General features: G+C 68.9%; 182 protein-coding genes, 9 tRNA genes, 3 rRNA genes, 1 other RNA gene and 5 pseudogenes (1 of these 200 only partly in view). 60 read left to right on the top strand and 140 right to left on the bottom strand.

The annotated features are described in order from the left end of the window. Nucleotides 1-107 precede the first annotated feature (107 nt). Nucleotides 108-1,004, bottom strand: coding sequence for a 4-hydroxy-tetrahydrodipicolinate synthase (gene dapA / locus JG540_RS04030; RefSeq protein WP_200277444.1), 897 nt, complete (start codon nucleotides 1,002-1,004; stop codon nucleotides 108-110). Nucleotides 1,005-1,072: 68 nt separating this feature from the next. On the opposite strand from dapA, the gene JG540_RS04025 reads away from it, so the two are divergent. Next, on the top strand, nucleotides 1,073-1,654 hold the full coding sequence (locus tag JG540_RS04025; RefSeq protein WP_200277442.1) for a GNAT family N-acetyltransferase: 582 nt from the start codon (nucleotides 1,073-1,075) through the stop codon (nucleotides 1,652-1,654). 329 nt (nucleotides 1,655-1,983) lie between these two features. Here the strand turns inward: JG540_RS04025 and dapB are convergent, their stop codons facing one another. The 4 genes from dapB to JG540_RS04005 all read right to left on the bottom strand — a co-directional run bounded on the left by dapB (nucleotide 1,984) and on the right by JG540_RS04005 (nucleotide 7,298). Next, complete coding sequence (dapB, locus tag JG540_RS04020; protein ID WP_200277440.1) at nucleotides 1,984-2,736, bottom strand: 4-hydroxy-tetrahydrodipicolinate reductase; 753 nt, start codon at nucleotides 2,734-2,736, stop codon at nucleotides 1,984-1,986. A gap of 457 nt (nucleotides 2,737-3,193) precedes the next feature. Further along, nucleotides 3,194-6,247: a family 20 glycosylhydrolase gene (locus JG540_RS04015; protein ID WP_200277437.1), complete on the bottom strand. Its 3,054-nt coding sequence runs from the start codon at nucleotides 6,245-6,247 to the stop codon at nucleotides 3,194-3,196. Nucleotides 6,248-6,484: 237 nt separating this feature from the next. Then, on the bottom strand, nucleotides 6,485-6,961 hold the full coding sequence (gene nrdR, locus JG540_RS04010; RefSeq protein WP_200278067.1) for a transcriptional regulator NrdR: 477 nt from the start codon (nucleotides 6,959-6,961) through the stop codon (nucleotides 6,485-6,487). Between the two features lie 106 nt (nucleotides 6,962-7,067). Then, nucleotides 7,068-7,298 carry a LysM peptidoglycan-binding domain-containing protein gene (locus tag JG540_RS04005; RefSeq protein ID WP_200277435.1) on the bottom strand — a complete coding sequence of 77 codons (231 nt, stop codon included), beginning with the start codon at nucleotides 7,296-7,298 and terminating at the stop codon, nucleotides 7,068-7,070. Nucleotides 7,299-8,209: 911 nt separating this feature from the next. Between JG540_RS04005 and lexA the strand changes: the two genes are divergently transcribed. Continuing rightward, nucleotides 8,210-8,929, top strand: a complete 720-nt coding sequence (gene lexA, locus JG540_RS04000) for a transcriptional repressor LexA (protein ID WP_234042960.1) — start codon at nucleotides 8,210-8,212, stop codon at nucleotides 8,927-8,929. A gap of 390 nt (nucleotides 8,930-9,319) precedes the next feature. On the opposite strand, the gene JG540_RS03995 is transcribed toward lexA, so the two are convergent. The 3 genes from JG540_RS03995 to hflX form a co-directional block, all read right to left on the bottom strand. Next, nucleotides 9,320-10,339 carry an L-lactate dehydrogenase gene (locus tag JG540_RS03995; protein WP_407648344.1) on the bottom strand — a complete coding sequence of 340 codons (1,020 nt, stop codon included), beginning with the start codon at nucleotides 10,337-10,339 and terminating at the stop codon, nucleotides 9,320-9,322. Nucleotides 10,340-10,427: 88 nt separating this feature from the next. After that, a complete protein-coding gene (locus tag JG540_RS03990) occupies nucleotides 10,428-12,431 on the bottom strand; it encodes an ATP-dependent DNA helicase (protein ID WP_234042900.1) in 2,004 nt (667 codons plus the stop codon). A gap of 28 nt (nucleotides 12,432-12,459) precedes the next feature. Continuing rightward, entirely contained in the window at nucleotides 12,460-13,962 is a 1,503-nt protein-coding gene (gene hflX, locus JG540_RS03985) for a GTPase HflX (protein WP_234042959.1), read from the bottom strand. 460 nt (nucleotides 13,963-14,422) lie between these two features. Between hflX and JG540_RS03980 the strand changes: the two genes are divergently transcribed. After that, nucleotides 14,423-15,043, top strand: a complete 621-nt coding sequence (locus tag JG540_RS03980) for a class I SAM-dependent methyltransferase (RefSeq protein WP_200277427.1) — start codon at nucleotides 14,423-14,425, stop codon at nucleotides 15,041-15,043. 200 nt (nucleotides 15,044-15,243) lie between these two features. Here JG540_RS03980 and brnQ read toward each other — a convergent pair whose 3' ends face one another. The 3 genes from brnQ to miaA all read right to left on the bottom strand — a co-directional run bounded on the left by brnQ (nucleotide 15,244) and on the right by miaA (nucleotide 18,746). Further along, entirely contained in the window at nucleotides 15,244-16,656 is a 1,413-nt protein-coding gene (gene brnQ, locus JG540_RS03975; RefSeq protein WP_407648352.1) for a branched-chain amino acid transport system II carrier protein, read from the bottom strand. Nucleotides 16,657-16,802: 146 nt separating this feature from the next. Then, nucleotides 16,803-17,777: a diaminopimelate epimerase gene (locus tag JG540_RS03970; protein ID WP_200277423.1), complete on the bottom strand. Its 975-nt coding sequence runs from the start codon at nucleotides 17,775-17,777 to the stop codon at nucleotides 16,803-16,805. A 9-nt stretch (nucleotides 17,778-17,786) separates the two neighbouring features. Further along, on the bottom strand, nucleotides 17,787-18,746 hold the full coding sequence (miaA, locus tag JG540_RS03965; RefSeq protein ID WP_200277422.1) for a tRNA (adenosine(37)-N6)-dimethylallyltransferase MiaA: 960 nt from the start codon (nucleotides 18,744-18,746) through the stop codon (nucleotides 17,787-17,789). A 111-nt stretch (nucleotides 18,747-18,857) separates the two neighbouring features. Here miaA and JG540_RS10705 point away from each other — a divergent pair. Together JG540_RS10705 and JG540_RS10310 are read left to right on the top strand one after the other, a co-directional pair. Continuing rightward, a pseudogene (locus JG540_RS10705) lies at nucleotides 18,858-18,974 on the top strand (NUDIX domain-containing protein); the annotation flags it as partial. A 53-nt stretch (nucleotides 18,975-19,027) separates the two neighbouring features. Further along, complete coding sequence (locus tag JG540_RS10310) at nucleotides 19,028-19,228, top strand: NUDIX hydrolase (protein ID WP_234042898.1); 201 nt, start codon at nucleotides 19,028-19,030, stop codon at nucleotides 19,226-19,228. Between the two features lie 46 nt (nucleotides 19,229-19,274). On the opposite strand, the gene miaB is transcribed toward JG540_RS10310, so the two are convergent. From miaB to JG540_RS10560, 3 genes and pseudogenes are all read right to left on the bottom strand, one after another. Beyond that, nucleotides 19,275-20,927, bottom strand: a complete 1,653-nt coding sequence (gene miaB / locus JG540_RS03955) for a tRNA (N6-isopentenyl adenosine(37)-C2)-methylthiotransferase MiaB (RefSeq protein WP_200277418.1) — start codon at nucleotides 20,925-20,927, stop codon at nucleotides 19,275-19,277. 152 nt (nucleotides 20,928-21,079) lie between these two features. Continuing rightward, nucleotides 21,080-21,394: pseudogene (locus tag JG540_RS03950) on the bottom strand (formate--tetrahydrofolate ligase); the annotation flags it as partial. Between the two features lie 9 nt (nucleotides 21,395-21,403). After that, nucleotides 21,404-21,637: pseudogene (locus tag JG540_RS10560) on the bottom strand (formate--tetrahydrofolate ligase); the annotation flags it as partial. Between the two features lie 285 nt (nucleotides 21,638-21,922). Between JG540_RS10560 and JG540_RS03940 the strand changes: the two are divergent. Further along, nucleotides 21,923-23,380 (top strand): hypothetical protein, encoded by a 1,458-nt coding sequence (locus JG540_RS03940; protein WP_200277413.1) that lies wholly within the window; start codon nucleotides 21,923-21,925, stop codon nucleotides 23,378-23,380. A 186-nt stretch (nucleotides 23,381-23,566) separates the two neighbouring features. On the opposite strand, the gene JG540_RS03935 is transcribed toward JG540_RS03940, so the two are convergent. The 6 genes from JG540_RS03935 to pgsA all read right to left on the bottom strand — a co-directional run bounded on the left by JG540_RS03935 (nucleotide 23,567) and on the right by pgsA (nucleotide 27,740). Beyond that, nucleotides 23,567-24,061, bottom strand: coding sequence for a regulatory protein RecX (locus tag JG540_RS03935; protein WP_200277411.1), 495 nt, complete (start codon nucleotides 24,059-24,061; stop codon nucleotides 23,567-23,569). Next, the gene (recA, locus tag JG540_RS03930) at nucleotides 24,061-25,266 is read right to left on the bottom strand and encodes a recombinase RecA (protein WP_200277409.1); all 1,206 of its coding nucleotides are present in this window, start codon (nucleotides 25,264-25,266) and stop codon (nucleotides 24,061-24,063) included. The genes JG540_RS03935 and recA overlap by 1 nt, the downstream gene beginning before the upstream one ends. Nucleotides 25,267-25,650: 384 nt before the next feature. After that, nucleotides 25,651-25,869, bottom strand: coding sequence for a DUF3046 domain-containing protein (locus JG540_RS03925; protein ID WP_200277407.1), 219 nt, complete (start codon nucleotides 25,867-25,869; stop codon nucleotides 25,651-25,653). A 116-nt stretch (nucleotides 25,870-25,985) separates the two neighbouring features. Continuing rightward, nucleotides 25,986-26,399, bottom strand: coding sequence for a helix-turn-helix domain-containing protein (locus tag JG540_RS03920; RefSeq protein ID WP_200277405.1), 414 nt, complete (start codon nucleotides 26,397-26,399; stop codon nucleotides 25,986-25,988). Nucleotides 26,400-26,544: 145 nt separating this feature from the next. Next, nucleotides 26,545-27,126 (bottom strand): CinA family protein, encoded by a 582-nt coding sequence (locus JG540_RS03915; protein WP_200277403.1) that lies wholly within the window; start codon nucleotides 27,124-27,126, stop codon nucleotides 26,545-26,547. Further along, nucleotides 27,126-27,740: a CDP-diacylglycerol--glycerol-3-phosphate 3-phosphatidyltransferase gene (pgsA, locus tag JG540_RS03910; RefSeq protein WP_200277401.1), complete on the bottom strand. Its 615-nt coding sequence runs from the start codon at nucleotides 27,738-27,740 to the stop codon at nucleotides 27,126-27,128. Before pgsA ends, JG540_RS03915 begins: the two co-directional genes overlap by 1 nt. Nucleotides 27,741-27,820: 80 nt before the next feature. On the opposite strand from pgsA, the gene JG540_RS03905 reads away from it, so the two are divergent. Continuing rightward, complete coding sequence (locus JG540_RS03905; protein ID WP_200277399.1) at nucleotides 27,821-29,188, top strand: CapA family protein; 1,368 nt, start codon at nucleotides 27,821-27,823, stop codon at nucleotides 29,186-29,188. A gap of 107 nt (nucleotides 29,189-29,295) precedes the next feature. On the opposite strand, the gene JG540_RS03900 is transcribed toward JG540_RS03905, so the two are convergent. From JG540_RS03900 to gltX, 8 genes are all read right to left on the bottom strand, one after another. Then, on the bottom strand, nucleotides 29,296-32,175 hold the full coding sequence (locus JG540_RS03900; protein WP_200277397.1) for a DNA translocase FtsK: 2,880 nt from the start codon (nucleotides 32,173-32,175) through the stop codon (nucleotides 29,296-29,298). A 53-nt stretch (nucleotides 32,176-32,228) separates the two neighbouring features. Then, nucleotides 32,229-33,191, bottom strand: coding sequence for a PfkB family carbohydrate kinase (locus JG540_RS03895; protein ID WP_200277395.1), 963 nt, complete (start codon nucleotides 33,189-33,191; stop codon nucleotides 32,229-32,231). 5 nt (nucleotides 33,192-33,196) lie between these two features. Continuing rightward, nucleotides 33,197-34,867 carry a ribonuclease J gene (locus tag JG540_RS03890; protein ID WP_200278063.1) on the bottom strand — a complete coding sequence of 557 codons (1,671 nt, stop codon included), beginning with the start codon at nucleotides 34,865-34,867 and terminating at the stop codon, nucleotides 33,197-33,199. 102 nt (nucleotides 34,868-34,969) lie between these two features. Further along, a tRNA-Glu gene (locus JG540_RS03885) sits at nucleotides 34,970-35,045 on the bottom strand. Between the two features lie 31 nt (nucleotides 35,046-35,076). After that, nucleotides 35,077-35,149 (bottom strand) — tRNA-Glu (locus tag JG540_RS03880). A gap of 34 nt (nucleotides 35,150-35,183) precedes the next feature. After that, a tRNA-Glu gene (locus JG540_RS03875) sits at nucleotides 35,184-35,256 on the bottom strand. A 72-nt stretch (nucleotides 35,257-35,328) separates the two neighbouring features. Beyond that, nucleotides 35,329-35,400, bottom strand: a tRNA-Gln gene (locus JG540_RS03870). Between the two features lie 289 nt (nucleotides 35,401-35,689). Next, a complete protein-coding gene (gene gltX, locus JG540_RS03865) occupies nucleotides 35,690-37,261 on the bottom strand; it encodes a glutamate--tRNA ligase (RefSeq protein WP_200277393.1) in 1,572 nt (523 codons plus the stop codon). Between the two features lie 184 nt (nucleotides 37,262-37,445). Between gltX and JG540_RS03860 the strand changes: the two genes are divergently transcribed. Further along, nucleotides 37,446-38,636 carry a MalY/PatB family protein gene (locus JG540_RS03860; RefSeq protein WP_200277391.1) on the top strand — a complete coding sequence of 397 codons (1,191 nt, stop codon included), beginning with the start codon at nucleotides 37,446-37,448 and terminating at the stop codon, nucleotides 38,634-38,636. 33 nt (nucleotides 38,637-38,669) lie between these two features. On the opposite strand, the gene JG540_RS03855 is transcribed toward JG540_RS03860, so the two are convergent. From JG540_RS03855 to JG540_RS03835, 5 genes are all read right to left on the bottom strand, one after another. Continuing rightward, the gene (locus tag JG540_RS03855; protein ID WP_200277390.1) at nucleotides 38,670-39,494 is read right to left on the bottom strand and encodes a fumarylacetoacetate hydrolase family protein; all 825 of its coding nucleotides are present in this window, start codon (nucleotides 39,492-39,494) and stop codon (nucleotides 38,670-38,672) included. Between the two features lie 81 nt (nucleotides 39,495-39,575). After that, nucleotides 39,576-41,057, bottom strand: a complete 1,482-nt coding sequence (locus tag JG540_RS03850; RefSeq protein ID WP_234042956.1) for an alanine/glycine:cation symporter family protein — start codon at nucleotides 41,055-41,057, stop codon at nucleotides 39,576-39,578. 160 nt (nucleotides 41,058-41,217) lie between these two features. Continuing rightward, nucleotides 41,218-42,687 carry an alanine/glycine:cation symporter family protein gene (locus JG540_RS03845; RefSeq protein ID WP_200277389.1) on the bottom strand — a complete coding sequence of 490 codons (1,470 nt, stop codon included), beginning with the start codon at nucleotides 42,685-42,687 and terminating at the stop codon, nucleotides 41,218-41,220. Nucleotides 42,688-42,690: 3 nt separating this feature from the next. Beyond that, the gene (locus tag JG540_RS03840; protein WP_234042897.1) at nucleotides 42,691-44,160 is read right to left on the bottom strand and encodes an alanine/glycine:cation symporter family protein; all 1,470 of its coding nucleotides are present in this window, start codon (nucleotides 44,158-44,160) and stop codon (nucleotides 42,691-42,693) included. A 97-nt stretch (nucleotides 44,161-44,257) separates the two neighbouring features. Further along, nucleotides 44,258-45,721: an alanine/glycine:cation symporter family protein gene (locus tag JG540_RS03835; protein WP_200277388.1), complete on the bottom strand. Its 1,464-nt coding sequence runs from the start codon at nucleotides 45,719-45,721 to the stop codon at nucleotides 44,258-44,260. Nucleotides 45,722-46,080: 359 nt separating this feature from the next. Here JG540_RS03835 and JG540_RS03830 point away from each other — a divergent pair, with 359 nt between their 5' ends. After that, complete coding sequence (locus JG540_RS03830; protein WP_200277387.1) at nucleotides 46,081-48,801, top strand: DEAD/DEAH box helicase; 2,721 nt, start codon at nucleotides 46,081-46,083, stop codon at nucleotides 48,799-48,801. Between the two features lie 27 nt (nucleotides 48,802-48,828). Here the strand turns inward: JG540_RS03830 and JG540_RS03825 are convergent, their stop codons facing one another. After that, nucleotides 48,829-49,671: a hypothetical protein gene (locus tag JG540_RS03825; RefSeq protein WP_200277386.1), complete on the bottom strand. Its 843-nt coding sequence runs from the start codon at nucleotides 49,669-49,671 to the stop codon at nucleotides 48,829-48,831. An 810-nt stretch (nucleotides 49,672-50,481) separates the two neighbouring features. Here JG540_RS03825 and JG540_RS03820 point away from each other — a divergent pair. Beyond that, nucleotides 50,482-50,811 carry a hypothetical protein gene (locus JG540_RS03820; protein WP_200277385.1) on the top strand — a complete coding sequence of 110 codons (330 nt, stop codon included), beginning with the start codon at nucleotides 50,482-50,484 and terminating at the stop codon, nucleotides 50,809-50,811. A 212-nt stretch (nucleotides 50,812-51,023) separates the two neighbouring features. Here JG540_RS03820 and JG540_RS03815 read toward each other — a convergent pair whose 3' ends face one another. The 3 genes from JG540_RS03815 to JG540_RS03805 all read right to left on the bottom strand — a co-directional run bounded on the left by JG540_RS03815 (nucleotide 51,024) and on the right by JG540_RS03805 (nucleotide 53,460). Next, nucleotides 51,024-51,695 carry an ABC transporter ATP-binding protein gene (locus JG540_RS03815; protein WP_200277383.1) on the bottom strand — a complete coding sequence of 224 codons (672 nt, stop codon included), beginning with the start codon at nucleotides 51,693-51,695 and terminating at the stop codon, nucleotides 51,024-51,026. 336 nt (nucleotides 51,696-52,031) lie between these two features. Next, on the bottom strand, nucleotides 52,032-52,415 hold the full coding sequence (locus tag JG540_RS03810; RefSeq protein WP_200277381.1) for a YccF domain-containing protein: 384 nt from the start codon (nucleotides 52,413-52,415) through the stop codon (nucleotides 52,032-52,034). Nucleotides 52,416-52,533: 118 nt separating this feature from the next. Then, on the bottom strand, nucleotides 52,534-53,460 hold the full coding sequence (locus JG540_RS03805) for an ATP-grasp domain-containing protein (RefSeq protein WP_200277378.1): 927 nt from the start codon (nucleotides 53,458-53,460) through the stop codon (nucleotides 52,534-52,536). Nucleotides 53,461-53,516: 56 nt separating this feature from the next. Here JG540_RS03805 and pip point away from each other — a divergent pair, with 56 nt between their 5' ends. The 7 genes from pip (at nucleotide 53,517) to JG540_RS03770 (ending at nucleotide 58,059) form a co-directional block, all read left to right on the top strand. Continuing rightward, nucleotides 53,517-54,671 (top strand): prolyl aminopeptidase, encoded by a 1,155-nt coding sequence (gene pip / locus JG540_RS03800; protein ID WP_234042896.1) that lies wholly within the window; start codon nucleotides 53,517-53,519, stop codon nucleotides 54,669-54,671. After that, nucleotides 54,668-55,114 (top strand): hypothetical protein, encoded by a 447-nt coding sequence (locus tag JG540_RS03795; RefSeq protein ID WP_200277375.1) that lies wholly within the window; start codon nucleotides 54,668-54,670, stop codon nucleotides 55,112-55,114. The genes pip and JG540_RS03795 overlap by 4 nt, the downstream gene beginning before the upstream one ends. 263 nt (nucleotides 55,115-55,377) lie before the next feature. After that, nucleotides 55,378-55,454 (top strand) — tRNA-Lys (locus JG540_RS03790). 39 nt (nucleotides 55,455-55,493) lie between these two features. Beyond that, a tRNA-Lys gene (locus JG540_RS03785) sits at nucleotides 55,494-55,570 on the top strand. Between the two features lie 307 nt (nucleotides 55,571-55,877). Continuing rightward, the gene (locus tag JG540_RS03780; protein WP_200278404.1) at nucleotides 55,878-56,036 is read left to right on the top strand and encodes a hypothetical protein; all 159 of its coding nucleotides are present in this window, start codon (nucleotides 55,878-55,880) and stop codon (nucleotides 56,034-56,036) included. 1,418 nt (nucleotides 56,037-57,454) lie between these two features. Then, nucleotides 57,455-57,928 carry a thioredoxin-dependent thiol peroxidase gene (gene bcp, locus JG540_RS03775; RefSeq protein ID WP_200278057.1) on the top strand — a complete coding sequence of 158 codons (474 nt, stop codon included), beginning with the start codon at nucleotides 57,455-57,457 and terminating at the stop codon, nucleotides 57,926-57,928. Between the two features lie 46 nt (nucleotides 57,929-57,974). Beyond that, nucleotides 57,975-58,059: transfer RNA gene (locus tag JG540_RS03770), tRNA-Leu, on the top strand. A 299-nt stretch (nucleotides 58,060-58,358) separates the two neighbouring features. Here the strand turns inward: JG540_RS03770 and JG540_RS03765 are convergent. Beyond that, nucleotides 58,359-59,096, bottom strand: coding sequence for an excalibur calcium-binding domain-containing protein (locus JG540_RS03765; RefSeq protein WP_200277374.1), 738 nt, complete (start codon nucleotides 59,094-59,096; stop codon nucleotides 58,359-58,361). A 131-nt stretch (nucleotides 59,097-59,227) separates the two neighbouring features. Beyond that, complete coding sequence (locus JG540_RS03760) at nucleotides 59,228-60,043, bottom strand: class I SAM-dependent methyltransferase (RefSeq protein WP_200277373.1); 816 nt, start codon at nucleotides 60,041-60,043, stop codon at nucleotides 59,228-59,230. A 114-nt stretch (nucleotides 60,044-60,157) separates the two neighbouring features. Between JG540_RS03760 and rph the strand changes: the two genes are divergently transcribed. Both rph and rdgB read left to right on the top strand, forming a co-directional pair. After that, nucleotides 60,158-60,949 (top strand): ribonuclease PH, encoded by a 792-nt coding sequence (rph, locus tag JG540_RS03755; protein ID WP_200277372.1) that lies wholly within the window; start codon nucleotides 60,158-60,160, stop codon nucleotides 60,947-60,949. A 2-nt stretch (nucleotides 60,950-60,951) separates the two neighbouring features. Continuing rightward, complete coding sequence (gene rdgB, locus JG540_RS03750) at nucleotides 60,952-61,617, top strand: RdgB/HAM1 family non-canonical purine NTP pyrophosphatase (RefSeq protein WP_200277371.1); 666 nt, start codon at nucleotides 60,952-60,954, stop codon at nucleotides 61,615-61,617. Between the two features lie 225 nt (nucleotides 61,618-61,842). Here the strand turns inward: rdgB and JG540_RS10555 are convergent, their stop codons facing one another. The 8 genes from JG540_RS10555 to clpS form a co-directional block, all read right to left on the bottom strand. Further along, nucleotides 61,843-62,727, bottom strand: coding sequence for a DUF6318 family protein (locus JG540_RS10555; protein WP_267977958.1), 885 nt, complete (start codon nucleotides 62,725-62,727; stop codon nucleotides 61,843-61,845). A gap of 181 nt (nucleotides 62,728-62,908) precedes the next feature. Further along, nucleotides 62,909-63,478, bottom strand: a complete 570-nt coding sequence (locus tag JG540_RS03740; protein ID WP_200277369.1) for a zinc transporter — start codon at nucleotides 63,476-63,478, stop codon at nucleotides 62,909-62,911. 260 nt (nucleotides 63,479-63,738) lie between these two features. Beyond that, complete coding sequence (locus JG540_RS03735; RefSeq protein WP_200277368.1) at nucleotides 63,739-64,713, bottom strand: DUF6318 family protein; 975 nt, start codon at nucleotides 64,711-64,713, stop codon at nucleotides 63,739-63,741. A gap of 395 nt (nucleotides 64,714-65,108) precedes the next feature. Continuing rightward, a complete protein-coding gene (locus tag JG540_RS03730) occupies nucleotides 65,109-65,801 on the bottom strand; it encodes a DUF3054 domain-containing protein (protein WP_200277366.1) in 693 nt (230 codons plus the stop codon). A gap of 91 nt (nucleotides 65,802-65,892) precedes the next feature. Beyond that, on the bottom strand, nucleotides 65,893-66,711 hold the full coding sequence (locus JG540_RS03725; protein ID WP_200277364.1) for an MBL fold metallo-hydrolase: 819 nt from the start codon (nucleotides 66,709-66,711) through the stop codon (nucleotides 65,893-65,895). Beyond that, on the bottom strand, nucleotides 66,708-67,547 hold the full coding sequence (gene murI / locus JG540_RS03720; RefSeq protein WP_234042955.1) for a glutamate racemase: 840 nt from the start codon (nucleotides 67,545-67,547) through the stop codon (nucleotides 66,708-66,710). Before murI ends, JG540_RS03725 begins: the two co-directional genes overlap by 4 nt. 42 nt (nucleotides 67,548-67,589) lie before the next feature. Beyond that, nucleotides 67,590-68,324 carry a DUF2017 family protein gene (locus JG540_RS03715; RefSeq protein ID WP_200277361.1) on the bottom strand — a complete coding sequence of 245 codons (735 nt, stop codon included), beginning with the start codon at nucleotides 68,322-68,324 and terminating at the stop codon, nucleotides 67,590-67,592. Continuing rightward, nucleotides 68,287-68,583: an ATP-dependent Clp protease adapter ClpS gene (gene clpS / locus JG540_RS03710; RefSeq protein ID WP_234042953.1), complete on the bottom strand. Its 297-nt coding sequence runs from the start codon at nucleotides 68,581-68,583 to the stop codon at nucleotides 68,287-68,289. The genes JG540_RS03715 and clpS overlap by 38 nt, the downstream gene beginning before the upstream one ends. A gap of 101 nt (nucleotides 68,584-68,684) precedes the next feature. Between clpS and JG540_RS03705 the strand changes: the two genes are divergently transcribed. Then, nucleotides 68,685-70,067 carry a nicotinate phosphoribosyltransferase gene (locus JG540_RS03705; protein ID WP_200277357.1) on the top strand — a complete coding sequence of 461 codons (1,383 nt, stop codon included), beginning with the start codon at nucleotides 68,685-68,687 and terminating at the stop codon, nucleotides 70,065-70,067. A gap of 130 nt (nucleotides 70,068-70,197) precedes the next feature. Here JG540_RS03705 and JG540_RS03700 read toward each other — a convergent pair whose 3' ends face one another. The 13 genes from JG540_RS03700 to JG540_RS03640 form a co-directional block, all read right to left on the bottom strand. Next, nucleotides 70,198-72,012 (bottom strand): DEAD/DEAH box helicase, encoded by a 1,815-nt coding sequence (locus tag JG540_RS03700; protein ID WP_200277355.1) that lies wholly within the window; start codon nucleotides 72,010-72,012, stop codon nucleotides 70,198-70,200. Beyond that, on the bottom strand, nucleotides 72,009-72,404 hold the full coding sequence (locus JG540_RS03695; protein ID WP_407648343.1) for a DUF3039 domain-containing protein: 396 nt from the start codon (nucleotides 72,402-72,404) through the stop codon (nucleotides 72,009-72,011). The genes JG540_RS03700 and JG540_RS03695 overlap by 4 nt, the downstream gene beginning before the upstream one ends. A gap of 217 nt (nucleotides 72,405-72,621) precedes the next feature. Continuing rightward, nucleotides 72,622-73,362 (bottom strand): glucosamine-6-phosphate deaminase, encoded by a 741-nt coding sequence (nagB, locus tag JG540_RS03690; RefSeq protein ID WP_200277353.1) that lies wholly within the window; start codon nucleotides 73,360-73,362, stop codon nucleotides 72,622-72,624. Nucleotides 73,363-73,542: 180 nt separating this feature from the next. After that, nucleotides 73,543-75,378 (bottom strand): transporter, encoded by a 1,836-nt coding sequence (locus JG540_RS03685; protein ID WP_200277351.1) that lies wholly within the window; start codon nucleotides 75,376-75,378, stop codon nucleotides 73,543-73,545. Further along, nucleotides 75,354-76,190 (bottom strand): ABC transporter ATP-binding protein, encoded by an 837-nt coding sequence (locus JG540_RS03680; RefSeq protein ID WP_200277350.1) that lies wholly within the window; start codon nucleotides 76,188-76,190, stop codon nucleotides 75,354-75,356. The genes JG540_RS03685 and JG540_RS03680 overlap by 25 nt, the downstream gene beginning before the upstream one ends. Nucleotides 76,191-76,421: 231 nt before the next feature. Next, entirely contained in the window at nucleotides 76,422-76,709 is a 288-nt protein-coding gene (locus JG540_RS03675) for an HU family DNA-binding protein (protein WP_200277349.1), read from the bottom strand. A gap of 165 nt (nucleotides 76,710-76,874) precedes the next feature. Next, nucleotides 76,875-77,573 carry an N-acetylmannosamine-6-phosphate 2-epimerase gene (locus tag JG540_RS03670; protein WP_200277348.1) on the bottom strand — a complete coding sequence of 233 codons (699 nt, stop codon included), beginning with the start codon at nucleotides 77,571-77,573 and terminating at the stop codon, nucleotides 76,875-76,877. A gap of 93 nt (nucleotides 77,574-77,666) precedes the next feature. Next, the gene (locus tag JG540_RS03665; protein ID WP_234042894.1) at nucleotides 77,667-78,668 is read right to left on the bottom strand and encodes an ROK family protein; all 1,002 of its coding nucleotides are present in this window, start codon (nucleotides 78,666-78,668) and stop codon (nucleotides 77,667-77,669) included. A gap of 23 nt (nucleotides 78,669-78,691) precedes the next feature. Then, nucleotides 78,692-79,609 carry a dihydrodipicolinate synthase family protein gene (locus JG540_RS03660; RefSeq protein WP_200277346.1) on the bottom strand — a complete coding sequence of 306 codons (918 nt, stop codon included), beginning with the start codon at nucleotides 79,607-79,609 and terminating at the stop codon, nucleotides 78,692-78,694. 46 nt (nucleotides 79,610-79,655) lie between these two features. Then, nucleotides 79,656-80,480: an ATP-binding cassette domain-containing protein gene (locus tag JG540_RS03655; protein WP_200277345.1), complete on the bottom strand. Its 825-nt coding sequence runs from the start codon at nucleotides 80,478-80,480 to the stop codon at nucleotides 79,656-79,658. After that, the gene (locus tag JG540_RS03650; protein WP_200277343.1) at nucleotides 80,480-82,639 is read right to left on the bottom strand and encodes a dipeptide/oligopeptide/nickel ABC transporter permease/ATP-binding protein; all 2,160 of its coding nucleotides are present in this window, start codon (nucleotides 82,637-82,639) and stop codon (nucleotides 80,480-80,482) included. Before JG540_RS03650 ends, JG540_RS03655 begins: the two co-directional genes overlap by 1 nt. Then, nucleotides 82,639-83,604, bottom strand: a complete 966-nt coding sequence (locus JG540_RS03645; protein ID WP_200277341.1) for an ABC transporter permease — start codon at nucleotides 83,602-83,604, stop codon at nucleotides 82,639-82,641. The genes JG540_RS03650 and JG540_RS03645 overlap by 1 nt, the downstream gene beginning before the upstream one ends. Before the next feature lie 227 nt (nucleotides 83,605-83,831). After that, nucleotides 83,832-85,451 carry an ABC transporter substrate-binding protein gene (locus JG540_RS03640; protein WP_200277339.1) on the bottom strand — a complete coding sequence of 540 codons (1,620 nt, stop codon included), beginning with the start codon at nucleotides 85,449-85,451 and terminating at the stop codon, nucleotides 83,832-83,834. Between the two features lie 160 nt (nucleotides 85,452-85,611). Here JG540_RS03640 and JG540_RS03635 point away from each other — a divergent pair, with 160 nt between their 5' ends. Beyond that, the gene (locus tag JG540_RS03635) at nucleotides 85,612-86,346 is read left to right on the top strand and encodes a FadR/GntR family transcriptional regulator (protein ID WP_200277337.1); all 735 of its coding nucleotides are present in this window, start codon (nucleotides 85,612-85,614) and stop codon (nucleotides 86,344-86,346) included. A gap of 81 nt (nucleotides 86,347-86,427) precedes the next feature. Here JG540_RS03635 and JG540_RS03630 read toward each other — a convergent pair whose 3' ends face one another. Genes JG540_RS03630 through JG540_RS03620 form a run of 3 tightly spaced genes read right to left on the bottom strand, consistent with a single transcriptional unit; the run spans nucleotide 86,428 to nucleotide 87,418 of the window. After that, nucleotides 86,428-86,706: a hypothetical protein gene (locus JG540_RS03630; protein ID WP_200277335.1), complete on the bottom strand. Its 279-nt coding sequence runs from the start codon at nucleotides 86,704-86,706 to the stop codon at nucleotides 86,428-86,430. After that, complete coding sequence (locus JG540_RS03625) at nucleotides 86,703-86,906, bottom strand: hypothetical protein (RefSeq protein ID WP_200277333.1); 204 nt, start codon at nucleotides 86,904-86,906, stop codon at nucleotides 86,703-86,705. The genes JG540_RS03630 and JG540_RS03625 overlap by 4 nt, the downstream gene beginning before the upstream one ends. 11 nt (nucleotides 86,907-86,917) lie before the next feature. Then, nucleotides 86,918-87,418: a RelA/SpoT domain-containing protein gene (locus tag JG540_RS03620; protein WP_200277331.1), complete on the bottom strand. Its 501-nt coding sequence runs from the start codon at nucleotides 87,416-87,418 to the stop codon at nucleotides 86,918-86,920. Between the two features lie 592 nt (nucleotides 87,419-88,010). Here JG540_RS03620 and JG540_RS03615 point away from each other — a divergent pair. Then, complete coding sequence (locus JG540_RS03615) at nucleotides 88,011-89,987, top strand: solute carrier family 23 protein (protein WP_200277329.1); 1,977 nt, start codon at nucleotides 88,011-88,013, stop codon at nucleotides 89,985-89,987. 1,507 nt (nucleotides 89,988-91,494) lie between these two features. Here the strand turns inward: JG540_RS03615 and ssrA are convergent. The 9 genes from ssrA to JG540_RS03570 all read right to left on the bottom strand — a co-directional run bounded on the left by ssrA (nucleotide 91,495) and on the right by JG540_RS03570 (nucleotide 99,994). Beyond that, nucleotides 91,495-91,865: a transfer-messenger RNA gene (gene ssrA / locus JG540_RS03610) on the bottom strand. Nucleotides 91,866-91,969: 104 nt separating this feature from the next. Continuing rightward, the gene (gene smpB, locus JG540_RS03605) at nucleotides 91,970-92,503 is read right to left on the bottom strand and encodes an SsrA-binding protein SmpB (RefSeq protein ID WP_200277327.1); all 534 of its coding nucleotides are present in this window, start codon (nucleotides 92,501-92,503) and stop codon (nucleotides 91,970-91,972) included. Nucleotides 92,504-92,632: 129 nt separating this feature from the next. Beyond that, nucleotides 92,633-93,991 carry a M23 family metallopeptidase gene (locus JG540_RS03600; RefSeq protein ID WP_200277319.1) on the bottom strand — a complete coding sequence of 453 codons (1,359 nt, stop codon included), beginning with the start codon at nucleotides 93,989-93,991 and terminating at the stop codon, nucleotides 92,633-92,635. Nucleotides 93,992-93,996: 5 nt separating this feature from the next. Then, complete coding sequence (ftsX, locus tag JG540_RS03595) at nucleotides 93,997-94,914, bottom strand: permease-like cell division protein FtsX (protein WP_200277318.1); 918 nt, start codon at nucleotides 94,912-94,914, stop codon at nucleotides 93,997-93,999. A gap of 13 nt (nucleotides 94,915-94,927) precedes the next feature. Further along, nucleotides 94,928-95,617 carry a cell division ATP-binding protein FtsE gene (gene ftsE, locus JG540_RS03590; protein ID WP_200277317.1) on the bottom strand — a complete coding sequence of 230 codons (690 nt, stop codon included), beginning with the start codon at nucleotides 95,615-95,617 and terminating at the stop codon, nucleotides 94,928-94,930. A 386-nt stretch (nucleotides 95,618-96,003) separates the two neighbouring features. Further along, a complete protein-coding gene (locus tag JG540_RS03585) occupies nucleotides 96,004-96,636 on the bottom strand; it encodes a single-stranded DNA-binding protein (protein ID WP_200277316.1) in 633 nt (210 codons plus the stop codon). A 147-nt stretch (nucleotides 96,637-96,783) separates the two neighbouring features. Continuing rightward, nucleotides 96,784-98,232, bottom strand: a complete 1,449-nt coding sequence (locus JG540_RS03580) for a GTPase (RefSeq protein ID WP_200277315.1) — start codon at nucleotides 98,230-98,232, stop codon at nucleotides 96,784-96,786. After that, on the bottom strand, nucleotides 98,229-99,854 hold the full coding sequence (locus tag JG540_RS03575) for a GTPase (RefSeq protein ID WP_234042893.1): 1,626 nt from the start codon (nucleotides 99,852-99,854) through the stop codon (nucleotides 98,229-98,231). Before JG540_RS03575 ends, JG540_RS03580 begins: the two co-directional genes overlap by 4 nt. A 67-nt stretch (nucleotides 99,855-99,921) precedes the next feature. Further along, nucleotides 99,922-99,994: transfer RNA gene (locus JG540_RS03570), tRNA-Arg, on the bottom strand. A 200-nt stretch (nucleotides 99,995-100,194) separates the two neighbouring features. Here JG540_RS03570 and JG540_RS03565 point away from each other — a divergent pair. From JG540_RS03565 to JG540_RS03555, 3 genes are all read left to right on the top strand, one after another. Beyond that, nucleotides 100,195-102,876: an ATP-binding cassette domain-containing protein gene (locus JG540_RS03565; RefSeq protein WP_325133335.1), complete on the top strand. Its 2,682-nt coding sequence runs from the start codon at nucleotides 100,195-100,197 to the stop codon at nucleotides 102,874-102,876. Nucleotides 102,877-103,050: 174 nt separating this feature from the next. Next, nucleotides 103,051-103,671 (top strand): oligoribonuclease, encoded by a 621-nt coding sequence (orn, locus tag JG540_RS03560; RefSeq protein WP_200278055.1) that lies wholly within the window; start codon nucleotides 103,051-103,053, stop codon nucleotides 103,669-103,671. A gap of 292 nt (nucleotides 103,672-103,963) precedes the next feature. Further along, nucleotides 103,964-104,039, top strand: a tRNA-His gene (locus JG540_RS03555). 569 nt (nucleotides 104,040-104,608) lie between these two features. Here the strand turns inward: JG540_RS03555 and JG540_RS03550 are convergent. The 4 genes from JG540_RS03550 to JG540_RS03535 all read right to left on the bottom strand — a co-directional run bounded on the left by JG540_RS03550 (nucleotide 104,609) and on the right by JG540_RS03535 (nucleotide 107,875). Continuing rightward, nucleotides 104,609-104,839 (bottom strand): DUF6112 family protein, encoded by a 231-nt coding sequence (locus JG540_RS03550; RefSeq protein WP_125226658.1) that lies wholly within the window; start codon nucleotides 104,837-104,839, stop codon nucleotides 104,609-104,611. A 136-nt stretch (nucleotides 104,840-104,975) separates the two neighbouring features. Next, nucleotides 104,976-106,616, bottom strand: coding sequence for an AAA family ATPase (locus tag JG540_RS03545; protein ID WP_200277300.1), 1,641 nt, complete (start codon nucleotides 106,614-106,616; stop codon nucleotides 104,976-104,978). A gap of 38 nt (nucleotides 106,617-106,654) precedes the next feature. Further along, entirely contained in the window at nucleotides 106,655-106,861 is a 207-nt protein-coding gene (locus tag JG540_RS03540; RefSeq protein ID WP_200277299.1) for a hypothetical protein, read from the bottom strand. 114 nt (nucleotides 106,862-106,975) lie between these two features. Further along, entirely contained in the window at nucleotides 106,976-107,875 is a 900-nt protein-coding gene (locus JG540_RS03535; protein ID WP_200277298.1) for a DNA-processing protein DprA, read from the bottom strand. A 368-nt stretch (nucleotides 107,876-108,243) separates the two neighbouring features. Between JG540_RS03535 and JG540_RS03530 the strand changes: the two genes are divergently transcribed. Then, nucleotides 108,244-109,152, top strand: a complete 909-nt coding sequence (locus tag JG540_RS03530) for a DNA adenine methylase (protein ID WP_200277297.1) — start codon at nucleotides 108,244-108,246, stop codon at nucleotides 109,150-109,152. On the opposite strand, the gene JG540_RS03525 is transcribed toward JG540_RS03530, so the two are convergent. Both JG540_RS03525 and JG540_RS03520 read right to left on the bottom strand, forming a co-directional pair. Continuing rightward, complete coding sequence (locus tag JG540_RS03525) at nucleotides 109,103-110,620, bottom strand: hypothetical protein (protein WP_200277296.1); 1,518 nt, start codon at nucleotides 110,618-110,620, stop codon at nucleotides 109,103-109,105. The genes JG540_RS03530 and JG540_RS03525 overlap by 50 nt on opposite strands. 167 nt (nucleotides 110,621-110,787) lie before the next feature. Next, nucleotides 110,788-111,057, bottom strand: a complete 270-nt coding sequence (locus JG540_RS03520) for a hypothetical protein (RefSeq protein WP_200277295.1) — start codon at nucleotides 111,055-111,057, stop codon at nucleotides 110,788-110,790. A gap of 800 nt (nucleotides 111,058-111,857) precedes the next feature. Between JG540_RS03520 and JG540_RS03515 the strand changes: the two genes are divergently transcribed. From JG540_RS03515 to JG540_RS03500, 4 genes are all read left to right on the top strand, one after another. Then, nucleotides 111,858-112,694 (top strand): DUF6270 domain-containing protein, encoded by an 837-nt coding sequence (locus JG540_RS03515; protein WP_234042892.1) that lies wholly within the window; start codon nucleotides 111,858-111,860, stop codon nucleotides 112,692-112,694. A gap of 102 nt (nucleotides 112,695-112,796) precedes the next feature. After that, nucleotides 112,797-113,942 carry a non-hydrolyzing UDP-N-acetylglucosamine 2-epimerase gene (gene wecB, locus JG540_RS03510; RefSeq protein ID WP_234042891.1) on the top strand — a complete coding sequence of 382 codons (1,146 nt, stop codon included), beginning with the start codon at nucleotides 112,797-112,799 and terminating at the stop codon, nucleotides 113,940-113,942. A gap of 337 nt (nucleotides 113,943-114,279) precedes the next feature. Continuing rightward, nucleotides 114,280-114,534, top strand: a complete 255-nt coding sequence (locus JG540_RS03505; RefSeq protein ID WP_200277292.1) for a gamma-glutamyltransferase — start codon at nucleotides 114,280-114,282, stop codon at nucleotides 114,532-114,534. A 441-nt stretch (nucleotides 114,535-114,975) separates the two neighbouring features. Further along, a complete protein-coding gene (locus JG540_RS03500) occupies nucleotides 114,976-115,305 on the top strand; it encodes a hypothetical protein (protein ID WP_200277290.1) in 330 nt (109 codons plus the stop codon). Nucleotides 115,306-115,411: 106 nt separating this feature from the next. On the opposite strand, the gene JG540_RS03495 is transcribed toward JG540_RS03500, so the two are convergent. From JG540_RS03495 to JG540_RS03435, 13 genes and pseudogenes are all read right to left on the bottom strand, one after another. Further along, nucleotides 115,412-116,401, bottom strand: a complete 990-nt coding sequence (locus JG540_RS03495) for an LCP family protein (protein ID WP_234042890.1) — start codon at nucleotides 116,399-116,401, stop codon at nucleotides 115,412-115,414. Nucleotides 116,402-116,678: 277 nt separating this feature from the next. Beyond that, nucleotides 116,679-117,269 (bottom strand): annotated as a pseudogene (locus JG540_RS03490) (ISL3 family transposase); the annotation flags it as partial. Between the two features lie 364 nt (nucleotides 117,270-117,633). Continuing rightward, on the bottom strand, nucleotides 117,634-118,896 hold the full coding sequence (locus JG540_RS03485; protein WP_200277283.1) for an O-antigen ligase family protein: 1,263 nt from the start codon (nucleotides 118,894-118,896) through the stop codon (nucleotides 117,634-117,636). Further along, the gene (locus JG540_RS03480) at nucleotides 118,896-120,377 is read right to left on the bottom strand and encodes an oligosaccharide flippase family protein (protein ID WP_200277281.1); all 1,482 of its coding nucleotides are present in this window, start codon (nucleotides 120,375-120,377) and stop codon (nucleotides 118,896-118,898) included. The genes JG540_RS03485 and JG540_RS03480 overlap by 1 nt, the downstream gene beginning before the upstream one ends. Continuing rightward, a complete protein-coding gene (locus tag JG540_RS03475; protein ID WP_200277279.1) occupies nucleotides 120,374-121,423 on the bottom strand; it encodes an NAD-dependent epimerase/dehydratase family protein in 1,050 nt (349 codons plus the stop codon). The genes JG540_RS03480 and JG540_RS03475 overlap by 4 nt, the downstream gene beginning before the upstream one ends. Before the next feature lie 2 nt (nucleotides 121,424-121,425). Further along, nucleotides 121,426-122,160, bottom strand: a complete 735-nt coding sequence (ispD, locus tag JG540_RS03470; RefSeq protein WP_200277277.1) for a 2-C-methyl-D-erythritol 4-phosphate cytidylyltransferase — start codon at nucleotides 122,158-122,160, stop codon at nucleotides 121,426-121,428. Then, nucleotides 122,153-122,968 carry a LicD family protein gene (locus JG540_RS03465; RefSeq protein WP_200277275.1) on the bottom strand — a complete coding sequence of 272 codons (816 nt, stop codon included), beginning with the start codon at nucleotides 122,966-122,968 and terminating at the stop codon, nucleotides 122,153-122,155. Before JG540_RS03465 ends, ispD begins: the two co-directional genes overlap by 8 nt. Beyond that, nucleotides 122,961-124,049 carry a glycosyltransferase family protein gene (locus tag JG540_RS03460; protein WP_200277273.1) on the bottom strand — a complete coding sequence of 363 codons (1,089 nt, stop codon included), beginning with the start codon at nucleotides 124,047-124,049 and terminating at the stop codon, nucleotides 122,961-122,963. Before JG540_RS03460 ends, JG540_RS03465 begins: the two co-directional genes overlap by 8 nt. Nucleotides 124,050-124,104: 55 nt before the next feature. Beyond that, nucleotides 124,105-124,998 carry a glycosyltransferase gene (locus JG540_RS03455; protein WP_200277271.1) on the bottom strand — a complete coding sequence of 298 codons (894 nt, stop codon included), beginning with the start codon at nucleotides 124,996-124,998 and terminating at the stop codon, nucleotides 124,105-124,107. Nucleotides 124,999-125,014: 16 nt separating this feature from the next. Continuing rightward, entirely contained in the window at nucleotides 125,015-125,677 is a 663-nt protein-coding gene (locus tag JG540_RS03450) for a sugar transferase (RefSeq protein WP_200277269.1), read from the bottom strand. A 107-nt stretch (nucleotides 125,678-125,784) separates the two neighbouring features. Then, complete coding sequence (locus tag JG540_RS03445) at nucleotides 125,785-126,456, bottom strand: arsenate reductase/protein-tyrosine-phosphatase family protein (RefSeq protein ID WP_200277267.1); 672 nt, start codon at nucleotides 126,454-126,456, stop codon at nucleotides 125,785-125,787. Then, entirely contained in the window at nucleotides 126,438-127,982 is a 1,545-nt protein-coding gene (locus JG540_RS03440) for a polysaccharide biosynthesis tyrosine autokinase (RefSeq protein ID WP_200277265.1), read from the bottom strand. Before JG540_RS03440 ends, JG540_RS03445 begins: the two co-directional genes overlap by 19 nt. 335 nt (nucleotides 127,983-128,317) lie before the next feature. Continuing rightward, nucleotides 128,318-129,481: a branched-chain amino acid aminotransferase gene (locus JG540_RS03435; protein WP_200277263.1), complete on the bottom strand. Its 1,164-nt coding sequence runs from the start codon at nucleotides 129,479-129,481 to the stop codon at nucleotides 128,318-128,320. 282 nt (nucleotides 129,482-129,763) lie between these two features. Between JG540_RS03435 and JG540_RS03430 the strand changes: the two genes are divergently transcribed. Then, nucleotides 129,764-130,396 carry a hypothetical protein gene (locus JG540_RS03430; protein WP_200277261.1) on the top strand — a complete coding sequence of 211 codons (633 nt, stop codon included), beginning with the start codon at nucleotides 129,764-129,766 and terminating at the stop codon, nucleotides 130,394-130,396. Between the two features lie 85 nt (nucleotides 130,397-130,481). On the opposite strand, the gene JG540_RS03425 is transcribed toward JG540_RS03430, so the two are convergent. The 8 genes from JG540_RS03425 to JG540_RS03390 form a co-directional block, all read right to left on the bottom strand. Next, nucleotides 130,482-131,426 carry a hypothetical protein gene (locus tag JG540_RS03425; protein ID WP_200277259.1) on the bottom strand — a complete coding sequence of 315 codons (945 nt, stop codon included), beginning with the start codon at nucleotides 131,424-131,426 and terminating at the stop codon, nucleotides 130,482-130,484. A gap of 58 nt (nucleotides 131,427-131,484) precedes the next feature. Continuing rightward, nucleotides 131,485-132,546: a 3-isopropylmalate dehydrogenase gene (locus JG540_RS03420; protein ID WP_200277257.1), complete on the bottom strand. Its 1,062-nt coding sequence runs from the start codon at nucleotides 132,544-132,546 to the stop codon at nucleotides 131,485-131,487. 145 nt (nucleotides 132,547-132,691) lie between these two features. After that, complete coding sequence (locus JG540_RS03415) at nucleotides 132,692-133,912, bottom strand: nucleotide sugar dehydrogenase (RefSeq protein ID WP_200277255.1); 1,221 nt, start codon at nucleotides 133,910-133,912, stop codon at nucleotides 132,692-132,694. Nucleotides 133,913-133,966: 54 nt separating this feature from the next. Next, nucleotides 133,967-134,587 (bottom strand): hypothetical protein, encoded by a 621-nt coding sequence (locus JG540_RS03410; protein ID WP_200277244.1) that lies wholly within the window; start codon nucleotides 134,585-134,587, stop codon nucleotides 133,967-133,969. After that, nucleotides 134,580-135,974: an AAA family ATPase gene (locus JG540_RS03405; RefSeq protein WP_200277242.1), complete on the bottom strand. Its 1,395-nt coding sequence runs from the start codon at nucleotides 135,972-135,974 to the stop codon at nucleotides 134,580-134,582. The genes JG540_RS03410 and JG540_RS03405 overlap by 8 nt, the downstream gene beginning before the upstream one ends. Nucleotides 135,975-136,226: 252 nt before the next feature. Further along, nucleotides 136,227-137,258: a ketol-acid reductoisomerase gene (gene ilvC, locus JG540_RS03400; RefSeq protein WP_200277240.1), complete on the bottom strand. Its 1,032-nt coding sequence runs from the start codon at nucleotides 137,256-137,258 to the stop codon at nucleotides 136,227-136,229. Between the two features lie 7 nt (nucleotides 137,259-137,265). Beyond that, nucleotides 137,266-137,775, bottom strand: coding sequence for an acetolactate synthase small subunit (gene ilvN / locus JG540_RS03395; protein ID WP_200277238.1), 510 nt, complete (start codon nucleotides 137,773-137,775; stop codon nucleotides 137,266-137,268). A gap of 4 nt (nucleotides 137,776-137,779) precedes the next feature. Beyond that, on the bottom strand, nucleotides 137,780-139,627 hold the full coding sequence (locus JG540_RS03390) for an acetolactate synthase large subunit (protein ID WP_200277229.1): 1,848 nt from the start codon (nucleotides 139,625-139,627) through the stop codon (nucleotides 137,780-137,782). Nucleotides 139,628-140,007: 380 nt separating this feature from the next. Between JG540_RS03390 and JG540_RS03385 the strand changes: the two genes are divergently transcribed. Further along, nucleotides 140,008-141,630, top strand: coding sequence for an aspartate:alanine exchanger family transporter (locus JG540_RS03385; protein ID WP_234042889.1), 1,623 nt, complete (start codon nucleotides 140,008-140,010; stop codon nucleotides 141,628-141,630). 265 nt (nucleotides 141,631-141,895) lie between these two features. On the opposite strand, the gene JG540_RS03380 is transcribed toward JG540_RS03385, so the two are convergent. From JG540_RS03380 to gatC, 8 genes are all read right to left on the bottom strand, one after another. Then, nucleotides 141,896-143,167, bottom strand: coding sequence for a threonine/serine exporter family protein (locus tag JG540_RS03380; RefSeq protein WP_200278053.1), 1,272 nt, complete (start codon nucleotides 143,165-143,167; stop codon nucleotides 141,896-141,898). Nucleotides 143,168-143,578: 411 nt separating this feature from the next. Continuing rightward, a 5S ribosomal RNA gene (gene rrf / locus JG540_RS03375) occupies nucleotides 143,579-143,695 on the bottom strand. A 121-nt stretch (nucleotides 143,696-143,816) separates the two neighbouring features. Beyond that, nucleotides 143,817-146,967, bottom strand: a 23S ribosomal RNA gene (locus JG540_RS03370). 420 nt (nucleotides 146,968-147,387) lie between these two features. Next, nucleotides 147,388-148,923, bottom strand: a 16S ribosomal RNA gene (locus JG540_RS03365). Together the 16S, 23S and 5S rRNA genes form the textbook arrangement of a ribosomal RNA operon. Nucleotides 148,924-149,554: 631 nt before the next feature. Next, nucleotides 149,555-150,943, bottom strand: coding sequence for an NAD-dependent malic enzyme (locus JG540_RS03360; RefSeq protein WP_200277225.1), 1,389 nt, complete (start codon nucleotides 150,941-150,943; stop codon nucleotides 149,555-149,557). Nucleotides 150,944-151,131: 188 nt separating this feature from the next. After that, on the bottom strand, nucleotides 151,132-152,628 hold the full coding sequence (gatB, locus tag JG540_RS03355; protein WP_200277223.1) for an Asp-tRNA(Asn)/Glu-tRNA(Gln) amidotransferase subunit GatB: 1,497 nt from the start codon (nucleotides 152,626-152,628) through the stop codon (nucleotides 151,132-151,134). A 1-nt stretch (nucleotide 152,629) separates the two neighbouring features. After that, the gene (gatA, locus tag JG540_RS03350; RefSeq protein ID WP_200277221.1) at nucleotides 152,630-154,144 is read right to left on the bottom strand and encodes an Asp-tRNA(Asn)/Glu-tRNA(Gln) amidotransferase subunit GatA; all 1,515 of its coding nucleotides are present in this window, start codon (nucleotides 154,142-154,144) and stop codon (nucleotides 152,630-152,632) included. Then, a complete protein-coding gene (gene gatC / locus JG540_RS03345; RefSeq protein ID WP_200277219.1) occupies nucleotides 154,144-154,443 on the bottom strand; it encodes an Asp-tRNA(Asn)/Glu-tRNA(Gln) amidotransferase subunit GatC in 300 nt (99 codons plus the stop codon). Before gatC ends, gatA begins: the two co-directional genes overlap by 1 nt. 232 nt (nucleotides 154,444-154,675) lie before the next feature. Between gatC and JG540_RS03340 the strand changes: the two genes are divergently transcribed. Next, nucleotides 154,676-156,304 (top strand): L,D-transpeptidase, encoded by a 1,629-nt coding sequence (locus JG540_RS03340; RefSeq protein ID WP_234042888.1) that lies wholly within the window; start codon nucleotides 154,676-154,678, stop codon nucleotides 156,302-156,304. Between the two features lie 195 nt (nucleotides 156,305-156,499). Here JG540_RS03340 and ligA read toward each other — a convergent pair whose 3' ends face one another. Beyond that, nucleotides 156,500-159,184, bottom strand: coding sequence for an NAD-dependent DNA ligase LigA (gene ligA / locus JG540_RS03335; protein WP_200277216.1), 2,685 nt, complete (start codon nucleotides 159,182-159,184; stop codon nucleotides 156,500-156,502). Between the two features lie 817 nt (nucleotides 159,185-160,001). Between ligA and JG540_RS03330 the strand changes: the two genes are divergently transcribed. Both JG540_RS03330 and JG540_RS03325 read left to right on the top strand, forming a co-directional pair. Next, nucleotides 160,002-163,691 (top strand): FHA domain-containing protein, encoded by a 3,690-nt coding sequence (locus tag JG540_RS03330; RefSeq protein WP_234042887.1) that lies wholly within the window; start codon nucleotides 160,002-160,004, stop codon nucleotides 163,689-163,691. 382 nt (nucleotides 163,692-164,073) lie between these two features. Then, a complete protein-coding gene (locus tag JG540_RS03325) occupies nucleotides 164,074-164,322 on the top strand; it encodes a WhiB family transcriptional regulator (RefSeq protein ID WP_200277214.1) in 249 nt (82 codons plus the stop codon). Between the two features lie 223 nt (nucleotides 164,323-164,545). On the opposite strand, the gene JG540_RS03320 is transcribed toward JG540_RS03325, so the two are convergent. Further along, nucleotides 164,546-166,006 carry a sensor histidine kinase gene (locus JG540_RS03320; RefSeq protein ID WP_200277211.1) on the bottom strand — a complete coding sequence of 487 codons (1,461 nt, stop codon included), beginning with the start codon at nucleotides 166,004-166,006 and terminating at the stop codon, nucleotides 164,546-164,548. 89 nt (nucleotides 166,007-166,095) lie between these two features. Between JG540_RS03320 and JG540_RS03315 the strand changes: the two genes are divergently transcribed. The 6 genes from JG540_RS03315 to JG540_RS03290 all read left to right on the top strand — a co-directional run bounded on the left by JG540_RS03315 (nucleotide 166,096) and on the right by JG540_RS03290 (nucleotide 172,612). Further along, nucleotides 166,096-166,593, top strand: coding sequence for a DUF2505 domain-containing protein (locus tag JG540_RS03315; RefSeq protein ID WP_200277208.1), 498 nt, complete (start codon nucleotides 166,096-166,098; stop codon nucleotides 166,591-166,593). A 286-nt stretch (nucleotides 166,594-166,879) separates the two neighbouring features. After that, nucleotides 166,880-167,368 (top strand): OsmC family protein, encoded by a 489-nt coding sequence (locus JG540_RS03310; protein ID WP_200277205.1) that lies wholly within the window; start codon nucleotides 166,880-166,882, stop codon nucleotides 167,366-167,368. A 17-nt stretch (nucleotides 167,369-167,385) separates the two neighbouring features. Beyond that, nucleotides 167,386-168,048 (top strand): hypothetical protein, encoded by a 663-nt coding sequence (locus JG540_RS03305; protein WP_234042886.1) that lies wholly within the window; start codon nucleotides 167,386-167,388, stop codon nucleotides 168,046-168,048. 343 nt (nucleotides 168,049-168,391) lie between these two features. Then, nucleotides 168,392-169,249 (top strand): thymidylate synthase, encoded by an 858-nt coding sequence (locus tag JG540_RS03300; RefSeq protein ID WP_200278048.1) that lies wholly within the window; start codon nucleotides 168,392-168,394, stop codon nucleotides 169,247-169,249. 110 nt (nucleotides 169,250-169,359) lie between these two features. Further along, nucleotides 169,360-170,163: a dihydrofolate reductase gene (locus JG540_RS03295; RefSeq protein WP_407648341.1), complete on the top strand. Its 804-nt coding sequence runs from the start codon at nucleotides 169,360-169,362 to the stop codon at nucleotides 170,161-170,163. A gap of 1,117 nt (nucleotides 170,164-171,280) precedes the next feature. Beyond that, a complete protein-coding gene (locus JG540_RS03290; protein ID WP_200278044.1) occupies nucleotides 171,281-172,612 on the top strand; it encodes an MFS transporter in 1,332 nt (443 codons plus the stop codon). 191 nt (nucleotides 172,613-172,803) lie between these two features. On the opposite strand, the gene JG540_RS03285 is transcribed toward JG540_RS03290, so the two are convergent. Genes JG540_RS03285 through JG540_RS03270 form a run of 4 tightly spaced genes read right to left on the bottom strand, consistent with a single transcriptional unit; the run spans nucleotide 172,804 to nucleotide 176,046 of the window. Next, nucleotides 172,804-173,760 carry an ABC transporter substrate-binding protein gene (locus JG540_RS03285; RefSeq protein ID WP_200277202.1) on the bottom strand — a complete coding sequence of 319 codons (957 nt, stop codon included), beginning with the start codon at nucleotides 173,758-173,760 and terminating at the stop codon, nucleotides 172,804-172,806. Next, on the bottom strand, nucleotides 173,757-174,434 hold the full coding sequence (locus JG540_RS03280) for an ABC transporter permease (RefSeq protein WP_200277199.1): 678 nt from the start codon (nucleotides 174,432-174,434) through the stop codon (nucleotides 173,757-173,759). The genes JG540_RS03285 and JG540_RS03280 overlap by 4 nt, the downstream gene beginning before the upstream one ends. Then, nucleotides 174,431-175,108 carry an ABC transporter permease gene (locus tag JG540_RS03275; protein ID WP_200277196.1) on the bottom strand — a complete coding sequence of 226 codons (678 nt, stop codon included), beginning with the start codon at nucleotides 175,106-175,108 and terminating at the stop codon, nucleotides 174,431-174,433. The genes JG540_RS03280 and JG540_RS03275 overlap by 4 nt, the downstream gene beginning before the upstream one ends. Further along, nucleotides 175,105-176,046, bottom strand: coding sequence for an ABC transporter ATP-binding protein (locus JG540_RS03270; protein ID WP_200277193.1), 942 nt, complete (start codon nucleotides 176,044-176,046; stop codon nucleotides 175,105-175,107). Before JG540_RS03270 ends, JG540_RS03275 begins: the two co-directional genes overlap by 4 nt. A gap of 92 nt (nucleotides 176,047-176,138) precedes the next feature. Between JG540_RS03270 and JG540_RS03265 the strand changes: the two genes are divergently transcribed. Then, a complete protein-coding gene (locus JG540_RS03265; protein ID WP_200277190.1) occupies nucleotides 176,139-176,663 on the top strand; it encodes a PadR family transcriptional regulator in 525 nt (174 codons plus the stop codon). Between the two features lie 7 nt (nucleotides 176,664-176,670). On the opposite strand, the gene aspA is transcribed toward JG540_RS03265, so the two are convergent. Further along, nucleotides 176,671-178,134, bottom strand: a complete 1,464-nt coding sequence (gene aspA, locus JG540_RS03260) for an aspartate ammonia-lyase (protein ID WP_200277188.1) — start codon at nucleotides 178,132-178,134, stop codon at nucleotides 176,671-176,673. 696 nt (nucleotides 178,135-178,830) lie between these two features. Between aspA and JG540_RS03255 the strand changes: the two genes are divergently transcribed. Next, on the top strand, nucleotides 178,831-179,889 hold the full coding sequence (locus JG540_RS03255) for an NAD(P)-dependent alcohol dehydrogenase (RefSeq protein ID WP_200277185.1): 1,059 nt from the start codon (nucleotides 178,831-178,833) through the stop codon (nucleotides 179,887-179,889). A 311-nt stretch (nucleotides 179,890-180,200) separates the two neighbouring features. Here the strand turns inward: JG540_RS03255 and fumC are convergent, their stop codons facing one another. The 4 genes from fumC to JG540_RS03235 form a co-directional block, all read right to left on the bottom strand. Next, nucleotides 180,201-181,625 carry a class II fumarate hydratase gene (fumC, locus tag JG540_RS03250; RefSeq protein WP_200277182.1) on the bottom strand — a complete coding sequence of 475 codons (1,425 nt, stop codon included), beginning with the start codon at nucleotides 181,623-181,625 and terminating at the stop codon, nucleotides 180,201-180,203. Nucleotides 181,626-182,008: 383 nt separating this feature from the next. Then, nucleotides 182,009-182,404, bottom strand: coding sequence for an MmcQ/YjbR family DNA-binding protein (locus JG540_RS03245; RefSeq protein WP_234042885.1), 396 nt, complete (start codon nucleotides 182,402-182,404; stop codon nucleotides 182,009-182,011). Between the two features lie 69 nt (nucleotides 182,405-182,473). Next, nucleotides 182,474-182,698: a hypothetical protein gene (locus tag JG540_RS03240; RefSeq protein WP_200277179.1), complete on the bottom strand. Its 225-nt coding sequence runs from the start codon at nucleotides 182,696-182,698 to the stop codon at nucleotides 182,474-182,476. A 141-nt stretch (nucleotides 182,699-182,839) separates the two neighbouring features. Then, the gene (locus tag JG540_RS03235; RefSeq protein ID WP_200277177.1) at nucleotides 182,840-183,517 is read right to left on the bottom strand and encodes a ferritin-like fold-containing protein; all 678 of its coding nucleotides are present in this window, start codon (nucleotides 183,515-183,517) and stop codon (nucleotides 182,840-182,842) included. An 817-nt stretch (nucleotides 183,518-184,334) separates the two neighbouring features. On the opposite strand from JG540_RS03235, the gene JG540_RS03230 reads away from it, so the two are divergent. Continuing rightward, entirely contained in the window at nucleotides 184,335-186,182 is a 1,848-nt protein-coding gene (locus JG540_RS03230; RefSeq protein ID WP_200277174.1) for a DEAD/DEAH box helicase, read from the top strand. A 1,192-nt stretch (nucleotides 186,183-187,374) separates the two neighbouring features. Here JG540_RS03230 and JG540_RS03225 read toward each other — a convergent pair. The 3 genes from JG540_RS03225 to JG540_RS03215 form a co-directional block, all read right to left on the bottom strand. After that, a complete protein-coding gene (locus JG540_RS03225) occupies nucleotides 187,375-189,153 on the bottom strand; it encodes an inorganic phosphate transporter (protein ID WP_234042884.1) in 1,779 nt (592 codons plus the stop codon). 450 nt (nucleotides 189,154-189,603) lie between these two features. Further along, nucleotides 189,604-190,236 (bottom strand): MarC family protein, encoded by a 633-nt coding sequence (locus tag JG540_RS03220; RefSeq protein WP_200277171.1) that lies wholly within the window; start codon nucleotides 190,234-190,236, stop codon nucleotides 189,604-189,606. 16 nt (nucleotides 190,237-190,252) lie between these two features. Next, nucleotides 190,253-191,221, bottom strand: coding sequence for a PHP domain-containing protein (locus JG540_RS03215; RefSeq protein WP_200277168.1), 969 nt, complete (start codon nucleotides 191,219-191,221; stop codon nucleotides 190,253-190,255). A 276-nt stretch (nucleotides 191,222-191,497) separates the two neighbouring features. Here JG540_RS03215 and JG540_RS03210 point away from each other — a divergent pair, with 276 nt between their 5' ends. From JG540_RS03210 to JG540_RS03200, 3 genes are all read left to right on the top strand, one after another. Next, nucleotides 191,498-193,123, top strand: coding sequence for an aminopeptidase P family protein (locus JG540_RS03210; RefSeq protein WP_200277166.1), 1,626 nt, complete (start codon nucleotides 191,498-191,500; stop codon nucleotides 193,121-193,123). A gap of 260 nt (nucleotides 193,124-193,383) precedes the next feature. Next, entirely contained in the window at nucleotides 193,384-193,758 is a 375-nt protein-coding gene (locus JG540_RS03205) for an ArsR/SmtB family transcription factor (protein ID WP_200277164.1), read from the top strand. After that, entirely contained in the window at nucleotides 193,755-194,678 is a 924-nt protein-coding gene (locus JG540_RS03200; RefSeq protein WP_200277160.1) for a cation diffusion facilitator family transporter, read from the top strand. Before JG540_RS03205 ends, JG540_RS03200 begins: the two co-directional genes overlap by 4 nt. A gap of 200 nt (nucleotides 194,679-194,878) precedes the next feature. Here JG540_RS03200 and JG540_RS03195 read toward each other — a convergent pair whose 3' ends face one another. Together JG540_RS03195 and JG540_RS03190 are read right to left on the bottom strand one after the other, a co-directional pair. Beyond that, nucleotides 194,879-195,742 (bottom strand): sugar phosphate isomerase/epimerase family protein, encoded by an 864-nt coding sequence (locus JG540_RS03195; RefSeq protein WP_200277157.1) that lies wholly within the window; start codon nucleotides 195,740-195,742, stop codon nucleotides 194,879-194,881. A 36-nt stretch (nucleotides 195,743-195,778) separates the two neighbouring features. After that, nucleotides 195,779-196,588, bottom strand: coding sequence for a general stress protein (locus tag JG540_RS03190; protein WP_234042883.1), 810 nt, complete (start codon nucleotides 196,586-196,588; stop codon nucleotides 195,779-195,781). Nucleotides 196,589-196,654: 66 nt separating this feature from the next. Between JG540_RS03190 and JG540_RS03185 the strand changes: the two genes are divergently transcribed. The 3 genes from JG540_RS03185 (at nucleotide 196,655) to JG540_RS03175 (ending at nucleotide 199,903) form a co-directional block, all read left to right on the top strand. After that, on the top strand, nucleotides 196,655-197,944 hold the full coding sequence (locus tag JG540_RS03185) for a magnesium transporter MgtE N-terminal domain-containing protein (RefSeq protein ID WP_200277154.1): 1,290 nt from the start codon (nucleotides 196,655-196,657) through the stop codon (nucleotides 197,942-197,944). Further along, nucleotides 197,937-198,524 carry a DUF1003 domain-containing protein gene (locus JG540_RS03180; RefSeq protein ID WP_200277151.1) on the top strand — a complete coding sequence of 196 codons (588 nt, stop codon included), beginning with the start codon at nucleotides 197,937-197,939 and terminating at the stop codon, nucleotides 198,522-198,524. Before JG540_RS03185 ends, JG540_RS03180 begins: the two co-directional genes overlap by 8 nt. 233 nt (nucleotides 198,525-198,757) lie before the next feature. Next, nucleotides 198,758-199,903, top strand: a complete 1,146-nt coding sequence (locus JG540_RS03175; RefSeq protein WP_200277148.1) for a P-loop NTPase — start codon at nucleotides 198,758-198,760, stop codon at nucleotides 199,901-199,903. Nucleotides 199,904-200,122: 219 nt separating this feature from the next. Here JG540_RS03175 and JG540_RS03170 read toward each other — a convergent pair whose 3' ends face one another. Then, a complete protein-coding gene (locus JG540_RS03170) occupies nucleotides 200,123-201,196 on the bottom strand; it encodes a twin-arginine translocase TatA/TatE family subunit (RefSeq protein ID WP_200277146.1) in 1,074 nt (357 codons plus the stop codon). A gap of 118 nt (nucleotides 201,197-201,314) precedes the next feature. Here JG540_RS03170 and JG540_RS03165 point away from each other — a divergent pair, with 118 nt between their 5' ends. After that, nucleotides 201,315-201,950, top strand: a complete 636-nt coding sequence (locus tag JG540_RS03165; protein ID WP_200277144.1) for an O-methyltransferase — start codon at nucleotides 201,315-201,317, stop codon at nucleotides 201,948-201,950. A 121-nt stretch (nucleotides 201,951-202,071) separates the two neighbouring features. Here JG540_RS03165 and JG540_RS03160 read toward each other — a convergent pair whose 3' ends face one another. The 3 genes from JG540_RS03160 to JG540_RS03150 form a co-directional block, all read right to left on the bottom strand. Next, nucleotides 202,072-202,239, bottom strand: coding sequence for a DUF3117 domain-containing protein (locus tag JG540_RS03160; RefSeq protein WP_200277142.1), 168 nt, complete (start codon nucleotides 202,237-202,239; stop codon nucleotides 202,072-202,074). Nucleotides 202,240-202,543: 304 nt separating this feature from the next. After that, nucleotides 202,544-203,350: an LOG family protein gene (locus JG540_RS03155; protein ID WP_200277140.1), complete on the bottom strand. Its 807-nt coding sequence runs from the start codon at nucleotides 203,348-203,350 to the stop codon at nucleotides 202,544-202,546. 310 nt (nucleotides 203,351-203,660) lie between these two features. Further along, nucleotides 203,661-205,202: an NAD(P)H-quinone dehydrogenase gene (locus JG540_RS03150; RefSeq protein WP_234042881.1), complete on the bottom strand. Its 1,542-nt coding sequence runs from the start codon at nucleotides 205,200-205,202 to the stop codon at nucleotides 203,661-203,663. 158 nt (nucleotides 205,203-205,360) lie between these two features. On the opposite strand from JG540_RS03150, the gene JG540_RS03145 reads away from it, so the two are divergent. Beyond that, nucleotides 205,361-207,088: a phospho-sugar mutase gene (locus JG540_RS03145; protein ID WP_200277138.1), complete on the top strand. Its 1,728-nt coding sequence runs from the start codon at nucleotides 205,361-205,363 to the stop codon at nucleotides 207,086-207,088. 476 nt (nucleotides 207,089-207,564) lie between these two features. Here the strand turns inward: JG540_RS03145 and JG540_RS03140 are convergent, their stop codons facing one another. The 4 genes and pseudogenes from JG540_RS03140 to JG540_RS03125 form a co-directional block, all read right to left on the bottom strand. Continuing rightward, nucleotides 207,565-208,416, bottom strand: a complete 852-nt coding sequence (locus JG540_RS03140) for a metal ABC transporter permease (protein ID WP_200277136.1) — start codon at nucleotides 208,414-208,416, stop codon at nucleotides 207,565-207,567. Then, on the bottom strand, nucleotides 208,413-209,429 hold the full coding sequence (locus JG540_RS03135; protein WP_407648340.1) for a metal ABC transporter permease: 1,017 nt from the start codon (nucleotides 209,427-209,429) through the stop codon (nucleotides 208,413-208,415). Before JG540_RS03135 ends, JG540_RS03140 begins: the two co-directional genes overlap by 4 nt. A 168-nt stretch (nucleotides 209,430-209,597) precedes the next feature. After that, nucleotides 209,598-210,392 (bottom strand): annotated as a pseudogene (locus tag JG540_RS03130) (metal ABC transporter ATP-binding protein); the annotation flags it as partial. After that, on the bottom strand, nucleotides 210,362-211,558 hold the full coding sequence (locus JG540_RS03125) for a metal ABC transporter substrate-binding protein (protein WP_200277134.1): 1,197 nt from the start codon (nucleotides 211,556-211,558) through the stop codon (nucleotides 210,362-210,364). The gene JG540_RS03125 and the pseudogene JG540_RS03130, both read right to left, overlap by 31 nt. Before the next feature lie 164 nt (nucleotides 211,559-211,722). On the opposite strand from JG540_RS03125, the gene JG540_RS03120 reads away from it, so the two are divergent. Continuing rightward, nucleotides 211,723-213,852 (top strand): VCBS repeat-containing protein, encoded by a 2,130-nt coding sequence (locus JG540_RS03120; RefSeq protein WP_200277115.1) that lies wholly within the window; start codon nucleotides 211,723-211,725, stop codon nucleotides 213,850-213,852. A gap of 163 nt (nucleotides 213,853-214,015) precedes the next feature. On the opposite strand, the gene pepT is transcribed toward JG540_RS03120, so the two are convergent. The 5 genes from pepT to JG540_RS03095 form a co-directional block, all read right to left on the bottom strand. Then, the gene (gene pepT / locus JG540_RS03115) at nucleotides 214,016-215,422 is read right to left on the bottom strand and encodes a peptidase T (protein ID WP_267977949.1); all 1,407 of its coding nucleotides are present in this window, start codon (nucleotides 215,420-215,422) and stop codon (nucleotides 214,016-214,018) included. After that, a complete protein-coding gene (locus JG540_RS03110) occupies nucleotides 215,415-216,215 on the bottom strand; it encodes an HAD family hydrolase (protein WP_200277112.1) in 801 nt (266 codons plus the stop codon). Before JG540_RS03110 ends, pepT begins: the two co-directional genes overlap by 8 nt. A gap of 453 nt (nucleotides 216,216-216,668) precedes the next feature. Continuing rightward, nucleotides 216,669-217,820 carry a mannose-1-phosphate guanylyltransferase gene (locus JG540_RS03105; RefSeq protein ID WP_200277109.1) on the bottom strand — a complete coding sequence of 384 codons (1,152 nt, stop codon included), beginning with the start codon at nucleotides 217,818-217,820 and terminating at the stop codon, nucleotides 216,669-216,671. A 9-nt stretch (nucleotides 217,821-217,829) separates the two neighbouring features. Continuing rightward, nucleotides 217,830-219,155 carry a YihY/virulence factor BrkB family protein gene (locus tag JG540_RS03100; protein ID WP_200277106.1) on the bottom strand — a complete coding sequence of 442 codons (1,326 nt, stop codon included), beginning with the start codon at nucleotides 219,153-219,155 and terminating at the stop codon, nucleotides 217,830-217,832. Further along, nucleotides 219,152-219,289 (bottom strand): hypothetical protein, encoded by a 138-nt coding sequence (locus JG540_RS03095; protein WP_200277103.1) that lies wholly within the window; start codon nucleotides 219,287-219,289, stop codon nucleotides 219,152-219,154. The genes JG540_RS03100 and JG540_RS03095 overlap by 4 nt, the downstream gene beginning before the upstream one ends. A gap of 43 nt (nucleotides 219,290-219,332) precedes the next feature. On the opposite strand from JG540_RS03095, the gene JG540_RS03090 reads away from it, so the two are divergent. The 5 genes from JG540_RS03090 to JG540_RS03070 all read left to right on the top strand — a co-directional run bounded on the left by JG540_RS03090 (nucleotide 219,333) and on the right by JG540_RS03070 (nucleotide 225,309). Then, the gene (locus tag JG540_RS03090) at nucleotides 219,333-220,130 is read left to right on the top strand and encodes a DeoR/GlpR family DNA-binding transcription regulator (RefSeq protein ID WP_200278027.1); all 798 of its coding nucleotides are present in this window, start codon (nucleotides 219,333-219,335) and stop codon (nucleotides 220,128-220,130) included. A 76-nt stretch (nucleotides 220,131-220,206) separates the two neighbouring features. After that, nucleotides 220,207-221,532, top strand: coding sequence for a galactokinase (gene galK, locus JG540_RS03085; RefSeq protein WP_200277100.1), 1,326 nt, complete (start codon nucleotides 220,207-220,209; stop codon nucleotides 221,530-221,532). A gap of 482 nt (nucleotides 221,533-222,014) precedes the next feature. Beyond that, nucleotides 222,015-223,076: an efflux RND transporter periplasmic adaptor subunit gene (locus JG540_RS03080; RefSeq protein ID WP_200277097.1), complete on the top strand. Its 1,062-nt coding sequence runs from the start codon at nucleotides 222,015-222,017 to the stop codon at nucleotides 223,074-223,076. Nucleotides 223,077-223,078: 2 nt separating this feature from the next. Further along, complete coding sequence (locus JG540_RS03075) at nucleotides 223,079-223,900, top strand: ABC transporter ATP-binding protein (RefSeq protein ID WP_200278025.1); 822 nt, start codon at nucleotides 223,079-223,081, stop codon at nucleotides 223,898-223,900. Further along, a complete protein-coding gene (locus JG540_RS03070; RefSeq protein ID WP_200277094.1) occupies nucleotides 223,897-225,309 on the top strand; it encodes an ABC transporter permease in 1,413 nt (470 codons plus the stop codon). Before JG540_RS03075 ends, JG540_RS03070 begins: the two co-directional genes overlap by 4 nt. Before the next feature lie 139 nt (nucleotides 225,310-225,448). Here JG540_RS03070 and JG540_RS03065 read toward each other — a convergent pair whose 3' ends face one another. Next, complete coding sequence (locus JG540_RS03065; RefSeq protein WP_200277091.1) at nucleotides 225,449-226,267, bottom strand: exodeoxyribonuclease III; 819 nt, start codon at nucleotides 226,265-226,267, stop codon at nucleotides 225,449-225,451. 189 nt (nucleotides 226,268-226,456) lie between these two features. On the opposite strand from JG540_RS03065, the gene JG540_RS03060 reads away from it, so the two are divergent. Continuing rightward, a complete protein-coding gene (locus JG540_RS03060) occupies nucleotides 226,457-226,741 on the top strand; it encodes an acylphosphatase (protein WP_200277088.1) in 285 nt (94 codons plus the stop codon). Between the two features lie 137 nt (nucleotides 226,742-226,878). On the opposite strand, the gene JG540_RS03055 is transcribed toward JG540_RS03060, so the two are convergent. The 3 genes from JG540_RS03055 to JG540_RS03045 form a co-directional block, all read right to left on the bottom strand. After that, nucleotides 226,879-227,772: a bifunctional methylenetetrahydrofolate dehydrogenase/methenyltetrahydrofolate cyclohydrolase gene (locus tag JG540_RS03055; protein WP_200277085.1), complete on the bottom strand. Its 894-nt coding sequence runs from the start codon at nucleotides 227,770-227,772 to the stop codon at nucleotides 226,879-226,881. Continuing rightward, complete coding sequence (gene glyA, locus JG540_RS03050) at nucleotides 227,769-229,088, bottom strand: serine hydroxymethyltransferase (protein ID WP_325133292.1); 1,320 nt, start codon at nucleotides 229,086-229,088, stop codon at nucleotides 227,769-227,771. Before glyA ends, JG540_RS03055 begins: the two co-directional genes overlap by 4 nt. A 265-nt stretch (nucleotides 229,089-229,353) precedes the next feature. Continuing rightward, the gene (locus tag JG540_RS03045; protein ID WP_200277081.1) at nucleotides 229,354-230,538 is read right to left on the bottom strand and encodes a GTP-binding protein; all 1,185 of its coding nucleotides are present in this window, start codon (nucleotides 230,536-230,538) and stop codon (nucleotides 229,354-229,356) included. Nucleotides 230,539-230,588: 50 nt separating this feature from the next. On the opposite strand from JG540_RS03045, the gene rpmB reads away from it, so the two are divergent. After that, nucleotides 230,589-230,686, top strand: partial view of a 50S ribosomal protein L28 gene (rpmB, locus tag JG540_RS03040; RefSeq protein ID WP_200277078.1) — the start only. The gene runs 139 nt beyond the window's last position; 98 of the gene's 237 nt are visible here — the first part of the coding sequence; its start codon is at nucleotides 230,589-230,591; the stop codon falls past the right edge of the window.

Raw genomic sequence — 230,686 nt, 5'->3', positions numbered from 1 at the left:
AGCGGCGGAGTAGTCTCCGACGGGTCGGGCAGGTTAAGCCCGGCGCGCGCAGCCGGAGGCCAGTGACCTGCTTGCCCCCACTCGGGATGCAGCAGGCCCCACCCGCCCTACAGCAGACCGCACTCGCTCAGGGTCTGCCGCAGGGCCGCGACCTCACTCTCTGAGACACCCACCAGCGGCAGGCGCAGGCAGGCGTGTGGCAGGCGGCCCTGGAGCGCCAGCGCCTCCTTGGCCATGACCGCCCCCTGACCGCCCCCCATGATGGCCCGCACCAGCGGACGCATACGCTGCGCCACCGCCCGAGCCCCGGCCAGGTCCCCGGCGTCGACCTCCTGGATCATCTCGCGCCAGGAGTGGGCGTCCGCGTGGGCCACCACGCTCACCACGCCGCTGGCCCCGTGGGTCAGCCAGGCGAAGTTCAGGCCGTCGTCGCCCGAGTAGTACTCCAGTCCGGTGCGCTCCATGCGCTCGAAGCCCTGCTCGACGTCGCCGGTGGCGTCCTTGACGGCCAGCACCCGCTCGTGGGCCGCCAGGCGGTCCAGGGTCGAGTCCTCAATGCGCACGCCGGTGCGGCCCGGGATGTCGTAGAGCATGACCGGCAGGTCGGTGGCCTCCACCACCGCCATAATATGCCGGTACACGCCCTCCTGGCTGGGACGGTTGTAGTAGGGGGCGTTGATGAGCAGCCCCTCCGCCCCCGCCTCCTGGGACCCGACACCGATCCGGACGGCGTGGGCAGTGTCGTTGGAGCCGGCCCCGGCCATCAGGAAGGCCCGCCCCGCCAGCGCGTCCTTGACCTCCCGCAGCAGGGTCTGCTTCTCCGGCAGGTGGGTGGTGGGGGCCTCACCGGTGGTACCAGCCAGCAGGATCATGTCCGCGCCGTCCTCCACCAGGGAGACCGCCAGGGACTGGGCCGCAGGGACGTCGATCTCGCCGTCGGGCTTGAAGGGCGTGACCATGGCAACACCGACGGAGCCAAAGGAGCGGGAGGGAAGCGCGTTCATAGCAACAGGGTAGCGGTCTGGGCCACAGACTCCAGGGCTTTCCACGGCCGGGGCCTTAGGCTCAGCCCATGAGTGACCTCTCCGGCAACCTGGCCCCCGCCGTCCCTGGTTTCGTACGCCGTGCCCGGAGCGCCGACCTGGAGGACATGGGGCGGGTGCACGCACAGTCCATGCTGGCCTCCTTGCAGGCCGGTCTGGGGGGCGCGCTGCCGCTGGAGGTCCGGCAGGCGGTCAGCGCCACGGAGCTGTCCCGTGGGTGGACGACGGCGGTCGCCTCCCCGCCCAGCCCGAAGCACCACGTGCTGGTGGCCACCCAGGCGGAGAAGGTGGTGGGGCTGGCGGCCCTGGCCCCGTCCTGGCAGGTGGACGCCACCGGAGAGGCACTCCCTGATGGGGACAAGGCCGCGGAGGTCACGGCCATGGGGGTGCTGCCTGCGCACCAGCGCCAGGGACACGGTTCCCGGCTGCTGGCGGCCTGCGCCGACCACGCCCGGGCGGACGGAGCCAAGGTGCTGGTGGTCTGGGCGGTGCGCGGGGACGAGTCCTGGAGCCGGACACTGACGGCTGCGGGACTGGCTCCTACTGGGGCGCACCGGCTGCTGCCGGTGGGTGCCGGCGTGACGGAGGAATGCTGGGCCGCGGCCTTGTGAGATCGGCAGCACCAGGTACGGCCCGACGGCTCAACCTAGGGGACGCACACGTCTGACCAGGTCGGTCAGGGGCAGGCGGTTGGAGCGCCCGGTACGGCGACTGCGGGCACGTGCACGGCCACTGGTCGATGACACGGACAACGAGCCGGTAGTGGTCCTCCGGGGTCAACGGATTGTTAGGGCGGGGCATGGCAGCGTGCTCCCAACCGCTCAAGGATTCTTGCTGCCACCACCAGTCCTGCCCCAGCCCGAGCCCACTGCCCCTGTACAAGCCCAGTGACCACGACGTCACACCCAGCAGCAACCAGGGCGTAGAGGTCCTGCCCCGGTCAGAGGTCGAGTATCTGGTCCAGGCCGACGGTCAGGCCCTCCCGTTCACCGATCTTGCGCACGGCCAGGAGCACACCGGGCATGAAGCTGACGCGGTCAAAGCAGTCGGTGCGGATGGTGAGCTGCTCGCCAGGGTTGCCTAGCAGCACCTCCTCGTGGGCGGTCAGGCCGCTCAGGCGCACCGCGTGCACCCGGACGCCGTCGACCAGGCCGCCCCGGGTGCCCTGCGGGTCAGTCTCGGTGGCGTCGGGGGAGCTGTCGCGGCCCGCCTGCTGCCGGGCTGCGGCGATGGCGGCGGCGGTGGCCGTGGCGGTGCCGGAGGGGGCGTCCACCTTGGCCGGGTGGTGCAGCTCGATCACTTCTACGGACTCGAAGTAGGGGGCGGCCAGGGCCGCGAAGCGCATGGACAGTACCGCGGAGAGGGCGAAGTTCGGGGCGATCAGCACGCTTCTGCCAGCGGCCTCCGGGCTGGCCAGGTGTGTGCGCACCCGCCCGTAGGAGTCCTTGGTCCAGCCGGTGGTGCCGACGACGACGTCGACCCCGGCGTCGATGAGGGCGTGGACGTTGCTCTCGGTTACGGCCGGGACGGTGAAGTCGACGGCGACCTGGGCCCCGGCGAGGGTCGTGGGACTGATCTCGTCCCCGGCGTCCAGGCGGGCGACGAGCTCCATCCCGCTGGCAGCCTGCACGGCCTGGCAGACGGTGCTTCCCATGCGCCCGGCGGCGCCGATAACTGCTACGCGAATCGTCATGGCTCCACCATACGGCCCGCTTGCGCCTGTTGCCTCCGCGTGAATCTCGTGGTGCATATGTCCCGGTCTCGCGGTACCGATGTCCCGGTCTCGCGAGACCGGGACATATGGCTCACCAGACCGGTACGCACCGACCGTTACCCCCCGAAGTCCCACAGAAAACAACCCCCACGCAGACGCCAGAAACCAGCCCCAGAACAGCAGCCACCACAGCACCCCACCGCTGCAACGATCATGCCACCAACGACGGCACACGACGACGCCCCTGCAAACACAAGCGCTTACGCAACCAGCCCACCAACGACGGCACACGACGACGTCGCCCCCGGGCAGGTAGCCAGGACACCCACAGAAACGGGCCTGGCGCGGCAGGAACACAGCCCTACCGCGCCAGGCCCAACCGGAACCAAGCAGCCCCTCAGCCCAAGGCGCTCACCTCAGCCCGAGGCAGGACAGGTCAGCCCAGGACGATCACGTCCCTGCCACCAGGCTCCACGCCCTTGACCACCTTCACCGGGCTGGTCCGGGTAATACCCTCCACCACCACCCGCTCGGTGGACGTGCTCGTGAGCTTCTTCTGGGTCAGCACCGTGGTCCCCCGACGCAGCGCCAGGGTGTCATACCCGTCACCGTCCCAGTCACCAACCAGCACCTGGTCGGTGCTGCGCCCCAGCGAGATCGAGGCGTACACCGGCGCGTCCACCCGGTTGTCCGCATAGAACACCACGCGGGAGCCCACACGCACCGCCCAGCTGTCCTTACCGTCACCGTCCCAGTCACCATAGAGCAGCTTGCCGTTACCCTTGGCCTCCACAGCCGACACATAAGCAGGCTTGGCACCCTCCGGCACCACCGGCCCACCCGGCTCAGCACTCGGCCCCGCCGACGGAACAGCAGACGGCAACGCACTCGGCCCCACCGTCGGCTCAGCAGACGGCGTGACCGGTGGCTCCGGGGCGTCGCTGGCCTGCACGGTGTGGGTGCTGGTGGCGGAGAGGGGCTCGGAGTTGCCTGCAGAGGCCTGGACCGTCTCCTCCAGGCTGGTGCCCGCAGCGGCGTCCTGGGAGATGGTCTCCTCCCAGGTCAGGCGCAGCCCGTGTCCCTGCGGCAGGGGGCCGTCCCAGGTGATCTGGCCCTCCTCGTTGAGCTGCGGCTGGGGGGCACTCAGGGCCTGCTCCGGCCCGTCCCACACCGCCAGCTCCCACAGGGAGACGCCGTAGTAGTCACCGCCAAAGGCCTGGCGGGAGTGCGCCTGCATCTTGACGTACTTCACTGGCTCCTTGCTGCTGAGCCGGTAGCTGCGCTTCTCCGCAGAGAGCTTGTTCGGGGGGCAGGTCTGCTTGAGCACACCGGTGCCGCTGGTCCAGTGCTCACCGTCGGTGGAGGTCATGATCTCGAAGCTGGGGGCGCAGGCGGCCTCCCAGACGATGTCGACGTGGTCCACCGCGGTGGGCTCAGCGAGCTCGACGGCGATCCAGGCCTGGTCGGAGTAGTCGGAGGACCACCGGGAGTCTGCGGTGCTCAGGCCGTCAACGACCTTCTCCTTGGACCAGACGGTGCCACCCTCCTGGCCGGAGGCGGTCACTGGGCGGCCTAGGGCCACGTTGCGTCCGGCCTGTGAGGGTACGACATGCCCGGAGGCGTCAACATAGCTGGCCTGCGGGGCTCCCGTGACGGTGACGTTCCGCCCCAGGCCGGAGAGGTCAGCGGTGACCTGGGCGTTGACCTCGGCGGTAGCGTCAGAGCTAAGGGTTACGGTGCGGGAAAGCACCTGCCCACGGCTGACCTGGGTTCCGGACTCCGGTGCCGAGCGGAAGTCCAGCTGGGCCGTGGTCCGGGGCAGGGGCGGCAGGTTGCCTGGGGTCTCACCTACCGCCTGCTGGCGCGTGTTCCAGGTGCTGAAGCTGGTGGTATCAGCGGGGTTCCAGACCCGGGAGGCCATGGCGCGCAGCAGCGGCTTCACGCCTGCGGCGACCTGCTCCTCAGTCTCCACATGCGGCTTGTCGCACCAGATCGCGAAGGAGGCTCCCAGGTTCCAGGCGGGCTGCTGGCCCTCCCAGGTCTGGGTGATTCCGCTCTGGTGGCCGGGGTAGACGCCGGGGTGCCAGCCATAGATCTTCTCGGCGGTCGGCTTGGTGGAGTAGGCCCAGCCGGGGTAGGTCAGTACGTAGTAGAAGTAGGCGTCATTGAAGTTGATGAGCCGGTGCCCCTCGTCAACCATCTTCTGGACGGTGGGGAAGGCGCCGTGCCAGCCGGTCCAGTAGGCGATGTCTACGTCCGCCGCGAGCTTCTCGGTGGTGCCGGTGTAGCTCAGGGCGTCGTTCCAGGCCCGGACCTGGGTCTTGCCCTTGGACTGGATGTAGTCGGCGGTCTCGTTGAGGAAGTGGACGTACCCGTCCAGCACGGTGGCTGACTGCCCGGCGGCGGCGTGCTCCTTGGCGTAGGTGTGCAGCTGCGGGTACTGCCTGGCCAGCTTGCTGTGCAGGGAGGAGTAGTAGGAGTTCCCGTCAATCGGGAAGACCTCGTCACCGCCCAGGTGCCAGCTGTTGGAGGGGAACAGGGCGGTGTACTCGTCAATGAGCTCATGCGCGAGCTGCCGGGCCTCGGGCTTGGAGTAGTCCAGGATCTTTCGGCCGGAGGCGCTGGAGCCGACGCGCAGCTCGGGGTGGCTCTCCAGCAGCGCAGCCATGTGCCCCGGCATGTCCAGGGCGGGGACGATCTCCACGTGGTACTTGGCGCCCTCGGCGATGATCTCCGCGAGCTCGGCCTGCGTGATGTACTGGGAGGACATGATCTCGGGGTGGGTCTTGGACTCCAGGCGGAAGCCTTCGTTCTCCGAGAAGTGGTACTGGAGCTGGTTGAGCTTGACCCAGCTCATCTCACGGACCTGGTTGATGATCCAGTCCTTGGTGAAGTACTTGCGCGCGGCGTCCAGGTGCAGTGAGCGCACCGGCATGGCGGGCTGGTCCACTACCTGCCCCGCCTGCAGGCCCCCTGAGCTGGTGATGCTCTGCAGCAGGGTCCGGGTGCCGTAGAAGGCTCCGGCGTCTCCGGTGGCGGTGATGGTGACACCCTGGGAGGTGGCCTCCAGCCGGTAGCCCTCGGCGGTGCTCACGCCCGCCACCTGCTCCTCAAGCCGCAGGGTGATGTCACCTGCCGCAGCAGCCTGTCCCACGACGACGGCGGGGGTGCTGCGCAGCTCCAGGCCCTTGGCGGCGCTGAGGTTCTCTAGCTCTGCGGCGAGCAGGCTGGCTTCGTCGGTGAGAGCGGCTTCGTCGGCGGGGTCGGGGATGACCAGCCGGGTGCTGGCACTTAGCCGGAAGGGATCCGCTTCCTGGGGCGTGAAGCTGGTGACTGCAGGAACTACCCCGCTCAGCCCCTCTCCGGCAAGGGCAGAGTCCGCCTGCGCCCTTGCGGCCGGTAGCGCGGTCGTGCCGAGCGCTGTCAGGGCGGCTGCCAGCGCCACTCCTAACAGGCGTCGGGAGACAGTCTTGGGTTCATGCAGCGGCATGGGTTACCTCCTCATCGAGGTTCTCGCCTAGGCGATGTCCGAGCTGGTGTATGGGAACCTGGGGGACAAGCCCAGCGACTCCCCAGCAGGTGCTGGCGGAGCGCTCAGGCTTTCAGGTAGCAGGAGCATAACGACACAAGGCCGGTTCCAGAGAGCAAACAAATCGCAAACCTGAACTGGTTTAGTTGCCTTGTCGCAAAGACCCTAGAGCCTTAGGACAAGAGGCCCACCCGGGAGCTAGTCGAGCCTGGCGGCCTTGCCCACCTCGGCACCGTTAGCGCGCAGCTCCTCGATGGCAGCGGCAAAGTCCTCCAAGGAGTCGAAGGACGAGTAGACGGAGGCGAAGCGCAGGTAGGCCACCTCGTCGAGCTCGCGCAGCGGCCCCAGTATGGCGGTGCCGATGTCCTGGGAGTCGACCAGTGCCTGCCCGGAGGCCCGGACCTTCTCCTCCACCTTGTGGGCCAGCAGGGCCAGGTCGTCGTCGGAGACCGGCCGCCCCTGGCAGGCGCGCCTGACTCCCACGATCACCTTGGCCCGGTTGAAGGGCTCCACCACGCCTGAACGCTTGCGCACCGAGAGGCTGGCGGTCTCGACAGTAGAGAAACGTCTGCCGCACTGGGTGCACTCGCGGCGCCGACGGATGCTGGTGCCGTCGTCTGAGGTGCGCGAGTCCACCACCCGGGAGCCGTCATTGCGGCAGAAAGGACAGTGCACGGAGTACTCCTCGTTCCGGTCGGTGGCCACCTCCCACAAGCCTTCGGGCGAGAGCCCAACCACCGCACAACTGCCCTCAAGGCTACCGCAGACCCCCATAAGCGCATTAGGAGACGGGAACCAGCAGGCTCTGCCCCGGATACACCACGGAATCCTCCAGCCCGTTGAGCTCGCGGATCTGAGCCACCGCCTCCGCCACGTCCCTAGCCCCGGTGTCTTGGGCGATGTCCCACAGGGACTGGCCGGAGAGCACTACAGCCGTCCTGGTCTCCACCGGCCCGGAGAGCGTGGTGGCCACCACCACCCCCGCGCACGCGGCAAACACTAAGGACAGCACGAACGCGCAGCCGATGATCAGCTGGCGCAAACCATTTGGGAGGTCCGCCAGCGCCCCCGCGTGCCCAACCGCCGACGCCGGGGCAGCCAAGGAGGAGGCAGCAGCCGGGGCCGCTTTACCAGCCCCCCGGACCACTGGGCGCCGCCGCGGCTCCGGCAGGGGCGACACCCTGGGGGCACAGGAAACAGCCACCAGACCCAGTCGCGACCGCCCAGAACCGGCCACAGGCTTAACCGCCACAGCCCGCTCACCGCCTTGCACTGCGGGACCCGGCACGACCGGTCGCTGGGAAGCTTGACGCTGAGGATGAGGAGGAGAGGGCTGAGTGGAACGCCGACCAGGTCCCCGCACCCCCTCAGGGCCGTCCACCACCAGCCGCAGGTGCGCCCGCCGTCGCCCCACTGACGCGGCAGCACCGGAGCGGCCAGCCTGCGCCCGCCCTTCGGCAGCAGCCTCAGCACTTGCACGCACAGGAAGAACCAGAGCACTCACGAGCAACCTCCTAGAACAAGTGTTCGACGAACATCTGTTCGATAGGGTACCGACCTATCGACGACACGTCCAGCCCCAGTCGAACACATGTTTGAAAAGTGGTGTCCGGCCTCGTAGGCTTTACGTATCAAGAGCACCACGCACCACTGACACGAACCCGTGCGCAGCCGTGGCTCCCGTACAGACGCACACCCACCACACGCAGGCACACACAAAGGGCTAGGTCCCAGGTAGGAGCAGTCCTCAGCAGCTACCAACCCAGTCGGCACCATCCCAGCAGCACCGCTGTAGGCGCCCCAACGGCACCCAGGCAGGAGGAGAAGACCTTGAGCGAGGACCAACAGCGCACCGGCCAGTACCCCGGCGCCCTTACCGCCACCAGCACGCACCAGGACAGCGCCCCCACCCTTCAGCAGGTCCTGGCGGGCCTGGACGAGCGCTCCCACGCCGTCTACGTGGCGGTACGCGACGCCGTACGCGACCACGGCTACCCGCCGTCCATGCGCGAGATCGGCCAGGTGGTGGGTCTGAACAGCCCCTCCTCCGTGAAGCACCAGCTGGACAAGCTCGAGCGCCTGGGCCTGGTGCGGCGCGATCCCAACCGCCCCCGCGCCCTGGAGGTCATCGAGCCCGAGCCTGAGGCCGCACCCACCGAACCTGACACCTCGGGCCCAGCAGCCCCGGCGGAGGACCTGCTCCAGGCCGCCCCCGTCGTGCCCCTGGTGCCGCAGCTGCCTGGCGTGGCCCCGGAGGAGGCTGTGGCAGTGCCCCTGGTGGGTCGCATTGCCGCGGGCTCACCGATCCTGGCCGAGCAGGAGGTGGAGGAGGTTATGGCCCTGCCGCGCCGCCTAACCGGCGAGGGCGAGCTGTTCATGCTGGAGGTCCACGGCGACTCCATGGTGGACGCCGCCATCTGCGACGGCGACTGGGTGGTGGTGCGCTCCCAGCCGGACGCCGCCAACGGGGAGATCGTCGCGGCCATGATCGAGGACGTCGACGGCCCCTCCGCCACCGTCAAGGTGCTCTCACGCAAGGACGGGCACCAGTGGCTGCTGCCCCGCAACCCCAGCTACTCGCCCATCCCAGGAGACCAGGCCACCATCATGGGCAAGGTCGTCACCGTCCTGCGGGCCCTGTGAGGGAGGCTGACCGCTCCAGGACCACCTCCGTTTCCAGCCTGGCAGGCATCACCCGCTCACACCTCAGGCAGCTGCGCCAGCCCCCCGACCACTCCCCTAGTCACCGTCCCCGGCCTCGGCAACGGCGAAGGCCGCCGTCCCGGAGAGCAGGGACGCCACCCCGGCAGCCGCAAGAGGATGACAGCCTGGCAGGTGGGGACTTTCCCCACCCCGGCAGCCGCAAGGACTGACGGCCTGGCCAGCGGGGTCACCCCACCTCAACCAGGCCGTCAGCCTTTACAGAACGCCGTGTGCTTGTGGCGGCACAGGTCAGTCCCGCCAGCCTTCGTGCAGCAGCACGTGGTCGCCGGGACGCGCGCCCGCGCCCCGGCAGCCTCTAGCAGGCGGCCCTCAGTAGCCCAGGCCGCGGGAGACCTCACGCAGCCGCTCCGCCGAGGCGGTCAGCCGGTCCCGCTCGTCCAGGGTCAACGGCAGCTCCAGACGCCGCCCGGCCCCCTCACGACCCACAATGGTGGGCACGGCCATGCACACGTCAGAGATACCGTGCCAGTTGTTCAGCAGCGGGGAGACCGTCAGCACCCGCTGCTCGTCATTGAGGACCGCCCCGATGATCCGCTGCACCGCCAGGCCCACCGCGTAGTTCGTGGCACCCTTGCCCTCAATGATCCGGTAGGCGGAACGCACCACGTCATAGGCGATCCTGTCCCGCTTCTCCTGGTCGAAGATCCCGCCGTCCAGGGTGCGCCCCCACTGGGTGATCGGCACGCCACCGATCTGGGTGGAGGACCACAGGGGCACCTCAGAGTCCCCGTGCTCACCGGCGATGTAGCCGTGGATGTTCTGGGTGGCGGTGCCGGTCTCCTGGGAGACGAGGTAACGCATCCGCGCCGTGTCCAGGACCGTGCCGGAGCCGAAGATCTGGTTGTCGGGCAGCCCGGTGATCTTCTTGGCGCAGTAGGTGACCACGTCCACCGGGTTGGCCACCAGCACGAAGATGGCGTTAGGAGCCACCTCCACCAGCTTGGGCAGGATCTGCTCCATGATGCCGACGGTGGCGCCCGCCAGCTCCAGGCGGGACTGGCCCGGCTTCTGCTTGGCACCAGCAGTCACCGCGACGATGTCCGCGCCCCGGCAGATCTCCGGGTCGTCCGAGCCGGAGACCGCGCCCGCGGAGGTGAACTGGATCCCCTGGGCGATGTCCAGGGCCTCGGCCTCCACCTTCTCCTTGGCGATGTCCTGCAGCACGATCTCACGGGCTACGCCCTTGGTCACGCAGGCGTAGGCCAGGGTGGAGCCCACGGCCCCCGCCCCGATGATCGCCACCTTGGAGGGACGCCCAGACTGCGCTACGGGGTAGGAGCCCTGGGCGCTGTTGGTGATCGTGGTGTCGGACACGGTGTTCCTCCTCATGGCTGGCGGTGGCGGCAGGTCTGACGCACCTGGTATCCGTCAAGGTTACGCGCTCCGGGGCGAGGCAGCAGCGGAACCACGCCTCATGTCAGGATCTTCCAAGCCGCCGCAGCGCCCCCAGCACCACCTCCCGCTCACTGGTGGGCCACAGCCGCGGCATGGTGCGGGCCAGGTAGCTGCCGTAGCGCGCGGTGCGCAGGCGCGGGTCCAGCACCGCTACCACGCCCCGGTCCTCCACCCGGCGGATCAGACGGCCCGCCCCCTGGGCCAGCAGCAGCGCGGCCTGGGTGGCCGAAACGCTCATGAAGCCATTGCCTCCGGCAGCGTCCACCGCCTCCGCACGGGCCTGGGCCACCGGGTCGTCCGGCCGAGGGAAGGGGATACGGTCCATGACCACCAGACGGCAGGTGCGGCCGGGGACGTCGACCCCCTGCCACAGGCTCAGGCTGCCCACCAGGCAGGCGGCGTCGTCCTGGGCGAAGGCCGCCACCAGGCTGGGCAGCTGGTCCTCCCCCTGGGCGTATACGGGCAGGTCGGTGCGCTCGCGCAGCAGCGCCGCCGCCTCCTCCGCCCCGCGCCGGGAGGAGAAGAGCCCGAGCATGCCGCCCCCAGAGGCCACGGCCAGCGCCAGCATCTCCTCCAGGGCCTCCTGGCTGACGCCCTGCCTGGGCCGGGGCAGGTGGGTGGGGGTGTAGAGGATGCCTTGGCGGGCGTAGTCGAAGGGGGTGCCCACGTCCATGCCGTCCCAGGGGCGCGGGGACAAGGTCAGCCCCAGCTGCCGGGCCATGGGCTCAAAGCTGCCGCCGAGCTGGAGGGTGGCGGAGGTCAGCACCGCGGCCCGCCCCTCCAGCAGGGAGTCGGCCACCGAGCCCGCCACCTCGATGGGGGCCAGCACCAGGCGCGGCGGGTCCTGCCCCCGGTTGGGGCGCTCACACCAGGCCACGTCCTTGCGCAGGGCCACAGAGTCCCCGCTCATGCGTTCGACGGCGTCCACCAGGTCGCTGACGGCGGTGCGGGCGATGGCCAGGCTGCCCGCCTGCTCCCCGGCGGGCCCGTTCTCCTTGGCCTTGTCCCGCACCTCGGTGAGCACCTGCCGGGCGGCGGCGTCGACCAGCACCAGGGCGGAGCGCAGCGCCTCCGGCAGCCCCTCAGCCAGCCGCCCGTCGGGCAGGGCCGCGAGCGCCGCCTGAAGGGCCTGGCCCGCCTCCTCCAGCTCACCGACCAGCACCCCGGCCAGACGGCGGGCGGTAGCAGCCACACGGGCTACCAGGGCGGCGGACAGGGCCACGGTCCCCTGGGAGCGCACCCGGTCCGCCAGCTCATGGGCCTCGTCCACCACCAGCACCTGGTGCTCAGGCAGCACGGCGCTGTTCCCGGAGGCCGCTACCCCCAGCATGGCGTGGTTGGTGACCACCAGGTCAGCCTCGGCCGCGGCGGCGCGTGCCCGCTCCGGGAAGCACTCGGAGCGCAGGGGGCAGGTGGGGCCCAGGCACTCGGCGCGGGTGACCGACACCTGGGCCCAGGCCCGGTCAGAGACTCCTGGTACCAGGTCGTCGCGGTCCCCGGTGCTGGTCTGCTGCACCCACTCGCGCAGGCGCACCACCTGCTCCCCCAGGCTGGCGGTGGCCCCGGCCCCGGCACGTCGGGTGGTGGCGCTGGCGGCGGAGAACAGGGAGCCGGGGTCCTCCTGCTCGGGGTAGCCGCCTTCCACCCGGTGCAGGCAGGCGTAGTTCTGCCAGCCCTTTAGCAGGGCCACGGAGGGCCTGGTGCCGCTTGCCTGGGCCACGGCGTCGGCGGCCAGGGGCGCGTCCTTGACCATGATCTGGCGCTGCAGGGCCAGGGTGGCGGTGGAGACGACGGCGCGCTCGCCGCTGCTGACGGCGTGCACCATTGCCGGTACCAGGTAGCCCAGGGACTTCCCGGTACCGGTTCCCGCCTGCACCAGCAGGTGCTCTCCCGTCTCCAGCACCTCGGCCACCCGCCGGGCCATGCGTACCTGCCCGGGCCGGGCCTCGCCGCCAAGCTGCTTGACCGCGGCCTGCAGGGCCGCTTCCACCTGGTCCAGGGCGCTGCCAGCCTGCTGCACGGTCATGCTTGTGCGCCTTGCTTCACCGGCACGCTCAGCGGCCGGGCTGCGCCGGGCCGGACTGCTGCGCGGCCGCCTGCAGCTCGGCGGCCAGGGAGGCGTCCACGCGCCCGCGCAGGCGGGTGCCTTCCGCCACGTACTCGACGGCGTCGATCTCCCCGTCGGCGTGGAAGCGGGAGACCAGGTCGCCGCGGGAGTAGGGCACCACCAGGTCCACGGGCACGTCCGGGCGCGGCAGCATCTGGGCGATGCGCTCCTCGAGCTCGCGCAGGCCCTCCCCGGTGTGGGCCGAGACGATCAGGGCACCGGGCAACCGGGTGCGCAGGGCCGCCAGGGTGAGGGCGTCGGCCAGGTCGGCCTTGTTCAGGACCAGCAGCTCGGGGACGTCCAGGGCGCCGGGGATGTCCGCCAGCACCTGGCGGACGGCAGCGATCTGGGACAGGGGGTCGGGGTGGGCGGCGTCCACCACGTGCAGCACCAGGTCCGCCCCGGCCACCTCCTCCAGGGTGGAGCGGAAGGCCTCAATGAGCTCGTGGGGCAGGTTGCGCACGAAGCCCACGGTGTCGGTGAGGGTGTAGACGCGCCCGTCAGCGGTCTCCGCCCGCCGCACCGTGGGGTCCAGGGTGGCGAACAGGGCGTCCTGCACCATGAGCCCCGCCCCGGTCAGGGCGTTCATGAGGGAGGACTTGCCGGCGTTGGTGTACCCGGCGATCGCCACCGAGGGGATCGGCCCACGCCTGCGGGAGCCGCGCTTGACCTCCCGGGAAGGGGCCATGGCCTTGATCTCCCGGCGGAGCCTGGCCATGCGCTCGCGGATACGGCGGCGGTCCAGCTCGATCTTGGTCTCACCGGGGCCGCGCGAGCCGATGCCCTGGCCCCCAGCCACCCGGCCACCGGCCTGGCGGGACATGGACTCACCCCAACCGCGCAGGCGGGGCAGCAGGTACTCCAGCTGGGCGAGCTCCACCTGCGCCTTGCCCTCCCGGGACTTGGCGTGCTGGGCGAAGATGTCCAGGATCAGGGCGGTACGGTCCACCACCTTGACCCCCACCACGTCCTCCAGGGCGCGGCGCTGGGAGGGGGCCAGCTCGGAGTCCACGATCACGGTGTCGGCCCCGGCGGCCCGCACCATCTCCGCCAGCTCCTTGGCCTTGCCGGAGCCCAGGTAGGTGGCGGGGTCGGGGTGGTCGCGCTTCTGGATCAGGGCGTCCAGGACCTCTGAGCCGGCGGTCTCCGCCAAGGCGGCCAGCTCGGCCAGGGAGGTCTCGGCGTCCTGGCTGGCGGCGTCCCTAGCGGTGGGACCGGCCTCCGGGCCGCGGGGCAGCTCCAGGCCCACCAGCACCACCTTCTCCAGGCGGATCTGGCGGTACTCGACCTCGCTGACGTCCTCCAGCTCGGTGGACAGGGAGGCGACGCGCCGGGTGGCGGCCCGGGCCTCCCGCTCCAGGGCGCCGTCGTCCAGGTGCTCCCGGTGCTGGTGCTCCCCGGCGGTGGAGGCCAGGGCGGTGCCGTGGCGGGAGAGGATACGGCTGACTATGTCCTCTGCCGTGGGGGCAGTGGGGGCAGGCTGCTCATGGTCGCTGGCGCCAGTGCTTACGGTCTTCGTGACGACGGCGTCGGCGGTGGCTGGCTTGCGCTGGTCTGTGGGCTTGTTGCTCAAGGGTGTCCTTCATGTATGCGTGCGGTGGTCCGGAGCGAGGCTCTACGGACCGGTCCTGGGGGTACTTCCCGGGGAGGTTCTGGTCTGGGCGCCGCGGCGGCGCCCCCGGCTCAGCGCATACGGAGAATCCACATAGGCGGCATCGTAGCGCCGCTGGCTGCCGCGGGCCAGCCTGACCGCGCGGGGCAGAGGCCACAGAGCCTCGGCCCGGACCCGGCATCCGGCGTACCGGGGCGGGCCCCGAGCGCAGGGCCGCAGGTCCCCCTCACTGACCGCGCAGCCACCGCCCCGGCCGCTGGCGGGTCAGGCAGGCGGGGCACGGCATTACCCTCGTGGGGTGAGCGATCAGCACTACTTCACGTCCTGCCCCACCACCGAGGCCACGGAGCACAGCCACGTCTTCACGATCCGGGGCCGGGAGCTCCAGGTCACCACCGCCGCCGGGGTCTTCTCCACCGACCGCCTGGACAAGGGCACCCAGGTGCTGCTGGAGCACGTGCCCGCCCCGGCGTCGGCAGGGACCTTCCTGGACCTGGGCTGCGGCTGGGGGGCGATCACGCTGGCCCTGGCCGGTGAGAGCCCCCAGGCCACGGTCCTGGCCACCGACGTCAACGAGCGGGCCCTGGAGCTGACGGCCCGCAACGCCGCTGCCGCAGGCTACAGGAACGTGCGGGTGGTGGAGGCCGGTGAGCTGCTGGCTGAGCTGCGGGACCAGGGCAGGAGCCTGGACCTGATCTGGTCCAACCCGCCGGTGCGCATCGGCAAGGAGGCGCTGCACGGGCTGCTGTCCAGCTGGCTGCCGCTGCTGGCTGACGACGGCGCCGCCTGGCTGGTGGTGGGCAGGAACCTGGGCGCGGACTCCCTGGCCCGCTGGCTCACCCAGCAGGGCTACGAGGTGGAGCGAGCCGCCTCCTCCAAGGGCTTCCGGGTGCTGCAGGTGAGGCGGGCTACCGCCTGAGCCGGGCGGCCGGAAGCCAACGGCCTGAGCCCGGCGTCCTGGACGCCCGTTGCCGCCGCGAGCCCGCTGGCTGCGCCCGGAACGGTGCCCGGACCTGCACCCAGGCCGTTATCCGGCCCTGAGCCTGACGGCCAGCCGGGCGGCGCGCCGTCACCAGCGGCCGGTTCCGGGCACGGCCCGGCAGACCCGCAGCCAGATGCTCAGCCCTGGCCGGTTACAGCCCGCTCCACCTGCTCGGTCACCCCGGACATGTCTGAGGCGGGTTTGCTCCAGCGGCCGGCCCGCACGTCCAGCCACAGGCAGGCCCCGGCCACCAGCAAGGTGGGCAGGATCCAGCCGGTGGCGTCGTTCCACAGCCCGGTGCGGGCCAGCAGGCTGCTGGGGGCCGTGACGCCGACGTCCGCCAGGGCGGAGACCACCCCGAGCAGGCTGGCGGTCGCCGTCGCCCCCACATAGGTCAGACGCAGGTGCCCAGGGGCCACGCCGTCCAGGATCGTGACCACCACCAGGGCGATAGCCGCCGGGTAAAGCAGCAGGGTGACCGGCGAGACGATGCGCAGGATCAGCTCCAGCCCCAGGTTGGCCAGCAGGAAGGACACCAGGGCGCCCAGCACCACGTGCCGCTCAAAGCTGATCAGGCGCAGCACCGAGGTGGCGTAGCCAGCCCAGGCCGCCAGCAGCCCCACCGCCGTGGTCACGCAGGCCAGCAGCACGATCCCGGCGAACACCAGGGTCCCCCACACCCCCAGGGAGGTCTGGGCGGCCGTGCTCAGCAGCTTGGTGCCGTTGCCCGGGTCCCCCGCCACCCGCGCGCCTACCAGGGCCAGGCCCAGGTACACCAGCCCCAGCAGCAGCGCGGAGATAGCGGCGGCCCCGCTGGTGGCGCGCACGACCTGCCTGGTGCCCGTGAAGCCCTGCTCCCGCACCGCGGAGATCACCACGAGCCCGAAGACGATGGCACCGAGCACGTCCATGGTGAAGTACCCGCGGGTCAGGCCCGTCGCGAAGGGGCTCACGTCAAAGCCTGGCTCCGCTCCGCGCTCCACCACCGGCTCGTGCAGCAGCACGGCCACGCACAGAACCGCGATCAGCAGCAGCAGGAGCGGCGTCAGGTAGCGGCCCACCCGGTCAGCGAGCCGGGAGGGAGTGATCGCCAGGAACAGGGTCATGGCAAAGAACACGGCCGCGTGGAGCGCCAGGGCCGGGTCCACCACCAGGTAGCCGAAGACCGTCAGGACATGCTCCTCCGCCGCGTAGCCCAGCAGCGCCAGGACCGGCTTGGTAGCCAGCTCGTAGGAGACGGTGGCCACCCGTGGGATGGCGTAGAGCGGCCCGATCGCCAGGTAGACGACAGCGGGCATGACCGCCCCGAAGCGCTTACCCACCCGGTTGGCCAGTCCCAGGACCCCCTCACCGGAGGTGGACACGGCGATCAGGGACACCAGGGGCAGGAGCACGCCGGTGAGCAGGAAGCCCGCCATCACCACCGGCAGGTTCTGGCCCGCACTGGCCCCCAGCACCGGGGGGAAGATCAGGTTCCCCGCCCCGAAGAACAGGGCGAAGAGCATCAGTCCGGTAGTGGCCACGGAGGCGGCTCCGGACCGGGCCTGCAGCTCCTGGCCTGCTGCTCCTACGGCTGGGCTCGTTGACTGGTTCTGCTTAGACACGTGAGTAAGTCGTTTCGGTTCCTGGTCGGGTTCGTGCATGTCTCTCCGGCCGGTGGCCGGGGCAGGCCTGGGCCCGCGTGGCGGGGCAGTCCTCAGGCCAGGACCACCCGGCCGGTGATGGTGGCTGGCCCGGTGAGCAGCAACGTGGCACCGGGCGCCCAGGGGTCCTCCCCCACGTGGACGCCCAGGCTGCCGCCGGGGACCTCCAGCAGGTAGTCCTGGGGCGCCCCCGCCCCCTCCCACTCGTGCAGGGCCACGGCGACGGCGCAGGCGCCGTCCCCGCCAGAAGGGTCCTCACCACCCCCCTGCTTCAGCGCCCGCAGCCGGGCCCGGCCTACCTCCTGCCCGCCGGTGTCCTCCACGCCCAGGGGAACCACCAGGGACAGGCTGGTGCCGTCCTCCGGGCGGGGCACCACGTCCAGGTCCTGCGTGCCCTGCAGACCGCTCAGGTCCACGGCCTCCAGCTCGCTCTCCTCCGCCAGGGCCACCACCGTGTGGGGTGCGGAAAGGGACAGGCTCAGGGCGGCCCGGTAGCCTGCCAGGCCCGGCAGCTCCACCAGGGTGTCCCAGCCCTCCGCCCGGGGGTCAGCGGCGGCCTGCGGGGGCAGGAGCAGGTGGGCGGGCCCCATGTCCACGGTCCACAGCTCCCCGCTGCGGGTGACGGTGCGCGCCCCCCACCGGGTGCCGACGGTCACCGCCTCGCCGTCGGCCAGCGGCTGCAGCCCCTGGGCGTCCAGGACCTGGGCGAAGAGCCGGAGGGCGCTGCCGCACACGGGGGCCACGGAGCCGTCGGGCAGGTAGTGGTCCATGAACCACTCCGCCTCCGGCACGGCCTGCGCGAAGCCCTCAGCGCCGGGCAGGGCGCTGGTGCGCACCACCCGGACGAAGCCGTCAGCCCCCACGCCCACGCGCCGGTCGCACAGGGCGGTCACCTGCGCGGCCCCCAGCTCCACCTGGCAGTCGGGGTCGATCAGCAGCAGGAGGTCCTTGCCGGTGCTGTGCCCCTTGAGGAGCTCAAGGCCACTCAGGTCCGCCCAGGCGGAACCTCCAAGCTGCTGGTCGATCATGCGCCAAGCCTATGCGACGGCGTCTGCGGCCCGAACCAGCGCCAGTGCCTCCTCGGTCACGCGCGCCCACTCCCCGGGGGGCAGGGTGCCGTCCTCCGCCAGGGCCAGGTCGATCCAGTGGACGCGGGGGTCCCGACGGAACCACTTGATCTGCCGGGAGGCCAGCTTGCGTGTGGCCTGGGCGGTCTGGACCACCGCCTGCGCGACGCTGAGCACGCCGTCGAGCACCGCGAGCGCCTGGGCGTAGCCGATGGCCCGGCTGGCGGTCGGCCCCTCACGCAGGCCCTGGGCGTCCAGGGCGGCGGTCTCCTCCAGCAGCCCCTGGTCGAACATGGCCCGGGCGCGGGCGTCTATGCGCTGGTTGAGGGCCGGGCGGGGCGGGCGCAGGGCCAGGTGCACGGTGGGGGCGACGTCGGTGTAGGCGGGCAGGGTGGCGGAGAAGGGCCGCCCGGTGACTGCGGCCACCTCCAGGGCGCGCACCACCCGCCGGGTGTTGGCGGGCTCGATCCGCGCGGCGCTGGCGGGGTCGGTGCGGCGCAGCTCCTCCCACAGGGCACGGGGCCCCTCGGCCAGGGCCCGCTGCTCCAGGGCGGAGCGGACCTGGGGGTCGGTGCCGGGGAAGTCCAGGTGGTCGGTGAGAGCCCGCACGTACAGGCCGGAGCCGCCCACGATGACGCCGCGCCGCCCCCGGGCCTCCAGGTCCGCCAGGTCAGCGCGGGCGTGGCGCTGGTAGGCGGCCACGCTGGCCTCCTGGCGCACGTCCAGGACGTCGAGCTGGTGGTGCCTCAGGCCGCGACGCTGCTGCGGGAGGAGCTTGGCGGTGCCGATGTCCATGCCCCGGTAGAGCTGGGAGGCGTCGGCGTTGACCAGCTCCACCTGCTGGGGGCCGCCCAGGGCCTCCGCCAGGTCCAGGGCCAGGTCAGACTTCCCGGTGGCGGTGGGGCCGACGACGGCGACGCGCTTTCTCACTCCCCCAGGTTAGCCAGGACCGTGCGTGCACCCGGCCCTGCCGGAGGCTGCTGGAGCGGGCGCTAGTCTCTGCCCGTGAGCCCAGAGAGCATCATCGTCAGCGCGGTGGTCATGCAGGACCCGCAGGGGCGGGTCCTGACCGTCCGCAAGCAGGGTACCGGGCGCTTCATGCTGCCCGGAGGCAAGCCGGAGCCGGGTGAGGACGCCTTGTCCACCGCGGTGCGGGAGGCGGCGGAGGAGCTGGGCGTGGACCTGTCCCCGCAGGCGCTGCAGGACCTGGGGTGTTCACCACCTGGGCCGCCAACGAGGCCGGGACCACCCTGGTGGCCTCCGTGTTCGAGCACGGCTTCGTGGCGGGGGTGCGGCCCTGCGCGGAGATCGCTGAGATCCGCTGGGTGCCGCTGACGGCGGGGCCCTCCCCGGAGCTGGCGCCGCTGACCGTGGAGGTGCTGGAGCTGCTGCGACAGCGGCAGGCGGGCTAGGCGCTGCTATCAGCCCCGCCACGCCTGCGGCCCCCGCCCGCCCGGCTCAGGGGGCGCCTACGCGCAGGCTGGGCAGGCCCAGGCTCACGGGAGCGGTCTCCGGCTCCGGCTGGCTGGCGGCCTCCTGCTCCCGGCGTTCCCAGGCGTCGCCCGCCCGGGTGCGGCGCACCTCGAACAGGGCGGGGCCGTCGTCGTACCAGAGGCGCTCCCCCACGGGCAGGTCGCTGCCGGTGGCGGGGCCGCTGGCGCCGCCGCAGCGGGCGGAGTCGGCGATCAGGTTGTGGGGAGCCCCGTGGGTGACCCGCACCTTGACCATGTCCCCGGGGCGGGGCGCGCCTGCGGCGTAGTCCTGCGGGGACAGGCCTGCGGGCAGGGCCAGGTGCACCAGGCGGTTGTCGGCGGCCCGGCCGGAGACGCGGGCGGTGGCGGAGTCGCGCCGCCCCTCCCCCTGGGCCACCATGACCTCGACCACCCGTCCCTCCTGCCTGACGTTCTCCTCGTGGGTGATGCGGCGCACCAGCTCGTCCAGGCGGCGGTAGCGGTCCTTGACCACCTCCACCGGCACCTGCGGCAGGTCCGCGGCGGGGGTGCCGGGGCGCGGGGAGTACTCGAAGGTGAAGGCTGAGGCGAAGCGCGCCTGCTGCACGACGTCGAGGGTGGCCTGGAAGTCCTCCTCCGTCTCCCCGGGGAAGCCGACGATCAGGTCGGTGGTGATGGCGGCCTCCGGGATGGCTGCCCGCACCCGTTCCAGGATCCCCAGGAAGCGGGCGGAGCGGTAGGAGCGGCGCATGGCCCGCAGCACCCGGTCGGAGCCGGACTGCAGGGGCATGTGCAGGCTGGGCATGACCTGGGGGGTCTGGGCCATGGCCTCGATCACGTCGTCGGTGAAGGCGGCCGGGTGCGGGCTGGTGAAGCGCACCCGCTCGATCCCCTCCACGGCCCCGGCGGCCCGTAGCAGCTTGGCGAAGGCCCCCCGGTCCCCGAAGCCCACCCCGTAGGAGTTCACGTTCTGCCCCAGCAGGGTCACCTCGGTGACGCCCTGGGCGGCCACGGCCTCGATCTCGGCCAGCACCTCGCCGGGGCGCCGGTCGCGCTGCCTGCCCCGCAGGGAGGGCACGATGCAGAAGGTGCAGGTGTTGTTGCAGCCCACGGCTATGGAGACCCAGGCGGCGTAGGCGCTCTCGCGGCGGGTGGGCAGGGTGGAGGGGAAGACCTTCAGGGACTCCTCCAGCTCCACGGCAGCCGCCTGGTTGTGGCGGGAGCGCTCCAGCAGGGCGGGCAGCACGTCCAGGTTGTGGGTGCCGAAGACCACGTCCACCCAGGGGGCCTTGTCGATGATGCCCTGGCCCATCTGCTGGGCCAGGCAGCCGGCCACCGCGATCTGCATGCCGGGCCGCTCCCGCTTGACGGCGGCCAGCTGTCCCAGGTTGCCGAAGAGCCGGGTGGCGGCGTTCTCCCGCACCGAGCAGGTGTTGATGATGACGACGTCGGCCCCGCCGTCGCCGGCCTGGGTGGCACGGGCGGCGGCGGCAGGCACCTCCTCGACCCGCCGGTAGCCCGCCCGCTCCAGCAGGCCAGCCATGTGCTCGGAGTCGTGGACGTTCATCTGGCAGCCCAGGGTGCGCACGTGGTAGGTGCGAGGAAGCGGGCTGGCGGCACGCGCGTCCACAGGGGTCGTCGAGGCAGTCGTGGTGGTCATCATGCGGAGTCTACGCAGCCGCCGCGCCCCACAGGGATGAGGTTCCTGACAGGCCCGGGCCGCGACCGTGGTACCGCCCCCAACCAACCTCGCCCGCCTGCTGGTACGCCCCGGCTGTCCCCGTCCGTTCCCTGGCCCGTCCCAGCCAGCGGCTAGCGCAGGTTGAGCACCTGTCCGGTAGCCGGGTCCACGTCTATGTCATGGGCCGCCGGATGGCTGGGCAGGCCCGGCATGGTGGACACCGACCCGCACAGCGCGTAAACGTACCCGGCCCCGGCGGCCAGGCGGACCTCCCGCACCGGCAGCTGCCAGCCGGTGGGGGCGCCCTTGGCCTGCGGGTCGGCCGTCAGCGACAGCGGGGTCCTGGCCACCAGCACGGGCAGGCTCCCCCAGCCCTCGGCCTGCCAGGCCTCCACCTGGCGGGCGGCGGCCGGGGCCCAGCTGACGCCGTCCGCCCCGTACATGGCGGGCCCGCCCTTGATCCCAAAGGTTGGGCCCATTGATGACTGCCGCAGGGTGAGCACGCTGCGGTGCCCGGCGCGACGCAGCCCCTGGGCCAGTCCGATAGCGGTGGCGGTCTTTCCCTCCCCCAGCGGGGTGGGGGTGATAGCACTGACGACGACGTAGTGGGCGGCCTGCTCCGGGGCTCCCGGCTGGCCGCCCGGGGGCCGGGCCGCGCAGGGTGGAACGCACGCCCAGCCACCTCCCAGGGAAAGTGCTGCGACTACAGGGGTCTGGGTGCGGGCTGGGGCCTGCCTAGCAGATCCCTGATTTGGTTTCGCTCAGGGCAAGAGTCGCTGGACTCCTGCTTTTGCCCCTGCGGTAGCGTCAATACGCAGCCGAGGCTGGCTGGTGCTGCTGCTGCGGGCGCCGCCAAACGTCCTGCTGATGCCGACGGGAACGTCCTGTGAGCCTGGCCAGCACCCGGCTGCACGCGACTGCACGTACCGTCGTCGGCCCCTGCTGCTGACGCTCGGGTGACACGAAGGAAAGGCATGCGTATGCGGAGTCCCAGACGAAGCACCCCGATGCTCCTGGTCTCGTCCCTGCTGCTGTGCGGGGCCCTGGCCGCCTGCTCCGGCGGAGCCAGGAACGGTGCGGGGCAAGAATCCCCCTTGGCCGCACCAGCGCCTACCACGAACGAGCCAGCCTCTCCTTCAGCCACCCCGTTGCCGACCTCCGGCCCGGGTGAGTGGGGGCTGGCCAAGCCGGTCGCGGCGGTCACCGGAGTGGACTCGCTTACCAACTGGTCCGACAACGGCCTGACCTACGTGGCCACCGTGGACCCGGGCACCAAGGCCCTGGACGTGCGCCACCTGCGCTGGGACGGTACGGAGGCCTGGCAGGCCACCGTCACCCCACCAGAGGAGGCGGATCCGTCGGCCCTGACGCCGCGCATCAGCTGGGACGACGGGATCGGCGCGGTCGGCTACTGGTACACCACCGACTCTGACACTGACAAGGACGCGGTGGTCGCCTCCCCGGTTACCTGGTTCGACACCGCCACCGGGACCAGTGGACAGATCAGCCTGTCCTCCTCCAAGGAGGGCACAGTGTTCAAGAACGCCTCCACGATGATCGGCGGGGTGGAGGTGGACCCGGCGGACTCTGACGGCAACCTGGTCTCGGCCACCTACCTGGCTGAGGGCATGACGGTGGCTACCGCCAGCCGGGAGGACCTGACTGCCGGGAACAGCGGGGACCTGCAGATCTTCCAGAAGCATGGCAGGCTGCTGTCCACCTTGTCCGGGCAGGCTTCCGTGACCCTGTTGAGCGGGGGCACGGAGGTGGCGGAGCTGTCGACTCCCTTCCGGGTGCTCAGCCAGCCGGGGCAGGCGCCCCTGGTGGTGACGGCCAGCCCCCAGGCGGTCAGCCGCCTGCAGGGCACGGAGCTGGTGCCGGTGGAGGTGCCCAGCTGTGAGCTGGCGCGGGAGGACGGCATCCACGCGCAGGCCTCGGCCAGCGCGGCCGTGGTTGGGAACCTGGTGCTGCCCGCCCAGGGCCAGCCCTTCTGCCTGGACCAGGTGGTGGGGCAGACGGGCATGGTGCCTTCGGAGTACCTGCCGGACGGGCGGGTGCTCCTGGTCTCCCCCAGTACCGTGGGCACGGCACCCACGGCCGGTGCCACCCCCGCCAGCCCCTCTGGTACAGCACCCACGGCTGGTACTGGTAGCGCCCCGACGGCGGGCGCTGTCCCGTCAGGGGTTGCCAGCCCCTCTGGTACAGCACCCACGGCTGGTGCCGCCCCGTCTGCCACCTCGGTCCCGGCGCAGCAGCGCGAGTACGAGTTCGCCGTATATGACCCGACCAGCGGGCAGACCACCTCTCTGGGGGCGCGGATGGCGGTGGGGGTCTCCTCAACCGCAGTGACTACCAATATCCGGGACGAGGCGGCGGGCACCGTTACGGTCCAGGTCTACCGGGCTGCCGACCTGGACCTGACTCAGCACTGAAACAGCACTGGTTCAGCACTGAAACAGCACTGATCCAGTGCTGAGGCACCCTAGCGGCACCTACTGGTGCCGCCTTCGGCCGCCACGAGGCTCGCGGGGCCGCTGCGCCTGGAAGGACAGCGGCTCCGGGCTCTCCTGCCGGACTGATCCAGGGCGGCTGCTCCTGGTCCTGGCAGGAGCACGTCCTCAGCGCTCCTCGGCCAGCGCCTGCCGGAGGGCCTCGGCGGAGACCTCGGCGGAGTAGCCTTTGCGCCCCAGCATGGCCAGGGTGCGGCGTCGGCGCACCAGGGGGTCCAGCCCCTGGGTGGCGGCCAGCTTCTTGCGGGCCAGGGCCAGCGCGGCAGCGTCCTCCTCAGCCGCCCCGATCTGCGTCAAGGAGGCGTGAATGTCCCGCTCCCCCACGCCCTTGCGGCGCAGCTCCTCGGCCACGGCCCGCCGCGCCACACCCTTCTCCGCGAAACGGGTGCGGGCCAGCACGGCGGCGTAGGCGGAGTCGTCAACCACCCCGGCAGCCTCCAGCCGGTCGAGCACCTCCGCCGCGACCTGGCTGTCCACCCCCTTGCGGGCCAGCAGCCCAGCCAAGGTCGCGCGAGAGGCGGCCGAGTGGTCCAGCCGCCGCAGCACCAGGTCCCGCGCCCGCTCCACCTCCCGGGTGTGCTCGTCTGCCTCTAGCCAGGGCATCAGAAGCCTCCAGCCTCCTCACCGAAGGCCAGCTCAGCCTCCTCCACCTGGGCCGCACGCGCCCGGCTGGAGGCGGTGCGCCCCTTGCCGCCTTTACCTTTACCCGCAGCCGGCGCGGCCGGCTTGGTTACCTCCGCGGCCTGCTGCAGGGCGGCCTCGGCGGCCTCCTGGGCGGCAGCCTCACGGGCCCGTCGCCCAGGCTCGCCCACACCCAGCGCCGCCAGGATCTTCTCCTCGATCTCATCGGCCAGAGCCGGGTTGTCCTTGAGGAAGTTACGGGCATTCTCCTTGCCCTGCCCCAGCTGGTCGGCCCCGTAGGTGAACCAGGCCCCGGACTTGCGGACGATGCCGTTCTCCACACCAAGGTCGAGCAGGCCGCCCTCCCGGGATATCCCCTGACCGTAGAGGATGTCGAACTCCGCCTGCTTGAAGGGCGGGGCCATCTTGTTCTTGACGATCTTGACCCGGGTGCGGTTGCCGACAGGCTGGTCCCCGTCCTTGAGGGTCTGGATGCGGCGCACGTCGATACGCACTGAGGCGTAGAACTTGAGGGCCTTGCCTCCGGTGGTGGTCTCGGGGCTGCCGAAGAAGACGCCGATCTTCTCACGCAGCTGGTTGATAAAGATCGCGGTGGTGCCCGTGGCCGACAGGGCCCCGGTGATCTTGCGCAGCGCCTGGCTCATGAGCCGGGCCTGCAGACCCACGTGCGAGTCCCCCATCTCCCCCTCGATCTCCGCCTTGGGCACCAGGGCGGCCACGGAGTCGATCACGATGATGTCGATCCCGCCGGAGCGGATCAGCATGTCCGCGATCTCCAGGGCCTGCTCACCGGTGTCCGGCTGGGAGACCAGCAGGTTGTCCGTGTCCACCCCCAGCGCCTTGGCGTACTCAGGGTCCAGGGCGTGCTCGGCGTCGATAAAGGCGGCGTTGCCTCCCATGCGCTGGCAGTTGGCCACCGCGTGCAGCGCCACCGTGGTCTTGCCGGAGGACTCCGGCCCGTAGACCTCCACGACCCGCCCCCGGGGCAGGCCGCCGATGCCCAGGGCCACGTCCAACGCCACGGAGCCGGTAGGGATGACCGAGACCGGAGGCCGGGTGTCATCCCCCAGGCGCATCACCGACCCCTTGCCAAAGGCCTTGTCGATCTGGGCCAGGGCGGTGGACAGGGCCTTGGCACGGTCCTGGTTCTGGGTTGCGGTAGCCATGTTGTCTCTCCGGTCTCAGGTGGCGGGGCCACGATGTGCAGGTCTGGTCCATGACGACGAGGTCCCCTCACCGGGGCTCGTAGACGACGTTATGCCTGACCACCGACACAAACCCCGGCACCTGGAGCGGCTGCGCGCAAGGCACCGGGTACGTCATCCGTGCAGCAGCCTAACCGAACACCTGTTCGAAATCAGGCTGGACACGCCCCTGCCCGCAAAGGTGCGCCAGTCCACACCCGCCCGCACCTCCGGCCAGCCGCCTCCCGGCCAGCCGCTACCGCCCAGGCCAGGGCAGGCCAGGCCAGGCCGCACCAGAGCAGGTCGGCTCCTACCAGGTCAACGCAGCCACCTCACCCCTGCCCCGGCTCATCACTGGCCTGCTGGCTAGCCGCGCCGCTCCTCGCGGAACACCCAGCGCTGGGTCTCCGTGGCATTGGTCTCCTCGCAGAGCGCCTCCCACACCTGCCGGGGTGCGACTCCCCTGGCCAGGGCCTCCTGCGCGGTGCAGCCGGTGCCTGCCAGCACCAGGTCGCAGGCCAGGGACCGCCCCAGCGCGGCGCCGTAGACCTGCTCCACCGCCGTCCAGAACTCTGAGTGCCGCACGCCCACCTCCTGCTGGTTCCCACCCGGTGCAGCAACCCCCGGGCCGGGACGACGAGAAAAACTGTCCCGCCCCCACAGGGGACGGGACAGCCGAAGACTAACTGGGAACGCCGCCCTCAGCCCAGGGTCACGCCCTGCTGGCGCAACAGCTCGTCCGGCACCGTGTCCGGGATCACGGACTCGGTCATGGCAATGCGGTCAGAGACCTGACGCAGCACCACGGACAGGGGCACGTCCAGCGCCTGGCAGATCGAGGCGAGGAGCTCGGAGGAGGCCTCCTTCTGGCCACGCTCCACCTCGGACAGGTAGCCGAGGGAGACCCGCGCCTGCGAGGAGACCTCACGCAGGGTACGCCCCTGCTGCTGGCGCGCGGCGCGCAGTACCTCACCGATCTCCCGCCTAAGGAGGACGTTCTCATGCTTTGGGGTGTCCACAGCCACACGGTACCCCGTCGGAGCCGCAGTACGCATCACCGGTCGCGGAGCGGGACGCAGCGGGCGGGGGGCACGGTTCGAAGAGATGTTGTTCATCGTGCGGCACAACCATTCATCAAGGCGATTCATTCCCGGTACCTTGCCGGGGCGTGGGCCCCTCCGGTTCCGGCGCACTGATACTCAGACCCCTGGCTGAGAGAAACCTAGGAGGAGGATTGGCCCCAGCCGTGAACCCAGGCCGCTACCCGCCGTCCCTCTCCGGCCGGTCCTCCAGGAGGCGCAGCCCCAGCCTGAGGGCCTCGCGGACAGCGGCCTCCCGCACCTGCTGCCGATCCCCCGGCAGGTGCAGCTCCCGGTGCAGGACCCGGCTCCGGCTCCAGGCGGCCACGTGCACCGTGCCCGCAGGGTGCCCGTCCGCCGGCCCTGGCCCCGCCACCCCCGTGGTGGACAGGCCGGCCCCAGCCCCCAGCAGCCCAGCCACGCCAGCGGCCATCTGGCAGGCCACCTGCGCGTCCACCGGCCCGGTGCGGGCCAGGCGCGCCGGGTCCACCCCCAGCACCTGGGACTTGGTATCCGTGGCATAGGCCACCACCGCGCCTCGCAGCACCTGTGAGGCACCTGGCTCAGCCACCAAGGCCGCCGCCAGCAGCCCCCCGGTCAGGGACTCGGCCACCGCCAGACGCACACCCTGCTGCCGGGCCAGGACGAGCAGCCTGCGCGCCAGCGCCGCGGAGGAGTCCGACGCCGCCGTGCCAGGCACTCTGCCCTCCAGCAGCGCGCCGTTACCTGGGTAGACGCTGCGGTCAGCAGCCGGTGAGGCCATCAGGAGGCGTTCTGCCGGGCGAGCCGTACAGCCTTGAGCACGTAGTCGACCCCGGTGACCACCGTGACCAGCAGGGAGGCCCCGACCGCTACGTAACCGACCCCCCGCAGGACCTGGGCCATACCTGGCAGCAGCAGGCCCCAGGGCGTGAGCAGGCAGACCAGCCCGAGCATCTGCAGCGTCGTCTTGAGCTTGCCTCCGGCCGAGGCGGGCATGACCACGTTCCTGCGCAGCATCACGAAACGCAGCACCGTGATCCCCAGCTCCCGCACCAGGATCACGACCGTCACCAACCACCACAGGATCCCGGAGACCGACAGCAGCAGGAAGGCCGTCAGGGTCAGGGCCTTGTCCGCTATCGGGTCGGCGATCTTGCCGAAGTTGGTGACGAGGTCCCAGGAACGGGCCAGGTAGCCGTCCAGCTGGTCGGTGAAGGCCGCAACCACGAAGACCACCGCGGCAGCAAGCCGGAGCCACTCACCCGGCTGGAGCATGAGCCAGACGAACACGGGCACCAGCGCCAGACGCACTACGGTCAAGGCGTTGGCCACGTTCAACAGCGGCACCCGGCGGGCAGCCTCAGGGGCGGCTGTGGTTCTGGGCTGCTGGCTCATACCAGTAAAGGTTACCCGCCACCGGCAGGGAAACCGACCTAAGACAAGCAGGTTGCAGCCACCGAAGTTAGTCTTGTCACATGCCTGCTCTGGAGGCCGCCTCTCCCGCAGCCCCTGCCACACCGTCCGTGCCAACCCGCCCGGAAGCCCACCTGCGGTCCCGCCAGGCGCAGCCGGAGGGAGCTGTGCAGCCGCCCGGTCCCGCCGTCCCTAAGGAGGGAGGCTCGCGCCGTCGCTACCTGCGCGCCCTGGCAGCCCTGAACCTGGCGCTGCTGCCCCTGCCCGCCTGCACTCCCGCCGACCCTGCACCGGAGGCGTCTGCGGTCCCCGCCACGCAGTCCCCCGCGGTGCCCAGCCCGGCGGCAGAGGAGGTGGTCCTGACCATCGGCTACACCGGTGACCTGCTCATGCACCTGCCCGTGCTGGAGAGCACACCCGGCCAGAGCGGCGACATCGCGCCGCTGGTCGCAGACGCCGCCCCCTGGATACAAGGCGCGGACCTGGCCTTCTGCGGCATGGAAGTACCGGTGGCCCCCGACTCCCAGGCCACCGGCTACCCCCGCTTCGGCACCCTGCCCGGGGTGGTGCAGGGGGTGGCCCAGACAGGCTGGGACGGCTGCGCCACCGCCTCCAACCACGCTGTCGACCAGGGCCAGGAGGGGGTCAACGCCACTATCGACCAGCTGGAGGCCCACGGCCTGGGGTGGGCGGGCACCAACCGCTCGGAGGCGGAGTCCCGCCACCCCTACCAGCTCTACCGGCTCCAGCGCGGGGGCCGGAGCATCACGGTGGCCCAGCTCTCCACCACCTTCGGGCTCAACGGCCTGCCGGACGAGACCGGCTGGGAGGTGCAGCTCAACGACGTCGCCGCCATCGCCACCCACGCCCAGGCGGCCCGGGCGGAAGGGGCCAGCATCGTGGTGCTCCACTCCCAGCTCGGGGCGGAGTACCTGTCTGAGCCGGTGGCTGAGCAGGTCGACTACGCCCGGCAGATAGCCGCCACCGGCCAGGTGGACGTGCTCTTCGGCGCCCACCCGCACGTGCCCCAGCGCGCCGAGCTGCTCCCCGGCGGCCGTGAAGGGCGGGGCATGTGGGTGTCCTACTCGGCAGGCAACTTCCTCTCCAACCAGTCGGAGGAGACCGTCGGCGAGATCACCTCCGCGGTCGGGACCTTCGTGTGGGTCCAGGTGCGGGTCTCCGTGGACAGCAGCGCCCAGGTGGAGTCCCTGCACTGGCACCCCTTTACCGTGGACCACCACGCGGGACACCGGCTGCGTGACCTGGCGGCGCTGCGCCGCGGTGAGGTCCCGGCCGACTGCCAGATCAGCCCCCAGGAGGCCGAGCGCCGCTGGCAGGCGCTGACGGCGTCGCTGGACACCAGCACCTACAGCGACACCCCGCCCCGCAGCAGCGGGCCCCGGCCCGAGGTCCTCCACCGCGGCCAGTAGCGGGCAGCGCGGGCGGCCTCAGGCCGCAGCCAGGGCCCGGCAGCAGGAACCCGGTCAGCAGCCCCCCCCGAGGCGGGGCAGCGGCCCCCGGCAGCCAGTCGGCCCGCCTACCAGGAGGGGCCCCGGCCGGTCAGGCTCCAGGCGTCCCCGGAGTCCTCCTCGGCGCTGCCGTCCTCCCAGGACTCTGACTCCGGCAGGCCCGAGCCCGCCTGCAGCGGGTCCTCGGCGTAGCGGTCCGGCAGGACGGTGGTGTGCCCGTCCACCGGGCCGCCGTCCCAGTCCTCCCCGCCCAGGTCACCCGCCGGGGCAGGCGCGGCCTGCGCGCCCGCCTCCCCCGGGGCCGCACCGTCGCCCTTGATCCAGGCCAGGGTCTCCTCCAGCAGCTCAGGCTGCACCAGCACGTCACGGGCCTTGGAGCCCTCCGAGGGGCCCACCACCTCCCGTGACTCCAGCAGGTCCATGAGCCGCCCGGCCTTGGCGAAGCCGACCCGCAGCTTGCGCTGCAGCATGGAGGTGGAGCCGAACTGGCTGGAGATGACGAGCTCGGCGGCCTGCAGCAGCAGGTCCATGTCGTCGCCGATCTCCTCGTCGATCTGCTTCTTGACCTCGGGGACGATCACGTCCTCGCGGTACTCCGGCTGCAGCTGGGCCTTGACGTGCTCCACCACAGCCCGGATCTCGGACTCGTTGACCCAGGAGCCCTGCACGCGCACCGGCGAGGAGGCCCCAGGGCCCAGGTAGAGCGCGTCACCCTGCCCCGTTAGGGTCTCCGCCCCGTTCTGGTCCAGGATCACGCGCGAGTCCAGCTGGGAGGCGGTGGCGAAGGCCAGGCGGGAGGGCACGTTGGACTTGATCAGGCCCGTGACCACCTGGGCCACCGGGCGCTGCGTGGCCAGTACCAGGTGGATGCCGGCGGCCCGCGCCAGCTGGGTGATGCGCTGGATCGAGGCCTCCACGTCCTTGGGGGCCGTCATCATCAGGTCGGCCAGCTCGTCCACCACCACCAGCAGGTAGGGGTAGGGGGCCAGCACCCTCTGGGAGCCGGGCAGGGGCTGCACCTCCCCGGCCCGCACGGCCTTGTTGAAGTCGTCCACGTGCTTGAAGCCGAAGGAGGCCAGGTCGTCGTAGCGGGCGTCCATCTCCCGCACCACCCACTCCAGGGCCTCGGCGGCCTTCTTGGGGCTGGTGATGATGGGGGTGATCAGGTGCGGGATGCCCTCGTAGATGGTCAGCTCCACGCGCTTGGGGTCCACCAGCACCATGCGCACCTCCTCGGGGGTGGCCCGCATCATGATCGAGGTGATCATGGAGTTCACGAAGGAGGACTTACCCGATCCGGTCTGCCCGGCCACCAGCAGGTGGGGGGTCTTGGCCAGGTTGGTGACCACGTACTCGCCCTCGACGTTCTTGCCCAGGCCCACCACCAGCGGGTGCGCCTGCTTGCGGGCGGCCCCCGAGCGCAGCACGTCCCCGAGCTTGACCATCTCGCGGTCGGAGTTGGGGATCTCCACGCCGATCGCGCTCTTGCCGGGGATCGGGGTCAGCAGGCGGATCTCGTCGGAGCCGACGGCGTAGGCGATGTTCTTCTCCTGGCTGGTGACCCGGGAGACGTTCACGCCCCGCCCCACCTGCACCTCGTAGCGGGTCACCTGGGGGCCGCGGGTGTAGCCGGTGACGGTGGCGTCCACCCCGAACTCGCTGAACACCTCCTGCAGACGGGCCACGATGGCGTCGTTGGCGCCGGTGCGGGTGGCGTGACCGGGCCCGGGCGTGAGCAGGGACTCGTCCGGCAGGCGGTAGGTGCGCCCGTCCGGCAGGGCCATGGAGCTCATGGCGATCTCCTGGGCCAGCTCCAGGGCGTCGGCGCTGGGGGCCACCACCTCGTGCTCCTCGGTGACGGCGTCCGGCTCCTGCGGGGGCACCGGGCGGAGGCGCGCCCCGGCCCCCAGCGTGCCAGCCTCCGGCGGCAGGGCGGCAGGCAGGGGCTGGCCGGTCTCGTCCAGGAGCACCGGCTCACTGTCACCCGGAAGGTCCAGGGGCACGTCCACGACGGCGGGGCTGGCGGCCTGGGGGGCGCGCCTGCCCGTCAGCGGACGCTTACGGCCCTTGGGAGCAGGGGCGGGGCGGGCGGAAGCCGCCTGCTCCCCGGCCTCCAGGTCCTCTGCCTGGGCGGAGGCACCTGGCCTGACGGCGGTGCGGGCCTCGGCGCCCCGCTGGCGACGCCCGTTGCCCCGGGGCCGCTCCTCGGTCTCCAGGGCGCTGCGGAAGGGCTCGTCGCCGTCGTAGGACTCCAGCAGGGAGGTGCGGGCGGGCTCCGGGGCGTGGTAGCGCCCACGGATACGGGCCAGCGTCCGGGCGGCCAGGGAGTCACCCGGCTCGGGCCGAGGGCCGCGCCGCTGCTCGGCCGCCTCCCGCAGGTCCGCGACCGTGCGCCCGAAGACCACCAGCAGGGAGAACACGATAAGCAGGAGCAGCAGGATCACCGCGCCAGCGGCAGAGAAGAGCACGGCCAGGGGGTAGCCGATGAACCACCCCAGAAGCCCGCCCGCCTCCTCCAGAGCGGCCAGTCCCTGTCCCATGGCGGGGTTGCCCTGGGCAATATGGATGATCCCGGTAACCCCCGAGAGCACTCCCAGTCCCCCCACCAGGACCCGGATCCGGCGTCCGGTGGAGGCGCGGCGGCTGAGCATCAGCACCCCGGCCGCGGCCAGCAGCACCGGCACCAGCACGCTCAGCAGACCCACCGGGCCGGCCGCCAGGTGGTGCAGGAAGCCGCCGGCGACGCCGGAGACCCCGAACCACTCGCGCAGCCCCACCACCACGGCCAGCCCGAGCACCAGGAAGGCCCAGGCGTTCGAGCGCAGGCCCGCGCCCGGGGAGGCACCAGCCGGCCCCCCGGGGCTGTTGCGGCTCGCCGGGGCAGCGCCACGGGAGCGCGGTGGCGTGATGCGTTCGGTCTTGGAAGCACGGGAGCGAGAGTCAGCCATGATGGTTATCACGCTAGTGGGCGGCGGGCGGGGCCGCCTGTCAGCCACGCCGCCTAGAGCACCGGGGCTTCGTCACGTGGCCCGGCGGTACCGTCCTCCTCCGCCAGGAGCCGGTCGATCTCGTCCGCCCGGGGTGAGCGCGCCGGCCCCACCCGGGCCACGGCCTCGGCGGCGGCAGCGTTGGCCCGGCGGGCCGCCGCCAGCACGTCCAGGCCGCTCATCATCCCGGCCACCAGCACCCCGGTGTGGGTGTCCCCCGCCCCGGTGGTGTCCACGACGGCGCGGGCGAAGCCGGGCACCTCCTGGGGGCCTGAGCCCACGGGCCACAGCACGCAGCCGTGCACCCCGGTGCGCCGCACGATCAGGGCCTGGGGGGCGGCCGCGCGCATGGCGGCAGGAGAGCCCAGGCGGGCGGAGAGCCCGGAGATCTCCAGGTGGTTGCCGGTCAGGAGGGTGGCGCGGGCCAGCAGCGCCTCCAGGTCCTCGTCACTGATCTCCGACTCCACCGGCCCCAGGTCCATGGCCAGGCCCACCCCCTCGGGCAGGGACAGCAGCCAGGGCACCAGCAGGGCCCGGGAAGAGGGGTGCACCAGGTCGTAGCCGGTGGTGTAGACCCAGTCCCCGCCAAGCAGGTCCAGGAGCTCCAGGTCCTCGATCTGCGGCTCGTTCTCCACCCCCTCGGTGGTGATGAAGGTGCGGCGGCCGGAGGCGTCCACCAGGGTGGTGCAGGTGCCGACGTCGCCCACCAGCTCACCCACCAGCAGCTCGACGCCGTCACGCATCATGGCCTCCCGCACCAGCACCGAGTTGGGGCCGGTGCCCAGGGTCGCGGCCAGCCCTGCCGGAACCCCCTGGCGGGCCACCGCGGAGACCACCGTGTAGCCCCCGCCGACGGTGGGGCCGGAGGAGGTGGCGGTCACCGCGCCGCCGGGGGCGGGGATGTGGGTGACGTGCAGGGGCAGGTCGATCAGCACCGAGCCGGTGGAGATGAAGCAGGCAGGACGTCGCATCGGCACGGCTCTCAGGCCTCGATCACGACGGGCACGATCATGGGCCGACGGCGCAGGCGCCGTCCCACCCAGCGGCCCAGGGTGCGGCGCAGGACCTGCTGCAGGGAGTGGGCGGAGGCGTTGCCCGAGTCCAGCGCCTGAGCCAGGGAGGCGGTAAGGTCCGGCAGCACCTCGTCGAACACGGCGTCGTCCTCAGCCACACCCCGGGCCTGGATATGCGGCCCGGCCAGGATGGTGCCGGTCTTGGTCTCCACCACCGCGTAGACGGACACGAAGCCCTCCTCGGCGAGGATACGGCGGTCCTTGAGCTCGGTCTCGTCGATCTCCCCCACGGAGGAGCCGTCCACGTAGACGTAGCCGCAGGGCACGGCCCCGGCGATACGGGCCTGGCCGTCCAGCAGGTCCACGACCACGCCGTCCTCACAGAGCATGACGCGCTCGGGGGCGATGCCGGTCTTGACGGCCAGGGCCCCGTTGGCCACCAGGTGGCGCACCTCCCCGTGGATCGGCATGACATTGGCGGGCTGGACGATGTTGTAGACGTGCAGGAGCTCCTCGGAGGAGGCGTGGCCCGAGACGTGCACCTTGGCGTTGCCCTGGTGCACCACGCGGGCCCCCAGACGCATGAGCTGGTTGATGACCCGGAACACGGAGTTCTCGTTGCCGGGGATCAGCGAGGAGGCGAAGATGACGGTGTCCCCCGGCTCCAGGCTGATGGACTTGTGCTCCCCGTGGGCCATGCGGGACAGGGCCGCCATGGGCTCCCCCTGGCTGCCGGTGGCCATGAGCACACGCTCGCCCGGGGGCAGGGAGGAGATGTCCCGGGCGTCCACCAGCACGCCCTGAGGGACCTTGAGGTAGCCGCGCTCCGCAGCGATCCCCATGTTGCGGACCATCGAGCGGCCGATCAGGGCCACGCGACGGCCGTGGGCGTCCGCGGCGTCGAGCACCTGCTGGACCCGGTGCACGTGGCTGGCGAAAGAGGCCACCACGATCTGCTGGTCGGAGTCGGCGAAGACGTTGTCCAGCACCGGCCCGATCTCGTTCTCGTGGCCCACCATGCCGGGGACCTCCGCGTTGGTGGAGTCCACGCAGAACAGGTCCACGCCCTCCTCCCCGAAGCGGGCGAAGGAGCGCAGGTCCGTGATGCGCCCGTCAATAGGCAGGGAGTCCATCTTGAAGTCGCCGGTGACCAGGGCGGTGCCCGCGTCAGTGCGGATCATCACGGCCATGGCGTCGGGGATGGAGTGGTTGACGGCCACGAACTCCAGGTCAAAGGGACCGTAACTGACCTCCTGGAGCTCCTTGACCTCGTGCAGCACGGGACGGATCCGGTGCTCCTTGAGCTTGGCGTCCACGAAGGCCAGGGTCAGCTCGCTGCCCACCAGGGGGATGTCCGGGCGCAGGCGCAGCAGGTAGGGGACGGCGCCGATGTGGTCCTCGTGCCCGTGGGTGAGCACCAGGGCGACCACGTCCTCCAGGCGGTCCCGGATGTAGTCGAAGTCCGGCAGGATCAGGTCGACGCCGGGCTGGTCCTCCTCCGGGAAGAGCACGCCGCAGTCGACCACCAGGAGCTTTCCCTCGGTCTCGAAGACGGTCATGTTGCGGCCGACCTCGCCCAGGCCGCCCAAGGGCACCACGCGCAGCGCGCCATCTGGGATCGGACCGGGGGCCTTAAGCATGGGGAAGCTCGTCACGGCCCTGATTCTAGCCGGGCCCGGCGGGCCGGTCTCCCAGGGCCGGTAGCACAGGAGCCCGACCACTACGGGCCGGGCTCCTGCTGCTGGTACCCCGTACCGGATTTGAACCGGTGCTGCCGCCGTGAGAGGGCGGTGTCCTAGGCCGCTAGACGAACGGGGCCTTGTTCAGTTGTGACCGGTTTCCCGGCTCGTACCCCGTACCGGATTTGAACCGGTGCTGCCGCCGTGAGAGGGCGGTGTCCTAGGCCGCTAGACGAACGGGGCTCCTGGGACCAGGTGACCAAGACCACCTGATGCGTACCCCGTACCGGATTTGAACCGGTGCTGCCGCCGTGAGAGGGCGGTGTCCTAGGCCGCTAGACGAACGGGGCCTGTATGCAACTGTGTGAGCACACCTAGGCTGCGAGTATCTTTGAGGACATCGCAGGCACCGGGTGCGTTCGCTGGGGTACCAGGACTCGAACCTAGAATGGCTGAACCAGAATCAGCTGTGTTGCCAATTACACCATACCCCAATGAGGCTCTACGCCTTCCAGTCCCCTGTCCGGCGCAGCGGGGAAGAATCTACAGGCCCACCCCCCTGGGAGCAAATCCTGCTCGCGTGAGCACAGACACACCGCCCTGGCGCCCCGGACGCCGACCGCGCCCCGCCTGGGAAAGGGGCATGACCGCCCCACCCCGACTTGTGCATTTCGGCGCGAGTGGTGCGGTATTCCGGCACCACTCGCGCCGAAATGCACAAGTGGAAGCGAAGGGGGCGCCCCGGCGCGCAGGTGGCGACCCGGGGGGAGGCGGGCACCGGGCTCAGCCCAGCCGCTCCCGCAGCGCACGCAGCCGCACCAGGCAGGAGTCCCGCCCCAGGATCTCCATTGACTCGAACAGCGGCGGGGAGACCTGGCGCCCGGTGACGGCCACCCGCAGGGGCCCGAAAGCCAGGCGCGGCTTGATGCCCAGCCCCTCGACTATGGCCTCCCGCAGCACCTCCTCCAGGCGGGCGGTGCGCCACTGCCCGGCATCCAGGGGCTCCAGGGCGCCGATGGCGGCGTCGAGCACCGCGGACGCGGAGTCCTTGAGCCTGCCCACGGCCTGCTCGTCCAGGACCAGCTCGGCGTCGCTGGTGAACAGGAAGCCGAGCATCTGGCGGGCCTCCCCCAGCAGCTGCACCCGGGTCTGGATCAGCGGGGCGGCAGCAGCGAGCACCTCCTGCTCCGCCGGGCTCAGCTGCGCAAAGCTGGGGGCGGAGACCAGGGGCCGCGGCTGCCACTGCGGGTCGGCCGGGTCCGGGTAGACGTCCGCCAGGTAGGGCACCAGGCGGTCGCGGAAGTCCTGGGGGTCGAGCAGCCGCAGGTGCTCGGCGTTGATGGCCTCGCACTTCTTGGGGTCGAAGCGGGCCGGGTTGGGGTTGACGTCATGGACGTCGAAGTGCGCCACGAGCTGCTCGGGGCTGAAGACGTCCTGGTCCTTGGACAGGGACCAGCCCAGCAGGGCCAGGTAGTTGAGCAGCCCCTCAGGCACCATGCCGCGGTAGCGGTGGATGAGCAGGTTCGACTCAGGGTCACGCTTGGAGAGCTTCTTGTTGCCCTCCCCCATCACGTAGGGCAGGTGCCCGAACTGAGGCACGGCCTGAGCGCGGCCGATCGCCATCAGGGCCCGGTAGAGCACCACCTGGCGGGGGGTGGAGGACAGCAGGTCCTCGCCGCGCAGCACGTGGGTGATGCCCATGGCGGCGTCGTCCACCGGATTGACCAGCGTGTAGAGCGGGTCACCGTTGGCACGCACCACCACGTAGTCGGGCACGGAGCCCGCCTTGAAAGTGATTGGGCCACGCACCAGGTCGGTGAAGGTGATGTCCTCCTCCGGCATGCGCATGCGCAGCACCGGCTCCCGGCCCTGGGCCCGGAAGGCGGCCTTCTGCTCCTCGGTCAGGTCCCGGTCGGCGCCGTCGTAGCCCAGCTTGGGGTCGCGCCCGGCGGCCCGGTGACGCTCCTCCACCTCCTCGGGGGTGGAGAAGGACTCGTAGAGGTACCCGGCCTCCAGCAGCTCGGCGGCCACCTGCTTGTACAGGTCCATGCGCTGGGACTGCCGGTAGGGCTCGTGCGGTCCTCCCTTGCCCACGCCCTCGTCCCAGTCCAGGCCCAGCCAGGCCAGGGAGTCGAGGATGGCGTTGAAGGACTCCTCGGAGTCGCGGGCGGCGTCGGTGTCCTCGATGCGGAACACGAAGGTGCCGCCCACGTGCCGGGCGTAGGCCCAGTTGAACAGGCAGGTACGCACCATGCCCACGTGCGGGGTCCCGGTTGGTGAGGGGCAGAAGCGCACTCTCACGGGAGAGCTGGCGACGGCGGAGGGGGCGGGGGCGGAAGCGGCGTTTTCACTCATGGTGGCCCCAGCCTAGCGCCGTGCCGCACCGCTCCCCAGCGGCCGCCCCGGCCCCGTGCGCCGCCGTCGGCACGCCGCCTGCACCATAGGTACACGGCCACTGTGCCGCCGAGCCCGTCCCCGTACGCCAACCAGCCGCCGACGCTCCAACGCCGCCGGGTCCGGCTGCCGCTAGGCTCAGGGCATGGACCCAGCCGCCGTCACCGCCAGCTTTGACACCTTGACCCCGGAGCTGCTGCGACAGCGCGGCTCACTGAAGTGGACCTGGAGACCGGGGACCCTGGGCGCCTGGGTGGCCGAGTCCGACCTGGGCACCGCCCCGGTGGTCACCGAGGCCCTGCAACAGGCTGTGGCTGACGGCACCTTGGGCTACCTGCCCCCGCAGCTGGCCCAGCAGGTGGCTACGGCCACGGCCGAGTTCCAGGCCAGCCGCTACGGCTGGCAGGTGTCCGCACAGGAGGTGAGCCTGCTGCCGGACGTGCTCTCCAGCCTGCGGGCGGTCCTGGAGCGGCACAGCCGCCCAGGTGCTGACGTGATCGTGCCCACCCCGGCGTACATGCCCTTCCTGACCATTCCCGCACAGCACGGTCGGCGTTGCGTACAGGTTCCTGCCCTCAAGGACTCAGGGGCGGACGGCGGCCCCCGCTGGTCCTTGGACCTGGAGGGCATTGAGCGGGCCATGCGGGACGGGGCCGGGGTGCTGGTGCTGTGCAACCCGTGGAACCCCGTGGGGCGGGTGCTCAGCGCGGCCGAGCTGGACGCCGTAGCCAGCCTCTCCGCCCGCTACGGCGTCACGGTGTTCGCCGACGAGATCCACGGCCCTCTGGTGCTTGACCCGGCCCTGCGCCACGTGCCTTACGCCTCCCGCCCGGGAGCGGACCCGGCCCTGACCTTCACCGCCACCGCGGTCTCCAAGGGCTGGAACGTGGCGGGGCTGAAGTGCGCCCAGCTCATTGCCTCCGGTGGGGCGCGGACCCGGTGGGAGTCCAGCCCCCTGTCAAGGCACCTGGAGATGGAGGCATCCATACTGGGGGCCAGGGCGGCGGTGGCCGCCCTGAGCCCGGACGGGGTGGCCTGGCTGGAGGTCCTGCGCGGCTACCTGTGGGGCAATGTGGGGCTGTGGTCCCAGCAGCTGGCGCAGCTGCCAGGGGTGGAGCCGACCCGCCCTGAGGGCACCTACCTGGCCTGGCTGGACCTGGCAGGCACCCGGGCGGCGGCATCGCCTGCTGAGCACCTGCTGCGGGCCGCCCGCCTGGTGGTCAATGACGGCCGCTCCTGCGGCACCGGGTACGAGTCCTGCTGCCGCGTGAACCTGGCCACCAGCCGGACGGTCCTGGCCCAGATCATCCAGGGGATCAGCCAGGCGGTGTCCTGAGGGACGGCGCCCCGTCTTGGGGCTTAGGGGCTCCTAGCGCCGCACCACGGGGTTGGAGAAGGAGCCGATGCCCTCCACCTCGACCTCCACCCGCTGCCCGGCCTGGATCGGCCCCACCCCGGCGGGCGTGCCGGTGAGCAGCACGTCCCCGGGTAGCAGCGTGAAGATGCGCGAGACGTAGGAGACCAGCTCGGCCACCGGGTGGAGCATCTGGGCGGTGCTGGCCTCCTGGACCAGGCGCCCGTCCACCCGGGCCCGGACCACGGCCTGGTCCGGGTCGAAGCCGCCGGGATTCCCCGGCTCCGGCACCTCGATCCAGGGCCCCAGCGGGCAGGAGGTGTCGAAGGTCTTGGCGCGCGCCCAGGTGGCGTCACTGCGCTGGCAGTCGCGGGCGGTGACGTCGTTAGCCACGGTGTAGCCCAGGATCACGCGGGCGGCGTCCGCCGGGGAGACGTCCTTGGCCAGGGACTTGATGACCACGGCCAGCTCGGCCTCGTGGTGGACCTCCTGAGACCAGGGCGGCAGCACGATGGGCGCGTCGGGGCCGATCACCGCCGTGTTCGGCTTGAGGAAGACGACGGGCTCAGCGGGGGGCTCGGACCCGAGCTCGCGGGCGTGCTCGGCGTAGTTCCTGCCGATGCCGATCACCTTGGAGCGGGGGATCACCGGGGAGACCAGGCGCGCCTCCGACAGGGGCACCACCTGGCCGGTGGCCTCCGGCAGGGTGTACAGGGGGTCGCCCTTGAGGACCACCAGGTGCCCCTGGCTCTCCCCGCTGGGGGTGGCACCGTCTGCGGGCAGGCCCTCTACGATGCCGTAGCACAGCTCGTCACCGGTGGAGAATCGCGCGATCTTCATGCGCCTAGCCTAGTGCGGTCAGCACGGGGGCCGCACAGGTCAGCGCCCGGTGCAGCAGGGCTGACCGGGCGCGGACGGGTTTCAGTGCCGGTGGGCGGCGTCGGTCCACACGTCTCCGGGCAGCTCTCCAGGCAGGTAGGGGTTGCCGGTGGCCACGAAGCGGATGTGCTCCAGCCTGCCCTCCAGGTGGGCCTTGCGCTGGGCCTCCCAGTCGCGCAGCGCCCCGAAGGCCCACCTGCCCAGCAGCAGGATGGCGAGGATGTTGATGACCGCCATAAGTCCCATGGCCACGTCCGAGAGGGTCCACACGAAGTTCAGGGTGGAGACCGAGCCTACGAAGGTGGCCACCAGGATCATGCTGCGCAGCCAGTAGTGCCTAGCCCCCTCCTTGCGGCTGAGGAAGTCCACGTTCACCTCGGCGTAGGTGTAGTTGCCCAGCAGGGAGGTGTAGGCGAACACGAAGATGATGAAGGTCATCAGGTACTTGGACCACCCACCCAGGGCGGCGGCCACGGAGGTGGTGGTGAGGGTGCCAGCGGCCTCCTTGGCGGCCGTCTCTCCCATGGCGGCGGTGGTAGCCGGGTCGTAGACGCCTGCGAGCAGGATGATCAGGGCGGTGGCGGTACACACGATGATGGTGTCCACGAACACCCCCAGGGACTGGATGAAGCCCTGGTTGACGGGGTGGGCGGTGGTGGCGGTGGCCGCGGCGTTGGGCACCGACCCCTGGCCGGCCTCGTTGGAGAACAGGCCACGCTTGACGCCGTTGAGGGCGGCCGCGTACATGCCGCCCGCGACACCGGCGAAGGCCTGGTTCAGGCCGAAGGCCCCCTCGATTATGGCCAGGAAGGCGTACGGGATGGCCCCGAGGTTCAGCACCAGCACGATCACGGCGATCAGGGCGTACAGGCCCGCCATGAAGGGCGCCAGCCACTCGGTGAAGGTGGCCACCTGCTTGATTCCACGGAAGACGATCGGCGCGGACAGGACCACCAGCACCACGCCGGTCACCCAGGGCTCCACCCCGAAGCTGCCCTTGATGGTGTTGGCGATGGTGTTGGCCTGGGTGGCCTCGTAGGCGAAGCCGAACACGAAGGTGATGACCACGGCAAAGACAGAGCCCCAGAAGCGCGAGCCCAGGCCCTGGCTGATGTAGTAGGCGGGCCCGCCGCGGAAGGAGCCGGAGGGGTGGCTGGTCTTGAACAGCTGCGCCAGGGTCGCCTCGATGAAGCCGGTGGCCATGCCGACCAGCGCCACCACCCACATCCAGAACACGGCCCCGGGCCCGCCCATGGTGATGGCGATGGCCACGCCCACGATGTTGCCGGTGCCCACCCGGGAGGCCACCCCGATCGCGAAGGCCTGGAAGGAGGAGATCGAGCCCTCCACCTCGTCGGACTCGCGGGCGTCGGCGATGGCCTTGACCATGTGCCCCAGGTAGCGGAACTGCAGCCCCCGGGTGCGCACCGTGAAGTACAGGCCGGCGAGTATCAGCATCCAGGCCAGGAAGCCTCCGTACAGGTAGCCGGAGAAGGTGTCCAGCTGGGCGGTGGCCTTTTCCAGGAGCCCCGGCTCGGCTTCGAGCGGAAGGTTGAAGGGAGTCACGGAGCCGCATCGTAGCGGTCACGTGTGTCACAGTCGTGTCACAGCCTGCCCGGATTGTTTCTGACGTGTGTCCGACGGCGCCACGAGGTCCTGGGCGTCCAGGCGCAGCCCCGGCGTCTCAGGCTCCCCGGCCCCAGGCACCGTGGGGCAGGTCGGTGGGCAGGTGCGGGTTGCCCTGCCCCATGAAGCGCGGGCGGCTGCGCTCCCCGGCCCTGATCTCCTCCTGCTGCACCTCCCAGTCGCGCAGGAGCGCACGCACCCAGCCGGACAGGGCCACCAGGGCGGCCAGGTTGATGACGGCGCCCAGCCCCAGCAGCACGTCCGCCAGGCTCCACACGGTGGTCAGGGCCGCGCCCCCGCCCACGAAGGCGCAGGCCACGGCCCCCAGGCGCAGCAGCCAGGCGGCCCAGGGGGCCCGGGTCAGGTAGTCCAGGCACACCTCGGCGTAGGAGAAGGCGCCCAGGATGGTGGAGTAGGCCAGCACGAGGATCAGCAGGGTCATGGGCCAGCTGGTCCAGGAGCCGAGCATATGGGCGATCGCGTCCTGGGTGAGGGTCCCGGCGGCGGCGTCGACGTCCTGTGCTCCGGTGGCGCCTGGGGTGAAGACGGCGGGGTCGGAGCGCCCGGCAATGAGGATGGACAGGGCGGTGGCGGTACACACCAGCATGGTGTCCACCAGCACCCCGAAGGCCTGGACGAAGCCCTGCTGGGCGGGGTGGGCGACGGTAGCGGAGCCGGCCGCGCAGGCAGCCCCACCCAGACCGGCCTCGTTGGAGAACAGGCCCCGCCTGACGCCGTTGAGGACCGCGGCGCTGAGGCCTCCGGCGGTCCCAGCCAGGCCCGCGCGCAGGTTGAAGGCCCCCGCGAGGATGTCCCCCACGGCCTGGACGGCCTGCAGGGGGTGGGACAGGATGATGAGCAGCACCAGCAGCAGGTAGCCGAGAGCCATGACGGGGGTGAGCCACTCGGTGACCCGGGCGATGGCCCGCAGCCCGCCCAGCAGCACGGGGGCCACCAGCAGGGCCACCAGCGCCGCGCCCGCCCAGGCGCCCAGAGGGGTGCTCCTGGTGAGGGCCGCCGTCATGGCGTTGGCCTGGACCATGGGCATGGCCAGGCCGTTGGCCAGCATGAACACCACGGCGAAAACCCCGCCCAGCACCGGCAGGCGCAGGCCGTGGGCGATGTAGTGGGCGGGCCCGCCCCGGTAGGTGCCGTCCCCGCGGGGCACCTTGAAGGCCTGGCCGAGGCTGGCCTCGCTGAAGGCGGTGGCCATACCGACCAGCGCCACCAGCCACATCCAGAACACGGCCCCGGGCCCGCCCAGGATCAGGGCCAGGGCCACGCCCACGATGTTGCCGGTGCCTACCCGGCAGGCCAGCCCGACGGCGAAGGCCTGGAAGGAGGAGATGCCGCCCTCGGCCCCGCCCCGGGAGCCGATCATGGCGCGCAGCACGGTGCCCAGGTGGCGCAGCTGCACGCCCCGGGTGCGGATGGTCAGCAGGAGGCCCACAGCGATCAGCAGCCATACCAGCACCGTGCCGAACAGCAGGTTGGAGGTGTATCCGAGGAGGTTCCTGAACGCTCCCACGCCTCAGTCCTCCCAGACGCCGTCAACGGTGCTGCCGGGCAGGTACGGGTTGCCGTGCCCCTTGAAGACCGGCTCCTTACCGGCCCGCAGCTGCTCGTCGAAGTCGCGCAGGGCACCCAGGGCCCAGGGCGCGAGCAGGATGATGGCCACCAGGTTGATGAGCCCCAGCAGCCCCAGGGCGATGTCGGTCAGGGCCCACACGATCGGCAGGCTGAGCACGGTGCCCGCGAAGGCGGCGGCGGACAGCAGCAGCCCGAAGGCCTGCTCAGCCCGCTTCTCCCCGCCCAGGAAGTCCACGTTGACCTGGCTGTATGAGAAGCAGCCCAGGAGGGTGGAGAAGACCAGCACGAAGATCAGCACCACCATGGGCCAGGTGGTCCAGCCCCCCAGGTGCTCGGCGACGGCGGCCTGGGTCAGGACGGCACCGGCCACCCCCTCCTGGCCAGGCTGGTAGGTGTCCCGGGCCAGCAGGATCAGCATGCCGGTGGCGGTGCACACCAGGATGGTGTCCACGAAGACCCCGAAGGACTGGACCAGGCCCTGGCGCACCGGGTGGCTGGTGGTGGCGGTGCCGGCGGCGTTGGGGACGGTGCCCAGACCGGCCTCGTTGGAGAACAGGCCACGGCGCACACCGTTGAGCACGGCGGCCACCATGCCACCGCTCAGGCCGAACAGGGCCTCCTCCAGGCCGAAGGCGCCCTTGACGACGTCCACCAGCACCCCGGGGACCGCGGTGATGTTCAGGGCGATCACCACCAGGGTCATGAGCACGTAGGCCAGGGCCATGAGCGGGGCGACCAGCTCGGTCACCCGCGCCACGGTCTTGAGCCCGCCCAGGACCACCGGCGTGGTGATCAGCACCAGGGCGCAGCCCACCTCCCAGGGGGCCACGGAGGGCACGGTGGCGTTGATGACCCCGGCCAGGGCGTTGGTCTGCACCATGACCACGGTGACACCCACGGAGATGATGCACAGCACGGCGAAGACCCGCCCCCACAACAGGGAGCCCAGACCGTTCCTGATGTAGTAGGCGGGCCCGCCGCGGTAGGTGAAGGCCCGGCCGCGCTCCTTGAAGACCTGGGCCAGGGTGGACTCCACGAAGCTGGTGGCCATGCCGATCAGGGCCACAAGCCACATCCAGAACAGGGCGCCAGGTCCCCCGGCGACGACGGCGAGCGCCACCCCGGCGACGTTGCCGATGCCCACCCGGGCGGCCATGCCCACGGCGAAGGCCTGGAAGGAGGAGATGCCGCCGTCGGCGTGTCCCCGCGAGCGCGTGATGGTGGCCAGCATGGTGCGGAAGTGCCGGAGCTGGACCGCGCCGGTGCGGAAGGTGAAGTACAGGCCCACAGCCACCAGCAGGAGGGAGAGCACGTAGGTGTAGAGGGCGTCGTCTACGGTGTTGAGCAGGTTCTCAATGTCCCCGCTGCTCAGGGCGGGGGCGGTCCCTGCCAGGAACAGGTGGGTGCTCATCGTTCAGCTCCTGTGGCGGCGGCTGGCTGGGTGGTCTCGGGGGCGGTGGCGCTCATAGGCGGGGCTCCTTGTTCTGATGGCTGGTGGGGGTGGGCCTTCAGTCCCACACGTCGGTCTGCAGACTGGCTGGCAGGTGGGGGTTGCCCTGGGCCCGGAAGACGGGTGACTCGACCCCGGCGGAGCGCTGGGCCTCGTAGTCGCGCAGGGCTCCCACCCCCCAACGGTAGAGCCAGACGAGCGCGACCAGGTTCGTGAGGGTCATGACGGCCATGGCGATGTCCACGGCGTTCCACACGACCTCCAGGCTCAGCACGGCCCCGGCGGTGGCGGACAGGATGGACACAAGGCGTACCAGCCAGCTGCCCCAGGCCTTGCCGCCGGTGAGGTAGGACATGTTCACGTCAGAGTAGACGTAGGCGGCGATGATCGAGGAGTAGGCGAGCACGAAGACCAGCACCGCCATCGGCAGCACGGTCCAGGCTCCCAGCCCGTGGGCGATGGCCAGGGTGGTCAGGGTGGCGGGGTTGGCGTCGGGGCTGGTCCAGGTCTCGGGGCCGGAGAGCAGGATCACGAAGGCGGTGGCGGTGCACACCACGACAGTGTCGATGAAGACGCCCAGGGACTGGATCAGGCCCTGCTGCACGGGGTGGCTGACGGTGGCGGTGGCGGCGGCGTTGGGGGCGGTGCCCTGCCCCGCCTCGTTGGAGAACAGTCCGCGCTTGGTGCCATTTACTACGGCCGCCAGGATGCCGCCGCCCAGGCCGCCCACCAGCGGCTCCAGGGAGAAGGCGGAGCGGATGATCAGGCCGAGGACCTGCACGAACTGCTGGATGTTGGCCAGGCAGATGACGGCTACCAGCACCACGTAGACCAGGGCCATGGCCGGGGCCATGAGCTCGGTCACGCGGGCTACCGCCCGGATGCCCCCGAGTACGACGACGGCGGTGAGCACCAGGACCAGGGCAGCCACCACCAGCTGCTGGCTGCTTAGCCCGGCGAAGCCAGGCAGGGCGGAGTCCTCACCGCTGCCGAAGGCTGCCGCGAGGGTCCCGGCCACCGCGTTGGACTGCACGGAGGTGATGACGAAGCCGCAGGTGACCACGGTGATCGCCGCGAACAGGCCCGCCAGGAGGGGGCTGCCCATACCGGCGCGCATGTAGAAGGCGGGACCGCCCCGGAAGGAGCCGTCCTGCGCCCTGACCTTGAACAGCTGGGCCAGGGTGGCCTCGAAGAAGGCGGTGGCCATACCGACCAGCGCCACCACCCACATCCAGAAGATCGCGCCGGGGCCCCCTGCCAGGAGGGCGGCGGCCACCCCGAAGACGTTGCCGATGCCTACCCGGGCGGCCAGGGAGATGGCGAAGGCCTGGAAGGAGGAGATGCCGCCCTGCGCGCCTGCGCGCGATCCGCGCACCTGGCGGAGCATGCTGCGCAGGTGGCGCAGCTGGACCCCGCGGCTCACCACGGTAAGGAACAGGCCGGTGACTATCAGCACCCACATGGTGATGTGCGCGGTGATCCAGTCGGCTACAGCCAGCAGGTCGGCAGCTAGGGCGTCCATGGTTATTGGCCTTTGCACACTAGGGGTCGGAGAACGCGAGGCATGTTCTCACAGCCCCGCGGTCCACCACGCATCCGTCTCACCCCCGCCCCCCACCCGTCTCTCGCGAGACCGGGACATCGGTACCGCGAGACCGGGACATATGGCTCACGAGACCGGTAAGGGTTGCCTTAACTGTGGATAACTAGGGCGCTCTCAGGTTACGGACAGTCCCAGCAGGCGCACCAGGCAGAAAGCAGCTCCAGGACGACGGCGGATGGGTGCTGTGGACCGGCGACGGCCTGGTGCGTGCAACTCAGGCAGCAGCATGACGACGCCGGGGCCGCAGCCCGTCCGCCCTGCCGTGAGAGCATGGCCGTATGGCCCCCTCCCCCGCTGCTGGCGCGGTACCCGCGCTGAACGCCCTCCTGGACTCGCTCATCCCCGCCCACGACCCCGAGCGGGTGCCTGAGCCGGAGGAGGTCTACCTGGCCTTCGCCCAGTGGGCCCAGGACACGGGCCGCCCCTTGTACCCGCACCAGGACGAGGCCCTGAGCCAGATCCTGGAGGGTCGCCACGTGATCGCCGCGACCCCCACCGGCTCCGGCAAGTCCATGATCGCCCTGGCCGCGCACACTGTCTCCCTGGCCCGGGGCGGCCGCTCGTACTACACCGCCCCGCTCAAGGCCCTGGTGTCGGAGAAGTTCTTTGAGCTGGTGCGGCTGTTCGGGGCCGAGAACGTGGGCATGGTCACCGGTGACACCGCCATCAACCCGGACGCCCCCGTGATCTGCTGCACCGCCGAGATCCTGGCCAACCAGGCCTTGCGGGAGGGTGAGGCCCTGGACCTGGACTGTGTGGTGATGGACGAGTTCCACTACTACGCTGACCCGCAGCGCGGCTGGGCCTGGCAGGTGCCGTTGCTTGAGCTGCCGCAGGCGCAGATGGTGCTGCTCTCCGCCACCTTGGGGGACGTGTCCTTCTTCGTGCGGGACATCCAGGAGCGTACAGGCCGGGAGGTGGCGGTGGTCGACGACGCCGTCCGCCCTGTGCCCCTGGAGATGGATTACTCGGTGGAGGCGATCACCGAGCTGCTGGAGCGGCTGGTGGGCCAGGAGAAGGCCCCCGTGTACGTGGTGCACTTCTCCCAGAAGGAGGCGGTGGAGCGGGCCACCGCCCTGCTGGGCACCGACCTGGGCGGCAAGGCCCGCAAGGAGCAGGTGGTGGCCGCCCTGGGGGACTTCCGTTTCGGCGGGGGCTTTGGCCAGACCCTCTCGCGCCTGCTGCGCAGCGGCATCGGCGTGCACCACGCGGGGATGCTTCCCCGCTACCGGCGCCTGGTGGAGCGCCTGGCCCGGGAGGGGCTGCTGTCGGTGATCTGCGGCACGGACACCCTGGGGGTGGGTATCAACGTGCCGATCCGCTCGGTGGTGCTCACCAGCCTGGTCAAGTTCGACGGCGCCAAGGAGCGCCACCTCACGGCCCGTGAGTTCCACCAGATCGCGGGGCGGGCGGGGCGGGCGGGCTTCGACACGCGCGGCTTCGTCGTCGTCCAGGCCCCAGAGCACGTGATCGAGAATGCCAAGGCCCTGGCCAAGGCGGGCGACGACGAGCGCAAGCGCCGCAAGATCGTGCGCAAGAAGGCGCCGGAGGGGCGGGTGAACTGGACTGACAAGACCTTTGAGCGGCTGCGCGACGCCGCCCCGGAGACCTTGACCAGCCAGTTCCAGGTGACCACCACCATGGTGCTGAACCTGATGGAGCGGCCCGGTGACCCGGTGGCGGCCATGGCGGCCCTGCTGGGCCGGGTGCAGGCCACCCCGGCGGAACGGCTAACGCACCGGCACCGGGCGGTGGAGATCTACCTGTCCCTGCGGACCGCGGGGGTGGTGGAGCACGTCAGCAGCCGGCAGGCGGCGGCGGACGGCCGGCCACGGCTGCGCCTGGCGGTGGACCTGCCTCAGGACTTCGCCCTGAACCAGCCGCTGGCGCCCTTCGCCCTGGCGGCCATGGACCTGCTGGCGGTGGACTCCCCAGAGCACAGCCTGGACGTGGTCTCGGTGGTGGAGGCGACGCTGGACGACCCGCGCCCGGTCCTCTACGCCCAGCAGCGGGCGGCCCGGGGTGAGGCGGTGGCCGCCATGAAGGCTGAGGGCCTGGACTATGAGGAGCGGATGGCGGCCCTGGAGGAGGTCACCTGGCCGCGCCCGCTGGCGGAGCTGCTCACGCCCGCCCTGGAGATGTACAAGCAGGCCAACCCGTGGATCGCGCAGTTCGAGCTGTCGCCCAAGTCGGTGGTGCGGGAGATGGTGGAGAACGCCATGACCTTCTCCGACCTGGTGTCCCGCTACGAGCTGGGCCGCAGCGAGGGGGTGGTGCTGCGCTACCTGACTGACGCCTACCGGGCGCTGCGCCAGGTGGTGCCGGAGGAGCACCGCACCCCGGAGGTCGTGGAGCTGACCGACTGGCTGGGGGGCCTGGTGCGGGCGGTGGACTCCTCGCTGCTGGACGAGTGGGAGGCCTTGGGGGCGCTGCAGTCGGGCCAGGCTGGCACGGAGGGGACGGCGGGCACGGCCGGGCTGCCTGGCGACCGGCCGGGGGCGGATGACTCCGCTGGTGTGGAGCGGGCTTTTGGGGCCGACGCCGACGGCCAGGTCGCCTTCACCCGCAACCGGCACGCCTTCCGGGTGGCGGTGCGCAAGGAGCTGTTCCGCCGGGTGGAGCTGATGGCTCGCGACGACGTCGAGGCGCTGGGGCGGCTGGACGCCTCCTCCGGCTGGGGCGAGCAGCGTTGGGACGAGGCGCTGGGCCGCTACTGGGAGGAGTACGACTGGTTGGGCACGGACCAGGCGGCCCGGGCGGTGGCGCTGGCGCCGCTGGACGAGGATCCTGACGAGTCGGCGCTGGCTGCCGCAGGGGTCTCTGAGGCCCTGCGGGAGGCCCTGGAGCGTTCAGGACGCCGGGTGTGGCTGGCCACGCAGGTGCTGGAGGACCCGGAGGGGGACCATGACTGGCGGCTGGTGGCCCTGGTGGACCTGACGGCCTCGGACGAGGTGGGGCGGGCGGTGCTGCGGCTGCTGTCGGTGGGGCCGGCATTCTGAATGTGGTGGCGCTTGAACCAGCCTGTCTCAGGAACTTGTGGGTCCTGTTGTCTGTCCGGGGCGCCATGAGGCGACATCGCGGCGAGCAGCACGCCAGGCGGCTAAGGCAGAGCAGGCGGTGCCGATCGTGGTGAGTATGAGTGCCCCGGCGGTCAGGACTGGACTGGGTTTCCAGTTGGGCAGGTAGGGGTCGCCGATTACGTGTTCCATCCCCAGCGGCAGGATGTTGTAGACGACGACACCTAGCACCCCGGCGGCCAGCAGCGGCACGGACACGCTCCAGGCGGTCGCGCTTGAGGCCATTGCAGGATTACCCGTAATCGATCCCACTGGCGCAACTATCGCGCTCACCTGACGCAGGTCCTTGGTAAGGGCCGTGGTCAGGGCCAGTATAAGTACCGCTCCGCCGAGAGCAGAAAGGGACAGCACCCATCCCTCTTCCAGTGCGACGTCGGCACCGGCCACGTTCCAGGTGGAGCGGACGGATACGATTGTGCCCGGCAGGTAGCGACTGGCCGTGCTTTGCAAAGAGTCGAGGTCGAGCCCGGTTTCATCCAAGGAGACAAGGATGAGTTCCTCAAAGTCCTGTGGCATTTGCTCAGTCTGGGTGACGACGATCTGAGGAACCTGCCCTACCACGTAGCGCGCACGGTCCGAGCTTACAACTGTCGGTGTCTTGTCCACCTGCCCATCAGGACATACCAGGTCCAGGGTCTTCAGCGCTGCGCAGGAACCGCTAAGGTTCACCGAGATGGTGTCGCTGGGCTCAGGTGCTGAGTCCCTGCGAATCGCCAGGACGCCCGCCTCCGGTGGTAGATGTTCAATGACTGGATCAGGGTCGGCGCCTGGTGGGATATTCAGTGCCAGCACGCTTGTACCATAACGTGCCAGGTCCCTTTGAGATTGAACAATGAGCCCGCTCAAGCCAGAGGTGTGCAGCTGAACCAGTCCAGCCAAGATAATGACGGCACACATGCTGAGCGCAACCAGGCTGACGCGCCTAGGCAGGTGTTCGAGGAACCTGCCTGCGATGAGTGTCCCTGGGGAGGAACGTAATCGGGCTACACGTACTAGAATGCGACCGACCCACGAACACACCAAGCTAATGGGAGCCCACGATAGGATGATGGTGGCGAATCCTGCAGCCGTTGCCACGTGACCGACATACGGCCAGGGCGCCAGCAGCACTGGCAGGGAGGCCCCACTAGTGAGTGCCAGGAGGAAGCCTGCGCTGTAGATGCCACGATCTGCCCGGCTGTCCCGTTCACGGTGGCGCATACGCTCACGGATGCGGGTGCGGACTAGACCTACTACGGCTAAGCAGGCACCGGTTCCAGCCAGTATCGCCACTAGCAGCAGGGGTGCGACCTGCCGCGTGTCTGTAGCGTTGTAGCGAGCGTCCAGGAAGGGCAGGACGACGTCGCAGCACATTGCCCAGATCGTGGCCAAGCAGGAGATGAGGGCCGCTGTGAGGCAGTAAGGCAAGTGCTCTAGGCGGTCTAGCTGGACCAGCTGGCGGCGGCTGAGACCTATGGCGGCGAGCATCCGCCCGGTGGTGCGCAGGTGCTCAGCCCCTATGGCGGCGCCGATCCCCACCGCTACGAGTCCGGGTAGGAGTAGACTGCTTAGGACAAGCAGAACTGAACGCTCCAAACCGCTACGATACAGGTAGCCTGTTCCGTGAATCGCATCGAACCAGTTCCTGTAACCGAAGCCCTGCACCGGGAACATAGCCTGGGCCTGCAGGGCGTCTGTGGCAGGCCTGAGGTAGACGCGCCGTTCGGTAGGTGTTTCCAGTCCGTCAGGGTCTATGCGACCGGCCACCTCGCCATAGAGTCGTGCCCGGCTGCCCGCCAGCTCATTGGCGAGCTGAGGAGATACGTATGCCTGCCCGAGCTCGGGCCAGCGGCTCAGGCCGGGCGGCAGAGGCGCATCAACGGTCAGTGGTTCCAGAACGACCACGGTGACGGGGTGATTGTCTATCTCACCGAAGGCGGGCAGATACAATAGCTTGGCATCACCTTCGTCTGACTCGATTGGAATCGGGGAGGCTGCGGTTGAGCGCAGTTGACCGAGTCGCACATCGTTAACCAGGACAACTAAGGATATCAACCCCAGACAGGCCAAGAAAGTGCCCACCACGACTACTAGGTAGGAAGCTCCATGACCAGCACGTCTACGCTGCGCACGCAGTGCCTTGGCAGCCGCAATCATGGAACGGCTCATGGGTGCGCCCGCCTCAGGCGGCCCTCATCCAAGTGATACCAGCGATCGGCGTCCGCAGCAATACCCTCATCATGGGTTACTAGCAGCAAGGCCCGGTTCGCACCTCTTACCTGCTGGCAGAGACAGTCGATCACGTTCTCACGATTGGCACGATCCAGTGAAGCGGTAGGCTCATCGGCAATCAGCAGCCGAGGCGAGCCGATCAGGGCGCGCGCAATCGCGACCCGTTGCTGCTCCCCCCCGGACAAGGACGAGGTCCGCCGCCCTTCCGCTTCCAAACCGAGTTGGGCCAGCAAGACACGCCCTTTGCTAGTGGCGTCTTCGAACTCAGTACCTCCGGCCAGGGCAGGCAGAATGACGTTCTCCAGGGGTGTTAGCTCGTCAAGCAGGTATCCCGCCTGGAACACCATACCAATGTTTTCACGCCTCATTTTTGCGGCAGCTGAACTGTTTCCGAACCGCACCACCCTCCCATTTACCCTCACCTCGCCTCGGTCCGGCTTGAGCAGGCCGAGGACGAGGGAGAGCAAGGTGGATTTTCCGCTACCGGAGGGTCCCGTAATGGCAACCACCTCACCGTCGCCCACTGTCAGATCAAGGCCGTTCAGTACCAGACGGCCTCCGTAGCTAAAGGTAAGATCGCGTAAGCACGCAATGCCGTCACTCATCTGGACCGCCGCAGCCCTATCTCATGCTTATGTGTAGCATCAGCCCCAGCCGGAGCCACGCCCAAGCCCACGGAGGCAACAAGCAGAGCAGAGACTAACAGTCGATTCTTCTTCATGGTGCCCCTTTCCCTTATTAGCGATCCATAACGCCGACATCAGTGCCGACCTCATCGTCAGCACGCTACTATCACTTGATCACACCACAAAAATCAATATCTAGCATGTTCGGGTTAGCGGTCACCACTCAGACCCGCTTGTCGGCAGCAGCGAGCCCATCAGAAGGCGCACCAGCTCAGCTCAGCAGCCTAGCCGCCAGGCCTTCAGCCCGAGAGTCTCTCAGAGGATGCCGCGCCCGGGTACCACCTGCTTGCCGAAGGGGAAGCAGGTCACCGGAATCATCTTGACGTTGGCTATAGCCAGCGGGATGCCGATGATGGTGACGGCCTGGGCGGCCGCCGTCGTCAGGTGCCCGATGGCCAGCCACAGGCCCGCCACCAGGAACCAGATGAGGTTGCCCAGGCCGCTCATGGTCCCGGCCTGGGGCACGGGGACAACCTCCCGCCCGAAGGGCCACAGCACGTAGCCCGCGATACGGAAGCAGGCCACTCCAGCGGGGATGGTGACGACGAAGACGCAGGCGACCACGCCCGCCAACAGGTACCCCAGCCAGAGCCAGAAGCCGGAGAAGACCACCCAGATCAGGTTCAGCAGTGTGCGCATGGCCTGAGTGTGCCCGGCGACGGCGGGGCCCGGCCTCATCCTCGGGAAGGAGCCGCCCCCTGACCTGCCCCTGAGCCAACCCTGACCCGCCCCAGGCTGCCCTTGGCGGCCCCACCGCTCACCAGAAGACGCGCTGGGCGATAGCGTCAGCGAAGTTGTCCAGGGCCACCGGCGCAGACGACAGGTACAGCCCGGCGTCGATCAGGGAGACCTCCATCAGGTAGAAGCCGCCCTGCCCGTCAGAGACCACGTCCACCCGGTTGAACAGCAGCTGGATGTCCCGCTTGGAGCGCCCCTTGATGAGGCCGTGGATGCCCTTGCGCACGCGCTCACCCCACAGCCACTCCTGCTCGGAGGGCTCCCGGGCGGTGACGATCTCCTCGTGCACGTCCTCCTCGTCAATGGAGCGGAAGGACGGGTGGAGCATAGGGGCCTTCTCGACCGCGTGGGAGAGCACACCGTTGAAGTAGACCAGGGAGACCTCACCCTTGCGGTCCACCTCCTCCAGGTAGCGCTGCACCATGACGGTGCGCCCGCGCCCCAGGTGGTGCACGGCGTCGTTGATGGCCTCGGAGCGGGACTTGGCGTCGATGGCGGTGTACCGGCCGGTGCCGCGCCCCCCGGAGGAGATGGCGGGCTTGACCACGAAGTCCCCGAAGGCCGGGAAACGGGTGTGTACCTGGTGCTTGGAGAGGTTCTGCTCCGGCTCCAGCCACATGGTGGGGATGGTGGGCACGCCCCGCTTCTCCAGCTCCTGCAGGTAGTGCTTGTCCGAGTTCCACTCCACGACGTCGGGGTGGTTGAGCAGGCGGGGCACCGTGCGGGTCCAGGCCCGGAAGGCGTCGTAGTGGCGGCGCTTGGCGTAGTCGCGCACGGAGCGCAGCACCACCACCCCGGCCTCGGTCCAGTCGACGTCAGGGTCGTTCCACACGGCGACGCGCGGGTCAATGCCACGCTCCGCCAGGGCGTCAGGCAGGGCGCGGTCGTCCGCGTCCAGGTCCGGGAAGTCGACGGAGGTCGCCAGTGTCACGATCGGTTTTGCCACAGGGCAAACGGTACCGTGTAGCAGCGCCGTAAGGGACCAATGGCACAATGCGGTTCATGACCAATGACGTTCCCTCCCCAGCACCCCGCGGCTTCTACCCCCCGATTGAGCCCTACGCCTCCGGCCTGCTCGACGTCGGCGACGGCCAGCGGGTCTACTGGGAGGAGTGCGGCAACCCCGACGGCGTGCCCGCGGTGTTCGTGCACGGCGGCCCGGGTGGGGGCTGCGCGCCGGAGCACCGCCGCTGCTTCGACCCCGAGCGCTACCGCGTGGTCCTGTTCGATCAGCGGGGCTGCGGCCGTTCCCTCCCCCACGCCTGGGAGCCGGAGGCGGACCTGTCCACGAACACCACCTGGCACCTGGTGGCAGACCTGGAGCGTCTGCGCCGCCACCTGGGGGTGGAGCGCTGGCTGGTCTTCGGCGGCTCCTGGGGCTCCACCCTGGCGCTGGCCTACGCGCAGAAGCACCCTGAGCGGGTCAGCGCCCTGGTGCTGCGCGGCGTGTTCACCCTGCGCAAGCGGGAGCTCGACTGGTACTACGAGGCGGGCGGCGCGGACATGGTGTGGCCGGACGAGTGGGAGAAGTACGTGGCGGCGGCCGGGCCGGGGGTGGGGCCGGGCGGCTACATCCAGCGCTACCACGAGCTCCTGACGGACCCGGACCCGGCGGTGCACGGGCCCGCCGCCCTGGCCTGGACAACCTGGGAGGCAGCCACCTCCACGCTGCTTCGGGACCAGGCGCACATTGACGAGGTGCAGGACCCCCAGTACGCCATCACCTTCGCCCGGATCGAGAACCACTACTTCCTCAACCGTGGCTGGCTGGAGGACGGCGAGCTGCTGCGGAGCGCCCGCACGCTCTGCGAGCACGGGATCCCGGGGGTGGTCGTGCAGGGCCGCTACGACATGTGCTGCCCCATCGGCACGGCCTGGGCGCTGCACCGGGCCTGGCCGGAGGCGGAGCTGCACATCTCACCCACTGCGGGACACTCCTTCGCGGAGCCCGAGACCCTGGCGGCCCTGGTGGCGGCCACGGACCGTTTCGCGCAGGAGCTGGCGACGACGTCGGCGGCTGGCACGCAACCGGAGACGGCAGCGAAGTTGGTTGCCGGTGCGCAGCCGGAGCTGGCGGCGACGGCGTCGGTTGCTGGAGCAGAGCCGGGGCTGGCGGCGGAGTCGGCCACCGGCACGATGCAGGAGGCGCAGGCATGAGGCTCACTTCCAGGCAGCGCTACCTGGCGTCCTTGGTGGCTGTGGCGGCGGTGACCCTGCTGGCAGTGGGGCTGGCAGGCGGCTGGGTGGCTCTGCGCACGCGGCAGGCTGACGGCACGGCGAGCCTGCTGTCGGGCGTGGTGATCGCGCTGATCGCCCTGCTGGGGTGGAGCGTGGGCAACCGGCTGCGGGAGCGGCACGTGCTGAAGCTGCCGCTGTGGCGGAGGCTGGACCGCAAGCAGCTGGCGCTGGTGGCGCAGTACCGGCAGTGGCGGCGCACGGGCCGGGTCGGGGAGCCGCCCGCCGCGGAGGCGGGTAGCGATGTCCAGCCTGCGTCCGGGGCGGCCGATGCCGGGCTGGCGGGCCTGTCCAAGCGGGACCGGGCGCGGCGCGCCCAGGTGCTGGCGGAGCAGGAGCGGCGGCGGCGTCAGGGCGGCAGGTAACCCGGCGTCGTCAGGGTGGCAGGTAGCCCGGCGTCGTCAGGGTGGCGGGCAGCGACGGGCAGCCTAGAGCCGTCAGGGCAGCAGGCCGCCCCGAGCCACCAGGTACGTAGAGCTCAGCGGGTCGGGGCGGCGGCCGGGACAGTGCGCCAGGTCTCCAAGGTGTCCCGCAGATCACTCCCGGCAGGCCGCTCTCGACTGGACTCGCTCGGGCAGGGCACGTAAAGTCTTCCTTCGTCGCCAGGCGGACAAAGCCTGGAGATGATGCCTCCTTAGCTCAGTTGGTTAGAGCAGCGGACTCTTAATCCGCGTGTCCAGGGTTCGAGTCCCTGAGGGGGTACCACCGCCAGGACCATGGTCTTGGTTGTGATATTCTGACCAAGCCTCCTTAGCTCAGTTGGTTAGAGCAGCGGACTCTTAATCCGCGTGTCCAGGGTTCGAGTCCCTGAGGGGGTACCACGTGAGAGCCGCCCAGACCGTTGCTGGTGCGGTGCGGTAGATCCGCTGTCTTCCCACCTTTTTCTGAGGCCTCGTTAACAGGCTTCCGCGGAGGCTGGCAGTCTTCTGACCAGGCTAGGGAATACTTGTGCAACGTCATGTGTTGCGACTCACGTGCGCACCTGTGAAAGTGGGTGCCTGCGGAACGCCCGTCTGGTGACGCAGTGCGTTCCACCTGAAGACCACTTGGTGCGCAGGCCGCAGGAGGTAGCTTCCTCCCGCCTGCCACCTGGGCCCTCCGGGGCCGTTGATGATGAGGAGAAGAATGATGAGGAATATGGAGAACCAGCATGAGGCCGCTGTTCGCGAGCTGGAGGCCGCGCAGGCTGAGCTCAGCTCACTGGCAGCCAGCGCCTCCCCCTCCCGCCTGGAGCGCGCCCTGGAGCGCGTGCACGCGGCGCAGGAGGCTCTGGCCCTGGCTGCCTGAGCGACGCCGGGGTCCAGCCCCGGCCCAGTGACGACTCCGCAGGGGGTGGCACCGGTGGGTGCCACCCCCTGGTCGTTCGTGTGGTGGTGGCCTGTGGGACGGAGGGGCTGGCTGCGGGACTAGGGGCATGTTGTCCTTATGGGCGGTAGGGACAGCTCCTGGCCTGACGTGCCGCCTCTGGGCATGGCGGCTGTCCCTGATGGAGTGGCGGCGGCCTTCTGACAGTAGAGACGGCTCCTGCCTGGCGGGCTTGGCCCTTGTCCGTTGGGGTTGGCTCCTGGAAGGCGGTGCAGCCTGTGGGAGCAAGGGGTTCCACCAGCTGGAGCTGAAGGACAGGGCGCTTTCCAACAGACAGGGCACGTTGCTGGCGGGTTATCGGCGCGAATGCGGGTTAGCCGTGTGAATGTGTGTGGTTCGGGTGTGGTGGGGTCGTGCGGTCCGGTGTTGGCTGGGTCGGGTGGGTGTGGGCTGTCCCGGGGGGGGATTTTGTGGCGCTTGTCTTGGTCTGGTGGGTCTTGTGGTGCCTGGGTGGGCGCGTTTTGTCACTGGTGGAGGCTTAGAGCACTTCCCTGGTTCTGGGGTGGGGGAGTTTTTGGCTTGATGCCGCGGTGGTTGAAGGTTCAGCGGTCGGTGCCAGGGCCTCTAGCCCTCCGCCAGTGACAGCTCCCGCGCTGCCCAGCCCACCAGGGGCAGCCGGGGCCACAGGGTCACCAGCCCCCTACCCACACACGCACCCAGCCCAGCAAGGGCGGCCAGGGCCACAGACCCTTTCGGCGCGTGGGCCGCAGGGGCCTGCCAAGCGGGCCAGGCGTTCTAGCCGCCGGTAGGCGCGGCGCACCCGGGGGCGGGGTCGGCCACCACCAACGCCAGCTAAGGAGGCAGGGGTAGGCGCGGCGCACCCGGGGGCGGGGTGCCCATGTCGTAGCCCTCGAAGCTGACGAAGCCGTAGGCGCGGTGCACCCGGGGGCGGGTGTACCACCATGTGCGCCCTGTCGGGGTGTCGGTCGTGGGGTCCTAGGCGGCGGTGGCGCGCTGGCCCAGCCGTTTGGAGTGTGCAACTCCCCCGGCAGAGACCCAAAGCCCCGCCAGGATCGCGCCGACCCGCTGCTGACTGCGTGCAGCGCCCCCAGCGGAGCCCCCAGCGGAGCCCCGAAAGCCCACAGCCGAGTCCCCGTACAATCCCGCAGCGGTAAGCGCATCACACCGTCGCGCCAGCCACCTATCGCGACTCTCCGCACAGGGTGGCGGGGCACGAGTCCACCAGGAGGCCCCACTCACTACTGCCCACACGCGGCCAAAGCGGCACCCCTCCACGGCCTGGGCGAGCAGCTGTGCCGACCACGGCTCAGGCCGGGGAGAGTCAGCGTCGGCGTCGGCGGGGTGGCAGGATGGTCTTGGGACCGTTAGAGAGGATCATGATGCCCGTTCTGTCTGTTGGGGACACTGCCCCGGAGTTCTCGCTGCCCGGCCCGGACGGCGAGCAGGTGAGCCTGGCTGGGCTGCGTGAGCGCTCCGTCAAGGGTGTGGTGGTGTACTTCTACCCGAAGGCCTCTACGCCGGGCTGCACCAAGGAGGCTTGCGACTTCCGGGACTCGCTGGCCGCGTGGCGGGAGGCCGGTTACGAGGTGGTGGGGGTGTCCCCGGACTCACCTGCGGCGGTGGCCCGTTTCACGGAGAAGCAGTCGCTGCCCTTCCCGCTCCTGTCTGACCCCGAGCACGAGGTGCTGGAGGCCTGGGGGGCGTGGGGCGAGAAGAAGAACTATGGGCGGGTGTACACCGGCGTGATCCGTTCCACGGTGGTGGTGGACCGGGACGGAAAGGTGGCTCTGGCGCTGTACAACGTGAAGGCGACCGGCCACGTGGACCGGCTGCGCCGCGAGCTTGGCGTGTAGGTTCTGGCAGCGGGGACCGGCCGGGAGCGGGTATGGTGTCCTCTGAGCGCGAGTGGCGGAACTGGTAGACGCCCCAGATTTAGGTTCTGGTGCCTTCGGGCGTGAGGGTTCGAGTCCCTTCTTGCGCACCACGGTGCTTGACGGCAGCCCTTGACTCGCAGCGAATTGACTGGTCCTGTCATTGACGATGAATCCAGTTCTCCCGGGCTGGGTAATGTCGGCTCTTTACAGAGAAGGTCACCTATTCTACGAGCCGCCACGCAAGAGGGCAGAAACTCTAAGCACAGGTTCACCAGAGCCTGGCCTAAAGCTTCGGCTATCTTGACCAGCCTGCCCCGGAGACAAGGCGCATCACCGTCTCCCCCACCGGCACTTACCCGTCAGCCAAGGTGGTCCAGTTAACCGTCTTGGCTGACGGGCAGTGCTCTTACTACCTCTCGCAGGCTACGCCGTCGTGGTCGCGGTCCAGGCCGTCGCGGTAGCCGGGGTCGCCGCGGTAGAGCGGGGCCGCCCCTGCCGCCTTGGCGTCCTTGCAGCTGGCGTAGTAGGCGGAGCCCTGCCCCTGACCTCCCCCACCCACGAAGGGCTGGATCTGCTGCGAGGCCGGAGGCTCGGCCTGCTTGGCCGCCTGCTCCTGCGCCTGCCTCTCCCGCTCCGCCTGCTCCTGCGCCTGCCGCTCCTGCTCAGCCTGCGCGGCCTGCTCCTGGGCCAGGCGCTCCTGCTCGGCCTTCTCCTTGGCCGCCTGCTCCTCGGCCGCAGCCTGTGCGGCCACCGACGCCGAGGCCTCAGCCTCCGCCACGTCGTTGCGGACGTCCAGGCTGATCTCCTGGTCAGCGGACACCTTTTCCCCGGCTGCAGGGGTCTGGGAGACGACCGACCACTCAGACTCTTTCTTGGCCTGCGCCACCCCCTTGACGTCCTTGAGGTTGACGGTGCCGGTCAGTCCGGCGTCGCTAAGCGCGCTGCGGGCCTGGTCCACCTTCATGCCCACGACGTCGGGAACAGTGACCTGCGCGGCAGCGGCCTGACTGGCGGAGGCAGCAGGCTTCTGCGGCGCTTCATCACACGCACTGAGAGCAGGTACGAAGACCAGGCAGGCCGCCAGGAGCGCAGCCGCCCGGGACCAACGGGCCACTGAGGAGGGAGAGTAGATGGGGAGGGTTTTCATGCGTTGTGCCTTTATGAGATACGGGATGGGGAGGGTGGGACCGCACTAGCAACGCACCCCCATATTGGCACACTTATTTCTAGCCCGCATCATGGTGACCGGCCCCTCCTAGCCTCACCTGGCGCCTTTCACTACTCCCGCAGACAGGGAGACGACACCCAGCAGGAGCCGCCTTTCAACACGCGAGGCCGTTCAAGAGGTGGCCGGGCCCCAGTGGCCGCTCCAGGACGACAGGCCATCCACAGGCCGGTGCCGTCCACCTCCCTAAGGCACAAGCCCTGGGACTCCAGCTCCTGACGCACGACCGCCATCCCGGGGTGGTGGACAGTCATCACGGTGGAGCGCCGGTCCACCACCTCGTCGCCGTCGATCGTCAGGTAGGTCATGGTCCAGCGCATCCGCTGGTCGTCCAGAGGTTCCCCCTGGGCACGACCCTGGTAGCGCAGCCCCCCGAGCCGGGTGTCGGCAAAGACGTGCTCGGCCACGGCCTCGGGGCGGTCCGGGGCCTGCAGGTCGAACAGTAACGGTGCCCCCACGGCCAGCCTGGCGGCCAGGCGCCTGAACACCTCGCGGCGCTCACCGGGAGCGAAGTGCCCCAGGACACCGAGCATGAGGGCCCCGCTCAGGGCGTCGGGCCAGGGGGCCTCCAAGGCGCCTTCTGGCCGCACCGTCACGCGCTCACGCCAGGCGGGCTCGGCAGCCAGGCGAGACAGCGCCAAGGACCTCATGGCGGGGCTCGGCTCTATCCCCACGACCTTCAGCCCCGCAGAGTGGCCAAGGAGCAGCTGTGCGGCCCGGCCGGAGCCGCAGCCTATGTCGAGCACAGGCCCGTCTGCGGGGCGCAGCGCCGCCAGGAACGCGGTCAGGGCCCGCTCCTGGAGAGCGGCGTACCCGGCAACCATCAGCTCGTAGGCTGAGGCGCTCGCCGCATAAGGGTCGTCACTCACGAACAGTAATGATAATAGTTCTCGTTAATATCTGACAGTGAAAGACTCCCGCACCGCCGTCGCCACCGTAACAGCGTTAGGTCAACCCCTCCCCCACCGGTACCCTTCACTAACGTGACTTCCACTGACCTCACCCGCAAGGACGGGCGTGCCGCCGACGAGCTCCGCCCCGTCACCATCACCCGCAGCTGGACCGAGAACGGCGAGGGCTCGGTGCTGATCGAGTTCGGCCGCACCCGTGTGCTGTGCGTAGCCTCCTTCACGGAGGGCGTCCCCCGCTGGCGCAAGGGCAGCGGCCAGGGCTGGGTGACCGCCGAGTACGCCATGCTCCCCCGCGCTGGCTCGGAGCGCTCCGGGCGGGAGTCCGTCAAGGGCCGCGTGGGGGGCCGCACGCACGAGATCTCCCGCCTGATCGGCCGCTCCCTGCGCGGGGTGGTGGACGTCTCCGCCCTGGGTGAGAACACCATCGCCCTGGACTGCGACGTGCTTCAGGCCGACGGCGGCACCCGCACCGCCTCCGTGACCGGCGCCTATATCGCCCTGGCGGACGCCGTCGCCTGGGGCACTGAGCGTGGCCTGGTCACCCCAAAGGCGGGCAGGCCGGTCCTGGCCGACTCGGTCAGCGCCATCAGCGTGGGCATCATCGACGGCCTCCCCTGCCTGGACCTGCCCTACGAGGAGGACGTGCGCGCCCACACGGACATGAACGTGGTCCAGACCGGCGACGGCCGCTTCATCGAGGTGCAGGGCACCGCGGAGCACCAGCCCTTCGACCGGGCCGAGCTCGACGCCCTGCTGGACCTGGCGGCCAAGGGCAACCGGGAGCTGGCGGCCCTGCAGGCACGTGCCCTGGCGGGCCCCAACGGTGTACCGCACACCGTCCGCTCCAGCGACGCGCAGGCCTGAGCATGGCTACGACGTCGACGCCGGTGGTGCCTGCGAACGCCCGCCTGGTCCTGGCCACCCACAACCCCGGCAAGCTGCGTGAGCTCCGGGAGGTGCTGGCGCCGCTGGTGCCCGGGCTGGACCCGACGGCGATTATCTCCGCGGCCGAGCTGGCTGTGCCCGAACCGGTGGAGGACGGCCTGACCTTTGCCGCGAACGCACAGATCAAGGCCCGCGCCCTGGCTGAGGCAACCGGGCTGCCTGCGATGGCTGACGACTCGGGCCTGTGCGTGGACGTGCTGGGTGGGGCGCCGGGGATATTCTCGGCCCGCTGGTGCGGTCACCACGGCGACGACGCCGCCAACCTGCGCCTGCTGCTGGAGCAGATCGCTGAGGTCCCGGACCAGCACCGGGGCGCCCGCTTCACCTGTGCGGCGGTGCTGGTGCTGCCGGGGCAGGCGGAGCCGGTGGTGGTGGAGCGCTCCATGGAGGGGCGGCTGCTGCGTGAGCCGGTGGGCGAGGGCGGCTTCGGCTACGACCCGGTGTTCGTGCCGGTCCAGGAGGACTCCCCCGGAGCTGCCGGGCGCACCACGGCGCAGATGAGCGCGGCCGAGAAGAACGCGATCTCCCACCGGGGGCAGGCCGTGCGCGCGCTGGCCCCCACGTTGGCAGAGCTGCTGCGCGCCTGAGATTGGGGACGGCGGTGGACCCCCGGACCTGCGGGCTGCAGGGAGCGGAGACTGAAGCCTGCGGGGCCTTGAGACTGGGGGGCTGCGCAGCTTTGAGATGGGAGCCTGCAGGGCCGTTGCGGCCTAGCGGCCTTCTCACGCAGGGCCCCGGAGGCTGCTCAGGCAAAGCCCTGGGAGGATGCTCACGCAAGGACCGGGAGCCCTGACCGCCGGATCCTGATCGGCTCAGCCGTCTAGTGGTCGTGCCTCGTAGACCTTCCAGCCGTCTCCCTCGTACCGCATGTGCAGGCTGATATTCAGATACGTATCAGCCTTCGCGGGGACCGTACTTCCGTCTTCCCTATACCTCAACGACCCTTTCTGAGTCAGGCTGACGCCGACCACTGACAGCGAGTCCCCGTCTGCGGGAGGCTGGTAGGAAAACGAGTGGAACTGAAACTCCCACGGCTCGATCCAGCCTCCATAGCTATACACTGACACGGTGTTGGCAACGACCGTGTTGCAGAAGGCGCACTCAGGGTCACTCATGGCCAGCCACTCATTGGTGTTACCACTAGCAAAGGTGTAGACGTACAGCAGCAGGAAGTACTGCGCCGCCTTCTTGGCGCCCTCAGGGGTATTCTCGTCCATACCCTCTAGCTTCTGAGGCACGGGCAAGGAGAAGGACCTGTCCCTGCTGGCCTGGGCCTCTGGGGAGAGGGAAGGGGTGGCGGTTAATTGGGTGGAGCCCTGCGTGGGTTGAGGTGAGTCTGCCTCCACGGTAGGCTCCAGGGGCTTGGCGGCCCGTGACACTGACTCACCGGCTTCCGCAGTGGGACTGGATTGTGCCGCAGGCTTGACGCTACAGGCGCTTACAGGTAGCGCCAGGAGCACCAGTGCCAGCACCCCGGCCACCGTGCGCAGCGTATGGCAAGCAGAAGCGGTCCCGGCTCGCCTACTTCCGCGGCTCACGCACCTGGGAAGCCGCGCCTGGGACAAGGCCTGCCGTAGGAGAGCGCTGCCACGTGAGGCGGCTGCGGGCACCAAGATTAATCGAGCTAAAGCAGCCTGGAACCCGTTGGCTAGCACAGGATCGAAGGTGGGCGTACCTGTAGGTCTTTTGCTTGGCATGGCTGTTCTTTCAGGGTCTAAGAGATCAGGGGTTACGAAGACGGTTGAAGAGGGAACCTGTTTGCTGGAGCCAGTCCTCCAATCTCGAGCGCCTGTGCTCATAGAGGAGTCCTCGTGACAGGCCCGGTTTGTGTGCCCCCTCCCTGGTGGCACGGTCTTGCTGGTGCCTTGGTGCGGGGGTTTAGCGGCCTTGTTCTTCTTCGGCTTCGTCGGTGAGGACGGCGGTGTAGTCCTTGACGTTGAAGGCGGTGGTGGTGCTGGTGGTGGTGATGGTGCCGGCTACGGGGCGGGTGGTGCCTTCGGGGGTGGTGTAGGTGGCGCTCCAGCTGGTGGTCAGGGTGATGTGCAGTCCTTGGGCGGGGGCTTGGTAGTAGTGGTAGACGCTGTGGTTGGGGTAGGGGTGGCCGGGGTCGGTGGTAGTGGTGGTGGTGCCGTCCCCCCAGGACCAGGTGTAGCTCTTGGGGGTGGCGGTGATGGTGACGGGGGTGTCCAGGACGGTGGTGGACAGGGTCTGGGGGCTGGGGTTGGTGTAGACGATCAGGGGCATGCCCAGGCGGGTGTTGAGCGAGGGTGGCTGGCGGGTGATACCCGAGCCGCCCACCAGCAGCCGGGCGACCTGGGAACGGGTCACCGTGACCACCCGCTTGCCCCCGGGCTGTAGCGCTGGTTGGGGCCCACCAGGAGCCACAGGCTCAGCAGGCAGCTCCCGGCAAGCGTTCCACACCTGGAAGTACACCTCAGGATCATCCACACCAGCACAATGAACAACCCCTTTTGAGGATTCTGGTGAAGCGGGCCCAGTAGTCACATAGTCACTCGCCCCAACGTTCTCTGCATACGTAAAGGATGACCTGGAGAGGCTCATGTCCTCTGTTATAACATGCTCTTCACTGCCTTCGATGGTGACACCATCACCCGTGATGTCTACATCAAGGTTCGGGCCTGACGGAACTATAGTAGCCACAATGGCCAGCAATGAGGGTAGCACAATACCAACTACCTGATATCTGCTCACTTTAGCACCTGTCCACCATGAATCATCCAGCGACCACCCACATAGTTCAGGCCTAAGCGTAGCACCTTATTTTCTTCTCGATCTGTTTGAGAGCCATTACCGAAAGCGTCATACTCGGTAGTTCCCGGGTTGGTGAGCTCAATATCGACGACGGTGTAGTTGTAGTCCGGTCCGGGTTTTCTGTGGGTGATGGTGTAGATCTCGATGTTCCAGTGGTCCGCCCAGCCACCGTTGTCGTGCAGCTCTTTGGTTACGTTCACCAGGTTCTCACAGAACTTGCACTCTTCTTCGGTTATGTCCTGCCAGGGTTTTGTGTCACCGGTGGTATAGGTGTAGGTGTACAGCAGCATAAAGTACTTGGCTGCCTGGGATGCGCCTTCTGGGCTGTTCTCGTCCATGCGCTCCAACCGGGGCGGCAGGGGCGTGGCCAGGGCCTGGTCCTTGCTGGCCTGAGCCTCAGGAGACAGCGAGGGTGCCGCTGACGGGCTGGCCGAGGGGGTGGGCGGCCAGGGCAGGCCCGCCGCCGAGGCAGAGGCCTCGGCCGAGGCGTAACGCTCCTTGGCCCGCGCAATCGCCTCCTCCCGCGTCAAGGTCGGCTTAGCCTCGGGCAAGCGATTACCCCCACAGGCACTGACCGGCAGCACCAGCACCACCACAGCCAGCAACCCCGCCACCAGCCGCCAACCCCGCCCAGCAGACCCCTTACGCACACCACGCCCGCCGTCGACTCCCTGCACGAGCAAACGCAACCGCCCCAGCACCGCACAAGCAGCACCCAGCCAATGGCCTACAGACCCCCGCCGCAAGAGCCCACCACCGCCCGGCCCACGCTCAGGCGCGAAGGGCACGACAGGTATCTGGACACCGGTGTCCCACACCCCGTCAGCAGGTGCAGGCACGTCAGCGGGGACAAGAGCGCTCACAGGTGCAGAGCTTTGCACGGCTTTCCTCACAAGGATCAGGAAGATCATCAGGGCAGGTGCCCGCAAGGCCCAGGCAGCTACCTTGCCGCCCTCCCCAAACAGGCACGAGCAGAGTCTAACCATCTCCAACGCCCGCCGGAGCCTATGTGGACAACTAAACGCAGTAGTCGCCTCTGCCGACATCAGACCAGCACCCCGCCCACCTCCGTGGACTTACCCCGCCGTGCTACGGCTACCTCTCCTTCACAGAGCAGGCCACACCGCTCACGACACCGCCCTCACCGCACCGCTCCCACTGCACCGCAGGCCTCATTGCGCTTCAGCGAGAGACTTCCCCAGTTAGGTGTCTCCGGGCCAATCTCCCCCAGTCGGGCCTCTCCAGGCCCATTCTCTCCCCGGCCAGTTTGCACAAGTCAGGCCTGGCCCATACCAGCCGCCCCCAGTCAGGCTTCCCCCGGCCCGCTCTCCTCCATACGGCTCCGCTCTCGCGTCTCGTCCTGGGCGGCAGCCTGCTCGTCCAGGCGCCGCTGCACCGGCTTGGGCACCATGGAGTCATGGGCCTTGGCGTAGCCGTACAGCACCCGCCAGCCCACCAGGGCCACAGACAGCAGCACCGTCGCCATCAGCAGCCAGTCCCCACCGGGCCAGCCGCCTCCCACCAGGTACTGGGCGGCCAGCCACCCCAGGCAGCCCCACACGGTCACCACGACGCCGTCAGGCCACGGCACCTCCAGGTGGTCCCCACCCTGCCGCCAGCACCCAAGCAGCCAGGCGCACAGCCACCCGGCCACCAGCCCGGTCAAGGGTCCAGCTCCCTGCCCCCACAGCACGCTCCCCCACTGGGGCAGCGTCTTGGTAGAGGCTGCGCCGACGGCGGTGGCCAGGCCCACGGCCAGCAGGTCCGCAGGCAGCACCAGCCACCAGCGTGTGCGCCGTCCGCGCGTCCAGGGGCGGTCAGGGCCGTCCGGCACCGCCGGGGTGAAGCTCAGGCCGCCCGCGGTCACGCCAGCAGCACTGTGCGTCACACCGGCCTCACGGCGCGCCGAGCCGACCTCACGGTGCACCAAGCCGACCTCACGCTCCACCGAACCAGCCTCCCGGCCCCCAGGCCCCGGCGGCTTCACCTGCGGCGTCACCACGTCTACTCCTTCGATTCAGAACCCGCTCCCCCGCCTCAGCGTCCACACCCCGTGACCGCGTCCGCTCCCGCGTCTCAGCGTCCACGTCTCAGATGGTCCAGGTCACCCCGGTGGCGGCCACCTCCACGGGCCCGTCGTAGACCTCACGGGCCTCACCGGCAGGCACCTGCGGGTCAGTCCAGGGCTGGATATGGGTCAGGACCAGACGACCAGCCGCCGCACGCCCGCCTTCCCCACTGGTTCCAGCCGCCAGCTGCCCGGCCCGACGGCCCGTCAGGTGCATCCCGCGCGGCTCGGTGCCCTGCTCCGTGAAGGCGGCCTCCGCCAGCAGCAGGTCCACGCCGTCGCTCATGGCCTCAATGCCCGCACACAGGTCCGTGTCACCGGTGAAGGCCAGCGAGACCTGGCCCTCGCCCTCCTCGGCGGGCCCCTCCACCCGGTAGCCGTAGGACTCCACCGGGTGCAGGGCCGCAAAGGGTGTGACCCGGAACGGCCCGACCTGCACGCCCTGCCCCGGCACCGCCGTCATGAAGGTGAACTCGGTGGCGTAGTCCTCCTCCTCCCGCACGGTACCGTCCACGCCGTTGAGACGGTCCAGCAGCTCTGCCGGGCCGATGGTCAGCACCGGCCCCAGGGCCCCCGCCGGGTTCCAGCGCCGGTACACGTGCATCCCCACCATGTCCACCATGTGGTCGGCGTGGCAGTGGGAGATCAGCAGGCCGTCCAGCTCGGCGGGGTCCAGGTAGTTGAGCATCTGCCCCATGGAGCCCGGCCCCAGGTCCATCACCAGGGACCAGGTCCGCTCCACGCCGTCAGCACCTGCGGCGCGCGCCTGGACCAGGTAGGACGACGCGCTGGAGCAGGGGCCGGACATGGACCCCGAACACCCGATGATGGTCAGCTTCATGCAGTCTCCGTGTGCAGTAAGGCCGGAACAGGAGAAGCCTCAGGGTTGGCGGGGGTGCGGGGGCGTACCGCGTCCACCTCCGGGCCCAGGAAACGGCGGGCCAGGGCGGTGAAGGCCTCTGGCTCCCCGGTGGCCCGGAACTGGTGCACCGGCGGTGGGGCCTGCGGGCTACGCAGCAGGTCAGCCTCCGCCAGGGCCCGGTAGGTGTCCTTGGCGGTCTCCTCCGAGCTGGTCACCAGGGTCACGTCCTGGCCCATGACGTAGGAGATCGGCCCGAGCAGCAGCGGGTAGTGGGTGCAGCCGAGCACCAGCGTGTCCACCCCGGCGGCCTTGATCGGCGCCAGGTACTCCTCGGCGACGTCCAGCACCTCAGGGCCGGTGGTAACGCCCGCCTCCGCCAGCTCCACGAAGCGGGGGCAGGCCTGCTGGACCAGCTCGATGCCCGGCACCGCCTCCAGGGCGTCCGCGTAGGCCCCCGACTCCACGGTCCCCCGGGTGGCGACGACCCCGACCTTGCCGTTGCGGGTCACGCGCGCGGCGGAGCGGGCCGCCGGGTGGATCACCTCCACCACGGGCACCCCCCGCCCCAGGGTGTAGCGCTCCCGGGCGTCGTGCAGCACGGCGGCGCTGGCGGTGTTGCAGGCGATCACCAGCAGCTTGACGCCGCAGTCCACCAGCTCGTCCATGACCTGGATCGCCAGGTCCCGCACCTGTGCGAGCGGGCGGGGGCCGTAGGGGCCGTGCTTGGTGTCCCCGATGTACAAGACCTCCTCGCTAGGGAGGAGGTCGAGCACGGCGCGCGCAACAGTCAGGCCGCCGACTCCAGAGTCGAACATGCCGATGGGCGCGTCATTCATGAGGCCGAGACTAACCTGCCCTTAATTTTCCTCGACCGCGCTGAGCAGTGATTCCTGCCACCAGGTCACCATCTCGTAGAGCACCACCTGCACGTACCGTAGCCGGGCCTGTGGGGGACTCTGCGGCGACGGCGGGGCCAGCGCCTGCTCATGGACCGCCTCAGCGTCCTGGGCCGTGAGGATCTCCAGCCGTTGTGAGAGGAACAGGCGCAGGTCGTTGAGCGCCCCCAGCCACTGCGGCAGCAGCCTGTCCGTAACCAGCACCGCCCCCTGCGGCCCCGTGGGCTCCAGCAGCTCCTGCTCCAGCCCCAGCAGGCGGTTGCGCTTGTCCTGGCGCAGCGGCTCCCGGGTCATGGCGGCGGTCTCGGCAGCCAGCTGGGGGTCCGGGCTGGAGGCGGGCAGCAGCAGCTCCAGGGCTGGGTCGGCAGCAGCGACGACGCCGGGGTCCGCCGTCGGCCCGGGCTGAAAGTCCAGGGCAGCCAGGATGCCGGCGTCAGCCAGGCTCTCCCCCTCCCGCACCCCCGGGGGCACGTCCCGGCTGGCTGCCTGCCCCCCAGCGGCCTGTCCCGGGCCGGAGCCGTCCCCGGCATCGGCCTCCTGGGGGACAGCGGGGGCCAGGACCGCGGCCACCTCCTGCACCAGGTCCAGCAGGGCGGCCCGCTCCCAGGGCTCCAGCCAGGAGCTGAAGCCGTTGGCACCACGGTTAAAGGCTCGCAACTCAGGCTCCCGCCCCAGCCGGGTCAGAGCCGGGCTCACCGTCAGCGCCCAGCGGCTCCAGGGTGGCGCGCAGGCCGTAGGAGTGCATGGCGGCCACGTCCACCTCCATACGCTCGCGCGCCCCGCGTGAGACCACGGCGCGCCCGCGGGTGTGGACCTCCAGCATCCGGGCGCGCGCCACTGCCTTGGAGAAGCCGAAGTAGCTGCGGAACACCCAGGTCACGTAGCTCATGGTGTTCACCGGGTCGTCGTGGACGACCGTGCACCACCGGCGGGTGGTTTGGGGGCGCTCCAGCACCTGGGCCTGCGAGCGGGTCCCGGGGGCCGATTCAGCAGTCACGCTCTCAGAGTAGCGGGCAGGCGGCCCCGCTCGTGGACCTGGGGCAGTAGATTGCTGTCATGACATCCCTTAACGGCCGTGGCTGCCACAGCACGGCGCTCCTGACCGACATGTACGAGCTGACTATGCTGCAGGGCGCGCTGCACGCCGGCACCGCCGAGCGGCAGAGCGTCTTTGAGCTCTTTGGCCGCCGCCTGCCCTCCTCCCGCCGCTTCGGGGTGGTGGCAGGCACCGGGCGGCTGCTGGACGCCATCGAGTCCTTCTCCTTCACCGGCGAGCAGATCGACTTCCTCAAGCGCACCGGAATCGTTGACGACACCACCCTGGACTACCTGCGCGGCTACCGCTTCACCGGCACGATCCGCGGCTACGCCGAGGGCGAGTGCTACTTCTCCGGCTCCCCGCTGCTTACGGTGGAGGGCACCTTCGCAGAGGCCTGCATCCTGGAGACCCTGGCCCTGAGCATCTACAACTACGACTGCGCGGTGGCCTCCGCCGCCTCCCGGATGACGATCGCCGCGCACGGCCGCCCCTGCGTGGACTTCGGGGCCCGCCGGGCCAACGAGCACGCCGCCGTGGCCGCCGCCCGGGCGGCAGTTGTGGGTGGCTTCGTGGGCACCAGCGACCTGGAGGCGGGCATGCTCTACGGCATCCCCACCGTGGGCACCTCCGCCCACTCCTTCACGCTGCTGCACGACTCCGAGGAGGATGCCTTCGCCGCCCAGGTGGCCTGCCTGGGACCGGGCACCACGATCCTGGTGGACACCTACGACATCGCCACCGGGGTGGAGCGGGCGGTCAAGGCGGCCCGGGCCGCGGGCGGGGAGCTGGGGGCGGTGCGCCTGGACTCCGGTGACCTGGTGGCTGAGGCATTCAAGGTCCGTGCCCAGCTGGACGCCCTGGGGGCGACGACCACCCGCATCACGGTCACCAACGACCTGGACGAGTACGCGATCGCCGGTCTGGGTGCGGCCCCGGTGGACTCCTACGGCGTGGGCACCAAGCTGGTCACCGGCTCGGGCCGCCCGACGGCCGCGCTGGTCTACAAGCTGGTGGAGCGCATGGGCGCCAGCGGGCAGATGGAGGAGGTCGCCAAGTTCTCCTCCGGCGGCAAGGCCACGGTCGGTGGACGCAAGTGGGCGGGCCGGGTCCTGGATGAGCAGGGCCGCGCCAGCGAGGAGCTGATCGTCTCCGCCAGCGGCCCCCAGGAGGCCCAGGCGGCGCTGCAGGAGGCGGGGGCCCGGCCCCTGCAGGTGGAGCTGGTGCGTGACGGGGTAATCGTGGAGGAGCACCGGGGGCCCCAGGCCCTGCAGGCCGCCGCCGAACGCCACCGTCAGGCCCGGGCGGAGCTGCCCTATGACGGCTGGCGCCTGAGCGAGGGTGAGCCCGCCATCCCCACCCGCCACCTGGACCTGGACGGCCGCCAGACCCGCCGCGGCTGAGACGCCGCCTCCGTCTCAGGACGTCTAGGTGACGCTGCGTCCCTGAGCAGGCTGGCCCCGCCCCTGGCTTCCCGTCGGGGCGGGGCCGTTCTGCTGCAGGTGCTGACGACGGCGTCGGCTCCGGCCCGTCTCAGCGCTTGCCGACGAACCAGCGGCGCAGCAGGCGCACGCGCTTCTCGATCTCCTCGGTGGAGGCCTGGGCCACCTCCGGGCCGCCGCAGACCCGCCGCAGCTCGTTGTGCACGACCCCGTGGGGCTGCCCGGAGCGGCGGGCCCAGGCCGAGACCAGCTGGGAGAGCTCCTTGCGGGCGGCCGCCCGACGGCGGGCGTCGTCCACCCCGGAGTTGGCCTGCCGCTGCCGGGCGGCCGCCGCCTCCCGCTTGGAGGCCTTGATCTGGGCCTCCTGGCGCTGACGCAGCAGGGCGGTGACCTCCTCCGGGGCCAGCAGGCCCGGCAGGCCCAGGTACTCCTGCTCCTCCACGGAACCGACCATGGCCCCGGTGCCGAACTCGCCGCCGTCGAACAGCACCCGGTCGAACTCGGCGGTGGAGTCCATGGCCTCGAAGGCCCCGAAGAGGTCGTCGGAGGCCTGCTCGGTCTTGTTCGCCTCCGCGATCAGCCGGTCCTCGGGGTAGGCGAAGGCGTCCTCGCCCTTCTTGGGGGCGTTCAGGACGTGGTCTCGCTGCACCTCCATCTCCCCGGCCAGGGACAGCAGCGGGGTCACGGAGGGCAGGAAAACGCTGGCGGTCTCCCCGCGGGCCCGGGAGCGCACGAAGCGCCCCACGGCCTGGGCGAAGAACAACGGCGTGGAGGTGGAGGTGGCGTACACCCCCACCGCCAGGCGAGGCACGTCAACCCCCTCGGAGACCATGCGCACGGCCACCATCCACCGGTCCTGGGAGGCGGAGAAGGCCTCGATACGGCTGGAGGCCCCGGAGTCGTCGGACAGGACCACGGTGGGGGCCTTACCGGTGATAGCACGCAGCTTGGCGGCGTAGGCGCGGGCTGAGGCCTGGTCGGAGGCGATCACCAGCCCCCCGGCGTCGGGCACCTGCCGGCGCACCTCGGTCAGGCGCTGGTCGGCGGCCGCCAGCACGGCGGGGATCCACTCGCCGTCGGGGGCCAGGGCGGTGCGCCAGGCCTGGGACTCCAGGTCCTTGGTGAGCGGCTCCCCCAGGCGGGCGGAGAGCTCGTCCCCCGCCTTGGTGCGCCAGCGCATCTCACCGGAGTAGGTCATGAACATGACCGGCCGCACCACGCCGTCTCGCAGGGCCTCTGAGTAGCCGTAGGCGTAGTCCGCCCGGGAGCGTTTCACCCCGGCCTCGTCCTGCTGGTAGGTGACGAAGGGGATCGGGGCGGTGTCGGAGCGGAAGGGGGTGCCGGTCAGGGCCAGGCGCTTGCGCGCCGGGGTGAAGGCCTCCCGGATGGCGTCCCCCCAGCTCAGGGCGTCCCCGCCGTGGTGGATCTCGTCCAGGATCACCAGGGTGCGGGTGGCGCTGGTGCGGGCCCGGTGCAGGTTGGCGTTGGCGGCCACCTGCGCGTAGGTCACGGCCACGCCGTCGTACTTGGCACCCAGTGCCCCCTGGGAGTTGGTGTAGGAGGGGTCCACCTGGATGCCCACCCGGGCGGCGGCCTCTGCCCACTGGAACTTGAGGTGCTCGGTGGGGCACACGATGGTGACCTTGTGGACCTCGCCCGCGCTGAGCAGCTCGGCGGCGATCCGCAGCGCGAAGGTGGTCTTGCCAGCCCCGGGGGTGGCGACGGCCAGGAAGTCCTGGGGCAGGTCACGCAGGTAGCTCTCCAAGGCAGCCGCCTGCCAGGCGCGCAGCGGACGGCTGGTGCCCCAGGCGGCGCGCTGGGGGTAGGCCGGGGACAGGTTCTCCGCGGCGAAGATGGAGGGCTGGTGGGGGTTGCTGCGTGCCTGGCTTCCGCGGGCCGGGCTCACCTATCCCCCCGCCTGAAGGGGTTGCGGGGGAAGCGCGGGCCGGAGCCGGAGTCGTCCCCACCACCGGTCATCTGCTCGTAGATGGCCTTGCAGGTGGGGCAGACAGGGTACTTGGAGGGGTCACGGCCGGGGGTCCAGACCTTGCCGCACAGGGCCACCACGGGCCTGCCGGTGGCGGCGGAGGCCTCCATGCGGTCCCGGCGCACGTAGTGGGCGAAGCGGTCGGCGTCGCCGTTGCTGGTGTCCTGCAGCTCCTCCCGCTCCAGGACCGCGGTGCCTACGGACTGCGAGGGCTCGGTGCTGGGGGCGCTGGGTGGCAAGGGGCCCTGAGGGTCACTCATGGCCCAGGCGCCCTGCAGGGGGCTCCGGCTGTGGCGGCGGGATGCAGTCATGTGCCCAGTGTAGGCCTGGGTCCTGACACGGGCGCCGTCGGGCTGCTGCCCCGGCCTGTGCGAAGCCTCTCCCCCAGCTGCTGCCCACGGCCCTGCCGAGCCTGCCACGACTACGGTGGCCGCCAGCAGCCGGGCGGGCTGACTGACGGCCACCGTTACCGCGAGCGCTGCGGCAGGGCCTGCGGGGCGCACCTCAGTACACGCCCCGGTACACGGCTCAGTGCGCGCAGGTGAGCCGGGAGGCAGCCGCCCGGTCCACCAGCACCAGGGCGTCGTCGTGCTGCTGCATGACGGTGGCGGGCCACTCGGGGCTGACCTCGCCCTCAACCAGCTGGCGCACGGCCTCCGCCTTGTTCTCACCGGTGGCGATCAGCACCAGCTTGCGGGCCTTCATGATCGTGGACAGGCCCTGGGTGATGCAGTGGGTGGGGACGGCGTCGATGTCGCCGTCGAAGAAGCGGGCGTTGTCGGAACGGGTCTGCTCGGTGAGGGTGTCGACGTGGGTCACGGAGTCCAGGGGCCCGCCAGGCTCGTTGAAGCCGATGTGCCCGTCAGCCCCGATGCCCAGGATCTGCAGGTCGCAGTAGCCTGCGGCCGCCATCTTGGCCTCGTACTCGTCGCAGGCGGCCTGCAGGTCCTCGTTGAGGGCGTCGGGGCCCTGGAGGGCGCCCAGGGGCATGTCCACGCGGGAGCGCAGGTGACGCTCCATGAAGGTGGCGTAGCGCTCGGGGTGCCCCTCGGGCAGGCCCACGTACTCGTCCAGCATGAATCCCTTGACCTGCTTGAAGGAGATACGGCCCTGCTGGCAGCGGCGGGTCAGCTCGTCGTAGAGCGGCAGCGGGGAGGAACCGGTGGCGGTGCCTAGCACGGCGTCCGGCTTGGCCTTGAGCAGCTCCTCGATGACGTCGGCGGCACGCTGAGCGATCTCTTCGGCGGTGTCCAGGATTACGAGCTCCACGATGGGGTTCCTTCGCTGTGTCGTGGTTGCGGCCACCGGTTCTGGGGCCGCCTGTTTAGCGCACCTTTGCGCGCCTCAGGGCCCCAGCCTAGGCCACGCGGCCAGGTGCTCGCGGGCGCAGCGGCGCAGCCGCGGCCAGGGAGTGTGTCACACCACCCGACTAGCGCCTACCACCGGCTCTCAGCGGGTCTCAGCGTGCCCTGGCCAGCCGCGCACGGTGGTGAGCACGGCCACCCCACGGCGGTCCAGGAGCCGACCACCTACCTGGATGCCGGCCCAGCACAGGCCCGTGCCCCACAGGATCCCCGCCGCCAGGAGCAGCCAGCCCCAGGCCCAGGCCCCCTGGCTCCAGATAACGCCCAGGCCCGCCATCAAGGGGGCCGCCACCAGCATGATCGCCACCAGGCCCAGCATCTGCAGCAGGGAGGCCACCAGGGCGATACCGGAGGTGCGGGACTTCAAGGGGCTCTCCCCCGGGGCGTTGGTCTCATAGAGCAGGTAGACACCGGACACGCAGCACCAGGCCAGGGAGACGCCGTAGACGGCCAGGGCCAGGCCGCCGACGGCTGGCGCCATGTCCCAGCGCCCGGTCCACACCGCTGCCGCCACGAGCAGCAGCAGTACCGTCGGCAGCTGCCACAGGCTGGCGGCCAGCGACCTGCCCAGGCGGTCGTCACGGCCCCGCAGGCCCGCGCTCAGGTGCATCCACTGGGCGGTGGAGTCGGTTCCCAGGTCGTTGTGCAGCGCCCACCCGGCGATCAAGGCAGTCAGGACCGGCAGGAGCATCAGGGGCGCAGGCGCGTGCCCCAGGGACAGGTCCACCCGCAGCGCCTCCTCCCCTATCTCCACGCGCACCCGGTCCTGCGCCATGTTCACCAGCCCCACAAGCACCAGCAGGGTCGGGATGGTAACTATCACCACAGCCATAGCCAGGTAGCGCGGGTCGCTGCGCCAGTAGCGCAGGCAGCGGGCGGCGACGGCGGCGGCCGGAGAGGGCACCAGGCGGCTAAGACGGCGGTGCCAGGCCAGGGTGCGGCGGGCGACGACGGCGCCCCCAGCGGCCTGCGGGACGGCGTCGGTGGGTACAGCAGCAGAGGCGGTGGCCCCACCGGGGCTGCCGGTGTTCACGGCCTCAGCGGCCACGTCAGCCCGCCCCGGCTCACCCGGCGTCCGCCAGCCCAGGCTGCGGGCGGCACGGGCGGGGCGCGCCCCACGGCCGCCACCGGCGACCATGACCTGTCCCACGATCCTGCCCCACAGGGGCAGCAGGGCCACGGGCAGGGCGACGGCGGCCAGGGCCAGCACCAGGGCGGTACCGTAACGGCCTGCCGCCAGGTGCGCGGGGGCGGCCACCGCCCAGCCGAAAGGCGTGTACCCCAGCCTCCAGGCCCAGGCGCTCAGGCGCTCCAGCTCCAGGTTCTCGGCGTCCGCGACCGCGTTGAACAAGGTGGGCAGCTGGGAGGCCACCAGCACGACCACCATCCCCACCAGCCCCAGTACCTCACGGCCACGCCGGCTGGTAGAGACACCGGAGCCGATCACCACCACCCGGGAGCCCACCACGCAGGTGGCCAGGACCACCGGGGCCAGCACCAGGGCCAGCAGGGCCGCCCCGGGGCGGCCTGCCACCACCCAGCACAGCACCGGCAGCAGCGTGGCGACGCCGGTGAGCAGCCCCGGCACCCCGGTGGCCCCGGCGGCGAGCAGGCCGAGCGCCAGGCTGCGGGAGGGGGCGATCCAGGCGGCCAGGGCCCGGGGGTCCAGGGTGGAGTCCACCCCGGTGAGCAGCAGCGGCACCAGCATCCAGCCCAGCACGGTCAGCGCCCCCACGCCGACGAGCACCGCCCCGGCCGCCTGCGGGGCCCAGGCTCCCAGGGCCCCCGCGCCGAGGACCAGCAGCGCCAGCAGCCCCACGCCCTGGACGGCGGCCAGCAGGCTGCCGACCAGCGCCCAGACGTTGCGGCTCAGGGCGTTTAGGGTCAGGCGCCACCTCAGTCTGACGAGGGTCGCAACCATGACAGCTCCTCCCGCTGCGTGGGGGCCCCGACCAGCTGGGCGAAGCGCGCGTCCAGGTCCTGCCCGGCCGCCACCTGCTCGGTGGTCCCGGCCGCGAGCACCTGCCCGGCGGCGATCACGGCGACGTGGCTGCACAGCCGCTGCACGGTGGCCATGACGTGGCTGGAGATGACCACCGTGCCCCCGGCCCGGGCGAAGTCCATGAGGATGTCCTGGATCGTGTGGGCGGACAGGGGGTCCACCGCCTCGAAGGGCTCGTCCAGCACGAGCACGGAGGGCGAGTGGACCAGGGCGCAGGCCAGGTTGACCTTCTTGCGCATACCGGCGGAGTAGTCGGCTACCAGGGTGTCCCGGTCCTGCGCCAGGCCCAGGACCTCCAGCAGCTGGGCGGTGCGGGCGGTGACGGTGCTCCGGTCCAGGCCCCGTAGCAGCCCGGCGTAGGTGACCAGCTCGGGGCCGGTCAGGCGGTCAAAGGTGCGCAGGCCGTCAGGCAGCACGCCCAGCTGCTTCTTGGCGCGGGCTGGATCGGCCCACACGTCCGCCCCGTGCACGTAGGCGGTCCCGGCGTCGGGCTGCAGCAGGCCGGTGGCCATGAACAGGGTGGTGGTCTTGCCCGCGCCGTTGGGGCCGACGACGCCGTAGACGGCGCCGGTGGGCACGTCCAGGGAGAGCCGGTTGACGGCCACCTTCTGCCCGAAGGCCTTGCACAGGCCCCGCAGTGCCAGGGCAGGGGCCTGGGCTCCTGGGGACGGAGCTGCCTGCTCCTGTGCCTGCTGCGGCTCCGGCGTCCTGGGACCTGCTGCTTGGCTCATGCCCCCAGGCTAGGGGGCGGCCTGGCTCCCGGCTTCCTCCGTGCGGAGGAGATCGGGGCTAGGCCTCCGGTAGGAGCCGGGCCCCGGGCCCTGCCTCCGGGCCGCTGGCGGCTCGCCGTTCACACCTGGCCTCCCCGATCGCCCTGACCACCCACGCAGGAAGGCGCGAGGCGCACCAGCCTGGGGCTGGTGCACCTCGCGCTGCTTGAGCCGGTGGCTGGTGGGCCAGGCTCACTTCTCGCCGGAGACGGCCTTCTTCAGGGCGGAGCCGACGGTCAGCTTGACGCCGTAGCCAGCGGGGATCTTGATCTCCTCGCCGGTGCGGGGGTTGCGGCCGGTGCGGGCAGCGCGCTTGACGCGCTCGACACCCATGAGGCCGGTGATCTTGACAGCCTCGCCCTTCTTGACGCTGGAGACCAGGACCTCCTGGAAAGCGCTCAGGAAGGCGTCGGCCTGGGTCTTGGTGAGGCCAGCCTTGTCGGCGATGGCGGCAATCAGCTCAGTGCGGTTGACGGACATGGTTACCTCTCACTTGTAGGTCGGCCCGGATGTTCGGTGCCGCTGCGGCTACGTTATGCGTAAGACGCGCGGTTTTCCAGGTAAAAGGGTAGGTTTCCCGGCGTGTTGCCAGCAGCAGAACTCACGTAGGTAACGCCAGCCCCACCTGTCACAGCAGTCCCGGACTCAGGCGGGAGCACCGGCTTTGACGGCCTCGGCGAACCAGGACGTGATCGTGGTCGGGTGGGTGATGGCGGTGCCCACCACCACGGCGAAGGCCCCTCGTTCCATGGCCTGGGCGGCCTGGGCGGGGGTGTGGATCCGCCCCTCGACCACCAGCGGCAGCCGGGCGAAGGCCTGGATCTCGTCCACCAGCTCCAGGTCCGGGCCCACGGTCTTGGGGCGCTCACCGGTGTAGCCCGCCAGGGTGGTGCCCAGGATGTCCACCCCGGCGTCCTGGGCGGCACGGGCGTCGTCGGCGCTGCCGCAGTCAGCCATGATGAGCACCTCCGGGCGGGCCTCGCGCAGGCCCTGGACCGTCTGGGCCAGGCTCAGGCCGTCCGGGCGGGGACGGCGGGTGCCGTCCAGGGCCACGACCTGGCTGCCGGTGGCGGCCACGGCCACGGCGTGGGTCAGCGTGGGGGTGATGAAGACGCCGTCGTGCCCGTCCTTCCACAGGCCGATCACCGGGACCTCTACGTGCTGGTTGATCAGGGCCAGGTCGGCCAGGCCCTGCGCGCGGATACCTACCGCCCCGCCTGCCACGCAGGCCTGGGCCACCTGGTCCATGGTCCGTGGGTCGCGCATAGGCTCCCCGGGGTATGCCTGCGCGGAGGCGATCAGGCCGCCACGCAGCTGCTCAAGGATGCTGTTCTTGTCACTCATGGTGCTTCTCTCCCCCGGCCGGGCCGGGCAGGTGCAGATGGTTAGGAAGGGGCGGGCCGCCCCGGCGCACGGCCTGGGGCGGCCCGGTGCGGCTCACGGCCTAGAAGGCAGGGTCAGCCAGGCCTCGTGGGCGGCACCGATAATCGGTGCGTTGGTGCCCAGCACGGCGGGCACCAGCTCCAGGTCCTGGGCCACCAGGTCCACGAGCTCACGGCGCACCGTCTGCCGCAGCGGGCCCCACCACAGCTCGCCGGAGCGGGCCAGGCCGCCGGAGACGATGACCTTGTGCGGGTCCAGCACCGTGACCACGGCGGCGACCGCCTGCCCCAGGGCCACGGCCGCCTCCTGGTAGACGCGCTTCGCGGTGGCGTCCCCGGCCTCGGCCAGGCGCTCCACCTGCAGGGCGGTGGTCACCTGCGCGGCGCCGGTGGCCTCCCGGTAGCGGCGGGCGATCTGGGGGCCGGCGGCCACGGCCTCCAGGTGCCCGGGGCGCCCGCAGGTACAGGTCTCCTGCGCGGCGGCGCCGCTGGGCATGTGCCCCATCTCCCCGGCCAGGAAGTGCGCGCCGTGGTGGAGCCGTCCGCCTAGGACGACGGCGCCCCCCACGCCGGTGCCCACGGCCACGACCAGGGCGCTGTCCGCCCCGGCCCCGGCCCCGAGCCAGGCCTCACCGGCGGCGTAGGCGTTCACGTCGTTGTCCACGTGCACGTGCAGCGGCACGCCGTCGTTGACCCCGGCCTCCTGCAGGCGCTGGCAGACCCCGGCGGCCACGGCGGTGCCCGGCCAGCCGGTGATGGCGTCGGTGGCCGAGACCACGGTGCCGGTGCGCGGGTCGATCACCCCCGCCGAGCCGATACCTACCGCCAGCGGGCGCACGGGGGCGCCCGGATCCTGGCTGGTGCCCTGCTGCAGGACCTCCAGCACCAGGGCGGCGATGGCGTCCAGCATGGCGGCGGGGCCGTCGTGGGCGGGGGTGGGGCGGGAGCGGAGCGGGCCCAGAACAGCCCCGTCGGGGCCGACCAGGGCGGCAGCGATCTTCGTGCCGCCGAGGTCGACCCCGACAAGAGCGGTGCTGGCTGGAGCTGGTGCAGTCAACACGGCTGGTTTCCGTCCGGCTCTCAGATCAGGCCCTGCTCGCGGGCGATCGCCAAGATCCCGGCCTTGGTCTCCCCCTCAAGGGCCTTGACGGGGTAGGCCATCTCGTTGCTGGCAATGGTGCCCTGGGCCGCCATCACGGTCTTAAAGGCCCCGATGCCGGTGGCGTCGCCGGAGCGGCCCTGGGGCACGAACACGATCTCGAAGCCGGCACAGATCTTGTCCTGCAGACGGCGCACCTCGGCCCAGTCTCCGCGGCGGGAGGCAGCCCACATGTCGGCGTAGCTACGGGGCTCGACGTTGCCGTAGCCGGGCACCACGCCGTCGCCGCCCAGCAGCAGCATGCCGTCGACCACGCACTCGTGGCCGGTGAGCAGGGCCAGCGGGTGACCGGCCTGCTCGTTGGCGGCCACCAGGCGGCGGAAGCCGACGTCGTCGCCGGAGGAGTCCTTGACCCCGGCCAGGACGCCTTCCTTGCCCAGCTGGACCAGCAGGTCGCGGCTTAGCTTCTTGCCGTTGAGGCGCACGGGCACGTCGTAGGCGAACAGCGGCACGTTGATCGCGGCCGCAATCGCCCGGAAGTGGTCGGCGATCTCGCCCATGTCGTTGATCGCGTAGAAGGGGCAGGCGGCGACCACGGCGTCGGCCCCCAGGGCCTCGGCCCGCTTGGCCTGCTCGATGACCCGGTGCGCGGTGGTGTCGATCGCCCCGGCGAGCACAGGTACGCGCCCGGCCACGCGCTCGACGGTGTACCTGACGGACTCGTCACGCTGGGCGTCGGTCAGGTAGGCCACCTCGCCGGAGGAACCGCCGACGAACAGGCCGTTGACGCCGCCCTCGATCAGGAAGTCAATGACGCGCCCCAGGCTGTCGAAGTCGATCTGCCCGTCCTTGAAGGGGGTGATGACCGGGGGGATGACGCCGGTAAAACGGGTGTCCATGTGTTTGTTCTTCTTTCTGGGTCTTTGGGAAGGGGTGGCTGAGACTTCAGTGGTCCAGCAGGGAGGGCACGGCAGACAGCAGCGTGCGGGTGTACTCCTGCTGCGGGTTGTTGAAGATCTCCTGGGTCGTGTTCATCTCCAGGATCCTCCCGAAGTACATGACCGCGATCCGGTCAGAGACGTAGCGCACGGTGTTGATGTCGTGGCTGATGAAGACCAGTCCCAGCCCCAGGGAGGCCTTGAGGTCCTGCAGGAGGTTGAGCACCTGCGCGCGCACGGACACGTCCAGGGCGGAGGTGGGCTCGTCGGCCACGATGATGTCCGGGTCCAGGGCCAGGGCCCGGGCGATAGCCACGCGCTGGCGCTGCCCGCCGGAGATCTGCCGGGGCAGGACGTCCAGCGCCGAGGGAGGCAGGCCCACCAGGTGCAGCAGGTCCTTGACCTTGGCCTCGCGCTCAGCCGGACTGCCAATGCCGTGGACGTTGAGCGGGTCGATGAGCGTGTCGTGCACGATCATGCGGGGGTTGAGCGCGGTGGCCGGGTCCTGGAAGACCACGGACACGGCGCGTCCCAGCTCCCGGCGGTCCGCCGCGGTGTGCCCGAGCCGGCGGCCCTTGAAGAGGACCTCACCCTTGGTGAGCTCCTGCAGGCCGACCATCACCCGGGCGGTGGTGGACTTGCCGCAGCCGGACTCCCCGACCAGGCCCAGGGTCTCGCCCCGCCGCACGCTCACGGACACGTCGTTGACGGCGTGCACCGTGTCCGGCCTGAACAGGCCGCCGGTGCGGGACTTGTGGATGACGTGGGCGTTCCTGAGCTCGATGACCGGGTCGGTCTGCGGGTTCCAGCCGCTGTACCTTGCGTCGCTCATCAGTGGGCCTCCTTAGCGAGCAGCGCCTCCAGCTCAGGCGTGACTGCGTATACGTGGTCCGCCGCGCCCTGGGGCACGGGCTTGAGGACGGGACGGGTCTCCAGGCCCACCTCCGGGTAGGAGGAGCGGGGCGCGAAGCGGTCGCCCTTGACGAACTCCGAGGGGCTGGGGACGGTGCCGCGGACCTGGTGCAGGCGGTTGGAGCCCGCCTCGATGGACAGGACCGCGCCGAGCAGGCCACGGGTGTACTCGTGCACGGGGTTGGACAGCAGCTCCGTGGTGTCCGCCTGCTCCACCACCTGGCCCGCGTACATGACGGTGATCCGGTGGGCGAGCTTGGCCACCAGGGCCAGGTCGTGGGACACGAAGACCATGGCGAAGCCAAGCTTCTCACGCAGGTCGTTGAGCAGGTCCACGACCTGCTTCTGGACGGTGACGTCCAAGGCGGTGGTGGGCTCGTCGGCTATGACGAGGCTGGGGTCGCGGGTCAGGGCCATGGCGATCAGCACGCGCTGGCGCTGGCCGCCGGAGAGCTCGTGCGGGTAGCTCCTGAGCGTGCGCACGGGGTCCAGTCCCACCAGCTCCAGCAGATCCTCAGCGGGCCGGGTGCCGCCGCGCTTGGTGAGCTGCTTCATCTGGGCGGAGATGAGCATGGAGGGGTTCAGGGAGGAGAGCGCGTCCTGGTAGATCATGCTCATCTCGTGCCCGCGCAGCGCGTTGTGCTGCTCGGGGGTGAGCTTGAGCAGGTCCTGGCCCTTGAACAGTATCTCGCCGGTGACACGGGCGGTGGGGGGCAGCAGCCCCATGACCGCCATGGAGGAGATGGACTTGCCGCAGCCGGACTCCCCCACCAGGCCCATGGTCTCGCCGGGGCGCACGGAGAAGGACACCTTGTCCACGATGCTGACCTCACCGTGCTGGGCCGGGAAGGCGATGGAGAGGTTCTTGACCTCCAGCACCGGCTCCGCCTCCTGGTCCTGGTAGACGAGGCGGTCGGCGCGGGCCAGCTCGGCTACCCGCAGCTGGGCCAGGCGCTCGGAGAGCGGCGTGTCCTCGGCGGCGGCGACGGCGGTGGTGCCGGTCAGGCCGGAGACGGAGCCCTCGGGGTCCTTGTCCACGGCACCGGGGGGCAGCTCGGCGTTGGCGGCTACGGCGCCCTCGGCCTCGCGCCAGGCGGCCTGGGTCTCCAGGGCCTCCTCGTCAGCCTGGACGTCCACCTTCTTGCGGATGCGCGGCGAGGCCATGGCGTCGGTGAGGCCCTCGGAGAGGATGTTCAGGCAGAGCGTGGTGATCAGGATCATCAGGCCGGGGAAGAAGGTCGTCCACCAGTGGCCGCTGAGCAGCAGGGCCTTGCCCTCGGAGAGCATGTTGCCCCAAGTGGGGGTGTTGACGGCCTGGATGCCGGTGCCGATGAAGGACAGGGAGGCCTCGAATACGATGGCGTCGGCCACCAGCACCGTGGCGTAGACCATGATCGGGGCGATGCAGTTGCGGACCACGTGCTTGGTCAGGATCCAGGGCACGCGGGCGCCCATGACCTTGGAGGCGGCCACGTAGTCCTCACCGAACTGGGCCAGGATGTTGGCCCGCACCACGCGGGTGAGCTGTGGGGTGTAGACGATGGCGGTCGCGATGATGATGACCATGATGATGGGCATCTTGGTAGCGGACATGGCCAGCACCAGCACTGCGGCCAGGGCGATGCCGGGGAAGGACATCAGCACGTCCAGGAAGCGCATGAGGCTCTCGGAGATCCACTTGCGGCTGGTGGCGGCGATGGAGCCGAGCAGGGCCGCGGCAGCCAGGGCCAGTCCGGTGGCGCTCAGGCCGACGACCAGGGAGACCCGACCACCGTAGACGGCCCGGGAGAAGGCGTCCCGTCCGCTGCCGTCGGTGCCGAACAGGTGCTTGAGGGAGGGCTTGGTGGCGGGGTCGGAGACCACCAGGTCCTCCAGGCCCTCGATGTGGGTGACCGTCTTGGCCTCAGCCAGGCCGGTGGTAGCGGGGTCGTATGGGGCCACTACCGGGGCCAGCACGGCCATCAGGGTCACCAGCCCCAGGACCAGGACGGCGATCTTGGAGCCCAGGGGCAGGGCCTTCCAGCCCTGGAAGCGCATGCCGGGTGCGGCAACCTTGTCAAGCTTGCGACGGTGCAGCATCAGATGCTCCTGATCCGCGGGTTGACCAGCACGTACAGCATGTCAACCACGATGTTGATGATGATGAACGCGGCGGCCACGGTGATCGACACGCCCTGGACGATGTTGACGTCGTTGCGGGTGATGCCCTCGAAGATGAGCTGGCCCATGCCCCGGATGTTGAAGATGATCTCGATGACCACCGCACCCCCCATGGCGTAGCCCAGGCGCAGGCCCAGCACCGTCAGGGGGGTGATCAGGGCGTTGCGCAGCACGTTACGGGCCACCACCACGTGCTTGGGGATGCCGCCACCGATCGCGGTGCGCACGTAGTCACGGTCAAGCTCCTCGACCATGGCGGTACGAACCACCCGGGTGAGCGTGCCGGTGTTGGGCACGGCGACCGCGAAGGCCGGCAGGGTGACCTGACGGATGTACTCAGCCGGGTTCTCGCTGAAGCTGACCCACTTGGTGACGACTGAGGGGAACCACTGGGCGCCGCCGGGCACGTCCGCGAACCACTGGATGAGCAGCAGGGCCAGCCAGAAGGAGGGGGTGGCCAGACAGAGGATGGAGATCACGCGGATCACCTGGTCGGGCCAGCGGTCCCGGTAGAGGGCGGCGATGACGCCCAGGAACAGGGCGAGCACCACGGCCAGGAAGATCCCGATGAAGGTCAGCTGCAGGGTGATGGGGAAGGACGTGGAAATCAGGTCGCCGATGTCCACGCCGGTGAAGGACTCACCAAGGTCACCGTGCAGCAGTCCCCCCAGGTAGCGGACGAACCGGACTGGGAGCGGGTCGTTGAGGCCGTGCTGGATGCGGTACTGCTCGAGGGCGTCAGCCGAGGCGGCCTCTCCCAGCGCCAGGCGCGCCGGGTCGGCCGGGGAGAAGGACATGACGACGAAGACGAGCAGCGTCACACCCAGCACCATGAAAGGCAGCGCGATTAGGCGCCGTCCGATCAGGCGGAGGAGGTTGGACACTTGGATGCTCCTTTGCTCTCGTGTCCGCGCCCCCAGGGTCTGGGGTGGCACGCGGAGTGGACGGCGGCTTTGCCGACCAGTTAATTGTCTGATGTCTGACGTCGGATGGCAAGTCCGGGTCGGGACTTGTCGTGAACCTCCCCGTTACCGCTAGCGCACACCCACGCAGAAAGCAGGCGCCGGGCACCGCAGCAAGAAGCCACGGCGCCCGGCACCAGCAGAGAGGATCAGGCCTGGGAGCCCACCCCCACGAAGGACAGACCGGTCAGCGCGATGGGCTGGAAGTCCACCAGCTTGGAGGAGTCGTAGGCCGTCGGGGTCTTGCGGTGGAAGATCGGGTACAGCGGCAGCTCCTCGGACAGGAAGTCGAAGATCTCCTGCCACTTGGCGATCTGCGCGTCACCCTCGAGCCGCACGGCCTCGTCGAGCATGCTCTGGACCTTGGTGTAGCTCTCGCTGCCCTTCCAGTGCATACGCTGGTCGGTCCAGGCGTCGCCGGAGTACCACCAGCGCATGAGCAGGTCGGCGTCGTTACCGAAGACTGAGGGGTCACCAGGAGCGACGACGACGTCCCACTTGCCCTCGTTACCGTCCACGAAGGAGTAGACGTCGGCGGACTTCTTCTCCTCGTAGTTGACCGTGACGCCCAGGGCAGCCAGGTTCTCCTTGATGATCGGACGCACCTGCGCGAACCAGCCGTGGTTCGAGCACAGCAGGTTGATCTCGGTGACCCCAGCCTCGGCCAGCAGGGACTTGGCCTTCTCCACGTCGTAGGTGTAGACCACCTTGGCGTCCTTGTAGGCCGGGTGCTTCTCGTGCACGAAGCTCTTGGCGGGCACAGCCAGGGTCCCCATGCCGTTCTGGCAGATCTTGTCGTAGTCCAGGGCGTACATCACAGCCTGACGCACCTTGGGGTCGGAGAAGGTCTGGTGGTTGAACATCGCGAAGAGAAGCGAGAAGCCGGACTCCGCAGCGACCTTCACCGGATCCTTGGCGATCGAGCTCAGGTTGGCGACCGGCACGGCGTCGATGGCCTGGACACTCCCGGAGGTCATGGCGTTGGTGCGGGTGGTGTCATCGGGCAGGACCTGCCAGGTCATGGTCTTGACCAGGGCTGGCTGGGGGCCGTTGTAGTTGTCGTTGCGCTCGAAGACGACGTTCTGGGAGCCCGCGCCGTTGTCGGTCATCTTGTAGGGGCCGGTGCCCACGGGCATGAGGTCGAAGGCCTTGGCGTCCTTCTCGACCAGGGCCTTGGGAACGATCTTGACGACGCTGATGCGCTCGGCGACCAGGGAGTAGGGGAACTTGGTCTTGATGGTGACGGTCTTGTCGTCCTTCTTCTCCACCTTGTCCAGGAAGGAGATGAACTGGGAGTACAGGGACTTGTTGGCCGGGTCGAGCACGCGCTCGAAGGAGAAGACGACGTCGTCGACGGTGACGTCGGTGCCGTCGGAGAACTTGGCGCCGTCACGCAGGGTGACCTCGTAGGTGGTGTCGTCAACCTTGGTGGGCTTGTCCTTGCCGAGAGCGGCGTAGCACTCGCGGGTCTTGGGGTGGAGCTCGGTGAGGCCCTCCATGGTGTGCCAGTTAGCGGCGACGGTCAGGGCAGCGGTGGTGGTCATCGGGTCGTAGCCGTTGGTCCCCAGCTCGTAGGAGATACCCGCGACGATCGCACCATCGGACTTCGTGGCCTTGGCACCGTCAGTGCCGCCAGCAGCGGCACCGGTCTTCTTGGAGTCACCTCCGCCACAGGCAGCGAGGGTGGCGGCAAGGCCGGCGGCCAGGCCGATCGTGCCAGAGAGCTTGAAGAAGTCGCGGCGGCTGCCCGCGAGAGTCTGGATCGCCATTGATTCTCTCCTGAAGTCGGACGTCTTATGTCTGACGTTGGTAGGATGACTCTAGCAGCACAACCCGGCTCCTGTGCAACAAGATCAAGCCAGCAGATCTGCGTCCTCACTGCGAGCCAGGACACACCTGTAAGCCAGATCCTGCAAAGGAGACCGGACAATGCCGTCCATCCCCGCACACGCCGAGACCTTGAGCTCGCTGACCACCACCCCCAACACGCAGTCCTCCACGGCGATCGCCGCCATAAAGGACTACATCATCAAGGAGAACCTGGCCCCCGGCGCCCCTCTGCCCACCGAGTCACAGCTCTGCGCCACCCTGGGGGTCTCCCGCTCCTCGGTACGGGAGGCGGTACGCACCCTGGTGGCCCTGGACATCGTGGAGGTGCGCCACGGCCACGGCATGTTCGTGGGGCAGGTCTCCATGCGTCCGATGGTCGAGTCGCTGGTGTTCCGCGGGCGGCTCAGCCCCGGTGACGACTACCGGGCCCTGCGTGACGTGGTGCAGGTGCGGCGCACCCTGGACCTGGCCCTGGCCGAGGAGGTGGTGCGCGTGTGGACCGGCAGGCAGGACGACGAGCTAAACCAGGTAGTGGAGGAGATGACCGCCCTGGCGGAGGCGGGCCGGCTGTTCACCGAGCAGGACCAAGCCTTCCACTCGATGCTGCTGGCCCCCCTGGACAACCACCTGTTCCGCAACCTTACGGAGGCCTTCTGGGCAGTGCACACCTTGACGATCCCGCTCATGGGCGCACCCACCTCCGAGGACATCAGCCGTACCGCCCAGGCCCACGCCCAGATGCTCCAGGCCGCCCGCCAAGGGGACGTGGAGGCCTACCGGGACGCGGTCCAGGAGCACTACCTGCCGCTGATGAGCGCCCTGTCCCAGGGCTGAGGGGCAACCACCGACGTCGACGCCGGGGCGTGCCCGCGTGCACGCTGCTGCGGCGACCGCGGCAGCGACCTCGAGGAGAGGTTACTGTACGGAGTCGAGCAGGTCCCGGAGCAGAGGGTCAGTGATGAGGGCGTCCCGAGAGTCCGCGAAGTAGTTGGCGTGCGTACGCTTGATCGTGTCGAAGGAGTCAGAGCCGATGAGTACGATCTCGATCCCCTTGTCGTTCCGGTACTGCTCCTCAAGCTCCATGTATGCGGCGACTGCGGCGTCACTGTCACTGCCGAACGGGATCTCCTCGCGGAGCCTCTCGTCCGCGTGGTCGTAGACGAGGATGAAGTGCTCTAAGGCGCTCCGCTTCATGCCTTCCTCCCCAGGTAGGCGACATAGGCCGCACGTGCGGACTCAAGCCTCTTCAGAGTATCCGAACCGGCCTCAACTGCCAACTCCCTTGCTGCCATGACCTCAGAAATCACACTGAGAAGGTCAAGCGCTTCCTGCGGGCCGATCCCACGTTTCAGGTCTACAGGGCCGGACTCGACCGGGGCGAGGAGCGCAGTCATCTGCTCAACGGTTATCGCCCACTGTGCATCCACTTGGTGCGCAGCTGGATCTCGACGGGGCGCGGCGGATACTTCCCACCCGTGCCGCCATACTCGACGACGACATGCACACCACGGTACCCGGAGGCCTTGGGGTGGCTGATGTAGTCCACCACGCTCAGGACCGGCCGGTTCTTCTCGATCCGCTGTTGGACACGCCGGATCTCGTCAAGGTCAGCCAGCACGGCGCGACAGCCAGCGATGTCCTGCATCCTTGAGAGCGCAAGGGTTGGGTGGGCGACAAGCTTCGTCGACAGCGACTCCCACCTCTTAAGCCGCTGCGAGATACTCGGCTCGCGGCATTTGGCAGCGCGCACAAAAGACCTCAGCCCCATGCTTGCGGCGTTCATGGGCTGCCGGTGACTGGACCTGAAGGCGTTGACGACATGCTTGTCCTCTTCCAGGACTTCCGGGTCCAAGCCGGTCGTCCGGCCTGTAAGCGAGCGGCGCAGCCTCCTGCCAGCCTTGTCCACACGCTTCTTGGACGGTTGCCCAGCCACCACTCATGCCTCCTTGCCCAGTTCGAGCGTCCGCAGAACCAGCGGCTGGCGGATGCAGCTGCAACAGGCCATCGTGCCCTTCCCCTCCTGCTGCAGCCCGAGCCCAACGCAGCAAACCGGGCGGCTCACAGCCACAGGCAGCCTGTCATCGTCGCCCCTGCGACCTGACGGCGACGGCAACGCTGGAGACGCTAATCCCCACAGATACTCCCCACAGCGTCCAGGAGACCAGGCGCAAGGCTGGTGGTGCGGCCTGGGTCACTAGAGCCAGCAGGGCTCCGCAGGACAAGACTGCTCCTAGAGCAGCCAGAGCTAAGGCACGGCGGTCCATGACGTTCCTCTCGAGCATACTGGTTTCGTGTCTTGCAGCCGGGACGGAACGCGAAGGCTCTTGTCCCGCCTCCGATCCCCGTTCTACCACTTCTGCCCGCTCTTCCCCACGGGAACTGGGGATATCCCCGGCGTCCAGGGCGGCATACTGACGCCGTCCTGGTTTCGAGCCAGTGAACAGCGGTGGGGAGAATACGCCTGCAAGCACCCCTCTCTCAGGCGCTGAAGGACAGGTATGGCTTTGAGCAGCACCACGGCAGTCACTCCTACTCCCCCGATCTCCGGCAGGCACCCGGTGGACCAGGTCCCTCCGGCCGGGAGGCTCACGGTGCTGGGGATCCAGCACGTGCTGGCCTTCTACGCCGGGGCGGTGGTGGTGCCGCTGGTGATCTCCCAGGGCCTGAACCTGGACCCGCAGACCACTATCCACCTGATCAACGCGGACCTGTTCACCTGCGGGATCGCCACCCTGATCCAGTCGGTGGGGCTCGGCCCCCGTATCGGGGTGCGCCTGCCACTGATCCAGGGCGTGACCTTCACCGCCGTCTCCCCCCTGATCGCTATCGGCCTGGCCGCCTCCGGGGGGCAGGGCGGCAACGCGGGCCTGCCCACCATGTACGGCTCGATCATCGCCGCAGGTCTGATCACCTTCCTGGCGGCACCGTACTTTGCGCGGCTGCTGCGCTTCTTCCCGCCGGTGGTAACCGGCACGCTGCTGACGATCATGGGGACCACGCTGCTGGGCGTATCCGCCGGGGACGTGGTCTCCCTGGCCGCCTACGCCCCTGAGGGAACCTCCCCCGAGGCGCTCAGCGCCCTGACTCTCAAGGGCCTGGGCTACGCGCTGCTCACCGTCCTGCTGATCGTGGCGGTCCAGCGCGCCTTCAAGGGATTCATCTCCACCATCTCCGTGCTGATCGGGCTGGTGGTGTCCACGGCCGTGGCGGCGGCCCTGGGGGACGTGAGCTTTGCTGAGGTGGCGACGGCGGCCCCGGTCGGGGTGACCACGCCCTTCTTCTTCGGGGTGCCCCAGCTGTCCGCCACCGGCGTCCTGTCCATGGTGATCGTGATGGCGGTGACGGCGGTGGAGACCACAGGGGACGTCTTTGCCACCGGCGAGGTGGTGGGCAGGCGCATCACCCCCAGGCACATCTCGGCGGCCCTGCGGGCGGACGGCCTATCCACCGTGCTGGGCGGGGTGCTCAACTCCTTCCCCTACACCTGCTTCGCCCAGAACGTGGGCCTGGTACGGCTCACCAGGGTCAAGTCCCGCTGGGTGGTGGCCGTGGCCGGGGTGATCATGCTGCTGCTGGGCATGCTGCCCAAGGCGGGGGCGGTGGTGGCCGCTATCCCCGGCCCGGTTATCGGCGGGGCCAGCCTGGCCATGTTCGCCTCCGTGGCGGTGGTGGGCATCCAGACCCTGGCAAAGGTGGACCTTAAGGACAACCGTAACGCGGTGATCGTCTCCACCTCGCTGGGGCTGGCGCTGCTGGTGACCTTCAAGCCGGAGGTGTCTGCGAGCATGCCTGCCTGGCTGCAGATCCTGTTCGGCTCCGGGGTAACTATCGGCTCCCTGACGGCGATCATCCTGAACGTAGTGTTCTTCCACCTGGGCCGGGCCGACAGCGCGGACGTGGCCCTGGTGGCGGGCCGCACGGTGAGCCTGGAGCAGGTCAACGCGATGGGCCGCCAGGAGTTCGTTGAGGCGCTCTCCCCCTTGTTCACGGGGGCCACCTGGCCCGCGGAGCGTGCCTGGGAGCAGCGGCCCTTCGCCTCCACCAGCGCGCTGCGCCAGGCATTCGAGGACGTGGTGCTTTCTGCCAGCGCCCCGGAGCAGGAGAGCCTGGTCCAGGGGTACCGGGACATTGCCGAGCTGCTGGTCCCTTCCAGCGCTGACAGTCAGGCGGAGCTGGACACGGCCTCACTGGCGCTGGGTGAGCTCGACGACGCCGAGGCCGCCGAGCTACGTGCCCTGTCCGAGGCCTACCGGGAGCGCTTCTCCCGGCCCCTGGTGATGTGCGTGGAGCGCCTGGACAGCCGCTCCCAGCTGATCGCCCGCGGCTGGCAGCGGGTGGAGTCCTCCCCCACCCGGGAGGCCCGGGTGGCCCTGGGCGAGGTGATCGACATCGCTGACGAGCGCTTTGACCAGATGGTGGCGGACGCCAACCCGATCCGCACCGCCTGGGTGCGCAAGTTCGAGCAGCTGGGCTGAGCGACGACGGCAGGTCAAGGATGCAGCACGGGGGGCGTCCCTTTTGCGGACGCCCCCCGTGGCATAGACGCTCCTAGGTGGCTGGCAGGTGGTCAGGTGGTCCAGCCAGGCCCTGCCTTGTCTCAGGCGTACCCGAGCCAGGCCCCCGAGGTGCTGAAGCGTGAGCGCCGTCCGTCGATGCTCACGGTGCCGGTGGCCATGGCCCCGCTGCCTTCCAGGTGGTACCAGGTCCCCCCCCGTCCTTGAGCCAGCCCGTGACCATGGCCCCGTTGCCCCGCAGGTAGTAATAGTCGATACCGTGGCACAGCCACCGGCCGTGAAGGCCGTCGGCACTACATTCGAACCAGAACTAGTGGCCCGTCATACTCGCCCAGCCGTTCTGGCGTACCTGTAGGCCGTCGCGGAAAGCCCGTGCTGGCATGTCCCCCTGAAACCACCGGGAGCCGCTGACTCCTTGACAGTAGGAGGGGCCTCTGCCGGTTTCTGGTGGCAACGGAGGTGAGGGCGGGAGGCCTGTGGGGGGGGGCACCAGTGAGGCTAGGGGTAGCAGTCAGGCCATCAGCATTCGGCATCGACTTTGCTAGCGCCTGCGGTCAAGGCTGCCAGGCTGCCCAGCGCTAGCGCGGTACTCCTGCCCGGCACACGGCCCCATGCTTATTCCATTCGTTCCAGCCTCTTGTTCCCCAGTAGAAACGAAGGAACGATCCAGAGGCTCGTGTAAGGAGCTCATCGCTATAGCTTTCTCTTAGACTTAAACTAATCGCAGCTCTCAAGCAGGTGCTCGCTTAGCGGGGGCTGCCAGCAGGCGGCCACAGTGGGCCGCACCGCCGTCTCAAGCACCACAAAGTACCAGAGCACCAGCACTCAGATCACCGGGGACAAGATCACAGAAACGAGGCTCCCGAGCGTAAGCCGCCCCACAGGCTGTGTGCGATGACCACAGCAACGGGCCTTTCACCCCGCCACACGAACAGCACTCGCCGAGGTGAATCATGAGCCCCATCAAGCCAGCTGGACCTGGCGCGAGCCCAACGGGCTCAATCATTACTTTCGTTAGCGCCGCACTGATAGCAAGGCTTATGATTGACGCCGTACAGTACGGTTCCTTGCTTAGGCATGAGTCCTGGGCGAGTGCCAGCGAGTGGATTACTGCCACGGATTCGCCTTGATCGCCTGCTTCTCCTACTGGTACCGCCTCAAGGACGACCACATCCAGCCGCAGCGAGCGGAGACCTGTCACTGACGGAGGGCCAGAAGCCCCCACACCAACCACTGAGCTTTCAACTACCGCACGATCAAGGCGAAAACTCCCCGGACTCTCCGGCAGGGGGACACTCTAATCCTCCACGAGTGACAAAACGCGCCCACCAGCACGCCACCTGCCCGAGCAGCACAGCAACCATGCCTCAGGCGGCACCAGCGCAGAAAGTACAGATAACAGTAAAGGGGCTGCTCTGCCCCCAGGGCTGGGGGCAGAGCAGGCCCTTAGTGCCGACATTGCGGCAATTGGTGGAGATGCGGGGAATCGAACCCCGGTCCGGCGGTGGTGCAACAGGACTTCTCCGGGCGCAGTTCGCTGCTGCTTTTCTCAGCCCCGGCGTCTCACGCGAACAAGGACGCCGACGGGCTCAGTCACCTAGATGTCCCGAGGTCCCCGGTGACCCAGGACCTCAGCAGTGGCTCCCTAGATGACGCCAGGAACCGGGGCGGAAGCAGTCCCCGGGCTGACGGACTTCGGAACTCGCTCAGGCGGCGAGGGCGAAGTCGGTGCGAGTGTTATCGGCACCTATTGGTTCGCACAGAGCGTTGACGAGATGACTGTGCATCCTCGGCCCGCTTCTCCTGAACCCACGACCGTCGTCGAAACCGATCATCCCCTGTGTAGTTGTCAATGGCGCGAATGCCACCGCTGACGCCGGAGCGCCACACAGACCCACTCTAGCAGCACCGCGCGCCCCGATACAGCCCAGGTGCCTCAGATCTCAGCCCTGGCGGCGGTTGGCGGCGGCCATGGCCCGCTGGGCCTCCCGCTTGTCCTGCGCCTCCCGCAGGGCCTGACGCTTGTCCCAGTCCTGCTTGCCACGGGCCAGGGCGATCTCCAGCTTGGCCCGACCACCCAGGAAGTACAGCTCCAGCGGCACCACCGTGTATCCCTTGGCCTGCACCTTGCTGGCGAGCCTGGCCAGCTCGGCGCGGTGCAGCAGCAGCTTGCGCTTGCGGCGGGGGCTGTGGTTGTTCCAGGTGCCCTGCAGGTACTCGGGTATGTGCGCCCCCTGGAGCCAGGCCTCCCCGTGACGGTCGAACTCGATCCACGCCTCGGTCAGGGAGGCCCGCCCCATGCGCAGGGCCTTTACCTCGGTACCGGTAAGCACGAGCCCAGCCTCGTAGCGGTCCTCAATGAAGTAGTCGTGGCTGGCCTTCTTGTTGCGCGCCACCGTCTTGTGGGCGTCGGAGGCGGCCTTGGCCTTCTCCCCCGCCGTCGGCTTCCTGGGCGGTACCGGCTTCTTGGCGGCCATGCTCTCCCCTCCTGCGTGTACCAGTGGCTTGCCAGAGGGGTGGCGCCGATTCCCTGCAGGAGGGTCTCGGCGCCACCCGGCTCCGGCGCATCAGCCTACGCGCAGCCGGCTACAGAAGGTAATGCCTGCTCAGAAACCTGGCAGGGACATGGGGTCCACGTAGTCACCGTTGATACGCACGGAGAAGTGCACGTGCGGGCCGGTCACGCCACCGGTCATGCCGGTAAGCCCGATCTGGTCCCCCTGGGACACGGACTGTCCGCTGTACACCGAGTGCCCGGACAGGTGGCAGTAGCCCACCACGACGGAGTTCCCACCAGCGATACCGCTGATGAACACGTAGTTGCCGCAGGACCCGTTGTAGCCGGTCCTGACCGTGCCGCTGATAGCCGCGTACTGCGGCACGCCGACTCCGGCCGCCAGGTCCACGCCGTCGTGCAGCGTGTAGGTGCCGCTGATGGGGTGCACCCGGTACCCGAAGGGCGAGTTGACGATCAGCGGGCCGGCGATCGGGTGGCCGATCGCCCCGCCGCCGAGGCTGCCCGCGGCCGCCGCGCCGCCGCCTCCACCGCCGCTGGAGCCACCCTGCTGGGCCAGGGCCCGACGGTTCTGCTCCTCCAGCTCGGCGATGACGGCGTTTGCCGCCGCCTCGTCCTGCTTGGCCTGGGCCTGCTGGGCCTCCAGGGTCTTCTTCTGCTCCTCAAAACTGTTGACCGCACTCTGCTTGGTCTCCTTGAGGGCGGCCACCTCGTCCCGCTTGGTCTGGGCGGTGGCCTTGGCGTCAGCAGCCGCCTTCTGCGCCGCGTCCGCCTCGTTCTTCAGCGTGGTCACCCGTTCGGCGACGGCGTCCTGGCGGGCCTTGCGGTTGGCGGTGCGGGAGCGCTCGTTCTCCGCCTCGGTCAGGACGTTCTCCTCCACCCCGGCGGCGATCTCCACGGAGGAGGCCCGGGTGGTCAGGTCGTCCACGTTCTCGGAGGACAGTACGAAGCTCCACGAGCTCAGGGAGTTGTCGCCCTGGTAGGTGGCCACCACCAGTTCGGCGATAGCCGTCTGGTTCTCTGAGACGTTCTTGTCCGCCTCAGCGTTCTGCGTGTTGATGGTGTCCTGCTCGGCCTTGGCCACGTCCAGGCGGTCGGAGGCGGTCTTCTGCTCGCGCTCCTTCTGCGCCAGGGCGGTCTCAGCGTCGCTGAGCTCGGTCTCGGCCTGCGTCAGGCTCGTGGTGGCGCTCTGGAGATCCAGGTAGGCCTGGCCGAGTTCCTTGGAGACGCCTTCCAGCGAGGAGGTCAGCTCCTGCTGGCGCCTCTGGGCGTCGGTGCGGTTGGCCTCGGCGTCGGAGCGCTCGTCGGCGACGGCGGTGAGCCGCAGCCCCAGGGGCTCCAGAGCGGCACCACCCAGGGAGGGCACCGCCAGGGCCAGCCCAGCCGTCACCACCAGTGCGCAGCGGCCAGCACGGGCCGCACGGACTCTTCTGACTTTGGTTGTGCTCACAGGGATCACACCTTCGTGTACTTGGACAGGGACACCACTGAGGACAGGGTGGCCAGCGCTAGGGCCGCCAGCAGCAGCCAGGGCGCGAGCCTGACCACGTCAGCGGCGGAGATGAACGCGGTGGTGAAGGAGATGGAGTCGGCCAGCCAACGGTCCACTATGTAGTGCACACCAAGCCACAGGGCGGCGATGGCCCCGGCCGCACCCACCAGGGCGGCGATCGCGCCCTCCAGGACGAAGGGCATCTGGACGAACAGGTTGGAGGCCCCCACCATGCGCATGATGCGCACCTCCTTGGCCCGGCTGAGCGCGGAGAGGCGGATGGTGGTGGAGATCAGCAGCACCGCCGCCACCCCCATGAGGACGGCGAGCCCGGCGGTGATCCAGGACGCCCGGTTGATGACCACCACCAGCGGCTCCAGGGTCTCACGCATGTCCACCACGCGGTCCACGCCGTCACGCCCGGAGAACTGCTCAGCCACCACTTGGTACTTCTCCACGTCCACGAGCTTGATGCGGAAGGACACCGGCATCATGTCCTCGGTGGCGTTACGGCCGATCTTGTGCTCACCGTAGGCCTTCATGAAGTTCTTGTAGGCCTCGGCCTTGGACTCCATCTCGTAGGACTCCACGTAGGGCTTGAGGGTCTCAGATCCCAGCAGCGCCTCGGTGGCGGCCAGCTGCTCCGGGGTGGCCTCCCCCTGGGCGCAGCGCGGGGTGGCGGACAGCGACGGGCACATGAACACCGATACCTCGACCTTGTCGTACCACTCGCCCTTCATCACGCCGATCTGCTGCTGCAGCAGCGCGGAGGAGCCGACGAACAGGAGGGAGACGAAGGCGACCAGGACTACCGAGACGGTCATGGACAGGTTGCGCCCCAGGCCCTTTCCGGCCTCGGACAGCATTCGACGCAGGCGCATCTGCTCTCCTTCCTCACAGGTGCGAGCCGAAGACGCCGTGCTGCTGGTCGCGCACAACCTCTCCGAGCCTCAGCTCAATGACGCGCTTACGCATCTGGTCAACGATCTCGACGTCGTGGGTCGCCATGACCACGGTGGTGCCCTGCCGGTTGATGCGGTCCAGCACCCGCATGATCCCTACCGAGGTGGCAGGGTCCAGGTTTCCGGTGGGCTCGTCCGCCATGAGGATCTTGGGGCGGTTGACCATGGCCCGGGCGATGCCCACGCGCTGCTGCTCGCCGCCGGAGAGCTCGTGGGGGAATCGCCGCTCCTTGCCTCCCAGGCCGACGAGGTCCAGAGCCTCAGGCACCGCGGTGCTGATGAAGTGACGGGACTTGCCGATCACCTCCGGCACCAGGGCCACGTTCTCCTCCACGGTCTTGTTCTCCAGCAGCTCGAAGTTCTGGAACACGAAGCCGATCTCGCGCCGCAGCTGGGGCACCCGCCAGGAGGAGACCTGTGACAGGTCGCGGCCCAGCACGTGCACGGTGCCCGAGGTGGGCCGCTCAGTGCGCAGCACCAGGTTCAGGAAGGTGGACTTGCCCGACCCGGAGGCACCGACGAGGAACACGAACTCGCCGCGCCCGACCTCCAGGCTCACGTCGTCGAGGGCCGGGCGGGCACCTCGCTTGTAGACCTTGGAGACATGGTCGAATCGGATCATTTGCTACTCGCTCCCGGTGGCGGATACACGCGGACCTGCTTTTCAGACCTACGTCACGGTACGCAGCCTAGGGGTGTGGAATCGTTTAAGACACGCTCTTTCTGGACTCGTTCCGATGACATTCTAGGACACTTCATGTCACAAACGGCTTACGATTGTCACATGCAAGAAGACTGCTAATTTTGAACACTTAACGGCCCCCTGGCCCTCAGAAGCCCCCAGGCGCGACAGGTCAGACAATATGTGCCTCAGACGGCGAAAACGCCGACTTTCATGCATTTCCTAAGGAACTGCTAGGGTTCACCCACCCAGGTGACCGCCAGCACAGCCAGTATGCAGCCGCGGCTTTCCCTTGGGATAACAGGGACACCGCAGCCGCCTACACCTCATGCCCCCGTGGCGGGACCCAAGTCGGACACAGGCAGCTCCCAGGTAGAGTCTGGGAGACTACTGGAAACCGCCCCCTCTGTCTCCGAGACCTCCGCGTGACCCGCCTCAAGCTCAGCCTCGCGCTCGCATGTGGGTTCCACCACACATCCTGTCTCCGCTGTCCCAGGCCCCGCCTGCGTGCCCGCCGCGAGGGAGCTCCAGGCCTTCTGCTCCGCGCTGTCAGCCTGCGCCGACGGAGTGTCGGACGCCGGGGCCAGCGCCTCGGAACGCTGACCACCGAGCCGCCGTCCGAAACGGGACTCCCCACGGGACAGGTCGTGCCCGGCGGTGGTCAGGCCGATCACGTTACTCACGCCTGAACCGCGCTCATTGGCCCACCTCTCCTGGGAGAAACGGCCTACCAGGACCACCGGGTCCCCTTTGGACAGGGAGAAGCTGAGGTTCTCGGCCAGGGCTCCCCAGGCCTTGGCGGTGAACCACACGGTGGGGTCGTCCACCCAGTCCTGCCCCTCACGGTGACTGGGCGTCACCGCCACCCGGAAGCGGCAGAAGGCCCTGCCGGTAGCCCGGCTGAGCGCGGGGGCGGTGCCTACGACTCCTTGGATGGTCAGGTCGATCTGGCGGCTCATGGTGACTGCTCCTTCTGGCCGGCCGGGTCAGGGTGGTGGCCGGTCACCTCAAAGGTGCCCTGCCCCGGCCCTCCCCTGGCCGCCCGAGCGCCCCTCCTGGGGGCCGCCCCTGCGCACCACCGCCTGTGGAGCGCGGCCAGCACCCGGTCACATCCCGAAGGCCTGCTGCAGGATCCGGTGCCTGGCCAGCACCCGGCCGGTAGGGGCAGACAACCCCCGCTCCACCACCGACTCCACCCGCTGACGCGCCTGCTCCAGGTAGAGCCCAGCCTCCTGGCTCGCCCGCCGGGAGCGGGCGCGCTGGGACAGCACGGCCAGAACCAGCCCCAGCACCAGCAGCACCAGGGCGATCCACGGGGCCTGGCCCCGCAAGGCGGCAGCCACCGCCAGACAGAGCCCCAGCACCAGCAGCAGCACCCCGCCCCACCAGCCGAGGTGCAGCAGCGGCGTGCTGCGCAGGGGAAGCGGCACGGAACCCACCGCCTCAGCAGTCTGGGCAGCCAGCTGGTCCGGGGAGACCACGGCGTCCTCAATCGACCTCAGCCACACCTGGGGCAGCCCTGCGGTGGCTCGCCGCAGCCAGGTGGTCTGGGCGGCCGCGACCGCGGGACGGGCTGGGGGCTCAGGCCGCGCCAGGGCCCGGCCCAGCGGCCAGGCCAGGGCCGCCCGCACCGAGTCAGACACCACGTGGGCGCCCGCAGCCCGCAGCAGGGCCTCGACGACGGGCTCCTCCAGCCCGGGCTCCAGCTCCACCGGACCAGCCGCCACGCAGCCAGCCAGACGGCGGGAGATCGCGTCCATCTCCGCGGCCACGGTGCGGGCGGCGTTGGACTCGCGGCTGACTCGCTCGCGCAGTACCTCCCGGAAGGCCGCCAGGTTGTCACCGCGCGTGGCAGACACCGGCAGCACCTGGACCCGGGCCAGCCCGTCAGCGTCCAGCAGCCTACGCACGTCAGCCACCAGGGTCTCCTGCCCACCCTCGGGCAGGGTATCGACCTGGTTGACCAGGACAAGCATGTCCTCCTGGCGCGCCCCCAGGCCGCGCAGGTAGCCCTCGTGCAGGGCGGCGTCGGCGTACTTCTGCGGGTCCACCACCCACACCAGCAGGTCCGCCAGGGGCACCAGCCGGTCCACCTGCAGGGCGTGCGCCTGCGTCACGGAGTCGTAGTCGGGCACGTCCAGCAGCACCAGCCCAGCCAGCTCCTCCTGGTCGGAGGCGTCCAGCAGGGACTCTCGGCGGATCCGCCGGTGCTCAGAGACCCCCAGGAAGTCCAGCAGGGCCCCGGCGTCGTCGCCCCAGGAGCAGGCAGCGGCCTGGGAGGTGGTGGGACGGCGGGCGCCCACGTCCGCGAACTCCAGCTGGGTGATCGCGTTGAACAGGGAGGACTTGCCGGAGCCGGTGCCCCCGAAGAAGGCAGCCACCGTGTGGTCCACGCCCAGGGCCAGCCGGTCGGAGACGTCCTCCAGGGCGGAGCGTGCCGGGATCGCCAGGGAGGCGGGCACCTCCCCCGGGCACAGGTCCAGGGCGGCGTGCATACGCTCAAGGCGCGCCTCCAGGTGCGCGGAGTCCAGCGGCTCGGGGACAGGCATGGTCATGGGGTCTCTCCAGGGCGAGTCAGTGGGCGCAGCTCGGCGGCACGCAGCCGCAGCGCTGCGGCCAGGCCAGGGTCGGGGGCCAGGCGGTGGGCGGTACCAGCCGGGACCAGCTTGCGTACCGCCTTCTCCAAGGCCGCGGCCAACAGCTCCCGGGCCTGGTCGCTCTCCTGCTGCAGGCCCAGGCTGCGCAGGGCGTTAGCCGCACCGGTGACTCCGACCGCCCCGGCCACCAGCAGGTCGGACAGGGACGCCTCAGTCAGCCCTAGGGGAGTCTCTGAGGCGCCGCAGTCCTTCAGCAGCGTCACCCGCCAGCTCTCCAGCACAGAGGTGGCCTTGCGGGAGGCGTCATCCATGTCGGCAGGCGGCTCCGCCCCGGCCGCGGCCCACAGGGCCCGCAGGTCCGCGGACAGGGCCACCAGGGTGGCCTCCAGGCGGGCGTGCACGGCGTCCATGGCGTCCTTGGCCAGCAGCTCCAGGGCCTCACCGCGCTGGCGGGTGCGTCGGCCGAACAGGCCCGTAGGCAGCCGTCCCCCTGGGGAGAGGGCGGCCAGCGCGGCCAGGGGCCCGCCGGAGGAGGCCAGGGTCAGCCAGCGGGTGGTGGGAGCCCCCTGGCCGCAGGAGCCGACCCGCACCTCACCGGTCAGGTCAGAGACCGGGGCCCCGAGCAGCGCGGTACGCCCCTCCTCCAGGGTGCTGGCGGCGCGGGCCTGGGCGTCCAGGTCGTCGGCCAGCTGCGTGAGGTCCTGGCACAGGCTGGCCCACAGGCTCTTGCCGGTGCGCCGCAGCAGGCTCGCCGCCCGGTGCCGCCCCGCCAGGAGCCAGAGCCAGTCGTGGACCGCCTCGGTCTCCGCGGCCGGGAGCATCCCCTGGTGCGGGCCGACGTCCGGGACCACGAACAGCGGCGAGTCCTCCAGCCCCAGGGAGGCCAGGCGCCCCACCAGGTCCCGGCGCACCTCGCTGAGCACCTTGGCCGGCACCCGGTTCAGGACGACGGCGACCGCCGTCCCCCGGGAGACGGCGTCCTCCAGGGTCGCCCAGGGGGTCTGGTCCCCGTAGCGGGCCGCGGTGGTCACGAACAGCCACAGGTCCGCGGCCTCCAGCAGGCGTGCGGCCAGGTCCCGGTTGGCCTCGTGCACCGAGTCCAGGTCGGAGGCGTCGATCACGGCGAGCCCGGCGGGCACCTCCTTGGAGGTCACGGTCAGGCAGACCTCCGCGACCGGGTGGGCAGCGATGATCTTCGCGTCCTCAGGGTTGACCACCAGCACAGGCGTGCGGGTGGTGGGGCGCAGCACCCCGGCCTGGGAGACCTCCGCCCGCAGGAGCGAGTTGACCAGGGTGGACTTGCCCGCCCCCGTGGAGCCTCCCACCACCACCACGGCAGGGACGTCCGCGTCCTTGAGGCGGGGCAGTACGTGGTCGCGCACCTCGGACTGGAGGCGCACGCGCAGCTGGCGGGCCTCCTGCACCCCGGGGGCGTTCAGACGCAGGTCCAGGTCCTCCAGGTCCCCGAGCAGGTCGCTCAGGACAGCCACCAGGCGGCCACGGCTGAGCGCGTCTGCCTCAGCCGCCTCACCAGGGCTGCCTGCCTGGGGGGTCGGGGTCCTGGAACCAGATGGGAGCATGGCCAATACAATAGATGCAAGCAGGCCAAGAACGGGTACCGAGAGAGTCAAACCGCGGTACCGAGAGTGCCCCCACCCGGACTCGAACCGGGAACCTGCGGATTAGAAGGCCGTTGCTCTATCCATTGAGCTATGGAGGCGGCGCCGGGCAGCGCTGGACGGCCCGGAACGGCCCCAGCCTACGGCACTGGCCACCGTTCTCCGGCACGGCCAGGCTGTCGGTATCCTTTCACACGTCCCGTGGCGGCTCATCCAAGCCGTCCGCCACTGCGAAAGGACCGCTGTGCCTTCCTCCGCCATAGCCGTGCGGCTGCTCTCCTCACCGGGTTCCCTGGCCCCTGTGACATTTGACAGGGCCTTCACCGTGGGCCGCATGGACCAGTGCGACGTAGTGGTCAACGTACCGATCGTCTCCCGCCGTCACCTGGAGGTGTTCCCTACGGCGGAGGGCTGGCAGGTGCGGTGCCTGGGCAGCAACGGGATGCTGGTGGACGGGCAGCGGCAGACCCAGGCCCTCATCACGCAGGGCACCCGCATCCAGCTCAGTGACGCCTCCGGGCCGGTGCTGGTGCTCACGCCGGTCAGCGCCCCGGCTGGCGACGGCGCCCGGCCCGGCGGCTCCCCGGCAGCCGCCTCCCCCTCCGCACCGCAGGGGGCCGCCCCGGTGCCCTCCGCCCCAGCGTCCTCTGCGCCGACGGCGGGGCCGGTCCCTCCTTCCTCCCCCTCCGCGAACTCGGCCTACTACGGCCAGCATCAGGGAGGCCGCCAGGCCCCGCACGGCTACGGGACGCCTGGGGCGCCGTCGCCCTCCCTGAGCCAGTCGGTGACCGGCTACCCCTCCCCCTCGACCAGCCAGTCCGTGACGGGGCACCCCCCAGCCTCCCCGCAGCAGACCAGCGTCATGCCCCAGCCGGGCGCGCATACCGCCTCCCGCACGGAGGGCGGACACTCCCGGCACACCACCTTGCAGGTGTTCCGCATCACCTCCTCCGGCACTATCGGTCGCGCCTCAGACAACACCCTGGTGCTCAAGGACGACCCGCTGGTCTCCGCCCACCACGCCCGGGTCGACCTGACCCCGCAGGGGATCGTCGTCACCGACCTGGGCTCCACCAACGGCGTGTGGCTAGGCAACCAGCGGATGCGCACGGTGCTGGTGGACCGGCCGCTGGTGCTGGCCATGGGTGCCACGCTCATCGCCATCAGCCCCGACGGCGTGTGCCAGGTGCAGACCTCCGCGGAGGGTGACGAGGGCCTGGTGGCCAAGGACCTGGTCTTCACCGTGGACCACGGTAAGCGCCTGCTGGACCAGGTCTCCTTCTCCCTGCCCGGCGGCGAGCTGCTGGCGGTGGTGGGTCCCTCCGGCGCAGGCAAGTCCACCCTGCTCAAGGCCCTGACCGGGGAGCAGAAGGCGCAGAGCGGCCAGGTCCTGTTCAACGGCTTCGACGTGTACGAGCAGTACGCCGTCATGCGTAACTCGATCGGCGTGGTGCCGCAGAACGACGTCGTCCACTCGGCGCTGACCGTGCGCCAGACCCTCCAGTACGCCGCCGAGCTGCGGCTGGCCTCCGACCTGACCAAGGCGGAGCGGGCCCAGCGAATCGCGGAGGTGCTGGAGGACCTGGACCTGACCGAGCACGTGGACAAGCGGGTCAAGAAGCTCTCCGGGGGCCAGCGCAAGCGGGTGTCCACCGCCATCGAGCTGCTCACCAAGCCCAAGCTGCTGTTCCTGGACGAGCCGACCTCAGGCCTGGACCCCCAGCTGGACCGCGACGTCATGGACCTGCTGGCCACCCTGGCGCACGGCACCCGCCCCGGGGACACCGGCCGCACCGTCATGGTGGTCACCCACAACGAGAACCACATCGACCGGGCGGACAAGGTCCTGATCCTGGCGGCGGGGGGCAAGCCAGTGTACTTCGGCCCGCCCCGCGAGGTGATCCCCTACTTCCGGGAGCGGCACGCTGAGCTGGCGCGGGCCGGGGCCCTGGTGCTGCAGGCCCCCCGGGGCGGTTTCGCCGACCCGGGCGCGATCGACGGCTACGCGGACGTCTACGCCCTGATCCGCAACCACACCGAGCCGCTGCGCGGGCACCTGGAGCAGGTGGTGCCCTCCACCCGGCGGGGCGCCGGACAGCCCGCCCCGGTGGCCCGCTCGGCCCCGGCGTCGGCCCCGCGCAAGCAGTCCGCCCTGCGGCAGCTCTCCACCCTGGTGCGCCGCCACATGCGGATCATCGCAGCAGACCCCTCCTACCTGGCCTTCATGCTGGTGCTGCCGCTGGTCATGGGGCTGCTCACCAAGGCCATCAGCGGTGACACCGGTTTCGCGATGCCGCCGCTGCCCGTGCCCACCCCGGAGATGCCCTGCCCGCGGATCTCCGGACAGGCGGTGGAGCTGCTGGTGGTGCTGGTCACCGGTTCCGCCTTCGCTGGCATGGCGGTGACGATCCGTGAGCTGATCGGTGAGCGGGACGTGTTCCTGCGGGAGAAGGCGGTGGGGCTGCGCTCGGGGGCCTACCTGTTCGCCAAGTCCCTGATGCTGGCCCTGATCGTCACCGTGCAGACCGCGCTGATGTGCGGCACGGCCCTGCTCCTGAACGACGCCCCCACCGAGGCGGTCCTGCTGGGCAACCCGGGCCTGGAGCTGGCGGTGGCCTGCTGGGCGATCGCCTTCACCTCTGGGCTGCTGGGCCTGGCGGTCTCCTCCTTCGTGTCCTCCTCCGAGCAGGTGATGCCGGTGCTGGTGGTCTCGATCATGGGGCAGCTGGTGCTCTCCGGCGGGCTGATCCCGGTGGTGGACCGCAAGGTCTTTGAGCAGCTGTCCTGGCTGATGCCTTCCCGCTGGGGTCACTCGATGGCAGCCGCCACGGTAAACCTCAACGAGATCGCCCCGCGCCGCTACGACGCGCTCTGGCAGCACGAGGCAGGCCAGTGGCTGTGGGACCTGGGCATGCTGTCGGTGGTGGCCTGCGTGAGCCTGGCCATCTGCTTCGTGGGCCTGGCCCGCCAGGGGCGGCGCTGAGGCTGGGGCTGGGGTGGAGGCTCCGGGGCCTTGGCGTGTCGCTGAGGGCTGGGGCGGTGCCGGGGTCTGGGCCTTGGCCTGGAGGTAGGTGACCCGGCCGGGCTGCGGCGCGGCCGGGCGACGGCGTAGAGCCCTGGCGCAGGAAGGCTAGACTGCCCGCTTGTGAGCCGAAACATCGACACTTCTGACCCTTTGGTCTGGATCGACTGCGAGATGACCGGCCTGGACCTGGAGGCTGACGCCTTGGTCGAGGTGGCCGTGGTCGTGACCGACTACGAGCTGCGTCCCCTCGCCCCTGGCCTGGACGTACTGATCAAGCCTCCGGCTGAGGCGCTGGCGCAGATGGGGGACTACGTGCGCCAGATGCACACCTCATCGGGGCTGCTGGCGGACCTGGAGGAGGGCCTGAGCCTGGAGGAGGCCACCGCCGCGGTCATGGAGTACGTCAAGCGCCTGGTGCCTACCGCCCGCACCGCCCAGCTGGCGGGCAACTCGGTGGGCACGGACAAGGCCTTCCTGGCGCGGGACATGCCGGAGCTGATCGACCACCTGCACTACCGGGTGGTGGACGTCTCCTCCCTCAAGGAGCTGGCTAAGCGCTGGTACCCGCGGACCTTCTTCCACTCCCCTGAGAAGCACGGCGGGCACCGGGCGCTGGCGGACATCCTGGAGTCCATTGACGAGCTGCGCTACTACCGGGAGGTGCTCTTCCCGGCTGGTGAGGGTCCCAGCTCGGAGACGTGCAAGGAGGTTGCCGCGCGGGTGGCCGCCTCCCCCACTCGGGACGCCATCTGAGCGCACGCGCTCTTTCTACTCGTGCACACGCCCGCTCGTGCACGTGCCCACCCGTGCACACGTGCCCCCTCTCCGCTCGTGCACGCGCCCACTTGTGCGGAACGGCTCGACTTGTGCCGAAAAACCGCACAAGTCGAGCCGTTTCGCACCAGTCGGTGACGGCGGGGCCCGGTCAGGGGGAAGACGACGGCGCATCGTCGGCCGGGACGTGACCGAACCCACCTGGCACCGATTGGTGCCACGGCACCGGAAGCCGATAAAGTACCGCTCGTTGCACTGCTTGGTGCGCATGGTGGCTGTAGCTCAGTTGGCAGAGCGCCTGGTTGTGGTCCAGGAGGTCGCGGGTTCAAGCCCCGTCAGCCACCCCAGATGGGTCAGGTGTGAACTTTCGACCAAGGGACCACCCTTGGTCGGGGTTCCGTCCTGGCCCTGTTTTCGTGCCCGGGCGGCCCAGGTCAGGGCGTCGGCCTGCAGATCGGTGTTGGCGAGCCCGTCGTAGGGACTCCGATACCCGACCCGGACGTCGTTGTCCTCGTCGATGTAGATCGCCGTGAACAACGCCTGATTACACAACCGACGGTTCGCATCATCGGCACGGGCATAGATGTCACCCACATGAGCCAGCAGGCGCAGCGAGTCGTCCAGGTTCGCCCGCGCGTCCGCATAATGCCCGTGATGCGCGGCCAGCCGGTACTCGATGGTCTCCAGTGATCCGGTGATCCGGTCCTGCTCCCGCTTCAACAACCCCAACGGGACCGCACCCGCGTAGTGGGCCTGCAACAGTTTGCGCTGCTCGTCCTCCAGACGGGTCCGGCGGGCAGCCAGATCAGCCAACTCCCCCGCACCCTCGGCCATCGTCTGATCGAACCTCGCATGCAACATCCCCGACAGTGCCTGCCGGGTCTCCGGGTCGATCTGAACCGTCTCGTAGAACCGTTCAACCAGCCGCTCCACCGGCAAGGACGGCAGCGCCGACAGCAACCAGGACGCCGACTCCGCCCTTGCTGGCAGGGGCGTAGTTGCCGTGCACCGCGGCGATGGCCCATGTAATCGCGGAGACGATGAGCAGAAGGACGGCGACGATCAGGACGAATGCCAGGAGAGCACCGGCCACGACGCGGAGGCCTCCGATGCCGCTGAGTCCGTCGAAGCCGGGGAACACATTCATCGCAGGCCGCCAAGCCGCCCGTGGGACGAGGTAGCGAACATGCTGGCGACTGGAGTAGTGCATGCCGCAAAGGTGTGCTTGTCGAGCCTGGTGGGCTACAGCACGGTCCGCGTAGCGGCCCTCTCAGTGTCGCCCCCTATGCGCGCCACCGTTCAGACGCGCGCAATGCCTCGTACGTATACAGGAATGGCGAAGGCACGCGCCTTCGTGCTGACCACGCACGGACGGAGTTGATGGCTGTCATAGCTGTCAGAGCCGCCCCGGTCATCATGAGACCAGCTGGTGCCCCAGCGAGCGGGTCCCCGACATCCATTGCCGCATGCAGTGCGGGAATGGCGCCGAGACCTGCCGCCACGGCGGTATCCCGAACACTCGCGCCAACTTCGCTCACGACTGCCCCCCGGACGTACGCCAGGCCGACGCGGCGATTGAGCTCCAGCGCACGCGAGATTTCCCTCGCCGCACTCTGGCACGAGACTTGGATGTCTCGAATCGCGTCCTGCAAGTCTTCAACTGTCACGGCCGACGACAGAGGCGTTTGGATGTACCTCCGCAGCGACTTAAGCTCGTCGGCGTGCTGATCCCGGAATAAGCGGACCGTCGAAAGATCAGATGTTTGAGGGACTGGCAACAGCCAAGTCACCGCCGCCGCTACGGCAAGGGGATCGGTTGGCGCGCTAAGCGCCCGCCTCCTCTGTTCGCTCAGCATTAGGACACAATCATCGCGATCCGATGCAACGTGCGCCGCGACGGTCAACATGATGTCATCGACCACAAACTTCGGACCGACAAGAGTTCCAGCATACGGCCTATCGCCTCGCCCGGCCACCCACATCCCCCCGGATGACGCGAGGAAATCGAACACCCGGCCGTAAATCTTGCCGACGGCAATCGTGTCGAGCCCCGGAGGCAGGTTCCAGAGGTGTCCGGTGTTGAACTCTTGGTCGCTCTCCCATGGGCGGCCAATCCAACGTTGCTGTCGTTCACGTCGCCTACGCAATCGCTCAGTTGTGCCACGCAGCGCATTCAGCTCAGTCGCCGCAGCGTTCACCTCGGAAACAATGCCCCGTATCTGTTCCTCGAGGTCCCGAATCTCAGACGCGCCCGGATAATCTTTGCTCTGCTTCGTTGCGTCGATCTGAGCACGAAGTTCGTCGAGAGTTCGGCAAACGTCACGGTAGTCCTGGGATGCTCGGTCCAGATCCCTGCGCTGCTGCCACAGAATGCGCACTTGTTTGACGAGCGGGTCGATTTCTTCCCGTCGAGCTAGCTTCGCTGCCTTGATGCTTGGACGAGCCGCCGCCTTCATCGACTCCAAGCGGTCTTCCTTTAGGCGCCTGTCGGCCTGGAGCTGCTTCAGAGCTTCCGCGAGGCGAGCCTCTCGTCTTTGCGCCTCCCGAATTATATTCCCCACCTCAGCGAGTTGTCCGAGCACATTCCGTCGGCGTCGATCAAAGCCTTCGGCCCGATCAGCCCATCGACCGATGTAGCTATCTCTCTTCGGATCTATTCGCCGCGCGGTAGCGATCCAGCCTGAGACTCGGGCTCGAAGCTCGTGCTCGATGTAGTCACCGTTCGCGAATGTGGCCGGCAGGCTCACCGGCTCGTACAGATCGCCCAGAAGGTGCTTGATACGACGCGAAACCCGACCGTCGCGGTCGTCCAAGTAGGGTTCGGGCGCAAACGTCGCGATCTTGTCCTGGTAGAGGATCGCGGGCACAAGCCAATCGTCGGGCGGCTCGATGTCTGGCGCCCAGAGCGCGACCGTCTCTCTCATGACACGCATCCTAGCAAGGCAATTCCGGTGCCTGAGGATCACAGAGAACTCGGTTTAATCGCCATGCCGTCGTCACCTGCCTTAACGGTGACGTGCAGGAGTTCGTAGTGGCCTCCGGAGATGGATGCGAGGTTGTGCCTGCCGCCGCCGTTGTAGGTTTGCCAGCCTTGAATGTCGAGGGCATTTGGCCCTGCCAGATCAGAACGGAACCGCGAACCTGCCGACGGCGACGACCAGCGGATCACCCGCCGACTGCAACACCACCACTTCGGGCACGCCGACCGGCGTCAATGGAGACCCGGACCGGCTCGTCGACGATCCCTCAAGCTCGGGCAAGGTCACCGCCCGCATGCTCCACCTCAACCAGCAAGATCAGACGTGTCGGCGACCAGCGATGCGGTGCCATCCCGAAGCAGACGATGCGGCCCGATGCTCGCGGCACTCGTCACCGGGCCTGGTACGGCCCCCACGCCCCGACCCAACTCGAAAGCGTTGCGCGCCACCACCAGGGAGCCCGACCGGCTTCCTGCCTCGACGACGACCGTCGCGGACGAGCACGCCGCCATCTCCCGCGCGCGAGCGATGAACCGATTCCTGGTCGGAACTGCACCGGGCGGCACCTCGCTGACAAGAAGCCCGACATCGGCCACGCGTTCGAGTAGGTCACGGTGGCCAGCAGGGTAGGGGCGGTCAACTCCGTTAGCGAGAACCGGGATCGTGTCCCCACCTGCGGCGAGCGCCGCATGATGCACGGCACCGTCGATCCCAGACGCGCCACCGGCGACGACCACCCGCTCGTCCGCAGCCATCGAAGCGGCGAGCTCGCGGGCAACATGATCGCCGTAAGAAGTGGAAGCGCGTGCGCCTGTGATCGTGATGAAGTCCTGCACCTGGCGAGCAAGTAAGGACGACGCACCACGAGCCCACAACACGTACGGGGCTCCCACGCCCAGATCATCAAGTGCAGCAGGCCAGTCAGCGTCACCGGGGACGAGTGCCCGAGTATCTGACTGCTGAATCTGGTCCAGACGGGAGGCGACATCCTTCACCGCGGCGACGTCGAAGTGGCCCCGCCAGACCTGCACGTCCACAGAGCTGAGGCCCACCACAGCGCTGTCGTGCTCGGCAAGCCAAAGCATCTCCACCGCTCCAAGCCGAGCAAGAAGACGACCCGTCACTGGATCATTCGGCTCAACAACAAGGGACAACACCATCCGCGCAGCCCGCTCGTCACCTGCAAGGGCGGTCAAGCCAGCCATCTTCGCTTCCTCTCAGCTTTCCTACCGAGAAGGTGCGCACCGAGCGTCTCGCGGCAACGAAGCTCGGCGCTCCCTCCGCTCTGAGCGCGAAAGCCGTGCCGCCGAAGATCCACACCTGACGAACTGTCCGCGTTGCAACTGGCAGCTCGTCGCGTAACGAGTACTATTCGTAACATGAAGAGTCTGGGCGATCTGACTGACGCGGGCCTAACAGAGTTGGACCGTGCTCTGCGTCGCGAGCGCCTCCGTCGTCGCGACGCATGGCGAGATTGTGAGCACTGCGGCGACCCCTTTCTCGGCCTAGGTGACGCGCGCTTCTGTTCTACTCGCTGCCGAGTGACTGCACATCGAGTGAGGGAAAGACTCCAGTGAATGACAGCCTGCGTGTCGTTGGGTCACGCCGTTACGGCACACTCTCCCCGCTTCGATACCCAGGCGGAAAAGCTGCGCTTGCTGGCTTCTTCGCTGACATCATCGAGGTTCTTGGCATCACAGATGCCCGCTACATTGAGCCTTACGCCGGGGGCGCAGGCGCAGGGATCGCGTTACTTCGTGAGGGCATCGTCCGGCACTTAGTTATCAATGACATCGATCCAGCCGTCCATGCCTTTTGGAGGTCTGTCGTTGCCCACAATGCGAGTTTTGTAGAGCTGGTCGGGTCAACGCCGCTGACCATTGACGAGTGGCAGAGACAACGAGAGATATACCGCTCCCGAGAGGAGAGCGATATGCTGCGCTTGGGATTCGCTTTCTTCTTCCTCAACCGAACAAATCGTTCAGGGATTCTGAACGCAGGCGTTATCGGCGGGCAGCGTCAGGAAGGGAAGTACAAGATTGATGCCCGGTTCAACCGGCAAACCCTCGTTGAGCGGTTGACCGCAATCGGCGAGCTGGCAGATCGCATCACGGTCTCTGACCTCGATGGCAGGACAGTAATTCAGCAGTACTCTCGCGACGAGCGATCGTTCATGTATATCGACCCGCCCTATGTGCAGGCGGGCTCGCAACTCTACCTAAACGCCTTCGACGGACGGGATCACAAGGCCCTCTCGGCGATCGTCAACTCAGTCGAAGAGGCGCACTGGCTGGTGACCTATGACACGGCCCCACTGATCGAAAAACTGTACAAGGATCAGTTCCAGTGCCGACTGGAGCTCACCTACTCCGCCAGGTACCCGGGGCAGGCCGAAGAGCTGTTGGTGGCCTCCCCGTCGGTCGCACGGGCGATCAAGGCGTTGCAGTTGACGCCTGTGAGATCCGACGCAACAAGCGCCTGAGCAGCGGGTTCACAAGCTTCCACGCCTGCCGAAGGTCGTCCGCGCTAACGGAAGCATCGGCGCTGTGCGCGATGAGGTTGAACCACTGGATCGACCCGTGCTTGTGAGCGTTACCCGACTGAATAGTGGCAATGGTCGACTTGAGAGACTTCTCTTGACCGTAGGCCTGCACGACATGCTTGAATGCATCGCTCAACTGGCCGGTGGCGGGGGTTGGGTCGCCCTCGAAATGGACCTTGATGGTCGCCTCCAATACTGAGCGCATGAGGATCGCGGCCGCGATTGGGAGATTCGTGAGGCTGATCCTGCGCAGCTCGAAGTATCGCAGCTTGAGATTCAGTGGCGCGTTCTCGTAGTCAAGCCCCGACAGGTCAAGCGTGTCCTTCGTGTCTGGATGGTTGGGCCCACGGCTGCCGGTGCCACCAGGTGAGCCAGGTGGAGTCGGACCGGTTCCACCCCGACCACTGCCGGGCCCGCCGGACACACCGGACGGACCGCCTTGGGATGGTCCTGATGGCGTTGGTTGCGCGGGAAGATCGGGCGGCGCTGGTTGTGGCGAAGTAGGAGTCGAGACGCCGTTGAGGCGATTCACCAGGGACTGATATTCCTGCTTGCTCTTCTTGAACTCTGGCGAGCGAGTGTTGAGATGGCCGGCACGAAACTCGCCGACGAGATACTCCAAAGCGCTGAGCTTCTCTTTCGTCAACTTCACAGCAATCTTTTCGGGCGTCGATGCCCGCGGCAGGAGCATGCCATCCTTATCGAACTCCACGCCGATCGCAGAGGCAATCTCCTTGTTTCGGTAGGCATATTCGAAGGCTGACATCTTCAAGGCGTCATTTTGAGCATACTCGCGGAGAGAGTGATCAGAAAACGGTGCTGCACTTAGGAAGCGCCGCATTACGGCCATTTTCATGAACCTGGCGACCCCGACGTCCGGGTACTGCGCCTTCACATCGTCAACCGTGGTCCGCTCGTCGATGAGCGAATAGTAGAAGGTGGCCTGCTGATCACGACTCCAGCGCCTCTTCGAGATGCCGGTATGCAACCTTGCTACGTGAGGTGCCGCTGCCGCTCGGTCGGGAGCGACGATCACACGAACCCGTTCCGGAAGATTCTCCGCCTCCACTGAGTACCGCTTCAGCAGGGCTCGAATCTCTGCCTCATGGCCGGGCACGATCGTCGGGTCCCGAAGCGCCTTGAGCGCACTGACTCGACGGTTGCCTTCCAACACGGTGTATGGGGAACCGCTCCCGGAGTCCGATGCCGACGTCACAATCGGGACTTCGTTGTCGAAGTAACCGTCACGGAGGATCAGTCGCGCCGCTCCGAGGACGTCCTCCGACGCAAACAAGTACTTCAGCGCACCAGCTTCGTCGTCGCGGCGCGTCGGTATGCGGTAGTTCTCCAGGTCAAGGAAGAGCTGATCGAGGTCGACCTCGACTATCGGTAGCTGCTCGTAAGCCATACCCATCCCCGCTCTCGTGCTCCGTCCGGCGATCCACGCCCTCGGCCAACCGGCGAGCGCAGTCGTTCATGCCGAACGCTAGCAGTCTGTTTCGGTCTGTGGGGCGAGACACGTCGAGAGCGACGATGTCCGGCAAAACTCTCCACGACCAGCGACCCGGAACAGCGCTATGAGGCATCGGCGCCACCCACGATGAGTCCTGCCTCAACCAGCGCTGCGCGTACGGCCTTGCGGTCCACTCCCGTCAGACGAGCGATCGCCCGCATCGAGACACCAGCTCGGGCCAGCCGCACCGCCTCCGCCTTCTCATCCAGACCCAGCCCCGGCCGGCAACTCGGCACGTTACGTCGGCGTAGGTGCGAGAACACCGTGGCGCGGTGGATGCCGTAGGTCTCGGCGAGAGACTTCACGCTCATCCCGGCCAGGTAGTCACCCACGAGCGCGTCCACCTCGGCGGCAGTGAGGAAAGTTTGAGCCGTCTCGACAGTCCTTGCCACTGGCCCCCGATCATCCCTCGGAGCAGCGTTCTGAGGTCGACGGGAGACCCCGTAGACCCCACGATTCAAGCGGTTGACCAGGGTCTTCGTCCTGGGGGCAGAGTTGCCGAACATGCTACTCAGCCACCCCACTAGTTTCCCCCGGATTCCCAACAGATTCCGGGGGAAACTTTTGTTCGCGTCATTTCCTGGCGCCTGAACTGTGGTCCTCTGCCATCCAGGGACGCCCCCACACCCAAGACCCCGTGAACAGCGGGCACAGCCCTGGCTCCGGTCGCCAGCCCCTGTCCGAACTGTGGTCATCTACCAGCCTGACCACCCTGCAGAAGGGTGAGCCGGGAACCCGCCACCACTGCCGCAATGGCCCGAGCCTCCTCGCCGTAGACGGCCACGCGCCAGCCCCAACCGGGCCAAGCTGCCACTGGCGGAGGATCGGAGCCCACTTACCACCAGACCCCAGACAAGCAAACTGCATGATAACAACGGATTCGACACCCCGGCACCACAACTTCGTCCCGCCCGCCAACCAGCCCTCACCAAAAGGCACTCAAGGAGCCCACAGCAAGCAGGGCCATGCCCCTGCCAAGCCGTAGCACAGGAACAAGAGCAGGCCCCCAGGAACGAACCGCTCTCCCTGGCCGCAGTCTTGACAGGAGAACCCCACGGCTTCCTCCAACCCAAGCAGCCAGATAACCGTTACCAAACTGCACACTAGCAACGCGGCGCGGTATCGTCTGCATATGCCGCACAGTCAGAAACCGAACAGCAGAGCCCCGCGCGTGGGCGTCTACGGCTCCTGTGTAGGCCGAGACTCGGTCGACCTCCTGCTTGAGCGGGGCTGGGAACTGTCTACCTACATCCCGCGGCAGTCCCTGGTGAGTGCTGTTGCCCCAGCACCACCGGACACCCTCCCCCTGTCGGGCATCAGCTCCGCCTTCGTTCAGCGCGTGCTGAAAGGAGACATCCGCGGCGACATGTACGAGCGCCTGACCCAGGAGGCCCAGACCACTGATGTGCTGCTCTGGGACCTGATCGACGAGCGCCTAGGCTTCTTCGACCTTCCCGACGGCGGCGTGGTAACCCGCACGATGGAAGGCCTCGGCGAGGACCTCTACACACACCTGGCTGGCGCACGCCTGGTGGAGTTCGGCACCACTGAGCACCTGCAGCGTTGGAAGGAGCACCTGTCGGTGTTCACCGGCTTCCTGAAGGAGCAGGGCCTGTGGGAGCGCACACTGCTGCTGCTGTGCCCTTGGGCCCTGACGGACAGCACTGGCCAGCCAACACCTACCAGCTGGGGTACGACCCCGGTGGAGGGAAATTGGCTTTTCACCGAGTACTACGCTGCCGCCGCTCAAACCGGACTGACGGTGCTACGGCTTCCAGACGAGCTGAGCGTGGCCGGAGACACCCACAAGTGGGGGCCTGCCCCATTCCACTACATAGACGCCGCCTATGAGTGGGTTGCCGACGCCGTTAGCAGCTTCCTGGGAACCCGCCCAGAGACGCTCACGCCCACCCCCCAAGCCCCTCATAGACCCCTGGAGCCCCCACCCCCTAACATGCACCAACCGTGACAACTCTCACGACTGCCCCCAGTCATGGGTGGAACTAGGTATCTTGGAATTCTGGTTGTTATCCCTTGGCAGCCTCCACCTTTCCCTACACAGGAGAGCCGTATGGCGCGCAACGTCATGGTTATCTACGGAACCCGCCCTGAGGCGATCAAGGTGGCTCCAGTCATCAAGGCCCTCCAGACCAGCCCTTCCCTGACCGTGACCACGGTGGTCACCGGCCAGCACCGGGAGATGCTCGACCAGGTCAACGAGATATTCTCGCTCCGCCCGGACCACGATATTGACGTCTTCGCACCCGGCCAGTCCCTGAACCAGCTGAGCGCCAAGATCTTCTCCCGGCTTGACCTGGTCCTGGCGGAGCGCTCCCCTGACGCCGTGCTGGTCCAGGGGGACACCACCACCGTGGCCGCGGCGGCGCTAGCCTCCTTCTACCGGCAGATCCCGGTGGTGCACCTTGAGGCCGGGCTGCGCAGCGGCAACATCCACTCCCCGTTCCCGGAGGAGGCAAACCGCAAGGTGACCTCCCAGCTAACTGCGCTACACCTGGCCCCCACCCCCACCTCCAAGGAGAACCTGCTGCGGGAGGGCATTGACCCGGACACGATCGCGGTCACCGGCAACACCGTGATTGACGCGCTGCTGCACACTCGCGCCCAGGGCATCCAGCCCGCAGACCCCCGCCTTCAGGAAGCCGTCACCCAATCACGGCCGATAATCCTGGTCACCACCCATCGGCGCGAGAACTGGGGCGAGGCGATGCACGGGGTGGGGCGGGCGCTGCGCAGGCTCGCCACGAGCTACCCGGATCACCTGATAGTGCTTCCAGCGCACAAGAATCCGCTGGTGCGTGAGGCGGTCCTGCCTCATATCCAGGACCTCCCCAACGTACTCGTGTGCGAGCCCCTGGCCTATGGCGAGTTCACCACGGTTATGGGGGCCGCCCAGATCGTGCTCACAGACTCTGGCGGTGTGCAGGAGGAGGCGCCTAGCCTCGGCAAGCCGGTGCTGGTGATGCGCGAGAACACGGAGCGCCCCGAGGCCGTGTCGGCCAGAACTGTTCGCCTGATCGGCACGGCAGAAGACCGGATAGTCTCAGAGGTTTCTCGTCTGTTGGATTCAGCGGAGGACTACGCCAAGATGGCCAACGCGGTCAACCCCTACGGCGATGGCAAGGCAGCTGAACGCTCAGTTGCAGCGATTGCCCAGTTGCTGGGAGTTGGTCACCGCGCCCCCGAGTTCCAGAATTGATCCGCGAAAGATCCGCACGCTGACGCCAGTCCCAACAACCAGACAGGCACACTTTTACACCCAGTCGGTCATTTAATCTTGTGGAATATCAAATCTTCCTGCGGTGAACAGGGTGGGTTCAACCGGTCGTCACAACACTGGTTTCGCAGAGTGATTGTAGTTGTTTGTCGAAGGCCTCTGCCGGAGGCTTCCAGCCCAGGATCTTACGGGGCGTATTGTTGAGGGGGTGGGCACCCACTTCGAGGTCGGCGGCGCTCCGGCGGGACAGGTCAGTGCCCTTGGCGAAGTGTTGCCACAACAGTACTCCCCGACTATGTCCCCTTGGAGAGGTATGCCAATGACCGAGAACAATGTCGTCACCGAGGCCGAGCAGGTCCACTACGACCAGCTCGACGAGGCCGTCACTGCCGGCCGGTTCCAGCGGCTCGGCCACGTCCACCACCGCGACGGATCGGCCATCAGCGACGACGAGCTCAGCACCATTCTCTGCGGACACCCCAACGTCTGGCACGACCGCACCACCGGCAAAGGAAACTCCCGGCGCCGCCAGGTACGCCCGCCTGAGGCAACCAGCGACACCCCAGACGCCTAAGCCGTCACTCACGGCCGGGCGAGAATCTGCAAGCCCAACGGGCTCAGACATCCCGCCAGGCTGCCCACCGGGACCGCGCCCAGGGGGCTTCAGGAAGTGGCGCTGCCCCTTGCCTACTCCCCCAGTCCCATGCGGCTGCAAGTCTCCCACCTTGCGGAGCTGCCACAGACCGTGCGGCCCATAAGGGTTCTTTCTCTTACATCCTGGCTGATAGTCTTCTGATGTCAATGGTGACCGTGGGTCGTACTGTTGGCGGTGACAAGCTGTTGGCCTGCGGCACTGCTCGCAAGCGTTGTGGAGGGCATGATGTCAGCAGCCGCTGTTTCGCATGGAGGTCGTACACCTACACCAGCGGAACTGGACAGACGTCTGCCTTGGGACAGCCGTGCGCTTCTGGCGGATGTGGTCTTGTGGGGAGTGTGCGTGGCTGGAGCCTTCGTGGTGAGCTCCGTGGTCCTGGAGCCGCGTGATGGCTCTCCGTTGTTGGCGGGGGTCGCGCTGGTGTGGGCCTTGGCCTTGCAGGTGGCCGCTTGCGTGCTTGCATCACGTTACTGGCCGTGGGCGGCTAAGGAGTCGATGCGTTTTGCTGTTGCGGCAGCGCTCGGCTTCGCGGTGGGGATCGTGGGCCTGAGCCTGGGAGCCCAGGTCATCGTGCTGCATTGGGCAGGGGCGGTTGCTTGTGCGGTTGTCGCCTTGGCAGGCCAGTACGGTTTGCGTTGGTTCTGGCTGCGTCGGGCGCACGCACGCTGGGTCAGGGACTTCTGGGGCTAAACCCACTCTCCGGCCAGCCCGTCGGCAGCGCGATTGCTCACGCAGACGCAGGGTCCCCTCCAAGGCTTCCAGCCACATACGGCGGTCATCCACCGCTCAGCGGGAGTCAGTTGACTACGCCGGGCAGGAGCGTGACCGCGTCAGGGTTCTCTTGGATGTACTTGTAGCCTTTGCCTTCTGCGAAGGCTTTGAAGATGGGGGCGTCCGCGGTGTCGTCCAGCAGCACGATGGACTGGCCGTCGGCGCTGGTGCCGGTGCCTGCGGTGGGCACGGTGAAGAAGGTGATGCCGGAGCCGACGTTCTTCAGGGACTCCCCCAGGGCCTGCATCTGGTCCAGGGAGAAGCCGTCGTCTACAGCGACGCTGGCTGAGGCGACTTTGAGGAAGGAGTAGAGGGCGGTGGGGCTCTTGAGGGTCCCATTCTGTCCGACTTGCCGGACGATGGCGCGCATCCAGGCTTGTTGACGGCGTACACGGTCGAAGTCGCCTTCGGGCAGGGAGTAGCGCTCTCGCACGTAGGCAAGGGCTTGCTTGCCGCTGAGGAGCTGGGCTCCTTCGTGGAAGTCCTTGCCGGCCAGGGTTTGTGGCTGCTTGAGGTTGATCGTGACGCCGCCGAGCTCGTCTGTCATGGTGGCAAAGGACTCGAAGTCGGCGATGACGAAGTGGTCCAGGTGGATGCCGGTTAGGGCTTCGACGGTCTGGATGGCGAGGGTGGGGCCGCCGTAGGAGTAGGCTGCGTTGATCTTGGCCTGCCCGTGTCCGGGGATGTCCACCCAGGAGTCTCGGGGGATGGACATCACAGTGACTGACTGCCGGTCGCCTGCGATCTGGACGATCATCATGGCGTCGGTGCGTTGCGCACCTGCCTGCCACTGGGACGGGTCCCCTGCGCTGATGCGGGAGTCTGAGCCGAGGACCAGGATGTTGACGGCTGGAGCCTCGCCTTGGGGGACCTCTGGGGTGGGAGCCCGCGTGGGTAGCTCAGCAAAGGGGTCAGCGATGGTCTCAAGGTTCTTGGTGAGTGAGGACTTGAGCCAGTACCCAGCCGCCGCTGTGCCTCCCCCTAGTACTAGTACGAGGGTGAGGAGCGAGAGCATGACGGCCTTCCAGCCGCGGATTCGCCGCCGCTTGTCGCCTTCCTCCGCGTGCCGGAGGGCGCGTCGCCCCTCAGCGGGGCGCGTAGACGCGTCTCCGCCATCGTGGCCACTGGCTTGCGTGCCGACGGGAGGGAACGGGGAAGAGTCGCTCATGCTCCCATCTCACCACAGGACAGCCATCTGCACGACGGGGTGAAGGACACATGGATTAGAGCCCGTCCTGCGAACAAGCTCTTCCAGCTTGACAGTGTGGTAACAGGTGTTTGATCCTTCCAGCCTAGATGAGGCTGCGGGTGGTGTAGTGGTTGGGGTTGCGGAAGCCTAGGGCGATGCCGCGTAGGTGCTCCAGGCGGCCGTTGATGGCCTCGGTGGGGCCGCCCGTGGTGTGGGGGTTGTCGAAGTAGGCCAGGATGTCGGTGCGGCGCTTGTTCAGGGTCGGATCGGGCTCGGCCAGTTCCTCCAGGGCCTGGGGAACACCGGAGCTAAGAGTGTCGATCACCTTGCTCATCACGACCTCGCCGGTAGCGGAAGCCTTGGCGCGATAGGCGGACACGATCTTGTGGTACACGCTCCACGTGGCCTCCACCGCGGCGTGAGGCTCATCAGCGAACACGTGTTCGAGACGTCTGTAGGCCTTGTCGCTCAGTAGTCCCGCCCCGGTGTGCAGCAGGCGTCTGGCCCGGTAGGCAGGGTCGTCCTTGCGTCCCCGGTGCCCGGTGGTCTGGCGCTGGAGGCGCCTGCGGCACTGGTCGAGCTTGTCGCCAGCCAGGGCCACCACGTGGAAGGGATCCATCACCTCCCTCACCTCAGGCAGGACATGGGTAACGGCGGACTTGAAACCGGTAAAGACGTCCATGTCCACGATTTGCGGAGAAGCCCACACTAAAGTGGCACGAATTAGGAAAGAGGGGCTTATACAGAAGCCTAACAGTCACTTAAAAAACGCGACACCAACGTGCTGGCCAACTTCTACGCACCTGAGATCAGCAATGACCCCACCAAAGCGATCAACGATCACCTGGAGCACCACCCGGCAGTCCTCCAGGCTTCCGCATTATGGTCAACTACCTCACCCACAGCCTGCTCAATACCGGAACATTCAGACTCCAACTACGCCCTCAAGTTGGGATGAACCATAATCACACCAAGCCCTCGACGCCCCAGCAGCCACATTTCCACACCCGCATCGCTACACCCCCAAACTGAGAAAGCCTTCAATCAGCAAATTCAGGTCAGCCCTGAGAAGATCTCCCGAAACTTCGGTCACTCACTCTACCACCCACCACAACACCTTCATTCCCCAAAGGAGCATTCGTCGTTCCAGCAACGCTCCCAACAACCGGATTCGCTATCCTACGACCATAACCAACGATCAGCAAAAGGAAACTGTTGTACTGAAGATCGATCAGCTGCGGATCTATAAACGAATGCACTGCAAGGACCGAAAGAACCAGCAACAAACGCCAGTCCTCTTCCCTTCGAGCTAATCGCCCTAGCAAACAAAACGCCGACAGGCACAGCATCAGCGCGACCCAACCATACTCTATCAGTATATGAAAATAAGCATTATCAATTACATTTGTGTCATAGCTTCCGGTACTAACCCGGAGGACACCTTGCGAGTCAAGGCTGTTCGCAGCAAATTCTATATGTTGCCCAAATGGTGTGATACCATACTTTTCAAATGAGTTACGCGTATAGTACAGACGCCCAGAAATCAGTAGATTCAGTGAATCATAACGCGCCGGATCCTTCGCATACACCCACAACACTAGTGCGCTAACAGCAAAACCAGCCAGGATCGAATTTGCCATTATACCGCCAACCCACCCCTTGGCAAGCTTCTTGCCACGCTCGTCACCAAGAAGCAAGTAGGCTCCCAAGTAGGCAATCACGAGAACAAATGAATTCCTAGACACGGTAACAGCGTAGATTGTCACATCGATCACGAGAACGCCAAGAACAAAGAGCCACCCAAGCCGTTTACGTCTGTACCCTTCCAACATCACCAGATTCAGCAGCAAGTGACTAAGATAGGTGGCATACTTGAATCCCAAACCGTGACGCGAACGCACATCATCTACCCAAACATAATCCCTAAGCACCCCCAACAATGCTAGACTGACCACAACCGTACAAGCAATGGCGGTCACCCACACGCTTACGACAACTATCTTGTCAAAATCCTCTCTGCGTGCAGCAAATATCAGCGCGACAATCACTACAAGAGTCGTATATCCAGTGTCCTTAGCCACCAGCATCGCAATAGTCATAACGCTGACGAAGACTAAAATATACCGCCCCCTCCCTCTGTCGCAGAGTTCGGCCAGCAATACCAACACGAGGATGAGGAGGTTAATGACAGGGCCCACAACACCTTCAAACATACTCGCAAGCAAAGACATATCCGCAAACTTGTAGAACATGAACAAGATGTACGCCAAATAAAAGAAGGCGGTGGATGCCGGTATTTGCCTTATCGTTTGCAGATCCATCACCTCTCCTTAGCTCCACCAACTCGCGATACCGCTGATTGCCATACCGCAGTAGCAAAATGTGAATCTGTACGTAAGCTTAGACACAACCCAACCGCTAGATACAATACGCCACCAATGACTATCTCAAGAAAGAGTAACACCCAATCCGCTAACGATACCCTACATCCAATGAAGCCCACTAACCTAACCCCCATAAACATGATGCTCCCGGCAATCATGAACGGTCTAGCCGCCCACAAGTACTGAACAACAGGCAGATCGTTACGACAACGCCATCCCTGATAAACAAAGATCGTAATCTCCGCCAGCAGAGTGGCCAGCGCAGCCCCCAAAGCGCCTACTTTCCCAGCCAAGGCCACAATCACTGCTACGTTCACAATAGCGCCCATTACCAAAGAACTTGTATACTCCTTATCACGAAGTGCTGGTAACAAGAACTGTCTTCCAATCACGTTTGTAAGAGCAACGACCGGAATGATACACACCAACACACGCATCAACGGCACGCAACGATGAAACTCATCCCCAAACATAACCGAGACAAACTCTGGAGACACAGCCCCAAGGCCGAATGCCAGTCCAAAGGAAACCGACAGCATCCACCAGGCCGAAGTCCTGAGGCGTTCCAGCACAGCCTCCTGCATTCCCAGCTTCATCTCATTGGAAACGCGCGGCAACATAACCGTCGTCAGCGCTGTGACTAGAAGTAGCGGCATTCTGCTGAATTTCTCTGAGTACTCAAAGTATCCAACTTGGGCCATGTCAGACAAGTGGGCGAGAATTATCTTGTCTAGGGTAGTATACAGGCTAATAGCGACAACCGGCAGAAAGAGACGTACACTTGATAAAAGATGACGCAAGGCCCTATTCCACTTTGGAGTCTTCCAATCCACGTAGCGGCCCACAAACGGCCACAGCCAGATCTGTGTAGTAAACTGCGCTCCAGCCATGATCACAACATATAGCCATAGATCGTCTGCAGACCGGACAAACAAGAAGATCCCGAGAATACTACCAAGTTTCACCAGTGCATTCCGCAAGGTTGGTAAACCGAACTCCTCTACACCAAAGAACAGCCAAGAAACGTCCAGAACTACACCCGCCACCCACAACGTCCAACCCACAGCAACGAAGCGATCGTCAGATGGAAGCCCCACTATGTAAATCGAATAAAGACCCAATGCCGCTAACGCTACGAAAACTTGTGAGATGTAGGCTTCCCAGAACATGACACTGCGAAGCCCTCGGTCGTCGCCACATCTAGCAACAAGCCTCACACCATATGTCGAAATACCTAAAGTGCCTAGCATAACGAAATAGTTGGCAACGGATTGACTGTATGAGAACTTACCGATGGCTTCCGCACCAAGTACTCGCGCCACATATGGAGCAGTAACAAGCGGCGTCAAGACCTGAAGAATCTGGTATGCTGAGCTCAACACAAAGTTGGTTGCCACTCCACGACGATGGTTGGTCACCACTCCAATCCTGCCTCCAAGGCCCGACCATGAAGATCCCTCGCAGTGCGCTGAATACCTTCAACTATTGACGTCCTTGGCCTCCAGCCTATCGCTTGGATTCGCGACGTTTCCATGACAAGGCGCGTTTCAGCCGCATATTTTGCATTGACTCGAGGGTCAACTTTCACTTGGACGCCGTTACCTTTTAATGTGCCATCAATCAAATGCGCCAGTTCCAGAACTGACATACTTCCTGAAGGGTCAGATACGTTATATGTCCCGGATCGATCACCATTAACCAAACAGCGAATCATAGCATCAACAGCATCAGACACATAGAGCAAGTTTGTGCGTGATGCGCCCGATGTAGCAAGCGTGATCGGCAGCCCAGCAGCAGCCTGGCGAACAAAACTATATATCGCCCTGTGATCCGACAACGATGCCCCCGGACCAAAAGTCTGCCCAAGGCGCACCACTGCAAACGGCATATCAAACTGCGCTTCATAGCAGCTCAGGATATTTTCTATCATGCGTTTTGTCTCTGGATAAGCTGAGCGCGGTTTAGTCAAGTCAATATGGCCTAGTTCGTTCTCCTTTCGCGGATTAGTATCGTTGACTGCTCCATAAGCTTCCATCGACGATGCATATATAACTCGTGCCTTTTTATCTGCAGCCAGATCAAACACGGAGAAAGCACCTATCAGCGCTTCTCTAGCAAGTGATGCCGGTTGTTCGACCATGGCCGCTGAGTTAGTCACTGCCGCCAGGTGAAAAAGAGCATCGATCGTGCCTGCTACCGCCAGACCTCCCCCGAGCAGATGCCAGTTCACATACTCAAGAGCAAGAGTCCTGTCAAATCTAGCGAACATAGCGCGCGCACGACGCTCGTCACGCACTGTGCACACCACGCGTATTCCTAAAGAGTGTTTCCGCTCTATCGCGTAGAGAGACTCCAACACATGCCTGCCAATAAATCCAGTGGCTCCGATAACCAGCAGACGACAGCCACGTAAGTTCGCGTAAGGCAAGTCATGCACAGGTGCCGCAAGTACCTTTTCTAACATGATCAGCTATCCTGCATGTAGAGTTGCCCATTCTCTCTCGCGTCGAGAATAGCGCGCATCATAAAGAAGTCATCCGGTGTGGTAATCTTGATGTTCTCGACAGGACCTTCCACCCACCGGACCTCATGACCATGAGCTATCATAAGAGAAGCCGAGTCCACAAATGACAAAGCACTATCTTCAGCCCAATCGTGTGCTGCCACCAACTCATTGACTACAAAACATTGCGGAGCCCGTGCGAGCCTCAAGGTATCTCTCGGCGGTATACTCCTTACCTCTCCTCCCGTGCCACAAGTCAGCACCGTTTCCTTACAAGGAACTGATGTCACTGCCGAACCGTGCATTCGAGCAGATTCGATACAGGACGATATGGTAGTTGCATCTATAAACGGCCTGACTCCATCGTGAACTAGCACTACTGACTCTCCGTATCCTAGACTCACTAGTTCCTCTAACCCTGCCCGAATAGACTCTTGGCCGGTTGCGCCTCCAGCAATCACCGACCGTACCTTGTCCATACCATTATGTTCCATCAAAGCCGCACACCTTGACACCCATCTTTGCACACAGACGACCACAATAGCGTCCACCGATTGATGTTGCTGGAACTTACCGATAGTGTGAACTATGATCTCTTTGCCGTGGACTTTAAGGAACTGTTTGGGAATGTCGCCTCCCTTCATACGTTCCCCGACACCACCCGCAAATATAAGCGCAACGGTGTTAGTATCACTCACTTCTATATACCTCCATATCGTGCCCAACTCGCGCACTTTCCGGCGGCAGTTTCCAGAAGTCTCCATACAGACCTTTGAGGTACGTTTCCCAGTCCTCAATAGCCCAATATTGTGCTCCTTCGAATTCAACTTGCACTAGGCGATCAAATGCGTCTCCGGGAAGTGCTTCACCTGTACCATAAAGTCCCCATGCGATACCACCAATGCGGTCAGCAGCTGTCAAAGGCACCTTGCGGCACTGGCTCACAAGCCTACGAGCCGCCCAATCTCCGATACGCAGTTCGTTGAGGAAGGGCACAAGAAATCGCTTAGCCAACTTACGGAAAGTACTTCGTCCCTCACGTGGATCTGCCGTGGCCAAAAGGGTGAGGAGCCTCAGCCGCCTAACTCGCTTATAGAGAACCGCTAGATCATGCATACTAGTTGGCAACCCGTCAACAGGAAAAACGTCGATCCATAGGTGCCTGCATTCCGAAGAATAACGTTCCTTTACAGCAAAGTCTAATCTAACCAGTTTGACAAATATCGGATCAGTCGTTCCTGCCGGATAACATTCAATTGCATACCCTTCAGGTAGGCCACCTTGAATAAATGTCGAGACAAACCGATCAAAATCAGGCCGTGGCACGTTCACATCGATATCATCATCCCACGGGATGAACCCCTTGTGACGGATGGCACCAAGAAGGGTGCCGCCAGCCAAACTATAGCGAAGCCCAGAATCTGCAAAAGTTTTATCAAAGACCTCGAGAATCTCAAGCTCAGCATTCTTGATCTCAATCGAAGTCAGTGGAAGGCCCTTAGTCAACGTACCTCACCACCTTTGGACAAGGTGTTTGATGATTATCAAAGAACTCTGCCAGTCTTTGATCTACGAGATCCATGTCGCGTGAGACCTTTGCAAGGAATCTCTGGCAGCCCTTTTCTCGTACTTGTATCGCAGCAGGCGTGAAGAGCGACAGGATCTTGTCCTTGCCGCGTCCATCGTCCAGGTCAAGGCCCATACCGAAATTGAATCGTTCCGAAGTTAACTGCATCGCTGTGCCTACACAGGTGATGATAGGGACGCCCATCTGAGCAGAAAAGTATAGTTTGTTTGCCAGAGCATAGTCCCAGTACGGAGAGCCGTTTCCGTACATGCACATTACAGCATCTATACCTTCGTACCGAAGCATTGTCTCATCATACGGAAATGCACCCGATGCCTTCACGTTGGATATTCCACGCTCAGAAACATAGTCCGCAAGACACTCGTATCCCCGTCCGGAGAATCTTAACTCAAAACGACTGTCATTGGCAAAGTAGTCGATCACTTTCCTGTCATACATAACATTCTTAGCTGCACCAATACTTGCGAGCACTATAGGCCTAGAGTTCAAAGGGCTGAAATCATCTGCATTGTGCTTAACAACAGGTATGTCCGATTGAATGTTGTGCATCACCACGAAATCATGATCGCCAAGAAACTTCCTATAATAAGGAGACGATATAATCGCAAGTCCGCTATTCTCAATCAGTGTCTGCTCTCGCAGATGATACGGATAGAAGCCTTCACGCCAATAATCCCGTATGTCGATTACATATCGACCTCGGTAGTGTGATAACAATGTAGATCCGAGCAAAACTGCACAGTTGCCGGTCGATGCGACAACTCCATCATACTTCTGACTTTGCAGGATCTCAGATGCATAACGACGAAACTTTATATAGCCACTAAGCTTGCGTGCTACCTTTAATGCTCGAGGAGCATTTTCGTTGATTTCATACTTCATTCTATAGTAAGTATCAGCTCCAATCTCATCTGACACTCCAGCTTTATCCCAGTATACGAGATCAAATGGTGCGTCGCAGCGCTTCGCATACTCCATTAAGTAGGGAGTACGGCTCACATTGTCCATGCTGACAAAACAGAACTTTGACATAAGCACCCTCTCACTAGCCCGATCAGCGGGTAAGATTCATTCGCCTGCCGAATAATCTTCCGAGACGGTTCCCAATGAAACTAGCTCCGCAGCCAGTTCCGAACCTAGCTATTTCTCGCCACTCACCCTCAGCAAGTAAACGCTTTCCGACTGCGCTAACCATACGCAAGCCCTCACCAACCTCACTGGGAACTTCTAGTTCGTCAGCATGCAAGGCAAGAAATTTACCAATCTCCAGGTTACGTCGATACTGCTGCCATACTGTAAAATTATGAGAATGGTATACTTGTGCCGAAGACTCGTAGGCCACACGAGCCCCTCCCCTTAGCATTCTCGCGGCTATTAGCATGTCTTCGTTTGTGTTACAGTATCCAAAACCGCCAACTGCTTTAAAGGTCGGTCTGTGGTACGCAGAGCAAACATCACTGGCAAAGAACGCCTTGATGCCAAGTCTGGGAATATCTTCTGCGCTACGTATAAATGAGCGCTTCCCGTAGTTGAATTCTCGTACCAGGGCCTCAGAGCGTCTGGCGTTAGGGTATGGGACTTGTTTCCCAGTAACCATGCCGATACTGGCATCCGATAGGGGCTTCAGCAGGTGGTAAAAATAGTGGGAATCTTTTGGCAATGCATCCTGGGTTAGAAAACAGACGATGTCATGCTTTGCTCCAAGTAAAGCCTTCTGGCGAGTCATACCGTGATCAAAGTCTGATCGTTCTATTTTAATTAAACTGACCGCATCGTCCGCCTTGGCAATTGCGCAGGTTAAATCGTCGGACTCGGAATCGATCACGATCACTTCGTCCGGCCTAAACGCCTGCTGCGATATATTCTTTAGGAGACCAGGGAGAGTTTTCTCGGCATTCAAAGTCGGTATCACTACAGTGAAACCGACCGATAGTTCACGTTCACCCAATTGCATCTTCTTTAGTCTACCGCCCTGTGCAACGGACAATGGTCTTCGCGGTTCTCACAATTATCATGCAATCCATCCAGATCGAAGCATTACGAACGTAGTGCAGTTCTCGTTCCTGTCTTGCACCAGTATCGTACATCGCTTCATTTCGATCGGTAACCTGCCACCAACCAGTGATTCCCGGAGTTACTGAAACTAGTTCTGGAGCGTATCCGCCAAACCACTGCAACTCATCAACAGCAATCGCGCGGGGGCCCACCGTGCTCATCTGTCCTAAGAAGACATTAATGAAATTTGGCAGCTCGTCCACACTAGTCGCCCGCAGGAACCGGCCCAAGCGTGTGATGCGTGGATCATGGTCGACCTTCCGCTCTCGCTTCCAGACTTCCAACTGTTCTGGGGTGAAGTACTTTTCAATGTTGTCCGAATCTGCAACCATGGTCCGGAACTTGTAGATCCTGAACCGCTTGCCGTAAAGACCAACCCTCGTCTGGCTGTAAATCGGCGACCCACCCGTGGAGCGCCAGATGAAGAACGTCAGCAATAGGCCAGGGCCCGCTCCGATGACTATGACTAGCGTCGATACCAGCAGGTCGAATACGCGCTTCACGGCCTTGTAACCAAAGCTGCGATTATCGAGTTGCCGCGAGTCTCTAGCAAAGTCCTCTGAGTCAATCAAGGAAAAAGTGTTAGCTGCATAATCGCGCCGTCTAGAAGCGGCGTCATGCACACGATGGGTCATCAGACCTGTCCTCACGTCAAGATATCCTGCAGCAAGTGATATCTCTACCATCTGACCTTTCCCCTCAGTCGGCCTACAGCGTCAATGACCTCACGCATTATCTGGATGTACTCAGAGCCATCTTTCTTATACGGGTCCTTGATCCAGGATGATTTATCCGGCACGGGTTGCATCTGCTTGACAACAGACAAGAGGTCAGAGATCGACCGGTGTTGGACCTGGCTTCCTACATCCTGCTCAAGCCCGGAAACGAACTGGCCAACAGCCACAGTCTTGGCGATAGCCTCGGGATTGTTTTCTTGGACCCAGTCGTAATGCTCAGGGCCGAACACGACAACCAGAGATGCTCCGCCAAGCATCCTTCCCGTTAACTGCCTAGCACGGTGAAGCGAGCCATCAACTCCAAGCTGACTTGCTAACAGTAGCGCCCGCTCATCCATACCACGCCCAACAAGTGCCCCAATGCCAGCAGACTCCACGGTAATTCCAGAACCTTGGATCAGGTGGGCCAAGTAGGCAGCAGCAAACGCAGAGCGGCAGATGTTCCCAGTACAGACAAACAGCACACTCTCGGGTTCAACAGGACCAGAGTCCTGCACCTCTCGGCTGCCCTCGATGTTCAACCAAGAAGGGGGGACGAAGCTCGGGTTAGTGGCATTGTCTCTGTGAGGCCAAGCCGTTGACGAGTTAGACATTCTTATGCTTTGCTCGACCATGCAGGATCCCCTTTCATGGACTCTTTTTCAAGCATGTTCACGAAATCGGTCGTCCCTTGTCCCGAAGACACAGACTTCTCCTGCGTCTGCGCCAGATGCGGCTCAGCACTTGGCTGCCGTCTCCTGCGTGCCTTGCGCTCATTACGATCAGCGGTTCCTGCCGGATATGCTGCTGCAGTGTAGGCGTACTCGGTCTCTCCGTAGCGCAGGCGACCCAAACCGGATACGGCCACCTGATTCAGGACAACGCCAAGCACCGTGCCGCCACCACGTTCGATGGTCTCCTTGGTCAGCTTCAGTTGATCCGTGGTAGTCTTCTTGGCCCGAGCCACCAGGACCACACCATCCATACGCTCAGACAATGCAACAGCGTCTGTAACCGGGAGGACCGGCGGAGCGTCAATGATCACCAAGCGATCAGCAGTCAGGTAGTCGACAAGCTGACTCAGTCGCTCCGAGCCGAGCAGCTCAGAAGGGTTGGGAGGCGTATCGCCTGCAGGAATCACGTACAGACCAGGAACCTTTGTCTGCACCATAGCCTGTTCCAGGGTTGTCGCTCCGACCAACAGCTGCGAAAGCCCAGTCTGATGACTAGACAAACTGAATCTCTCTTTAAAGACAGGCCGCCGCATGTCGCCTTCAATCAGGACAACTTCCTCTCCTGCCAGAGCCATAACCCGCGCTAAGTTAGTGGAGACCGTGGACTTGCCTTCACCCTGGACAGAGGAAGTTACGACCAACTTATGCAGACCTTGATCCACGCGCGCATAGCGCAGATTAGTACGAAGCTTGCGTAGAGACTCCTCCACCCGGTAATCGGGCTCCGGCTCTTCCGGCCCCTGGGTAAATACGTCGGAGGTCGGCACCAAACCAATTACAGGCTCGTCCATCACGGAAGAAACATCCTCCGAAGTGCGAATTCGCTTGTCCAGCAGTGCACGCAACAGAGCCAGGACGTAACCAATTATCAATCCGCCTACAGTACCGGCACCCATATACTTGACGACAGAGGGATTTTTTACAGTGCTCGACAACGTCGAGGACGACATCAGCACTATCTCGACCGGTGAGTTCTCGCCCTCCAGCTGCTTGATCTGCTGCTGCGCCTGATGCACGGTCTCATCAGCAATCACCTGAGCTCGCTTTGGTGTCTCACCGGTGGCCGTAACTGTAATCGTCAAGGAGTTTGTCTGATTACTTGCTTGAATAGTCCCAGCCAAGGCAGAAGGTGTAGTCTCCAGACCCAAGGTATCAATGACCCCCTGCGCCACAGCCTGGGAGGAGAAGACCGACACAAAGGCCTTTACCTTCTGGTTAGCCAGTTGGGATGCAGCGTAATAGGCTCCAGCACCTCCAGTACCTGCATCATCCGGCATGGTCACCCGCACATAGGCGATAGCCGAGGCTGAGTAGGTCACCGGGGTGACATAAACCAGACCGGCCGCGCCCGCTAACCCGAGAACCAGGCCCAGCACGATCAGCCCGATCTGCTGCCGGGTGACCTTCAGCAAGTCTTCAAGTGTCATCTCAATCCATCGCTATGACTCATGCGCGCACGCGAACGAGGCGCAGAGCAGCCCTTGCTCCCACGCGCTGCACAAGCACACGTGGAGATGTGCGCAAAACTGACCAGGTCGCAGCAACACAGCCTTTCAGCACCGAGCCGCTAGGCCAGGTACCAGCCAGCCGAGCTTTGAACTAGCCAGGCAACTATGAGAACAAGCGGGCTGCAACAGGGGTAGTTGCTTACAACTTGTGACCATACCACCAGGCCAAGTGGCAAGCCAGGGTAGGTTTTGCCTCAGTCTCTTCCCTGGCAGGCCAGCACCGTCTGTGCTATGAGAACCCAAGCCTACAGGGCTCAGACCAGCCGGTACATCCAGCCGTAGGGGTCCTCCGCCCGGCCGTACTGGATCGCTGTCAGGCGCTCATACACCTGGCTGGTGACCTCCGAGCCCCGCACCTCCACGTCAAAGCCCTCCCCCACCAGGCGGCCCAAGGGCACCACCACCGCAGCCGTGCCGCAGGCGAAGACCTCCGTGACCTGCCCGGAGGCGATCCCCTCCAGCAGCCCTGCCAGGGAGATGCTCTCCTCGCGGACCTCACGGCCCTCGTCCGCCAGCAGCCGCAGGATCGCGGAGCGGGTGCTGCCCTCCAGGATCGTGCCCGTCAGCCGCGGCGTAGCCACCGAGCCGTCGGCGTGCACCACCATGAGGTTCATGCCACCCAGCTCCTCCAGGTTGGTCTGGGTCACGTCGTCCAGGAAGCAGACCTGGTCGCAGCCGCGCTCCGCCGCCTGCTGCTGCGGCAGCAAGGAGGCGGCGTAGTTCCCGCCGGTCTTGGCAAAGCCCGTCCCGCCACGGCCCGCCCGGTGGTAGTCCTGTGAGACCCAGATACTGATCGGCTTGAGCCCGTTGGGGAAGTAGGCCCCCGCAGGGGAGGCGATCACGTAGTAGTCGATCACGCTGCCGGGGTGCACCCCCAGGAAGGCCTCAGAGGAGAAGGCAAAAGGCCGCAGGTACAAGGACTCCCCCGCCCCGGAGGGCACCCACTCCACGTCCGCCCGCACCAGGTCCACCAGGGAGGCCACAAAGTCCTCCTCCGGCAGCGGTGGCATAGCCATACGCCCGGCAGACAGGTTCAGGCGGGCCGCGTTGTAGCGCGGCCGGAAGGTCCACACGGAGCCGTCAGCGTGCCGGTATGCCTTGATCCCCTCAAAGACCTCCTGCCCGTAGTGCAGCACCGTGGCCGCCGGAGACAGGCGCAGCTCCTGGAAAGGCACCACGGCATGCTGCCCCCAGCCCTGCCCCCGCACCCACCGGGCGTGGGCCATGTGGTCCGTGAACACGGTCCCAAAGCGCAGGTCCTCAAGCGCCAATGCCCGCTCCTGCGCGCTGGCAGGCGCCGGATTCGGCCTCAGGGGGAAACGACCCGCCAAACGGTCCGCCGCTGGCAGCGGCACGGCAGCCGCCCGGAACAGAGGCGTGTCAAAGGAGCTGCTGGAGGCTGAGAGCGGCTTGTGCATGCGGTCACCCTACGCCGTCGTCCTCTAGCACCTGTGCCCTCTCTCAGTATGTGGCGCCGCCTCCAGCAACTCCGCTGCCCCGGCAAGAGGCACATTTCACTATCCCGGCCGCATGCTCAATGAGCGGGTTAGAGTGTGCTCATGCCTCAGTTTCCACGGAAACCCTTCGTCCGCGCATGTCTGGCAGGTACAACGGCCGCCTTGCTGCTCAGCGGTTGCTCTGCCCTTGGTCTAGGGGGCGGAGGCACGGCAAGCAGCACTAGCCCCACTGAGGGTTTCACCGTGCCCTCCGGCATGACCATGCCCACCCCCCTGCCCACAGCGCAGCCAACCACCCTGCCGGACATCAAGATCGGCATGCCCAAGGTGACCGGTTACCAGCAGGTCCCCAGGCCCACCGACACCCCGACCGCCATGGCCTCCATAAGCCCCGGCACCGAGGTCACCACACGCACCTGGGCCTCAGCCGACCCCTTGTGCACGATCCAGGTGGACATAACTCGTTCCACCAGCCTGCTGCTCGCGGGCGGGGACGACCGGCATCTCAGCGCTGCCTGGAACGAAGGTCTGCAGAAGAAGCTGCAGGGCTACCAGGAGACTGCTAGCGAGTCCCGGGTGGTGGACAACGGCAACAGCCCCTTCACCGGTATATCCACCGACTTCACTGCAACCATCCAGGACACCAAGGTGGTAGGCCGGTCCTTTGTCCGGGTCTTCTCCAAGAGTGGCACCCAGGTATCCGTCACCCACACCTGCTCCGCAGAGCAGATCGACCAGGACGCCTGGAACCAGGTCCTCGGCGGCCTGACCATCAGCCCAGCAGACGACACCAGCTGGCCCGGGGCCACCTCTACTGTCACCCCAACAGCCACGCCCTCCCGCAGCTTCTACACCCCGACTCCAGCAGCCCCCTGAACGGCTCCAGCCCCGCCGCGGGACTGCACGGACCAATAGCTTTGGGCTCGGCCCCCTTCTCAAGGGCCGAGCCCAAAAACTTGCCTCAAGGCTGCTGCGGAGCATCTCCATCCCCGGGCTGGGGGTTCGGCACGGCCGGGCCGCCTCCTACATCACCGCCACCGCCCTGGTCCCCACCGGGGTTTGGTGGAGCGACGGGCGGATGGTTACCCCCGGGATTCTGTTGAGCGGGCGGCTCACCGTCCCCACCCCCACCAGGCTGGTTGGGTGCGGGTTCCGCAGGCGGCTGGCCACCTGGCTCCAGCGGAGAGTTCCCTTGGTTATTGCCGCCGCCGGGGGCTTGCTGCCCGCCGCCCGGAGCAACTTGCCCTCCGTTCGGCGCGCGGTTCGAGTTGTCACCTCCGGTGTCAGTGCCAGCGCCAGCGTTTCCGCCCCCAGCCTGACCTCCCCTACTGTTCCCGTTGCCCCCTGTCTCTGTGTCATCCCGTGGCTCCTCCACGGTCGTACCCGAGCCGGTGCCGTCACCGGAACCAGGGTTATCCCGCTGGCTGACGGCCTTCTCCACCGAGGTCACGGTCTCGTTGAGCGAGGCCAGCGCGTCAGTGATCGCCTTCTTGTCCGATCCCTTCAGCGCCGCAGTGACCTTGTTCAGCGCAGCCTGGATCCTGCTGTCCTCGTCTGCGAGAGTCCGACCCGCCAGCGCATCGATACGAGCCCGCAGACCGGAGAGCGTCACCTCACCATCAGCCTTGACCTGGGTGATGTCCGTGGAGTCAACCTCAGCCCCCCGCGCCTTCGTGAGGGCCTCACGCTGGGCGCTCGCAGCGGCGACCACTGCCGCGTAGCCGGCGTTGTCCACCACCATAGCCACGCTGTCAGACTGCAGCAGGAAGTCCTTGATCTCGGCGTCCGTCATGGGCACCTTCGCGGCGGTGGCAGTCGAGCCGCAGGCGGCCAGGCTGGCACAGATCGCCCCGGCAGCTATAACCGCCAGGCTGTTGCGGAGCAGTAGACGCTGGTTCACTCGCATACATACACGCTAGCGCACCACACCTTGTTCTGCTCTAGGACCACCGCCACACTAAAACTCACCCCACCAGCCGGGCCCGGATCGCCTCCCCGATCTCCTGGGTGCTGCGCACCAGGGGCTGGCCGCTCTTCTGGGCGCGGGCCCGCGCGGCCATGTCCGCCTCCACTGCCGCGTGCACGCGGGCTGCGGCCTCCACCTGGCCGACGTGCTCCAGCAGCATGGCCACGGCGCTGATGGTGGCGGTCGGGTCCGCCTTGCCCTGGCCCGCGATGTCCGGGGCGGAGCCGTGCACCGGCTCGAACATGGAGGGAAACTCCCCAGCCGGGTTGAGGTTGCCGGAGGCGGACAGGCCGATCCCGCCCGTGACCGCCCCGGCCTCGTCGGTGATGATGTCCCCAAAGAGGTTGTCGGTGACGATCACGTCAAAGCGCCCCGGGTCGGTGACCAGGTAGATCGTGGCGGCGTCCACGTGGCAGTAGTCGGTGCGCACCTCCGGGAACTGCGCGCCGACCGCCTCCACGGTGCGGCGCCACAGGTGCCCGGCGTTGACCAGCACATTGTGCTTGTGCACCAGCGTCAGGTGCTGGCGCCGGGCGCGGGCCTGCTCAAAGGCGTAGCGCACCACCCGCTCCACGCCGTAGGCGGTGTTCACGCTCACCTCCGTGGCGATCTCCTGCGCCGTGCCCACCCGCACCGCTCCCCCGTTGCCGCAGTACAGCCCTTCTGTGCCCTCCCGCACCACCACGAGGTCGATCTCACCCGGCTCCGCCAGGGGGGTGGGCACGCCCGGGTAGTACTTGGAGGGCCGCAGGTTCACGTAATGGTCCAGGGCGAAGCGCAGGCGCAGCAGCAGGCCGCGCTCCAGCACGCCGGAGGGCACCGAGGGGTCCCCCACCGCGCCCAGGAGAATCACATCATGGCGCTTGATGGCCTCCAGGTCCGCGTCGGTGAGGGTCTCGCCGGTACGGTGCCAGCGCGCCGCCCCCAGGTCAAAGGTGGTGGTCTCGACGACGACGTCGCTGCCCTGCAAGGCCGCCTGCAGGACCTTCAGGCCCTCAGGCACGACCTCCTGGCCGATGCCGTCGCCGGGGATCACTGCGAGCTTGATGGTCTGCGTCATACCGTGAGCATAGGCAGCCCCGGAACGGTGCTGGCGCAGTGTCTCAGTGGCTGACAGCCCGCCCGCAGCGCCCCGTGGTATCGCGGTCGCGTGGCCCCACGGTCTTGCGGCCACGCGACCTCGCAGACAGGCACCCCCGCCGTCGTCAGTCGCGGAAGAAGAGGTCCCGAGTGTAGACCTTCTCCCGTACCGGCTCCAGCTCGGGGCTCCAACGGTTGGCGACTATGACGTCGCAGGAGCCCATGAACTCCTCCAGGTCACGGACCACCGGGTAGCCGTTAAAGGTGTCCTCGCTGAGGGAGGGCTCAAAGACGACCACCGGCACTCCCTTGACCCGCAGCCTGTCCATGATCCCCTGGATCGAGCTCTCCCGGAAGTTGTCCGAGCCGGACTTCATGGCCAGGCGGTACACCCCGACCACCGGGTGCGGCTTACCTGCGTACACCAGCTCCACGACCTTACGCACGACCTCCTCCGCGATAAAGTCCTTGCGCACGTCGTTGGCCTCCACGATCGCCCGGATGAGGCTCTGCGGGATGTCCCGGTAGTTGGCCAGCAGCTGCTTGGTGTCCTTGGGCAGGCAGTAGCCGCCGTACCCGAAGCTCGGGTTGTTGTAGTGCGAGCCCACGCGCGGCTCCAGGCAGACGCCGTCGATGATCGACCGGGACTCCAGGCCGTGCATGCAGGCGTAGGCGTCCAGCTCGTTGAAGAAGGCCACCCGCAGCGCCAGGTAGGTGTTGGCGAACAGCTTCACCGCCTCCGCCTCCGTGGAGGACATGATTAGCACAGGCACGTCCTGGTCCTCGGCTCCCTGCACCAGGAGCTGGGCGAACATCTCTGCGGCGGGACGCAGCTGCGCGGCGTCAAGGCCCTGCGTGGGCACGCCCACGATGATGCGGCTGGGATGCAGGTTGTCGTACAGGGCCCGCCCCTCACGGAGGAACTCCGGCGAGAACAGGATCCGCCCCTGGGGAAACCGCTGGGCCATCTCCTCACAGAAGCCCACCGGCACGGTGGACTTGATGACCACCAGCGCCTCGGGCTGCTTCTCCATGACGTCCGCGATAACCGACTCCACCAGGGAGGTGTCAAAGAAGTTGGTGGCCTCGTCATAGTTGGTGGGCGTGGCCACGATCACCAGCTCGGCGTCCTTGTAGGCCACGGAGGGGTCAGTGGTCGCGGAAAGCCGCAGCCCACCCTCCGCGAGCCGGCTCTCGATATCCGGGTCAGCGATCGGAGAACGCCCCTCATTGATAGACGCTACCTTGCTAGCGTTAACGTCAAGAGCAACAACCTCATCATGCTTTGAAAGCAGCGTTGCCAGTGACAAACCTACGTACCCACACCCAGCTACTGCGATCTTCACGTTGTTTCCTCCCAGGCTGCTATCAGACTTAACCAACCAATAGTTGGCGGACGGTTACACGATACCCCACTGGGAGCCTGCCAGGTAGGGCCGCACCCGGCACATTGCCGCCTCCACCTCTTGGCACAGCATCTTCCAAGCCTCAAGGCGCTTAACCGGCCCCTCCACCGATATCCCCTTCAGGACCTCAGCCCGCTTCGCCGCAAAGTCCCTTGGGGACAACAGGCTATTTCGGTTGCGACTCAGGTACTCTCGCAGCCATTTCTTTGGCTCCGCACAGGATTCTATGGAATCGAAGCCGAACCCCTTGCCAGACCACCAGTCTTGAAAGTCCTGCTCAGCATAAAGGTCCGCCAGCGCCCACGCCTCAGTCATTCTTACGGGCACTACCGGAACCAGGTGCTTGTAGCCCAGGTCAAGTACCTCATGCGCTCGGGCACACCAGGACTCCTGGTCAGCGTCTCGATGCACAAAGATGAGATCATAAGGCTCCCCCTCCAGAGCCTTGGCCTTAGAAGAGACCGATTTATCCTCCGGCCTCCTGAACCACTGGTGCAGCACCACAGTAATGTCTGCCCCTGGCCTCATTGTCAAGAGCATCTCCTCAAGCACCGGAACCAGGCAGTTGTCTGAGCTACCTTCTCCGACGAAGCCGCACTGCCAGTACTCAGTCATCAGCTTCCTCCACCGAGGAAGCCGGGTTCTTCAGGAAAGCGAATAGACGGGACTCGCTCACCGGCACCTGAGAGCGCCCCCCCTGCCCCGAGGGTTCCTGCCCCCTAGTCCGCCAAGTGCCTGGCAGGGGATGGAAGGACGTGGAGGCACTACGTTTACCATCCTTATCCCTTCTCTGCCAGGACTGGGCCACCAGTATATCGTCCTTATTGGACTTGTGTACCGCACGCACCATGTACGGTGAATGGGTGTTGATTATGACCTGTCGCAGGTGACCCCCCTGAGGTTCTGCCAAGGTGCGCAGCAGTGCCAGCATGGCCCCGATCTTGGCTGGGTGTATCCCGTTCTCCGGCTCTTCCATGCTCACCAGCCCCATGTACACGCCCGCGTAGTTCATTGCTGCCAGCGCTAGGAACCTCAGGGTGCCGTCGGACAGCGAACGGGCTGGCAGCTCTGGGGCCTGCCCCACCTGTGCGCGCAGCTCAAGCGACTGCCTGACGTCGTCCTTGACTACCTTCAGGCTACGGATATCTACCAACTTATCGACAGCATTCTTCAACTCCCCGTAGACACCCACCTCAGGGTCTTCAACGTCCCTACGGTACAAGGTGGCAGGAATATGTGCCCCCGTGGCGTCGATGCTCCGCGTCTCCATCAGGTTGTCCGGACTGCGCATCGCCGTGGGCTCCAGAGACATAAAACGCCAGGAGGACATCTCAACATTAGCAGCCAGAATCGTCGGGTACTCTGCGGAGGCCATAGCTGACAGCACTGTGCGCTGCGTGTTATCGGTAGCGATCAGCCGCGGCCGACCACGCTCCTCTCGGGGCACTTTTATTACGTCCGCCTGACCTTCCTCTCCTTTTTCTAAGGAGATGTAGCTGCTGCCCCGCCTGCCCTTGATCGCACTCAACAGCTTCGGACAAGCCCTCAGAAGCTGGCTCCTGTCACTTGACTTACTCAAAGGCTCAAGCGTCTCGTGCGCCAGCCGTAAGGTAGGGATGCCTCCCGAGCCACCCACATTAACATAGTTAAGTTCCACCTCATAACGCAGATAGGTCTTGGAAGGCTTAACCTCCTGGCCGAACTCGTCAACAACCGATTCAGGCACGATCATCTCAGCGGCCAGCCGGAGATTTTCTCTACCTTCAAGAACTTCTGGGGATAGGAGCACGCTCACATCAGACAGAGGCGCCCCCTTAACCTCTCGCACCTGCGAGCAGGCTTCCACGAAGGTGTGGCGGGACAGGGCTGAAAGCAGAGCGATCGCATCAAACAGATTCGACTTTCCGACCGCGTTCTGTCCAGCTATGCAGGTAAAAGGCCCCAGCTCCACGACCACATCTTTCAGGTTCTTGAAGCCGGAGACCTCGAAGCGTGTGAGCACAGGCATCCTCCTTCGACTCGCTGCCTTCCTAGTCCCAGTCTACAAGCGGAGCCGGGACGAGTACGGGGCTGCCGAAAGCGTCGGCTGACCCCGCAGGGTCAGCGCGGACCGGCCTGGTCGCTGATCTCGACCGGTCTCAGCCAGGAGCAACCATAAAGAACGGGGACACCCCCTCCTCCCCGGAGAGAGCGCCCCCGTCCAGCGGCTAAGTGACCACAGTAACCGCGGCGGTTTCAGCGGGCTAGGGCAACCTCAGCGGGCCACGGAGCCCTCGGTGTAGTCCTTGTCCACCTCGGCGCGCCAGGCGAACATGGAGCGCACCTCCCGGCCCGTCTTCTCGATCGGGTGGGCCTCCCCCTGGGCGCGCAGCTGCTTGAACTCGGGGGCCCCGGCGGCCTGGTCGTCCATGAAGCGCTTGGCAAAGGCGCCGCTCTGGATGTCCGCCAGCACCTCCTTCATGTGCTCCTTGACCTCGGGGGTGATCACGCGCGGCCCGGAGACGTAGTCGCCGTACTCGGCGGTGTCGGAGCAGGACCAGCGCTGCTTGGACAGGCCGCCCTCATTGATCAGGTCCACGATCAGCTTCAGCTCGTGGCACACCTCAAAGTAGGCCATCTCCGGCTGGTAGCCCGCCTCGGTCAGGGTCTCGAAACCGTACTCGATCAGCTTGGAGACGCCCCCGCACAGCACGGTCTGCTCCCCGAACAGGTCGGTCTCGGTCTCCTCCCGGAAGGTGGTCTTGATGGCCCCGGCCCGGGTGCCGCCCACGGCCTTGGCGTAGGACAGGACCAGGGGCCAGGCCTGCCCGGTAGCGTCCTGCTCCACGCAGACGAGCACCGGCACGCCCCGGCCCTCCTCGAACTGGCGGCGCACGGTGTGGCCGGGCCCCTTGGGGGCCACCATGACCACGTCAATGCCCGCGGCAGGCTTGATGTAGCCGAAGTGGATGTTGAAGCCGTGGGAGAACAGCAGCGCGGCCCCGGGCTTGATATTGGGCTCGATCTGCTCCTCGTACAGCCTGGCCTGCACCTGGTCGGGGGCCAGCACCACCACGACGTCGGCCCAGGCCACGGCCTCAGCCACCGGCTTGACGGGCAGGCCCGCCTCCTCGGCCTTGGCCACGGAGCTGGAGCCCTCACGCAGGCCCACCGCCACCTCCACCCCGGAGTCGCGCAGGTTCAGGGCGTGGGCGTGCCCCTGGGAGCCGTAGCCGATGACCGCGACCTTCTTGGACTGGATGACGGACAGGTCGGCGTCGTCGTCGTAGAACTTCTCTGCTGCCATTTTCTTGTCACTTCTCCTTGAGTTGATCGGTGATGGACCTGGGCCCCCGGGTGATGGCCACGGCACCGGACTGGACGATCTCCTTGACCCCGTGCGGCTGCAGGGCCGTCAGCAGCGCACGCACCTTGGACTCTGAGCCCACGGTCTCGATGACCACGGAGGTGGGGGCCACGTCCACCACGTGCGCCCGGAACAGGTCGACGATCTGCAGCACCGCGGTGCGGTTGGAGTCGTCGGCCTTCACCTTGATCAGGTACAGCTCGCGCTCCACCGAGGCCTGCGGGTCCAGCTCCACGATCTTGAGCACGTTAACCAGCTTGTTGAGCTGCTTGGTGACCTGCTCCATGGCCGGCCCCTCAGCCTCCGCGATAACCGTTATACGGGATACGTCCTCGTGCTCGGTGGGGCCCACCGCCAGGGAGTGGATGTTGAAGCCCCGGCGGGTGAACAGCGCCGAGACGCGCGTGAGCACACCGGGCTTGTTCTCCACCAGCACGGACAGCGTGTGCTTGCTCATCGGCTCACTCCTCTTCCCACTGCGGGCTCATGCCGCGGGCGTACTGGATGGCGTCGTTGGACACCCCGGCGGCCACCATCGGCCACACCTGGGCGTCAGCGGACACGGTGAAGTCCACGACGACGGGCCGGTCGTTGATCGCGTTGGCCTGGGCGATGACGGCGTCCACGTCCTCCAGGCGCTCGCAGCGCAGCCCCACCGCCCCGTAGGCCTCCGCCAGCTTCACGAAGTCCGGCACGCGCACCGACCCTGCCCCTGTGTGCAGGTGCGTGTTGGAGTAGCGCTGCCCGTAGAACAGGGTCTGCCACTGGCGCACCATGCCCAGGGAGGAGTTGTTGATGACCGCGACCTTGATCGGGATCTCGTTGAGGGTGCAGGTGGCGAGCTCCTGGTTGGTCATCTGGAAGCAGCCGTCGCCGTCGATCAGCCACACGGGCCGCTCGGGCGCCGCCACCTTGGCCCCCATGGCCGCCGGCACGCCGTAGCCCATGGTCCCGGCCCCGCCGGAGGTCAGCCAGGAGCGGTGGCGCCGGTGCGGGAGGAACTGGGCGGCCCACATCTGGTGCTGGCCCACGCCGGTGACCCAGATGGTGTCCTCGCTGGCGGCCTTGCCCAGGTGGGAGATAACCTCCTGGGGCTGGAGCAGGCCGTCGTCGGTGTCAGTCCACTCGGTGGGGTAGACCGCGCGCATGTGGGCGACCTCCGTGCACCAGGGGTCGATGTCGGTGCGCCCCTCGGCGTCCACCACCTGCCTGAAGGCGGCGCTCAGGGCAGGCAGCACGTCAGCCAGCTCACCGACGATCGGCACGTCCGCGGTACGGATCTTGGAGATCTCCGCCGGGTCGATGTCCACGTGGATGACCGCCGCCCGCGTGGCGAAGGAGTCGACCTTGCCGGTCACCCGGTCGTCAAAGCGCACGCCCAGGCCGATGATCAGGTCGGCACGCTGCAGGGCCCCGACGGCGGCCACGGTGCCGTGCATACCCGGCATCCCCAGGGCCTGCGGGTGGCTGGAGGGCAGGACCCCCAGCCCCATGAGCGTGGTGGTGAAAGGCGCCCCGACCAGCTCCACCAGCTCCTGCAGGACCGCCGGGTCCACGCCGGAGCGCGCCAGCCCGCCACCGAGCATGAACACGGGCCGCTCGGCGTGGGCGATAGCCTCCGCGGCCTGCGTGATCCGCCGCTGGTTGGGCCTGCCGGGCGGGTGGTAGCCGCGCAGCTCAGTCACGGGTGGCCAGGAGAAGGTGGTCTGCCCGTTCTGCGCGTCCTTGGTGAAGTCGATCAGCACCGGCCCCGGCCTGCCGGAGGTGGCCAGGTGGAAGGCCTCGGCCACCCGCGCGGGCACCTCGTCCGGGTCGGTGACCAGGAAGGAGTGCTTCACGAAGGGCATGGTGGCGCCCACGATGTCGGCCTCCTGGAAGGCGTCGGTGCCGATCAGCCCGGCCCCGACCTGCCCGGTGATGGCCACCATGGGGATCGAGTCCATGTGGGCGTCACCGATAGCGGTGATCAGGTTGGTGGCGCCGGGGCCGGAGGTGGCCACGCACACGCCCGGCTTGCCGGTGACGACGGCGTAGCCCTCAGCGGCGTGACCCGCCCCCTGCTCGTGACGCACCAGGATGTGGCGGATCTGCTTGGAGGCGAGCAGCGGGTCGTAGAAGGGCAGGATCGCTCCCCCGGGCATACCGAAGATATGCGTGACCCCCACGGCCTCCAGGGAGCGGACCAGGGACTCGGCCCCGGTCACCTGCTCCGGCCCGGTCGACGGCGTTGCCGCAGCGCTTCCGGCGGACTGTGCCGCGGCGGCCTCAGCGACAGACGGGACCGCGGTGGGCGCGTCTTGATCTGTCATCTGCCCCTCCTGCCTCGGGCAGCCGCGCGGGCGGCTGGCGGGCCCGGCGGCCCGTGGACTGACCCTAAGCGCTGCTACGGCCTACGTCACAACTGACGAGCTTTGTATCAGATACTGGAATCACTGACCGGATGCTGGTCAGGGCTGGGGTGGCGGGCACGCCCGACCGGTTCTGCGCCTGCCCGCATCCTGCCTCCTGCCCGCCCTGTGCTCGCGCTCTGACCGCCCGCGCTCGCCCGCTGACCGCCCGCACCAGAGGTGCGGCCTTTGGTCCGAACACACAGGTAGATATTGATGACAGGATGTACCTGACGTATTCCCATCAGCCCCCCGGAGCAGCACCTCCTGCTGGGGCACTACTGGAAGGCTGGCAGCACAAAGTGTTACTGACCGTCCTCAACCACCTGGCCGCCAACCCGGTCCTGGTCCTGTTCCTGCTGATCGGCATAGGCATGCTGTTCGGGCACTTCAAGGTCAAGGGAGTGTCCCTGGGCGCGGCCGCCGTGCTCTTCTCCGGCATCGCGCTGGCCGCCTGGGCCTCTGCCGAAGGCGTGAAGCTGGAGATCCCGGGACACTTCGGCATCCTGGGACTGGCTATCTTCACCTTCGCTATCGGGGTGAGCTCCGGGCCCAACTTCTTCCACGCCATCAAGACGGCGCTGGGCCCGATCGCCATCATGCTGCTGGCCTTCGTGGCGGCCGCGGGCGTGGCCGTAGGCGTGGGCCGTGCCCTGGGCATGTCCCCGGCGATGATCGCCGGGACCTTCGCGGGGGCTATCACCAACACCCCGGCCCTGGCTGCGGCCGGGCAGGCCGCCGAGCTGCACGGGGACCCGCAGGGCGCCGCCATCGCCACGGTCGGCTACGCCGTCGCCTACCTCTTTGGCGTGATCGGCATGCTGTTCTACACCCTGCTGGCCCTGGGCTACCGCAAGAGCGACAAGGACGCCCCCTCCCCCCTGGTGAACCGCACGATCCGCGTGGAGCGCACCGACTCCCCGCGCATCTCCGACATCGCCGAGAAGATCAGTGGGGAGCTGAAGTTCTCCCGCCTGCGCCGCGGGGAGACCGGCCCGATCATGCCGATCACCAAGCAGCACTTCAACGAGCGTATGCACAAGGACGACCTGGTTACCGTGGTGGGCACCCAGGAGGCCGTCAACCAGGTGATCGAGGCGATCGGCCACGGCTCCTCCCACTCCCTGCTGGCTGACCGCAAGTACCTGGACTTCCGGCGCATCACCGTCTCGGACCCCAAGCTGGCGGGCCACACCATCTCCGACCTGGACATTGACGGCCGTTTTGAGGCCACGATCTCCCGCGTCCGCCGCGGGGACACCGACATGGTGGGTACCCCGGACCTGGTGCTCCAGCAGGGTGACCGGGTGCGCGTGGTGGCCCCCACGGGACGCATGAAGGACATCTCCAAGTTCTTTGGCGACTCCGCTCGCGGCCTGTCCTCCATCAACCCGGTGGCCATGGGCCTGGGGATGGCGCTGGGCATCTTCATCGGTGAGTGGAAGTTCCTCACGCCCACCGGCGCGACCTTCTCGATCGGCTCCGCCGCTGGCACCCTCCTGGTGGGCCTGGTCTTTGGGCGGATCGGGCGGATCGGCAGCTTCGTGACGGCGATCCCCTTCACGGCCAGCGCCGTGCTCTCTGAGTTCGGTCTGCTGGTCTTCCTGGCGCAGGCGGGCACCAAGGCCGGCGGGCAGATCGCCAGCGCCTTCTCCGGGGGCGACTGGTGGAAGATCCTGCTGGTGGGCTTCCTGGTCACCAACGTGGTGGGCCTGATCCTGTACGCGGGCATGCGTTGGGGCGTGAAGATGGGTGGCACCCGGCTCTCTGGTCTGCTCGGTGGCGCCCAGACCCAGCCGGCGGTGCTGGCCTTCGCCAACGAGCGCACCGGGGCGGACCCGCGCGTGGCCCTGGGCTACGCCATGGTCTACCCCGTGGCCATGATCGTGAAGATCTTCGTGGCCCAGGTACTGGGTGGTCTGTAACCGGCTGTAGCAGGCTGATACAGAAGCAGCACCGCGCGAGCACCGGCCTGGACCGGATCGCTCGCGCGGTGCTGCGTTATGTGCCGGGTGCGCGGTGGTGCCGCTGCGGGTGGGCCCCTGTAGCCGCAACCGGCTGGGCCCCTGTAGCCGCCACCCGGCTGGGGCCCGTAGCCGCCAGCCAGTTGGGGCCCCAGTTGGTCACGCCTGAGGCCAGTAACCGCCCCCAGGGGCCCCTGTAGCCGCAACCGGCTGGGGCCCCAGCTGGTCAGAACTTGCTGACCAGGTCGGCGGTGGCGACGTCGTGGCGCCAGCCGTGGTCGGTGATGATGCGGGCCAGCGCCAGCCCCACCCCGATGGCGGCGATCACGAAGAACACCTGCCAGAGGTTGCCCATGGCCTCGTTCACGGCCACCGTGGGGTCCTTGGCGCGGTCGTTGAGGGAGGTGATGGCCCGGTAGAAGGGCACGCCGGGGATCATGATGACCACGGCGGGCACGGAAAGGGCCACGCGGGACTGGCTGGCGCGGGAGACGAATGCCTGAGCCAGCAAGCCAATCACCACGGCGGCCAGGCCCACCGCCAGCTGCCAGGGCACCCCGACGACGTCGATCAGGAACAGCCTGCCAGTGTTCGCCACGGCCCCTACGATCGCGGCCAGCAGGCAGGCGCGGGCGGGGGCGTTGAACAGCATGGCGAAGCCGTAGGCGGCGATGAAGGAGCAGAAGCAGCGCAGTGCGTAGAGCAGCAGGCCGTGGGGGTGGGGGGAGGTCACGGTGGTGACGTCCCAGCCGAAGGGATAGGTCACCGCCCACACCGCCACGCCCGCGGAGGCCATCACCAGGGCCACGTAGGAGCCGCGCGAGATCGCGGAGGAGAAGTCCTGGCGGGCCAGGTCCAGCATGGCGGTGACCATGGGGAAGCCAGGGATGAGGAACAGGATCGCGGAGATCAGGCCGCCCTGGTGGCTGTTGGTAATCAGCCCACCGGCCACCAGCAGGGCGTCGGCGCCCATGTACAGGCCAGAGGCGACGACGCCGCAGACCAGCCAGGTGAAGAAGTGCTGGTACTGGCGCTCCAGCATCTGCCTGCGCAAGGCCTGCCCCACGGTGGCGGCTAGCAGCACGAGCAGGCACTCCACCCAACCGCCTGCGTTGAGGAAGCAGAATCCGGCGCAGGCGACGCCGGAGGCCAGGGCGTTGGCGACGTTTCCGTACAGTCCGTGCATCTGGTTGACCTTGTCCAGGCGGGCGTCGAGCTCCTCAACCGTGGTGTGGGGCTGCAGGTCGTGGACGATACGGCGCAGGGCCTCCAGCCTGGCCACGTTGACACCGACGCGCCGCTGCTCAGCGGTCTCGGTGCGGAAGCGCTCGCCGACGTAGGAGGAGGTCACCAGCTCGGTCATGGTCACGGTGGCCTCGTGACGGTCCAGGCCGACTGCGGCTGCGGCACGCGCCATAGAGGACTTGACGCGGTAGGAGCCAGCACCGGCGGCGAGCATCATGCGGCCCAGGCGGATCACGACTCCCGACTGCTTCATCAGCCGGTCGGCGTCCAGGGAGGGCTCAGGTCTACTGGGATCGTATGGGGCGGGGTTATCAGACACGGCATATATGTTTGTCCCTGCTCCCCCATTATCGGCAAGGCCTTTGGTCTGTGTGTGGTGGGAAAGACTTGTGGGCTTGGGGGCTTGGTGGCTTGGGGTTGTGCTGATGTGGTGTGGTGGGGTGTGCCTGCCTTGCCTTGAGTTGTGCGTTTTGGCGTGAGTGGTGCCGGAGAACCGCACCACTCGCGCCGAAGTGCACAAGTGGAGGCGGGGGTGGTGGGGGTGTGTGGGGGTGGTGGGGGTAGGTGTTGGTGTTGCGTGGGTGTCGGGTGGGGTGGGTGATAAGTGTCTGGGGGTGGCCGTAGGCCCCCAGCCTGTTGGTTGGGGGCCTGCGGTGTGGTTTGTGCTCGGCGGTGTCCTACTCTCCCACACCCTGGCGGGTGCAGTACCATTGGCGCTGGGAGTCTTAGCTTCCGGGTTCGGAATGGGGCCGGGCGTTGCCTTCCCGCTGTGACCACCGAGACGTTGTGTGGGGTGTTTGTGGTGCTCGTGGTTGGTGCTTGTGGGTTGGTTGGTTGTGGGCCGTATAGTGGACGCTTGCGTTGGTGTTCCTGCCCCCCTTGGTGTGTTGTTGGGGGTTGTGTGTTGTTTGTGTTGGCCTATTAGTACCGGTCGGCTGCGGCCCTTGCGGGTCTTGCACCTCCGGCCTATCTACCCAGTGGTCTGCTGGGGGCCTTCCACCCGTGTGGGTGTGGATACCTTGTCTTGAAGGTGGTTTCCCGCTTAGATGCTTTCAGCGGTTACCCTTTCCGAACGTGGCTAACCAGCCGTGCCCCGGGCGGGACAACTGGCACACTAGAGGTTCGTCCGTCCCGGTCCTCTCGTACTAGGGACAGGTCTTCTCAAGTATCCTGCGCGCGCAGAGGATAGGGACCGAACTGTCTCACGACGTTCTAAACCCAGCTCGCGTACCGCTTTAATGGGCGAACAGCCCAACCCTTGGGACCTGCTCCAGCCCCAGGATGCGACGAGCCGACATCGAGGTGCCAAACCATGCCGTCGATATGGACTCTTGGGCAGGATCAGCCTGTTATCCCCGGGGTACCTTTTATCCGTTGAGCGACGACCCACCCACTCGGGATCGCCGGATCACTAGTTCCTGCTTTCGCACCTGCTTGACCTGTCGGTCTCGCAGTCAAGCCCCCTTGTGCACTTGCACTCGACACCTGGTTGCCGACCAGGCTGAGGGGACCTTTGAGCGCCTCCGTTACTTTTTAGGAGGCAACCGCCCCAGTTAAACTACCCACCAGGCACTGTCCCTGGCCCGGGTCACGGGCCGAGGTTCAGGCGCACGCCATGGCCAGAGTGGTATTTCAACGACGACTCCACCACCACTGGCGTGGCGGTTTCACGGTCTCCCACCTATCCTGCACAAGCCAGGGCGGGCGCCAATACCAAGCTGTAGTAAAGGTCCCGGGGTCTTTCCGTCCTTCTGCGCGTAACGAGCATCTTTACTCGTAGTGCAATTTCGCCGAGCTCATGGTGGAGACAGTAGAGAAGTCGTTACGCCATTCGTGCAGGTCGGAACTTACCCGACAAGGAATTTCGCTACCTTAGGATGGTTATAGTTACCACCGCCGTTTACTGGGGCTTGAATTCACCGCTTCACCCCGGTAGGGGGTTGACGGTTCCTCTTAACCTTCCAGCACCGGGCAGGCGTCAGTCCGTATACATCGCGTTGCGGCTTCGCACGGACCTGTGTTTTTAGTAAACAGTCGCTTCTCCCTGGTCTCTGCGGCCCTCACCCCTAGCCCGCGTGGGGCTTCAGGGCCTGGGCCCCCCTTCTCCCTAGGTTACGGGGGCATTTTGCCGAGTTCCTTCACCATGATTATCTCGTGCGCCTAGGCATACTCTGCCCGACCACCTGTGTCGGTTTAGGGTACGGGCGGCTGGCACCATCGCGTCGAGGCTTTTCTTGGCACCACAGGATCACCTTGCTTCCCCCACCCCTTGGGTGGGTTCCCCATCACGCCTGGCCTGTGCCGTTGAGGGCAGGTACCCGGATTTGCCTGGGTACCAGGCTGCGCGCTTAGACGGGCCAAGCCATTAGGCCCGCGAGGCTACCACTGTGCGTCACCCCTGTTAATACGCTTGCCTACCTGCGCGGAGGGTCCCCAGACCCCGTGGCACCAGTCCAGAGCCTACCGAAGCAGGCTGCCGGGCTGATTGTGCTACAGGGCGTGGGTCAGCACCCGCGCGTCAGCATGGGCGGTGCTTCGCCGGTACGGGAATATCGACCCGTTGTCCATCGACTACGCCTGTCGGCCTCGCCTTAGGTCCCGACTCACCCAGGGCGGACTAGCCTGGCCCTGGAACCCTTGGTCATTCGGCGCCAGGGTTTCTCACCCTGGTATCGCTACTCATGCCTGCATTCTCACTCCCGCACCGTCCACCCCTGGGTCACCCCGAGGCTTCTGCCGGTGCGGGACGCTCCCCTACCACCTGCCACCCCTGCCAAGGGGGGTCAAGCCCCCCGGAAGGAACACGTGGCAGGCCCGCGGCTTCGGCGGTGTGCTTGAGCCCCGCTACATTGTCGGCGCACGATCACTTGACCAGTGAGCTATTACGCACTCTTTCAAGGGTGGCTGCTTCTAAGCCAACCTCCTGGTTGTCTGCGCGACCGCACATCCTTTCCCACTTAGCACACGCTTAGGGGCCTTAGCCGGCGATCTGGGCTGTTTCCCTCTCGACCACGGAGCTTATCCCCCGCGGTCTCACTGCCCCGCTGCACCCGACGGCATTCGGAGTTTGGCTGACGTCAGTAACCCTGTGGGGCCCATCAGCCACCCAGTAGCTCTACCTCCGCCGGGCAGCACGGGACGCTGCACCTAAATGCATTTCGGGGAGAACCAGCTATCACGGAGTTTGATTGGCCTTTCACCCCTACCCACAGCTCATCCCCTCCATTTTCAACTGAAGTGGGTTCGGTCCTCCACACGCTCTTACACGTGCTTCAACCTGGCCATGGGTAGATCACCCCGCTTCGGGTCCAGACCGTGCCACTCATAGGCGCCCTTTCGGACTCGCTTTCGCTACGGCTCCCCCTACCAGGTTAACCTCGCGACACGGCACTGACTCGCAGGCTCATTCTTCAAAAGGCACGCCATCACCCCTCAAGGCTCTGACGGCTTGTAAGCGCCCGGTTTCAGGTACTGTTTCATCACCCTCCCGGGGTACTTTTCACCATTCCCTCACGGTACTGATCCGCTATCGGTCATCAGGAAGTATTCAGGCAGCCAAGTGGTCTTGGCAGATTCACACAGGATTCCACGGGCCCCGTGCTACTCGGGGTCGTGCCCGCACGGCCCGGCCAGTTTAGCCTACGGGGCTCTCACCCTCTACGGCCCCCCTTCCCAGAGGGTTCGGCTACCAGCCAGGTTTGTCACCGCGCCCACCACCGGCAGATGGCAGAAGAACACGCCCCACAACCCCACGACCGCAACCCCTGCCGGGTATCACACGACCGTGGTTTAACCATCATCCGCGTTCGCTCGCCACTACTAACGGAATATCTTCTCCTGCGGGTACTGAGATGTTTCACTTCCCCGCGTCACCCCCCGCACCCTATGAATTCAGGTACGGGTGACACGACATGACTCGTGCCGGGTCCCCCCATTCGGACACCCTCGGATCACAGCCCGTCAGCCGGCTCCCCGAGGCTTATCGCAGGCCACCACGTCCTTCATCGGCCCCTGATGCCAAGGCATCCACCGAACGCTCATAAAAACAAACAAAACACAAGACCACCAGCACCAACAGTGCTAGCAGTCCACAAAGAACAAAGATGCTCGCGTCCACTATACAGTTCACAACCAACCCACCCACACCCCCAGACCCACCCCCCACCAGGAGGACAGGCCCAAGGGCCAGGCACCGAGGCGAGCTGCCCCAGGCCCCGACAGCGTGCCACGCCCCCCACAACCCCAGGCCCACGCACCCAGCCCCACCCACCACAAGGACGAGCAGGCCGCGCGCACGGCACCGGAGCCACGAAGGCCGCCCCCGCACGACAACGCGCAGGAGACGGCTTCCTATGCCACAGCGTCCCGAGTAAGGACGCACCCAAACCCTGTAGCCGGGCCCCCCGCCCCCAGGACGGGGACGGTACATCAGGCACCCGGCGGGCGGGCGCACAACAACATGTTGCTCCTTAGAAAGGAGGTGATCCAGCCGCACCTTCCGGTACGGCTACCTTGTTACGACTTCGTCCCAATCACCAGCCCCACCTTCGACCGCTCCCCGTAAGGCCACGGGCTTCGGGTGTTGCCAGCTTTCATGACGTGACGGGCGGTGTGTACAAGGCCCGAGAACGTATTCACCGCAGCGTTGCTGATCTGCGATTACTAGCGACTCCAACTTCACGGTGTCGAGTTGCAGACACCGATCCGAACTGAGACCGGCTTTAAGGGATTCGCTCCACCTCACGGTATCGCAGCCCTCTGTACCGGCCATTGTAGCATGCGTGAAGCCCAAGACATAAGGGGCATGATGATTTGACGTCATCCCCACCTTCCTCCGAGTTGACCCCGGCAGTCTCCCGCGAGTCCCCACCACTACGTGCTGGCAACACGGGACAAGGGTTGCGCTCGTTGCGGGACTTAACCCAACATCTCACGACACGAGCTGACGACAACCATGCACCACCTGTGAGGGCGCCCCGAAGGGAAGGACCGTCTCCGGCCCCGCCACCCCCATGTCAAGCCTTGGTAAGGTTCTTCGCGTTGCATCGAATTAATCCGCATGCTCCGCCGCTTGTGCGGGCCCCCGTCAATTCCTTTGAGTTTTAGCCTTGCGGCCGTACTCCCCAGGCGGGGCACTTAATGCGTTAGCTACGGCGCGGAGACCCCGGAAAGAGCCCCCACACCTAGTGCCCAACGTTTACGGCGTGGACTACCAGGGTATCTAATCCTGTTCGCTCCCCACGCTTTCGCTCCTCAGCGTCAGTAACGGCCCAGAGACCCGCCTTCGCCACCGGTGTTCCTCCTGATATCTGCGCATTCCACCGCTACACCAGGAATTCCAGTCTCCCCTACCGCACTCAAGCCGGCCCGTACCCACCGCAAGCCCCCGGTTAAGCCAGAGGATTTCACGACAGACGCGACCAGCCGCCTACGAGCTCTTTACGCCCAATAATTCCGGACAACGCTCGCGCCCTACGTATTACCGCGGCTGCTGGCACGTAGTTAGCCGGCGCTTCTTATCCAGCTACCGTCAACCACCCCCCAAGGAGGCGGCCTGCTTCACTGGCGAAAGAGGTTCACAACCCGAAGGCCTACATCCCTCACGCGGCGTCGCTGCATCAGGCTTGCGCCCATTGTGCAATATTCCCCACTGCTGCCTCCCGTAGGAGTCTGGGCCGTGTCTCAGTCCCAGTGTGGCCGTCCACCCTCTCAGGCCGGCTACCCGTCAAAGCCTTGGTAGGCCATCACCCCACCAACAAGCTGATAGGCCGCGAGCCCATCCCCCACCAGAAACAAACCTTTCCAGACCCACCCATGCGAGCAGGCCAGAATATCCCGTATTAGCCACCCTTTCAGGCGGTTATCCAGAAGAAGGGGGCAGGTTACTCACGTGTTACTCACCCGTTCGCCACTCATCCACCCAGCAAAAGCCAGGCATCACCGTTCGACTTGCATGTGTTAAGCACGCCGCCAGCGTTCGTCCTGAGCCAGGATCAAACTCTCCAAAAAAATCATCCAACCCATAAACCAGCCAACACCCCCAGACCCACACAGAGCCCAGAACCACCAACCAGCAAACAAGCCAAGACAACCAAACAGAGAAAAAACTCCAGGCCCAACCCACCCCCAACAAAAGAAAGGGGCAAGCAAAACCAAAACAAAACAAGACAACCAACCCCCAGAACCACAAAAGATCCCAAGAACCAGCCATCCCACTATGGCATAAAAAACATGACACACTATCGAGTTCTCAAACAACACACCCAGCGGATCCTGACCTTTCCTTCAGGAAGAGTCCCGCCTCGCAGGCGACCCGATCAACCTTACCCGCTTGAGCATCCGGAGTCAAAACAATGTTTTGTGATCCGCGGCTCTCGCTGTGGCGATCGAGGCTGGAATGCTTTGCCTTTGCAGGCATTGCGTTCGCAACGGGGAGTACTTTAAGCAGCCCCTCCCCCACGCCGTCAAACTGATGAGCCATGATCCAGGACACACTTGCTGCCCCAAAACCGTGCCGGGCCGCCGCAGCCCCCGCACCAGCCCGCCCGCCCCGGCCCAGGTAGCACGAAAGGTGCCTGCGGCAGCCCCGAAAGACTCCCACAGGCACCTCACGCAACCGCGCGACGGCGTCGCCTGGACCTCAGCCCTTCTGGTCCAAGCGGCGCACCGACCCCGCCACGGCGTCGGCCACCCGGGTGTCAAAGGCGTTGGGGATGATGTACACCGGGCTCAGCTCCTCCTCCTTGATGACCTCCGCGATCCCCGTGGCCGCCGCCCGCAGCAGCTCGGTGGAGATGTCCACGATCCCCGTGTCCAGCAGGCCGCGGAACAGGCCCGGGAACACCAGCACGTTGTTGATCTGGTTGGGGAAGTCAGAGCGGCCCGTGGCCACCACGGCGGCGACCTCCGCTGCCCCGATCGGGTCAACCTCCGGCGTCGGGTTGGCCATCGCGAAGACGATCGCGCCCTCGTTCATCACCTTCAGGTCCTCCGGCGCCAGCAGGTTCCCTGAGGACACGCCGATCAGGACGTCAGCCCCCACCAGGCCCTCCTTGAGCGTGCCGCTCACGCGCCGCGGGTTGGTGTTCTCCGCCAGCCACCGGCGGTGCTCGTTCATGCCAGCGGTGTCGTCCGCGCTGAGCGCCCCGCTGCGGCCGTAGCCCACGATGTCCTTGGCCCCGTGGGCCATCAGCAGCTTGGCGATAGCCGTACCCGCGGCCCCCACGCCGGACAGGACGATCCGCACGTCCTCGATCCGCTTGCCCACCACCTTCAAGGCGTTGATCAGCGCGGCCAGGGTCACCACCGCCGTACCGTGCTGGTCGTCGTGGAAGACCGGGATGTCCAGCTCCTCGCGCAGGCGGGCCTCGATGTCAAAGCACTTGGGTGCGGCGATGTCCTCCAGGTTGATGCCGCCGTAGGCCGGGGCGATCGCCTTGACGATCGCGATGATCTCCTCCGGGTCCTTGGTGTCCAGGGCCACCGGCCAGGCGTCCACGTCACCGAACTGCTTGAACAGCACCGCCTTGCCCTCCATCACCGGCATGGCGGCCGCCGGGCCGATGTCCCCCAGCCCCAGCACCGCGGTCCCGTCCGTGACCACCGCCACAGTGTTCTTCTTGATGGTGAGCATCCGCGCCCGCTCCGGGTGGTCGTAGATCGCCTTGCACACCCGTGCCACGCCGGGGGTGTACACACGGGCCAGGTCACGGCGGTTACGGATCGGGGTGCGCGCGGCGATCTCCAGCTTGCCGCCCACGTGCGCCAGGAAGGTCGAGTCGCCGACGTTGCGCACCACCACGCCGGGCAGCTGCTTGATCGCCGTCACCAGCTCGCCGCGGTGCACCGAGTCGCGGGTGTCCGCCGTAAGGTCGACGACCAGGCTGTCGCCGTCGGTGTCCGCCACGTCGACGCCGGTGACGATCGCGCCGGTCGAGGCCGCCGTCTCTACCAGGGCGGCCACCGCGCTCTGGCTGGCGGGCACCTCCAGGTGCAGGGCGACGGTGTAGCTAGGGCTGGGCTGAGCCATGAGGACTCCTGTTATCTGGTATCTGAGCTGTTTGAACAGCGCCAGCCTACTGGCCCACCCTCAGCCCGGGCCGGTGCGCTCTTCCACTGAGAAACGCCGGTGGGGTGGAGGTCTCAGACAACCCCCACCCCACCGGCGGCCCAGTTCTCGGGGCCAGGCCTAGGCTTTTTCGCGGCCAGGCCTGAGCTTCAGGCCCCCACGCGCCCCATGACCAGCTCCCGCACCCGCTTGGCGTCCGCCTGGCCCTTGGTGGCCTTCATCACGGCACCGACAATGGCCCCGGCCGCCTGCACCTTGCCGCCGCGGATCTTCTCAGCCACGTCCGGGTTGGCGGCCAGCGCCTCGTCCACCGCCGCCAGCAGGGCCGAGTCGTCCGAGACCACCTCCAGCCCGCGGGCCTCCACCACGGCAGCCGGGTCGCCCTCACCAGCCAGCACCCCCTCCAGGACCTGGCGGGCCAGCTTGTCGGTCAGCCTGCCGCTGTCCACCAGGCCCTGCAGCTGCGCCACCTGTGCGGGAGTGACCGCCAGCTCCTCCAGGGACACCTCCTGGTCCTTGGCGTGCCGGGCCAGCTCACCCATCCACCACTTGCGGGCGGCCTGCCCGGTAGTGCCCGCCGCCACGGTCGCCTCGATCAGGTCCAGGGCCCCGGCGTTGACCACGTCACGCATCTCGTCGTCGGCCAGGCCCCACTCCGCCTTCAGGCGACGGCGCTTGGCGGCCGGCAGCTCGGGCAGGGAGGCGCGAATCTCCTCCACCCACTCCCGGCTGGGCGCCACCGGCACCAGGTCCGGCTCCGGGAAGTAGCGGTAGTCGTCCGCGTCCGACTTGACCCGGCCCGGCCGGGTGGTGCCGTCCGCCTGCCCGTGGCGGGTCTCCTGGAGCACCTGCCCCCCGCTGGCCAGGATCGCCGCCTGGCGGCAGACCTCGTAGCGCACCACGGCCTCGATCCCCTTGAAGGTGTTGACGTTCTTGGTCTCCGTGCGGGTACCGAAAGGCGCCTCCGGGGACTCGCGCAAGGACACGTTCACGTCCGCGCGCACGTTGCCGCGCTCCATACGGGCCTCCGAGACCCCCAGGGCCCGGAAGATGTCACGCAGGGTGCGCACGTAGGTGGCCGCCACCTCCGGGGCCCGGGCCCCCGCCCCCACCACCGGCCTGGAGACGATCTCCACCAGGGGCACCCCGGCCCGGTTGTAGTCCACCAGGGAGTGCGAGGCCCCCTCGATACGGCCGTCAGCCCCACCCACGTGGGTGTTCTTGCCCGCGTCCTCCTCCATGTGGGCGCGCTCGATCGGCACCGTGAACAGGGTGCCGTCGCCCAGCTCCACCTCCAGGGCGCCGTCGAAGGCGATCGGCTCGTCGGACTGGGAGGTCTGGAAGTCCTTGGACAGGTCCGGGTAGAAGTAGTTCTTGCGCGCAAAGCGGCAGGACTCGGCGATCTCGCAGCCCAGGGCCAGGCCGATGCGGACGGCGTACTCCACCCCCTTGGCGTTGACCACCGGCAGCGCCCCCGGCAGCCCCACCGAGGTGGGCGTGACCATGGTGTTCGGCTGCGCCCCGAAGACGTTGGGGGCGGCGTCGAACATCTTGGTGGCGGTGCCCAGCTCGACGTGCACCTCCAGCCCGATGACGGGGTCGTAGCGGCGCACGGCCTCCTCGAAGTCCATCAGCTCGTCAGCCATCTCACTTCACCTCCAGCTCAGGGGCCTGGGCGAGCAGGCGCCCGCCCCAGCGCTCCTCCAACGCGGCCTCAAGCACCGCGCCCACACGGTAGAGACGGTCGTCGGCGCGCTGGGGCGCCAGCACCTGGAAGCCCACCGGCAGGCCGTCGTCGCTCAGTCCAGAGGGCAGGCTCATGCCCGGCACCCCGGCCAGGTTCGCGGGGATCGTGGTCACGTCCAGCTTGTACATAGCCAGCGGGTCGTCCTTCTCCCCGAACCGGTAGGCCGTGACCGGGGCGGTCGGTGAGACCAGCACGTCATGCCCCTGCCAGGCGGCGTCAAAGTCACGCTGCACCAGGGTGCGCACCTTCTGGGCGCTGCCGTAGTAGGCGTCGTAGTAGCCCGCCGAGAGCACGTGCGTGCCCAGGATGACGCGGCGCTTGACCTCGTCCCCGAAGCCCGCGCCCCGGGTGGCGGCCATAACCGTCTCCGCGGTCACCGGCCCGCTGGCGGGCTCCACCCGCAGGCCGTAGCGCATGCCGTCGTAGCGGGCCAGGTTGGAGGAGGCCTCCGCCGGCATGATCAGGTAGTAGGCGTCCAGCGCGTACTCCAGGTGCGGCAGGGAGACGGTCTCCAGCCGGGCCCCCGCCGCCTCCAGCAGCTCCAGGGCTGAGTGGAAGGAGGCGACGACGCCGGCGTGGTAGCCCTCACCGCCGTCCAGCTCCTGGATGACGCCCACGCGCAGGCCCGTGAGGTCCCGGCCCTCCTGGGCCGCCCGCACCACCGCAGCCATGCCCCGGGGGGCGTCAGCCAGGCTGGTGGAGTCCAGCGGGTCGTGGGAGGCCACCACGTCGTGCAGCAGCGCCGTGTCCAGCACCGTGCGGGCCATAGGGCCGGGGGTGTCCAGGGAGGAGGCCATGGCGATCACCCCGTAGCGGGAGACCGTGCCGTAGGTGGGCTTGACCCCCACCGTGCCCGTGACCGCAGCCGGCTGGCGGATCGAGCCGCCCGTGTCCGTGCCCAGGGCCAGCGGCGCCTCGAAGGCGCCGACGGCCGCCGCCGACCCGCCCGAGGAGCCGCCCGGGATACGCCCCAGGTCCCAGGGGTTGGCGGTGCGCTTGAAGGCAGAGTGCTCGGTGGAGCCACCCATGGCGAACTCGTCCAGGTTCGTCTTGCCCAGCACCGGCAGGTGGGCTGCCCGCAGGTTGGCCACCGCGGTGGCGTCGTAGGGCGGCACCCAGCCCTCCAGGATCCGGGAGGCGGCGGTGGTTACCTGGCCGCGGGTGACGAACAGGTCCTTGACGGCCACCGGCACGCCGGTCAGCTCGCTGGTGGCCCGGCCCTCGCGGCGGGCGGCGTCCGCAGCGTCCGCGGCGGCCAGGGCCTTGGCGGCGTCCACGTCCAGGAAGGCGCCCACTGCGTCGTCAACCGCACTGATGCGGTCCAGGTGGGCCTGGGTCAGCTCGCGGGAGGAGACCTCCCCGGCAGCCAGCGCCGCCGCCTGCTCCGCCGCCGTGGACTTGACAGATACAGACATCAGGCCTCCTCCCCCAGGATCTGGGGCACCAGGAACATCGAGTCCTCCGCGGCGGGGGCGCCGGCCAGCAGCTCCTCCACGTCCAGGGTGGGGCCGGGCACGTCCTCGCGCAGGACGTTGTTCAAGGGGACCGGGTGGGAGGTGGCAGGCAGCTCGGGCGTCACCACACTGGTGACCCGGGCGAAGGATGAGGCGACGTCGTCGAGCTCTCCGGCCAGGCGCGCCACCTCCTCCTCGCTCAGCGACACACGTGCGAGCGCCGCGACGCGGGCGACCTCGTCCTTGGAGATTGCAGACATGGGCCGCAGTCTATCCAGATGCAAAGCCCCTGCGCTCTCGCCCCAGGCTGAGACCAGGTAGCACGCAAGCCGTATTCCTGGAAACCGTCATGCGAGATATCACAGGGCATGGGCAGTAGGAACGATTGACAGAAACGCCAGCCCCCACTGTCATTGTCCTAGTGAGGGAACCGAGCCTGCCAAGTTCTCGCCCGGTATCCGTGCACCCACGCCTCACGGACAGGATGGAACCGTGCCGAAGAACAGCAACGCGAAGCAGCTGAGCACCAGCCCGGATAGCGCTGCCTTGGGATCCTCCCCCGCCCCCCGCCCCTTCCCGGACGCCCCTGTCTTCGGCACCAACGCGGCCTTGGGCGGCACCACCTCCGACCTGCCCCCCACCCTGGCCCCAGTGGCCCAGCCCGGGGAGGCCGCCGACGCGCACGACCCCGCCGGACGACGCAGGAGGACCCTGCTGTGGCTGGCTGGTGCCGCCGCGGCCGTGCTCCTGGCCGCAGGCGTGGGCGGGGCGGCCTACGCCCACCACTACTCTGGCGTCGCCCTGCCCGGCACCTCCATCTCCGGCAGCGACGTGGCCGGGCTCAGCCGCCAGGAGATCGTGGAGCTCGTCGGCTCCCGGGCCGAGGCCGTCAAGATCAAGGTCAGCGGTGACGTCTCCGGTGACGCCACCCTGGCGGACCTGGGCACCCAGGTTGACGCCGAGGCCACCGCCGACGCCGCCCTGGCACCGAACCACTCTGTGCTCAACCGTTTCAAGGCGCTGTTCGGGAGCCAGGCCATCGCCGTCGTCGCGACCAACGACGCCGACCAGGCCGCCAGCTACGCCCAGAGCCTGATCCCCGCCGACGCCGTAGTAGCCAAGAACGCCTCCGTGGCCCTGGCTGCGGACGGACAGGGCTTCACGGTGCAGCCTGGTACCACGGGCATGTCCCTGGACCCAGCCGAGCTGAACGCCGCCGCCCAGCAGGCGGCCACCACGCTCACCTCCTCAGAGGTCGTCATGACCTTCACCCAGAAGGACCCGGAGATCACCGACGCCGACGCCCAGGCCGCAGTGGACGAGGCCAACGCGCGCATCGCCAGCGAGGTCACGCTCAGCACCGCTGACGGCGAGGACACCTTCACCGCCGACACCGCCACCAAGGCCTCCTGGGTCAAGGTCCAGCCCGGGGAGGACGGCAGGCTCTCCGTAGACGTAGACGGCGCCGCCGTCACCAGCTGGGTCAACGAGCAGGCCGAGGAGGTCAACACCGAGCCCGTCCACGGCAAGCGGAACCTCAGCCCCTCCGGCACCGTGCTGGCGATCTCGGTACACGCCGTGGACGGCCAGACCGTCTCCAACACGGAGGCCCTCAGCCAGGCCATCGTGCAGGCGCTCAGCAGCAAGCAGCCCTACTCGGGCACCTTCGAGGTCACCGCTGAGAAGGCCACCTGGCAGGACCGCACCGTGGACCCCGGTGCCGAGCACCTGGCCTACCAGGCCGCCCCGGGTGAGAAGTGGGTGGAGGTGAACCTCTCCACCAAGACCGTCATGGCCTATGAGGGAGCCAAGGTGGTACGCGGGCCCGAGGCCATGGTTGACGGAGCCCCGGAGACCCCCACGGTCGCCGGCACCTACAACGTGTACCTGAAGTACGAGAAGCAGACGATGCGCGGCCTCAACGCCGACGGCACCACCTACGAGACCCCGGACGTGCCCTGGGTGACCTACTGGCACGGCAGCTACGCCCTGCACGGGGCCCCCTGGCGCAGTAGCTTCGGCTACTCCGGGTCACACGGCTGCGTGAACATGCCCGTGTCCACCGCCAAGTGGTACTACGACTGGACGGATATCGGCACCGTGGTGGTCAGCCACTGGTGACCGCCGGTTCCTGGCGTGGAGCCCCCTCCCCTGCGGAGGGGGCTCCGTCGTGCTAGCCAGATGGACGCTGACCCGGTGAGCGAGGGCAGCGCCCCGGCCTGCCCACCAAAGGACAGGCTGGGCGGCAGCCCGGCCTTCCGGGAAGCAGCCAAGAACGGTCCGGGCTGTAGTCAAGGCCCCGTGCCGTAACGCCCCTCAGGAGGGAATGGCCGCCGCCCCCTCCTCCAGCAGGCGCAGGAAACCAGCCTCGTCCAGCACCGGCACCCCCAGCTCGCGGGCCTTGGTCTCCTTAGAGCCCGCGCTCTCCCCCGCCACCACCACGCTGGTGCGCCTGGACACGGAGCCTGCGGCCTTGCCGCCCCGCGAGACGATCGCCTCCTTGGCGCTGTCCCGGGTGAAGCCCGCCAAGGTGCCGGTCACCACCACGGTCAGCCCCGCCAGCACCTGGGCCACAGGCTCAGCGGACTGCTCGTCCGCGCTGCGCACGCCCGCAGCCTCCCAGCGCTCCAGGATCTCCCGGTGCCAGTCCACCTCCCGCCAGTCCACCCAGGAGCGGGCGATCGCCGGACCCACGCCCTCCACCTGGGACAGCTCCTCCGGCGCGGCTGAGCGCAGCGCCGCCAAGGAACCGAAACGGGCTGCCAGGGCGCGCGCCGCCGTCGGCCCCACATGGCGCACCGACAAGGCCACCAGCACCCGCCACAGGGGCTGGCTACGGGCCGCCTCCAGCTGGGCGAGCATGGCCGTGGCGTTCTTGCCGGGAGCCGAGGCCTTCTTGACCGTGCCGTCCGGGGCATAGCTGGCCTTGGTCCAGAAGAAGCGCAGCAGGCGCCAGTCGCCGGTGTCCTGGCCCCGGCGGGAGACGGGCCGCCACACCTGCACCTCCCGCAGGTCCTCCGCCCGCAGGTCGAACAAGGCGGCCTCCCCCGTAAGCACCGGGGCCTGCGGTCCCAGCCCGTGCCGTGCCAGCAGGGCCTCCACGGCCTCCACCCGCTCGGAGGGGTGCAGGGCCTCCAGCTCCTTGGCCTTGAGCCGCAGCCTACCGCGCTCGGTCTCCAGGGCGTGGCCAGCGGCCAGGGCGGCGACGGCGTCGGCGCGCCCGGCGTCGGGTTGGGTGAGGGCCGCCGCGGCCTCGTCCCCCAGGCCCTCCACGTCCAGGGCGCCCCGGGAGCCGATATGGGCCACCCGCTCAGTGAGCTGGGCCGGGCAGGAACGGGTGTTGGGGCAGCGCAGGTCCACGTCGCCCTCCTTGGCCGGGGCCAGCGCGGTGCCGCAGGAGGGGCAGCTGGTGGGCATCTCGAAACGGCGCTCGGAGCCGTCCCGGGCCTGGAGCACCGGGCCGACGATCTCAGGGATCACGTCCCCGGCCTTGCGCAGCACCACCAGGTCGCCGATGAGCACGCCCTTGCGAGCCACCTCGGTGGCGTTGTGCAGGGTGGCGCGCGAGACCGTGGAGCCCGCCACCAGCACCGGCTCCATGATGCCGAAGGGGGTCACGCGCCCGGTACGCCCCACCTGCACGTCAATGTCCAGCAGCCGGGTGTGGACCTCCTCGGGCGGGTACTTGTAGGCGCTGGCCCAGCGCGGCACCCGGGAGGTGAAGCCCAGGGCGGCCTGCTGCTCCCGGGAGTCCACCTTGAACACGATCCCGTCGATCTCGTGTACCAGGTCGTGGCGGTGCTCGGCGTAGCGGGCGATGAAGTCCCGCCGCTCCTGCGGCCCGCGCACCACCGCGTTGTACGGGGAGACAGGCAGGCCCCAGCTCTCCAGCAGCGCGTACCAGCCGTGCTGGGCCTGGGGCAGCGGGAGGTCCTGCCCCGGGGCCGGGATGATGGCCCCCACCCCATGGGCGATCAAGGCCAGGGGCCGGGAGGCGGTCACCTTGGGGTCCTTCTGGCGCAGGGAGCCTGCGGCGGCGTTGCGGGGGTTGGCGAAGACCTGCAGCAGCGGCTCCTTGCGGGCGCGCCTGCCGGTGCCGGTGGCCTCCTCCAGGGCGGCGTTGCGAGCATCCCGGGCGGCGTTCTCCTGCCGACGGGCCTCGTTGAAGGCCATGAAGTCCTGGGTGGGGAAGTAGACCTCGCCGCGTACCTCCACCAGGGCCGGGTGGTCCTGCCCGGCCAGGGAATGGGGTACGGAGGAGATGGTGCGCACGTTGGCTGTGACGTCCTCCCCGACGTCGCCGTTGCCGCGGGTGGCGGCGCGGGTGAGGACGCCGTTCTCGTAGGTCAGGGCCACTGCGAGGCCGTCGATCTTGACCTCCGCCGTCAGCGGCTGCTCAGCGTCCGGGACCCCGGTGTCCTGGGCGACGCGGGCCGCCCACTCGTCAACCTCCTCCAGGCTGAAGACGTCCTGCAGGGAGTACATGCGCTCGTGGTGACGGGCCTCCTGGAAGTCCTGCACCCGCTTGCCACCGACCGCCCGGGTGGGTGAAGAGGTGGCCGCCAGCGTGGGGTAGGCCGCCTCCAGCTCCTCCAGCTCCCGGTAGGCGGCGTCGTACTCGGCGTCGGACCAGGGGCTCTGGGAGTCGAGGTCCTCGTAGTAGGCGCGCCGAGCCTGGGAGACCAGGGTAGCGAGCTCCCACCAGCGCGCCCGTACCTGCGCGGGGGGCTCTGGGGTGGTCGGCTGCTCAGCCCCCTCAGCGGAGGTGGCAGGGGCTGTGGGGGTGGTAGGGACCCTGGAGGTGGTAGGGGCCTCGGGGGATGCCGGGGCTGCGGGTGACGCCGGGACTGCCGGGGCCTCCTTACCCTCGGGGGATGCCGGAGCTGCGGGTGACGCCGGGGCCTCAGGGGACACGGCGGCCGGGGCGCTAGAGCGTGTGGGACTGCTGACGGCGGCCGGGGCCTTGCGGGGGGCCTCTGGGTCGGGCAGAGCGGTGGTCATGGCGCCATTGTGGCCTACCAGACCGCGGCAAGCCCCAGCCGCTGACGGCCTGCGACGGCACGCGGCTGAGCTGGGCCGCTGCTGCGGCTCTCCCGGCTGGTCTCGGTGAGCGTGGTCGACCCAGAGCTGTCACTGGCGGAGGACTAGAAGCCCCCACACCGACTGCTGACGGCTCAACTACCCCGGAATCAAGCCGAAAGTCCCTCAGGCTCGACCCCGGGAAACATTTCTAATCCTCCACCAGTGACAAAATCCCCCCCACGCAGACGGCAGGAGGCCCAGCCACCAAGGACAAGACCGCCACCTAGGCGTTCCTGAGTAGGACCACGCCATGGGGAGCGGCTTCCAGACCGACTACGGCCAGGCCCTGCCAGGCCGGGCGGCTACAGCGCGGTGCCGGGGCGGATGGCGCCCGCGCGGGCGGCTATAGCGCAGCGCCGATCCCGGTGGTTCCAGCCCAGCGCCAGGGCGGGCGGTTACGGCGCGGTGCCGGGGTGGGCGGCTACAGCGCAGCGCCGAGCCCGGTGGTTCCAGCCCAGCGCCGGGGTGGGCAGCTACAGCACAGCACCGAGCCCGGAGGTTACCGCGCAGTGCTGGGGCGGATGGTGCCCGCGCGGCCCCAGGCAAGGTCCCGCACTCCACAGGCGCCAGTTGTCCTCACAGGAGATCGCATATCCACCAAGCAGCCCGGTCCCTGCTTCAGCACGGCGGAGAGTTAGCCCCGGAGGCGACGCTCAGCCCTTTAACGGCCCGCGCCGCCCCGCTGTCGGAAAGCAGAGGCGCCGGTGACAGGTACCGGCACAGGAAGGGGCGTCTGATGGAGCCACAGGCCACGGCCCTGGCCGAGGGTGCGGTCGACACCCTGCGTGCCTCCTGGCACCTGGCGGTGCTGGACGGGCCGGACGCAGGCGGGGTGGTACCGCTACGGGGTCGCGGCTGGTGCCGGCTGGGACGCCAGCACTTGCCAAACGACCTGCTGGTCTCACGCAACCACTTGGCCGCGCGCTGCGGCAGCAGCCGGGTGAGCTTCCGTGACCCCGGTTCCGCTAACGGTGTCCGCTTTGCCAGAGCCCGGCAGGCGCACACCGTCCACCGCACCCCACACAGAACCAGGCGCCTGCGCCGCGAGCGCCAGCTGTCTGCAGGGACGTGCCTGCGGCTGGGGGCGAGCACCTTGCAGCTGCGAAGGCGGCCCACCACCCTGGACCTGGCCACGCCCCACGAGGCCAGTGGGCGATCCTGGGGGACGCTGCTGCTGGGCCTGGTGCTGACGGCCACCCTAGGCACCTCCCTGGTGCTGATGGTGCTGCGTCCCCAGGGGCTGGGGGCTCGGTTGGGTCTGCTGACCGGGCTGCCCTTCATGGTCCTGATGGCGGTTCGGCTGCTGCCTGCGCTACGCGGTTCCCTGCGCGGTGGGGGTCCCCGGCAGGGGGTGGGCAGCGGGCGGGACCCAAGGCGTAGCGGACCAGGCCCCGGGGGCTGGGGGCGTCGCCCGGTTGGGCGCTTTACCGGTTCCCGAGCCAGGGCCACACGCAGGTCCCGGCGTCTGGTTCCCCAGCCCAGCCAGGTGCTGCTGCTGGTGGCAGCCCGCTCCCAAGGGGCTGGCTGGCCCGGCGGGAGCAGGGCGGACGGCCCGCAGGCCCCGGAGCTGGCGGCCTGGTTGGACGCGGCTGGGGCGCAGCCCTTGTTCCTCTCCGACGGCGACCGGGTGGCGCTGCACGGTCCTGCTTGTCGGGAGGCACTGGCTTGGTGGGTCGGGCAGGTGCTGGCCACCCAGGACGTGCAGGTGGAGGCTGTGGCCTCGGGGCTGCGCCTGCGCTGGGGGCGGCAGCGCGGACTGGTGGCCGGGGTAGCAACCGGGGTGTCGGCTGGGGCAGCATCTGGGCCATCCAGCAGCCCGGACAGCGGTTCCCAGTCCCCGGAGCCTGCGGCTGGTCCCCGGCCGGGCTGTGAGGCGCTGCTGCTGGCCGCCGCGGGGGCGGAGCTGCCTGCCAGCGCGCTACGGGTGGTGGAGGTGGTCTCTGCCCCGCCTAGGCTCGGTCCGGCCTGGTGGCCCGCGGTAGCCCAGCTGGCGGGCCTGCCGCCGGCGGTCGTCAAGAGCCTGCGCGCCCAGGCAGCCCACGACGGCGCTGATGCTGGCGGCGACCTGCCCGCCCGGCACCTGGACGACGTCGTGGAGGGCACCGACAGCGCTAGCGTGCGCGGCCGCTGGGCGCTGTACCCGGCAGGCTGCCCCAGCCTGCGGGCCCAGCTGGGCGGTTCCGCCACGGCGGGCGCGGAGGTGGACCTGGTGACTGACGGCCCCCACGCCCTGGTGGCGGGCACCACCGGCTCCGGCAAGTCCGAGCTGCTGCTGTCCTGGATCACCCAGCTGGCCCTGAGAGTGCCGCCAAGTGCCCTGTCCTTCGTGCTGGTGGACTACAAGGGCGGGGCCGCCTTCGGGCCCCTGGCCCACCTGCCGCACACGGCCGGGGTGCTCACGGACCTGGACGGGGCGGGCACCATCCGGGCCCTGGCCTCAATGGAGGCGGAGGTCCGGCGCCGCGAGCGCCTGCTGGCCCAGCACGGGGCCAAGGACCTGGCCGGGCTGCCCGCGCCGGAGGTACCGGCCCGCCTGGTGGTTGTCGTCGACGAGTTCGCGACCATGGCCAAGCAGCACCCGGAGGTGCTGGACACCCTGGTGCGGCTGGCCGCCCAGGGACGCAGCCTGGGCATACACCTGGTACTGGCCTCCCAGCGTCCCGGCGAGGGCCTGAGCCCAAGCATCCGGGCCAACACGAGCCTGCGCATCTGCCTGCGGGTGCTGGATCCGCAGGACTCCCGCGACCTGCTGGGCCACGACGGCGCCTTCCGGCTGCCCCGCCGTCCCGGCACCTTCCTCCTGGCCGGGGACCGCCAGCCCCACCGGGTACCTTGGTGCGGTGACGAGGCCGAGCTGGGCGCCCTGGTGCAGGCGGTGCAAGAGGCGGCTGCGGGCCTGCCCAGTCCTTGGCGGCCTTGGGCGGAGCCGCTGCCCGCCCGGCTGTGTCGCCCCGTCGGGCAGCCGCCCGATGCCGGGCGGGGGCTGCTGCTGGCGCGTACCGACCTGCCTGAGGAGCAGCGGCTGGGCTGGTGGCGCTGGCAGCCGGAACGTCCGCTGCTGGTGCTGGGCTCGGCGGGCTCGGGCCGGTCCACCGCCCTGGACTCAGCGTGCCTGGCCGCGCTGGGCGCCGGTATGACGGTGCACGTGGTAGGGACGCTCCCGGGGGTGCAGGAGCATACGGACGTCTGCGGGGAGCGCAGTAGCGTGGGCACAGTGGTCGGGCTGGACGACCCGCGCCGTCTGACCCGCCTGCTGCAGCTGGCAGCCGGTGGGGCGCTGGCTGGTGGGCTGCTGGCCGTGGACGACGTCGACCACGTGCTGGCGGCCGTGGACGAGCAGCTGGGCGGTGGGGAGGGGGTCAGCCTCCTGGGTGCCCTGCTGCGCGCGGCCCCGGCCTTCGGGACGGCACTGGTGCTCGCTGCCCCGCTCAGCGCCGCGACCACCCGCTGGGCAGGGTCCTTGGGGCTCAGTCTCGTGCTCGGGGCCAGCCAGCCCTTCCAGGCGGCCTCAGCCGGGCTGCCCCGAGGCGTGCTGACGGGGAAAGGGCCAGGTCGGGGCGTGCTGCTGGACAACGAGGAGCCGCTGGCCTGCCAGGTGCTGCTGCCAAATCCCTCCGAGACCCGCCCCGCCTGGCAAGGTGAGCGGCCAGGGCAGGGTGAGCAGGCAGTCCCGACGACGCAGGCCAGGCAGACAGGGCTGGACGGTCCCGGTCCGGGGCACCACAGTCGACCGGAGACGCCAGACACCTTGCAGCCCGCACCAGCCGCCGAGGACACGAGCCAGCATCCGCAGGCAGGAGAAGAAGGTCCCGGCCCGGGGCACTCCGGCTGGCGAGAGCGTTCGGAAGCCCCCCAGCCCGCGCCAGCCGCCGAGGCCACGAGCCAGCAGCAGGAGAGACCAGGGCTGTCCCGCCCGCCGGGCCCCCTGCGGCTGCTGCCCCTGCCGTCCCAGGTGCGGCTGCGCGAGCTGCCTGAAGGCAGCTGGGCGGTCGGTGGGGACTACGCCGCCCCCGTGGTGGCCTCGACCAAAGGCAGCGTGCTGGTGGTGGGCCCGGCGGGCTCGGGGCGCAGCACCACCCTGCGTGCCCTGGCCCAGGCTCTGGAGGGACGGGCACTGGTCTTCGACGACCTCGACCAGGCAGACAGCGAGCTCAGCCTGCAGGCAGAGCAGGCCATCAACCAGGGTGCCCGGGTGCTGGCCTCAGCCACCACCGAACGGGCCCTGGCCACCTACCGGGGTCCGGTGCACCTGCTGCGGGAGCGGGCAGAGCTGGTGGTGCTGTGGCCGGGGATCGGACCCAGCTCCCAGCTGGCGGGGCTGAACCTACGTGGGGCGGTGGACCCCCGCCGTCTCACCCTGCCCGGCCGGGGCGTGCTCGTGCGCAGAGGAACGGCTGTGCCCGTGCAGGTCGGCGTCCCGGACTGAGGCCGCCGTCTCCAGCAACAGTGCCGCCACGGCTGCTACCGACGCAAGGACAGGAGGCAGGAGCAGCAGCTGCGGCCGAGGTGGGACGACAGGCCTACATAACAATTTGGTCAAGTCAACCGAACAATTATCCCGGACCGCACCCGCCCCGGAACCAGCCCGCACCGACTTGTCCCAAGCGTCCCAGGGAATAGCCCCAGCCAGAGGAACAGCCGCCCCATCTGCTGTGACCAGCACCACCGGGGGTTGGTCGCAGGTCTCAGCCCTGGAGTCTTGTTAAGCCTGTGAGCGCGTGTGAAAGTTGTCCCGACGCGCCCGAGACGCCCACCCCAAGCCGTTCTCGTGGCAGCGATTCCTGAAGAACCGACCCGAAGGGATTCCCATGGACTGGCGTAGCAAGGCAGCATGTCTCAACGTCGACCCCGAGATCTTCTTCCCGATCGGTAACACCGGCCCGGCCATCGCCCAGATCACCCAGGCCAAGGCCGTGTGCGCCACCTGCGAGGTGGCCGAGACCTGCCTGAAGTGGGCCCTGGAGAACGGGCAGGACGCTGGCGTCTGGGGCGGCATGAGCGAGGACGAGCGCCGCTCCCTCAAGCGCCGTGCCGCCCGCGCCCGCCGCTCCTCCTGAGGCGACGCCCCCAGCCCCTGAGACCGCTCCAGGCCCCTGAGACCGCTCCAGGCCCCTGAACGGCCCTGACAGCCGACACTACCCCGTCGTCGCTATCCTCCACCACCGGCCCGGCAGCCAGCACCTGAGACCGCCAGCTAGCGCTCCAGCACCGTGGCCACGGCGTTAAGCCGTCTGCGACACCTTAAACAGGTCGCTACCGGTCCCGCTGACCGGCTGGCTCTCACTGGGCCTTGAGCCGGGCCCGGATCACGACGTCGGTGCCGCCACCCTCTGCCGGGAGCCAGTCGATGGTGCCGCGCAGCTCCCCCCGCACCAGCGTCTTGACTATCTGGGTGCCCAGGCCGGTCATGATCCTGCCCGCCTGCACCCCTTCGCCGTCGTCGATCACGTGCACCACCAGCTGGCCGTCCGCCTCCCGCTGGGCCCGCACCGTCACCTTACCGTCCCGGCCCGAGAAGCCGTGCTCCACGGCGTTCGTGACCAGCTCGGCCAGCACCGTGGCCAGGGCCTGCGCCGTGTCGGCGTCGATCGTGCCGAAGGACCCCTCAATGCTGGTGGCGACCTGGCCGGTGGGAGTGGCCACGGAGGCCGCCATCCGCAGGACCTGCCCAAAGACCTCGTCAAAGTCCACCTGCTCGTTCACGTTCTGGCTCAGCGCCTGGTGCACCGTGGCGATGGTCGCCACCCGCCGCTCCGCCTCAGCCAGCGCCTCCCGGGTCTCCTCGTTCGTGGCCCGGCGCCCCTGCATCCGCAGCAGGGCCGAGACCGTCTGCAGGTTGTTCTTGACCCGGTGGTGAATCTCCCGGATGGTGGCGTCCTTGTTCAGCAGCACCTGCTCGCGCTGGCGGATCTCCGTGACGTCCCGCACCAGCAGCAGGGCCCCAGAGCGCTGGGCACCGCTCCTCAGCGGCACCGCCCGCACCGCCAGGAACACGCCCCCGGCCTCCACCTCCGTGAGCCAGGCCTGCCGCCCCATCAGCACCACGGCCAGGGTCTCATCGACCTGGGTGCGCTCCGGGATGATCGTGGTGACCTCCTCCGCCAGCAGCAGGCCCTCCATGGCCCCCCGCACCCCGAGCCGGTGGAAGCAGGAGGTGGCGTTGGGGCTGCTGGAGACGACCCGTCCGTCAGCGTCCAGGCGGATGAAGCCGTCAGAGACCCGGGGGGTCCCGTGGCGCAGCGTGGTGCCCGCCCCCTGGATCGGGAAGCTGCCCTCAGCGACCATCCGGCACAGGTCCGCAGCCAAGGACTCCTGCGCCTCGTCCATCAGGCGCCCCGCCCGGATCGCTCCCACCGAGCTCTCCCGGGTCATGACCGCGATCACCTCACCCGCCATGCGCACCGGCACGTACTCCTCCAGCACCGAGGCCTGCCCGGTCCAGAAAGGCTCCGCGGACACCTGGATCTCGCCGGTGGTCAGCGCCTCCAGCAGGGCGGCCTCCCGGGCGGCTGGCAGCTTACGGCCCACGACGTCGTCCAGGTGGACGGTGGCCCCGGTGGACGGACGGCAGTGGCCGATAGCGATAAAACGGCGGGAACGGGACGGCACCCACAGCACCAGGTCAGCGACCGACAGGTCTGAGATCAGCTGCCAGTCGGCGACCAGCCGGTGGAGCCACTCCGTCTCCGCATGGGTGAGGTCAACGGTCCCACGGACGGCAGCAGGCAGAAAGATCGGCACGAAAAAAGAGTAGCGGCCCGGTGCGGGCCGCACGGCCCTCATCTCTCCTCATCTCTCCTGAATCACGCAACCATGGCAGGATCGTCCCCATGAGGACCAACCTGAAGATCAACTACCCAGCCGACGTCGACGCCGTGGTGGCGATGCTCTCCGACCCGGAGTTCCAGCGTGGCCGCACTGCGCGCCTCAAGCCGGAGAACCTGGACTGCCAGGTGGTTCCCGCCGGTGAGGGTTTCCGCGCGCAGGTCAGTGGGGCCGTGGCCCCTACCCGGCTGCCTGCGGTCGCCAGCAAGCTGATCCGCTCCGCCGTCTCCTTCTCCGTGACCGAGACCTGGTCCGGGCCTGCCGCCGACGGCGCGCGCACCGGTGACCTGGCAGTCTCCGTCAAGGGGGCCCCTGTGCAGGTCGGCGGCACCATGAAGATGCTCCCCGGCCAGGGCAGCACCACCGTGGAGCTGGACCTGGACCTGCGGGTGACCGTGCCCCTGGTGGGCAAGTCCCTGGAGGAGAAGGCCGTGGGCATGGCCGGGCACGTCGTGCGTGACGAGGAGCGCCGTGCCGCCGCCTACCTGCAGGCCAAGGCCTGAGGGGGCGGAGGCCTGAAGGCAGGCCTGCGGGCGGACACCTAAGTGGGGGCGAGGCCTGCGGGCGGAGACCTGAGGGGCGGATGGGGGCCACAGGTCAGACGAGAGCCACAGCCTAGGCTGGGGCCACAGGTCAGACGAGAGCCTGCGCCGCCGCCGGAGCGCACCCCGCCGGATAGGCCCACCGGACAGGCCCCACCAGGCCGCCCCCATCAGTCAGCACCTCCCACCGCGGTGATCTACACAGCAGTTCGTGGAAGCCGGCCAGTGCGCATGGCACGATCTGCCCATGAGCCACAACGAGGTCACCAACCCCACCCAGCAGACCACCAGCCCCGCACCCCGTGCGGCTGAGGGCACCCTGCCCGCCAACGCCGTCTGGGCGGAGCGTACCGGCACCCGCCAGTACCTGGGGCGCAACGACCGTGGCGCCACCGTGCGCATCGGCATGGGGCCCGGCGAGTTCTCCCCCGGCGAGCTGCTCAAGCTCGCCCTGGCCACCTGCAACTCCCTGTCCGCCGACCACCGCCTGTCCCGCGCCCTAGGGGCAGACTTCGACGCCAACGTGGTGTGCACCTCGGTCAAGCACGAGACCGAGGAGCGCTACGCCTCCTTCGCCGTCGAGCTGGTCACCGAGCTGAGCGGCCTGGACCCAGAGCAGCTGCGTCAGCTCAACGAGCACGTCGAGGGCGCTATCGACCGCCACTGCACCGTGGGGCACACCCTGGAGCACGACACGCCCTTCACCTTCGCCCTGCTGGACGACCCTGACGCCTGAGTACCCGAGGAGCACAGATGGCATCCAACATTGAGGCCGCGCTGGACAAGGCCCTGGCCGTCCCCGCCACCCGCGTCAGCGACCGGGTGGCCCGGATGCGGGCCGAGCACCCCTGGGCCACCACCGCCGAGCTGGAGGAGATGGCCGCCCGCCGCTTCCGCCGTGACGCCGGGCTCACCTCGGGGGCCGTCGGCGCCTCAGCCGCCCTGCCCGCCGTGGGCACCGGCGCCGCCACCGCCCTGACGGTCGGGCAGACCGGCGTGTTCCTGGCCGCCGCCGTCACCTACGTGCTCACGGTCGCTGAGCTGCACGGCCTGCGGGTGGTGGACCCTGAGCGACGACGCGCCCTGGTCCTGTCCGCGCTGCTGGGGCAGCAGGGGGCGGAGGCCATACAGGGGCAGCTAGGGCTGTCCACCCTGTTCTGGGCCGCGCAGATGCTCGCCCAGATGCCCCTGCCCACCGTCCGCTCCGTGAACACCCAGCTGGCCAAGCGCCTGGCCAAGCGGCACGCGGCCAAGGCCGGGGCCCTGGCCCTTGGGCGGCTGCTGCCCTTCGGTATCGGGGCCGTCATCGGCTGGAGCGGGGGACGGGCCCTGGCCAACCAGGTCATTGAAGGCACGACGGCGGCGCTCGGCCCCGCCAAGCTGCTGGAAGAGACCCCCGAGGTCATCACCGTCTGAGGACCTGCTGCTGCCCCAGCAGGTCAGTCAGGGTGGGCCTCATCTAGGGCCCTGAACCGGCCCTAGCCGGTTCCTGGCCCTCCGCCCCCGCCTGGGCAGCCCGCGCACGCCTTCAAGCGTAAAGGGCAGCCCCACCTGAGCAGCCCGTGCCTGGACGGCCCGGCCCGGGAGGCCCGCACCAGCCTCCCGGCCTAGGACCAGACCTGGCTATCCCCAGGCAGTAGGCGGCCGCGCCTGCTGCCTGGAGCGGGCTACGGCGTCGGGAGATGAGCAGCAGACCGTTCCCGACCAGCAGACGCCGTCCAGCGCGACGGCCAGACACGATAGCGTGGCACCCGTGAGCATGAATGAGCAGTACCCCGCCCTGGCCTCCCTGGGCCTGGTGCCACCCGACGGCGTCGACGTGTCCTACGAGGAGCTGCTGGCCGAGGTCCTCACCACAGGGGCGCCCAAGGGGGACCGCACCGGCACCGGCACGCGCTCGCTGTTCGCCCGCCAGCTGCGCTACGACCTGACTGCGGGCTTCCCCCGGGTCACCACCAAGTTCGTGGCCATGAAAGCGGTCAAGGGAGAGCTCCTGTGGTTCCTGCAAGGCAGCACCAACGTGCGCTGGCTGCAGGAGCGCGGCATCACCATCTGGGACGAGTGGGCCGACGCCGACGGCGAGCTCGGGCCGGTCTACGGGGCGCAGTGGCGTACCTGGCCGGCCCCCGACGGCGGGACGATAGACCAGCTCAAGGGGCTTATCGACACGCTGCGACGTGACCCGGACTCGCGACGCATGCTGGTGTCCGCCTGGAACGTCTCCGAGCTCGACCAGATGGCTCTGGCGCCCTGCCACGCCTTCTTCCAGTGCTACGTGGTGGACGGGCAGCTTAGCCTACAGGTCTACCAGCGCAGCGCCGACCTGTTCCTGGGGGTGCCCTTCAACCTGGCCTCCTACGCGTTGCTGACGCATATGCTCGCCCAGCAGGCCGGGCTGCAGGTGGGCGAGCTCATCTGGACCGGTGGGGACTGCCACATCTACGACAACCACGTGGAGCAGGTGCGCGAACAGCTCTCACGCGTGCCCGCCGCCTACCCCTTCCCGGTGCTGCGCCTGGAGCAGGCCGAGTCGATCGACGCCTACACCATGGAGGGCATCGACGCCTCGGAGGGATACCAGCACCACCCGGCGCTCAAGGCCCCGGTGGCCGTGTGAGCGCGCCGTTGGGCGCTAGGGCCGGGACCGAGGCGGGCGCAGGACCTAAAGGAACGGCTGCCAGCGCAGACCCCGACCGTGCGACAGCCGGCAACCCTGAGGAGGCGTTGGTGGGCCTACGCCTGAACCGCTCTGTGACGGCTGGCCCAGGGCGAAGGGCTGCAGGTGCCCCGGAGGGGCGCTCTGAGCAGGCGGCTGTTGGGGCCATCTGGGCGCAGGACCGTGGTGGCCTGCTCGGTGCCGACGGCGGGATGCTGTGGCGGGTCCCGGCTGACTTCCGCCACTTCAAGGCGGCCACGCTAGGAGGGGCGGTGATCATGGGGCGTACCACCTGGGACTCCCTGGGAGGCAGGCCCCTGCCCGGTCGCCTGAACATCGTGCTCTCCCGCCGCCCCGGCTGGCAGCCGAGGGTTAACGGCAAGGAGGACCAGGCCAGCGCGGGTGCGCCAACGCGTGCGGCCACGACCAGCCCGGCTGACAAGCCCGCAGGAGTGTCCGCTGCTGTAGCCACCTCCGTGCAGGTGGCGCGCGACCTACCGGGGGCGGTGCTGACGGCCGTGCGCGGCGTCGTCGGCCGGGGGCTGGCGGACCCGCGTGAGGGCACCTACCGGCAGCTGCCACGGGTCTGGGTGATTGGCGGCGGAAGCATCTACCGGCAGGCCCTGGAGGCCGGGCTGGTGGGTGAGCTGCTGGTGAGCAGGCTGGACCTGGACGTCAGCCGCAGGGCAGAGGCCTTGGAGGAGCACCAGGTGGTGCGGGCGCCGCTGGTAGACCTGACCCAGTGGCTGCCCGGCCCAATGATGGACCCAGCAGACCAGTGGCGCCCAGTGTCCGGGGACGCCGCCTGGCGAGTAGACCACTGGCAACACCCTTTCTCCCGCGAGACCGGGACATATGGCTCGCGAGACCGGTAAGGGTGCCCTTAGTTTGTGGATAGCTTGGGCTTGTCTCGCGGCTGAATCGTCCGCGACGGCGGGCGTCGTTGAAGCAGATGCTCTCAGGCAGGACAGGTTGACGTCGCACAGGGCAAGATGCGGCGACCAGTTCTCAGACGGTCAGTCTTGGTTGGGGTAGATCCAGTAGCTCCGGGCCTGTGGCGCAGCAGCCCGAGCGAGGACGGCACCTGGGAGCATGGTTCCAGGAAGCGCGCAGTCGGGCCGCATCCTGGTTGCGCACACGACCAGGAGACAACCAGAGGCGAGACAGGGACTTTCTCCTGCAAATGCAGGGAGTATCCCAAGGCGTGCTGTTACCCGACTGGTGCCTGCACCCCTGCAAAATATGCAACGGCGACGTCGGCGCGCACCTCACGCATCCCTGCCCACCGTCTGGGAACCAAGAACGTTGATATTCCAATACTTCTCTGGCAGGCCCGCCACCCCATGCGTGCAAGACGAGTCCGCCAATCCGCTGACATCACCGCCTGTGCGCCACCAGGCCCGGAGATACGCCCCCTGACCAACCTGCTCCCTAGGCGGGCGCCACAACATAGTTTCCGCAGCCTGCCCGGTCAGCGCCAGCCACCCGCGCCGACCATCTCTCCACCACGATCACACACCCTCCTGCCGACCGTCGCTACCGGCTACCTTGCAGACCGTCGTCAGCACCGTCCAGAGCATCTGCGCCGACGCAACCCATCCCACCCCTCAAAGTAAGGCTACCCTTACCGGTCTCGTGAGCCATATGTCCCGGTCTCGCGGTACATATGTCCCGGTCTCGCGAGGGAAGCGGGTGGGCGGATGGGGCTAGGGTGCTCGCGTGCCAGATGCCGATCGTCCTCCAAACGCCCAGCCGCACCTCCCCCACCCAGCCCAGGAGCAGGGCAGCGCTAAGCAGCCTCCCTCCCAGCACCGGTCCCCTAACCAGGAGCAGCACTCAGCCCAGCGTCAGCCCCCGGCCCAAAAGAGCCTCCTAGCCCCGGGCCGCAGCCTGCCGCGGACGGAACAGGGCGGGGCGCAGGCGGTACTGAGCTCAAACCGCACCCTGAAGGCCCTGCTGGTGGTGTGCCTGTTCACCTACGTCGGCCAGAACATGCTGAACGTGTCCATCGCCCCGCTGGCCCGGGCGCTACAGCTGCCCGAGTGGGTGGTGGGCCTGGCCGTCTCGCTGGCCGCCTTGGCGGTGACCCTGCTGTCGCAGTTCTGGGGTAGGCGCTCCATCTCCTGGGGGCGACGTCGGGTGCTGCTCACGGCCCTGAGCCTGGCCCTGGTAGCCGCCTGCCTGTTCTCCTCGGCGGTCTGGCTGCGGGCCGCCGGGGCCTGGGGAGCCACGCTGACCGCGGTGTCCATAGTGCTGGCTCGCGGCCCGTTCTTTGGTGGTGCCGTGGCGGCGATCCCACCCACCGGCCAGGCTCTGATAGCGCAGGCCACGGCCACCGAGTCCGCCCGGGTGCGGGGTATGTCCACCTTCTCGGGGGCGGTGCAGCTGTCCATCGTGGTGGGGTCGGTGGTCTCCTCACTGCTGGGCACCTGGTCGATCTACGCCCCGGTGCACGCCACTCCGGTGTTCGTGGTGATCGCCTTGCTGGTCGGATGGTTCGGTATCCCGCACGACGCCGTGCCCCAGGCAGCCGCCTCTCCGGCAATCAGCCCCCAGGCTGCCGGTTTCCGGGGGCGGGCCCGGCACAGGCAGACGGCGGCTGCCGCTCCCCCACCAGCGCAGCCGACCACGCCCCCGGCGCAGGAGACCGCGTCCCAGACGCTGGCAGGCGCGCCCCAGCCACAGGTGGCAGCACCCACGCTCCAGGCGCCTACCGCCGCGCCCTTGCCCCCCAAGGTCCGTTGGACCGACCGGCGGGTGCTGCCCTGGATCGGGTCCGCCTTCGGGATGTTCTTCACCGCGGGCGTGGTGCAGATCATCACCGGCTTTATCGTGCAGGACCGCCTGGCGCTCAGCTCGGAGCAGGCTGTGCCGCTGACTGCGGTGATGCTGCTGGCCAATGCCGCGGGGGCGATGCTGTCCCAGCTGGTGATGGTGCCGCGCCTGGGCTGGGGGCCGCGCCGTCTGGTGCGCGTCGGGGGCCTGGTGGCGCTGCTGGCACTGGCCTGCCTGACCGTGGCCAGCCAGCTGTGGTTCCTGGCCCTGGCTACCTTCCTGGTCGGCCTTGGTGGGGGAATGGTCGGGCCTGGCTTCACCGCTGGCGGCTCCTTGGCAGTGAGCGCGCAGGAGCAGGGCGGGGTGGCCGGGGTGCTGAACGCAACCGGTGCCTCTACCTGGATCTTCGCCCCCGTGCTGGCCACCGCCCTGTACGGCTGGTGGCCGCTGGCTCCCTTCCTGCTGGCCCTGGTGGTGCTGACGCTGAGCGTCGCGGTCGCCTGGAGCCCGGTCCTGGCCAAGGGACGACGGCGCACCACCGTCCCCTGACCCGCCAGCGAGCCGGTCGGCTCGGCCCTTCATCCGGATCAGCCGCCAGCCAGCAAGCCCCCTGATCCGGCCAACCGACCACCCAAGCAGCCGCCAGACAGAAAGCCCACCAACCGGCTCAGCCCCTTAACCGACCACTCAGCCCCTCATCAGACCGACAGTCCCCTGATCCGGCCGAGCAGCCTGGCACCTCAGCCCAGGAGCCCCTTGGCGGTGAGCCAGTCCTTGGCGATGATGGCGGCGTCCAGCTGCTCCTTGGTGGAGCGGGTGTTCATCTCCAGCAGGTCCTGGGTGGTCAGCACCGCCGTCACCTTCCCGATGGCCTGGCTGGCGGCCAGCGGCAGGGACACGTTCACCAGGGGGGTGACCTGCTGGGGCAGGATCATGGCCTTGGTGTCCTCCAGCGCCACCAGGTCGTTCTCCACGATGGCCGGGCTGGTGGTGAAGATATTGGCCACGTCCACGGTCCCGTCGGTCAGGGCCTTGACGGTCAGGGGGCCGCCGGAGTCCTCCACGGGGGTGACCTCGGCGTCCACCTCGTAGTGCTTCTTCAGGCCCTCGGGTCCGTAGGGCCGCTTGGCGAACTCGGCGTTGGCCGCCACCTTGACCGTGCGCCCCAGCTTGCTCAGGTCCCCCAGGGTCTTGAGGCCGTACTGCTCAGCCACCGCCCGGGTGACTGTGTAGGAGTCCTGGTCCACCGCCTCGGCAGCGTCCAGCACGGTCAGGTCCTTGGGCAGCACACCGCCGAGCAGGGCCTGGTGCACTGACTGCGCGTCCGTGGCCGTGCCGGACTTGTCGTAGTACTGCAGCAGGTTCCCGCCGTACTCCGGCATGACGTCGATCTGGCCCGCCTCGACCTCCGGCAGGAACACCTCACGCGGGCCGATCTGGTACTCCCGCCGCACAGTGAACCCTGCCTGCTCCAGCATCTGGGCAAAGAGCTCGGCAATGATCCCGTTGGAGAAGTAGCGGGAGCTGCCCACGGTCAGCGTCCCTGCCCCAGCCCCTCCCCCGGCGCCCGCACCGGCCGTGGCAGCGGTGTCACCGGTAGCGAAAGGGTCCTTGCTGGAGCAGGCGGAGAGCACCGGGCCCAGGGCGAGCAGCCCGGCCCCGGTCAGGACGGCACGACGGCTTAGACGGGTGTTCATACGGGTTCCTTCCGGGTGGCCGCGCCTGCCGGTCTGACGGCGCGTTGCAGCAGGGAGTAGCAGGTCTCAGAGAGCAGGGCCAGGACGATGACCAGCATGGAGGAGGACAGCACCATGGCGTAGTTCTGGGTGTTGAGCCCCAGGAACATCAGGCGTCCCAGCCCGCCGGCCCCAGTGTAGGCGGCCAGGGTGGCGGTGGCGATCACCTGCAGGGTGGCTGAGCGCAGGCCCCCGACCAGCAGCGGCGCCCCCAGGGGCACCTCCACACGGGTAAGCACCTGCAGCTCGCTCATGCCGCTGGCCCGGGCCCCGTCAACCGCCACCGGGTCAGCGGACTCCACCCCGGTGTAGGCCCCTGCCAGGACGCTCGGCAGCGCTAGCACCACGAAGGCCAGCAGCGGAGCGCTCAGCCCGATACCGAGCAGCAGCCCCAGGAGGGTGACCACGCCCAGGGTCGGCAGGGCGCGCACGGCCCCGGAGGCCGCCACCACCAGCTCCCGTCCACGGCGTCTGTGCCCCACCCACCAGCCCAACGGGACCCCCAGGGCGGAGGCCAGCAGCACGCCGAGCAGGGAGTAGCCCAGGTGCTGCCCCAGCAGGCGGCCGATCCCCATAGGCCCGCCCCAGTTGGCCGGGTCGAGGATGAACGCGAAGGCTTCACCTAAGTAGTTCATGCCTGCCCTCCTGCGGCCTGTTCGCCAGCGGTCCCCCGGCGACGACGTCGGGTCCAGGGCAGGGCCACCCAGCCCGCCGCGACGACCAGGGCGTCCAGCAGCACCGCCAGCAGCACGGTGGCGACCATGCCCGTGACGATCTCGCCGACGATCCCCCGCTGGAAGCCGTCAGTGAACAGGTGCCCCAGGCTGCGCACCCCCAGGACCGCGCCGATGGTGGTCAGGGAGATGGTGGAGACGGCGACCACCCGCAGGCCCGCCAGGATCGCCGGTCCAGCCAGCGGCAGCTCCACGGTGACGAAGCGCCGCGCCCGCCCCATGCCCATGGCGGTGGCGGCGTCCAGCACCCCCGGGTCCACGGCGTCCAGGGCGGCGACGGCGGTGGGCACCAGCAGGGCCAGGCCGTACAGGGTGGTGGCCACCACCACGTTGATGGGTGAGCGGATACCTGTGCCCAGGATGATGGGCAGCACCACGAACAGCGCCAGGGAGGGGATGGCGTAGAGCAGGGAGGAGCCGGTCACCAGCACGGCCCGGATCATCCGCACCCGCTGGGCCAGGCGGGCCAGCGGCAGGGTCAGCAGGAAGGTGGCGGCGATCGTGGGCACCGCCTGGGCCAGGTGCGCCAGCACCAGACCGCGCACGGTCGGCAGGTTGGCCAGGAGCCAGGTCATGCGTGGTCCTCACCCGGGCCGCCGTCAGGCGCCACGACGGGGCTGGGGCCAGGTGTGCTGCCGACGCCGTCCCCGGCCTCCGCGCCTCTCCCGCTCCCCGTGCTGGACCCGCTCTGCGGGGCGAGGCGTCCGATGGCACGGCCCGCGGAGTCCGCCACCACCCGCTGCCCGGCGATCTCCAGGAGGCTGAGCTGGCGCTCGGCGTCGTCCAGGCCCAGGAAGCTGGCGACGAAGTCGTCCGCCGGGTTGGCCAGCAGCTCGGGGCCGGTGCCCCGCTGGGCCACCTGGGCACCCTTGCGCAGCAGGAAGATCTCGTCCCCCAGGGCCAGCGCCTCCCCGACGTCGTGCGTGACGAACAGGATGGTCTTGGACAGCTCCGCCTGCAGCCGGATCAGCTCTGTCTGGAGCTCACGCCGCACCAGCGGGTCCACCGCCCCGAAGGGCTCGTCCATGAGGAGCACACCGGGGTCTGCCGCCAGGGCGCGGGCGACGCCGACGCGCTGGGCCTGTCCGCCGGAGAGCTCGTGCGGGTAGCGGCTGGCCAGGGCCCGGTCCAGGCCCAGCAGGTCCAGCAGCTCGTAGGCCCGCTGCGTGCAGTCCTCCCGGACCTCGCCCTTGAGCCGGGGGACCAGGGTGATGTTGTCCAGCACGCGCCGGTGCGGCAGCAGGCCGGCGTTCTGGAGCACGTAGCCGATGGAGCGGCGCAGGCACACTGGGTCCTGGCCACGCACGTCCTCCCCGTCCAGCAGCACCCGGCCGCCGGTGGGCTCGACCATGCGGTTCACCATCCGCATAAGCGTGGTCTTGCCACAGCCGGAGGATCCCAGGAGCACCGTGGTGGTGCCAGCGGTGAGCCTGGCGGAGAAGCCGGAGACGGCTGGGGCGGATACCCCGGGGTAGCGCTTGGTTACGGCATCGAACTCGATACTGCTGCTCATGAAGGAGGGTTCTCCTGTCCTTGGTGCGGCACCAGCATAGCGCGCCCCGTTTTTTGAGTCGATTAGATGTAACAGTGAGGTAACCTGAACGGATGCTTGAGCTGCAGATCCTAGGCTTCCTGGACGAGGGCCCGCTGCACGGCTACGAGCTGCGTCGTCGCGTCATTCAACTAGGCGGACCTGGTACCAGGCTGAGTGAGGGAGCACTCTACCCCGCCCTGACCCGGCTGGAGCACCGCGGCCTGGTCAGCCGCTCCGTGGCCCCCGGGGCCCGCGGCCGCGCCAAGCAGGTGCTGTCCATAACCTCAGCGGGCCGCCAGCGCCTGCACCAGCTGCTGCGGGAGGCTACCGGCCCCGACGTCGCCTCCACCCCCCGCTTCATGAAGGTACTGGCCTTCCTGTCCAGGCTGCCCGACCCCCGCGAGCGGCGCACCGTGCTGCTGCGGCGGCTGGCGGTGCTGGACACGCCGCCGTCCTTCTTCACCAGCCCGGAGGGGCGGCCCCAGCGCCTGGGCGGAGAGGAGGACCCCTACCGGCGGGGCATGCTGCTGACCGCCCGGGCGGCGCGCAACGCGGAGCTGGAGTGGCTGCGCGAGGAGCTGGGCACCATGGGCTAGCAGCGGGTCACTCGCCGCGGCGCAGGGTCACGCCTTCCGGCAGCCCCCGCTCGCCCTCGGCGTATATCCTCCCGTGGTAGCGGGGGTGGATGAGGTTCTCGGTGGACAGGATCCTGTCCAGCTCCTCCTCCCCCAGCACGCCCATCTCCAAGGCGACCTCGCGCACGGAGCGCCCAGAGCGGGCGCACTCCTTGCCGATCACGTCCCCCAGGTGGTGGCCGATCACGTCGTTGAGGTAGGTCACGATGCCGATGGAGCGCAGCACCTCGTCGCGGCAGACCTCCACGTTGGCGGTGATGCCGTCCACGCACCGGGTGCGCAGGATGTCCAGGCCCCGGGTGAGCAGGTGCAGGGACTCGAACATGGACTGCGACAGGGCCGGCTCCATGACGTTGAGCTCCAGCTGGCCCGCCTCCGCCGCGAAGCAGACGGCCACGTCGTTGCCGAAGACCTTGAAGCAGATCTGGTTGACGACCTCCGGGATCACCGGGTTCACCTTGGCGGGCATGATCGAGGAGCCCGCCTGCATCTGCGGCAGGTTGATCTCGTTCAGGCCCGCGCGCGGCCCTGAGGACATCAGGCGCAGGTCGTTGCATATCTTGGAGACCTTGGCCGCGGTGCGCTTCACGGTGGAGTGCAGCGCTATATAGGCCCCGTTGTCATAGCTGGACTCGAGCAGGTTGCGTGCGGGCACCACCGGGTAGCCGCTGACCTCCGCCAGGTAGCGGGCCGCCACGGTCGGGAAGTTCGGGGGCGTGTTCAGGCCGGTGCCGATCGCGGTGCCCCCCAGGTTCACCTCCAGGAGCAGGCCCGCGGCCACGGAGACGCGCTCCAGCTCCTCCGTCATGTTCTCCGCGTAGGCGTCAAAGGTCTGCCCCAGGGTCATGGGGACCGCGTCCTGCAGCTGGGTGCGGCCCATCTTCAGGACCGACTCGAACTCCTTGCCCTTGGCCCGCAGGCTGCGTGCGAGGTCCTCGATGGCGCGCAGGAAGTCCTGGGACAGGGTGTAGAGGGCCAGGCGGAAGCCGGTGGGGTAGGCGTCGTTGGTGGACTGGGACTTGTTCACGTGGTCGTTGGGGTTGATGACGTCGTAGCGTCCCTTGGGCAGGCCCAGCAGCTCCAGGGCCAGGTTGGCGACCACCTCGTTGGTGTTCATGTTGATGGAGGTGCCCGCCCCGCCCTGGAAGGAGTCGGTGGGGAACTGGTCCAGGCAGCGGCCCCGCAGCAGGATCTCGTCACAGGCGGCGCAGATGGCGTCGGCGATGTCTCCGGGGAGGGTGCGCAGCTCCTTGTTGGTCAGGGCGGTGGCCTTCTTGACCTGGACCATGGCCTTGATGAGCTCGGGCTCGTCGTTCATGGTGCCCTTGGAGACCTGGAAGTTCTCCAGGGCCCGCAGGGTGTGGATCCCGTAGTACTTGTCGTCTGGGACCTCACGCTGGCCCAGCAGGTCTTCCTCGGTCCGTGTGGTCACGGCGACTCCTTTGACGGGCGGCCTGCTGACGCGGCCTGTGGCGGACCCGCACGGGTGGCGGGGCCGAGGGCGCGCGGGCTGGCACCTTTGCTATGTCCTGGCAAGTGTAGGACCGGGACGCTGCCGCCAGGGCGCGAAACAGCGGGCGGCCCCGGACGCCGTCAGGCACAGGCCCCTGCCGGAACGAGGGCGGGAGGCGGATGACGGAGAGGACCGGAAGACGGCGGGAGGCCGACGACGGCGGACCTAGCCCCCGTCACGGTGGCTGCGACAGCGGCAGCGAGGCCAGGGAAGCCCGAGCTCGAGGCGATCACGGGCCCAGGGCACGCTGCACGCCAGCCCGAAGCAGCAGGAGCGGACGCCCAGGCCCCAGCACCGTGCTCCCGCCCCAGGCAGCCAGCAGCGAGAATGGTTCCCGTAGTCATAATTCCACCGGCGGCGATCACCTACCCCTCCCCCGGGGAAGCAAGGAGCAGGCACCCTTGACCGCAGGGCGCGCTCCGGGACACCGCAGCACACCTGCCTGGGCCCGCCCCAGCCACAGTCCAACGCCCTGGCCGCAGCGCACCGGCCCTGTTACGGACCCGGGCGACGTCGTCGGGAACCGTGCCCGGTAACAGACCGGCCCCGCACAGGCCCGGCAACAGCCACCCCGCCCAGCCAGCCAACCGCCCACCCGCAACCAAGGAGGCCCCCATGCCCGAGGTCCTGGCCTACGCCTGTGACGACGCCACCACCCAGTTCCACCGCACCACCGTCAGGCTGCGGGAGCCCGGCCCCAAGGAGGTCTACCTCGAGGTCAGGTACGCCGGGATCTGCCACTCCGACATCCACAAGGCCCGAGGCGAGTGGGGCCCCGCCAAGTACCCGCTGACCCCCGGCCACGAGATCGTCGGGGTGGTCACCAAGGTGGGCGCCGAGGTCACCAGGCACAAGGTGGGCGACAAGGTCGGTGTCGGCTGCATGGTGGGCTCCTGCGGCCAGTGCGAGTACTGCCAGGCCGACCAGGAGCAGTTCTGCACCGGCACCCCCGGCGGCCTGCAGCGCACCCTGTGGACCTACGGCGACGACGCCGAGGGCAACCCCACCGCAGGCGGCTACGCCCAGGGCTTCACCGTGCCCGAGCACTTCGCCTGCCGGGTCCCCGACGAGATCCCCTTCGAGGCCGCCGCCCCGCTGCTGTGCGCGGGCATCACCACCTACTCTCCCCTAAAGCGTTTCGGGGCCGGGCCGGGCCGCAAGGTGGCCGTCGTCGGCATGGGCGGGCTGGGGCACATGGCGGTGCAGATCGGCGCGGCCATGGGGGCGGAGGTCTCCGTGATCTCCCACGGGCGCTCCAAGGAGGCCGACGCGCTGCGCTTCGGGGCCAAGAGCTTCCACGCCACCAGCGAGCCGGGGACGCTGGAGGCGCTGCGCGGCACCTTTGACGTGATCCTGTGCACGGTCGGCGCCGACGACCTGGACTACGCCGGGCTGCTGAACACCCTGCGGCCCTTCGGCTGCTTCGTTGACGTGGGGCTGCCCGAGGCCCCTACCACCCTGCACCTGGCCACCCTGGTCCAGGGCTCCAAGTCGCTGGCGGGATCACAGATCGGGGGGATCGCCGAGACCCAGGAGATGCTGGAGTTCTGCGCCGCCCACGGGATCGCGCCCCAGGTGGAGATCATCAGCGGCGAGCAGATCACCCAGGCCTATGACCGGGTGGTGGGCTCCCAGGTCCGCTACCGCTACGTGATCGACACCTCCACCTTCTGAGGGCGGGCGACGACGGGGCGGGGGCGTCCGCCCCGACTCCAGCCCCCGCACGGCGCCTCACCCGGCCCCGCCCCGTCGGCTGCTGGGCGCCTCGCCCGGCCCGGTCCCAGCCCCCGCAGGTCGACTCCCCCACCCCTGACACAGCCTCGTCCTCAGGACCACTGGCCCGGCCCGCAGTCCCAGTCCCGCACCACCGCGAGACGCCCGCCCAGCCCCGGTAGGGGGCCAGGCGGGCGCCGTCGTCGTTGCTACTGGAAAGCCGCAGCCCCCAGAAAGCCGCAGCCCCTATGAGACCGCAGCTACCGGGAGGCTCAGTCCTCAGCGGCGCTGGGGTGGGTCATGTCCATGGGAACCACCCACTTGTCGAACTCCGCCTCCGTGACGAAGCCCAGCTCCAGGGCCGACTCCCGCAGCGACAGGCCCTTGTGGTGGGCGTTCTTGGCGATCTTGGAGGCCTTGTCGTAGCCGATGTGCCGGTTCAGGGCCGTCACCTGCATCAGGTTGGTGCCCAGGTTGGCGGCGATCTTCTCCAGGTTAGGCTCGATCCCGTAGGCGCAGTTCTCGTCGAAGGACACGCAGGCGTCACCCAGCAGCTTGATGGACTCCAGCACGCACCAGGCCATCACGGGCTTGAACACGTTGAGCTGGAAGTTGCCCTGGGAGCCCGCGAAGCCCACGGTGGCGTCGTTGCCGAAGACCTTCACGGCCACCATGGTCATGGCCTCGCACTGGGTGGGGTTGACCTTGCCCGGCATGATCGAGCTGCCCGGCTCGTTCTCGGGGATCAGCAGCTCGCCGATGCCGTTGCGCGGCCCGGAGGCGTACCAGCGCACGTCGTTGGCGATCTTCATCAGGGCGTCGGCCAGCACCCGCAGGGCGCCGGAGACCAGCACCAGGGCGTCGTGAGCGCCCAGCGCCGCGAAGAGGTTGTCGGCCTGCTTGAACTCGATACCGGTCTCCTCGCTGATCTTCTGGGCGGCCAGCTCACCGAACCTGGGGTGCGCGTTCAGGCCGGTGCCCACGGCGGTGCCGCCGATGGCCAGCTCCCGGGCGCGGGAGTCGGCGTAGCGGATGCCGTCCAGGGCGAAGTCGATCTGGGCGACCCAGCCGGAGAAGACCTGCCCCAGGGTGATGGGGGTGGCGTCCTGCAGGTGGGTGCGCCCCACCATGACCACGTCCTGGTACTCCTGGGCCTTCTTGTCCAGGGTGTCGCGCAGCTGCATGACCCGCGGGTACATGACCTGCAGCTCGTTGACGACGGCGATGTGCATGGCCGTGGGGAAGGTGTCGTTGGAGGACTGGCCCCGGTTGACGTGGTCGTTGGGGTGCACCGGGGTCTTGGAGCCCATCTCCCCGCCCGCCAGCTCGATGGCCCGGTTGGAGATGACCTCGTTGGAGTTCATGTTGGACTGGGTGCCGGAGCCGGTCTGGAACACCACCAGGGGGAAGTGCTCGTCCAGCTTGCCGGAGATGACCTCGTCACCGGCCTGGGCGATCAGCCTGGCGATGTCCTGGGGCAGCTCGCCCAGCTCGGCGTTGGCCAGGGCGGCAGACTTCTTGAGGATGCCCAGGGCCTTGATCAGGGGGGAGGTCAGCACGAAGGTCGGGCGGCCAATGTCAAAGTTTGTAAGGGAGCGCTGGGTCTGGGCGCCCCAGTAACGGTCGGAGGCAACCTCGACGGTGCCCATGGAGTCGGACTCGGTGCGCGTCGTCGCGCTGGTGCTCTTGTCAGCCATGGGCCCTAGGCTAGCCAATCGTGGGCGCCCGCAGGCAAGGACCTGGGCCCCAGCCCACGGTGGTCCCGGCCCGGGGGCTGTCTGTGGCCTGGGTGCCTGTGGCCTGGGGCTGGCGGTGGCCTGGGGCTGGCGGTGGCCTGGGTACCTGTGGCCTTTGCGTCCGAATCGATGACAAAGCGGCCGCGCTTGGTTGAGACCTCGATCGGGAGTGCTGGAACCGCACCGTTCCAGATCTGCTCGCGAGCCGACTTGGGGCGTTCGTCATCAATCTGGACACTCTGACCTGACGGCGGAACGGGTCCGCGGCAGGCCCTCATCCGGCCAGCCCGGCGGCGACGGCGTAGCGCTGCGGGTCCACCGGCCGCACCGCCCGCGGCAGGCCCTCATCCGGCCAGCCCGGCGGCGACGGCGTAGCGCTGCGGGTCCACCGGCCGCACCGCCCGCGGCAGGCCCTCCACCACCAGCAGGTAGGAGGTGGTCACCAGCTCCTCCACCAGCGCCGTCTCCAGCCCCTCCCCCGGGGTCACGGTCACCCAGTGCCGCTTGCTCATGTGGTAGCCAGGGGCGATGAAGGGGTACTGACGGCGCAGGGCCACGCCGTCGGGCGGGTCCACCTTCACGTTGAGCATCTGAGGGCCGGTGGAGCTGGTGAGCAGCGCGAATATCTTGCCGCGCACCTTGTACACGTCCCAGCGGGGCCCGAAGGGCTGCTCCAGGCCGGAGCCAGGCAGCCCCTGGGCCACCTCGTGCGCGCACTGGTACAGCTGCTCACCGTCCACACGCCGATGATCGCACGGGCAGCGCGCGGGCGGCCAGGCAGGTGGAGCGCCTGGCCGCCCCTCCCGCGCTCACACGCAGTGGTGCTTCTCGCAGAAGACGTGCTCGCCGTCGATCTTGAAGCCGTCCCGCTCGGCGGCACGCAGGGCGTCGTCCGGCGTGTAGGACAGGGCCAGCACCCGCTCGATGGCGGTGCCGTCGGGGTCGTGCACGGTGTCCACCACCCGGTGGGCGACCATGCGCTCGCAACCCTCGTGGTCACATCTGACGGCCAGGGCCTCGCGGCTGATGAGCATGTCTTCTCCTCCTTGAGAACGGCTGTGGTGGCGTGGACCACCTCCTGCCCTTTATACCCGCGCCGCGCCCCGCCCGCGCGGAAAGCAGACACCCCGGTAGGGCCTGCTGCCAAGACGCAACCCGCTGCGCGAGGACGCCGCTCAGCCGCGCAGGCCCAGCCCCTGCATCCGGTTGACCGCCCCTTGGGAGAGGACCTGGTGCAGTACCTCGGCGCTGGCTGCTCCACTGGCCAGCTCCGGGTGCTGGCCCAGCATGCGCACCAGCAGGCCCATCTCCTCACCGACGACGCGCCGCCCCCACAGTCCCAGGCGGGCAGCGAGCTGGTCGTCGGCGTCGATGGCGGGCACCAGCTCGCGGGAGGCCAGCGCCCCCAGGTGCTCGTCAGCGAGCTCGTCCAACAGGGAGCCCCGCAGCGGCTCCGGCAGGCCGTCAGCCAGGGCCATGCAGAAGTCGATGAGCAGCCCGAAGGCCAGGTAGGTCTTGACCATGCGCTCCGGCCAGTCCGCCGGGCGCAGCCGCTCGTCGAAGTCCCCCAAGGAGCCCACGAAGCGCTGTGTCTGGACGGCGGCGTCCACCCCCTGGGCGGCGGCGGCCTCCGCCACCCGGTCGTACCCGGCGACCGCTGCGGCGCTCATGCGCATCAGGGACACCCGGGCGGCCATGGTGGGGGCCTTGTCCGCGTCCTTGGCGTAGCGGGTGCAGGCCACGGTGCGGGAGTAGGCCACCACCCCGACCACGGCGCTGACGGTAGCCGGGCTGCTGGGTGTGCTGGAGGTACTGGCGGCACCGGCGCGGGACTCAGGGGTGGGCTCGCTCATGGCTAGGGAGTCTAGTGGCTGCCCGGGCAGTGGGACTGGGGCCAGCTACCCACCGACGACGGAGTCGGGCTTCTGCGGGGCGTGAGCACCGTCGAATGGGGCGTGGGCTCCGCCGGGGCGTGGACTTCTAGCGGGGCGTGGACTTCTGGCTGGATGTGAGCACCGTCGAACGGGGCATGGGCTCCGCCTCCCGGTGGAGGTGTCCTTATACAGCGTGTCAAGGTGCGGTAGCTAGTTCGGGTTCTGGTTGGGGCGTAGGGGATGTTTTCTGTGGTCATGGCGTGTAGCTGTGGTGCGGGGTGACTTGTGCATTTCGGCGCGAGTGGTGCGGTTTTCCGGCACCACTCGCGCCGAAATGCACCAGTGGAGGCGAGGAGTAGGGGGCATGGTCTGCTTGAGGCGCTTGTGTCCCGTGTGGGAGGTACGCGCAACCCGAGACCCACCCAGGCCGGACCTGGGACTGACTCAAAAGGAGTAGACGACCGCGCGCTCACCCCGAGACACACCCAGGCTGGGCACCCCACCAGGGCGTGAGTTCCACCACGGCACCGGCAGGCGGCGGCGTCAACCGTTCCAATAGCGGGCTTTTGTCGCTAGCCTGGCCCAGACCACGGTTGCCCGGTCGTCATGCCTTCTTCACCTGCCCGCCCCCAGTGGCCCAGCGCAGGACGTGATTCCACGATCGGCTGCCACACGACCGCTGCCGAGGCGGCCCGGGCCGAGCGCCGCTCCTAAGCGCTGCTCCCCACACAGCGGGCCGCCGTCTGCCTCCCGCACCGGGACCAGCCAGGCAGTGCACAAGCAGACAAGGCGAATATTGACCAAGCACAGCGCCTCCGCCCCGACGCCGGAGGAGACCCTCACCCCAGCCACCGCCAGCACCCCGGCTACCCCGGCTAGCGCAGCCACCCCGGCTGCCCCAGCCACTGCGCCCAGCGCACCCAGCGCCCCCTCCGCACCCAGCGCCCCTGAGGCAGACACCCCGGCCAGCTCGGGCATCATCGAGACCGCCTCCGCCCACGCCCCCGTGCTGGACGAGGCCACCCCCGACATCACCGACGAAGGCGGCGCCGAGGACCTCACCCGCAAGACCTTCGCCCAGTACGGCGTGGAGCCCGAGATCTGCGCGGCCCTGGCCGCCAAGGGCATCACCCACCCCTTCCCCATCCAGGCCCTGACCCTCCCCGTGGCCCTGGGCGGGCAGGACATCATCGGCCAGGCCAAGACCGGCACCGGCAAGACCCTGGGCTTCGGCCTGCCCCTGCTCATGGACACCCTGGGGCCCGGCGAGGAGGGCTGGGACGAGGACCCCGCCTCCGGCTCCCCCCAGGCCCTGGTGGTGCTGCCCACCCGTGAGCTCGCCAAGCAGGTCGCCGAGGAGCTGGCCATGGCCGCCGCCAAGCGCACCGTGCGCATCGTGCAGGTCTATGGCGGACGCGCCTACGAGCCACAGATCGAGGCCCTGGAGAAGGGGGCCGAGGTCGTCGTCGGCACCCCTGGGCGGCTGATCGACCTGATGGACCGCGGCGTGCTGAACCTGGACCACGTGACCACCGTGGTGCTGGACGAGGCCGACGAGATGCTGGACCTGGGCTTCCTGCCGGACGTGGAGAAGATCCTGGCCCGCACCCGCCCTGACCGCCAGACCATGCTGTTCTCCGCCACCATGCCCGGCGCCGTCGTCTCCCTGGCGCGCCGCTACATGACCAAGCCCACCCACATCCGCGCCCAGGACCCCGGCGACGAGTCCATGACCGTCCAGACGGTCCAGCAGGTCGTCTACCGCACCCACGCACTGAACAAGATTGAGGTGGTCTCCCGGATCCTGCAGGCCGAGGGCCGGGGACGCACCATCATCTTTGCCCGCACCAAGCGCACTGCCGCCCGGGTGGCCGAGGACCTGGGGGCCCGCGGCTTCGCCACCGGCGCCCTGCACGGGGACCTGGGCCAGGGGGCGCGCGAGCAGGCCCTGCGCGCCTTCCGCAACGGCAAGGTGGACGTGCTGGTGGCCACCGACGTCGCCGCCCGCGGCATCGACGTGGACGACGTCACCCACGTCATCAACTACCAGTGCCCGGAGGACGAGAAGATCTACGTCCACCGGATCGGGCGCACGGGCCGGGCCGGGAGCTCCGGTACCGCAGTGACCTTCGTGGACTGGGATGACACCCCCCGCTGGCGGCTGATCGCCAAGGCCCTGGGCCTGCCGGTGGAGGAGCCGGTGGAGACATACCACACCAGCGCGCACCTGTTCGCGGACCTGAGCATCCCAGAGGGGGTCACCGGCAGCCTCCCCAAGGAGAAGCGGGTCCTGGCCGGGCTGGCGGCGGAGGAGATCGAGGACCTGGGCGAGACCGGCAAGCACGGTGGCCGGGGGCGTCAGGGGCGTGGCCGGGGCCGTCAAGAGCGTGGCCGGGGCCGGTCGGAGCAGAGCGGTCGCGGCGGCAGGCGTGGCCGGGATGGCCAGGGCGAGGGCTCGGGCCGAGGCGGTCGAGGCAAGGACCGCCAGGCGCAGGGCGAGGGCGGTGGAGCCGCCTCCAAGGCTGGCGGGCTCAAGGAACGGGCCTCCAGGCAGGACGGCGAGCCGCGGCGTCCCCGTAAGCGCAAGCGCACCCGGGCGGGCAAGCCGGTGGACGGCAGCCAGTCAGCAGGCACCCAAGACTGACCCCCTCCCCACCCAACCCCCTTGTTTACCGCGAGACCGGGACATATGTACCGCGAGACCGGGACATACGTACCGCGAGACCGGTAAGGGTGGCCTTAGTTGTGGGCAGGTGGGTGGGGGCTGGCTGCCTACGTCGGTGGCGCTCCCGCCTCAGACGTGGTTGCTGGGTGGGGGTGGTGGGCGTTCGCGTCCTGGGTGGCGCGGGCGTGGTTGGTGGCGACGTCGTCGGGGGGTGCGCAGGGGGCCTGGGCGGTCTGGGTGCTGCGGGGTGCACGGGGTCCCGGTGCGCCGCGCGGCTCGCGTCAGATCAGCGTCCTGGGTGGCGCAGGCTGCACGCACGGGGTTGCTCTCCCACTGCCGGATCGTTGGGGTTCCAACGGTTCTGGTTCTCCCCGTGGTGAGGGCGACGGCGCTGGGCGTGCATCGAGGTCGCCGTCGCACATCTAGCGGGGGCCCAAGGGGGCGAGCAGGAAGAGGGGCGCCGCGCTAGAACCGTGTGATTGTGGGGGGGAAGCCCCCTGCAGCGTCTTCCGACAGGATTGGTCTTGTGCGTGCAAGTCGGGTGCCTCCCACCCAGGTGGCTCGGGCACCGGCGCGGTCCGTGGCGTCTGCAGGCCGGGCCGCATGGTCAGGCGTCGACCTAGCCATCTAGGACCCCGCAAGCTATGCCTGTCTCAGCGGGCTTGGGACTGATCGGGCTCCTAGGGCTGGAGCAGGGAGTACGCGTTGTACGTGCGCGCGGGGCCGTGCCGCTCGTGTCGACGACGGCCGGAAGGGGGGGCCAGTGGCGACCGCTCGCACCCCGGAGACCTCGCGAGCCAAGGGCACCCTTACCGGCCTCGCGAGCCATATGTCCCGGTCTCGCGGTAAACAAGGGGGTTGGGTGAGCAGGGGCTGGGCTCAGGCGCCCAGACTGCGCAGTCACGCGAGAGCAGCCCGACACAGTACCACTCCCCACCCATCGCAGGACCACGCCCCCGGCAGGGCCGTCGGCGGGCAACCCCACCCCCTCCACACACCTCGGGCCGCACAGGACCCACCCACACCCGGGGCGCCAGGCGACACCGCGAGCCCCACCCACCCGGCAACTACCTTAGTTATCCACAACTAAGGCCACCCTTACCGGTCTCGCGGTACATATGTCCCGGTCTCGCGGTACATATGTCCCGGTCTCGCGAGAACGAGCGCGGGCTCAGCCGAGCAGGGCGCGCAGGATCAGGAAGCCGCTGGCCCCGATGCCCGCAGCCGCGGGCAGGGTGATGATCCAGGCCAGGCCGATGGGCCGCATCAGACGCCAGTTAGCGGCCTTGTTGACCATGCCGACCCCCAGCACCGCCCCGATGAGGATGTGGGTGGAGGACACCGGCAGACCGAACACGGAGGCCCCCATCACCACCGAGGCCGCGGAGAGCTCAGCGGCAAAGCCGGAGGCCGGGTGCATCTTGGTCAGCCCGGAGCCCACCGTCTTGATGACGTTGCGCCCGATGAACCACAGCCCGGAGATCAGCGCCGCCCCGCAGGCGATAGTCACCGCCGCCGGCACCGCAGCCTCCTCGGAGACGGCGTCGGTCTTGAGCACGTCGAGGATCGCCGCAAAGGGCCCCACCGCGTTGGCGATGTCGTTGGAGCCGTGGGAGAAGGCGAAGGCGGAGGCGGTAAAGACCTGCATCCAGGAGAAGAGGGTGAAGGTGGCCTTGGACAGGCTCTTCTTCTTCATGGAACGGGCGAAGATGAAGATGGAGAACCACACCGCCGCCCCGATCATGCCCATGACCAGGAAGTCCTGGAACAGGTCCAGGCCCAGGGCCACGTTCTTGAGCCCCTTGAACAGCAGCATGGAGGTCAGGATGACGGCGCCCAGGGCGGCCAGCAGCGGCACCCAGGTCTCCAGGGCCTTGTGTGACTGGACCTTGTCGGCCTTGCGCTCGATCTTGAGCAGCTCCTTGAAGTACTCCGACTCCAGCTCGTCCTCCACGAAGTCCGGCAGGCTCATGGCCGCGGCGTCGCGCGTCATCTTGTTGGTGTAGGCCAGCTGCTGGATCTCGGTGAGGCGCTCGAAGGAGGCACGGTGGCGGTCACGGTGCTCGATCCGCTCGGCGCGGATGGCGCGCATGCGGGCGTCGGCCTCCTCGCCGTAGATGAGGATGTGCTTCTTGATCTGGAAGAACAGGAAGTAGGCCACGGCCGCCCCCAGTACCGGGGAGATGACCCAGGAGGCCGCGATCTTGCCGATCTCCCCCCACTGGACCATCTCGAAGCCGCCGGTGCCGGTGACCAGGCCCAGGGTAACGGCCGCCCCCACGATCCCGCCGACGATGGCGTGGGTGGTGGACACGGGCCAGCCCATCCTGGTGGCCACCAGCAGCCAGACGGCGGCCCCCAGCAGCGCGGACATCATGATGAACACGAAGTCGCGGGGCATCAGCCCCACCTGGGTCAGGTCCACGATGCCGCTGCGCACGGTCTCGGTTACTGAGCCGCCTGCCAGCACGGCGCCGGAGACCTCAAAGACGGCGGCCACCAGCAGCGCCTGCTTCATGGACAGGGTGCCTGCGCCCACGGAGGTGCCGAAGGAGTTGGCGACGTCGTTGCCCCCGATGTTGAAGGCCATGAACACGCCCACCAGCACTGTGGTGAACAGGATGATGTGGTCTCCGGTGGAGCCGACGTATCCCAGGGCCCAGCCGGTGAACCACACGACCGCGCCCAGCAGGATCGCCCCGAAGACCAGGTGCCAGTTGCGGTCGGGCCCCAGGAAGCGCCTGGCCTGCGGGGAGTCCTCGACGCCGTTGTCCTCGGCGACGGCGGGGGTCTCCTCCTCCACGGGGTCGGGGTCTGGCTTGAGGGCCCCCTTGGCGACGGCCAGCCGCTCGGCGGTGGCCTCCGGGGAGAGGGTCTTGCTGGAGGCAGCGGTGGCGGAGCCGTTCTGGCTCTCCGCACCGGCCTCGTTGGAGCGCATGCCGTCAGGCACGGTGGCCTCCTGAGGTGTCCTAGGTGTGGGGACTGTTGCGGGAAGAGCGTGAACCCGTCAGGTAAACGGAAGGTAAAGCCCCCGCCTCCAGCCCGCCCTAGGCAGGCGATCTACGTCACTTTTCGACGCCGTGCGGCTCCTGGTGGCGGGGGACCTGTTCTCTCGACGACGCCGCGCCGCGTCGTCTGGAGACTCCCGCCCCTAGCGCCTCACGCCCAGCACCTCACGCCTCGGACCGTAGGCCCTACCCCAAGCGCCTCGCTCCTAGCACCTCACGCCTCGGACCGTAGGCCCTACCCCAAGCGCCTCGCTCCTAGCACCTCACGCCTCGGACCGTAGGTCCTACCCCAAGCGCCTCGCTCCTAGGACCTCACGCCCTGGATCGCACGCCCCGCCCCAGCGCCTCAATCCCCGGCGTCGCCTCAGGGACCTCGGCTCCGGCGTCCCGCCTCAGACCCCCAGGTTCATCTCCACGAAGCCGAACACGCCGGAGGCCATCATCTCGGTGGCGATCGCCGCCAGCAGCAGGCCCAGGATGCGGGTGAGCACCTGGATGGCGGAGTCCCCCAGGACCCGGTGCAGCGTCAAGGAGGAGCGCAGTGCCAGGAAGATCGCTATGTGGGTGCCCACGATCGCCGTCGTCACCGCCATCCAGCCGGACAGGGGGCTGGCAGCCGACTCGACGGCGACCATCGCGGCGACGATCGCCCCTGGCCCGGCCAGCAGGGGTGTCCCCAGGGGGACCAGCGCCGCGTTCGACTTGAGGCTCTCGGGGCTGGGGGCCTCGTCGATCTTGCCCGTGAGCAGCTCCACGGCCACCAGCAGCAGGAGCAGCCCGCCGGAGACCTGCAGGGCAGGTACGGAGATCCCCAGGAAGCGCAGGATGTAGCGGCCGAAGACCGCGAATGCCAGGACCACGGCGAAGGACACCAGGGTGGCCTGGAAGGCGGAGCTCTTGCGCTGCTGGTAGGTCTGGTTGCCGGTGAGCGACAGGAAGATCGGCACGGCACCCAGCGGGTCCTGGATCACCAGGAGGGTGGTGAAGGTGGTGGCGAACAGCGCCACGTCAAAGAACTGGCTCACACCTGCCCCCTCTTACTCATCCCTGCCCGTGCTGGCCGCTGGCGGGCACCGCCTCAGCCACCGGCTCGGGCACCGCCTCAGCCACCGGCTCGGTCTCCTGGACCCGCAGGCCGCTCCAGCCGTGGCGGCGCCCCCAGCCGTAGGGGGCCACCAGCGCCAGCGCCCCCTCCTGCACGATCTGCCGCAGCAGCGGCTCCGGCATGAGGTTCTCACCCAGCCGGTTGGGCTTGCCCGTGCCGTGGTAGTCGGAGGCTCCGGAGGTACCCAGCCCTAGCCGCTCCGCCAGCTCCAGGGCCTCGCGGCGGGCGACGGCGTCGTGGTCGCGGTGGTCCACCTCCAGCGCGGCCAGCCCGGCCTCCGCCATGGCGGCGAAGGTAGCGTCAGGCACCAGGCGTCTTTGCCGCTTGGCGGCGCGGGGGTGGGCGACCACGGGCACACCCCCGGCGGCGCGCACCAGGGCGCAGGCCTGGACCGGGTCCAGGGCCTGGTAGTGCAGGTAGTAGGGCGAGGAGGTGGCCAGCGGTCCGGCAAAGGCCGCGTCACGGTCCGGGAAGGACCCGGCAGCGACCAGGGCGTCAGCTATGTGGGGGCGGCCGATGGTGTGGGCCCCGGCCGACTGGGTAAGCACGTCCTGCCAGGTTATCGGGAAGTCCTCGGCCAGGCGCTCCACCATGCGCTCGGCCCGGGTGTCCCGGGACGACCGGGCTGCAGCGAAGGCGGCGTTCAGCTCCGGGTCGTCGGGGCGGTGCAGGTAGGACAGCAGGTGCAGGGTGACGCCGTCGGCGGCGCAGGAGATCTCCGTGCCACGCAGCAGGGCGACCCCGCTGCTGGCGACGGCGGCCTCGGCCTGCTCCCACCCCATGGTGGTGTCGTGGTCGGTCAGGCCCAGGACGTCCAGGCCGGCGGCCGCGGCGGCGGCCATCAGCTCGGCGGGGCTGTCGGTGCCGTCTGAGCAGACCGAGTGGGTGTGGGGGTCTATACGCACCGGGACAGTGTAGGTAACACTTCCCGGGCCGCTGGCGACCGCCTCGTGGTGAAGGCCGCCCTGACCGCCCGGCCGGGCCAGGGACTAGACCGCCGTCGCGCTGCCTCCCCAGCCCTCGGAGGCTGGGGTCCGGGCGGTCGGGCCTCCAGGTGTCGAAGTTCCCGGCGGGCCACCAGGTGGTCCCGGAGCAGGTACCGGGTACAGGGGCGCGCCGCCGGGCCCGCTCCGAGCCGCTCCGGTTTCAGCCGTCGGCCCCTGTGGTGCGACGATGGGGGCATGAGTGAGCAGACCTCCCCTACCGCCGACCTCGACGCCGCCGCCCCGCAGACGGGCACCGGTCCCGGCAGCGAGGCCCCCCAGTCCCTGGCCCAGCGGGGGGAGAACCGCTCGCACAAGCCCACGAACCAGGCCTTCCGGGACTTCATAGCCTCTGGTTGGGGGCCACGCCCGGAGGGGCTGCCTGAGCGCAGCGAGGCGGCCAGCTGGGCGGCCTCCCGGCGTGAGCGCCTGGCCGCACTGTTCCCGGGCGAGCGGCTGGTGGTGCCCGCCGGGCCGCTGGTGACCCGCAACAACGACTGCGACTACCGTTTCCGGCCTTTCTCGGCCTTCGCCCACCTGGCTGGCACGGGCACGGACTTCGAGCCGGACGCGGTGCTGGTGCTGGATCCCCTAACGCCTCCCGGCGCCCCGGTCCCGGCGGGCGCTCCCAGCCACGAGGCGGTCCTGTACTTCCGTCCACGGGCCTCACGCGGCTCGGAGGAGTTCTACGGTGACCCCCGCTACGGCGAGCTGTGGGTGGGGGTGCGCCCCTCCCTGGAGGAGGTGGAGTCCCTGACGGGTATCCGCTGCGCCCACATCGACTCCCTGCCTGACGCCCTGGCCAAGGACGCCGGCCCGGGCGCCGTGCTCCTGCGGGTGATGGCCCAGGCGGACCCGGCCGTGACCGCCCTGGTGGCCCAGGTGCGCCAGGCCGCTGGTCTGCTGGCGGCCAGCGAGGAGTCCCAGGCGCAGGCCCAGGCCTTGGACGACGCCCTGGCTGAGGCGGCCAGCGAGCTGCGGCTGTGCAAGGACGAGTGGGAGGTCTCCCAGCTGCAGGCGGCGGTGGACGCCACCAAGGCCGGTTTTGACGACCTGATCCGCTCCATCCCCCGGGCCAAGGGCCACTGGCGGGGCGAGCGCGTGCTGGAGGGAGCCTTTGGGGCCAGGGCCCGTGAGGAGGGCAACGGCCTGGGCTACGAGACCATCGCGGCGGCGGGCAACCACGCCAACACCCTGCACTGGATCTGTAACGACGGCCCGGTGGAGCCCGGTCAGCTGGTGCTGGTGGACGCCGGGGTGGAGGTGGACTCCCTGTACACCGCTGACGTGACCCGCACCATCCCGGTGGACGGGCGCTTCACGGAGCCGCAGCGCCGGGTCTACGAGGCGGTGCTGGAGGCCGCTGACGCCGCCTTCGCCCGGGCGGCCACGCCCGGCTGCCGGTTCCGGGACCTGCACGCGGCGGCCATGGAGGTGCTGGCCTCCCGTCTGGAGGAGTGGGGGATGCTGCCTGAGGGGGTGACGGCGGCGGACTCCCTGGCTGCGGACGGCCAGTTCCACCGGCGGTGGATGGTGCACGGCACCAGCCACCACCTGGGTCTGGACGTGCACGACTGCGCGCAGGCGCGCCGGGAGATGAGCATGGAGACGCTGCTGCTGCCGGGCATGGTCTTCACGATCGAGCCGGGCCTGTACTTCCGTGAGGACGACCTGCTGGTGCCTGCCGAGCTGCGGGGCATGGCGGTGCGTATCGAGGACGACGTGGTGATCGACCCGGACGGCAGCCCGCGCTACCTGACGGCGGCCTTCCCGCGCCGCCCCGCCGAGGTAGAGGCCTGGGTCACGGACCTGCTCGCGCCCTGAGCCTGGTGCCTGCCGGGGGCCGGGCGGTTACCTGCGGGCCGCCGCCCGTCCCCTTGCCTGCCCTGTTCCGGCCCGGCCCGGCTCAGCCTGCTAGGGCGCTACGGACCTGTCTGGCTGTCCGTGCCCCTCGTTCCTCCGGGCCCCTACTGGCCTCTTTCGCACGACGACCTACTCCCGCGCGGCCCAGCAGGCACGCCGGAGCAGCCAGCCGCCCGGGACGGCCCCTACCTAATTTCGTTGAGTACCGATATTATCGGTGTATGCAGAACAGTCATGGGCTGCTGCCCAGCCACGTGGACGACGACACCGCCGCCGTCGCGCAGGCCCGCGACCTGGCCCGCCTGCTGGCGGTGCTGGCAGACCCCTCCCGCCTGGGGATACTCACCCACCTGCGCAGCGGGGAGCACCAGGTCGGTGAGCTCGCCACCCACCTGGGCCTGGCTCAGTCCACCGTCTCCCAGCACCTGGAGGTGCTGCGTCGCACGGGCCTGGTCTCCACCCACAGCCACGGCCGCGCCCGGGTCAGCCGCCTGGAGCACGAGCCCTTCCTGACCGCTCTGCTGGCGGCCGCCCAGGACCTGCAACAGGCCGCCTCCACCACCACCACGAACCACCCCGAGGGAGGCCTCAGGTGAGTCCCCACCACCACGACCATCACGACCACGGCGCGGGCGCCCCCACCAAGCGACTGGCCGCCGCCTTGGGCATCACCGCGGTGGTGCTGCTCGGGGAGCTGGTGGCCGCGCAGCTGACCGGCTCCCTGGCGCTCCTGGCCGACGCCGGGCACATGGCCACCGACTCCATCGGCCTGGTGGTGGCCCTTGTGGCCGCTCACCTGGCCAGCCGCCCCGCCACCGACACCTCCACCTGGGGACTGCGCCGCGCCGAGGTGGTAGGCGCCGCCATGCAGGCCGCCGCCCTGACCCTGGTGGGGGTAAGCGTGGCCTGGCACGCCGTCGCCAACCTCGTCACCCCCGCGCAGGTGCACAGCCACGGCGTGCTGGCCATGGGAGTGGTCGGCCTGGTGGCCAACGTGCTGGCCCTGCTGGTGCTTGCCGGTGGGCGCGGTCAGAGCCTGAACACCCGGGCCGCCTTCCTGGAGGTGGTCGGGGACGCCCTGGGCTCGGTGGCCGTGATCGTGGGGGCCGTGGTGGCCCAGCTCACCGGCTGGCAGCGCGCTGACGCCGTCACCTCCCTGGTCATCGTCGCCCTGCTGACCCCACGGGCCCTGGTGCTGCTGCGGGAGGCGGGACGCAGCCTGCTGGACCTGACGCCCCAGGGGCTGGACCTGGCTGAGGTCCGGGCCCACCTGAACGGTATCGACGGCGTGCTCGCCGTCCACGACCTGCACGCCTGGCAGGTGGCCAGCGGCCTGCCGGTGCTCACCGCGCACGTGGTGGTCACCGACCAGGCCCTGGAGGCCCAGCGGTACGGCGACCTGCTGGACGCGCTGCAGCAGTGCGCGGCCGAGCACTTCCCGCTGCGCCTGGAGCACGCCACCTTCCAGCTGGAGCCCGCCCGCCACCAGGCCCACGAGCCCTCCCCCTGCACCTGAGGCTGCCGCCGGGGCAGTACACGTCTTGCACATCGTCCGGATACCCTCCCCCTGCACCTGAGGCTGGCGCAGGAGCGGGCCGGGGCCCGCTGCACGGGCACCCCAGGGGGCACGCCGGGCCGCCAAGGACGCTTCGAGCTGGCAGGCCCGCCGCCCCGAGGAGCCCCGGCAGCCCAGGCCCCTGAGCAGGACGCGCCCCTTCAGGACCGTTCGGTGCGGTAGCGCTTGCGCGTGGGGGCCGGGACGTGCACCGTCTCCGTGCGCCCCGCCCCCTCCAGGTGCTCGCGGGCGAAGGCCAGGGCGCTGGCCAGCCCCTCCCGCCGCTGCGCGGGAGTCATGGTACGGGTGGAGACCTCCACCACCACGTTGCCGCCGCGCTCCTGAAAGCCGGTGGCCTGCAGGTGGCGCAGCACCCCGGCACAGTCCTGGTTCCCCTGCCCGGGCAGCAGGTGGTCGTCCAGGGGTCCGGGCACGCCGTCGGTCAGGTGCAGGTGCTTGAGGGTCGGCCCCAGGGCACGGGCCATGGCCAGGGCGTCGGCACCGGAGGTGGCGGCGTGGGAGATGTCCAGGGTCACGGAGCGGTAGCCCTGGCCCACCGGGTCCCAGGTGGGAGAGTATGCCTGGAACTCCCGGCTGGAGCGGGCCTTACGGGTGCGCCAGGTGAACATGTTCTCCACCGCGAGCGCCAGGCCGCACTCGTTCTCCCGCCAGCGGATCCCCCGCACGAACTCCTTGGCGTAGCGGGTCTGCCAGAAGAAGGGCGGGTGGATGACCACGGTGGGCGCCCCCACCGCCTGGGCCAGCTCGATAGAGCGGTCGATCTTGTCCCAGGGGTCCAGGCCGAACACGGAGCGCGTCAGGATCAGGGTGGGGGCGTGGATGGCGAGCACCGGCTGCCCGTGCTCCTGGCTGAGCGCGGTCAGGCGCTGCGCGTCCTGGGTCAGGCGCTCGGACCAGACCATGACCTCCACGCCGTCGTAGCCCAGCTCGGCGGACATACGGAAGGTCTCGGCGCAGTCTCCTGGCAGCACCGAGGAGGTGGACAGGCCCACAGGTATGCGCATGGCGGTGCCTCCGTGTCTGTGTGCTCGCGCCTGCGCTCAGAACCTGGCCCGGGGGCCGTCCGGGCCCGCACCCGGGGAAGGGTCGCTGAGCTCGCCGGAGGCCGCCGACGTCCCGGCCTCACCGGGGGCGCTGGGCCCGCCGTCCGCCGGGGCGGCCCCCGCCTCCCCCGCCGCGGCCGCCAGGTCCGGCAGGCTCTCCTGCTCCGGCACGTCCTCGATCCGCACCCCGAAGCGCGGCTTCTCGTCCGGCCGCGAGCCGAAGGCGCTGGGGGCGTCTCCGGCGCTGGCGGCCCGCGCCTGGCGCCGCTCCTGCGCCCGCCGGGCGGCCTGCCCGCCCCGCAGCGTGTTGCCGGGCACCTGGGCCAGGCCCTGGGCAGCCTCCTGGGCCTGCGCGGAGGCCAGGATCGAGTAACGGGAGGCCACCACCTGGCTGATGGAGGTGAAGTCACGCCTGCCGCGGGACAGGGCGTAGCTGACCAGCTGGAACAGCATCCCCCAGACCACCCCCAGCAGCACGCAGCTGACGAACAAGGTGCCGGAGGCCCCTTCCGGATTGAACATGGCCATCATGGCCGCGAAGAAGAAGCCGATCCACATGCCGGAGCCCGCGCCAGCCGCAGCGGCCCGCCCCCAGCTCATGCGCCCGGTAATACGCTCCACCTGGCGCAGGTCCGTGCCCACGATCGTGAGGTGCTGCACCGGGAAGCCGCTGTCTGACAAGGAGTCGACGGCGAACTGGGCCTCCGGGTAGGTGGCGAAGGAGGCCACCTCCTGGCCTGCGGGCATGCCGTTGTAGCCGCGGCCCGCTGGTGGGGTGGAGGCAGGGGCGTTGAGGGGCTGGTTCATGCGAGTATCGTCCCACGAGCGTGGCGGCGGCTACCTGTCAGTACGCCGGGCGCTTAGTCTGGCGTCGTGGATACCTCCAGGTCACGCTCCAGCCGTGTGTTCGTAGCCCGCCTCGTGGGCACGACCGTCTTCGACCCCATTGGGGACGCCGTCGGTCGGGTCCATGACGTCGTCGTGCTGATCGAGCTGCGCGGCAACCCGCGGGCGGTGGGCCTGGTGATCGAGGTGGCCGGGCGGAGGCGCGTGTTCATGCCCCTGTCCCGCGTCACGGCGATCGAGCCGGGGGCCGTGATCACCACCGGGCTGATGAACATCCGCCGCTTCGAGCAGCGCGCGGTGGAGACCCTGGTCATGGGCGAGCTCTTCGACCGGGTGGTCACCATGCGGGACGGCTCAGGGAACGTGACCATCCGGGACGTGGCCATAGAGAAGGACCGGGGCCAGGACTGGAAGGTCACGCGCCTGTTCGTGCAGCGCGGCTCCTCCGGGCCGCTGGGGCTGCGTCGCGGTGAGACCCTGAACGTGGGCCCGGAGGAGGTCACCGGCCTGGCCGGGTCCGCCGCGCAGCAGGGGGCCACCGCCCTGCTGGCCACCATGGAGGACCTCAAGGCCGCGGACCTGGCGGACGTGCTCTCCGACCTGCCGCTGCCCCGCCAGATCGAGGTGGCCGCCGAGCTCACGGACGCCCGGCTGGCGGACGCCGTCGAGGAGCTGTCCTCCGACGACGCCGTGGCCCTGCTCTCGGGCCTGGACGCCGCCCGCGCCGCCGACGTCCTGGACGCCATGCAGCCTGACGACGCCGCCGACCTGGTGGCTGAGCTGCCCCAGACCAAGGCCGACGAGCTGCTGGACCTGATGCAGCCGCAGGAGGCGGAGGACGTGCGCCGCCTGCTGACCTACGACGAGTACGCCGCCGGCGGCCTGATGACCACCGAGCCGATCATCCTGCCCCCGGAGGCCACGGTGGCTACCTTCCTGGCGCAGGCCCGCAAGGCGGAGGTCTCCCCCGCCCTGGCCACGGTGGCCTTCGTGTGCCGCCCGCCCCTGGAGACCCCCACCGGCCGCTACCTGGGCATGGTGCACCTGCAACGGGCCCTGCGGGAGCGCCCTCAGGCGCCGGTAGGCTCCCTGCTGGACAAGGACCTGGAGGAGGTGCACCCGGACGACTCCATCGGCACGGTCACACGGCTGCTGGCCACCTACAACCTGACGGCCCTGCCGGTGCTGGACGAGGCGGGGCGCCTGCTGGGGGCCTGCTCGGTGGACGACGTGCTGGACCACCTCATGCCGGACGACTGGCGTGAGGCCGACGACGCCGTCACCGACCGGATGATCGAGAGGAGCGCGAATGCCTGAGCAGCTGGACCAGCCGTTGTCTGAGACCCGGGCCCGCTGGCTGCGCTGGGTCCGCCCTAAGCGTGGCACCGACTCGGACGGCTTCGGACGCTTCGCGGAGGCTACGGCCCGTTTCATGGGCTCCCCGAAGTTCCTGCTGTACATGACGGTCTTCGTGATCGCCTGGATCACCGCGAACGTGGTGCTGGCGCAGGCCACCGCGGACAAGGCGTGGGACCCCTACCCCTTCATCCTGCTGAACCTGGCCTTCTCCACCCAGGCTTCCTACTCGGCGCCGCTGATCCTGCTGGCCCAGAACCGGCAGGACGACCGTGACCGGGTACTGGCCGAGCAGGACCGGCAGCGGGCCCAGCGCAACCTGGAGGACACCGAGTACCTGACCCGGGAGATCGCGGCCCTGCGCCTGGCCATCAACGAGGTCGCCACCCGCGACTTCGTGCGCTCCGAGCTGCGGGACATGCTGGAGGAGATCCTGGCTGAGGAGCGGCGCACCCGCGAGGAGCTGCACGAGGACCTCCACGAGCTGGAGGAGACCGAGACCGAGGCTGGCCCCGGCCACTCCGAGGACTCGTGGGCCTGAGCTGAGCCTGCGTTCACCACGGAGAGTGCCACGCGGGCGTTCCGAGGACTCGTGGGCCTAGGTAGACGAGATGGCCCAGCAGAATGACGCCGACTAGGGTGCGCGGGCCTGAGGGCATCTGGAATCCGGGCTGCCGTAGGCCCTAAGCACCAAGGTCGCAAACCTCACGCCCTCATACAGCCAGCCGCCGAGAGCCTTTACGCCGCCTGCCCCCGCACCCGTAGGATGACGCCATGTCTACCCCTACGCAGGAGGCCGTGCACGAGGCCTTGGCCCGTGTCATTGACCCGGAGATCCGCCGCCCCATCACTGAGCTTGGCATGGTCAGGTCCGTGGAGACCAGCCCGGACGGCGCCGTGACGGTGCACGTGCTGCTGACGGTCGCGGGCTGCCCCATGAAGGACACGATCACTGCGGACGTAGAGCGGGAGGTGGGGGCTCTCGAGGGCGTGACCAGCGTGCGCGTGGAGATGGGCGCCATGAACGACGAGGAGAAGGCCGAGCTGCGTCGTCGCCTGCGGGGCGGGGCCGCCGAGCCGGTGGTGCCCTTCACCAAGCCCGGCAACCTGACCCGTGTCTACGCGGTGACCTCCGGCAAGGGCGGGGTGGGCAAGTCCTCCGTGACGGCCAACCTGGCGGCCGCCATGGCCGCCCAGGGCCTGAGCGTGGGCGTGGTGGACGCCGACATCTACGGCTTCTCGATCCCCCGGATGCTGGGGGTGGAGCACGTGCCCACCCAGCTGGACGGCTTGATCGTGCCGCCGGTGGCCCACGGCGTGAAGGTCATCTCGATCGGCATGTTCGTGGAGGACAAGCAGCCGGTGGTCTGGCGCGGCCCCATGCTGCACCGGGCGGTGCAGCAGTTCCTCTCCGACGTGTTCTGGGGGGACCTGGACGTGCTGCTGCTGGACCTGCCCCCCGGCACCGGTGACGTGACCATCTCCGTGGCCCAGCTGCTGCCCAACGCGGAGATCCTGGTGGTCACCACCCCGCAGACGGCGGCTGCCGAGGTGGCGGAGCGCACGGGCCTGATCGCCACCCAGACCCAGCAGCGGGTGGTGGGCGTGATCGAGAACATGTCCTGGATAGAGCAGCCTGACGGCTCCCGCCTGGAGGTCTTCGGGGCTGGTGGCGGCCAGGCGGTCAGTGACTCCCTGACCCGCACCCTGGGCTACGAGGTGCCGCTGCTGGCCCAGCTGCCCCTGGACATCAGGCTGCGCGAGGGCTCTGACACCGGGGTGCCCGCCAGCATCGGCGCTGAGGGGTCCCCGTTGCCCGGCTCTGCGGCTGGTGCGGAGCTGGCTCGGGTCGCGGGCCAGCTGGCCCACCGTGCCCGTGGCCTGGCGGGGCGCCCCCTGGGGGTAAGCCCGGTCGGCTGAGCAGCGCGCCCGGCGGCGCTCGTCCGCACCACCTGGTAGGCGCGAAACACACCACCTGGTAACGCCCCCTTCGCCTCCACTTGTGCATTTCGGCGCGAGTGGTGCCGGAATACCGCACCACTCGCGCCGAAATGCACAAGTCAGGGGTGGGGCGGGCGGGCGTTTGCGTCGTCGGCCCGTGGAGACACTGGCCTATGGGGGCCAGTCACGGCCTGGGTACTAGGGCACCAGCGCCGCTTCCCGGGCCTCGGCCCGGGTGCGGGAGGCGGCGTTGGCCGCACGCACGATCTCACGCGGGGACAGGGGCCGGGTGGCCCGGGAGGCGGCGGCGCCGTCCTCCCCCAGGCTGGCGGGGACGGCGGCGGCCAGGGCCTGCGCCTCTGCCACGTGGTCTGGCCCGTGCTCACCGGTCTGTGCCTCGCCGTCCTTCTCGACGGGGGCCACGTCGGGCTCAGCCTCGGCAACCTGCTCAGCCTGCGCGGCGGTGCCGACGGCCTCCGCCTGCTCTGCTGTCTGGGCACCCGTCTGCGCCTCCGCCTCCTGGAAGTCCTCAGAGGGGCTGTCAGCAGCGTTGCTCCCAGCGGCAGCCTCCGGGGACTCCCCGTTGGTTGCGTCATCACCGGCCGCACCGGCAGCGCCGTCCGAACTGGCAGGACTGTCCGCGCTGGCCGTCTCCTCGACGCTGGCCTCACCGTCGACGCCGGAGGGGCTGTCAGCGCCTTCAGCGCCGCCCGGGCTGCTCGAAGGCGCCGGGGCCTCCGGCTGCTCCTCCGCCGGGGCCTCGGCCTCGTCCTGGGCGTCGCGCTGCGCCACGATCGCGGCGGTCGCGGCCCCCACGGCCGCCACCTGGCTGGTCGCCTGAGCTTCCTTGGCGGCCTGGGCCTCCTGCTTCTTGGCCTCGATACGCTCAGCCAGGGTGCCCTTGGCCCGGTCGGCAGCCGCCACCTCGTTGGCGTCCTTGACCGCTGCCCCGGAGGCCTCCTCCGCAGCCTGCTTGACCGACTTGAAGGGCTGGGACAGGTCCTTCTTGATAGCGTCCAGGTCCTCACCCAGGGCCTCACGCACGATCCTGCGCGGGTCGTACTGGCGCGGGTCCAGCTCGGAGAAGTCCAGCTCCGCCAGCTCCGGGCCCACCTCCTCGGCTATCTGCTCCTTGGTGCTCTCAATAAAGACACGCAGGCGCTTGACCAGGCGGGTGAGGGTACGCGTGTACTCAGGCAGGCGGCTTGGACCCACCACCACCGCGATAACCAGGACGATCAGGAGGAACTCTGACCCAGAGAAACCGAACACGCGCACAGCATACTTGCCTCCACACGCGCCGCTGCGCTACGTCCCATCCGGGCCCCTACCTGGGACAATGGCCCGAGCAGCAACCCGCCGTCCGTGAGAGGAAGTAAGGAGGCTCGCAGTGAGCTCTGACAAGACCCTGAACTGGTCGTACACGGAGGAGTTCGCCTACGAGACCGAGGCCATCAGTGCGGCACGGATGCGTGGGCTGGAGCTGGGTGTGGGGCCCGTCTCCCCCGGCACCGGCGCGGCCCTGCGGATGCTGGCCTCCGCCACCGGCGCCAAGTCCATCGCGGAGGTGGGCACCGGCACCGGCACCTCCGGCCTGTGGCTGCTGGACGGCATGGGTCCCGACGGCGTGCTGACCACCATCGACCTAGACCCCGAGCTGCAGCGGGAGGCCCGGCGCACCTTCGTATCCGCTGGCTACGGCTCCTCCCGGGTGCGCCTGATCCAGGGCCGCGCCTCCGACGTCATGCCTCGTATGGCGGAGCGCTCCTACGACATGGTGGTGCTTGACTCCGAGCCCGCCGACGGGCCGCTGCTGGTGCCTGGGGCCTTTCGGATGCTGCGGCGCGGCGGCGTGCTGGTCATCACCCGCATGCTCTGGCACGACCACGTGGCTGACCCGGCCCGGCGCGACCCGGTGACGGTGGCGGTGCGGGAGCTGGGTAAGGAGCTGCGCGACCGGGAGGACCTGATGACCACGATCCTGCCGGTGGGTGACGGGCTGCTGGTGGCCACCCGTGTAGCCTGAGCCGCCGCTGACCTGCCCTGAGACATCGTCGGGCCGCGCCGTCGCCACCCTCAGCCTGAAGGTGGAACCACGAAGGGCTGGGCTCCCTGCGGAACCCAGCCCTTCGTACAGGCCTTGGGGGTCAGATCTTGACGGTGGACAGTGCCTCGCTCAGCGCCTTGACCTCATCCGGGGTGATCTCGACGACTAGACGACCGCCACCCTCAAGCGGAACGCGCATGATGATGGCGCGGCCTTCCTTGACGACCTCTAGCGGCCCGTCACCGGTCCTGGGCTTCATGGCAGCCATGAGCTCCCCTTTCGTACAGCGTCCACGCGGTTACCTCTCCGCGCGATCGCGCTTATTCTAAGGCACCGCAGGTAGAAAGTCAGGATCGCAACGGTACGGGGCACCCTGTTACGGGGCTGCGGGGTGCTCTCCCCCGCCCGCACCACCCGGGCACATGCTGTGCGCAACCTGGTAACACGCTGATATAACGCCACTCTACGGGGCGCTCGGTACTGACTCACAACCCAGCGCAGGCATCAGGATCACGCCCTGGGCGAATAGCAGACAGAGAGTGTCCCTGGTACCCGACGCCGTCGGACCGTGTTCAGGCACCGGCCTCCGGTGACCAGGCGCTGGGGCTGCCCGCCGACTGGGCCGAGGCTGCCGCCTCCGCCGCCCTCATGGACCGGGCCCGGGTGACCACGGACTCCACCGCCTCCTCCGCGGTGTCCACCAGGTGCACCAGCTCACGGTCCTGCGGGGAGATCACCCCGTTGGTGGACAGGGACTGCTCGATCCAGGACACCAGTCCGCCCCAGAACCTGCGTCCTACCAGGACGATCGGGAAGTGCGAGACCTTCTGGGTCTGCACCAGGGTCACGGCCTCGAACAGCTCGTCCAGGGTGCCGAAGCCCCCGGGCATGACCACGAAGCCGTCGGAGTACTTCAGGAACATGGTCTTGCGGGCAAAGAAGTAGCGGAAGTGCACGCCCAGGTCCACGTACTCGTTCATCCCCTGCTCGTGGGGCAGCTCGATGCCCAGCCCGACGCTCAGGCCGCCCGCCTGGTGCGCCCCCTTGTTGGCAGCCTCCATCATGCCCGGCCCCCCACCGGTGATGACGCCGTATCCGGCCCGGACCAGTCCCGCACCGACCTGCTCCGCCATCTGGTACATCGGGTCCTCGGGGCGGGTGCGGGCCGAGCCGAACACGGAGATGGCACTGCCTATCTCCGCGAGCGCACCGAATCCTTCCACGAACTCAGCCTGTATGCGTAGCACGCGCCAGGGGTCGGCGTGCAGCCACTCGGTCTGTCCCGGGCGGGCCAGCAGACGGGCGTCGGTGGTGGAGGAGGGGATCTGGGCGCCGCGCAGCAGCACCGGCCCCTTGCGGTAGGTCTCGCGGGTCGACATGGGGCACATAATGTCCTAACACAGGGCCTCCTGTCCGCAGGCCGTGCCGGTGAGGGCCGCGCGAGCCAGCCGAGGCTGTGCCAGCCAGCAGGTCCCCGCCAGACCTCACGGGCCACAACCAGGCCCCGCCGTCGCCCCCAACCGGCACCGTCCCTACCGCTCCCCGCCAGGCCTGGCCAACGCCCTCCTGTCCCCGCCAGACCTCACGGGCCGCAACCAGGCCCCGCCGTCGCCCCCAACCGGCACCGTCCCTGCCGCTCCCCGCCAGGCCTGGCCAACGCCCTCCGCTGCCCTGCCGGTGCCCGGCGCCTCAGCGCACGTGCAGCTGGCGGGCCGCCTCCGTGAGGGTCCCGGACAGGGAGGGGTAGACGCTGAAGGCGTTCATGACCTGCTCTACCGTCAGGCGGTGCGTCACGGCCAGGGTGACCGGCAGGATCTGCTCGCTGGCGCGGCTGCCCACCACTACGCCCCCCAGGACCTCGCCGCTGCGTCGCTGGGAGTAGAGCTTCACGAAGCCGTCCTTGAGCCCCAGCATCTTGGCGCGGGGGTTGCGTCCCAGCGGCACGGTGGTGGCGACGGCGTCCAGCTGCTCCAGCTCCGCCTCACTGATCCCCACGGAGGCGATCTCCGGCAGGGTGAACACCGCCTGGGAGACGGTCTCCACCTCCAGCGGGGCCACGGCGTCGCCCAGTGCGTGGCGCATGGCGATCCGCCCCTGCATGGCGGCCACGGAGGCCAGCGGCAGCACCCCGGTGCAGTCACCGGCGGCGTAGACGCGGTAGGCGGTGGTGCGGGAGACCCGGTCCACCCGGACGTGCCCGCTGGGCTCCAGGGCGACCCCCGCCTCCTCCAGCCCCAGGTCCGCGGTGGCCGGGACCGCCCCCACGGCCATGAGGCAGTGCGAGCCGTGCACCACCCGCCCGTCGGCCAGGCGCACCTCAACCTGCTCCTGCGGCCCCTCCCCGACGACGCGGGTGGCCTCGGCGCGCGCCCCGGAGAGCACCTCCATGCCACGGCTGCGGAAGGCCTCCTCCACCAGGGCGGCAGCGTCGCGGTCCACCGTAGGCAGGACCAGCTCGCGGCTGGACACCAGGGTCACGCGGCTGCCCAGGGCCAGGTAGGCCCCAGCCAGCTCCGCGCCGGTGACCCCCGAGCCGACCACCACCAGGTGCTCGGGGAGCGCCTCCAGGTCGTAGAGCTGGGTCCAGGTCAGGATGCGGCGCCCGTCGGGCCGGGCGGCGGGCAGCTCCCGGGGGCGGGCTCCCGTGGCCAGCAGCACCAGCTCCGCCTGGAGCTCCTGGGTGGAGCCCTGGGGGTCGGTGTAGTGGATGGTGCGCACCCCGTCACGGTCCAGGCCGCCCAGGCGGCCCCGGCCCGGCAGCACCGTGACGCCCTTCTGGGCCATGCGGGCGGACAGGTCGCGGGACTGCTCAGCCGCCAGACGACGCACCCGGGCGTTCACGCGGGACAGGTCCACCACCGCCTCACCGGGGCGGGCGCTCAGGGTTATGCCCAGCTCCTGGGCCTGCTCGGTGCCGCGGAGCCACTCGGCGGTGGCGATCAAGGTCTTGGAGGGGACGACGTCGGTCAGCACCGCGCTGCCACCCACCCCCCGCTCCTCGACCAGGCGGACCTCGGCACCCAGCTGGGCCGCAACCAGTGCGGCCTCGTACCCGGCGGGCCCGCCCCCGAGGATCAGCACCCGCATCCCCTGGCGTACCGGCGAGGCCTCCGAGGCCAGGACGAAGGTCCCCGGGGGGCTGGAGCCGGGCGCTGCCGGGGCCTGCGCCCGAGGCTGCCGGGAGCCTACGGCGGCGGATGAGGGCTCAGCAGGGACCACGGTGTCACTCATAGGGCCAGGGTAGAGCGCCCTCAGGTAGGACCAGAGGCTTATCGGAGGCGGACCTGCAGCCACGGCCCTGCCAGGAGCAGCCCACCTGTGTCCCCTACCACCCGTGAGGGGCATCATGCTGCCGCTTTTCCGCTATCAGGCACGGTAACGTCTCCAATATGACCTCCGTTCAGCCGCTTGTCCTTGACGCCAGCGCCGTGCGCGCCTGGATCAGTCAGGACCCTGACGGGTCTACCCGGGCGGAGCTGGAGAGCCTGCTGGTGCGCCACGACGCCGGCGACCACGAGGCCACCTCCCGGCTGGCGGACGCCTTCCGTGGCGCGCTGCGCTTTGGTACGGCGGGGCTGCGCGGGCAGCTCGGGGCCGGTCCCAACCGCATGAACCGGGCCGTGGTCATCCGGGCGGCGGCCGGTCTCAGCGCCTACCTGTGCGAGCAGGTAGGTGAGGGCTTCACGGTGGTCATCGGCTACGACGCCCGCCACGGCTCACGGCAGTTCGCCGTGGACACGGCGGCGGTGGTGCAGGGGGCTGGGGGCCGCGCCATGCTGTTCGAGCAGCCCTGCCCCACCCCGGTGCTGGCCTTCGCGCTGCTTCGGCTGAAGGCTGACGCGGGCGTGATGGTGACGGCCTCCCACAACCCGGCCCAGGACAACGGCTACAAGGTCTACCTGGGCGGGCGGGCCATGACGGGGGCCGGCTGCGGGGCCCAGATCGTGCCGCCCTACGACGCCGAGATCACCCGACGGATCGACGCCGTCGGCCCCCTGAACGAGATCCGGCTGCGGGAGTCCGGCTGGAGCGTGCTGGGGCCGGAGATGGTGGAGGAGTACACCGCCCGGGTGTCCCACTGCGCGCGGGCGGAGGCGGCCAGCGACCTGCGCATCGTGCTGACCAGCCTGCACGGGGTCGGCGGGCAGATCTGCCGTGACGCCTTGGGGCGGGTGGGTTTCAAGCAGGTGCTGGTGGTGCCGGAGCAGTTCTCCCCGGACCCGGACTTCCCTACCGTGACCTTCCCCAACCCGGAGGAGCCCGGCGCCCTGGACATGGCCCTGGCCCTGGCCCGGGAGTCGGACGCGGACCTGGTGATCGCCAACGACCCTGACGCCGACCGCTGCGCGGTGGCGGTACCTGACCCGTGCAGCGAGGGCGGCTGGCGCCAGCTGACCGGCGACGAGCTGGGGGCGCTGCTGGGCGAGCAGGCTGCCGGGCTGGCGGCCTTCACGGGCCAGGGGGTGCTGGCCAGCTCGATCGTCTCCTCCCGGCTGCTGCGGCGTATCGCCCACGCCCACGGCCTGGCCCACCGCAGGACGCTGACCGGTTTCAAGTGGATCAGCCGGGTGCCGAACCTGGCTTACGGCTACGAGGAGGCCCTGGGCTACTGCGTGGACCCGGCCTGCGTGCACGACAAGGACGGGATCTCCGCGGCGGTGCGGGTGGCCGTGCTGGCCTCCGTGCTCCAGGCACAGCGACGCAGCCTGCTGGACCTGCTGGACCGTCTGGCCCGGGAGCACGGACTGCACGCGACAGCCGCGCTGAGCCTGCAGGTGGAGGAGCCGGAGGCGATCGCGCAGGCCATGGAGCGGCTGCGGGCTGGTGGGGCCCCGGCGCACCTGGCAGGCTCCCCGGTGGTGCAGGAGCTGGACCTGCTGGAGGGTGCAGACGACGGGGTGGGCGGCCAGCTGCCCCCCACGGACGCCCTGGTGTGGACCACGGCCGCCGACGACCAGGTGGTGGTACGTCCCTCGGGCACGGAGCCTAGGCTCAAGTGCTACTGCGAGGTGGTGCTGCCGGTGGGTGACCGCCCGGTAGCGGAGGTGCGGCAGGAGGCCGCCGCCCGCCTGGAGGCCCTGCACGCAGACCTGCGCGGCACCCTCTGCCTCCCCTAACCACCCCCTTCCTCACCGCGAGACCGGGACATATGTACCGCGAGTTCGGTAAGGGTGACCTTAGCTTCGGTCGTCGTCACTGGTGCTGGCGTGCGACCCACCCCAGTTATCCACAGGCCTCACCGGTCTCGTGAGCCATATGTCCCGGTCTCGCGGTGGTGGTTCCTGGGGGTGAGCACGAGGACCGGGTCTCTTTGGCGGACCGGGGGCGCAGTGTGGTGCACTAACGCCTCAGGGCGATGCTGAACGGGGCGGCGGTGTCCAAATCGATGACAAGCATCCCCGGAGCGTCACACGCGACCCGCATGATTGCGCCAGTCCTGTCAGGGTGCACGGTGCCGGAAACGGCCTTTGTCATCAAGCCGGACACCTACCCACCGAATCGTCCCTCAAGACGCCCGTGAGGGGCCCTCAGCAGTACCTGCGCCCGTCTAGCGCGCCGCCCGGACCAGCCGACGACGCTGCCGTCCAGCATCTCACTGCCGCAGGGCGGAGACCGCCTCCGAGGCCACGTACACCACTGCGCAGGCCAGTGCGATCACGCCCCCGACCGACAGCTCCAGCAGCACCCCGGCGCCCAGCCCCACCAGGCAGGTGACCGTCCCCAGCAGCGCCGAGCCCACCAGCAGGCCGCGCATGGAGGAGCACCAGCGGGACAGCGCCGCCGCCGGGGCCGCCACCAGGGCGATCGGCAGGATCGTGCCCACCGCTGGCACCAGGGCCGCGATAGTCAGGCAGATCAGCCCCAGCACCACCGCCTCCGCCGGAGCAGCGGGCAGCCCACCCGCCCGGTAGCCCACCGGGTCAAAGCCGTAGTAGGTCAGGAACCTGCCTCCCACCAGGCACACCAGCACCGCTCCGGCCAGCACCGCCCCGGTAACCCACACGTCCAGGCGGGAGACGTTCAGTACCGAGCCAGCCAGGAAGCTGTCCACCTTCAGAGGCAACGGTGCGAACCACTTGACCATGAAGTACCCCAGCGCGAACCCGAAAGTCAGCACGATCCCGGCCGCGGACTGGGAGGACAGGCCGGGCACACGCCCCAGCCACCGCATCAGGGCGATCATCGGCAGGCACATAGCTACCGCACCCACCAGCAGGGCCAGGGTCAGCAGCTCGTACCCGGCCCGCCCACCCAGCAGCGCCTGACTGGCAGCCGCTGCAACCACTACCCCGGCCACCGCCCCGGGAAAGGTCGCGTGGGTCAGGGACTCGGTGAAGAAAACGCGCCGGTGCACCAGCGCCAAGGCACCGACCAGCCCCGCCAGCGCCCCCATGAGCGCCACCTCCAGGGCGGGCAGGCCCAGCAGCTCCCAGCTCACGCTCATGCCGCCGTCTCCTGCTCACGACGCCGGGCCCCCGTCTGCCTCACAGCAGCCTCCTGCCGGGCCTCAGTCGTCCCCGCCATCGTCACGCCTCGCCCGTCCCGCAGGCGACGACGCAGCGCCGGCACCGTGGCGGACCAGGCCGCCGCCAGCAGGAACACCGCCGTCATGGACAGGGCGACGCTGGCCTGCGGTGACACGGGCCGAGGCAGGGGCGCCGTCATGAGCAGCAGCCCCAGGTAGCCGCCGCCCACGCCCACGCCCAGGGACACCAGCACCATGGAGCGCACCCGCGCCGCCAGCACCCGCCCGGCGGCTCCGGGGACCACCAGGTAGCCGACCACCAGCAGCGTACCTACGGCTGTGGCCGCCGAGACCACGACTGCCGCCACGGCCACGTTGAGGACCAGGTCCAGGGCGAGCAGGCGGGCGCCCCCGGCCCGGGCCCCTGTCGGGTCGAAGGCGTAGGCGACCTGCTCCTTCCAGGTCAGGCCCACCGCCAGCAGGGCCAGCAGGCAGATCAGGAGCGCCTGGGTCAGGCCCCGGTCGGTGACCTCCAGCAGGCGACCGAACATGAGGGCCTCCAGCTGGCCGGACATGTCCCCCTTGGCCAGGGACAGGATGATGCCCACGGAGAAGAAGCCGGTCAGGACCACGGCGGTGCCCGCCTCGGAGGCTGAGCGGCGCCGGGCCCGGTGGTGCACCCACGTCAGGGCCCCGGCGGCCAGCGCCGCCACCAGGCTGGCGGCTGGCACGATCGCGTCGATACCGCCGTAGACCGCCCCGGCCACGATCCCGGGGAACACCGCGTGCACCAGGGCCTCCGCAGTGAACTCGGCGGTGCGCAGGTTGACCAGGGTGCCGACCACTGCGCACACGGCCCCCAGCAGCAGCACCATGAGCAGGGGCCGGAACAGGTAGGGGGCCTGGGCCAGGGTCTGCAGGCCGGGCACGTGCACCGCTAGCAGCCTCAGGGTCTCGACGGCGGCGGCCACCGCCTGGGTCAGGGCCTGCACTCAGGCCACCCCCGTGGTGGGGGCGGCGGCGGACGGGGCAGTCTGGGCGGCCCAGGCCTGCGGGTCCGAGGACGGCCCGGACCGAGCCACACCAGCTCGGGCCACCCCATCCGGGACCTGCCCAACCCCGGCCAGCCCAGCAGCCACACCAGAACCGGCCAGCCCAGCAGCCTCCCCATCCGGCACCCCCGCCCGCAGGCCGATCAGCCGGTCGGAGCCGCGCCCGCCGTAGGCCTGCTCCACCAGCTCTGGAACCAGTACCTGCTCCCGGGGCCCGAAGCCGATCTGCCTCCCGGCCAGCAGGGCCACCTGCTCACAGACCTCCTGGGCCAGCACCAGGTCGTGGGTGGAGACGACCACGCCGACGCCGTCGGCCTTGAGCCGCACGATGATCGCTAGCAGGGCGTCGCGGTTGGGCTGGTCCAGGCCGTTGAAGGGCTCGTCCAGCAGGATGAGGCGCGGCTGGGCGGCGATGCAGCGGGCCACCAGGACGCGCTGCTGCTGCCCGCCGGAGAGGGTGCCGAAGCGGCTGCCAGCGCGCTCGCGCAGCCCTACCGCCTCCAGGGCCTCCAGGCAGCGCTGCTTCTCTGCGCGTCCGGGGCGCCGCCACAGGCCCAGGCGCGGGTAGGTGCCCATGAGCACCACGTCCAGGGCGGTGACCGGGAAGGTGGGGTCCAGGTCGGCGACCTGGGGGACGTAGCCGATGGTGCCGCGGGGGGCCTTGCCGGGGGCGGCCCCGGCCACGCGCACGGTGCCGCTGTGGACGCGCACCATGCCCAGCAGCGCCCGCAGCAGGGTGGTCTTGCCGGAGCCGTTGGGCCCCAGCAGCGCCAGCGCCTGGCCGGGCTGGAGGGTGCCGGTGACGTCACGCAGCACCGGCTCGGCGCCGTAGGCGAAAGCGGCACCCTCCAGCTCGACTACCGGACCGTATGTCACTTGCTGACCACCTGCTTGGGAGTCCAGGTCTTGAGGCTGTCCGGCACGGGGGCCACGGTGCCGTCCCAGGCGGTCACCAGGTTGGTGACGTTGTGCATGACGGAGCCGATGTAGGTCTCGCCGTCGGATCCGGGGTCACCCAGGGAGTCGCCGTAGAGGGCCTCGTCACCGATGACGGCCTTGACCCCGGCAAGCTCGGCGACCTTCTCCACCGCCTTGGGGTTGTTGGAGTTCTCCGCGAAGATGGCCACGGCCCCGGAGGCCTTGATCTCGTCGGCGGTGGACTGGATCTTCTGGGCGGTGGCGTCCTGCTGGGCGTTGAAGTCTGACAGGGCCGCTCCCTGGAACTTCACGTCGTAGGACTTTGCGAGGTAGCCGAAGGCGTCGTGGCTGGTGAACAGGACACGCTGCTCGACGGGCACGGAGTCCAGCGAGCTGCGGACCCAGGTGTCCAGCTCGTTGAGGAGGGTGGTGTAGTCCTTGGTGTGCTGGCGCAGAAGGTCAGCCACGGCGGGCTCGGGGGCGGCGGCGGCCAGGGCCTCACCGATGTTGGTGACCTGCACGACGGCGTTCTCGGGGGCGGTCCAGACGTGCGGGTCGAAGCGGAACTCGGGGGCGGACTCGCCGTCCTCGGGCGGGAAGGGCCACTCGGCGACCTCCACCTTGCTGGTGCCACGGTCAACCTGGTAGGGCAGGTCCTTCTCCTTGGCCTGCTGGCCGGCCAGGTCGTCTACGTCCACGGCACCGGTGACACCGGAGGTGACCACCATCTTGCCCTTGAAGCCGGTGGAGGTGATGGCGGCGTCCAGGAAGTGCTCCAGGTCCACGCCGTTTACCAGGAACAGGTCAGCCTCGGCCAGGGCCTTGGACTGGCCGGGGGTCATGTCGTGCTCGTGGGCGGAGGCGTTGGGGGCGAGCAGGCAGGTGAGACGCAGGTGGGCCTTGGCCTGGGCGGGGTCGGCCCCCAGCTCGGTGGTGGTGCCGTCAGCGCCGGTGCGGGTAAGGGCCAGGTCCTGCCCGCCGCTGCCGAGCTGGCTGACGTAGTCGCAGATCTGGGTGGTGGAGGCCACGACCTTGATGGCCTGGTCGGCCTGGGAGGAGCCGGTACCGCCACAGGCGCTGAGGGTCAGGGTCGCAGCAGCCAGGACGGCGCAGGCGCGCAGGGCCACAGGGAGGTTCTTGGGGTTTCGCATGACCTAAACACTAGTTTCCCCCAGTGCGGTTTCGCAAACACGAAACCATGCCGCCACTGAGGTGAGGGCGACAGTTTCGCCACCTCTGAGGAACTTAGATAGGCTAGCCTCACCTCACCCGGATGAGTGAGGCAACCATACCGTTACCCCTTTGAAAGGCCCCGATGACCTCCCTCCGTCCCAGACCGGCAGCAGCCGCCTGCCTGCTATCCCTGTCCCTGATCCTGTCCCCTGCCGCCGCGGCCCTCCCCAGCCACGCGCCCGCCACCGGGTACGAGGACCTGGACGACGTCTTCGGCCCGGAGCCCGGCCCCTTCCCCGAGCGACCCGCGCGCCCCGGCGACGGCAGCAGCGACGACGACGATGACCTCTTCGGCCCCTCCCAGCCTCCGGGCTCAGGCGACGCCCCCACGACCCCGGAGGCCCCCAGGCCACCCGCCCCCGGCACCCCCGGAGACCGGCCCCGCACCGACCCGCCGGTCATCACCCCGCCCCCGGCGGCCCTGCAGCCGGTGGATACCGACCAGGAGAAGTCCTGGCTGGGAGAGTTCGGCAACTCCCTGGGCTCCACCATCGCCCGCGGCACCTGCGACGTGACCGGCGACGCCCGCCCCGACATCATCACCTCCGAGCTCACCCGCTCCGTGTGGCGCTTCGACCCCTACTACGTCGACACCGAGAACCACGGCTGGGTGCACAACGTCACCGGCCGCCTGGTGGTAGTCCCCGGAGGCGCGCCCGGCACCGCCCTCCCGAGCGAGCACGTCATCTACGTCAACGGCCCCACCGAGCCCGGCGAGGAGGGGGACGACGCCGTCGTCGGCCTGTCCGTAGCCTGCCTGGGGGACACCAACGGCGACGGCGTGGACGACCTCGCCGTCGGCTCCCACACCATGGGCCGGGCCTGGGTCCTCTACGGCGGCCCCCGGCTGCATGAGGCCAGGCTGAATGACCTGGCCCCCGAGCACGGCTTCACGGTCCTGCTCCCCACCACCGGCAGCCCCGCCGCCCACCTGTCCGCCGCCGGGGACCTAGACGGCGACGGACTGGCCGACCTGGCCCTGGTGCTCACCAACTCCCGCCAGGCCCTCTCCCCCGCCCCCGGGCAGGGCACCGACCGGGGCATCGCCTACGTGGTGGCCGGTCACGCCGGCGGGGCCGCCGTGGACCTGCGCGAGCCGCTGGCCGAGCCCCAGCACCTGCTGGCACGCGTGCTCAGCCCTGCAGGCAACCTGGCCACCGCCTTCGACCGGGTCGGGGACGTCAACGCAGACGGGCAGGAGGACTTCGTCCTGAGCGACTACACGCACGCCTCCGGCACCAACGTGGTCCCCGGCCGCGCCTGGCTGCTGACCGGGGTGCGCCCCGGCGCGCGCCTGGACCTGGACGGCGAGTTCGCGGGCAGCACCCTGGAGATGGACCCCTCCGCCTCCTACCGCCTGGGGGCAGGCACCTCCGTGGCCCCCGCCGGTGACGCCGACGGCGACGGCGTAGGCGACCTGCTGATCGGCTTCGACGGCGGGCACGCCGTGGGAGTCACCACCGGCGGTGTGGTGCTGGTGCGGGGCTCCGCCCAGCTGCCCGCCACCGTGCGCATCAGCCCCACCGGCCAGCAGGACCCGCAGGCCCGGGTCATCACCGGCCTGACCCCGGGCGACTCAGCCGGGTACGCCGTGGACGCCCTGGTGGCCCCCGGCACCGTGACCCTGGTGGCCCTGGGCGCGCAGGGCACCGCGCAGGAGGCTGGCGCCACCTACGTGTTCCCGGTCAGCGCCTTCTCCTCCCCCGTGCGCTCCCTGGCGGAGCTCGGGGATGAGCTGCGCACCATCGCCTCCCCCAGCCCCCGCTCCCGCTCTGGCCGGGCGGTGGCCTTCGTGGGCAGCCACCTGGGATCCCCCACCCTGGCCGTCGGTGGTGACGGCGTGGTCCACGACCACGACGGCGAGGAGGGCGCGGTGCACGCCGCCCACGTGCTGGCCACGACCGTGAGGCCGGTACCCGCCCCGGCGGCCCCGCAGGGCCAGGGCAACCCGGGAGGAGGCCCCGGTGCCCCCGGCGGGCAGCCGGGGGCCGAGGAGCCGCCTGCCGGGTCAGGTGCGGGCAGCAGCCCGACGCCCAGCCCCGCGCCGGACTCCCAGGCGCAGGCTGGACCCGCCGCCCAGAACAGCCCTTCCGGGCTGCTGGCGCGCACCGGTGCAGGCTCGGTCCTGGCCGCCTGCGCCCTGGCCGCCGCCGCGGCTGCGGCCGGTGGACTGGCCCTGGCGGTCCGGGCCCGGCGTCGCCAGCAGGGCTGAGAAGCCAGGCTGCCTGTCAAAGGACGGTGCCGCCGGAGGGACCGGCAGGACCGCCTCCTGACTGGCTCTGCCGGACGGGGCGGGCAGCGTAGACGACTGGGGGGTGGAGCAGTGCTCCACCCCCCAGTGCTGTAACCGTTAGGCAGGGCGCGCTGCGCCGTCCTCAGTGCTGCCCGCCGACCTGGGCCGGCCCGCCGTCCTCAGCCGCTAGGCGCACCAGCTCACGCACCACCAGGTAGCTGGCGGCGAAGGAGCGCAGCGGCAGGAACTCGGCCCAGGAGTGGAAGTTGTGCGCCCCGGTGAAGACGTTAGGGGTAAAGATCCCCTGCGCGGAGAGCCAGGAGCCGTCCGTGCCCCCACGCATGGCCAGCGGCAGCGGCCTGATTCCCAGCCTGTCAAGCGCGGTGTACACCCGCTCCAGGGCGACCGCGTTGGCCGGGGTGCGGGCGTCGGCCAGGTTGGTGTAGACGTCCTCCACCTCCAGCTCCAGGCGGGCCCGTGGGTGGGCACGCGCCACCTCCGCCACCAGCTGGTGCAGCAGCTCCTTGCGGGCCTCGTAGCCCGCCCGGTCGTGGTCACGGATGGAGAGGGTCACCACGGCGGTGGCCTGGTCGCCCCGGATCTGGTTCACCCAGATGTAGCCCTCCCGCCCCTGGGTGCGCTCCGGGGTCTGCGCGGGGTCCAGGCGGCCGATCAGCTCGTGCGCCACCAGGATCGGGTTCACCAGCACTCCCTTGGCGCTCATGGGGTGGGGGCTCACGCCGGTGACTGTGAGCGTGGCGGTGGCCGCGTTGAAGGTCTCCTGGACCACCTCCCCCACCTCGCAGGAGTCGATGGTGTAGGCGTAGTCCACCGGGAAACGGGCCAGGTCCATGGTGCGCACGCCCCGCAGCCCGATCTCCTCGTCCGGGACGAAGGCCAGGCGCAGCTCACCGTGAGGCGGGGCCCCGCCGTCGGCGTCGGCCATGAGCAGGTCGCAGGCCAGCTGCATGACGACGGCGACCCCGGCCTTGTCGTCCGCCCCCAGCACGCTGGTGCCGTCCCCCACCAGCAGCGGCTGCCCGGTGTAGCGGCCCAGCTCGGGGTGCTCCGCCAGGGTGATCACGCGGGCACCGTCACCCAGCGGCAGGTCCCCTCCCGCATAGCGCACCACCTGGGCCCTGACCTGGGGGCTGAGCCCGGCGTCGGCGGTGTCCAGGTGGGTGCACAGTCCCACCACCGGTGCCGTGCGGCCCGGCGGCAGGGTGGAGGGGACGGTGGCGGTGAGCACGGCGGTGGACGACAGGTGCACGTCTGCCGCCCCCGCCTGCTGCAGCTCCTGGGCCAGCAGCTGGGCGAGCTCGCGCTGCCCGGGGGTGCTGGGCACGGTGGTCGCGGCGGCGTCGGACTGGCTGGTGACGGCGCTGTAGCGCAGGAAGCGCGTGGCCAGCGCCTGCCCCAGGGCCGCGGTGGGGTCCGGGGTGGGGGCGACGCCGGGGGTGGTGGTGGGGGCCGCAGTGTGGGTGGTGGTGGGGGCCGAGGCCGGGGCCGCGGTGGGCTCCGGGCCGTTGCTCGGAGTCTGCTCAGTCACTAACGGCTTCTCCTTCCGCCCTACCGGGCATGATGACTCCTAGGACGCGGGGCCAGTGCCCCAGGGCGGGCGGACCGCTGGCGTGCCGGTCCCAGGGCGCCAGCAGGTCCAGGGTGCTGATAGTGCCTGCGGAGGGCTCGTAGAGCGGCACCCGCCCCGGGCCCGGGTCATCCTGGCCCAGCAGATCCCAGGGCACGGCCAGCACGTAGTGGCGGGGCAGGGCCGGGGTGCGGGAGAGCAGGGTGGTGATCCGCGTGCTGACGGGGGCGCCGTCGGCGGTGGCGGGGACGTGCCGCAGGGGCCCGCCGGTGAGCAGGATGACCGGCTCCCCCTGGGCCAGGTGACGGCGCAGGCGCTCGACCACCTGGGGCCAGAGCCGGCCGGCGTCCCGCACCCAGCGCAGGCGGTAGGCGGGGGTCCAGGGGTGCTGGGCGCGCACCAGCCGGGTCATCTCGGCGGCCACCGCCCAGGGGGTGGAGCCCAGGTGACGGGTCCAGGGAAGGGGTACCGCCCCGCCTGCGGCGTTACGGTTCAGACGGCGTTGCAGGCTGCGTTGCAGGGCCCCTAGCGTCGCCGGGAGGCCTGGGCGACCGGGGCTGGCCGTCGTCGGCAGGCTGCCGCCGAGTAGCAGGTGCGCGCCGAGCAGGGCGGTGGCCCCGCAGGTGGTGCCGTCCTGCTGGGTCATGGTGACGACGCCGGAGCCGTCGGTCGCCTCCACCTGCAGGTGCGCCCCGGCAAGGCGGCCGCGCAGGGTGGGGCGGTTACGGGGGCTGGCGGCAGGCTTGGCGGTCACGGGCATATCTTCCCCCACCTGGGCTGCTGGAGAACCGGGGGCAGGCACCGGTGGAGGTGCTCGTTATGGCACTGGCGTGGTGGGACCTGCCGGTGGTGCATGTGGAGCTCACGATCGACGGCCCGCCACCAAGTGCCCGGTGGCGGGCCTGGCCAGGTTGGAGAAGAGCCTGGCGCGCCACCCCCTGACTTGTGCATTTCGGCGCGAGTGGTGCCGGAATACCGCACCACTCGCGCCGAAATGCACAAGTGGAGGCGAGGGAGGTGTGCTCGCCGCGGACCGAGGGGCCGGACCTGCGGGCGAGGGGTGCTAGCCCGGACCTACGGGAGACAGGTACGAGCCCGGAGTAAGAGGCTGTCTGGGCACCGGCCCAACCCCACCGCCATCAAGTAAGGTCACCCTTACCGGTCTCGCGAGCCATATGTCCCGGTCTCGCGGTAAGAAAGGGGGTGGTTAGAGGAGGGGGGTGCGGTTGGTGGCGGTCAGGCGCTCGACCGCTCCCTTGACGTCCTGGGCGTGCTCGGGGGTGGTCACCAGCAGGGCGTCGGGCGTGTCCACCACCACCAGCCCGGGCACCCCCAGCAGGACCACGCGCCGCCCCGTCGTGGAGGCCACCAGCGCACCCTGGCTGTCCACCGCGTCCACGTCGGCGGGCGCTCCCCCGTGGGCGGCCCGGTCCAGCACCGCCACCCCGGCGGCCGCCCCCTCCTGGCGCGCGGGCACCAGCCCGGTAAGCGCGTCAAAACCGCCCACGTCGTCCCAGCCCATGTCCACGGGAACCACCGCCACCCCGCCCTCGGCGGCCACCGGCTCCGCGATAGCGTGATCGATCGCGACCTTCTCCAGGCGCGGCCAGGTCAGCTCCAGCACCTCCTCGCGCGAGGGCGTGTCCCAGGCTGTGGCGATCACGTCCAGCCCGGCCGCCAGGGCGGGCTTCTGACGGCGCAGGTGCTCCAGCAGCACCCCGGCCTGCGCCACGAACATCCCCGCGTTCCACCAGTAGCCGCCAGCGGCCAGGTAGCGGGCGGCGGTGACGGCGTCGGGCTTCTCGGTGAAGGCCAGCACCCGCCGTCCAGCAGGTGCCCCGGCCACCCCCAGGGCGTCGCCGGAGCTGATGTACCCGAAGGCGCTGGAGGGGCCGGTGGCCTCGATCCCGATGGTCACCACCCACCCCTCCTGGGCCAGCAGCGCGGCCTGGCGCACGGCGTCGTGGAAGGCCGCCTCGTCCTTGATGGTGTGGTCCGCCGCGAAGGAGCCGATTACGGCCTCAGCCCCGTGCCGCTTGGCCAGGAGCGTGGCGGCCAGGCCGATCGCAGCCATGGAGTCCCGGGGGGAGGGCTCTGCCAGCAGGCCCTCGGCGGGCAGGTCCGGCAGCTGGGAAGCCACCGCCTCCACGTGAGCGGCCCCGGTGACCACGGTGACGGAGGCGGCCACCGGCTCCAGCCGCCGAACCGTGCCCTGCAGCAGACTGCGGCCCTGCCCGGTCAGGTCCAGCAGGAACTTGGGGTGGTTGCGGCGCGAGAGCGGCCAGAGCCGGGTGCCCGCACCACCGGCGGGGATGATCGCGTGGACCGGCGGGGCCTGGGGGGTGTCAGCTGCAGTCACGCCCTCAGGCTAGCTGGTGCGGCTGGAAGGATCCTCAAGGCTGTCGGGCCCGGCGGGCAGGTAGTAGCGCTGCCGAGCCTGCTCGTAGCGGGCGGTGGCGGCGGCGAAGCGGCGTCGGGCCCACCAGCCCCGCAGGCCCCGGGCGTGGCGGGGCACGGGCTCGGGCTCCGGGGCGGGCGGCTCGTAGTCGGGGTGGAGGGTGGGGTCCGCGTCCAGGTTCCCGGTAAGGGACTGGCGCGGCCACTCCATGGTCGCGGGACTGGACAGGGTCACGTAGTTGGGGCGGTGGGAGGCGCGCAGCTCGTCGGCGTGGCTGACCACCCGGGGCCGCGGCGGGTTGGCGGTCCAGGCCGCGACCATGAGGGTGATCCGCGCAGCCAGGTGGATCCACAGCACCAGCACCACGATCGTGGCGAAGGAGGCTAGCAGGGGGTTGTTGGCCACGGTCCCCACGGCATTGGTCCCCACCTCACGCACCAGCCCGAAGGCGGCGCCCGCCAGCAGCGAACCCAGCAGCAGGTCCCGGCGGGGGGCGCGCACGCCGGAGAGCCGGACCAGCAAGGCGAAGACGGTGGCGTCCACCAGCAGGGAGACCACCAGGCCCAGAACGCGGGTGCCCCAGCCGCTCAGCCAGCCCGGCAGCCCCAGCAGGTCGTTGAGCTGCTGCGCCAGCGCGCCGGTGGCCAGCGAGGCGGCTGCGGTCACCACCACGGAGACCAGCAGCACCAGGAATCCCACCAGGTTCAGCAGCTGGTTGACGACGGCGTTGCGCGGCAGCTGGGCGATACCGAACATGGAGCGCAGGGCGGTGGACAGCGCCCCCATCAGGCCCATGGCGGAGAGCATCAGGGTCGCGACAGCGATCACAGAGCCGAGGTTCAGGGCGGAGCTGAGGGTCAGCTGGTCTATGGAGACCAGGCCCGAGCCGTCGCCGTTGTCCAGCACGCCGGGGAGCGCCCGTCCCAGGCCCTCCAGCACGGCGTCCCGCAGGGCGGGGTGCGAGCCCAGGAGGGCCATGAACACCGTGACCCCGATGGCCAGGGCGGCGAAGACGGAGAAGAGCCCGGTGTAGGCGATGCCCCCGGCCAGCAGGGCGCCTTTGGCGGTGCCGTAGCGGGCCAGCGCCCGGACCGGGCGGGTGTCCTGGGCCTTGTCCGCCAGCTCCAGCGCCTGCTGCTTGCGCAGGGCCAGCCCGGTGGCCGCGGCGGGGGGCTGCCCACCGGCCTGGGCCGCCGCGGGGGACCGGGGCCCTGAAGGCACGGCCACCGGCGGCACGGGGGTGACGGCGGCGGGCTGGTCTGGGGTCTGGGCGGGGGTCGCGGCTGCGCGGCTCATAGCACCTCCGGCTTGGGGGACTTGCCGGGAAGTATGCCAGTGGTCCCGCCGCCCACCCGCAGACGGTCCAGCAGCCGAGGAACACATTGTGCGTACCTGCGCGAAATCGTCTGCTCCTGCGCGTTCTTTGGCACAATCGGTCCTGTGACTCATGCCCCCGGCCCCCAGCCCGCCCCCATGCTCGCCCGCCAGCGCCAGGAGTTCATCCTGGAGAAGATCGCGGCCACCGGCGGCGTCCGGGTGGCTGAGGTGGTGGAGGCCCTGGGCATCTCGGAGATGACGGTCCGCCGGGACATCACCGAGCTGGTGGCCCAGGGGCTGGTGGAGCGGGTGCATGGCGGCGCCGTCGCCCCCGGCTCCACCACCCATGAGCCCCGCTTCACCTCCAAGACCACCCTGCACCCGCAGGCCAAGGCCCGCATCGGCGCGGCCGCGGCGGCCCTGGTGCGCCCCGGCGACTCCCTGGCCCTGTCCGCCGGCACCACCACCCTCGCCGTCGCTCGGGCCCTGACCACCCTCAAACACCTGGACACCCTCACCATCATCACCAACTCCCTGCCTGCCGCCCAGCTACTGTTCGACGCGGCGGACGCGGCCCGCGCCGAGTCCCGGGAGGCCCCCAAGGTCCTGCTGATCGGCGGGGAGCGCACCCCCTCGAACGCTACGGTCGGCCTGATCGCCAACGACGCCCTGTCCCGCCTGCGGGTGGAGTGGGTGTTCATGGGAGCGCACGGCTTCGTCCCCTCGGACGGCCTGATGACCCCCAACCTGCGGGAGGCCGCCACCAACCAGGCGCTGGTGGCCGCAGGGCGCACCACCGTGGCCTGCCTCGACTCCTCCAAGTGGGGGGTCCTGGGGCTGCGCACCTTCTGCCCCACCTCACAGATCAGCGTGCTGGTCACCGAGGTCCAGCCGGACGAGGACACGGTCACCGCCCTGGACGAGGCGGGCACCACCCTCGTCATCGCCCCCTGACCACCCCTGCAGGCCACGCCAGCACGCTGGCGCACCAGCCACCACAGACCGAGAAGAACCCTTGAAGGAGCTCAGTATGACCAACAGCAAGAACCTGGCCGAGACCAAGGCGCAGCCGGACCAGGCCAGCGCCGGCACCGCGGTGTTCTCACCCGCCCTCGCCCCGCAGGAGGGGGTGGCCGCCGCCACCGAGCTGTTCCGGGAGGCCTTCGGCGGGGAGCCCGACGGCGTCTGGTACGCCCCGGGCCGGGTCAACATCATCGGCGAGCACACGGACTACAACGGCGGCCTGGCCCTGCCTATCGCCCTGCCCCACCGCGCCCACCTGGCTCTGCGCCGCCGCAAGGACCGCACCATCCGCCTGGTCTCTCCCCAGACGCGCGACAGCGTGGACGTGCTGGACCTGGACGCGATAGGCCCCAAGGGCAGCCCGGGGGAGGTACGGCACTGGAACGCCTACGTGGCGGGCGTGGCCTGGGCGCTGGAGCGTGACGGTCTCGGCCCGCTCAGCGGCTTCGACGCCGCCCTGTACTCCTGCGTGCCCCTGGGCGGGGGCCTGTCCTCCTCGGCGGCGCTGGAGTGCGCCACCGCCGTGGCCCTGGACGAGGTCTGCGGGCTGGGCCTGGCGGGTAGCGCCCAGGAGCCGGACGACGCCGGGCGCGCCCGGCTGGTCGCCTCCTGCGTCCGGGCGGAGAACGAGATGGCGGGAGCCCCGACCGGCGGCATGGACCAGTCCGCCTCCATGCGCTGCGCCGCCGGGCACGCGCTACTGCTGGACTGCCGCACCGGTGAGGCCGAGCAGGTGCCCTTCGACCTGGCCGTGGACGGCCTGGCGCTGCTGGTGATCGACACCAAGGCCAAGCACTCGCTGGTGGACGGGCAGTACGCCTCTAGGCGCGCGTCCTGTGAGAAGGCGGCCGCGCTGCTGGGCGTAGAGCTGCTGGCGGACCTGGGGGTCCCTGACCTGGAGAAGGCCTTGTCCAGGCTGGCCGCCAGCGGCGCCGAGGACGCCCCGGTGCTGGTCCAGCGCACCCGCCACGTGGTCACGGAGATCCAGCGCACCCGGGACCTGGTGGACCTGCTGCGTGACGGACGCCCGCTCGCCGGGGACAAGCTGCGGACGGCAGGGGCGCTGCTGGACGCCAGCCACGAGTCCCTGCGGGTGGACTACGAGGTCTCCTGCCCCGAGCTGGACGTCGCGGTGGAGGCCGCCCGGGCCGCAGGGGCGCACGGTGCCCGCATGACCGGTGGTGGATTCGGTGGCAGCGCCATCGCCCTGGTGGACGCCGACGCCGTGGACGCGGTGGCCCGTGCGGTGGTGGCCGCCTACGCGGCACAGGGATTCACCGCCCCGGCCTTCCTGGACGCCCTGCCCAGCGCCCCGGCAGGCCGTCTGGCCTGAGCACCGGCAGCCCGGGCCCGGTACCCCCTGGTCCGCCTCAGTACTCAGGGGGGCCGCTACCGGCCTCCGTGTCCCGCTAAGGCGCAGGCGGGGGCGCTTCAGGGCCCCCGCCATAGGCCCGGCCCCGAGCCGTGCCTGCCTCCCGGGCCCCGGCACGGCTCGCGCGGGAACAGACCGCACCGGATCGGACCCGCCCGTTCCGGCCCGGGCCGGAACCAACAGCCTCAGTTAGCAAACAGATTGTTAATTACGCCACCTTCCCTGGGGCTTGCCGCCTCCGCGCACGCCCCGCAGGAAGTGCAGGCTCACGCCCGGGCAGGGGCCAGGCACCCGCCCCTGGAACCGGACTGACCGGGCGAGTCCCACTCCAAGTCCTCCCCTGGGAGGAAGGAGGTCCTAGGGCGCAAGCCTTAGTATCACAACGTTCCAGCCGCCGGGCCGCACCAGGTCCGGCAGCGCCAGCCGAGTAACGGGGTCTGAACTTGAAGCGCTTCATCCTGCCCACCATCAAGGTCCTGATCGCCTTGGTGATCGCGGTGGCCCTATCAAAACTTGCCTTCTTCCCGTCCAAGGCGGACCCCGTCAGGGCAGACATAGAACCTGGTTTCGAGGTAGTCACCCCTACCGTCACCGTCACCAGGGGAGACATCCCCAACCAGGTCAAGGTCACCGGTCAGGTGGTACAGGACGCCGCCGTACCAGCCCGTGCCACCCTCGCCGGGGTGATCGAGTCCTTCGCCGTCGAGTCCGGGGCCACCGTGGAGGCTGACGCGCCCCTGCTGCGCATCAGGAAGACCGAGCCACAGCCCCCGCAGGAGGGCGTTGACAAGGACGGGAACCCGGTGACCAAGCAGGTGCCGGACAAGGTCACCCACGCCACCGTCACCTCCCCGATAGCCGGGAAGGTCACCTTCCAGGTCATCAAGGACCAGGACACCACCGTGGGCAGCGTCGTCGCCACCGTGTCCCCCGGCACCCACTCCGCCACAGGCACCATCACCGCCGCCCAGCAGTACAAGCTCCTGAACCCGCCCACCACCGCCACCATCACGGTCGACGGCGGCCCGGCTCCCTTCGAGTGCACGGGTCTGGTGATCGGCGTGAAGGAGAACAGCCCCTCCGGCAGCAGCACGCCGGCGGACGACGCCGGGGCAGCCAGCCCCCAGGACGGCACCAGCGTGCAGGTGCGCTGCCCCATCCCCCCCGAGCAGACGGTGTTCCCCGGGCTGCAGGTAAGCATCGGTATCGACCAGGGCTCGGCCAAGGACGCCCTCCTGGTTCCGGTGACAGCCGTAGAGGGCAGCGTCAGCAAGGGCAATGTCTGGGTGCTGGCCGACCCGGCCGACCCCAGCACCGCCGTCAAGCGTGAGATCAGCCTGGGGGTCAACGACGGCACCAACGTGCAGGTCACCGAGGGCCTGTCAGAGGGTGACACGCTGCTGCAGTTCGTCCCCAACAAGGACATCAAGCGCAAAGGCACCCCTAACACCTGCGAGCCGGACGGCTCCGCCTGCTACGACGAGAACGGCGAGGAGACCCAGTGAGCCTGGTCAGCCTCCAGGGAGTGACCCGCACCTTCGTGGTGCCTGACGCCCCTCCGCTGGAGATTCTCACCGGGGTCGACCTGCAGGTGCAGGCAGGGGAGCACGTGGCGATCGTGGGCCGCTCCGGCACCGGAAAGTCCACCCTGCTCAACATCCTGGGGCTGCTGGACCGGCCCACCTCAGGCCGCTACAGCCTGGACGGCACCGACACCGAGAACCTGGGCGAGGCGCGCCGCGCCCGCCTGCGGGGACAGACCTTCGGCTTCGTGTTCCAGTCCTTCAACCTGATTGACGGCCTGAGCACCACCGAGAACGTGGCCGCCCCCCTGCTTTACGACCACTCCACGAGCTTCTGGCGGCGCACCTCCCGCGCCGAGTCGCTGCTGGAGGCGGTAGGCCTGGGCGAGCGCAAGGGCATGCCTGTGGGCAGGCTCTCAGGAGGCGAGCAGCAGCGGGTCGCTATTGCCCGCGCCCTGGCCCGCGACCCCAAGGTGATCCTGGCTGACGAGCCCACCGGCGCCCTGGACGTGGAGACCGGGAGCTCGGTGATGGGGCTGCTGGAGGAACGCTGCTCCCGGAGCGGAGCCGCCCTGGTGGTAATCACCCACGACCTGGCGGTGGCCGCACGCGCCCACACCCAGTACCGCCTGGAGCACGGGGTGCTCACGCCCATCAAGGTAACCCACCGGGTGGAGGGCTCGCTGGACGAGTTCGGCGAGGTGCAGCGCAGCAGGCCGGACCAGCCGGACGCTGGCACAGACTGGGAGCCGGGAGCCTGGCCCGCCCAGAGGCTCTCGGACACACAGCTAGGGGTGCAGGCATGAGCAGTATGCTGACCGGGTTCGTCGGTGCGGTCGTCGAGGCCTGGGCGCAGCTGCGGATCGGCAAGATGCGGGTGCTGCTGTCCCTGGTGGGCGTGGCCGTGGCCGTGGCCGCCATGACCTTCTCCATCGCTTTCGTACGGGTCTCCGAGCAGGTGCTGAACGACCAGCTGGAGCGCTGGGGCGGTCGGCCCGGCACGGTGCGCATCAACGTGAGCCCCACCGGCAAGGGCCTGACCGGCTCCAACCAGCCAGGCCGGGCCACACCCGGGAACGAGGACGGTGCCGCAGGCCCCGGTGAACCCGGCCTCCCGCCAGGCCCGGGTGGCCCGGCAGGCCCCGGCGGCCCCGAGGCAGGTGGGGCGCAAGGCTCCGCTGAGGCCGCCCGCACGGCCGAGCGCGTCACCAAGGCCCAGGCCGAGTTCGTGGAACGCTTCAAGGTGCGCTCCTGGGCCACCAGCACCAGGACCTCGCTGCGGCTGCAGCTGGGTGACCAGTTCCGCAACGTGGAGGTGAACGCCGTCTCCCCCGCCTACGCTACGTTGCACCGGACCAAGATCGCCCAGGGACGCTGGTTCACCCCGGAGGACGGTGACGACCTGTCCCCCTCCCTGGTGGTCTCCCAGGGGGTGCTAGAGGAGCTGGGGGCCTCGGTGCTGAGCGCGCCCCTGACCGTCCGCTCCTTCGGCCCGGCGCAAGCCACCTTCACGATCGTGGGGGTGCTGGAGCCTGAGGACCTGCAAGGCTGCCTGCAGCCCTCCGTTGACGGCTCCGAGCCGGAGTCCTGCGGCCAGCCCTTGACGGCCTTCGTGCTCACAGACTCCCTGAGCCCGCTGCTTCCCCGCACCCACGCCCTGGCCTCCCCCGAGCTGGAGGTCTGGGCGGGGCCTGAACGCGCGGCCGAGATGCAGTCCCTGGCCAAGGAGCACTTTGACGCGATCTTCGGGCAAGGGTCCACCAGCACCATCGACAGCACCCTGGGCAGCGGGGACCTGGCCTCGTTCACCCGGGTCTTCACCCTGGTAGCCACCGGGGCGGGCCTGTTCGTGATGGCCCTCGGTGCCCTGGGACTGGTCAACATCTCAATCGTGACGGTGCGTCAGCGCATCCACGAGATCGGGGTACGACGCTCCTTCGGTGCGACAAGCCGCCGGATCTTCTTCTCCATCATGCTGGAGTCGGTGGTGGCTACGGTGGTGGCCGGGCTGGTGGGCATCATCGTGGCTATCCTGGCGATGCGGGTGGTTCCCCTGGACAAGCTGCTACAGCTGCCGGTGGTGGAGCAGCCCCCCTTCCCGATGCTCGCGGCCCTCATCGGGCTGGCGACGGCGACCCTGGTGGGCGCCCTGGCCGGCCTGGTACCCGCCGTAGTGGCGGTGCGCATCAAGCCTATCGACGCTATCCGCTACTGAGCCGGGGCCGAGGCGGGCAGTCCGGCTCAAGAAGCCTGCCACCCGCTGCCTGTCCGCCCACCCGGGGCCGGACCGGCCTGCCCGTCCCGCGCGGGCAAGGCGCCTCTCCCCTACCCGGGCGGGCCCGGCCGCAGGCTCGTCACAGGTCGTAGTCGACCACCAGGGGGGCGTGGTCGCTCCAGCGCTCCGCGTAGCTCGGGGCCCGGTCCACCGTGCTGGAGCGGGCCTTGCCTGCGGCTGAAGGCGTCGCCACCTGGTAGTCGATGCGCCAGCCGGCGTCGTTGTCGAAGGCCTTGCCTCGCTGGGACCACCAGGTGTAGGGGCCTTGGACGTCGCCAGCCAGGGACCGGGCCACGTCCACCCAGCCTGCACCGAACCAGCCCTCCAGGTGGGCGATCTCCTCGTCCAGCACGCCGGAGACCTTGTTGTGGTTGGGCTTCCAGTTCTTGATGTCCTGCTGCGAGCGCACCACGTTCAGGTCACCAGCCATGACGACGGCGGGGCCACCCGCCTCCGCGGCGTCCAGCAGCTGGGCCATGCGGGCGTCCACCAGCTCCAGGTGGGCCAGCTTCTGGTCCAGCTTAGGTGTGCCCACCTGTCCGGAGTGCAGGTAGGCGGAGATGACCGTCAGCGGGGCGGCCGCCCCCTGCAGGTCCACCTCCAGCCAGCGGCCCGTGTCCACGTCCGGCTCCTCAGCCCCCGCAGCCACCCCTAGACGCACCTGGCCGAAGGTCAGGCCGCTGCCCTGGCGCAGGGCCACGGCCACACCGGCCCGTCCCTTGATCCGGCAGGGCCACACCTGCGTCTCGTAGCCGGGCAGCAGCGCGGCGGCGGTCTGCTCGTCGGCCCGCACCTCCTGCAGGAGGAGCACGTCCGGCTGGGACTGGTCTACCCAGGACTCCATGCCCTTGCGGGCAGCGGCCCGGATCCCGTTTACGTTGACGGTGGCGATACGCATGAGGCTGAGCCTACGTGGCCGCGACCGCCGCCCCCGGCCACGTCCACGGCGTGTGCGCCCGGAGGCCCTGACGCTCAGCACCAGGCGCCCCGGCGGCCGCGCCGGTCACGGGGCCGGCACGCCCCCGCGGGCCAGGCGGCCAGGGGCCGGGAGCCTGTCACGACCTCCGGGCGTGGGCGACAATGAGGTATGGGTGGGAGCACGCGCACGGTCAGGGTCCTGGTCAACGGCCACGTGCAGGGAGTCGGGTTCCGTTGGCACACGTGGCAGGAGGCTACCCGGCTCGGGCTGGTGGGTGAGGTGCGCAACCTCGCGGACGGCCGTGTGGAGGTGCTGGCGCAGGGACCCCGGGAGCAGGTGGCGGCGCTGCTGGCCTGGCTGGGACAGGGGCCGCGCTGGGCCGCGGTGACGGGGCTGGAGGTGTCCGAGGTCCGCGGCAGCCTGCGGCGCGGGGACTTCACCGTCTCCGGATAGCAGAAAGCTGTCACTGGCGGAGGAACAGAACCATGCTATCCGAGCAGCCCCGTAAGAAAACCTTGTGATTCCAACAATCGGCACACGGCCTAAGGCACTTCGCCAGTCTCTAGCCCTCCGCCAGTGACAAAAAGTCCTCAGCCGCGCTCGGCGGCCTCCACCACGTTGGCCAGCAGCAGCGCCCGGGTCATCGGGCCCACGCCCCCGGGGTTGGGTGACAGCCAGCCCGCCACCTGGTCCACGCCGTCGGCGACGTCCCCCATGATCCGTCCCTTGCCGGTGCGCGGGTCCACCACCCGGGAGACCCCCACGTCCAGGACCACTGCCCCGGGCTTGACCATCTCCGGCCGCACGATCCCCGCGCTGCCCGCCGCAGACACGACGACGTCGGCGCGGCGCACGTGGGCGGCCAGGTCGGTGGTGCCGGTGTGGCACACGTCCACGGTGGCGTTGACCTCCTTACGCATGAGCAGCAGGCCGATAGAGCGCCCTACGGTGACGCCGCGCCCGATCACGCACACGTCCTTGCCCGCCAGGGTGATGCCGTGGCGCTCCACCAGCTCGATGCAGGCCCGGGGCGTGCAGGGCAGGGGCGAGTCCACCGGGCCGGAGCCCCGCAGCACGAGCCGCCCCAGGTTGGTGGGGTGCAGGCCGTCGGCGTCCTTGTCCGGGGCCACCCTCTCCAGCACGGCGTTGGTGTCGATCCCCCGGGGCAGGGGCAGCTGGACGATGTAGCCGGTGCAGGCGGGGTCGGCGTTGAGCCGGTCCACGGCGGCCTCCACCTGCGCCTGGGTGGCGGTGGCGGGCAGCTCCACACGGATCGACTCTATGCCCACCTCCGCGCAGTCGGCGTGCTTACCGGCCACGTACCTCACGGAGCCGGGGTCCTCCCCCACCAGCACGGTCCCCAGGCCGGGCACCACCCCGCGGGCGCGCAGCGCCGCCACCCGCTCGGCGAGCTCGGCCTTGACGGCGGCCGCGGTGGCCTGGCCGTCCAGGACCTGGGCGGGCCCCTCCCAGGGTGCCCTCACTGGGCGAGCCCGTCATAGAGGGGGTAGGCCTCGGTCAGGGCGGCCACACGGCCCCTGAGGGAGGTCAGCAGCTCGTCGTCGGCGCTGCCTGCGGCCCCACGCACCAGGGTGGTGGCGATGATCTCGGCGACCTCCGTGAACTCGGGGGCCCCGAAGCCGCGGGTGGCCAGCGCGGGGGTGCCGATGCGCAGGCCGGAGGTGACGCGGGCCGGGCGCGGGTCGAAGGGCACGGCGTTGCGGTTCACGGTGATCCCGGCAGCGGCCAGCAGGTCCTCGGCCTGCTGACCGTCCAGGGAGGACTCGCGCAGGTCCACCAGCACCAGGTGCACGTCCGTGCCACCGGTGACCAGGCGGATCCCGGCGCTGGCGACGTCGTCGGCCAGCAGGCGCTGGGCGATGATCCTGGCGCCTTCCAGGGTGCGGGCCTGGCGGTCACGGAACTCCTCGGTGGAGGCGATCTTCATGGCCACGGCCTTGGCGGCGATCACGTGCATGAGGGGGCCGCCCTGCTGGCCGGGGAAGACGGCGGAGTCGAGCTTCCTGCCCCACTGCTCGGCGCGGTTGGACAGCAGCATGCCGGAGCGGGGACCGCCCAGGGTCTTGTGCACGGTGGTGGAGACGACGTCGGAGTGGGGCACGGGCGAGGGGTGCAGCCCGGCGGCCACGAGCCCGGCGAAGTGGGCCATGTCGGTCCACAGGGCGGCGCCGACCTCGTCGGCGATGGCGCGGAAGGCCGCGAAGTCGAGGTGGCGGGGGTAAGCGGACCAGCCAGCGATAATCACCTTGGGCCGCTCGCGCAGGGCGGTGGCACGCACCTGCTCCATCTCGATGCGGTGGGTGCTCTCGTCCACCCCGTAGGCGGTGGCGTGGTAGTTCTTGCCGGAGAAGTTGATCTTCATGCCGTGGGTGAGGTGCCCGCCGTGGGCCAGGGACAGGCCCAGGATGGTGTCCCCGGCGTCGGCCAGGGCGTGCAGGACGGCGGCGTTGGCCTGGGCCCCGGAGTGCGGCTGGACGTTGGCCCAGTCGGCCTGGAAGACGGCCTTGGCCCGCTCGATGGCCAGGGACTCGGCCACGTCCACGACCTCACAGCCGCCGTAGTAGCGCCTGCCGGGGTAGCCCTCCGCGTACTTGTTGGTCAGCACCGAGCCCTGGCACTGAAGGACGGCGCGGGGTACGAAGTTCTCGGAGGCGATCATCTCCAGGGTGCCGCGCTGCCGGTCCAGCTCTCCGGCCAGGACCTCGGCGACCTGGGGGTCCAGCTCGGCCAGGGGCATGTCGTTGAAGGTGGTGCGGGAACTGGTGGTGGGTTCGCTCATGGTTCTCCTGCTGTCTGCGCGGCTCGGCTGCGTGGTGGCGTGGACCTCGGCCCAGGCGGGCGACCAGGTTGTCCTCTCGACGGCGGCCCCGGGCTGGTCCCGTGGGGAGGGTCCGGGGGCGTCGTCGTGCCTCCGCTCCCCGGTGGTGGACCACCTGCGCCAGTCGCGTCGGCGCCCCCATCGTAGCGCCCTCGGGCCGGGGGCTCAGGCGCAGCCGAGATCGTCGCCGTGCGGCCAGCCAGCGCAGAGCCCTCGGGCCGGGGGCTCAGGACTGGTGGCCGAGCCAGTCCTCCAGGCCGTCGGCGGCACCGATCCAGGACAGGGCCTCGGCGAGCTCGTCCTCCCGGAGCAGGACGGCGGCGAACGCGGCCTCGACCGCCTGCTTCTGCTCCGGCTCCCCCACCCCGGTGACTACCAGGTGGCAGTGCGGCTCAGTGGCCTCGACGGCGCCCGCCCGCGCCGCCCCTGACGCGGGCAGGGCCAGCGGGGCCTCGGACCAGGCCCCGGCGTCGCCCACGCTCACCGTGCCGCCCACGACCTCCCAGGCGCAGACCCGCCCGGGGCGGCTGGGCAGCCAGAAGCAGCCGCGCGCGCACAGCCCCTGCCCGGCCAGCTCAGCCACCATCTCGCGCAGGCGTCCGGGGTGGAAGGGCAGCCTGGCGCTGAGGTCCAGGGTCCACACGCCGTGGCCGTCCGGGCCGCCCCAGGCCTGGGTGGTGGCGGGGTGGACGCGCCGCAGGGCGGCGTCGGCGTCGTGGTCGGCGCCTAGCAGGCAGCTGAGCAGCGGGGCGTCCAGGCCGGGCAGCAGGAGGGTGTCCAGGGGCCGCAGGTGCTCCACCAGGTCCGCGCCGCTCCCGGCGGAGCCGTGGCCCACGGAGACGATCACGTCGGCGTAGCCGAGGTTGACCAGGTGCACCTCTCCGGCGCAGCGCTGGTCGTGCTCCCCCAGGGCCAGCCCGGCCTCTGCCAGGGGGTGGTGGTCCAGCAGGTCCGCGAGCGCGGACTCGGCGTCGATCAGGTGGGCGACCCCGGCCAGGCGGGCCTGGGCGGGGCCTTGGACTCCCTCTTCCTTCGCCATCTCGGCCAGGTCGCGGGCCAGGCCGGGCACCAGGTGGGGCAGCTCGACGGCGGGCGGCAGCAGCACCACGGTGGTGCCCTGGGGCTCGTCGCGGGCGCGGTCCTCGGCGACGGCCAGCAGGACCTCCCGCAGGGAGCAGGTCAGGCAGTCCGCAGGCATAGGGACGTCCACGACTGCGGGCCCCTCTTCCTTCTCCCCCAGGGCGGCGACCCCGCCGTGGCCCCAGGAGCTGAGCCTCACCAGGCCGTCTTCGGCGTCAGGCAGCAGGGCGGCACGGACCACCAGGCAGTCCTCCCCGGCCAGGGTGAGCTCCAGCAGGTCCAGGAGGGTGGGGTCCACGGCGCTGACGAGCGCGAGGGAGTGACCGGGCATACGCGACCTCCAACTTGTCGTTAATGGGAATCATTATCTATTCTGCCTGCATGACCACCTACTGCCAAGTCACGGGAGCCAAGCCGCTCTACGGCAAGTCCGTCTCCCACTCCCACCGGCGCACCAGCCGCCGCTGGGAGCCCAACCT

Origin of the sequence: Actinomyces weissii (assembly GCF_016598775.1) — a bacterium.
GTDB lineage: Bacteria > Actinomycetota > Actinomycetes > Actinomycetales > Actinomycetaceae > Actinomyces > Actinomyces weissii.
Note: the sequence above shows the minus strand (reverse complement) of the source record. Positions and strands in the feature narration are given on the sequence as shown.

What these genes read in the sequence shown, in the direction of transcription:
- JG540_RS03485 (WP_200277283.1), bottom strand. Translation starts at nt 118,896, where the DNA reads ATGGATCTGCAAACGATAAGGCAAATACCGGCATCCACCGCCTTCTTT.
- JG540_RS03780 (WP_200278404.1), top strand. Translation starts at nt 55,878, where the DNA reads ATGAGGAATATGGAGAACCAGCATGAGGCCGCTGTTCGCGAGCTGGAG.
- JG540_RS03065 (WP_200277091.1), bottom strand. Translation starts at nt 226,267, where the DNA reads ATGCGTATCGCCACCGTCAACGTAAACGGGATCCGGGCCGCTGCCCGC.
- JG540_RS03675 (WP_200277349.1), bottom strand. Translation starts at nt 76,709, where the DNA reads ATGTCCGTCAACCGCACTGAGCTGATTGCCGCCATCGCCGACAAGGCT.
- JG540_RS03155 (WP_200277140.1), bottom strand. Translation starts at nt 203,350, where the DNA reads ATGTCGACCCGCGAGACCTACCGCAAGGGGCCGGTGCTGCTGCGCGGC.
- JG540_RS03765 (WP_200277374.1), bottom strand. Translation starts at nt 59,096, where the DNA reads ATGAAAACCCTCCCCATCTACTCTCCCTCCTCAGTGGCCCGTTGGTCC.
- JG540_RS03550 (WP_125226658.1), bottom strand. Translation starts at nt 104,839, where the DNA reads ATGAATGTGTTCCCCGGCTTCGACGGACTCAGCGGCATCGGAGGCCTC.
- miaB (WP_200277418.1), bottom strand. Translation starts at nt 20,927, where the DNA reads ATGACCACCACGACTGCCTCGACGACCCCTGTGGACGCGCGTGCCGCC.
- JG540_RS03300 (WP_200278048.1), top strand. Translation starts at nt 168,392, where the DNA reads ATGAATGAGCAGTACCCCGCCCTGGCCTCCCTGGGCCTGGTGCCACCC.
- JG540_RS03475 (WP_200277279.1), bottom strand. Translation starts at nt 121,423, where the DNA reads ATGTTAGAAAAGGTACTTGCGGCACCTGTGCATGACTTGCCTTACGCG.
- JG540_RS03625 (WP_200277333.1), bottom strand. Translation starts at nt 86,906, where the DNA reads ATGACTGCGCTCCTCGCCCCGGTCGAGTCCGGCCCTGTAGACCTGAAA.
- JG540_RS04015 (WP_200277437.1), bottom strand. Translation starts at nt 6,247, where the DNA reads ATGCCGCTGCATGAACCCAAGACTGTCTCCCGACGCCTGTTAGGAGTG.
- JG540_RS03935 (WP_200277411.1), bottom strand. Translation starts at nt 24,061, where the DNA reads ATGCCCTGGCTAGAGGCAGACGAGCACACCCGGGAGGTGGAGCGGGCG.
- JG540_RS04025 (WP_200277442.1), top strand. Translation starts at nt 1,073, where the DNA reads ATGAGTGACCTCTCCGGCAACCTGGCCCCCGCCGTCCCTGGTTTCGTA.
- JG540_RS03090 (WP_200278027.1), top strand. Translation starts at nt 219,333, where the DNA reads ATGCTCGCCCGCCAGCGCCAGGAGTTCATCCTGGAGAAGATCGCGGCC.
- JG540_RS03175 (WP_200277148.1), top strand. Translation starts at nt 198,758, where the DNA reads ATGTCTACCCCTACGCAGGAGGCCGTGCACGAGGCCTTGGCCCGTGTC.
- JG540_RS03505 (WP_200277292.1), top strand. Translation starts at nt 114,280, where the DNA reads ATGACCGAGAACAATGTCGTCACCGAGGCCGAGCAGGTCCACTACGAC.
- JG540_RS03795 (WP_200277375.1), top strand. Translation starts at nt 54,668, where the DNA reads ATGAGGCTCACTTCCAGGCAGCGCTACCTGGCGTCCTTGGTGGCTGTG.
- JG540_RS03990 (WP_234042900.1), bottom strand. Translation starts at nt 12,431, where the DNA reads ATGACCGTGCAGCAGGCTGGCAGCGCCCTGGACCAGGTGGAAGCGGCC.
- JG540_RS03070 (WP_200277094.1), top strand. Translation starts at nt 223,897, where the DNA reads ATGAGCAGTATGCTGACCGGGTTCGTCGGTGCGGTCGTCGAGGCCTGG.
- JG540_RS03305 (WP_234042886.1), top strand. Translation starts at nt 167,386, where the DNA reads ATGGCATCCAACATTGAGGCCGCGCTGGACAAGGCCCTGGCCGTCCCC.
- ilvN (WP_200277238.1), bottom strand. Translation starts at nt 137,775, where the DNA reads ATGAGCAAGCACACGCTGTCCGTGCTGGTGGAGAACAAGCCCGGTGTG.
- JG540_RS03660 (WP_200277346.1), bottom strand. Translation starts at nt 79,609, where the DNA reads ATGGACACCCGTTTTACCGGCGTCATCCCCCCGGTCATCACCCCCTTC.
- JG540_RS03330 (WP_234042887.1), top strand. Translation starts at nt 160,002, where the DNA reads ATGGAGCCACAGGCCACGGCCCTGGCCGAGGGTGCGGTCGACACCCTG.
- JG540_RS03695 (WP_407648343.1), bottom strand. Translation starts at nt 72,404, where the DNA reads ATGACTGCATCCCGCCGCCACAGCCGGAGCCCCCTGCAGGGCGCCTGG.
- ftsE (WP_200277317.1), bottom strand. Translation starts at nt 95,617, where the DNA reads ATGATCCGATTCGACCATGTCTCCAAGGTCTACAAGCGAGGTGCCCGC.
- bcp (WP_200278057.1), top strand. Translation starts at nt 57,455, where the DNA reads ATGCCCGTTCTGTCTGTTGGGGACACTGCCCCGGAGTTCTCGCTGCCC.
- JG540_RS03810 (WP_200277381.1), bottom strand. Translation starts at nt 52,415, where the DNA reads ATGCGCACACTGCTGAACCTGATCTGGGTGGTCTTCTCCGGCTTCTGG.
- JG540_RS03970 (WP_200277423.1), bottom strand. Translation starts at nt 17,777, where the DNA reads ATGATCGACCAGCAGCTTGGAGGTTCCGCCTGGGCGGACCTGAGTGGC.
- JG540_RS03440 (WP_200277265.1), bottom strand. Translation starts at nt 127,982, where the DNA reads ATGACACTTGAAGACTTGCTGAAGGTCACCCGGCAGCAGATCGGGCTG.
- JG540_RS03905 (WP_200277399.1), top strand. Translation starts at nt 27,821, where the DNA reads ATGCCTGCTCTGGAGGCCGCCTCTCCCGCAGCCCCTGCCACACCGTCC.
- JG540_RS03390 (WP_200277229.1), bottom strand. Translation starts at nt 139,627, where the DNA reads ATGACAGATCAAGACGCGCCCACCGCGGTCCCGTCTGTCGCTGAGGCC.
- JG540_RS03585 (WP_200277316.1), bottom strand. Translation starts at nt 96,636, where the DNA reads ATGAGCCGCCAGATCGACCTGACCATCCAAGGAGTCGTAGGCACCGCC.
- JG540_RS03535 (WP_200277298.1), bottom strand. Translation starts at nt 107,875, where the DNA reads ATGGCTGGCTTGACCGCCCTTGCAGGTGACGAGCGGGCTGCGCGGATG.
- JG540_RS03045 (WP_200277081.1), bottom strand. Translation starts at nt 230,538, where the DNA reads ATGCCCGGTCACTCCCTCGCGCTCGTCAGCGCCGTGGACCCCACCCTC.
- galK (WP_200277100.1), top strand. Translation starts at nt 220,207, where the DNA reads ATGACCAACAGCAAGAACCTGGCCGAGACCAAGGCGCAGCCGGACCAG.
- JG540_RS03515 (WP_234042892.1), top strand. Translation starts at nt 111,858, where the DNA reads ATGCCGCACAGTCAGAAACCGAACAGCAGAGCCCCGCGCGTGGGCGTC.
- JG540_RS03855 (WP_200277390.1), bottom strand. Translation starts at nt 39,494, where the DNA reads ATGAAGATCGCGCGATTCTCCACCGGTGACGAGCTGTGCTACGGCATC.
- JG540_RS03615 (WP_200277329.1), top strand. Translation starts at nt 88,011, where the DNA reads ATGGCTTTGAGCAGCACCACGGCAGTCACTCCTACTCCCCCGATCTCC.
- JG540_RS03325 (WP_200277214.1), top strand. Translation starts at nt 164,074, where the DNA reads ATGGACTGGCGTAGCAAGGCAGCATGTCTCAACGTCGACCCCGAGATC.
- JG540_RS03240 (WP_200277179.1), bottom strand. Translation starts at nt 182,698, where the DNA reads ATGCTCATCAGCCGCGAGGCCCTGGCCGTCAGATGTGACCACGAGGGT.
- JG540_RS03735 (WP_200277368.1), bottom strand. Translation starts at nt 64,713, where the DNA reads ATGATCTTCCTGATCCTTGTGAGGAAAGCCGTGCAAAGCTCTGCACCT.
- JG540_RS03655 (WP_200277345.1), bottom strand. Translation starts at nt 80,480, where the DNA reads ATGAGCGACGCAAGGTACAGCGGCTGGAACCCGCAGACCGACCCGGTC.
- JG540_RS03995 (WP_407648344.1), bottom strand. Translation starts at nt 10,339, where the DNA reads ATGAGGAGGAACACCGTGTCCGACACCACGATCACCAACAGCGCCCAG.
- JG540_RS03425 (WP_200277259.1), bottom strand. Translation starts at nt 131,426, where the DNA reads ATGCGAGTGAACCAGCGTCTACTGCTCCGCAACAGCCTGGCGGTTATA.
- JG540_RS03420 (WP_200277257.1), bottom strand. Translation starts at nt 132,546, where the DNA reads ATGACGCAGACCATCAAGCTCGCAGTGATCCCCGGCGACGGCATCGGC.
- fumC (WP_200277182.1), bottom strand. Translation starts at nt 181,625, where the DNA reads ATGGCTGACAAGAGCACCAGCGCGACGACGCGCACCGAGTCCGACTCC.
- JG540_RS03545 (WP_200277300.1), bottom strand. Translation starts at nt 106,616, where the DNA reads ATGAGAGAGACGGTCGCGCTCTGGGCGCCAGACATCGAGCCGCCCGAC.
- JG540_RS03160 (WP_200277142.1), bottom strand. Translation starts at nt 202,239, where the DNA reads ATGGCTGCCATGAAGCCCAGGACCGGTGACGGGCCGCTAGAGGTCGTC.
- JG540_RS03815 (WP_200277383.1), bottom strand. Translation starts at nt 51,695, where the DNA reads ATGAGTGACGGCATTGCGTGCTTACGCGATCTTACCTTTAGCTACGGA.
- JG540_RS03125 (WP_200277134.1), bottom strand. Translation starts at nt 211,558, where the DNA reads ATGCGAAACCCCAAGAACCTCCCTGTGGCCCTGCGCGCCTGCGCCGTC.
- JG540_RS03635 (WP_200277337.1), top strand. Translation starts at nt 85,612, where the DNA reads ATGCCGTCCATCCCCGCACACGCCGAGACCTTGAGCTCGCTGACCACC.
- dapB (WP_200277440.1), bottom strand. Translation starts at nt 2,736, where the DNA reads ATGACGATTCGCGTAGCAGTTATCGGCGCCGCCGGGCGCATGGGAAGC.
- JG540_RS03060 (WP_200277088.1), top strand. Translation starts at nt 226,457, where the DNA reads ATGGGTGGGAGCACGCGCACGGTCAGGGTCCTGGTCAACGGCCACGTG.
- gatB (WP_200277223.1), bottom strand. Translation starts at nt 152,628, where the DNA reads ATGGCTGACGAGCTGATGGACTTCGAGGAGGCCGTGCGCCGCTACGAC.
- JG540_RS03630 (WP_200277335.1), bottom strand. Translation starts at nt 86,706, where the DNA reads ATGAAGCGGAGCGCCTTAGAGCACTTCATCCTCGTCTACGACCACGCG.
- JG540_RS03190 (WP_234042883.1), bottom strand. Translation starts at nt 196,588, where the DNA reads ATGAACCAGCCCCTCAACGCCCCTGCCTCCACCCCACCAGCGGGCCGC.
- JG540_RS03840 (WP_234042897.1), bottom strand. Translation starts at nt 44,160, where the DNA reads ATGAGCACCCACCTGTTCCTGGCAGGGACCGCCCCCGCCCTGAGCAGC.
- JG540_RS03900 (WP_200277397.1), bottom strand. Translation starts at nt 32,175, where the DNA reads ATGGCTGACTCTCGCTCCCGTGCTTCCAAGACCGAACGCATCACGCCA.
- JG540_RS03180 (WP_200277151.1), top strand. Translation starts at nt 197,937, where the DNA reads ATGCCTGAGCAGCTGGACCAGCCGTTGTCTGAGACCCGGGCCCGCTGG.
- JG540_RS03705 (WP_200277357.1), top strand. Translation starts at nt 68,685, where the DNA reads ATGACATCCCTTAACGGCCGTGGCTGCCACAGCACGGCGCTCCTGACC.
- rdgB (WP_200277371.1), top strand. Translation starts at nt 60,952, where the DNA reads ATGGCTACGACGTCGACGCCGGTGGTGCCTGCGAACGCCCGCCTGGTC.
- murI (WP_234042955.1), bottom strand. Translation starts at nt 67,547, where the DNA reads ATGTTCGACTCTGGAGTCGGCGGCCTGACTGTTGCGCGCGCCGTGCTC.
- JG540_RS03140 (WP_200277136.1), bottom strand. Translation starts at nt 208,416, where the DNA reads ATGAGCGTGAGCTGGGAGCTGCTGGGCCTGCCCGCCCTGGAGGTGGCG.
- JG540_RS03280 (WP_200277199.1), bottom strand. Translation starts at nt 174,434, where the DNA reads ATGAACTACTTAGGTGAAGCCTTCGCGTTCATCCTCGACCCGGCCAAC.
- JG540_RS03205 (WP_200277164.1), top strand. Translation starts at nt 193,384, where the DNA reads ATGCAGAACAGTCATGGGCTGCTGCCCAGCCACGTGGACGACGACACC.
- JG540_RS03580 (WP_200277315.1), bottom strand. Translation starts at nt 98,232, where the DNA reads ATGACCATGCCTGTCCCCGAGCCGCTGGACTCCGCGCACCTGGAGGCG.
- JG540_RS03120 (WP_200277115.1), top strand. Translation starts at nt 211,723, where the DNA reads ATGACCTCCCTCCGTCCCAGACCGGCAGCAGCCGCCTGCCTGCTATCC.
- JG540_RS03210 (WP_200277166.1), top strand. Translation starts at nt 191,498, where the DNA reads ATGAGTGAGCAGACCTCCCCTACCGCCGACCTCGACGCCGCCGCCCCG.
- gltX (WP_200277393.1), bottom strand. Translation starts at nt 37,261, where the DNA reads ATGAGTGAAAACGCCGCTTCCGCCCCCGCCCCCTCCGCCGTCGCCAGC.
- JG540_RS03650 (WP_200277343.1), bottom strand. Translation starts at nt 82,639, where the DNA reads ATGCTGCACCGTCGCAAGCTTGACAAGGTTGCCGCACCCGGCATGCGC.
- JG540_RS03725 (WP_200277364.1), bottom strand. Translation starts at nt 66,711, where the DNA reads ATGAAGCTGACCATCATCGGGTGTTCGGGGTCCATGTCCGGCCCCTGC.
- JG540_RS03890 (WP_200278063.1), bottom strand. Translation starts at nt 34,867, where the DNA reads ATGCTTAAGGCCCCCGGTCCGATCCCAGATGGCGCGCTGCGCGTGGTG.
- JG540_RS03195 (WP_200277157.1), bottom strand. Translation starts at nt 195,742, where the DNA reads ATGCGCATACCTGTGGGCCTGTCCACCTCCTCGGTGCTGCCAGGAGAC.
- JG540_RS03860 (WP_200277391.1), top strand. Translation starts at nt 37,446, where the DNA reads ATGGACCCAGCCGCCGTCACCGCCAGCTTTGACACCTTGACCCCGGAG.
- JG540_RS03150 (WP_234042881.1), bottom strand. Translation starts at nt 205,202, where the DNA reads ATGAGTGACACCGTGGTCCCTGCTGAGCCCTCATCCGCCGCCGTAGGC.
- JG540_RS03145 (WP_200277138.1), top strand. Translation starts at nt 205,361, where the DNA reads ATGACCTCCGTTCAGCCGCTTGTCCTTGACGCCAGCGCCGTGCGCGCC.
- pip (WP_234042896.1), top strand. Translation starts at nt 53,517, where the DNA reads ATGACCAATGACGTTCCCTCCCCAGCACCCCGCGGCTTCTACCCCCCG.
- wecB (WP_234042891.1), top strand. Translation starts at nt 112,797, where the DNA reads ATGGCGCGCAACGTCATGGTTATCTACGGAACCCGCCCTGAGGCGATC.
- pgsA (WP_200277401.1), bottom strand. Translation starts at nt 27,740, where the DNA reads ATGAGCCAGCAGCCCAGAACCACAGCCGCCCCTGAGGCTGCCCGCCGG.
- JG540_RS03270 (WP_200277193.1), bottom strand. Translation starts at nt 176,046, where the DNA reads ATGAGCAGCAGTATCGAGTTCGATGCCGTAACCAAGCGCTACCCCGGG.
- JG540_RS03575 (WP_234042893.1), bottom strand. Translation starts at nt 99,854, where the DNA reads ATGCTCCCATCTGGTTCCAGGACCCCGACCCCCCAGGCAGGCAGCCCT.
- JG540_RS03100 (WP_200277106.1), bottom strand. Translation starts at nt 219,155, where the DNA reads ATGAGCCGCGCAGCCGCGACCCCCGCCCAGACCCCAGACCAGCCCGCC.
- JG540_RS10555 (WP_267977958.1), bottom strand. Translation starts at nt 62,727, where the DNA reads ATGCCAAGCAAAAGACCTACAGGTACGCCCACCTTCGATCCTGTGCTA.
- JG540_RS03235 (WP_200277177.1), bottom strand. Translation starts at nt 183,517, where the DNA reads ATGAGCGAGCCCACCCCTGAGTCCCGCGCCGGTGCCGCCAGTACCTCC.
- JG540_RS03275 (WP_200277196.1), bottom strand. Translation starts at nt 175,108, where the DNA reads ATGACCTGGCTCCTGGCCAACCTGCCGACCGTGCGCGGTCTGGTGCTG.
- dapA (WP_200277444.1), bottom strand. Translation starts at nt 1,004, where the DNA reads ATGAACGCGCTTCCCTCCCGCTCCTTTGGCTCCGTCGGTGTTGCCATG.
- JG540_RS03680 (WP_200277350.1), bottom strand. Translation starts at nt 76,190, where the DNA reads ATGAGCCAAGCAGCAGGTCCCAGGACGCCGGAGCCGCAGCAGGCACAG.
- JG540_RS03445 (WP_200277267.1), bottom strand. Translation starts at nt 126,456, where the DNA reads ATGGTCGAGCAAAGCATAAGAATGTCTAACTCGTCAACGGCTTGGCCT.
- JG540_RS03670 (WP_200277348.1), bottom strand. Translation starts at nt 77,573, where the DNA reads ATGAGTGACAAGAACAGCATCCTTGAGCAGCTGCGTGGCGGCCTGATC.
- JG540_RS03290 (WP_200278044.1), top strand. Translation starts at nt 171,281, where the DNA reads ATGCTGAACGTGTCCATCGCCCCGCTGGCCCGGGCGCTACAGCTGCCC.
- JG540_RS03285 (WP_200277202.1), bottom strand. Translation starts at nt 173,760, where the DNA reads ATGAACACCCGTCTAAGCCGTCGTGCCGTCCTGACCGGGGCCGGGCTG.
- JG540_RS03830 (WP_200277387.1), top strand. Translation starts at nt 46,081, where the DNA reads ATGGCCCCCTCCCCCGCTGCTGGCGCGGTACCCGCGCTGAACGCCCTC.
- ilvC (WP_200277240.1), bottom strand. Translation starts at nt 137,258, where the DNA reads ATGGCAGCAGAGAAGTTCTACGACGACGACGCCGACCTGTCCGTCATC.
- JG540_RS03265 (WP_200277190.1), top strand. Translation starts at nt 176,139, where the DNA reads ATGCTTGAGCTGCAGATCCTAGGCTTCCTGGACGAGGGCCCGCTGCAC.
- JG540_RS03835 (WP_200277388.1), bottom strand. Translation starts at nt 45,721, where the DNA reads ATGGACGCCCTAGCTGCCGACCTGCTGGCTGTAGCCGACTGGATCACC.
- gatA (WP_200277221.1), bottom strand. Translation starts at nt 154,144, where the DNA reads ATGTCTGTATCTGTCAAGTCCACGGCGGCGGAGCAGGCGGCGGCGCTG.
- ligA (WP_200277216.1), bottom strand. Translation starts at nt 159,184, where the DNA reads ATGACCACCGCTCTGCCCGACCCAGAGGCCCCCCGCAAGGCCCCGGCC.
- JG540_RS03495 (WP_234042890.1), bottom strand. Translation starts at nt 116,401, where the DNA reads ATGCTCTCGCTCCTCACCCTCGTACTAGTACTAGGGGGAGGCACAGCG.
- JG540_RS03315 (WP_200277208.1), top strand. Translation starts at nt 166,096, where the DNA reads ATGAGGACCAACCTGAAGATCAACTACCCAGCCGACGTCGACGCCGTG.
- JG540_RS03915 (WP_200277403.1), bottom strand. Translation starts at nt 27,126, where the DNA reads ATGGCCTCACCGGCTGCTGACCGCAGCGTCTACCCAGGTAACGGCGCG.
- JG540_RS03920 (WP_200277405.1), bottom strand. Translation starts at nt 26,399, where the DNA reads ATGAACAACATCTCTTCGAACCGTGCCCCCCGCCCGCTGCGTCCCGCT.
- recA (WP_200277409.1), bottom strand. Translation starts at nt 25,266, where the DNA reads ATGGCTACCGCAACCCAGAACCAGGACCGTGCCAAGGCCCTGTCCACC.
- gatC (WP_200277219.1), bottom strand. Translation starts at nt 154,443, where the DNA reads ATGTCTGCAATCTCCAAGGACGAGGTCGCCCGCGTCGCGGCGCTCGCA.
- JG540_RS03685 (WP_200277351.1), bottom strand. Translation starts at nt 75,378, where the DNA reads ATGGTTGCGACCCTCGTCAGACTGAGGTGGCGCCTGACCCTAAACGCC.
- JG540_RS03380 (WP_200278053.1), bottom strand. Translation starts at nt 143,167, where the DNA reads ATGAAGCAGTCGGGAGTCGTGATCCGCCTGGGCCGCATGATGCTCGCC.
- smpB (WP_200277327.1), bottom strand. Translation starts at nt 92,503, where the DNA reads ATGGCCGCCAAGAAGCCGGTACCGCCCAGGAAGCCGACGGCGGGGGAG.
- JG540_RS03310 (WP_200277205.1), top strand. Translation starts at nt 166,880, where the DNA reads ATGAGCCACAACGAGGTCACCAACCCCACCCAGCAGACCACCAGCCCC.
- JG540_RS03640 (WP_200277339.1), bottom strand. Translation starts at nt 85,451, where the DNA reads ATGGCGATCCAGACTCTCGCGGGCAGCCGCCGCGACTTCTTCAAGCTC.
- JG540_RS03525 (WP_200277296.1), bottom strand. Translation starts at nt 110,620, where the DNA reads ATGGCTTACGAGCAGCTACCGATAGTCGAGGTCGACCTCGATCAGCTC.
- JG540_RS03940 (WP_200277413.1), top strand. Translation starts at nt 21,923, where the DNA reads ATGCGTATGCGGAGTCCCAGACGAAGCACCCCGATGCTCCTGGTCTCG.
- JG540_RS03410 (WP_200277244.1), bottom strand. Translation starts at nt 134,587, where the DNA reads ATGACTGAGTACTGGCAGTGCGGCTTCGTCGGAGAAGGTAGCTCAGAC.
- JG540_RS03255 (WP_200277185.1), top strand. Translation starts at nt 178,831, where the DNA reads ATGCCCGAGGTCCTGGCCTACGCCTGTGACGACGCCACCACCCAGTTC.
- glyA (WP_325133292.1), bottom strand. Translation starts at nt 229,088, where the DNA reads ATGAGCGAACCCACCACCAGTTCCCGCACCACCTTCAACGACATGCCC.
- ftsX (WP_200277318.1), bottom strand. Translation starts at nt 94,914, where the DNA reads ATGCGCCTGCGTCGAATGCTGTCCGAGGCCGGAAAGGGCCTGGGGCGC.
- JG540_RS03360 (WP_200277225.1), bottom strand. Translation starts at nt 150,943, where the DNA reads ATGGCTCAGCCCAGCCCTAGCTACACCGTCGCCCTGCACCTGGAGGTG.
- JG540_RS03435 (WP_200277263.1), bottom strand. Translation starts at nt 129,481, where the DNA reads ATGCACAAGCCGCTCTCAGCCTCCAGCAGCTCCTTTGACACGCCTCTG.